At 65.8% G+C, this 230,686-nt stretch carries 189 protein-coding genes and 2 pseudogenes (2 of these 191 only partly in view); 85 read left to right on the top strand and 106 right to left on the bottom strand.

Translation table 11 applies throughout. The features are described 5' to 3' along the window. Window positions 1–83, bottom strand: partial view of a type II toxin-antitoxin system VapC family toxin gene (locus tag ACQPZ2_RS24575; RefSeq protein ID WP_433520606.1) — the 5' portion only. 337 nt of this gene lie to the left of the window's left edge; the window shows 83 of its 420 coding nt (coding positions 1–83); the start codon lies at window positions 81–83; the stop codon falls past the left edge of the window. Then, window positions 76–330, bottom strand: a complete 255-nt coding sequence (locus ACQPZ2_RS24570; RefSeq protein ID WP_433520605.1) for a type II toxin-antitoxin system Phd/YefM family antitoxin — start codon at window positions 328–330, stop codon at window positions 76–78. The genes ACQPZ2_RS24575 and ACQPZ2_RS24570 overlap by 8 nt, the downstream gene beginning before the upstream one ends. A 511-nt stretch (window positions 331–841) precedes the next feature. Here ACQPZ2_RS24570 and ACQPZ2_RS24565 point away from each other — a divergent pair. Further along, window positions 842–1,288, top strand: a complete 447-nt coding sequence (locus ACQPZ2_RS24565) for a hypothetical protein (protein ID WP_433520604.1) — start codon at window positions 842–844, stop codon at window positions 1,286–1,288. Window positions 1,289–1,644: 356 nt separating this feature from the next. Beyond that, the gene (locus tag ACQPZ2_RS24560; protein ID WP_433520603.1) at window positions 1,645–2,850 is read left to right on the top strand and encodes a cytochrome P450; all 1,206 of its coding nucleotides are present in this window, start codon (window positions 1,645–1,647) and stop codon (window positions 2,848–2,850) included. Between the two features lie 353 nt (window positions 2,851–3,203). Here ACQPZ2_RS24560 and ACQPZ2_RS24555 read toward each other — a convergent pair whose 3' ends face one another. The 4 genes from ACQPZ2_RS24555 to ACQPZ2_RS24540 form a co-directional block, all read right to left on the bottom strand. After that, on the bottom strand, window positions 3,204–3,995 hold the full coding sequence (locus tag ACQPZ2_RS24555) for a class I SAM-dependent methyltransferase (protein ID WP_433520602.1): 792 nt from the start codon (window positions 3,993–3,995) through the stop codon (window positions 3,204–3,206). Next, window positions 3,992–4,894 (bottom strand): hypothetical protein, encoded by a 903-nt coding sequence (locus ACQPZ2_RS24550; protein WP_433520601.1) that lies wholly within the window; start codon window positions 4,892–4,894, stop codon window positions 3,992–3,994. Before ACQPZ2_RS24550 ends, ACQPZ2_RS24555 begins: the two co-directional genes overlap by 4 nt. A 147-nt stretch (window positions 4,895–5,041) precedes the next feature. Beyond that, window positions 5,042–5,308, bottom strand: a complete 267-nt coding sequence (locus ACQPZ2_RS24545; protein WP_433520600.1) for a hypothetical protein — start codon at window positions 5,306–5,308, stop codon at window positions 5,042–5,044. 596 nt (window positions 5,309–5,904) lie between these two features. Beyond that, complete coding sequence (locus tag ACQPZ2_RS24540; RefSeq protein ID WP_433520599.1) at window positions 5,905–8,094, bottom strand: hypothetical protein; 2,190 nt, start codon at window positions 8,092–8,094, stop codon at window positions 5,905–5,907. Between the two features lie 327 nt (window positions 8,095–8,421). On the opposite strand from ACQPZ2_RS24540, the gene ACQPZ2_RS24535 reads away from it, so the two are divergent. Then, complete coding sequence (locus ACQPZ2_RS24535) at window positions 8,422–9,219, top strand: prephenate dehydrogenase/arogenate dehydrogenase family protein (RefSeq protein WP_433520598.1); 798 nt, start codon at window positions 8,422–8,424, stop codon at window positions 9,217–9,219. A 26-nt stretch (window positions 9,220–9,245) separates the two neighbouring features. On the opposite strand, the gene ACQPZ2_RS24530 is transcribed toward ACQPZ2_RS24535, so the two are convergent. Further along, the gene (locus ACQPZ2_RS24530; protein WP_433520597.1) at window positions 9,246–11,810 is read right to left on the bottom strand and encodes an AAA family ATPase; all 2,565 of its coding nucleotides are present in this window, start codon (window positions 11,808–11,810) and stop codon (window positions 9,246–9,248) included. 1,200 nt (window positions 11,811–13,010) lie between these two features. On the opposite strand from ACQPZ2_RS24530, the gene ACQPZ2_RS24525 reads away from it, so the two are divergent. The 8 genes and pseudogenes from ACQPZ2_RS24525 to ACQPZ2_RS24490 all read left to right on the top strand — a co-directional run bounded on the left by ACQPZ2_RS24525 (window position 13,011) and on the right by ACQPZ2_RS24490 (window position 45,686). Further along, a complete protein-coding gene (locus ACQPZ2_RS24525) occupies window positions 13,011–14,471 on the top strand; it encodes a hypothetical protein (RefSeq protein WP_433520596.1) in 1,461 nt (486 codons plus the stop codon). 257 nt (window positions 14,472–14,728) lie between these two features. Further along, window positions 14,729–16,123, top strand: a complete 1,395-nt coding sequence (locus ACQPZ2_RS24520) for a hypothetical protein (RefSeq protein WP_433520595.1) — start codon at window positions 14,729–14,731, stop codon at window positions 16,121–16,123. Between the two features lie 18 nt (window positions 16,124–16,141). Further along, on the top strand, window positions 16,142–17,704 hold the full coding sequence (locus ACQPZ2_RS24515) for a hypothetical protein (RefSeq protein WP_433520594.1): 1,563 nt from the start codon (window positions 16,142–16,144) through the stop codon (window positions 17,702–17,704). Window positions 17,705–17,712: 8 nt separating this feature from the next. After that, window positions 17,713–44,616 (top strand): amidase family protein, encoded by a 26,904-nt coding sequence (locus ACQPZ2_RS24510; protein ID WP_433520593.1) that lies wholly within the window; start codon window positions 17,713–17,715, stop codon window positions 44,614–44,616. Between the two features lie 221 nt (window positions 44,617–44,837). Continuing rightward, a pseudogene (locus ACQPZ2_RS24505) lies at window positions 44,838–45,014 on the top strand (bifunctional 3,4-dihydroxy-2-butanone-4-phosphate synthase/GTP cyclohydrolase II); the annotation flags it as partial. After that, complete coding sequence (locus ACQPZ2_RS24500) at window positions 44,930–45,199, top strand: hypothetical protein (RefSeq protein ID WP_433520592.1); 270 nt, start codon at window positions 44,930–44,932, stop codon at window positions 45,197–45,199. The pseudogene ACQPZ2_RS24505 and the gene ACQPZ2_RS24500, both read left to right, overlap by 85 nt. After that, entirely contained in the window at window positions 45,163–45,324 is a 162-nt protein-coding gene (locus ACQPZ2_RS24495) for a hypothetical protein (protein ID WP_433520591.1), read from the top strand. The genes ACQPZ2_RS24500 and ACQPZ2_RS24495 overlap by 37 nt, the downstream gene beginning before the upstream one ends. Next, the gene (locus ACQPZ2_RS24490; RefSeq protein WP_433520590.1) at window positions 45,321–45,686 is read left to right on the top strand and encodes a hypothetical protein; all 366 of its coding nucleotides are present in this window, start codon (window positions 45,321–45,323) and stop codon (window positions 45,684–45,686) included. Before ACQPZ2_RS24495 ends, ACQPZ2_RS24490 begins: the two co-directional genes overlap by 4 nt. A gap of 305 nt (window positions 45,687–45,991) precedes the next feature. Here the strand turns inward: ACQPZ2_RS24490 and ACQPZ2_RS24485 are convergent, their stop codons facing one another. From ACQPZ2_RS24485 to ACQPZ2_RS24455, 7 genes are all read right to left on the bottom strand, one after another. Then, window positions 45,992–46,867 (bottom strand): hypothetical protein, encoded by an 876-nt coding sequence (locus tag ACQPZ2_RS24485; protein ID WP_433520589.1) that lies wholly within the window; start codon window positions 46,865–46,867, stop codon window positions 45,992–45,994. Further along, window positions 46,864–47,859: an EamA family transporter gene (locus ACQPZ2_RS24480; protein ID WP_433520588.1), complete on the bottom strand. Its 996-nt coding sequence runs from the start codon at window positions 47,857–47,859 to the stop codon at window positions 46,864–46,866. Before ACQPZ2_RS24480 ends, ACQPZ2_RS24485 begins: the two co-directional genes overlap by 4 nt. Continuing rightward, entirely contained in the window at window positions 47,856–48,767 is a 912-nt protein-coding gene (locus ACQPZ2_RS24475) for a prephenate dehydrogenase (RefSeq protein ID WP_433520587.1), read from the bottom strand. Before ACQPZ2_RS24475 ends, ACQPZ2_RS24480 begins: the two co-directional genes overlap by 4 nt. Before the next feature lie 1,037 nt (window positions 48,768–49,804). Further along, entirely contained in the window at window positions 49,805–50,554 is a 750-nt protein-coding gene (locus ACQPZ2_RS24470; RefSeq protein ID WP_433527514.1) for an IS3 family transposase, read from the bottom strand. An 8-nt stretch (window positions 50,555–50,562) separates the two neighbouring features. Further along, entirely contained in the window at window positions 50,563–50,820 is a 258-nt protein-coding gene (locus ACQPZ2_RS24465) for a transposase (protein WP_433520586.1), read from the bottom strand. A 606-nt stretch (window positions 50,821–51,426) separates the two neighbouring features. Then, window positions 51,427–51,867, bottom strand: coding sequence for a hypothetical protein (locus tag ACQPZ2_RS24460; RefSeq protein WP_433520585.1), 441 nt, complete (start codon window positions 51,865–51,867; stop codon window positions 51,427–51,429). 440 nt (window positions 51,868–52,307) lie between these two features. Continuing rightward, complete coding sequence (locus ACQPZ2_RS24455) at window positions 52,308–55,085, bottom strand: hypothetical protein (RefSeq protein WP_433520584.1); 2,778 nt, start codon at window positions 55,083–55,085, stop codon at window positions 52,308–52,310. 507 nt (window positions 55,086–55,592) lie between these two features. On the opposite strand from ACQPZ2_RS24455, the gene ACQPZ2_RS24450 reads away from it, so the two are divergent. Then, window positions 55,593–56,468, top strand: coding sequence for a hypothetical protein (locus ACQPZ2_RS24450; protein ID WP_433520583.1), 876 nt, complete (start codon window positions 55,593–55,595; stop codon window positions 56,466–56,468). Window positions 56,469–56,488: 20 nt separating this feature from the next. Here ACQPZ2_RS24450 and ACQPZ2_RS24445 read toward each other — a convergent pair whose 3' ends face one another. Then, window positions 56,489–56,932 (bottom strand): pyridoxamine 5'-phosphate oxidase, encoded by a 444-nt coding sequence (locus ACQPZ2_RS24445; protein ID WP_433520582.1) that lies wholly within the window; start codon window positions 56,930–56,932, stop codon window positions 56,489–56,491. A gap of 199 nt (window positions 56,933–57,131) precedes the next feature. Here ACQPZ2_RS24445 and ACQPZ2_RS24440 point away from each other — a divergent pair, with 199 nt between their 5' ends. After that, the gene (locus tag ACQPZ2_RS24440; RefSeq protein WP_433520581.1) at window positions 57,132–57,524 is read left to right on the top strand and encodes a hypothetical protein; all 393 of its coding nucleotides are present in this window, start codon (window positions 57,132–57,134) and stop codon (window positions 57,522–57,524) included. Between the two features lie 585 nt (window positions 57,525–58,109). Here ACQPZ2_RS24440 and ACQPZ2_RS24435 read toward each other — a convergent pair. The 3 genes from ACQPZ2_RS24435 to ACQPZ2_RS24425 all read right to left on the bottom strand — a co-directional run bounded on the left by ACQPZ2_RS24435 (window position 58,110) and on the right by ACQPZ2_RS24425 (window position 61,574). Then, complete coding sequence (locus tag ACQPZ2_RS24435; RefSeq protein ID WP_433520580.1) at window positions 58,110–58,415, bottom strand: hypothetical protein; 306 nt, start codon at window positions 58,413–58,415, stop codon at window positions 58,110–58,112. Between the two features lie 443 nt (window positions 58,416–58,858). After that, entirely contained in the window at window positions 58,859–61,129 is a 2,271-nt protein-coding gene (locus ACQPZ2_RS24430) for a serine/threonine-protein kinase (protein ID WP_433520579.1), read from the bottom strand. Between the two features lie 103 nt (window positions 61,130–61,232). Beyond that, a complete protein-coding gene (locus ACQPZ2_RS24425; protein ID WP_433520578.1) occupies window positions 61,233–61,574 on the bottom strand; it encodes a hypothetical protein in 342 nt (113 codons plus the stop codon). A 110-nt stretch (window positions 61,575–61,684) separates the two neighbouring features. Here ACQPZ2_RS24425 and ACQPZ2_RS24420 point away from each other — a divergent pair, with 110 nt between their 5' ends. Both ACQPZ2_RS24420 and ACQPZ2_RS24415 read left to right on the top strand, forming a co-directional pair. Beyond that, complete coding sequence (locus ACQPZ2_RS24420) at window positions 61,685–61,840, top strand: hypothetical protein (RefSeq protein ID WP_433520577.1); 156 nt, start codon at window positions 61,685–61,687, stop codon at window positions 61,838–61,840. Between the two features lie 162 nt (window positions 61,841–62,002). Further along, window positions 62,003–62,407, top strand: coding sequence for a hypothetical protein (locus ACQPZ2_RS24415; protein WP_433520576.1), 405 nt, complete (start codon window positions 62,003–62,005; stop codon window positions 62,405–62,407). 128 nt (window positions 62,408–62,535) lie between these two features. On the opposite strand, the gene ACQPZ2_RS24410 is transcribed toward ACQPZ2_RS24415, so the two are convergent. The 9 genes and pseudogenes from ACQPZ2_RS24410 to ACQPZ2_RS24370 form a co-directional block, all read right to left on the bottom strand. Beyond that, complete coding sequence (locus ACQPZ2_RS24410; RefSeq protein ID WP_433520575.1) at window positions 62,536–63,162, bottom strand: hypothetical protein; 627 nt, start codon at window positions 63,160–63,162, stop codon at window positions 62,536–62,538. 511 nt (window positions 63,163–63,673) lie between these two features. After that, complete coding sequence (locus ACQPZ2_RS24405; RefSeq protein ID WP_433520574.1) at window positions 63,674–64,324, bottom strand: slipin family protein; 651 nt, start codon at window positions 64,322–64,324, stop codon at window positions 63,674–63,676. Between the two features lie 303 nt (window positions 64,325–64,627). Next, entirely contained in the window at window positions 64,628–65,506 is an 879-nt protein-coding gene (yidC, locus tag ACQPZ2_RS24400; RefSeq protein ID WP_433520573.1) for a membrane protein insertase YidC, read from the bottom strand. An 88-nt stretch (window positions 65,507–65,594) separates the two neighbouring features. Further along, the gene (locus ACQPZ2_RS24395) at window positions 65,595–65,894 is read right to left on the bottom strand and encodes a DUF6412 domain-containing protein (RefSeq protein ID WP_433520572.1); all 300 of its coding nucleotides are present in this window, start codon (window positions 65,892–65,894) and stop codon (window positions 65,595–65,597) included. Window positions 65,895–65,910: 16 nt separating this feature from the next. Beyond that, entirely contained in the window at window positions 65,911–66,792 is an 882-nt protein-coding gene (locus ACQPZ2_RS24390; RefSeq protein ID WP_433520571.1) for a sterol desaturase family protein, read from the bottom strand. Between the two features lie 53 nt (window positions 66,793–66,845). Continuing rightward, window positions 66,846–67,667 carry a helix-turn-helix domain-containing protein gene (locus ACQPZ2_RS24385; RefSeq protein WP_433520570.1) on the bottom strand — a complete coding sequence of 274 codons (822 nt, stop codon included), beginning with the start codon at window positions 67,665–67,667 and terminating at the stop codon, window positions 66,846–66,848. Window positions 67,668–67,989: 322 nt separating this feature from the next. Further along, window positions 67,990–69,162, bottom strand: coding sequence for a PucR family transcriptional regulator (locus ACQPZ2_RS24380; RefSeq protein ID WP_433520569.1), 1,173 nt, complete (start codon window positions 69,160–69,162; stop codon window positions 67,990–67,992). Between the two features lie 19 nt (window positions 69,163–69,181). Continuing rightward, complete coding sequence (locus ACQPZ2_RS24375; protein ID WP_433527513.1) at window positions 69,182–69,562, bottom strand: hypothetical protein; 381 nt, start codon at window positions 69,560–69,562, stop codon at window positions 69,182–69,184. Between the two features lie 204 nt (window positions 69,563–69,766). Further along, a pseudogene (locus ACQPZ2_RS24370) lies at window positions 69,767–70,641 on the bottom strand (AMP-binding protein); the annotation flags it as partial. Window positions 70,642–71,460: 819 nt separating this feature from the next. Between ACQPZ2_RS24370 and glnA the strand changes: the two are divergent. After that, window positions 71,461–72,894, top strand: a complete 1,434-nt coding sequence (gene glnA, locus ACQPZ2_RS24365; protein ID WP_433527512.1) for a type I glutamate--ammonia ligase — start codon at window positions 71,461–71,463, stop codon at window positions 72,892–72,894. 1 nt (window position 72,895) lies between these two features. Here the strand turns inward: glnA and ACQPZ2_RS24360 are convergent, their stop codons facing one another. After that, on the bottom strand, window positions 72,896–73,672 hold the full coding sequence (locus ACQPZ2_RS24360; protein WP_433520568.1) for a helix-turn-helix domain-containing protein: 777 nt from the start codon (window positions 73,670–73,672) through the stop codon (window positions 72,896–72,898). Between the two features lie 44 nt (window positions 73,673–73,716). On the opposite strand from ACQPZ2_RS24360, the gene ACQPZ2_RS24355 reads away from it, so the two are divergent. Continuing rightward, complete coding sequence (locus ACQPZ2_RS24355) at window positions 73,717–74,604, top strand: alpha/beta fold hydrolase (protein WP_433520567.1); 888 nt, start codon at window positions 73,717–73,719, stop codon at window positions 74,602–74,604. Here ACQPZ2_RS24355 and ACQPZ2_RS24350 read toward each other — a convergent pair. Next, complete coding sequence (locus ACQPZ2_RS24350; RefSeq protein ID WP_433520566.1) at window positions 74,583–75,974, bottom strand: DUF4873 domain-containing protein; 1,392 nt, start codon at window positions 75,972–75,974, stop codon at window positions 74,583–74,585. The two genes, ACQPZ2_RS24355 and ACQPZ2_RS24350, sit on opposite strands and share 22 nt — an antisense overlap. Next, window positions 75,971–76,870 carry an AurF N-oxygenase family protein gene (locus tag ACQPZ2_RS24345; protein WP_433520565.1) on the bottom strand — a complete coding sequence of 300 codons (900 nt, stop codon included), beginning with the start codon at window positions 76,868–76,870 and terminating at the stop codon, window positions 75,971–75,973. The genes ACQPZ2_RS24350 and ACQPZ2_RS24345 overlap by 4 nt, the downstream gene beginning before the upstream one ends. 97 nt (window positions 76,871–76,967) lie before the next feature. Here ACQPZ2_RS24345 and ACQPZ2_RS24340 point away from each other — a divergent pair, with 97 nt between their 5' ends. Next, on the top strand, window positions 76,968–77,684 hold the full coding sequence (locus ACQPZ2_RS24340; protein ID WP_433520564.1) for a TetR/AcrR family transcriptional regulator: 717 nt from the start codon (window positions 76,968–76,970) through the stop codon (window positions 77,682–77,684). Between the two features lie 6 nt (window positions 77,685–77,690). Here the strand turns inward: ACQPZ2_RS24340 and ACQPZ2_RS24335 are convergent, their stop codons facing one another. Together ACQPZ2_RS24335 and ACQPZ2_RS24330 are read right to left on the bottom strand one after the other, a co-directional pair. Beyond that, window positions 77,691–77,948: a hypothetical protein gene (locus ACQPZ2_RS24335; RefSeq protein ID WP_433520563.1), complete on the bottom strand. Its 258-nt coding sequence runs from the start codon at window positions 77,946–77,948 to the stop codon at window positions 77,691–77,693. Beyond that, a complete protein-coding gene (locus ACQPZ2_RS24330; protein WP_433520562.1) occupies window positions 77,945–78,532 on the bottom strand; it encodes an alpha/beta fold hydrolase in 588 nt (195 codons plus the stop codon). Before ACQPZ2_RS24330 ends, ACQPZ2_RS24335 begins: the two co-directional genes overlap by 4 nt. Window positions 78,533–78,605: 73 nt before the next feature. On the opposite strand from ACQPZ2_RS24330, the gene ACQPZ2_RS24325 reads away from it, so the two are divergent. Then, window positions 78,606–79,211: a TetR/AcrR family transcriptional regulator gene (locus tag ACQPZ2_RS24325; protein ID WP_433520561.1), complete on the top strand. Its 606-nt coding sequence runs from the start codon at window positions 78,606–78,608 to the stop codon at window positions 79,209–79,211. Here the strand turns inward: ACQPZ2_RS24325 and ACQPZ2_RS24320 are convergent, their stop codons facing one another. From ACQPZ2_RS24320 to ACQPZ2_RS24310, 3 genes are all read right to left on the bottom strand, one after another. Continuing rightward, window positions 79,212–79,739 carry an NUDIX hydrolase gene (locus tag ACQPZ2_RS24320; RefSeq protein ID WP_433520560.1) on the bottom strand — a complete coding sequence of 176 codons (528 nt, stop codon included), beginning with the start codon at window positions 79,737–79,739 and terminating at the stop codon, window positions 79,212–79,214. Between the two features lie 19 nt (window positions 79,740–79,758). Next, window positions 79,759–80,517, bottom strand: coding sequence for a hypothetical protein (locus ACQPZ2_RS24315; protein ID WP_433520559.1), 759 nt, complete (start codon window positions 80,515–80,517; stop codon window positions 79,759–79,761). A 185-nt stretch (window positions 80,518–80,702) separates the two neighbouring features. Next, complete coding sequence (locus tag ACQPZ2_RS24310) at window positions 80,703–81,911, bottom strand: DUF418 domain-containing protein (RefSeq protein WP_433520558.1); 1,209 nt, start codon at window positions 81,909–81,911, stop codon at window positions 80,703–80,705. Window positions 81,912–82,049: 138 nt separating this feature from the next. On the opposite strand from ACQPZ2_RS24310, the gene dop reads away from it, so the two are divergent. The 5 genes from dop (at window position 82,050) to pafA (ending at window position 87,267) form a co-directional block, all read left to right on the top strand. After that, complete coding sequence (gene dop / locus ACQPZ2_RS24305; protein ID WP_063037178.1) at window positions 82,050–83,549, top strand: depupylase/deamidase Dop; 1,500 nt, start codon at window positions 82,050–82,052, stop codon at window positions 83,547–83,549. A 347-nt stretch (window positions 83,550–83,896) separates the two neighbouring features. After that, window positions 83,897–84,091 (top strand): ubiquitin-like protein Pup, encoded by a 195-nt coding sequence (locus ACQPZ2_RS24300; RefSeq protein ID WP_014351559.1) that lies wholly within the window; start codon window positions 83,897–83,899, stop codon window positions 84,089–84,091. Next, window positions 84,088–84,954: a proteasome subunit beta gene (gene prcB, locus ACQPZ2_RS24295; RefSeq protein WP_433520557.1), complete on the top strand. Its 867-nt coding sequence runs from the start codon at window positions 84,088–84,090 to the stop codon at window positions 84,952–84,954. The genes ACQPZ2_RS24300 and prcB overlap by 4 nt, the downstream gene beginning before the upstream one ends. Continuing rightward, the gene (gene prcA / locus ACQPZ2_RS24290; RefSeq protein WP_433520556.1) at window positions 84,951–85,733 is read left to right on the top strand and encodes a proteasome subunit alpha; all 783 of its coding nucleotides are present in this window, start codon (window positions 84,951–84,953) and stop codon (window positions 85,731–85,733) included. The genes prcB and prcA overlap by 4 nt, the downstream gene beginning before the upstream one ends. 175 nt (window positions 85,734–85,908) lie before the next feature. After that, window positions 85,909–87,267 (top strand): Pup--protein ligase, encoded by a 1,359-nt coding sequence (gene pafA, locus ACQPZ2_RS24285; RefSeq protein ID WP_218007602.1) that lies wholly within the window; start codon window positions 85,909–85,911, stop codon window positions 87,265–87,267. 3 nt (window positions 87,268–87,270) lie between these two features. Here the strand turns inward: pafA and ACQPZ2_RS24280 are convergent, their stop codons facing one another. Beyond that, a complete protein-coding gene (locus ACQPZ2_RS24280) occupies window positions 87,271–87,567 on the bottom strand; it encodes an MTH1187 family thiamine-binding protein (protein WP_433520555.1) in 297 nt (98 codons plus the stop codon). Window positions 87,568–87,655: 88 nt separating this feature from the next. Here ACQPZ2_RS24280 and ACQPZ2_RS24275 point away from each other — a divergent pair, with 88 nt between their 5' ends. The 7 genes from ACQPZ2_RS24275 to ACQPZ2_RS24245 all read left to right on the top strand — a co-directional run bounded on the left by ACQPZ2_RS24275 (window position 87,656) and on the right by ACQPZ2_RS24245 (window position 95,891). Then, entirely contained in the window at window positions 87,656–88,651 is a 996-nt protein-coding gene (locus tag ACQPZ2_RS24275) for a helix-turn-helix transcriptional regulator (protein WP_157124359.1), read from the top strand. Window positions 88,652–88,727: 76 nt separating this feature from the next. Continuing rightward, on the top strand, window positions 88,728–89,747 hold the full coding sequence (locus ACQPZ2_RS24270; RefSeq protein WP_433520554.1) for a helix-turn-helix transcriptional regulator: 1,020 nt from the start codon (window positions 88,728–88,730) through the stop codon (window positions 89,745–89,747). 22 nt (window positions 89,748–89,769) lie between these two features. After that, complete coding sequence (locus ACQPZ2_RS24265; RefSeq protein WP_433520553.1) at window positions 89,770–90,807, top strand: 2-dehydropantoate 2-reductase; 1,038 nt, start codon at window positions 89,770–89,772, stop codon at window positions 90,805–90,807. Between the two features lie 130 nt (window positions 90,808–90,937). After that, on the top strand, window positions 90,938–91,213 hold the full coding sequence (gene tatA / locus ACQPZ2_RS24260) for a Sec-independent protein translocase subunit TatA (protein ID WP_040691476.1): 276 nt from the start codon (window positions 90,938–90,940) through the stop codon (window positions 91,211–91,213). Between the two features lie 104 nt (window positions 91,214–91,317). Beyond that, window positions 91,318–92,313 carry a twin-arginine translocase subunit TatC gene (tatC, locus tag ACQPZ2_RS24255; protein WP_433520552.1) on the top strand — a complete coding sequence of 332 codons (996 nt, stop codon included), beginning with the start codon at window positions 91,318–91,320 and terminating at the stop codon, window positions 92,311–92,313. Further along, entirely contained in the window at window positions 92,310–95,054 is a 2,745-nt protein-coding gene (locus ACQPZ2_RS24250; protein ID WP_433527511.1) for a DEAD/DEAH box helicase, read from the top strand. Before tatC ends, ACQPZ2_RS24250 begins: the two co-directional genes overlap by 4 nt. Window positions 95,055–95,204: 150 nt before the next feature. Then, entirely contained in the window at window positions 95,205–95,891 is a 687-nt protein-coding gene (locus tag ACQPZ2_RS24245; protein WP_433520551.1) for a DUF4333 domain-containing protein, read from the top strand. A 256-nt stretch (window positions 95,892–96,147) separates the two neighbouring features. Here the strand turns inward: ACQPZ2_RS24245 and ACQPZ2_RS24240 are convergent, their stop codons facing one another. Further along, entirely contained in the window at window positions 96,148–97,119 is a 972-nt protein-coding gene (locus ACQPZ2_RS24240; RefSeq protein ID WP_433520550.1) for a 5'-3' exonuclease, read from the bottom strand. Window positions 97,120–97,208: 89 nt separating this feature from the next. On the opposite strand from ACQPZ2_RS24240, the gene ACQPZ2_RS24235 reads away from it, so the two are divergent. Further along, window positions 97,209–98,336, top strand: a complete 1,128-nt coding sequence (locus ACQPZ2_RS24235; RefSeq protein WP_433520549.1) for a M24 family metallopeptidase — start codon at window positions 97,209–97,211, stop codon at window positions 98,334–98,336. A gap of 212 nt (window positions 98,337–98,548) precedes the next feature. Here ACQPZ2_RS24235 and ACQPZ2_RS24230 read toward each other — a convergent pair whose 3' ends face one another. After that, on the bottom strand, window positions 98,549–98,959 hold the full coding sequence (locus ACQPZ2_RS24230) for a PPOX class F420-dependent oxidoreductase (protein WP_433520548.1): 411 nt from the start codon (window positions 98,957–98,959) through the stop codon (window positions 98,549–98,551). Between the two features lie 139 nt (window positions 98,960–99,098). Here ACQPZ2_RS24230 and ACQPZ2_RS24225 point away from each other — a divergent pair, with 139 nt between their 5' ends. The 5 genes from ACQPZ2_RS24225 (at window position 99,099) to ACQPZ2_RS24205 (ending at window position 103,076) form a co-directional block, all read left to right on the top strand. Further along, window positions 99,099–99,623, top strand: coding sequence for a hypothetical protein (locus ACQPZ2_RS24225; RefSeq protein ID WP_433520547.1), 525 nt, complete (start codon window positions 99,099–99,101; stop codon window positions 99,621–99,623). A gap of 43 nt (window positions 99,624–99,666) precedes the next feature. After that, window positions 99,667–100,422: an SDR family NAD(P)-dependent oxidoreductase gene (locus ACQPZ2_RS24220; protein ID WP_433520546.1), complete on the top strand. Its 756-nt coding sequence runs from the start codon at window positions 99,667–99,669 to the stop codon at window positions 100,420–100,422. Continuing rightward, the gene (cbiE, locus tag ACQPZ2_RS24215; protein WP_433527510.1) at window positions 100,401–101,660 is read left to right on the top strand and encodes a precorrin-6y C5,15-methyltransferase (decarboxylating) subunit CbiE; all 1,260 of its coding nucleotides are present in this window, start codon (window positions 100,401–100,403) and stop codon (window positions 101,658–101,660) included. Before ACQPZ2_RS24220 ends, cbiE begins: the two co-directional genes overlap by 22 nt. A gap of 94 nt (window positions 101,661–101,754) precedes the next feature. Beyond that, a complete protein-coding gene (locus ACQPZ2_RS24210; RefSeq protein WP_433520545.1) occupies window positions 101,755–102,336 on the top strand; it encodes a hypothetical protein in 582 nt (193 codons plus the stop codon). Continuing rightward, window positions 102,333–103,076, top strand: coding sequence for a cobalt-precorrin-6A reductase (locus ACQPZ2_RS24205; protein ID WP_433527509.1), 744 nt, complete (start codon window positions 102,333–102,335; stop codon window positions 103,074–103,076). The genes ACQPZ2_RS24210 and ACQPZ2_RS24205 overlap by 4 nt, the downstream gene beginning before the upstream one ends. A gap of 1 nt (window position 103,077) precedes the next feature. On the opposite strand, the gene ACQPZ2_RS24200 is transcribed toward ACQPZ2_RS24205, so the two are convergent. Beyond that, the gene (locus tag ACQPZ2_RS24200; RefSeq protein ID WP_433520544.1) at window positions 103,078–103,608 is read right to left on the bottom strand and encodes a PadR family transcriptional regulator; all 531 of its coding nucleotides are present in this window, start codon (window positions 103,606–103,608) and stop codon (window positions 103,078–103,080) included. Window positions 103,609–103,710: 102 nt separating this feature from the next. Between ACQPZ2_RS24200 and ACQPZ2_RS24195 the strand changes: the two genes are divergently transcribed. Continuing rightward, window positions 103,711–104,352, top strand: coding sequence for a GntR family transcriptional regulator (locus ACQPZ2_RS24195; protein ID WP_433520543.1), 642 nt, complete (start codon window positions 103,711–103,713; stop codon window positions 104,350–104,352). Continuing rightward, entirely contained in the window at window positions 104,352–105,578 is a 1,227-nt protein-coding gene (locus tag ACQPZ2_RS24190) for an MFS transporter (RefSeq protein ID WP_433520542.1), read from the top strand. The genes ACQPZ2_RS24195 and ACQPZ2_RS24190 overlap by 1 nt, the downstream gene beginning before the upstream one ends. 43 nt (window positions 105,579–105,621) lie before the next feature. Here the strand turns inward: ACQPZ2_RS24190 and ACQPZ2_RS24185 are convergent, their stop codons facing one another. The 4 genes from ACQPZ2_RS24185 to ACQPZ2_RS24170 form a co-directional block, all read right to left on the bottom strand. Further along, the gene (locus ACQPZ2_RS24185) at window positions 105,622–106,176 is read right to left on the bottom strand and encodes a dihydrofolate reductase family protein (protein ID WP_433520541.1); all 555 of its coding nucleotides are present in this window, start codon (window positions 106,174–106,176) and stop codon (window positions 105,622–105,624) included. A gap of 18 nt (window positions 106,177–106,194) precedes the next feature. Continuing rightward, entirely contained in the window at window positions 106,195–107,826 is a 1,632-nt protein-coding gene (gene cobJ, locus ACQPZ2_RS24180; RefSeq protein WP_433520540.1) for a precorrin-3B C(17)-methyltransferase, read from the bottom strand. After that, window positions 107,823–108,458: a precorrin-8X methylmutase gene (locus ACQPZ2_RS24175; RefSeq protein ID WP_433520539.1), complete on the bottom strand. Its 636-nt coding sequence runs from the start codon at window positions 108,456–108,458 to the stop codon at window positions 107,823–107,825. Before ACQPZ2_RS24175 ends, cobJ begins: the two co-directional genes overlap by 4 nt. Window positions 108,459–108,564: 106 nt before the next feature. Further along, window positions 108,565–109,002 (bottom strand): Lrp/AsnC family transcriptional regulator, encoded by a 438-nt coding sequence (locus ACQPZ2_RS24170; protein WP_433520538.1) that lies wholly within the window; start codon window positions 109,000–109,002, stop codon window positions 108,565–108,567. A 162-nt stretch (window positions 109,003–109,164) separates the two neighbouring features. Here ACQPZ2_RS24170 and ddaH point away from each other — a divergent pair, with 162 nt between their 5' ends. Beyond that, on the top strand, window positions 109,165–110,049 hold the full coding sequence (gene ddaH / locus ACQPZ2_RS24165; protein WP_433527508.1) for a dimethylargininase: 885 nt from the start codon (window positions 109,165–109,167) through the stop codon (window positions 110,047–110,049). 16 nt (window positions 110,050–110,065) lie between these two features. Here ddaH and ACQPZ2_RS24160 read toward each other — a convergent pair whose 3' ends face one another. Further along, complete coding sequence (locus tag ACQPZ2_RS24160; RefSeq protein ID WP_433520537.1) at window positions 110,066–110,617, bottom strand: hypothetical protein; 552 nt, start codon at window positions 110,615–110,617, stop codon at window positions 110,066–110,068. 216 nt (window positions 110,618–110,833) lie between these two features. Continuing rightward, window positions 110,834–112,051, bottom strand: coding sequence for a precorrin-3B synthase (cobG, locus tag ACQPZ2_RS24155; RefSeq protein ID WP_433520536.1), 1,218 nt, complete (start codon window positions 112,049–112,051; stop codon window positions 110,834–110,836). 373 nt (window positions 112,052–112,424) lie between these two features. On the opposite strand from cobG, the gene ACQPZ2_RS24150 reads away from it, so the two are divergent. The 3 genes from ACQPZ2_RS24150 to ACQPZ2_RS24140 all read left to right on the top strand — a co-directional run bounded on the left by ACQPZ2_RS24150 (window position 112,425) and on the right by ACQPZ2_RS24140 (window position 117,360). After that, on the top strand, window positions 112,425–112,865 hold the full coding sequence (locus tag ACQPZ2_RS24150; protein WP_433520535.1) for a nuclear transport factor 2 family protein: 441 nt from the start codon (window positions 112,425–112,427) through the stop codon (window positions 112,863–112,865). A gap of 177 nt (window positions 112,866–113,042) precedes the next feature. Next, window positions 113,043–116,657: a cobaltochelatase subunit CobN gene (gene cobN, locus ACQPZ2_RS24145; RefSeq protein WP_433520534.1), complete on the top strand. Its 3,615-nt coding sequence runs from the start codon at window positions 113,043–113,045 to the stop codon at window positions 116,655–116,657. Window positions 116,658–116,829: 172 nt separating this feature from the next. After that, entirely contained in the window at window positions 116,830–117,360 is a 531-nt protein-coding gene (locus ACQPZ2_RS24140; RefSeq protein ID WP_433520533.1) for a hypothetical protein, read from the top strand. Window positions 117,361–117,473: 113 nt separating this feature from the next. Here the strand turns inward: ACQPZ2_RS24140 and ACQPZ2_RS24135 are convergent, their stop codons facing one another. From ACQPZ2_RS24135 to ACQPZ2_RS24125, 3 genes are all read right to left on the bottom strand, one after another. Beyond that, complete coding sequence (locus ACQPZ2_RS24135) at window positions 117,474–118,448, bottom strand: helix-turn-helix transcriptional regulator (protein WP_433520532.1); 975 nt, start codon at window positions 118,446–118,448, stop codon at window positions 117,474–117,476. Window positions 118,449–119,325: 877 nt separating this feature from the next. Then, window positions 119,326–120,152, bottom strand: a protein-coding gene (locus ACQPZ2_RS24130) for an IS5 family transposase (RefSeq protein WP_433520531.1) whose coding sequence is annotated in 2 segments (ribosomal slippage) — window positions 119,326–119,802 and window positions 119,805–120,152 — 825 coding nt in all. Because the reading frame shifts where the segments join, the coding sequence is not laid out codon by codon here. A 224-nt stretch (window positions 120,153–120,376) separates the two neighbouring features. Next, on the bottom strand, window positions 120,377–120,934 hold the full coding sequence (locus tag ACQPZ2_RS24125) for a hypothetical protein (protein WP_433520530.1): 558 nt from the start codon (window positions 120,932–120,934) through the stop codon (window positions 120,377–120,379). A gap of 290 nt (window positions 120,935–121,224) precedes the next feature. Here ACQPZ2_RS24125 and ACQPZ2_RS24120 point away from each other — a divergent pair, with 290 nt between their 5' ends. From ACQPZ2_RS24120 to ACQPZ2_RS24105, 4 genes are all read left to right on the top strand, one after another. After that, the gene (locus ACQPZ2_RS24120; protein ID WP_433520529.1) at window positions 121,225–123,021 is read left to right on the top strand and encodes a sensor histidine kinase; all 1,797 of its coding nucleotides are present in this window, start codon (window positions 121,225–121,227) and stop codon (window positions 123,019–123,021) included. Continuing rightward, window positions 123,018–123,680 (top strand): response regulator, encoded by a 663-nt coding sequence (locus ACQPZ2_RS24115; protein WP_433520528.1) that lies wholly within the window; start codon window positions 123,018–123,020, stop codon window positions 123,678–123,680. The genes ACQPZ2_RS24120 and ACQPZ2_RS24115 overlap by 4 nt, the downstream gene beginning before the upstream one ends. Window positions 123,681–123,818: 138 nt before the next feature. Continuing rightward, entirely contained in the window at window positions 123,819–124,985 is a 1,167-nt protein-coding gene (locus tag ACQPZ2_RS24110) for an epoxide hydrolase family protein (RefSeq protein ID WP_433520527.1), read from the top strand. Window positions 124,986–125,096: 111 nt separating this feature from the next. Continuing rightward, on the top strand, window positions 125,097–125,474 hold the full coding sequence (locus ACQPZ2_RS24105) for a PPOX class F420-dependent oxidoreductase (RefSeq protein WP_433520526.1): 378 nt from the start codon (window positions 125,097–125,099) through the stop codon (window positions 125,472–125,474). A gap of 1 nt (window position 125,475) precedes the next feature. Here ACQPZ2_RS24105 and ACQPZ2_RS24100 read toward each other — a convergent pair whose 3' ends face one another. Further along, window positions 125,476–125,739, bottom strand: coding sequence for a helix-turn-helix domain-containing protein (locus tag ACQPZ2_RS24100; protein WP_063042338.1), 264 nt, complete (start codon window positions 125,737–125,739; stop codon window positions 125,476–125,478). A 228-nt stretch (window positions 125,740–125,967) separates the two neighbouring features. Here ACQPZ2_RS24100 and ACQPZ2_RS24095 point away from each other — a divergent pair, with 228 nt between their 5' ends. From ACQPZ2_RS24095 to ACQPZ2_RS24080, 4 genes are all read left to right on the top strand, one after another. Further along, entirely contained in the window at window positions 125,968–126,972 is a 1,005-nt protein-coding gene (locus ACQPZ2_RS24095) for an AurF N-oxygenase family protein (protein WP_433527507.1), read from the top strand. Continuing rightward, on the top strand, window positions 126,972–128,432 hold the full coding sequence (locus ACQPZ2_RS24090) for an FAD-dependent oxidoreductase (RefSeq protein ID WP_433520525.1): 1,461 nt from the start codon (window positions 126,972–126,974) through the stop codon (window positions 128,430–128,432). The genes ACQPZ2_RS24095 and ACQPZ2_RS24090 overlap by 1 nt, the downstream gene beginning before the upstream one ends. Then, window positions 128,429–130,204 carry an NAD(P)/FAD-dependent oxidoreductase gene (locus tag ACQPZ2_RS24085; RefSeq protein WP_433520524.1) on the top strand — a complete coding sequence of 592 codons (1,776 nt, stop codon included), beginning with the start codon at window positions 128,429–128,431 and terminating at the stop codon, window positions 130,202–130,204. Before ACQPZ2_RS24090 ends, ACQPZ2_RS24085 begins: the two co-directional genes overlap by 4 nt. A gap of 211 nt (window positions 130,205–130,415) precedes the next feature. Beyond that, complete coding sequence (locus ACQPZ2_RS24080; RefSeq protein ID WP_433520523.1) at window positions 130,416–130,823, top strand: histone-like nucleoid-structuring protein Lsr2; 408 nt, start codon at window positions 130,416–130,418, stop codon at window positions 130,821–130,823. 1 nt (window position 130,824) lies between these two features. On the opposite strand, the gene ACQPZ2_RS24075 is transcribed toward ACQPZ2_RS24080, so the two are convergent. From ACQPZ2_RS24075 to ACQPZ2_RS24030, 10 genes are all read right to left on the bottom strand, one after another. Then, a complete protein-coding gene (locus tag ACQPZ2_RS24075) occupies window positions 130,825–131,631 on the bottom strand; it encodes an AfsR/SARP family transcriptional regulator (RefSeq protein WP_433520522.1) in 807 nt (268 codons plus the stop codon). 370 nt (window positions 131,632–132,001) lie between these two features. Further along, window positions 132,002–132,676 (bottom strand): winged helix-turn-helix transcriptional regulator, encoded by a 675-nt coding sequence (locus tag ACQPZ2_RS24070; RefSeq protein ID WP_433520521.1) that lies wholly within the window; start codon window positions 132,674–132,676, stop codon window positions 132,002–132,004. A gap of 65 nt (window positions 132,677–132,741) precedes the next feature. Further along, window positions 132,742–133,794: an NAD-dependent epimerase/dehydratase family protein gene (locus tag ACQPZ2_RS24065; RefSeq protein ID WP_433520520.1), complete on the bottom strand. Its 1,053-nt coding sequence runs from the start codon at window positions 133,792–133,794 to the stop codon at window positions 132,742–132,744. Between the two features lie 177 nt (window positions 133,795–133,971). Then, window positions 133,972–134,352 (bottom strand): hypothetical protein, encoded by a 381-nt coding sequence (locus ACQPZ2_RS24060; protein WP_433520519.1) that lies wholly within the window; start codon window positions 134,350–134,352, stop codon window positions 133,972–133,974. Beyond that, window positions 134,349–135,596 (bottom strand): DUF58 domain-containing protein, encoded by a 1,248-nt coding sequence (locus tag ACQPZ2_RS24055; protein WP_433520518.1) that lies wholly within the window; start codon window positions 135,594–135,596, stop codon window positions 134,349–134,351. Before ACQPZ2_RS24055 ends, ACQPZ2_RS24060 begins: the two co-directional genes overlap by 4 nt. Before the next feature lie 29 nt (window positions 135,597–135,625). Further along, window positions 135,626–136,111 carry a hypothetical protein gene (locus ACQPZ2_RS24050; protein WP_433520517.1) on the bottom strand — a complete coding sequence of 162 codons (486 nt, stop codon included), beginning with the start codon at window positions 136,109–136,111 and terminating at the stop codon, window positions 135,626–135,628. After that, complete coding sequence (locus tag ACQPZ2_RS24045) at window positions 136,108–137,064, bottom strand: DUF4129 domain-containing protein (protein WP_433520516.1); 957 nt, start codon at window positions 137,062–137,064, stop codon at window positions 136,108–136,110. Before ACQPZ2_RS24045 ends, ACQPZ2_RS24050 begins: the two co-directional genes overlap by 4 nt. Beyond that, window positions 137,048–138,034 carry an AAA family ATPase gene (locus ACQPZ2_RS24040; protein WP_433527506.1) on the bottom strand — a complete coding sequence of 329 codons (987 nt, stop codon included), beginning with the start codon at window positions 138,032–138,034 and terminating at the stop codon, window positions 137,048–137,050. Before ACQPZ2_RS24040 ends, ACQPZ2_RS24045 begins: the two co-directional genes overlap by 17 nt. A 26-nt stretch (window positions 138,035–138,060) precedes the next feature. Beyond that, window positions 138,061–138,915, bottom strand: coding sequence for an MlaE family ABC transporter permease (locus ACQPZ2_RS24035; protein WP_063042313.1), 855 nt, complete (start codon window positions 138,913–138,915; stop codon window positions 138,061–138,063). A 3-nt stretch (window positions 138,916–138,918) separates the two neighbouring features. After that, window positions 138,919–139,788 carry an MlaE family ABC transporter permease gene (locus ACQPZ2_RS24030; RefSeq protein ID WP_433520515.1) on the bottom strand — a complete coding sequence of 290 codons (870 nt, stop codon included), beginning with the start codon at window positions 139,786–139,788 and terminating at the stop codon, window positions 138,919–138,921. 353 nt (window positions 139,789–140,141) lie between these two features. On the opposite strand from ACQPZ2_RS24030, the gene ACQPZ2_RS24025 reads away from it, so the two are divergent. Further along, window positions 140,142–141,950 (top strand): hypothetical protein, encoded by a 1,809-nt coding sequence (locus ACQPZ2_RS24025; protein WP_433520514.1) that lies wholly within the window; start codon window positions 140,142–140,144, stop codon window positions 141,948–141,950. A gap of 48 nt (window positions 141,951–141,998) precedes the next feature. On the opposite strand, the gene ACQPZ2_RS24020 is transcribed toward ACQPZ2_RS24025, so the two are convergent. The 11 genes from ACQPZ2_RS24020 to ACQPZ2_RS23970 all read right to left on the bottom strand — a co-directional run bounded on the left by ACQPZ2_RS24020 (window position 141,999) and on the right by ACQPZ2_RS23970 (window position 153,616). Continuing rightward, on the bottom strand, window positions 141,999–142,610 hold the full coding sequence (locus ACQPZ2_RS24020; protein WP_433520513.1) for a TetR/AcrR family transcriptional regulator: 612 nt from the start codon (window positions 142,608–142,610) through the stop codon (window positions 141,999–142,001). Window positions 142,611–142,756: 146 nt separating this feature from the next. Beyond that, the gene (locus tag ACQPZ2_RS24015) at window positions 142,757–144,121 is read right to left on the bottom strand and encodes a cation:proton antiporter (RefSeq protein ID WP_433520512.1); all 1,365 of its coding nucleotides are present in this window, start codon (window positions 144,119–144,121) and stop codon (window positions 142,757–142,759) included. Window positions 144,122–144,125: 4 nt separating this feature from the next. Then, window positions 144,126–145,496 carry an NAD(P)/FAD-dependent oxidoreductase gene (locus ACQPZ2_RS24010; RefSeq protein WP_433520511.1) on the bottom strand — a complete coding sequence of 457 codons (1,371 nt, stop codon included), beginning with the start codon at window positions 145,494–145,496 and terminating at the stop codon, window positions 144,126–144,128. Then, window positions 145,493–146,866, bottom strand: a complete 1,374-nt coding sequence (locus ACQPZ2_RS24005) for an NAD(P)/FAD-dependent oxidoreductase (protein WP_433520510.1) — start codon at window positions 146,864–146,866, stop codon at window positions 145,493–145,495. Before ACQPZ2_RS24005 ends, ACQPZ2_RS24010 begins: the two co-directional genes overlap by 4 nt. Window positions 146,867–146,878: 12 nt before the next feature. Next, on the bottom strand, window positions 146,879–147,913 hold the full coding sequence (locus tag ACQPZ2_RS24000; protein ID WP_433520509.1) for a phosphatidylglycerol lysyltransferase domain-containing protein: 1,035 nt from the start codon (window positions 147,911–147,913) through the stop codon (window positions 146,879–146,881). Further along, window positions 147,898–148,470 carry a flavin reductase family protein gene (locus ACQPZ2_RS23995; RefSeq protein WP_433520508.1) on the bottom strand — a complete coding sequence of 191 codons (573 nt, stop codon included), beginning with the start codon at window positions 148,468–148,470 and terminating at the stop codon, window positions 147,898–147,900. Before ACQPZ2_RS23995 ends, ACQPZ2_RS24000 begins: the two co-directional genes overlap by 16 nt. Beyond that, window positions 148,467–148,997: a hypothetical protein gene (locus ACQPZ2_RS23990; protein WP_433520507.1), complete on the bottom strand. Its 531-nt coding sequence runs from the start codon at window positions 148,995–148,997 to the stop codon at window positions 148,467–148,469. Before ACQPZ2_RS23990 ends, ACQPZ2_RS23995 begins: the two co-directional genes overlap by 4 nt. A 15-nt stretch (window positions 148,998–149,012) precedes the next feature. Then, window positions 149,013–149,531: a type II toxin-antitoxin system RatA family toxin gene (locus ACQPZ2_RS23985; protein WP_433520506.1), complete on the bottom strand. Its 519-nt coding sequence runs from the start codon at window positions 149,529–149,531 to the stop codon at window positions 149,013–149,015. A gap of 30 nt (window positions 149,532–149,561) precedes the next feature. Then, on the bottom strand, window positions 149,562–150,812 hold the full coding sequence (locus tag ACQPZ2_RS23980) for an aspartate aminotransferase family protein (RefSeq protein WP_433520505.1): 1,251 nt from the start codon (window positions 150,810–150,812) through the stop codon (window positions 149,562–149,564). A 12-nt stretch (window positions 150,813–150,824) separates the two neighbouring features. Then, window positions 150,825–151,970, bottom strand: a complete 1,146-nt coding sequence (locus tag ACQPZ2_RS23975; protein WP_433520504.1) for an acyl-CoA dehydrogenase — start codon at window positions 151,968–151,970, stop codon at window positions 150,825–150,827. Between the two features lie 14 nt (window positions 151,971–151,984). Beyond that, window positions 151,985–153,616, bottom strand: a complete 1,632-nt coding sequence (locus tag ACQPZ2_RS23970) for an aldehyde dehydrogenase family protein (protein WP_433520503.1) — start codon at window positions 153,614–153,616, stop codon at window positions 151,985–151,987. Window positions 153,617–153,983: 367 nt separating this feature from the next. Here ACQPZ2_RS23970 and ACQPZ2_RS23965 point away from each other — a divergent pair, with 367 nt between their 5' ends. The 3 genes from ACQPZ2_RS23965 (at window position 153,984) to ACQPZ2_RS23955 (ending at window position 157,963) form a co-directional block, all read left to right on the top strand. Next, a complete protein-coding gene (locus ACQPZ2_RS23965; protein WP_433520502.1) occupies window positions 153,984–156,278 on the top strand; it encodes an MMPL family transporter in 2,295 nt (764 codons plus the stop codon). A 22-nt stretch (window positions 156,279–156,300) separates the two neighbouring features. Then, a complete protein-coding gene (locus ACQPZ2_RS23960) occupies window positions 156,301–156,807 on the top strand; it encodes a hypothetical protein (protein WP_433520501.1) in 507 nt (168 codons plus the stop codon). Window positions 156,808–157,156: 349 nt separating this feature from the next. Next, window positions 157,157–157,963, top strand: coding sequence for an AfsR/SARP family transcriptional regulator (locus ACQPZ2_RS23955; RefSeq protein WP_433520500.1), 807 nt, complete (start codon window positions 157,157–157,159; stop codon window positions 157,961–157,963). A gap of 12 nt (window positions 157,964–157,975) precedes the next feature. Here the strand turns inward: ACQPZ2_RS23955 and ACQPZ2_RS23950 are convergent, their stop codons facing one another. Beyond that, window positions 157,976–158,446 (bottom strand): SRPBCC family protein, encoded by a 471-nt coding sequence (locus tag ACQPZ2_RS23950; RefSeq protein WP_063042290.1) that lies wholly within the window; start codon window positions 158,444–158,446, stop codon window positions 157,976–157,978. 185 nt (window positions 158,447–158,631) lie between these two features. Here ACQPZ2_RS23950 and ACQPZ2_RS23945 point away from each other — a divergent pair, with 185 nt between their 5' ends. Genes ACQPZ2_RS23945 through ACQPZ2_RS23925 form a run of 5 tightly spaced genes read left to right on the top strand, consistent with a single transcriptional unit; the run spans window position 158,632 to window position 163,533 of the window. Next, a complete protein-coding gene (locus ACQPZ2_RS23945) occupies window positions 158,632–160,476 on the top strand; it encodes an NAD(P)/FAD-dependent oxidoreductase (protein WP_433527505.1) in 1,845 nt (614 codons plus the stop codon). A gap of 46 nt (window positions 160,477–160,522) precedes the next feature. After that, a complete protein-coding gene (locus ACQPZ2_RS23940; RefSeq protein WP_433520499.1) occupies window positions 160,523–161,566 on the top strand; it encodes a fatty acid desaturase family protein in 1,044 nt (347 codons plus the stop codon). A 13-nt stretch (window positions 161,567–161,579) separates the two neighbouring features. Continuing rightward, on the top strand, window positions 161,580–162,467 hold the full coding sequence (locus ACQPZ2_RS23935) for an alpha/beta fold hydrolase (RefSeq protein WP_433520498.1): 888 nt from the start codon (window positions 161,580–161,582) through the stop codon (window positions 162,465–162,467). A 20-nt stretch (window positions 162,468–162,487) separates the two neighbouring features. Then, the gene (locus ACQPZ2_RS23930) at window positions 162,488–163,387 is read left to right on the top strand and encodes an alpha/beta fold hydrolase (RefSeq protein WP_433520497.1); all 900 of its coding nucleotides are present in this window, start codon (window positions 162,488–162,490) and stop codon (window positions 163,385–163,387) included. Further along, a complete protein-coding gene (locus tag ACQPZ2_RS23925) occupies window positions 163,384–163,533 on the top strand; it encodes a hypothetical protein (protein WP_433520496.1) in 150 nt (49 codons plus the stop codon). Before ACQPZ2_RS23930 ends, ACQPZ2_RS23925 begins: the two co-directional genes overlap by 4 nt. Before the next feature lie 9 nt (window positions 163,534–163,542). Here the strand turns inward: ACQPZ2_RS23925 and ACQPZ2_RS23920 are convergent, their stop codons facing one another. Next, entirely contained in the window at window positions 163,543–165,171 is a 1,629-nt protein-coding gene (locus tag ACQPZ2_RS23920) for a hypothetical protein (RefSeq protein WP_433520495.1), read from the bottom strand. A 197-nt stretch (window positions 165,172–165,368) separates the two neighbouring features. Here ACQPZ2_RS23920 and map point away from each other — a divergent pair, with 197 nt between their 5' ends. Then, window positions 165,369–166,136 (top strand): type I methionyl aminopeptidase, encoded by a 768-nt coding sequence (map, locus tag ACQPZ2_RS23915; RefSeq protein ID WP_433520494.1) that lies wholly within the window; start codon window positions 165,369–165,371, stop codon window positions 166,134–166,136. Between the two features lie 132 nt (window positions 166,137–166,268). Continuing rightward, the gene (locus tag ACQPZ2_RS23910; protein WP_433520493.1) at window positions 166,269–166,916 is read left to right on the top strand and encodes a response regulator; all 648 of its coding nucleotides are present in this window, start codon (window positions 166,269–166,271) and stop codon (window positions 166,914–166,916) included. Here the strand turns inward: ACQPZ2_RS23910 and ACQPZ2_RS23905 are convergent. After that, window positions 166,894–167,298 carry a response regulator gene (locus tag ACQPZ2_RS23905; protein WP_433520492.1) on the bottom strand — a complete coding sequence of 135 codons (405 nt, stop codon included), beginning with the start codon at window positions 167,296–167,298 and terminating at the stop codon, window positions 166,894–166,896. The genes ACQPZ2_RS23910 and ACQPZ2_RS23905 overlap by 23 nt on opposite strands. 96 nt (window positions 167,299–167,394) lie before the next feature. Continuing rightward, on the bottom strand, window positions 167,395–167,943 hold the full coding sequence (locus ACQPZ2_RS23900) for a Dps family protein (protein ID WP_433520491.1): 549 nt from the start codon (window positions 167,941–167,943) through the stop codon (window positions 167,395–167,397). Window positions 167,944–168,415: 472 nt separating this feature from the next. Between ACQPZ2_RS23900 and ACQPZ2_RS23895 the strand changes: the two genes are divergently transcribed. Together ACQPZ2_RS23895 and ACQPZ2_RS23890 are read left to right on the top strand one after the other, a co-directional pair. Next, window positions 168,416–169,972 carry a GAF domain-containing protein gene (locus tag ACQPZ2_RS23895; RefSeq protein ID WP_433520490.1) on the top strand — a complete coding sequence of 519 codons (1,557 nt, stop codon included), beginning with the start codon at window positions 168,416–168,418 and terminating at the stop codon, window positions 169,970–169,972. 210 nt (window positions 169,973–170,182) lie between these two features. Then, on the top strand, window positions 170,183–170,674 hold the full coding sequence (locus ACQPZ2_RS23890; protein ID WP_433520489.1) for a hypothetical protein: 492 nt from the start codon (window positions 170,183–170,185) through the stop codon (window positions 170,672–170,674). Between the two features lie 51 nt (window positions 170,675–170,725). On the opposite strand, the gene ACQPZ2_RS23885 is transcribed toward ACQPZ2_RS23890, so the two are convergent. Together ACQPZ2_RS23885 and ACQPZ2_RS23880 are read right to left on the bottom strand one after the other, a co-directional pair. Next, window positions 170,726–171,067 (bottom strand): hypothetical protein, encoded by a 342-nt coding sequence (locus tag ACQPZ2_RS23885; protein WP_433520488.1) that lies wholly within the window; start codon window positions 171,065–171,067, stop codon window positions 170,726–170,728. Window positions 171,068–171,559: 492 nt separating this feature from the next. Next, window positions 171,560–172,282, bottom strand: coding sequence for a glyoxalase (locus ACQPZ2_RS23880; protein ID WP_433520487.1), 723 nt, complete (start codon window positions 172,280–172,282; stop codon window positions 171,560–171,562). Between the two features lie 109 nt (window positions 172,283–172,391). Between ACQPZ2_RS23880 and ACQPZ2_RS23875 the strand changes: the two genes are divergently transcribed. Beyond that, window positions 172,392–172,940, top strand: coding sequence for a PadR family transcriptional regulator (locus ACQPZ2_RS23875; RefSeq protein WP_433520486.1), 549 nt, complete (start codon window positions 172,392–172,394; stop codon window positions 172,938–172,940). 44 nt (window positions 172,941–172,984) lie between these two features. Further along, entirely contained in the window at window positions 172,985–173,368 is a 384-nt protein-coding gene (locus tag ACQPZ2_RS23870) for a PPOX class F420-dependent oxidoreductase (protein WP_433520485.1), read from the top strand. Here ACQPZ2_RS23870 and ACQPZ2_RS23865 read toward each other — a convergent pair whose 3' ends face one another. The 3 genes from ACQPZ2_RS23865 to ACQPZ2_RS23855 all read right to left on the bottom strand — a co-directional run bounded on the left by ACQPZ2_RS23865 (window position 173,369) and on the right by ACQPZ2_RS23855 (window position 177,176). Continuing rightward, window positions 173,369–174,760 carry a metallopeptidase TldD-related protein gene (locus ACQPZ2_RS23865; RefSeq protein ID WP_433527504.1) on the bottom strand — a complete coding sequence of 464 codons (1,392 nt, stop codon included), beginning with the start codon at window positions 174,758–174,760 and terminating at the stop codon, window positions 173,369–173,371. It abuts the gene before it with no gap. Window positions 174,761–174,768: 8 nt separating this feature from the next. Further along, the gene (locus tag ACQPZ2_RS23860) at window positions 174,769–176,298 is read right to left on the bottom strand and encodes a TldD/PmbA family protein (RefSeq protein WP_433520484.1); all 1,530 of its coding nucleotides are present in this window, start codon (window positions 176,296–176,298) and stop codon (window positions 174,769–174,771) included. A gap of 110 nt (window positions 176,299–176,408) precedes the next feature. After that, window positions 176,409–177,176 carry a glucose 1-dehydrogenase gene (locus ACQPZ2_RS23855; protein WP_433520483.1) on the bottom strand — a complete coding sequence of 256 codons (768 nt, stop codon included), beginning with the start codon at window positions 177,174–177,176 and terminating at the stop codon, window positions 176,409–176,411. Window positions 177,177–177,263: 87 nt separating this feature from the next. Between ACQPZ2_RS23855 and ACQPZ2_RS23850 the strand changes: the two genes are divergently transcribed. Together ACQPZ2_RS23850 and ACQPZ2_RS23845 are read left to right on the top strand one after the other, a co-directional pair. Continuing rightward, a complete protein-coding gene (locus ACQPZ2_RS23850) occupies window positions 177,264–177,587 on the top strand; it encodes an ArsR/SmtB family transcription factor (protein ID WP_218024864.1) in 324 nt (107 codons plus the stop codon). 76 nt (window positions 177,588–177,663) lie between these two features. Then, window positions 177,664–178,317: a TetR/AcrR family transcriptional regulator gene (locus ACQPZ2_RS23845; protein WP_433520482.1), complete on the top strand. Its 654-nt coding sequence runs from the start codon at window positions 177,664–177,666 to the stop codon at window positions 178,315–178,317. Window positions 178,318–178,322: 5 nt separating this feature from the next. On the opposite strand, the gene ACQPZ2_RS23840 is transcribed toward ACQPZ2_RS23845, so the two are convergent. Then, window positions 178,323–179,090: a TSUP family transporter gene (locus ACQPZ2_RS23840; RefSeq protein ID WP_063042257.1), complete on the bottom strand. Its 768-nt coding sequence runs from the start codon at window positions 179,088–179,090 to the stop codon at window positions 178,323–178,325. Between the two features lie 55 nt (window positions 179,091–179,145). Between ACQPZ2_RS23840 and ACQPZ2_RS23835 the strand changes: the two genes are divergently transcribed. From ACQPZ2_RS23835 to ACQPZ2_RS23790, 10 genes are all read left to right on the top strand, one after another. After that, the gene (locus tag ACQPZ2_RS23835) at window positions 179,146–180,324 is read left to right on the top strand and encodes a sensor histidine kinase (RefSeq protein WP_433520481.1); all 1,179 of its coding nucleotides are present in this window, start codon (window positions 179,146–179,148) and stop codon (window positions 180,322–180,324) included. Between the two features lie 70 nt (window positions 180,325–180,394). Next, on the top strand, window positions 180,395–181,054 hold the full coding sequence (locus ACQPZ2_RS23830) for a response regulator (RefSeq protein WP_040691387.1): 660 nt from the start codon (window positions 180,395–180,397) through the stop codon (window positions 181,052–181,054). An 84-nt stretch (window positions 181,055–181,138) separates the two neighbouring features. Then, window positions 181,139–181,615, top strand: a complete 477-nt coding sequence (locus ACQPZ2_RS23825; RefSeq protein WP_433520480.1) for an FxsA family protein — start codon at window positions 181,139–181,141, stop codon at window positions 181,613–181,615. 131 nt (window positions 181,616–181,746) lie between these two features. Then, window positions 181,747–181,980 carry a hypothetical protein gene (locus ACQPZ2_RS23820; RefSeq protein WP_433520479.1) on the top strand — a complete coding sequence of 78 codons (234 nt, stop codon included), beginning with the start codon at window positions 181,747–181,749 and terminating at the stop codon, window positions 181,978–181,980. 81 nt (window positions 181,981–182,061) lie between these two features. Beyond that, entirely contained in the window at window positions 182,062–183,654 is a 1,593-nt protein-coding gene (locus ACQPZ2_RS23815; RefSeq protein WP_433520478.1) for an amidohydrolase, read from the top strand. Continuing rightward, window positions 183,644–185,338, top strand: a complete 1,695-nt coding sequence (gene lnt, locus ACQPZ2_RS23810; RefSeq protein ID WP_433520477.1) for an apolipoprotein N-acyltransferase — start codon at window positions 183,644–183,646, stop codon at window positions 185,336–185,338. Before ACQPZ2_RS23815 ends, lnt begins: the two co-directional genes overlap by 11 nt. Window positions 185,339–185,723: 385 nt before the next feature. Then, the gene (locus ACQPZ2_RS23805) at window positions 185,724–199,370 is read left to right on the top strand and encodes an amino acid adenylation domain-containing protein (RefSeq protein ID WP_433520476.1); all 13,647 of its coding nucleotides are present in this window, start codon (window positions 185,724–185,726) and stop codon (window positions 199,368–199,370) included. Beyond that, entirely contained in the window at window positions 199,367–199,516 is a 150-nt protein-coding gene (locus ACQPZ2_RS23800) for a hypothetical protein (RefSeq protein WP_433520475.1), read from the top strand. The genes ACQPZ2_RS23805 and ACQPZ2_RS23800 overlap by 4 nt, the downstream gene beginning before the upstream one ends. 91 nt (window positions 199,517–199,607) lie before the next feature. After that, window positions 199,608–200,594: an ATP-binding cassette domain-containing protein gene (locus ACQPZ2_RS23795; RefSeq protein WP_433520474.1), complete on the top strand. Its 987-nt coding sequence runs from the start codon at window positions 199,608–199,610 to the stop codon at window positions 200,592–200,594. Next, window positions 200,594–201,460, top strand: coding sequence for an ABC transporter permease (locus tag ACQPZ2_RS23790; RefSeq protein ID WP_433520473.1), 867 nt, complete (start codon window positions 200,594–200,596; stop codon window positions 201,458–201,460). Before ACQPZ2_RS23795 ends, ACQPZ2_RS23790 begins: the two co-directional genes overlap by 1 nt. A 79-nt stretch (window positions 201,461–201,539) precedes the next feature. On the opposite strand, the gene ACQPZ2_RS23785 is transcribed toward ACQPZ2_RS23790, so the two are convergent. After that, window positions 201,540–201,875 (bottom strand): RNA polymerase-binding protein RbpA, encoded by a 336-nt coding sequence (locus tag ACQPZ2_RS23785; protein WP_040691372.1) that lies wholly within the window; start codon window positions 201,873–201,875, stop codon window positions 201,540–201,542. Window positions 201,876–202,132: 257 nt separating this feature from the next. On the opposite strand from ACQPZ2_RS23785, the gene ACQPZ2_RS23780 reads away from it, so the two are divergent. Beyond that, complete coding sequence (locus tag ACQPZ2_RS23780) at window positions 202,133–202,459, top strand: hypothetical protein (RefSeq protein WP_063042219.1); 327 nt, start codon at window positions 202,133–202,135, stop codon at window positions 202,457–202,459. 10 nt (window positions 202,460–202,469) lie between these two features. Here the strand turns inward: ACQPZ2_RS23780 and ACQPZ2_RS23775 are convergent, their stop codons facing one another. The 3 genes from ACQPZ2_RS23775 to ACQPZ2_RS23765 all read right to left on the bottom strand — a co-directional run bounded on the left by ACQPZ2_RS23775 (window position 202,470) and on the right by ACQPZ2_RS23765 (window position 204,960). Next, entirely contained in the window at window positions 202,470–203,012 is a 543-nt protein-coding gene (locus ACQPZ2_RS23775) for a YaeQ family protein (RefSeq protein ID WP_433520472.1), read from the bottom strand. Between the two features lie 25 nt (window positions 203,013–203,037). Further along, a complete protein-coding gene (locus tag ACQPZ2_RS23770) occupies window positions 203,038–204,117 on the bottom strand; it encodes a hypothetical protein (protein WP_433520471.1) in 1,080 nt (359 codons plus the stop codon). A gap of 165 nt (window positions 204,118–204,282) precedes the next feature. Further along, window positions 204,283–204,960, bottom strand: a complete 678-nt coding sequence (locus ACQPZ2_RS23765; RefSeq protein ID WP_433520470.1) for a M23 family metallopeptidase — start codon at window positions 204,958–204,960, stop codon at window positions 204,283–204,285. Window positions 204,961–205,143: 183 nt separating this feature from the next. Here ACQPZ2_RS23765 and ACQPZ2_RS23760 point away from each other — a divergent pair, with 183 nt between their 5' ends. After that, the gene (locus tag ACQPZ2_RS23760) at window positions 205,144–205,467 is read left to right on the top strand and encodes an ArsR/SmtB family transcription factor (RefSeq protein ID WP_433520469.1); all 324 of its coding nucleotides are present in this window, start codon (window positions 205,144–205,146) and stop codon (window positions 205,465–205,467) included. A 10-nt stretch (window positions 205,468–205,477) separates the two neighbouring features. Here ACQPZ2_RS23760 and ACQPZ2_RS23755 read toward each other — a convergent pair whose 3' ends face one another. After that, a complete protein-coding gene (locus ACQPZ2_RS23755; protein ID WP_433520468.1) occupies window positions 205,478–206,464 on the bottom strand; it encodes a glycosyltransferase family 9 protein in 987 nt (328 codons plus the stop codon). Between the two features lie 202 nt (window positions 206,465–206,666). Here ACQPZ2_RS23755 and ACQPZ2_RS23750 point away from each other — a divergent pair, with 202 nt between their 5' ends. The 3 genes from ACQPZ2_RS23750 (at window position 206,667) to ACQPZ2_RS23740 (ending at window position 208,203) form a co-directional block, all read left to right on the top strand. After that, window positions 206,667–207,077, top strand: a complete 411-nt coding sequence (locus ACQPZ2_RS23750) for a VOC family protein (RefSeq protein WP_433520467.1) — start codon at window positions 206,667–206,669, stop codon at window positions 207,075–207,077. 67 nt (window positions 207,078–207,144) lie between these two features. Next, entirely contained in the window at window positions 207,145–207,723 is a 579-nt protein-coding gene (locus tag ACQPZ2_RS23745) for an HdeD family acid-resistance protein (RefSeq protein ID WP_433520466.1), read from the top strand. Between the two features lie 120 nt (window positions 207,724–207,843). Next, a complete protein-coding gene (locus ACQPZ2_RS23740; protein ID WP_327098699.1) occupies window positions 207,844–208,203 on the top strand; it encodes an Rv2640c family ArsR-like transcriptional regulator in 360 nt (119 codons plus the stop codon). A 90-nt stretch (window positions 208,204–208,293) separates the two neighbouring features. Here the strand turns inward: ACQPZ2_RS23740 and ACQPZ2_RS23735 are convergent, their stop codons facing one another. Further along, window positions 208,294–209,220 (bottom strand): serine/threonine dehydratase, encoded by a 927-nt coding sequence (locus tag ACQPZ2_RS23735; protein ID WP_433520465.1) that lies wholly within the window; start codon window positions 209,218–209,220, stop codon window positions 208,294–208,296. An 80-nt stretch (window positions 209,221–209,300) separates the two neighbouring features. On the opposite strand from ACQPZ2_RS23735, the gene ACQPZ2_RS23730 reads away from it, so the two are divergent. Continuing rightward, window positions 209,301–210,245, top strand: a complete 945-nt coding sequence (locus tag ACQPZ2_RS23730; RefSeq protein WP_433520464.1) for a LysR family transcriptional regulator — start codon at window positions 209,301–209,303, stop codon at window positions 210,243–210,245. A 439-nt stretch (window positions 210,246–210,684) separates the two neighbouring features. Here the strand turns inward: ACQPZ2_RS23730 and ACQPZ2_RS23725 are convergent, their stop codons facing one another. The 12 genes from ACQPZ2_RS23725 to ACQPZ2_RS23670 form a co-directional block, all read right to left on the bottom strand. After that, window positions 210,685–211,941 carry a CoA transferase gene (locus tag ACQPZ2_RS23725; protein WP_433520463.1) on the bottom strand — a complete coding sequence of 419 codons (1,257 nt, stop codon included), beginning with the start codon at window positions 211,939–211,941 and terminating at the stop codon, window positions 210,685–210,687. A gap of 17 nt (window positions 211,942–211,958) precedes the next feature. After that, the gene (locus ACQPZ2_RS23720; RefSeq protein ID WP_433520462.1) at window positions 211,959–212,468 is read right to left on the bottom strand and encodes a hypothetical protein; all 510 of its coding nucleotides are present in this window, start codon (window positions 212,466–212,468) and stop codon (window positions 211,959–211,961) included. Continuing rightward, window positions 212,465–213,190, bottom strand: coding sequence for a hypothetical protein (locus ACQPZ2_RS23715; protein WP_433520461.1), 726 nt, complete (start codon window positions 213,188–213,190; stop codon window positions 212,465–212,467). Before ACQPZ2_RS23715 ends, ACQPZ2_RS23720 begins: the two co-directional genes overlap by 4 nt. Next, entirely contained in the window at window positions 213,157–214,533 is a 1,377-nt protein-coding gene (locus tag ACQPZ2_RS23710; protein ID WP_433520460.1) for an MCE family protein, read from the bottom strand. Before ACQPZ2_RS23710 ends, ACQPZ2_RS23715 begins: the two co-directional genes overlap by 34 nt. Further along, on the bottom strand, window positions 214,530–215,573 hold the full coding sequence (locus ACQPZ2_RS23705) for an MCE family protein (RefSeq protein ID WP_433520459.1): 1,044 nt from the start codon (window positions 215,571–215,573) through the stop codon (window positions 214,530–214,532). Before ACQPZ2_RS23705 ends, ACQPZ2_RS23710 begins: the two co-directional genes overlap by 4 nt. Beyond that, complete coding sequence (locus ACQPZ2_RS23700) at window positions 215,570–216,730, bottom strand: MCE family protein (protein ID WP_433520458.1); 1,161 nt, start codon at window positions 216,728–216,730, stop codon at window positions 215,570–215,572. The genes ACQPZ2_RS23705 and ACQPZ2_RS23700 overlap by 4 nt, the downstream gene beginning before the upstream one ends. A gap of 62 nt (window positions 216,731–216,792) precedes the next feature. Continuing rightward, window positions 216,793–217,818 (bottom strand): MCE family protein, encoded by a 1,026-nt coding sequence (locus ACQPZ2_RS23695; RefSeq protein WP_433520457.1) that lies wholly within the window; start codon window positions 217,816–217,818, stop codon window positions 216,793–216,795. After that, window positions 217,815–218,831, bottom strand: a complete 1,017-nt coding sequence (locus tag ACQPZ2_RS23690) for an MCE family protein (protein ID WP_433520456.1) — start codon at window positions 218,829–218,831, stop codon at window positions 217,815–217,817. The genes ACQPZ2_RS23695 and ACQPZ2_RS23690 overlap by 4 nt, the downstream gene beginning before the upstream one ends. After that, window positions 218,828–219,988, bottom strand: coding sequence for an MCE family protein (locus ACQPZ2_RS23685; RefSeq protein WP_433520455.1), 1,161 nt, complete (start codon window positions 219,986–219,988; stop codon window positions 218,828–218,830). The genes ACQPZ2_RS23690 and ACQPZ2_RS23685 overlap by 4 nt, the downstream gene beginning before the upstream one ends. Window positions 219,989–219,998: 10 nt before the next feature. Continuing rightward, the gene (locus ACQPZ2_RS23680) at window positions 219,999–220,850 is read right to left on the bottom strand and encodes an ABC transporter permease (RefSeq protein WP_433520454.1); all 852 of its coding nucleotides are present in this window, start codon (window positions 220,848–220,850) and stop codon (window positions 219,999–220,001) included. Between the two features lie 5 nt (window positions 220,851–220,855). Then, window positions 220,856–221,623, bottom strand: coding sequence for an MlaE family ABC transporter permease (locus tag ACQPZ2_RS23675; protein WP_433520453.1), 768 nt, complete (start codon window positions 221,621–221,623; stop codon window positions 220,856–220,858). A gap of 309 nt (window positions 221,624–221,932) precedes the next feature. Continuing rightward, the gene (locus ACQPZ2_RS23670; RefSeq protein ID WP_433520452.1) at window positions 221,933–222,760 is read right to left on the bottom strand and encodes a TetR/AcrR family transcriptional regulator; all 828 of its coding nucleotides are present in this window, start codon (window positions 222,758–222,760) and stop codon (window positions 221,933–221,935) included. Between the two features lie 216 nt (window positions 222,761–222,976). Here ACQPZ2_RS23670 and ACQPZ2_RS23665 point away from each other — a divergent pair, with 216 nt between their 5' ends. Beyond that, window positions 222,977–223,774 carry an SDR family NAD(P)-dependent oxidoreductase gene (locus tag ACQPZ2_RS23665; protein ID WP_433520451.1) on the top strand — a complete coding sequence of 266 codons (798 nt, stop codon included), beginning with the start codon at window positions 222,977–222,979 and terminating at the stop codon, window positions 223,772–223,774. A gap of 98 nt (window positions 223,775–223,872) precedes the next feature. On the opposite strand, the gene ACQPZ2_RS23660 is transcribed toward ACQPZ2_RS23665, so the two are convergent. From ACQPZ2_RS23660 to ACQPZ2_RS23625, 8 genes are all read right to left on the bottom strand, one after another. Continuing rightward, entirely contained in the window at window positions 223,873–225,030 is a 1,158-nt protein-coding gene (locus ACQPZ2_RS23660) for a phosphotransferase family protein (protein ID WP_433520450.1), read from the bottom strand. A gap of 4 nt (window positions 225,031–225,034) precedes the next feature. Next, window positions 225,035–225,469, bottom strand: a complete 435-nt coding sequence (locus ACQPZ2_RS23655; RefSeq protein WP_433520449.1) for a hypothetical protein — start codon at window positions 225,467–225,469, stop codon at window positions 225,035–225,037. Between the two features lie 27 nt (window positions 225,470–225,496). Continuing rightward, complete coding sequence (locus tag ACQPZ2_RS23650; RefSeq protein ID WP_433527503.1) at window positions 225,497–226,216, bottom strand: hypothetical protein; 720 nt, start codon at window positions 226,214–226,216, stop codon at window positions 225,497–225,499. A 155-nt stretch (window positions 226,217–226,371) separates the two neighbouring features. Further along, on the bottom strand, window positions 226,372–227,169 hold the full coding sequence (locus ACQPZ2_RS23645; RefSeq protein WP_063042181.1) for a CbbQ/NirQ/NorQ/GpvN family protein: 798 nt from the start codon (window positions 227,167–227,169) through the stop codon (window positions 226,372–226,374). Between the two features lie 22 nt (window positions 227,170–227,191). Next, window positions 227,192–228,718 carry a nitric oxide reductase activation protein NorD gene (locus tag ACQPZ2_RS23640; RefSeq protein WP_433520448.1) on the bottom strand — a complete coding sequence of 509 codons (1,527 nt, stop codon included), beginning with the start codon at window positions 228,716–228,718 and terminating at the stop codon, window positions 227,192–227,194. 193 nt (window positions 228,719–228,911) lie between these two features. Beyond that, window positions 228,912–229,520 (bottom strand): TetR/AcrR family transcriptional regulator, encoded by a 609-nt coding sequence (locus tag ACQPZ2_RS23635; protein WP_433520447.1) that lies wholly within the window; start codon window positions 229,518–229,520, stop codon window positions 228,912–228,914. A 177-nt stretch (window positions 229,521–229,697) separates the two neighbouring features. Beyond that, on the bottom strand, window positions 229,698–230,621 hold the full coding sequence (locus ACQPZ2_RS23630; RefSeq protein ID WP_433520446.1) for an alpha/beta hydrolase: 924 nt from the start codon (window positions 230,619–230,621) through the stop codon (window positions 229,698–229,700). Between the two features lie 26 nt (window positions 230,622–230,647). Further along, on the bottom strand, window positions 230,648–230,686 hold the 3' end of the coding sequence (locus ACQPZ2_RS23625; RefSeq protein WP_433520445.1) for a hypothetical protein. It continues 402 nt past the right edge of the window; only the last 39 of its 441 coding nucleotides appear in the window; its start codon lies beyond the right edge, outside the window — the gene reads right to left on this strand; the stop codon is at window positions 230,648–230,650.

Below are 230,686 nucleotides of genomic sequence, written 5' to 3'. Positions count from 1 at the left end.
TCGTCGATGATGCCGATGTCGATGAGGACGCAAGTGTCCAGCAGTCCCACCGGAACTCGTTTGTCCGATTCCGGTTCAGTCATCGAGGCGGTCCTCTCCGAATGCCGCGTCGATTTCAGCGCGCTCGGCCGTGCCGCTACTGATATCGGCGAAGCGGGCAAGCCGGGCCTTGAGGTCCGCGACAGCCATGTCCCGTCGTGGCGCGATGGGCCGCAGTTCGCCGACGGCGCGACCGTTGCGGGTGATGACGAAGTCCTCGCCGGCTTCGAGTGCGTCCATCACGCCAGCGCTGCCGTTGCGTAGCTCGGCCTGTGTGATCGTTCTCGTCATATCTCCACGATAGCAACCGATGCTATCAATTGCTATCAGTCCTGGAAGGATCGCTCGTGCACACGATCGTCTCAGCTGTGTCATTGCCGTGTGTTCGAGGGCGAGCGAACTTCCGCTGATAGTTTGTGCGGCAAAAAATGGGCCGGAAGCACCTGTTCACTGCCAGGTCGGGACCCATGTCCTCGACTTGTCCGGGTGCAGGCGTCTCGCTCACCGATAGGGCAGTACCAGACGTGGCCAGGCAGAGTGAAGCCCCCGGTCGGGAACCACGCTACGGGTATTGGCCGCCCATTCCCGGATGATCCGGTTGAGCCAGAAGATGACGGCCGTGGCTTATTTGTGGGGCTACCGATGTTCGTCACCTACCTACTCGGCGATAGTGGATGAGGTCAACCGGAGTGCCGGGGGAATGTCTGCTGCCTCTTCCAATAAGTGAGCGGCGGGTCTATGGACAGCGGCCACGACAGAAAAACGATCATACCGGTACACCCTAGTGAAATGTACGCAACACATGTATCAGCAATCGGAATCTGATCCGGCCGCGGCGGTGGCCCTGGCTATGCCGGGGAGTGTCCGCGCGGCGTTGTGGATCATCAATATCTTTGCCGTTATAGGGGTGGTGGGGACCGTAAGCCTTGTCGCCTTCGTCGATGCTGAGATTGCAGGCGTAAACACGACGGGCTACTTCTTCTTCTGGGTCTTGGCCGTCGTCGCTTCCTTCTTCCGGCGCGGTGGCAATGGTGTTCGTGTCACTGCAATTATTCTGGCGGTCTTGCAAGCATTCGTGGCATTGGGATCCATGGGGGCAAATTCCGATGTCACTGTCGACGACAGCGCGGGCTGGTATATCGTGCGTTATTCTCCGGGGCCTTTCGGATTGTTGGCCGCACTTGCCATCATTGTTCTATTGTGCCAGGGCTCGGCAGGTCGGTGGTTCAAAAGGCCGCGCGCTGCCTAGGGACAGTATTACGGATAGCGCATGATCACGATCGGCGCCACATGAAGGGCCTGTCAGAGCCACGCTATTTGACATCCCGAGCGGTACCAATTCCGGAACACTCACGGCGGAGAGAGCAGCCCATCGTCGATACCCTGTCGGCCCGGCCGATGATGTGTTCGGGCTCGCCGCCGCAACGGCGTTCGCCTCGACGGGCGGGGTGAGTTCATATGAGCTGTCCACGTTATCTGCCGATCTGTGGGGCGGCTTGGAAGCGTGCTTGCCACCGGGTGCCCGCAGACGCCCCACGGCTGCCGAAGTCGCACGCATTCTCAGCACCCAGAAATGAACCCCAACGAGAGGGATAGCAGGTCTTGGTGACCAATTCGATTCCACACCACCAATCGCCGGTCGATTCCGACGATCGACGGGTTGCATTGTTCAGTCCGGAATTCGCTGCGAATCCACACCATTTCTACCGGGAGATGCGTCGACGCTACGGCGCGCTGGTTCCGGTCTATCTGGCCCCGGGAGTGCCCGCTACCCTGGTGATCGGATATCGCACCGCGATTCGCATCCTGCACGACCCGGAGCACTTTCCGGCCGATCCACGTGCTTGGCAGAGGACTGTCCCGGCCGAGTGCCTGGTGCTTCCCGTCCTGGAATGGCGTCCGAATGCGTTGCGCAGCAGCGGAATCGAGCATGCCCGGTATCGACAGGCGAATACCGCGAGCATCGGCGAGCTTGATCTTCACGCACTGCGCGCCACGGTCGAGGGCCTCGCCGCCCCGCTGATCGCCAGTTTTCCCGAGGCAGGCACGGTCGAGTTGGTCGATGAGTACGCATTCCCACTTGCCTTTGCGGTTGTCAACGCCATGATCGGCTGCCCACCCCAGATCGGGGAGGATGTCGCGGCCGGTATTGCAGCGCTGTTCGACGGTATCGATGCCGACCAGGGCAATGTGCTGCTCGCCGAAGCGCTGGCGCGGTTGATCGCGCTCAAACGAGCCGAACCGGGTGACGACATCGCCACCCGACTACTCCACCACCCCAGCAAGCTCGACGATATGGAGTTGATCCACCAACTCGTCGTTCTGTACGGCGCGGGGATCGAGCCGCAGCAGAATTTGATCGTCAACACCTTGTTGTTGATGCTCACCGATGACCGATTCGGCGGGGGCATACTCAGCGGGAGCCTATCGACCCGCGATGCGCTCGACGAGGTCCTGTTCACGGATCCGCCGATGGCGAATTTCTGCGTCACTTATCCGCGTCAGCCGGTTCTGATCGACGATGTCTGGCTTCCGGCGCATCAGCCGGTCGTCATCAGTATGGCCGCCTGCAACAACGATCCGACTATCAGCGTCGGTGAACACACCGGCAACCGTTCGCATTTGGCGTGGAGCGCGGGACCGCACGCGTGCCCCGCCCGCACTGCGGCATACCTGATCGCCCAAGATGCCATCGACCAACTCCTCGACGCCCTGCCCGGTATGCAGCTGGCGATTCCCCCCGAGAAGCTGACCTGGCGACCCGGTCCCTTCCACCGAGCCTTGTCGACCCTACCGGTCGTCTTTTCCTAGGTCTCCAACTCCCATACACCAGCTCGCCCATTGGCTCACCGATCCTGCCCCATGGATACGGTGGGATCACCTCGTCCGGCCGGTCGAGGTATTCCATCCCAACGACCGTGCCCGGCTGATCGACCTCGGCGACAGGCTGAATTCCGGTGGATCCGTGGAAATTTCCGTGCGTGCACTGGATTACAGTGATGGGTACACGCGCACGTCTTTGCAGCTCTACCCCTACCCGGGGTACTCGGTGTGGCAACTCGCGATCGCACAATTCGTTCGCCTTCCCGACGACGTGTCGATACCGAAACCGCGTCGCGGCGGCCAGGTGCCACCGCATCGGCTCGCTTCAGCCCCACCTCTCGTTAGGCCTTGAGGGCGGTAATTACCACGGTTTCCTTCGACAGCCGAAGGTCATGGGTGGACGAACAAGCGTCCTCCATGGCACTGAGTGAATAACCGCGCTTCTCGGCGGTCTCCTCGTACAGCATCGTCGAGGTGTAGTAGCGCAGAAACTCGTGTCGGTCGGGAAAGATCAGGTTCGCTTCGATCGTGTGATGGTCACAGCTATCGAAGACTTCATCGACGATCGGGAGGAATTCGTCGGTGAGGCGCCTGGACCGTGCCATTGTCCGCTCGTCGATTCGCTGTTCGGTGAGGCGTTCGTTGAACTCGTAGAGTTCTTTGCCGTTGTCGACGGTCGGGCCGATGAGGGTCAGGTGTGCGCCGTGCTGCATGACTCGGTGGATTTCGTGCAGCGTGGTGGTGGGATTGCGGGCGTTGTAGATCGCGAACACGGATATGACGAGTCCGAATGTGTTGTCGGCGAAGGGAAGTGGCTCATCCATGGAGTTTTGCAGCAGTTCCAGGCGGGGGGCGCCGCCGTAGCGGGTCCGCGCCTGCGTCAGTAACGCAAGATCGCGATCGATGCCGACGATGCGACCCGTAGACGGGCTGCTTCTCAGGTAGATGCCCAGGTGGTTGCCATTGCCGCAGCCGATGTCGAGGACCGAGTTCCATCGAAAACCGTCGACATGTTCGGCAATCCAGGCGTCCAGGTCGAAATCACCGAACAGCTTATTCGCTCTGATGCGGCTCGCGAGACGTCCGTCCTTTTCGTGGAAACTCAAGTCGACGTTGGCATCTCCGCTCGTCATGACAGCACCAGCGCCGGAAGGCCAAGTTCTGCTACCGCGTCCACGGTGGTCATTCGCTTGTCGGCCACACTGTCCAGATAGCGGATCCACGCTGTGCGGTCACGCAGCCAGGCGTCCACGTATGCGGTGCAGAAGGCTGGCGTAATGAGCGATAGCGTGTCTTCGGCGGCCTGAATGGCCGCGATGATCTTCGCGCTGTCGGGATCGTTATCCATCCGAGCGTGGTACTCAGTCGAGAGATAGTCGAGGAAACGGCGCCTGATCGGGAGGTAGTCCCGCCAGAAATCGCGGTCCGCCTCGTGTGGCTTGGCACCGTCTCGTGTTCGGTGATGCAGGCCGATCGCGACTACCTCACCGAACTCCTGCTGTATCGCCCTGGCCGGGTCATCGAAAGGATCGTATTCGTCCTGGGTCGCCAGCCCTGTCAGGGCAAGGGGTGGAAAGGAGTGCTCATCGAGCAGATAGAACGCGTCATCGTTGTATATCTCCGGAAAAAAAGACTTCCGGCGCCGCGGAGCGGTCATCAAGACACCACCTGCCAGGAATGGTTTGGCCTGCCCGCCGAGTCTTCGGTATGCGTGCGCGGCGACCGAGAGGTCGGGGAATGTGTGCACCGTCAGCCCGGTCACTGCATACTTGTCCAATAGTCCTGCGGCACTTCGAATATGGTCGGGATCGTCGATCGCGACGTCGTCGTCGAGAAAGAAGACTCTGTCCCATCCAGTGAGGTGGGACAGCGCAATCGCCGTATTGCGTTTCGCGCTTGCTTCACTGTCGTTGTGGAATGGTGTGTGCAGCAACAACTCCGAGGTACCGAAGGCATTACGGATCGGCATACAGTGGTCGCGGTCGAAGTCGAGAGCCACAACTTCGGTTCGGGGCGTGTCGACCAGTTCCATGATCTTCTTCGCGCGGATTCCCTGACTGCACAACACTACAAGAGTGCAACCGAGACGCTCCGCCAGCCGGCCGTGCGCCTGCACGTATCTGCCGGGACGGGATGCGGGAACAACGATGGCATCGACAGTATGCTTCGCCGACACAGATCATCTGGCCTTATTAGGGACATGAGGAGTTGTCGGTTCCGTCCAGACGGGCGGCGCGGATTGGTAGCGTCCGACGGGCACGAAATCCGAGGGGGTTGCGCGGTCGGATGCGGCGTCGGTAGTGACGTTCACTTGGTCCGCGCGGCCCGCGATGACGGTCACCGCCCGACCCGCCTCGCCTGTGTGTCCGAGCACGATGATGCCGCTCACCTGCACGCCCGTCGCCATCAACCCGGCGACCAATGCCACCTTCGATCGAGACATCATAGCGCCCTCCGTTTGTGCCGAATGCCCTTCGACATTCATCCATTTCCGCTGGATTCACCGGCCGACATCACTGCGCACGTTCGACGCATAATTAGCGGCGATGTATACGAATGTTCGCCACATAGGTAGCTGTATCGCATCGGTAGTTCTGCGGGAATTGCCCGAGTTCAATGCCCGAGACCGTGTCTCGGATCGTCATGGTTGGTTCGGGCTGCGCAGTTGCTGGCGGTATGTCGTAACCGGTTGTGCCGCATGATTTCTGGTCGCGGCCGATGTGCTGTCGCAGCGTCGGGTGCCGGATGGGCGCTGGTCGAGCTCTGTGCCGGAAGTTCGAGTCCGGTTGACAGGGGCGAGACCGCCGGTCGACGAGCGGTGGTCTCGACTTCGGTGGTCTTCGTGTTGACCAGCGGTTGCGCGGGCGGATGCTGCCGCCATAGTTCGGGACGTTCCGATGGCCCATCACCGGTTCAGCGCTTGGACCGAAGCTCGTCTCCGGCGGGCGACTACAGTGCGCGGTACTCGAAGAAACTGGGCCGCGCGGGTTCGATCGGCTGAAACTCATGAAGGCCGAACCATCCACACGAGACATAGTCTCGTCAACGGATGGCGGATCCGTGCGGGATCGGCCGCACCTCGATGGCGCCGCGGGTGCGGAGTTCGACGGTGATTCGGGCATGTCCGCTCGCGTCGGCGGTCACCTCCTGTTCCACCGCCCCGTGGATCAGATACCGGCCACCCGGCGTGAGTTGATCCAGTATTAGTCCGAAGCGGCCCGGCGCGAGGCCGGGGGATAGCACCGCGTCCAGCCCGTGGCCATCGGAAACTGCCTTTGCCACAAGGACATTCGGGTGTGGTAGGTCGAAGATTCGGGGGCCTGCATTCCATTGCGGTGGTCGTGGGCGCGACATCATGTCGGTGAGGGCGTGGGGGCGGCCGAGCCGGCCGAGTCCCAGCATGCCGTTGGCATGTAGGGAGGCGGTATCGAAACTCCACACGCCTGGTTGTCGGGCGTCTTCGATGAATCCCAGCTGCTCGGTGGCCGCTCTCCAGAGTTCGGCGCACCAATCGGATTCCCCGCATTCCTGTGCGAGCATCATTGCCGCCGCGAATGATTCGGCGTTGGTTGCCGCTTGTGAGCCCCAGTCCGCGACGATCGGGGATTCGGATCCGCCGGTGCCCAGCCGCCGGAAACGGTCGGTGGTCAACCATTCGCGCAGCAGGATTTCCCATGCGCGCCACGCGAGATCAGGCAGTAGCGGTGCGACGAAGGCCGCGACCGACGCGGTGGTTGCCGGTCCCCGGAATGCGCGTGCGGTGAAGCCGAGTCCGGAGGCTATGAAGGAGACGATATCGCCGTCGGCGGCGGTGAATTCGGTATCGAGATCGCTTTGGAAGCGGCGGCTGATATCGGCGGCATGGCCGGTCCCGGTCAGTGCGTCGAGTATCGCGACGCCCGCCGTGCTCACCGCGTTGCAATACGGGAAGACCAGGCCGTGCCTGCGGCCGCGGCCGACCGGCAGCGGTTCGCAGGGCCATAGGCTGAGTTCACCGCCGAAGTTTCGGATCACAATGTCGTTGATCGTCGGGTGGTCGTAGACGAATCGCTCGGTGGGGGACCAGGAGAAGGTGAGCGACCCGGGTGTGTCGAAGCGGTGGTCACCGGTCGCCTGCCGGAACATGGCGAGCTGCAGGTTGAGGTAGCCGGTGAACATGATGTTCTGCGGCACGTCGACCGGATCCCCGCGTCGCGCGCGAAAATCCCAGTTGCCCAACAGATTCTGGTGGTACCAGTATCCCCAGACCGCCTTGTCCTGCATTCGCGCGACGACATCGAGTTGCGCGCGATGCAGCGGTCCGCGCCATGCCGGAGTATGTGCGTACCCGTACATCGACAGCGCCCAGCCGAGGGCATTGAGCTGATAGCGGTACTGCTGCAACGGGCCCGCGCCCTCCGCGTCGAAACCGTTCCAGCTGGCGAGCGGCTGTGCGGCGATGCTCATCAGATATCGCAGCAATCGCAGCTGATCGGCATCGGCCTCGGTCACCTCAGGCGTACCCGTCCGATGGTCGAGTGGCACCGGATTTGTCCGTGCCGGACGTCGCCGCTCGGCCAAATAGTCTCCTCGTTCGACCCCGAGCCGACGGGCGGCACCGTGCCGGATGCGCTCACGAATCAATACGAATGCCGAAAGCCCCACCGCGGCAACGGGAGCCCCCCACCACACCCATGTCATCGGTCCCGACATGTTGTCGTGCACATGCGTCAGTGCCGCGGAAAGCGCGGCGGCGACCAGCACGATCGTCGGCAGGGTCACATGATCCGACCGCGCTATCGAACGGAAGGCGAATGCCCAACTCGCGGCGGCCAGGACACCGATGAACGCGGCAATATGACCGGCCGCCACCACGACCGTCGGCACGGCAACGATCGCTACGACCAATAGCGGTGCGACCACCCCGGCGACCAGCAGACCGCAGCCGCGGCGCGCCGCCGCACCCGCCAGCGCGACCTCGGTCCAGATCACCACGGCGTGGCCGATCACAATCGCGATGGGAAAGGTGTGGTCCAGCGGCGGCATCGCGTACAACAGGCCGGCGCCCGGAATAATGAGTCCCGTTCCGAAGGCCCGCCATGCGTCGGATAGCCCGAGAGCCTGGGGGACAGCCGCCGCGGTGGCCCAGACCAGGGCGGTGAGCGTGAGCGTGCGCCGCAACCATCGGGTGGTCGCGGGTCCGCGCAGGCGAATATTCGACGCGGATTCCCGAACCGGTGCTGCTGTGCTCATGACGACTCCTGTGGTGTGCGCGCCGCCGACGACTCGACAAGGTGACCGGACACGACGACTTCGAGGGGATGACGATTCGGTCGTCGGTTCTGATGACGAGCCCGAAGGGTGTGGTAAATGCGCACACTGCGTTGCCCGAACAGCATGAGCCCGGTGAGCAGCAGACAGCACATCACGCTCGTCACACCTCTCATTCCAGGTCCGAGGGAACTCCAGAATCGGCGAATAAGTAGGTCGGCGGCATCGGTGGTGGCGGTGGAAACGTGTGTTTCTCATTTTGTGCCGAAATGGTCGTTTCTTTAGGTATTAGTCGCTTATAGGTATTCGATGGAAATCGGCTACCTATGCGTATTCCCTATTGAACCGCTCGGTATACGCCGAGTACATTGTTGCCCATCCAGATCGCCCTGTGGTGATTTGTGCCGCTCGAAAACGAGTCCAATGAGGTCGAGTAATGAAGATTTGTGCTGCCCGCAATTCGGAATTCTGTCGAGTGTGGTGACAAAGCTGCCGGACCGGTCCGTGCGCGAGGTTGCGATAATCGGTTCCGGAATGATCGGAACGTCTATCGCTCTAGCCCTGCGTAAACAGGGAATTCTGACATATTTGTGCGATCGGGATCCGTATGCGGCCGCCATGGCAGCGGCGCGTCGCGGCGGAGTCGTCGGTCTGCCCGCGGCGCCGGTCGATATCGCGGTGTTGGCCGTGCCGCCGAGCGATATCGTGGCTGTCCTCGCCGAATGCCAGGCCAAATCGCTCGCACACTTCTATACCGATGTCGGGAGCGTCAAAGTGGCTCCTACGGCCGAGGCAGAGAGGATCGGCTGTGACCTGACGAACTATGTCGGCGGCCATCCCATGGCTGGTAGCGCTCGCTCGGGACCGCTCGCCGCGTCGGCCGATCTGTTCCGGGATCGACCGTGGGCCCTCACCCCGCTAGCGAATACGAGTCCGGCCGCGATCGACGCTGTCGTCGAGTTGGTCGTCCTGGCCGGTGCGCACCCGGTCATGATGACGCCGTCCGAGCATGCTCGGGCCGTGGCGCGGATTTCGCATGTGCCGCATCTCGTCGCGTCCGCACTGGCGGCCGCGGAACCATCGGACGCAACCGCACGTTCAACCTAGCGCGATTCGGGGCGGAGGCGATTCGGCTACCGATATCTTCGCTGCTGTGGTCGGCGGGCGGCCGCTTGTGCGACCTTTTCCCGTGCATCGGCGGGGACGAGAGTGATGATGTCGGTGCGGGAGTTGATCATCAGCTTGCTGAAGATCGAGGCAATCTGTGCGTCGACTGTTTTGAACGAGCTGCCACGGGCGGCCGCGATCGCCGTATTGGTCCACCCAGCCGCGGCGAAGACGGCTACTTCGCGTTCGGCGGTTGACAGCTCGTTCCATTTGGATGGGCGGTGTTGGCGGACCGGGTGGTCGAGGGTCAGCTTGTTCAATGACAAGGTGCCCAGTGCCAGTCGAGCTACTTCGTCGAACTCGGGTCGAAGCATCGAGCCTTCTTGCTCTGCGGCGGTGAAAGCCGTGTGTCCGAGCATATCTCGTGCAGTGGCTATCGCCTTGTCGGTTTCGGTCCCGAACGGCCCGAGGTTGGCGATGTTCACACCGAGGCGCCGTCGCACCGTGCGGGCACCGCCGGCGAGATTCGCGATCTCCGACGCCAAGCGAAGCACCGAATCGGGTTGGGTGCCGTGCTCGACACGCGCATCGGCGATCAACCGTGCCAGTGTCCACATGCGGATATGGACCGCCCAGATCGCTCCCCATTGGTCGCGCATCGACAGTTGGCTCGTCAGTGCAGTGCGCCCGACGGCCAATGCCTCGTGTGGATCACCATGCTTAGTCAGCGCGATAGCCCACGCGAGTTCGCCCCAGGACTGTACCCAGCCAGCACCCGATCGGGTGGCACGGTCAAGATAACCCTGTGCGATCTGCAATGCCTGCGACGCCGTACCGAGCAGTCCCGCCGCCAGGGCCTGGAACAGCTCGCTCATGGCGGCACCGCCCTCATCGCCATATTCGCGGAACCGTTCGCGCGCACGTGCCAGGACCACAATCGAGCGTGGATCATCCGCGAAGAGCAGTTCGGTGCCCCAGGCGAAGTCGACGGGGGCGGGCAAACCGGGATCGGCCACCGGATCGTCTCGCCAGTGCGATCTCACTGCCGCATCGGTGATGCAGGCGGCCACACATTCGTCGAGCATCCGCGCCGCATCGTCGTGGACGCCCTGGCACGAGGTGACCCACGCGGTCAGCGCCATCGACGAGGTTTGCAGTTCGACCGGCTGCGGATCGAGAGTGCGAGTCGCTTCCAGGGTGCGCATAGCCCAGCGTCGGGACTCACGCAAGGAACCCATGAAGAACGGGAGCCGCAGAGCGATCAGTCCGGTCGCGATCTCGAGTCCGATCGCGGACTCCCCGGGCGTGGCGAGGCTGCTGTCCATCGCGGTGAGCAGGTTGTCCCACGCCGCACGAGCCCAGTCCAGCAGGTCTTGCTCGGCCGGGCCGAACCAATCGGCCCCGGCGCGGACGGCGTTGTCCCGGTAGTAGCGGCGGTGCCTACCGGACAGCCGTTCCCACTCCGCGCCCGCCGACCGCTCGCTCACCCGCTGCTGGGCGAAGACCCGCAGGCTCTCCAGCAATGAATACCGGACCGCATTCGGTGTCCGGTGCACCGTGACGAGCGATTGGTCCACAAGACGTTCCAGCAAACCCTCGATCTCGTCGCGGGCGATACCGGCGCCGTCATCATCGGCGCACACTGCCTCGATCGCTTCGAGTTCGGCACCCACATCGCGCCCCGGCATGCCGTGTTCGTCGTCGGGGTTGCCGTCGTAACCGGCGGCGAAGACCGACATTCGTTCGAAGAGCAGCCGTTCGTTGTCCTGGCACAGGTCATACGACCAGGCGATGACATCGTGGATGCGCCAATGCCTCTGGTCGGCGCCGACCCGTGGACCATGCGACCAGCGCAGCCGCCGGTCGCCGTCGGCGCCGCTGAGATCACGCAGGATCATCGGCAACGGTTGGCGTATCAGCCGAGCTGCGGCCAGCCTGATGTAGAGGGGGTGGTTGTGTACGTGCCAGCAGATCGAGCCGGCCAGTGCGGCATCGCCATCACCGGAAATGGGATGACCGCTCAACTCGGCTCGGGCGCGGAAAAAGGCGAGTGCCTGTTCGCGCGGTAGCGCTGGGACCGGCACCAATTGCTCGTCGACCCAGCCGATCGCCTCGCGGCTGGTAGCCAGCACCGTCAGCCCGGGCACCGCGTCCAGCAAGGCCGCTATTGCCTGGCCGGCGCCGGCCAGGACGTGTTCGCAGTTGTCCATCACCAGAATCGTCTGCAGGTTACGGCTGGCGCCGTCGCTTCTGGTGAATGTATCGATCAGCGCGTCCCAGGTCGATCGGTTGGAGAAGTCGACGTCGATGATCGAGTGTGCGAGTTCGTCTTCGACCGCCGTTGTGTCCGAGCCTGCGGGGAGTCGGGCCAGTCGGACCCAGTGGATCGGTACCCGGCGAGCCTTGTAATAGCGATGGGCGGCCTCGGTCGCCAGTCGCGTCTTACCGATTCCGCCCGAGCCGATCAAGGTAATGAGCCGCGTCGAAGACAAGAATAGTGTTGCAATTTTTTCCAGCTCTCGTTCTCGTCCGACGAAATCACTGGCCGCTGCCGGCAGGGAACCACCACCGAGGGGACGTTGCGCTGACACACCGAGCAGGGTAGCCGGTCGGTCGGACACGCTGCCATCGAAATCCCCCTAAACCCGCCAACCTGCCTATGTGCGATATCTACCTATAGGTTGATACCGCTACACCAACTTTGAGTCGCCGTCGGAGGCTCGGCGTGCGCCGAGCACATATTACGGGCGGGCAGATATCCACGTGTGTTGACGACATTCGAAAAAACGACCGCTGCCGGCGGCTGGATTTCGTTTTCAGCAAAATTCGAGTTCCGGGATCCCTTCCGGTGTGAACCGGGGCGATCCGGCAACTTCGTTGCTCGTGGATCAGCGCTACGTGCGGTCGATGGCGGACTGCATACGCGCTGGTCATAGTCTTCGTTATGTTCGTGTTTCCGGGCCATTATCGGTGCGGCGACCGCATTGGTGCGCGTATCGGTATAGCTCACATTGCTGCTGTCCCAGGGCGTATCGCTGCACTGTACGGGCGGGTTCATGAATTGCGGTCCAAGGGTCGGCATTTCGCGGCAAGGCCATTGGGAAGGAGATAGCAGATTTGGGGTATAACGCTGTGACCGAATGGGTTACGGGGATTTGGGTATCGATGTAGATCTCGTGCACCTAGCGTAGCTCGTGGTAGGTGCCGCCGGGTAACCGATCCAGGCGACCACGGCCCCGGACACCCGATATCGACGGGATGGATGTCGGTGTCGTGTAAGTGATACGGATCCATCCGCGGGCTCGTGGTCCTGCTCTGCCTCACGCTGCGCTGTCGAAAGTGCATCCGCGGGAGCGGACAGTGGCTGCGCCCGCAACTTCGCGACATCCTTCATATCTTTCACCAATATGTCGCGGATGGCTGACAACGCCTCCGAGAGGTTTTCTGCGCACATTCCATTGATCCGATCACGCGAATGCTCGGTGCCTCTGACTCACCATGTAAGACCGATAGCCAGGATTTCCGGATAGATAGACCGAGCGCATCGGTAGTGGTCGAGGCAGGCAGGGCGACACTCTTTCCCGCGATACCACGGATCTGGTCACGGAGTGTCCGGTTGTTCCTGGCTCCAATCCGATCCGGAGCAACCAGTGCGGGCAAGCATATTCGCTTACCGATGATTCGGAGCCACCTATGAGGTCATGCTTATCGCGATCTGCCCGAATGCAACCTGGGTGGTGCGCAGCAGCGGTGATCGGCTGCGGCAGTGCGGAATTCGAAGAGAGGTGGGCATGAAGCAGCCTGACGCCGACGGCGCGGACACGGATCGGGAGTCGCCGTCCACCGCGCAGGCAGTCGATGACGAGATGACGCGGTTGGCGGAACAGGTCGCGGCGGAGATCGCGGAGTCAGGTCCCCCCGGGTGGCAGTCGATGGCCGCGAGTTTTGCGCTCACGGTTGCTGAGGAGGCTGTCGACGTCGTCTTCACCGTCGACGACCGATCCGTCCGAGTGGATCCGCCGAACGCGGTGCTCGCGTCGGTGCGGCGGCTACGCGAGGTGTCGGCGCGGCTCGAGCAAGGGCCATGGTGGCGTCTGTTGTTGTGGTCGTCGGAGGCCGGCGCGCCCGAATTCGGTTACGACTACGGCGAGGAGCCGTTTCCGGACGGTCAGCTGTTCGCGCCGGAGGTCTATCGCTCCGATCTTTCGGCGTATCCACGGGATCGGCTTCCGGTGTGGCTGGCGGCCTATATCGGCCACGGCGAGCGGCAGACACGCAGCCCGCGGTCGGCGGTGACCGCGGTGCACACCCACCGGGCCGCCGGGGTACGGCCGGTGCCGCTGCAGAACCAACTGCCCGATCTGCCGGTGCTGTGGGCGAGATGGGCCGTGCTGTCGGCGGCGTTCGTCGCTGTCGGATCGCCGTTGGGGCCGCGCATGCTGCCCTCGCTGGGTTGGTTCGAGAGCTCCCGTAGGTCTGGCTCGACCCTCTATGTGCTGCCCGGTGGGCGTGCGGTGCTGTCGGGCGGGGTCTGGAATCCGCCGGAGTTGGATGCGGTGTACAACGAGGACGCACCGATGCCGAATTACTATGCCGGAGCGCCGGATTGGGTGGCAGATCCGGTGTTGAATCCGCGGGCCGCGGCCGGTCTGCTGTCGTTCTGCTACTGGTGGGAGGAGGGGCGGTGGTGGCGGGGGGAATCTCCGTCGCCCGAACGGTGCGGTTCGGCGGTTCCCGGTGTGTGGACTGTCGGCACCGTGGTCGATATCGTGACGGGTCAACTGCCCGATCGTGAAGATACCCGGCGACGTGACGCGGCCGATGCGCTCGTGTCGGCCGCACAGGTGGGGATCGTCACCCGCGCGATGGTCTCGGACGTTTTCGGCGAGGCGGAGGATTTCGACATCGAGGCCGTGCTCCGCCAGTTCTCGATCGCGGGTGTGACGGCACGCGAACTGCCGCAGCCGATTTCGGCCGGGGATGCGATCGATCGTGTTCGTACGTACATCCTGGAGCGCGGTCTGGATACGACCAGGTATCCTGTCGAGGAACTGACCGCCGACCGCGTCGACGTCGGCTGGATGGTGTACGTGCCGGTGCCGCGCGGGGAGATCGCGATCGGCCGGGCGATCTTCTATGTCGCCGATGACGGTGTCGTGGAACATTCGACGTCGTCGATCGCGCCCTCGGTGTACGTGATCGGTTTCGAACAGCGTTATCTGCGGCGCCAAGGTTCGTATGGTGAAGGGTGATCCGTGGTGGAAATGACTGCGCCGCTGGAGATGGCAAGGACGTCCGTCGGAGTCTGGTCGGCCACCATGATGTGGGCGGACTCAACCACCCGATGATTCGGACCTACCTATCCGGTCAAGCTTATCGCGATTTGTCCGTGCGCAATATCGGGAGTGTGGTGTGAGTCGATCGCTGTGGGTCGATCTGGAATTGCTGTGGCACCGGGAGGCTGCATTCGAGGGGATCTGCAATGAGGTCCGGCAGCACGGAGTGTGACGTGGTGGAGGGGAGAGCGGACGACCCTGCCGGTTTGGCGGATCAGGTCGTGAGCGGGCTGCGTGGACTCGTGCCGGCCGGGTGGCGGCGATTGGAGGCCCGGTTCGCGATGACGGTCGCTGCCGAATCGGCGCTGTTGATGGTCGACGACGGTGTGCGGTCGGCGCGGTGTCTGGTACCGGATGCGATATGGGATGTGGTGCGTCGGCACCGGCGGGCGTCGGCTGCCTCGGGTGATGGGCCGTGGTGGCGATTGCTGGTGCGGATCGATGCCGATGGCGCCGAGGTTGTGGAGGACCGTGGTGCGGAGCCGTTTCCGGGTGAGCAGTTGTTTACTACGGATGCATATCTGGCCGATTTGGAAATCTATCCGCAGGATCGGTTGCCGGTGTGGTTGGCAGCGTATGTCGGGCGGGGCGAGTGGCGGTCCAGGCCCCCGCGGCAGGCCGCTGAGGCGGCGCGCGCGGATGAGCGGGCGGGGGTACGGGCGGCAGCCGTAGCGGGTGAGTTGCCGGATCTCACCGTGTTGTGGGCGCGGTGGGCGGTGTTGTCGGCGGCGTTCGTGGCGATTGGTTCGCTATTGGGGCCGCGGGTGTGTCCGTCGGTGGGAATATTCGAAAGCGCGGGACACAGTGGTTCGACGTTGACCCTGTTACCTGGTGATCGGGCGGTGTTGTCGGGCGGGGTGTGGAACGCGCCGGTGCTGGACGCCGTGCACAACGTGGGGGCCGGGATGCCGAAATTCTTTGCGGGAGCTCCGGATTGGGTGGCGGATCCGGTGCTCAATGCGCGGGTGGCAACGGGTTTGCTGTCGTTTTGTTACTGGTGGGAGGCAGGGCAGTGGTATCGGGGTGAGTCCGCGCCGATGTCGGAGTGCGCGCCGGCAGTGCCTGCGGTGTGGACAGTCGAGGCGGTTGCCGGGGTGATCGGTGATCTGCTGGCCGACCGATCGGGCCGAACGCGGGATGCCGTGGAGCGGTTGGTAGTCGCGGGGCAGGCGGGCACGGTGACTCGCGATGCGATCGTGGACGTATTCGGTGACGGCGAGCGGACCGATATCGCAGGCGCTCTGTTCCAGTTCGCGATCGCGGGCGTGATCGCGCCCGACAACGGCGGGATCGGTGCGACGGAGGCGCTCGATCTGGTCCGGGAGCATATCCGGCAGCGAGGTCTGGACCCCACGGGATATCTGTTGTCGGCGTTGACGGCCGATCGTATCGGTGTGGGGTGGATGGTGCGTTCGCCGGTGCCTGCCGGTGAAATCGCTTTGGACCGTGCGGTTTTCTACGTTGCCGATGACGGTGTCGTGGAGCGCTCGACCTCCTCGGTGCCGCAGTCGGTGTTTGTGGCCGATTTCGAGCGCCGGTTCCGCTATCGCAGCGACGGCCGCGTCTGACGGGAGCGAGGCGGCAACGTGAACCCTGAAGTCCGAGTGGATCCAGACAATCTGCGAAATCAGAGCGCTCGGCTGGCCGAACTTGGCAACCAAGTGGGCCAGACCTACACCGGGCTGCGTGATGCCCTCGCATATGCCGACGGGTGCTGGGGTGACGACGACATGGGCCTGGCGTTCGCCAAAGATTTCAAGCCGCACACCGACAAGTTGCTGGCCAACCTGCGGTCGATGGCGGAAAGCCTGCACGACATGGCCAATGGAATCAACACCGCCGCACACGATTTCGAAGCTCAAGACGCGATCGGCGCTGGTCGAATCGCCGACTTGGCCGACCCGCTGGACCCCATAGGTACGACACCGACCGATCCGTCTCCGGGCGGCGGGTCAGACATGTATTCGCCGGGCAATGGCGCGGTTGCAGGTCCGTCCACGGTTACGGGCCCCTCCGCGGGCACCGAATCCGGCATGGCACCCGACCCGGTCGCGACACCGGCGGGGGCCGGAGATCGGATCCACCCTGCCGAGCAAGCATCGCCCGGCTGGTCGCGGAGTCCGGATGGTTCGCGCGGCCGGTCCGCCGCCCAGGACGGTCCGCAGGGCTTGAACCCATCAACCGACGCGGCGGGCCGACGCCGCGGTGAAAAACCTGGCGAGCAGCCCGGCCGTCGATTTCCATCCTCGCCGGTGTCGCCTCCGGCCACCGCGCGGAATGTCCCCCATGCGCCGGACGCTGCGGCCACCCGAAGCGTGGGTTCAACGGTCAGCGCGGGACGCAGAGAAACCCCGTGGTCCGGGCGGTCGCCCCGCGCACCCGGCGGGCCTGCGGCCACCCCGTCGAGTCCGCGGTCCGTCTCCCCGCCGCGCACGAACAAACCCACCGAAGAACGGCAACGCGGACCCGCGCGCAGCCGCCCGGAGGAGCGGGCTGGCAACGCTGTACTCGCTTGGCTGGCACGGAGTTTGGCTGAGCGACACGGTGTGCAGGTCAGCGGGTTCGACACACCCGGCCTGCAGGAACCGGCTGTGCGGGCATTCGCTGCGGCCGTCGATCGAGTGCTGACCGATTATCCGGTGATTTCGCTCGATGTCGTTGCGATATCGGACCTCGAGGACCGACGTCAGGTGCGATGGAGTTCCGAATCGCGCGGTGACCCGACCAGGGGCCAGCCATCGATCACTCTCGACGAGCAGACGGCACGAGAGTCGGGCGGCGTAGTCGAAACGTCGGAATCCGAGGGCGAATCGGAGGTTCCGGCCGTCTATGTGGCGACCCTGTGCGAATTCGGCCGGGCACTGGACTTCGCCGGTGGCGGTGTCGCGCGCAGGACAGCACAGCACGTGCTGATTGCGGAGTACATGCATCGAATGGCGGGAAAGTACACCACGCTCGCAGAGGTGGTGCGCGGTTATCGGCGTTGGCGTGCCGAGCTGACCGGGGATTCCGAGGGTGCGGACGGATTCGACGTGAGCCGAGCGCTCGGTGCCGCGTTCGCCGATGTCGTGCTGCGCGCCAGCGAGGCGAGTGTGCAAGCACGGATGTTGCACGGGGTGCTGATCGACGCGATCACGCGGTCGGGGTAGGCACCGCCGTGGGTGTGTGGTCGTTGAACCCGGTGGAGGAGATCCGGCAGGTATTCGACGGTCTGCCGGTGGCTGTGCGGCGTCCGATCGAGATGGTGGTGTTCGGGGGTGACCTGCCGCGCGCGAATGTGTCCGGCATGCGGTGGATGGCAGCGGAGTTGCGCGCGCGGGCCGTGGCGGTGAGCGCTCACGCGGATGAGGCGAACGAGATGCTGGCGCAGCAGGATTCGGTGGGTGCGCTCGGCGACCGACTGCGCGAGACGTTGCACCTGCAGCAGGATAGCGCGGTCCGGTTGCGTGATGAGGCTCATGTGCTGGCTGATCAGGCGGATGGGGCGGCGAATGACGCGGAGAAGACGCTGTGTGTGATGTTCGTGTTCGGTATCGAGCTGGCGTGGCGGATCATCCGGGTGTTGTCGGCGGCTGCGGCGGCTGGTCCTGGCGGGGAGGCAGCGGCCGCACCGGTTGTGGGCACGATGCTCGCCGAGGGGCGGGGTGAGGTTCAGTTGATGCGTGCGGGCCTGGAGCAGGCGTACAAGGCGGGTGCGGCGAAGACGGTGGCGAAGTTGTCGGCGATAGGGCCGTTCAGAGTGGTTAGGACAGTTGGCACGGCTGCTGCGTTGCCCGCTGCGGTCGATGCTGGTACGCAACTGGTGCAGGCCATAGACGGGCACCGGGATTGGACTGTCAAGGGGTCGGAGGGTGAGAACTCACGGGGTATCGATCTGACGTCGATCGAGGCGGCTGGTGCGGCTGGTGCGGGGGGCGCGGTGGGTGGCATGCTCGCGGGCCGGTTCGCGCCGAGCGTCATTCCGCGGATGGAGAGCAGTCGGACGCTGCAGGGGCTGGTACACGGGACGGCGGGCGCAGTGTCGGGTTTGGGGGCGGCGGCGTTGGTCACGGGTTGGCCGGAGCATTTCGATCAGGTGCTTGCGCCGCTGCTCAACGGCGGGTTCGCGGGGGTTGTGAATGCTCGTCCGGGTGCTCACCCGGATTTCGGTGCGTCGTCGGGGGCGGTTGTCGACGGCAGTGGCGCTTTCACCCGGCCCGACCTGCCTGCCGCAGCTCGCGGGGACGCCGGTCAACAGATACCGGCTTCCCGCAGCGAGGACACCGCGTTGCCGGAATCGGTTCTCCCGTCGGTCGAGGTGTCCGCGGAATCGAGACAGGCGTGGGAGGCGGCCAGGTCGGCCTGGACAGCGGCTCCGGATACGGTGGTCGTCGGGGGTGCGCGCAGCGAGACGCCGGGGGCCGTGGTGAACGGGACCACCGCGTCGGTCCACTCCACAGAATCACGGTCGCCCGTGGAGGTGACTGGTCGTGGTCAGGTCGGTGCTGCGGCCGGGGTGCCAGGCCACTCGGAGACGGCTGCGCCGGTTGAGCGTCCGCAGCGAGGCGAATCCGCGGCCCGCACGAATGCGGCAGCGCCGCGACCGGTCGAAGCCGGTGGGGAAACGTCTGCGCCGCCGAAGGTTTCGACGGGCACTCCGGAGCACCCAGCCGACACGGGTCACGAAATATTCGCTGCCGCAGGCGAATACCGGTCGCGGGTGGACGAGGAATACGGGCATGCCGGGAAGCGGAGCGCTGCGGGCGACGAACCTCCTCATGAGGCGTCGAGCGGTGTGGACCGGGTCGCCGCTTCCGGCGGTGCGCGCGAAGTGGCTGTTGCCGAGCATCAGTCGCGGGGTAACGAGGAGTCCGTGTCCGGTGCGGCCGGTGAACACACCGAACCGCACGCAGTACGGCCTGCGGAGCACTCGGCCGGGCAGCCGACGGACGAGACGCGTGTGGCTGTCACCGGCCGGGCGGCGCAGGCTCAGCAGGTCGCTGACAGCACTGTTGGCCATGAGCAGGCACGGGCCCGGCCGGTGGTAGGTTCGGTCAGCGCCGGAACACCCGCGGGGACGTCTGAGCCGGTCGCTCGCCAGGGTGTCGCCGGTGCGGGTGGTGAGATGCCTACCGGGGTATCCGCGCCGAAGCATTCCGACGGACCACCGGCCGGTGAGTCTTCGACTGCGGAGCACACTGGGGACCGGATGTCGGCGGATGTTGATCCGTCTGCTCTCGAGCGGCCGGTTCGGTCGGCGGAGGAGTTGGGCCGCGAGCTGGCGGAATTGCCTTCAGCGGATCCGGCGGTGAAGGCCGATCTCACGGCGGAGCAGCAGAAGCAGTACAAGTCCGCGGCGGAAGATGTGCTGGCGCTGTACCGGTCCCGCTCGAAGGAGTTGGCTGCCGAGTCGTGGGAGCAGCGCAGACACGTGATGGAGCACGGTGATCGCGTGGAGTCGCTGCTGCGATACATCGATGCGATGCGGGAGGGTACGGGGAAGACGCCGCGGTGGACTCAGGTCAAGGCGTTCTTGCTGGGTGGGCACGAGTTGTTCATACGGCAGATGGGTACGGCAGAGGGCAAGACGATCGTCGGTGGGTTGGACTCATTGCGGCAGTTGTCGCGTGGGGAGCCTGTTCAGCTTTCGAGTGGGCGGCGGATGCGGGTGCATCACGTGCTCACCACGACCGAGGTCCTGGCCAACGAGGGGGTTAGCGAATTCGCGCCGATGCTGCGTTCTCTCGGTTACGACGCTGTGCGCTGGGATCCGGAGAATCCACCACCGGAGCCGGATCACCCGACAGTGTATTTCATGACTGCTGGGGAGCGGTTGACCGCGGAGTTGTTCGATCGGCCGCCGCCCGGGGACACTGCGACGCTCGATGAGGCGGACGAGGTGCTCGTGCACGGGGAGACGGTTCACTACCTCTCGGAGATGGCGCGTGAGCGTGCGTCGGAGGTGGAGAAGGCCGAAGTGCGGCTGGTGCGGGATTTCCTATTGGATACGTTGAGGGGACGGGTGTTGACGTCGGCGGATCTTCGTGCCGCCCCGGAGGGAAGCCTGGCCACGGCGGGCCGGTTGTGGCGCGAGCATGTCGGGCGCTCGTTCACCGTCGAGGAAACCGAGATGGCGCGTGCGTTCATGGATGTGAAGGCGGGCCGGGTGAAGTTGAACAGGGATTTCCAGATCTTCGACCGGAAGATCGAAATCCTGGACAAGAACGGGAAACCGCTCAGCAATCCGAAGGTCAATTCCGACAGCCGCTGGTTCGGCGGCCGCCACAAGATGGTGGAGGCGATGTTCGAGAAGAGGTTCGGCGTCGAAATATATTCCGACGGGAAGGGTTCGAAGGAGGTCACAATGCGGGAGGTGGCCGGCAAGTACCGGCGTTTGCAGCTGATGTCGGGCACGTTGGAGCGGACTGCGGGCGAGATCAAGGAGAATTTCCCGGTCGGAGGTGGTTTGGCGAGGGTGGAGAGGTTCGGCCCGTCGAAACTGGTGGGTGAACCGGATCGGATATTCCTCACCGAACCGGAGATGCTGAAAGACGCGGTCACGCGGGTCCGTGAGCTGCAGGACCAGGGCAGGCCGGTCCTGGTCATCGCTCCCAACGATGTCGGCTGGAAATTCTCGCAGATGTTGAAGAAGGCAGACGTCGAACACACCGCCATCCTCGGTAAGTGGTTCTCCGCGTTCCGTGACAACAACGCCGCCGAGGAGAAACTGTTGTCGGTCATGAAACACGCGGGCGAACAACACACGGTCGAAGAAATGGGCACGACCGAGACAGATCGGTCCGGTAAGTATTCGGATGAAAAGGACGATACGACCGAAGCCGGGCAGGGTACTGCGGATAGCGGACACGCGAAGGGAATCGTGACTGTCGGCACCCCGGGAATGCTCGGCCGGGGTTTCGACGCCGTCGTCGATGACGCGGTGGACCAGTTGGGTGGGTTGCATGCGCACATGCTCGGACGCTCGTCCAACCCGGATGTGGACGACCAGTGCGCGGCGCGTCCCGGTCGCAACGGCCGCAATGGCAGCTATTGCTTCAACGTGGCTGTGACCGACGATATCGCCAGCAACGCCTATCACAGGGGTTGGCAGGTGGCCGTCACCCACTATCGCGCCGGCCGGGCCGAACACGCCAAAGCTGTCGCCGAATATGCTGAGGCTGTTGCCGATTATGGCGAGGCCGATCGCGGGGCGGGTGGAACGGATGCGGTGCGACCGTCGAAGTCCGCCGATGGGGCCGTGCGAGTGGCGCGGGAAAAGATCGAGGCAGCCGATACCAAGATCGGCGAGGCCGAGCGGGAGATGCGCAGGCTGATTCCGGAGTTGCAGAACGACGCCGCAGGCAACGCATACCTCAACCGGATGCTGCAGCGAGCCAACCAGCCCCACGCACCGCCCGTCGCAAGTGCTTCCGCGACTGTGGCTGCACCGGGGAGCCTGGCCAGTGTCAGTGCGGACACCGTTCAACCGCGTCGGCAGCAGCACCGGCTCGCGGAGCTGGCCGGGCTACTGGGGATCTCCGCGCCCGCCAGCACACTGACCGCTCTCGACACCGACAGTGGCGACGATCCGGTGCGCCGGTTGCTGGTACGCGCACGGCTGTCATCCGCCGCGGTCGAAACACTGACCCAACACCTCGACGCCCCCGCGCCCGCACTGATCGCCAACTCCGACCACCTCACCGACGAACAAGCACTCGAGACGCTGACAGAGCGCCGGAAACGGTTGCTGGACCACTTCGGCCAGAACGTCGCGGACATCGCAGATATCGACGGTGTCGAGGGCATACGCCGCGTCTACCGCGCGCTAACCGAAGCCGGAGACGACCTCGAGAACGCGCTGCGTGCGAACCCAACGGGCTATCCCGCCTCCCACAGCACCCCCGTTGTCGCCCGCGACATCCTGGGCAAGGCGGTCGGCCTCCACTTTTCCGCCGACGACACCCACAAGGCCGATACCGGCCGCGACGAAACCGCCCGGGACGCTGCCCAGACATCGGTGGACCCCGGTCAGGTGGACCCGGTAGCCGAAAGCCCGGTAGCCGGGGACGCCATCGTTGCAGCGTCGCACTACTTGGCCACCGCTGCACTGCTCGATCTGGTCGTCGCTATCCACCGCCGCAGTCCGAACAGCTGTGTCAACAACGCTGTGACCGGTGTGCGGTTGCTGACTGGACGCAACGTCGAGATGCCGTCCTACGAATTGGCCGGCCACGGCCGCGACGCTCTCGAGGGAGTGTTCGGCGCCCCACTCGTGAAAGCCGAATCGCTGGATCACGTGGCCGAATCGCTGAAACAACGCCACGGAGGCATAGCGGGCCTGGTCTACAAATGGAAAGACACCGCAGCCGAAAACAGCACCGACGACAAGAACAAGGGCACCGCCGACGCCGACGACCACATGGTGCTGGTGGTCAACGACAGCGAGCCGGGCGAGGCCCCAAAACTGGTCGTGATCGACATGGCAGCCTCCCGAGACGGCGACACCAGCACCGACTACGCCCCGAAAGACCTCCGGAACCGTCGTACGTTGCTGGACAAAGCCGTCCCATTCGACACCTGGCGGGAACAGCAGCAGAAATTCCTCAATAGGCTCGGCGAGCATCAATACTTCGCAACCATCGACCTCGACCGCAATGGCTTCCCCGTCCACGACCGACACGGCCGCGACACATCCGTCGAAACCATGTCCGAGCCCGTCCCAGTCGGCCCGGAACTCGAGCAAGCGGTCGAGTCAGCGTTTACCGGCAGGCCGTATAACGACGACGGCACACCCGACCAGCCACGAGCCGGCACAGACACACCTGCCGAACCCGAAACCGTCTACGCTCTCGCCGGCAACCGCCCACGCGACAACCCCGACCCAGCCACCACCGAAACCCGGCAGGAGCCCCAGACATCCTCGACAAGGCCGGATACCCGACAGCGGGCAGACGCCGCAACGGATCCCCAAACCAGCGGGCAGCCGGGCGGATTCACCAGCAACAGCCGGGCCGACAGTACCGACCCGGACGGCCCCGACAGTGGCGTGGGCAGTCGCCCCTCGGATGATCGCGACGATTCGCAGCGCGGCAGCACGCCGCACGACGACAGGAACATCGATCGTACCGAGTACAAAACAGGTGTCGAAGGCATCGCTGCCGCGATTCACGGCCGCGAGCGGACCGACGGGGATGTCCCGAACGCTACTTTCCCGACCCGGCGGGCGGCGGACCGAAACGCACCGCCCCAACTGCTCCCCCCAGGGTACTCGGCCCGCGTGATCGCGGGGCTGAACCACGACTCTGACGAGCGAAGCGACGGCGACTCCGCCCCGACGGCGCCATACGACGAGCCGGGCAGGGGTGGCTCGGCTGCCGGTGCCACGGAAGGTCACGTCGGCGGCGGGCCACACGAAGGCATCGACCCAGCCGCACGCGACGGTTCGCGCGAATGGCAAGCGCCGGACGGGCTTCCGGCAACCGAGACAGCCGCAGGCGGCGCCGAATCGCACTTTGCGGTGTGGTCGGGCGACAACCTCTTCGCAGGCGTCAGGCACTATCCATCCCCGGACCGGCCGCAATCGCGGGCGCTCATGGAATTGCTCGAGGAATGGGTGGTGCAGACCGCTGGGCAGGACCGTATCATCCTCGCGGAAGGGTCTGTCGCACAGCCTGTTTCGTCGATCGCGGAATGCTTCCGGCGTTCGGACGCCGAAATGGCGGTGCTCGCGTACCTGGCGCGCAGCCACGACATCTCCATCGAATCCGTGGACGAGGAGTTGGCGGCGCAGCTCGAGGGTCTGCTCGCACGTCATGAGCCCGAATGGGTCTTCCTGCACTGTGTCCTGCGCGAGATAGCGGAGGTTCTGCGCCTGCCCGCGGCGACCCAGCCGGATATCGACGCACACCTGTATACGACCGTGGAGACCTACGGTTTCATCCTGTCCGGCGACGACGACGCGCACACCCAGTTCCCTCGACTGATGCGACTTGCTTACCCGGACAGGGGATTTCCACGCGGGTTCGATCTGTCGGATGCCGAGTGGCTGCGGGAAGAGGCGGTGGAGCGGCCCGCAGTCGGTCAGGCACGCAGCATTGTCGCGAGGGTGACCGAGGACGCCGTCGACCGTCGCGAGGAATACGCCGCACAGCTGGCCGCCCGGTACCGCGCGCAGGGGACCGCGATCTGCGTGGTGCTCGGCATCGATCGTTTCCGCCCGATGCTGGGCCTGCCCCAGATGAGGGAATTCGCGGGCAGCGGCATCCTCGAGCTCGGGTCGACGGGAGTCCGCACCCGGCCGGCGCCCGTCGGTGTGCGGGCGGCGGATCCGCATCGGGAGCGCTTGATCGAGACGTATGCGGTGGAGCACGGTATGGCCCGCGCCGATGTGCTGGAGCGAATAGCCGATGGCCGGCTGGTTGTCGCCATCGACACGCTTGTGGAACGGGTCCGCGCGAACAGCCTCGCCACGCCGGACGCGATCGATCGACGATATCTCGACGAGGTTGTCCGCAGCGAACTCGCGGCACCGTCCGGACAGCATTACGCGAGCGTCCAGCCGCCGAGTTTTATTCCCGGCGGGGCACTTCCGCGGCAGCTCACCCGAGACATTCCAGCCGCTGCGATGTCCGACGCTGTGGCACCGATCGACCCGGGCCACGTATTCGTCAACACCCGCGACGACGAGCTTCGTGCGGTATGGCGCGACTGCAGCGCGGGCGAGGCCTATCTCGACGCGGGCAACGCACTGTACCGGATGGACGACCGTGGTCCGGAGATCTTCGAAAGTGGTTGCACCGCAAGAGGTATCGAAAATCTCGGCATCGCTGGGCATGTAGGTTCCACTGGCGATACGAAACCCGATGGCTTCGTCTCCCTGTCCCGGAGTCCGGAGCATGTCATCGTGCGCGGCCTCCAGCACATCCCGGACGCGCAGTGGGTCGCCGATATGGCGGCTCGGGGCAAGATGCGCCGCAGGCCCGACGGCACATATGTGCTTACGCGCAACATGCTCGAGATCTACCACCCGTACGGCATCGACGTGGACGCCACGTTCCAGGACATTGTCGGCGCTGGCCCGATGATGAATATGAGCCACAACGAAGCCGAAATCCTCGCCCCCGGAGGCATTGTCGGCGAGACCGTGTACCGCCTGTGGCCGCGGGAGGTGTGGTATGCGGCCGACGGCCGGGTGCTCGGGGCGCGGGTGGGCGAGCCGGTCTACAACCCGCGATTCGCTCATCTCGAAAGTCCGGTATTCGCCCGGACGCACCCCGCGCAGGATGTCGCGGAGGGCACATTCCCACTGGATGTGCAGATCGGCCAAGGGGAGGATCGGCCTACGGTCGCCGACGAGTCGGCAGGGGTTCGGGGTAAGGATTTCCCGGGCGGACTGATCGGCGCGCGGCCTTCGGATCCGGCGTCGGCGTATCAGCGCTACCGGCAGCAGACCGAGCAGCACCACAGCGACCAGGTGAGACGGCTCACCGCGGCCCTCGGGGAACCGCTTGCGACGATTCTGCGGCCTGGCTCACCGGTGCTGCTGGACTGGGCGATTCGTCAGGTCCGCGATCGGGATCGGCTGGCCGAATTGCTGCATCTACGGCCCGACGAGTTGGTCGGCGATCCGCGCCTGCGACCGTGGGCGCAGCTGAACCAGCACCGGATGCTGTACCAGCCGACCGAGGACGGCTTGTATGTCGACGATCGGCTGACGTGGACCGGCGTCGGGTCGGACCTGGGGAGCCCGGGCGAGTCGGCCACTGCCGCAGAGCGATTCACGGAGAGCCGCCGGATCGTGGACAGCGCCGACCGCATCGCTCTGCTTGCCTGGCGTCTCGGTTGCCTGACCGAGCTGGCGAGCCTGCTCCGCACCGATCAATCGCATGGTGACCGGGCCGTCCGTCCATACGACGGCCCGGACCGCGACGCGGTGCGGGGCCGGAGAGCTTTGGTGGACCGGCTGGACTCGCTGACCGCCGAGCTGATGGACCGCGAGGATGCGCTGAACGCGATCGACACCGTCGACCTTCAGACCGTCTGCGGGAGATACGGATTGGTATGGTTTGCGATCCGCCCCGGTCTGACCGGCCGTACCCAGCTCGACAGCTTGCTCGCCACCGCGACCGCCCACCTTCGCGACATCACCGGCCGCGACCCGGCGCAGTTGAGCGAACGACAGCTGGACGACTACCGGCAGTCGCCCGACGAGGACACCGCGAGATGGGCGACAACATTCGGCGATCTCACCACGATTGCTCGCGTCATCGACGAGGCCCACAACAACGAGACCCGGCTCGCCGCCCTTACCGAACAAGTCGACCGCGAACTGGCCGAAACATTCGGCGCGGCACCCGATTCGCTCGTGGCGGATGTCCCGCTGCGGGTCGGCCGCGAGGCCGCCCAGCTGCACGCCGACATGCGAGCGGACCGCCCCGACTGGGCGGACGCCATCGAACATCTGGACCGAGACCTGGCCGACGCCCGGCATAACGAACTGACACTCGGGGCGGAATTCGCTGCGACGTCCGCGGCGCATCTCGACACCTACCCGGCCGATCATGAGCTGCTCACCCCCGGCCCGGGTATGCCCGAGCGACTGCGAACGGCGGCCGATGCCGCACAAGGCCACCGAGCCGACGGTCTCGAGGAGCTCGCCGGCCTGGCTGTCGACCACCGCCTCGCACAGCGCCGGTTCCGCGAACTCGATCGACGGGCGCGGCATATCAACCGGTTGGCAGCCGAATATCATTCGGGCGTAAGCGATGACGTCATCCGCTGGCTCACCGCGGCCCTGGCAGCCACCGAGCGGGCAACCGAGCCAAGCCCGCGAGCGGTGACCGCGGACGCGCTGCGGCGCTTGCCCGGCACCACCGACAGCGACGCGGCGCCGGGCAGCGAGGAATGGGCAGCCGAGCGGCTGGCTGCGCCGGGCGAGCCCGCCTATCGCGCCGGGATCGACGCCGACCAGGCGGTGGGCCTCGCCCGAGTGCGAGTCGAGCAGGCGTACGAGTGGTGGACGGGCCTGAAAGACGATGCGCTGCCGACGGATCTACCGGATCCGCAGTCGATCGAACTCGCTTCGCGGCTCGGATACACCTGGTTGCAGGCCACGATGGCATGGCAGCACTGCGGCCTGCTCGGTCGGACACCCGGCATTCCGACGGCCGCTCGACGACAGGCGAATGCCTGGACGGCCCAATCGTTCATTTCGGCTCCAGGTGGCTTGACCAACACATTGTCGGCCGCCGCTCTGGAGGCTGGGCTGCCTGCTCCGGTGGAGACACTGCGCCACGCCGACTTCTCTACTGGCGAGCTCGAATTCGTCCTCGGCGAGGATCCGGAGTGGGCGGACAAGGTGGTCTACCTTGTGCTCGACCGAGACGCCGACCCGGTGTCGGAGTACTTCGCCATCGCCGCGAAACTGGCTGAGCAAGTCCAGCGGATCACCCCGAACCTGCGGGTCTCGGTCGTGGCCTGGCGGCGTGGGCCCGCCGACGACTCGGCAGAGTCCCAGCGGATCCGCGGACTGTTGCTGCGTCAGCAGATCATGGCGGACAACCACCACCGTCGCCTGGTCAACCCGGCCGCAGCGGATATCACCGTCGTAGCCTCGGGCACCGGCTGCCTCGCCGCCGACGGCACCGGTTTGTCGGCGGCGGATGGGTTGCACGCCCTGGTGATGGTCGACCCGAGCCTGAGGGCCGACGTCATCTCGGCATCGAATCCCGATGTGGCCGTGCATGTCCTCTCGTCCGAGGAACCCGCTGTCGACTGGCTCTCCGCTGGCGCGGCGGCCGCATTGTTCCGGATGGAATCGCCGGGGGAATCGTGCGCGCAGGCACGCGAGCGAGGGATGATCAACAGCGCCGTGGCAGCACACCTGCGGCCCGAGGCATGGAAGAAGTCCGAGTGGGTCCAGCTTCCCGACCTGATCGGCGATGTCGACGGTATGCCCCCGAATGTGCGCGCCGGTGTCAACGAGGCGAAGATCCAGCGCGCCAGAGCTTCCGGAGGAGAAGATTGCGCCGCCGCCGTGGTCCACGCCGCGCTGGACCGGGCCAGGGCATGGGCCGACGAAACCAACGTCGATCCGCCGGACACGTTGTCGGCCAACGTGTCCGATCCGGACCGCGGCGATGTCACCTTGTCCTTCGGCGCCCTCGGCCCACAGCAGTTGCTACCCGAGGCTCTCGTCGGCGTTCTTCCCTCAGTCCGACCGGCTGAGAAAGTACTGACCTACGTGTTCGACGTCACCGACGATCCGGCGACGTTCGCCGCGCAGGCGGCGGCCGCCGCGGCCCGGTTCGCGTGGGCACAGCGCCGGTATGGCGCATATCAAGTCGCGCTGGTGGCCCACCTCCGTTTCCGCCGAACCGGTACCGACCACGATGCTCCGGCGCCTACGGTGGCCCAGCGACTCGTCCGCCGGCTGGACGCCCTGCAAGGAACACGGGAAACGCCGGCGACCCTGTGGGTGGAGGGCAGCGGGCAGGCCCGCCCGATCTTCGAGGAGATGATCCGCGCCGACGCGGATGCGCCAGCCCAGGAGGCCGCGGTCGCGGCGGCGCACGACGACCCCGACCAGGTTTCCGCCACCCCGGACGTTCTCGCTGCCGATCCGCTGCTTCAGCTCGGGAAGTGGGAGGTCCGCTACCGCATGGCGGCCGGACGACTCGACCGGGAACTCACCGACGCCCCGCCCGGCGTGCGGAGAAACGCGCTCCAGCAGCGCCGTGACCACCTGAACGACCTGGCGAACGGAATCGCCGCCGCGGTGGCGCGTTACGGCGAAGCTGGTGCCCTGCGCAGCGCCGCGGAATCGGGAGTTCCGATCGAATTGCTTTCCACGGCAGTCGATCTCGGTGACTTCGAGCGCCACAACGTGGCCGTCGCCGCCTTGGTGGCGGCGGATCGGCAGCAGTACATCCTGGTCGACAAAATAGGCATGCTGCACGACACCCACACCGACTTGGAAACGCTGGAGCCGTTTCACGACGATCGGCTGAACGCCGATCTGCCGTTGCTATTGGACTGTTCGGACACCGATACCTACCGGCTGGCGCATGCGCCGTCTCCAGGCCGTGACGACTGGCTTCGGCCGGAACGATTCGAGCGCGTGTCCGGCTTGCCGGACGCGCCCGGTGTCTCCAGCATCGCCTTCGGCCTCGGCGACGACCTGGCCTACGGCCACGAGGACCGCATGCGGTGGCTGCGCCTGCAGCAGTTCCTCACCGAAATCCGGTCGGCCGAACACGGTTTCGGCGAAGCCGAGTTGCTAGAGCACATCCAGCAACATAATGCCCTGCTCGCACAGCGGCGGACTCTGCTCCGGGAGCATTTCGGCTACCCCACCACGCGCCAACAGGACGGTCCCGAAGGCTTGATCGGTGCCCGGCCGTCGGACGAGTCCGCACCCCGGCACCACGGCATGCGCCCCTGGGCCGGGTTCACAGAACTTATCTACGACGGTCGCGCCGACGAGGACGCGGTGGAAGGCGCACCGGGGACGGCTGTGCCGATCGGCGGGGAGACCGATGGGTTACTGACCGAGCACGGTGTCGTGATGGGACGCGCAGCAGCGGCCCAGGCGCTGGGCTCGCTCCCATCGGGTGCGCCGGACATTGTCGAGGTGTCGGTTCCGCAGTGGCTGTATGACCAGCTCAGGGCGGAAGGTTGGGCTTCGGCGCCTGTTCCCGGGCTTCGGGGCGGACGCTGGCTCGAGCTCGGCCGGTTGCGGGTGACGGTGGGTTGGCACGGCGTGGTTTCGCACGACGATCTGCTGAGTCGTGCGTGGCAATCGGCGGCGGGCGGGGTGCGTTTCGCCGGGCTGCCCGATATCTATGCGTGGACGCAGCAGCGGGGTCTGCCGCAGGATCTGGAGTTGGTCGACTGGATCAAGGACCATCTGCTGAGCCGGACGTGTCCGCCGTTGCCGGAGAACATGATTCGGCGCGAGATCGACGATGTGATCGAGATCCTGCGGTCGGGGCTTCCGCAGGAACAGCTCGGCTCGGAGATCGACGAGGAGATCCGGCGGGGCATTCGGCTGGCAGCCGAGGGGCTGTTCGTCAGCCGGACGCTGTACGGCCATCCGGACATCGGTCGCGCCAATCACCTCTTCGACGACGCCTTCGAACTGCGTGAGTTCGGGGTGGCGGCCTTCTACCACAACGGCATGGACGTCGCTGCGGACCTGCGCCACATTCTGGACAACGCCCTGCTGCAGGGGGCGGATGCCCGGGAGATCGTGCTGGCGATGGTCGCCGACGCGTGGAGCGACATCGTGTACGGCGGCGGGCGGCGCGCGGACAACCCGCAGGGCTATGACGAGTTGCTTTCGGCGCGATTGCTACACGATCGTGCCCTGGCGCACGGCTGTGACCTCGGCACTGCCCGGATCCTGGGATTCGCAGTGAACGGCACCGGTTTCGACGAGCGGGCCGGAACCCAAATGATCGCGTCGCCGAGCGTCGCCGAGGAGATGCGGCAGTTCTGGCAGCTCTCCGACGACGAATTCAGCCGAGCGACAACTATTGCCCGGTGGGTGGCCGCCGCGGATCTACAGGGGTTGTCGGAGCCCGACGCCATCGTCCGGAGTATCGAGCTGGCGTTCGAAGACCTGATGTCGAACCGCTTCGACCCGGCACGGATTTTCGGCCAGGTCCTGTCCGAATGGGGTGCCCGGGTCTACAGCATCGAGGATGCGTTGCGGCTCGCGAACCAGTTCGGGCACCTGATGCCCGAAGGCACCGACGTCACCGTGCGTCAGGCATTCATCAACCATCTGCGCGGAAGCGTCGGGTTCCTCCATCCGGACAGCGGGTACCGGCCCCCGGACGGGTGGCTGCTGGATAACCGGGACATGCGCCGCGACCACGCCGCGAAGCTGCGGAAGATCGTCGAGCGGCTGGCACGTGACCCGATGTACACGCCGTTGGCCGCCTATCGTGACGCCCATTCACACGCGGCCGAAATGAGTGAGAAATACAGCGGTTTCCGCTGGCAGCTGGTCGTCCGGCCGGGCGCGCAGCCGTGGGAATCCGACACCTTCGCCGATACCGTTGCGGCTCGGCTGCCGGAATCCGCCCCCTCGGCAATGTCGGGTGCGGTCATCGACGCGATACCGCATATCGCCGACATTGCCCGAGCCCGCACCGGGGACGCGGTGATGGTTGTCATCTCGTCACAGGACGCCGCCGGGCGGCCGCGGCTGGTGACCCAGCTGGACTTCACCAGACCGGAGGCCACCGATCCCGCTCCCGGCATGACGAAAGCCGATGCACGCCAAGCTCTTTCCGGGCTGGACTGTCGCATCGATCTCGAAACTGCCGATCCGCTGCCGAAAGGCCAGGTCTGGCACCACCTTCGCCTCGATTTTCTTCCGCGGGTGTCCGGGCCGGGCGATCAGGGCTTCATCGGCAGCAGACCATTCGAACCGGGCAGGTCCTACCATCAAGCTGCACACCGCGCTGGAGAAACGGCTGAGGAGACCGGGGCCGATCAGGCCCCGACGAGGCCCGAGCGGACGCCGTGGAGTAGCCAGTCCCATTCCGCGCCAACCGAATCCGCCACCGATGCGCGCCACCGGGAACCGCGCACCGGGCGCCGGATACCCGGCGATCACGAGACGGGTGCGCGGACATCGTGGTCGCCCGGGGAGCCCGACGGACCACGTATCGGCAGCCGACCGGGCGAGACGACACCCTGGTCGCGCGAGATGATCGACGGACTATCGCTCACACCCAGCGAGACCGAAATTCTCGCTCAGGCGCGAAAGGGTATGACGCACAACGCGATTGCTATGATTCTCGATCTTTCCGAGCGTGATGTGCGGGCGAACCTGGCCAGTGTCCGCCGCAAACTCAGAAATCAGCGGGTACGGCTGGTGACGGCCGGCCGCCGTCCTGCAGACCCGTCCATGACATCCGAATCCGATCGTTTCCGAGCGGCCATGTACGCCGCCCTGATAGGCGCCGACCCGCCGGATCCGCGACAACTGATTGCCGAGGCAAGCCCAGAGCCGCTGGAACGCACTGTGCAAGGGCTCGGTTCGGATCATTGGGGAGCGCTACGCCGAGTTCGAGCGGGAGCGCGCAGCCAGGTGATTCGCAATATGGCGCTCCTCGCCGCTCGTCGATCGGTGAGTGCGCTTGCGGCCGAACACCACCGGTCGCAGGCGGTGTTGGCCACCGCGCTGGCCGAGGCGAGTCCGACCGACCTGCAGACCGCACTCGACGAACTCACCTCAGCCGAACGCCAACTCCTGATCAACCGGTTCGGACCGGTGACATCACCAGCCACCTTCGAGCCTGAGGACTCCGTGCGCGGCTTGCGCGCAGTCGATATCGTCCGACACGTCGCGACGCGGATCGCAACCCGTGTGAGAACGTCCACCGACGGCGAAAATGGTTCGGACAGAAGCGAATTCCAGCACGGACAACGTCTCGCGGAGAATGAACTTCTTACCGCGGTGCAGCACACGAATTCCGCGGCCGCCCAGACGTATACGACGAACGAATGTCTGGACGCGATCGTGGAATGGATGGACCGGCAGCACCCGACGCAGGCGGATGTGGCCCTGGCAGACCGCTGGCGGTCGTTGCCTGTGGATCACGGTTTCGATGACGAACAGTGGCTGATGGCCGACGAGGCGCTACGCGCGGGCGGCTTCGACAACGCGGAAATGTTGCAGCGTTGGGGGTATCGCCTGTCGGGGGGGTCCGCACAACGCCGTGCAACCGAGAACGGTGAGTGGTGGGACTCGCTGAGCGACCCCGCCGAACCCGGTGGGCTGAGCAGTACGCAACGGGCGCTCATCCAGATGTACCCGCACCAGATCGGCAATGCCGACGGTCTTCCCGCTACGGTCCGCGACCACGCCAACCGGCTGTCGATCCGCCGCGATCTGGACGAGTTCATCGCCCGCAAGCCAGCCGACCGGACAATGCTCAACTGGTTGCGGACCGACCTCACCGACGCCGAGAGAAAACAGTTCAGCAACCTGATCCACACCCGAAATCACTTGCGGGAGTTGGACCGACAGGCCGCGCAGATGCTGGGCAGTCCGCCGGTGCACCTGCTGTTCTACGACTCCACGGCCTTCCACGGCAAAGGCAAGGTTGTCGCCGCGCTCGGCAATGTGGACACCGCGCACATGGTGAACTGGCACGTGCCCGGGACGAATACGACGTCTTCCTCGCTGGCCTACCAGTTCAAGCCCCTGCGCAACCTGTATGAGCAGACGCTGCGCGTCGATCCGTCGCTCGAGCTGGCATCGATCATCTGGATCGGCTACGACGCGCCGACCGGGTCGGTGAACACCGGCTATGTGAAAGCCGCATTCCGACGCCGCGCGCGGATAGGCGGGGACCGATTGCAGTGCGACATCACGGCGTTCCACGCCACCCGGCGTCGCGCCGGAACCGCCGGACCCGACCGGCTTGTCAACCGGCTCTACGGGCACAGCTACGGTTCGGTCACGGTGTCCTACGCGGGCAGGTACGGCGGGCTCGCCGGGCTGGTCGGCTCGATCACCCTCGCGGGGTCGCCGGGAGCGGGGCCGGTCCGCCATGCCGCGGAGTTCGGCATCGGCCCAGGCAATGTCTATGTCCTCGCGTCGTGGCGCGATCCGGTAACCATGTTCGGAGCGGACGAGCCTGGCGCGCGGAGCCGCTTGCACCAGCGGCTCGGCCTCGGCATGGACCCCGCGACCGAGGCATTCGGCGCCGAACGCATCGGCGCCGAGTTCCCCGACTCACCAGACTTCGCCGGCGTCGAGGCCGTGCATCAGGGCTATTTACTCCACGACCCGGCGACCGGGCGACCCAGCGAAGCACTGGTCAACACCGCGCAACTCACCGCCGGACACGGCGATACCCTTGCTCGGGTGGGTCGCCGTCGAGCCGGCCGTGCAGTGGTCGCACGACCCGCCGACCCCGAACGCGGGCGATTCGCCAACGGCAACAGCGATTCCGTGCCGGGAGAGCGAACGGTCGCCGACCGGTTCGTCGAGGACGAGGCACCCGATGTCGGAAAGTTGGATACCGCAACCGAATCCGGACCCCAGGGCGGCCCGGACAACGGTTCGGACTTCGAAGTGGTGCAGCCCCAGGCGATGACAGGACGCCGGGGCAACACGCCCAGCCTGCGCGACGAGTTCGAAATGCGGGGCGGGGTCGATGTCGATCCGGTGTGGCAGGAAGAGGCTGCGTCGACGCGGCCGACGACGCCGTGGAGTGGGCGGGCAACGGCGTCGGATCAGTCGTCGGTGCCGACTCGGTCAGTGTCGGCGAGTGGTGATTCCGAGGCGGATGGGGGTGATCCGGAGCGTATTGGCAGTAGGCCGTATGAGAGGTCTGGTCGTGTACAGGATGGCTCTCGCCGGGCACAGGTCGCCGAGCGGGTCGGCGTAAACAGGACTCCAATTGGAGATGCCGAGGCTGGCAGCCGTGTTGCTTCCGTCGAACTTATTGTGGGGCGGGCCGCCCTGGCGGGACTCGATGACGCCACCACCGGCAGCCTCCTGGCGTTCCGCGATCGGATCCGGGGAACCCAGGCCGGTGATGGTACAGAGGAGGGTGGGCCGCTCATCGGTGCCCGGCCGTCGGAGCGGTCCGACACGTTTACGCAGGGGGGTGGGGGCGCGGAACCGAGTGTGCGGCTGGCGGTGGCGCGCCGCGTCGGCAAGCACTGCGCTCGGCTGCGGCAGGAATTGACCGACCTGCTCGCTCCCCACGGCGTCGATCCCGCCGAACTGCTGCGGACGGGCTCGCTCGCCTGGGAGGACTGGTTCGCCAGGTATCGGGAGGTCCGCGCTGATCTGGTCGGCATGCTCGGCATCGAGCGCGGCCAGGCGGTCGACGACGAATGGATCCAGCACGTGCTGGCCGAGCGGCACGAAAAGGGTTACACGACACCCGAACTCACGGCTGTCGGAGCGGCGTTCACCGAAACCGCACGGATCGCAAGGCTTGTCGACGATATCCATCGCCTGAGCACGTGGGCGCGCACGGTCAGGGCGGTGGACGCGGAGCTGGCGCGTAGGGCCGCGGAAGTACAGGGGCTGATCGCCCAGGTGCACGGCCTGATGCGTGCGGTTGCCGACTTCCGCCCGCGCGGTGAACTCGTTCGCGTAATCGGTTCGTCCCTCGCTACGGCGCAGCGGCAGCACGCGGAGCGGCATCGTCTGGAAGGACAGGCACGCGACCTCTTCGCGCTGGGAACGGCACTCGAAGGTTACGAGCAGGAATCGTTCCGGTTCCCGCAACAGGAGATGCTGTCGGCGACCCGGCGCTACCGCTCGTTGTCTTTGGATTCGCGGCGGGGGATGTTGCTGCTGCACGCTCGGCTGCAACACCTGCTGGTGGCTGAGCAGGACTCGGAGGATGCGGCGGCGGTGAGCCGTATCGAGCAGTTGTATCGTTTGATTCCGCAAGCAGAGGCGGCCGTCGACCACTACGACGCGGTCCACTTGCTGAATGCCGATCTGGACGTCGCGCTCGGGCATGTGAATCGGGCGCTGGCCGGAGCTCCCGCCGAGGCCGGCGAAACTTCGTGGCGCCTGATCGAAGTCCCCGAATTCGCGCCGTTCCGCGAGCGTCTCGCCGCTGTGCGTGACGATATCGCGCACCGGCGAGGACGTAACCTCGGCACCCTGCTGGATGGGCTGAGTGGCGAATTCGGGCTCGAAATCCCGGCACTCGACGAACCCGGCGCGGGCATGCACGATCTGAATCGGTTGACAAGCGTGCCGCCGGAGCAGTCCGAGCGGGTCGACACCACCATCCATCTGATCCACGAACTCGGCCGCGCGCGTAGGCGACTCACGCAAATCGACACGATCACCGCGGCGATGGACGAAGCCGACCACCGCGTGAACCTGGGTCTAGAGCGGCTCACTCGTCTGGTGTGGGACCACCTGCGGAAGTATCCGAAGGATCGTCGGATGAGCCGGGGTGCGCTCGAACCCGATCCGATGACGATGCGTGAGGCGGCCCGCGTCTGTGCGGCCGAGCTGCCCGGCGAGTGGGGCGAGTCGACTCCTCTGGAGGAAGTGCGCCGCCGCGTGGCGGCTTTACGGCAGGATGCCGAGTCGGCGTACACGGCGCGCCTTGCTGAGCGTTACCTCGGACTGCGGCAGCTGATCGACGCTTTCGACGACGAAACCCCGTGGCGTAATTGGTACCACCAGCTCGACAGGCATGGGTCGAAGCTCAGGGACCTCGTACGGAGCCGGCGGCGCGCCGACCTGAGACGCAGAGCGGCCGAGTATCGGCTGTGGCGACGCACCACGAAGATCGATGTGAACCTGACCCGCTGGGATACGCTTGCACAGGTGCGGGAAGCGCTGTGCCGCATGGTGAAACGCGACCTGCGTTGGCTGGTACTGGCATTGGGATCCGCCGCTCCGGCACAGCTGCGCGAACTGGACTCGGTCCGGGTGGAAGAGCTGCTGATGGATTCCGTGCAGCCCGCGCTCAGGGACGTCTTCCGGCTGGCGGACCAGCATCCGCGAGGCGCCGCTGTGCGGGCATGTGCCGATCATTGCGTTTCCCTCACCAAAATGGTCGATGATGTCGACAAGATCGGTAACGAAACAACCGAGATCGACCGATTCGACGCGGATCTGGACAAATGGCTGGACGCAGCGATGCGCACCGCCGGGAAGACAGGCGGACTGGAGATCGCCCCCGACGACGGCACGCCATGTACACCGCCCGACTTCCATGCGGAAGGTCAGTGTGGGCCGCTGATATTGGCTTTACATCAGGCCCGGACCGGCAACGAAGACGTCGGCAGACCCGACAATGTCAGCCTTGCTGGTATGGCGGTCGACGAGTATGTGGAGTCCCTGCACGGAGATCCCCAGCGAGTCCCTGTAGACGTTGACCGCCCGTATCGAGGAGTAAGGCAGGCGATGCACGCTCTACTGGCGAGCCTGCTCCCTGAGCAACGCAACGGAGTATCGCTCGTTGTGATCGAAATGGCCCACGAGGTGAACGAGCACGGCGTCGGAGGCCACACCTTCCGTGTGGAAAACCGCTGTGACCAACACGGGAACAACGGTCGGCTCGAGCAGCAGGATCCGGGCAGGGGGCTGCGTCAGCCCCTGAACGACGCGACGACCTCGGCAGCCCCGGCCTACATGTGTGTGATGGGTTTCGACCGGGAGGGCAACCGATTGCGGGTGCCAGGACTGGGAGCCGCCGCAATCCCATCCGACCTGCGGATCGGCGAGAGTACGGGGGACTTCGTGCAGTCCGCGTCGGGCAGCGGGGACGCCGAGTCCGATATCCGCCTGGCGGTGGCGCGCCGGGTCGACGACATGGCTGCGCAACTGCGGCAGGAACTGGCCGAACTGCTCCGGCCCCACAACGTCGACGTGGATGAATTTTTGCGCACCGGCTCGTCCGCCCGGGAGAGCTGGTTCACCAGGTATCGCCAGGTCCGCGGTGACCTGGTCGGAATGCTCGACATCGATCGCGGCGAGGCGGTGGACGACGAATGGTTACAACGTGTTCTGGCGGAGCGGCAGCAGCGGGGTTATCCGACTCCCGAGCTCATGGCCGCTGGACAGGTATTCGTCGAATCCTCCGCGATCGCAAAGCTTCTCGACGACATTCGTCGCCTGAGCGCGTGGGCCCGAACGGTCGAGGCGGTGGAAGCGGAGCTGGCGCGGCGCACCGACGAAACATTCCGGCTGATCGCCCGGGTGCGCGGCCTGCAGCATGCGGCTGCCGGGTTCCGGCCGTTCGGTTTACCGGTTCGACTGATCGACTCGATGCTTGCCGCGGTGGCTCATCAGATCGAGGCGACAAAGCGTCTGGCGGGACAGGCAGACTCGCTCTACGCGCTGGGAATAGTCGTGGAGGAATACGAGCAGGTGCTGCGGTCGCCCGAGCGGTCGTACCGGCAGGTCTTCTCGGCGGCCCGGCAGTACGGCTTGCCGGCCTGGGACTCACGTCCAGGGGCGTTGCTACTGGTCGCTCGCCTGCGGCGCCTCCTGGCGACTGCCCGTGCCTCAGGAGGTGTGAGCGGTACCGATGATCTGCGTCGGTTGATGCAGCGAGCGATCGCGGTTTCCGAACTCTACGACACGATCTATCGGCTGAATGCCGATATGGACGCTGCGATCGAGCACGTGACAGGGGCGCTGTCCGGCGTGCCGGTGGCAGCGCACGGATCCTCGTCGCTCCTGCATGAACTGTCCGATTCGGCACAGTTGAGCGAATGCCTGGCAGCAGTGCGGGATGATGTCGCGCGCCAGCGAAAAGGTAGGTTTGTAACCCTGCTGGACGGGCTCGGCAGCGAGTTCGAACTAGATCTCCCAGCGCTCGACGAACTCGGTGCGGGTGGGGAGGACCTGATGCGGTTGATGAGCCTGCAGTCGACGAGATCCGAACGGCTCCAAACCACCATCGACCTCGTGCACGGTATCGCCCGCGCGCGTACGCAACTCACACGAATCGATGCGGTGGCAGCGGCGATGGACGAAGCCGACCACCGTGTAAAACTCGGGCGCGAGGTGCGGGCGCGCCTGGAGTCGGACCACCTGCGCAAATACCCGCAGGATCGTCGATTGAGCCGGGGTGAACTCGAGCCCGACCCGATGACGATGCGCGCGGCGGCCCAAGAGGCTGAGGCCGAGTTGCCTGGCGACGGATGGGCGGAGTCGACCCTCGATGAGTTGCGTCGGCGTATCGCCGCATTGCGGCTGAATGCCGAGAACGACCAAGAGGTACACCGTGCCGAGCGCTATCTCGGACTGCGTCGGCTGATCGATGCCTTCGATGCCGAGACACCGTGGCGCTATCGGTACAACAGCCTGCGCGGGCATGGGGAGGCTCTCGACCGACTGCTGCAGCGCCGACGTGATGCCGAACCGATCAGAGACCGGACAGCGCAAGTCGCCCAATTCGACGCGGATCTGGATGAGTGGCTGGATTCGGTGCAGAACACTGTGGGTGAGGTCGACGACCTGATCGCCCGGTCCGAGGACGGCAGTTCCGCACATATGCCGCCCGATGGTCGTGCGATGAGTCGAAGTGCGTTGTTGACCGCGTGGGTGCATCGGGACGAGACCGGCAACGAGCGCGTTGGAGTGCCGGGCAATGTCGGGCCCGATGGACTGTCGTTCGAACGATTTGCGGGGTTCCTCCTCGGAGTTCCGGGGCGACTCCCCGTCGACCCAGACGATCCGTATCGGCCGGTCAAGCAAGAGCTGCTCGCTCAGCTGTCGCGGATCCCTGCCGAGCAACGAAACGGTGTCTCGCTCGTGGTGGTCGAGGAGACTCACGCGGTTGATGAGCACGGCGTCGGTGGCTATCCGTATCGCCTGGTGTACCGCTGTGACGAGCGCGGGTGGGGCGGCAGGATCCAGATGCAGGATCTGGGCATAGGGCGCTCTGAGCCATGGGACGACTCGACGGCTCCTGCCCGCATCTGGGTAATGGCCTTCGACCAGGCGGGCAATGCATTGCGTTTGCGGGGCGCCGAGGCCGGTGCGTTTCCGCGCAATCTGCGGATCGGTGTGGGTGTGCCGGATCGGACAACACTCCCGGTCGATTTGGAGCGCGCTGATATCAGCACGCTACAGCGCGCGATGACCGATGGAGCGATGACCACGGTGCAGCTGGTGGAGGCGTGTGAGCGGCGGATCACGATGTTCGACCAGGCGGGCCCGCGATTGAATGCGGTGCTGGCGTTGAACCCGGATAGGGTGGCCGAGGCCGAGCGGTTGGATGCCGAGCGTCGTCGGGGCCATGTCCGTGGGCCGTTGCATGGGATTCTGGTTTTGGTCAAGGACAATGTCGATGTGCGCGGTCTGCCTACGACGGGTGGGGCGCTGGCGTTTCGTTATTCGTATCCTGCCGGTGCTGCTGTCGTGGTGAGTCGGCTGCAGGCGGCTGGCGCCGTAATTTTCGGCAAAACCAATTTGACCGAACTGGCGCATTTCGTCGCCGATGGCATGCCTGCCGGCAGCAGCACCGTCGGCGGGACCACGAGCAACCCGTATGGCAAAGGTTTGTCTCCGGGCGGGTCCAGTAGCGGGTCGGCGGTTGCCGTGGCGGCGGGTTTTGCCGCGGCTGCTCTAGGCACAGAGACCTCGGGTTCGCTGGTCTGGCCGGCGGCGGAAAACTCGGTGATCACGATCAAACCGACGCCTGGGTTGGTGCCCAGCACCCCCGAGACCGGGGTCATGCCGGTTGCGTCCTTCCTGGACACCGTGGGTCCGATGGGCCGGACGGTGCACGACATTGCGGTCATACTCAATGTGCTGGTCGGGATTGACACCGAGGATCCGGCGACGGCGGCCATCACAGATTCCCGGCCCACAGACTACACCGCTGCGCTGTCGGTCGGTGCCCTGCGTGGTGCCCGGATCGGGGTGATCGGAGCACCCGATTATCTGGAAGGTGCGCAGGCGGTACTCAGCGGGCTGGGCGCAACACTGATACCGGTCGAGGTGCACGAGGCCGACCTACCCGACCCGCTCGCTCCCTTCGAATTCAAGCGGGATCTGAATCGGTACTTGGCCCTACTGCCAGCGAGTGCGCCGATCAGATCAATGGACGACCTGGCCCGCTTCATGCAAGAGAACATCTTGGACGGCGCAATCCTGTATGGACAGGACAGGTTGATCGCCGCCGACGCCACCGACCTGGACGATCCAGCGGTGCGCGCGAGGTACCACGTCCACCGCGAACTCATCACCACGGATGCGCAGCAGCGACTCGATCGGGCATTCGAAGCGAGTGGGGCGGATGTGTTGCTTTTCATCCAAGCCACCGCACACAGGGTGTATGCCCGGGCAAGATACCCGGCGATCACCCTGCCGATCGGATACAACCCACGCACCGGTCGGCCGCTGAGCATGACGCTGGTCGGCAAACCGCATACGGAGGCGTCGCTGCTGGCCTACGCGCATGACTATGAGCAGGCCGCGCAGGTGTGGCGCCCGCCTTCCGAAATCAACCCCGCCGGGCTGTCGCAAGCCGCGTTCGCCAGCTCGGAATCGAGTGTCGGCCGCGGGGGCCGGATCCTGTGGTCGAGACCGCCCCAGCGTGACGACGGACAAGTCGATACACAGTCGAAGTCAGCAGGTGAGGTCGCGCCGACTATCGACGGAGCAGGCATCGCAGCTGAGGGCTCGGCCTCCCAAGACAGTGCGTTCGCTGTCCGGCCCCATCGTCTTGGCGGGAATCAGAGGGCGCGGTTGATACTGGCGTTGCATCGGGATCGGACCCGGAATCCGGGCACCTTTGTGCCGGAAAGTGTTGGGACGGTGCCGGGTTTTGTGCGGGCTCTGGGCGGGCGTCTACAGCGATTCGCCGTTGCTCCAGACCGTTCACATCGGCGGATCGTGCAGTCGGTGCGCGAGTTGGTGGCGAGCGTGGATCCGCAGGAGCGTGACGGGTTGTCGGTGGTGATCATCGACATAACGCCGACGGGCGAGCTCGGGGTGTATCGGTTGGAGAACCACTGTGAGGAGCGAGGTGACTGGCTCGAGCTCCAAAATCCCGGTAAGGGGCAGTGGGGTAGGTACATCGCTCCGACGACCTCCGGCGAGCTGCTCGACACTCTGATCATGGCCTTCGATCCCAGCGGGAATCCGTTGCATTTGCCCGGGGCGCAAGTTGTTCCGCCACCAGATCTTTGGATTGGCGAGGCTGACGATCCGACGCCCGAGGTTGCCTCCTCCGAGCCCGAGCCCGAGCCCGAGCCCGAGCCCGAGCCCGAGCCCGAGCCCGAGCCCGAGCCCGAGCCCGAGCCCGAGCCCGAGCCCGAGCCTGCAGGTGCGGGTGCGGGTGCGGCCGTAATGCGGTCCGCGACGCCGTGGTCGCGAGCAGCCGGGGCGGCCGATAAACAGGGCGATGCTCGACACAGCGGGGATCCGACGCCCGAGGGTGCCCCCGCCGACCCTGTGGCCGATGCCGCGCAGCAGACAGTGGAACCTGCGAACCTGGAGGGATTCCGGCGCTGGTACTTGGACCGGTCACGGAACCAGGAGGCCGGGTTCGTCACACAGAGTCTGGGGCAGTACGCGCGGATGCGCGGTGTGGACGGTCGCCGGATCAGGCGGTGGCTCGCGGATATCGGCGCTGAAGCCGACAGTGCGCCCGATGAATTCGTGCCGCATCCGCATGCCTTCGGCGACGCTCATGATTGGGCACATGCCGTTCGCAGATACCTCGCGTTGACTCCCGGCGACATGGATGTGCTTACCGATGCGGACGCTGGGACCTGGCAGGCCGTCGAGGACGGCCCTCGGCAACCGGCCGCCGACCACATGCGGACGCTGTTGCGCCGTGTTCCCGATGCTCGCCACCTCTACGGTCCGCTGTCCCAGGTCTTCTGCCCGGAGCTGGCGGTCGATGGACCGGCCGACGTCGGCACCAGCCTCCAACGCCTTCGTGAATACACCGATGCAACCCGAGAACAACTCGCGGCAGCAGTCGGCGTCATCCCCCTGACGATCTTCAACCGAGAGACTGCGCTTCATCTGCCGCGCGAGGGATGGCAGGCGCATCTACGCGCCCTGGCCGCCCGGTTGTCGGACGCTATCGATGGCCGTGCCCCCATCGGCTTCTGCCTGCGGGTGCTGCGATTGCGAATGGGTCTTCCGCGTCGGCACCTCGCGACCAAGACGGGAATGGCGGATGAAACCCTGGCCGATATCGAGGCGGGCCGCATCCAACCTGCGAAAGATTCCGTCGAGACGTATCTCTGTTCGATTGTTCCCGGTACGGCGCAATTCCCGGAAGGGTATCCCCATGCGGGGAGTTACCTCCGATACCGCCGAGAGCGGGCCGGTATTCCCTTGTCACAGGCGGCGACCGCGATGAGTATGACGGCCGTCATGATCGGGAAGCGTGAGAAGGGGCTTGTTTCACTGTCGACAGAGATGGTGGACACATACCTTGGCGACGATGAGTTCGATCTATCTCTCCGCAGTGCGATTATCGAGGCATTTCCGACCATCGATGCTCGAGTCGCAAGGCAGAACAATAACGACTACTCCGCCGAAACATTCCTCTTCCCGGATCCGCGCCGCACCAGATCTCCGGTCGAGTATCTAGCCGAATTCCAGCGGGTGAACAAGCTCGCCGATAAAGACATAAAACGTTTGTTCGGCAACTGGAATCCGGCCCTTACGACGTCGGCCCGCGTCGATGGAGCGCTTCGATTGTATGACCGATTGCTGTGGCAGGGCGGTCATTGGAACGGTTTTGCCGCGGCCTGGGGATTCTCGTATCGGATGGATCCGTTCGGGGAATCAGCTCCGGACCCCGGCGACTTCGACTCGATACCCGACTGGAAGGAGGCAACCCGTTGCTACCATAGGACGGCTGCGCCGGCTTTCCGAGATGATATGGGCCTGTCGGATTTCCGGGGCGCGTCCGCCGTGGAAAAGAAGGCCGCCCTCGCTCAATTGCGCAGGCTGCGTGAGGAGGGCTATATCTCGGCAGAAGTGACGCAGCGCGCGGCCGAGCGGTTCCACATTTCGGATCGGAACCCAGCTCCACCTGCCGACACAAACACGGATCTCTCAGTGTCGAAGTCGCGAGATCTGGTCCCACGATCAACCCCGTTTTCGTCGCGTGCCTCGGTGCCTACCGGGGAACGAAACACCCAACCCGCTCCGCCGAAATCCGGCTCGGCGCAGGGCCGCCCTGGTCAATTCGACCGTTTCCGTGAGCGTGTCCGAGCGGCATTCGAGGCGATACAGCCGGGCCGGGCCAGCCGCGCACTGTCCCGAGCGACCGACGCGGAGTTGCGGCGGGCCGTCCAGGAACTCCCTCGCGACCTGCGCAGGGCGCTGGTGCTGCGGTTCTGGGAGCGGATGTCGGTCACCGCGACGGCGGCGGCGATGGGACTTCGCGAGGACTCGGTCGAGCTTCTGCAGGAAGGCGCGGTTCGAGCGCTGGCCACAATGCTGGCGGCCATCGAACGCGTCGACGACCAGCACGGCGAACTCGAGAAACCACGTGTGGATGATGTCGACCCGGGGGACGACACTCGTCGGATTCTGGATCGCTATCGCGGGTCCGCGGACAAAGGGCGGTTGCCCCCGAGCTGAGGCCGACACTCCTTCACCGGATCTTCGGGTCGGCCGAGACAGGGGACGCACGGCGGATGCGGCTTGCGCCCGCTTCGGGGATGTCGACGTGCGCATGCCGGACCCCGATCGCAGCACCAAGATGCGAATATTCGGTGAATGGCTCGGGGCCGTCCGAGAGCTGCACGGACTGGCACAACAAAAGTTCGCCGATGCCATAGGAGTCACCGGTCGTCGCGGCAGTAGTGGGTACATATGACCAATTGCATGCCCGGCCACCAATGGTTCGAATTCATTTCCGATGCCTCTACGGCGACGTATTTCATTCCGTCAAATGCGATTGCTATCAACAGCTTTGCGGCACGCTCGAGCAGATGAGGCAAGAGGGTGTGGCAGTGCTGCTCTACTTCGACGAGGGTGGGAATGGGACGGCTATGAGGGGCGTGGCGTCGGGTTGTACCTCGAGGCCCAGGCGTACCGACTGGAAGACGAAGGCCTCAATACGGTGGAGGCGTTCGACGCGCTCAACCTTTCCTACGATGTCCGCCGCTACAGTCATGGCGCTTTATGCTGCGTTACCTCGGTATGGAAGATGTCCGATTGATGACGAATAATCCGGAAAAGATTGCGGCATTGGAGGAACACGGTATTTGTGTGGTGGGTCGGGTCCCGCATATGTGCTTCAGCGAGCTCGGGACCCTTATCTCGAGGTCAAGTATCTCTGTTTGAACCATCTGTTCAAACAGAACGATTTCCCCGAACCGGAACAGGATTGGCTCGGTCGTACCGTGCGAATGGGGGCGGGTGAACTTGCCCGGCAATGGGCGGCGCTGCTGGCAATTCCCAGGTCGTCCGGACAAGCCATCACCGTGGCGCGCCGTCCGAGGTTGGCACCGCTGCCAAGTATGAGACCAATCCTGGTTCTGGACTACACGCCCCAGAATATCCTCGAGCGCGTCTGCATCGGCTATACCGGCTTGGGTGAAAAGGAGGATCAAGCGTTCCTCGAAGTGGTTCAGCTCACCCACCGCGTCGTCGACGAGGTCGTGGCCGAAGCGCGACACAGCGGTCTCCGCATCAGTGCGCGATAGGTACCTCTCCGAATGCCTATCTACTGATCGTCCGCGATCGCGCCGCGCAGGCCGACGGCGCGGAAAACTGGATCTGGCACGTTTCGCGTTTGCGCCGTGTGGCGATCGGGATCGAGGGAGATGAGAGATCGTCTCGCCGGGCCGCAGCAGCCTGGTAGCAGCTGCGCGCAGTCCGACCCGGGAGACGCCGGGAAAGGTGGGTGAGAAGGCCGAAAGGTTCGGGACTGCTAGATGTATGAGGCTATGACATTGAAAGGACCTCGCACTCAATACCGTTGGGCCGAATGCGGGGCGTCATGCCGACGTCATGGGTCCGCGGCCAGGATCGGGCAGCGCAATTGCGTCTCGGCGCCGTAGTTCTCCGCACGGCGCAGTTCCGCGTACAGCGACATGATTTCTCGGGTGGCGAGGTTGGGCTCGGGGCGGTGGGTCAGCTGCTCGAGCAGTTCATCGGCGTGCAGATACAGCTGATCCAGCGGGTCGAGATAGCGGCCGACGGCTGACCGGGCGCGGGCCTGGGCACAGCGACGCAGCAGCACGACATCGCGCGCCGGACGACCGTCGGTTCGTGGCCGGCCCGATGTTGCATAAAGCCAATGCATTTCGGCAACGAGCAGTTCGGGCAGCAGTACGTGGAGCATGATCTCGTCGGTGCCCGCAAGCTGCGCGTGTTCGTGTGTGCTGATGATGGTGAGCGCGCGGGAGATACCAGACAATTCTTCGAAGGTGCTGCTCGACATCCAGGGCCGCAGCCCAAAGCGGTGCGCCCTGTGTTCGAGCTCCGCCGCGTCGGGCAGCAGGTTGCATCCGCTCTCGGGGACGTACACGACGTGGGCGATATCGGTCATGATCGACCACCAGAGCCGGAAGTTCAGCTCCGTGTGGTTCGCGGGTTCCACCCGTAGATGACCGGGCGGAAGGGCCATCGTCGCGGCTCGCCCGACGATCTCCGGTGTGGTGAACAGGTCGAGATCGGCCTGCACACCCTCCTCGCGCAGGAATGTGAACATCCACCACATCACGTGGGGTTGCAACCATTGGCGGCCTTGCGAACCCGCATACGAATCGCGGAACAGGTGCACCAGCCGATGGGGTTTGCTCAGCTCGTCGCCCCGCACGCCGCGGGTCGCCGGAGTCCGGTGGGAGCGCTGTCTGGTCAACTGGTCTGTGATATCGCTCATCGGGGCCGCGCCTTCCATTCCATCGGTACTGGGACTCGGGTCTGTGCCATCCATCTCCGGACGGCGGCTGCCTTGTTGCTGGGAGATGGGGTCGGTTCGCCGGGCCGAGCCAGACCGACCAGTTGTGCGGTGAGGACGAGAAGGATCCCGGCCAGCTGCGCGGGGCGCAGGCTCTGGTGGGCGATGGTCCAGCCGAGGGTGGTCGCGACGACAGGAGCCAGCAGCATCAGCCGCGACGCCGTCGTCGCGGGAACGCCGCGATAGAGTCCGCCGAAGAACAGCGCGAATGCGAGTGCCGTGGCTCCGGCCGACAGCCAGATCGTCGCGCTGAGCTGACCGATGCTCAATCGCGGTGGCGCGCCGTCGACCACTGCGGCGATCGGCAACAGCAGCAGCCCGCCCGCGATCATCTGCCATGCGGTGGCCCCGAGCGGGTGCACCCCGGGTGGCGCGCCCCAGCGGCGGGTCAGCACCATCCCGGTGGCCGACAGGATCGCCAGCCAGGCCGAGGCACCGACGCCCAGCGTGTCGAACGCGGCCTCGCCCTCGAGTACCAGCAGTGCGACCCCCGCCAGCCCGATCGGTGGCACCCAGAAATCCCGGCTGCCGACACGCTGCCCGAGCACGGTCAGCAGCATCGGCACGACCAGGCACTGCGCGGCGGAGATCGTGGCGACCACGGCGCCGGGCAGGCGGTGGGCGGCCAGCGCCTGCAGGGCGAAGAAGCCACCGAAGTTCAAGGCCCCCAACAGGATCGAACGCATCCACCACACGCCCCGGGGCAGCGCCGGGCACAGCGCGATCAGCAGGACACCGGCGGGCAGCACCCTATAGACCGCATTCCACACCGGAGTGCTGGGCAGACAGGCGGTGGCCAGGAATGCGGTTCCGAACAGGCACGGCCCGACGGCAGCGGACAGCAGCGCCGCCTCGCGCGGCATCGCGATCCGACTGCCGAACATGGTCGCCGCGCCGCGGCCGCCGATGGTCATCGCGAGACCGATTCGTCGAGCTGCCGGTATACGCCGACGCCCGCCGACGGCCATCCCGGTGCGGACATTGTGGTCGTCAGCGCGGCTCGCCCCGCGTTTCCGCGACCGAGCAGGGCGGTCAATTGTGCGGGATCGCCGTGTAGCGCGTGCGCCGCGGTCTGCAGGTCGGTGGCGACCTCGGCCAATACCGCCGAGATCTCGTCCGCATTGGCTCGCAGAATCTCGGTCCACAGCCTGGCATTGCCAGCGGCGATTCGGGTCGTGTCGCGGATACCCGCGCCGCACAGCCGCAGAACCGCCTCGTCCGCACCGGCGAGGCGGGCGGCGAGCAGTGCGGAAACCAGGTGTGGGACATGGGATGTGCGCGCGACCGCGCGATCGTGGTCGGCGGGTGCCATGACGATCGGGCGGGCGCCTATGCGGGTGACGAGGTCGGCGACCGCGCGCAGTACATCGAGTCGCGTACGCGAATCCGGGGTGAGCACCCAGACTCGGTCGTCGAACAGCTCGGCGGACGCTGCCATCGGACCCGATCGCTCGCCACCGGCCATCGGATGTCCGCCGACGTAGGTGGTGAGATCGCAACCGAACAGCTCAGCCTCCCGCGCCGGGACGGACTTGACGCTGGCCACATCGGTGTAGGCGCGCGAAAGTCCTTTGGTTTGGCAGTCGGCGAGTACTGCCGCAGTGCTGTGCGGCGGAACCGCGACTACCGTGAGATCGACGGCCGACGGCGGCAGGCCCAGGATTCCCGCACCCCGGCCTGCAGCCGCGGACGCGGCCGTGGGATCGGTATCGTGCAGGTAGATCACCATTCCGCGGCGGCGCAGTGCCAACGCCGCCGACGTTCCGATCAGCCCGCAGCCGATCACGGCGACCGAATGTATCTCGCCGATTTCGGGATACATTCGGCCAGTTTCGGTCGAAACGCCACGTGTGTTGTTAACGGCAGCACTTGTTTCTCGGATATCCATCGCGCAACCCTCATCTTTGCGATGTATTTTCGGGCGTCTGACCGCGCCCGAGTGCGGGCAAATGTACGCCGTCGCGTGGACGCCGGTCAATGGCGTGAACCATCCTCGGTAGCAATTTTTCCGAATTTACCTATGGGGTACCTAAGGGTACCCATGTCAGGAATCTACCTAGGTATATTGCATGGCCTTCGAATCCATTCGCATCCGCATCGCATGGATTAATCTCGCACGCGTTACCGCTTGCCAGGTGCATTGATCCCCATTACAGTCCTGGGCGGGCGACCCGGTGTCAACCGCAGGTGACCAATGCTCGCCGCTTTCGGTGACCCTACCTTCCGGCCGCGCGGTAGTCCTCGCGATCTACATTTCTCGACAATACATGCAATCGCAGGGCTCCATTATGAACAGAAATTCTGAACAACGATGCGAATCGGTCGCGGTGACCCGGCAGGCATTGCTCGCATGTCTGGACCGATTTCTACCCGAAGTGGAATACAGAGAATTCTTCACCTGGGCGCTGTCGACAGCAAATCGGCATCGCAACCTATTCGCCCGCATCATCGCATTGACCCAGCTCGGCAATCTCACCGCAGAACTGTTGGCGGGCCTATCCGATGCTGATGAATGGCCGGTACTGTTGCAGCACGCCGCGCCGGTCAACCTGTACCAGATCTTCGAGGTGGTCTCCGACAACCTTGGCATCGGCTTGGCCGCGCCCGACGAGCGACCGGAGCTGCGCGCGCTGCTGTTGGACTTCAACGCCGTCGCCGCCGCCGATCTACGGCATCCATCCACCAGCCCGGTCGTGGAACTGCTGGCCCCGCTGCACGGGCGCAGCGCGCGCATCTCGAGCTTCGAGCAGAGCCTGACCTCGGAGTATCAGCGCAAGATCAGGGATTGCTATCTCGCCGATCACGGACACATAGGCAATCTCGGCACCTGTCAATCCCCTCGAAGTGTGGAGGGTCCCTTTATGCGGCCTCGTCTCGTGACAGGGCTGCAGCGGCCTCCGCTCGGACGGTGGCCATGTGGGTCTCGTAGTCGATCGGTGATCTCCCGCCACACAGCGAGTGGCGGCGGGCTGGGTTGTAGAACCCGGTGATCCAGGTGACGATCTTCAACCGGGCCTCGGCGCGGGTGCGAAACCGGTGCCGGTGGGCGAACTCGACTTTCAGGGTGGAGTTGAACGCCTCGGCGGGGCTGTTGTCCAGGGCTGATCCGAACCGGCGCATCGATTGCACGACGCCCAGGGCGCGGCAGAGCCGGTTGAACGCCGCAGCGGTGTATTCGCTGCCTCTATCGGAGTGGAAGATCACTCCATCGATGCCCCCGCCGCGGATGGTTGCAGCTATTCGCAGTGCGGCACAGGTCAATTCGGCATCGTGATGGGCGCTGGTTGCGTAGCCGAGCAGGCGGCCGGAGAACCGTTCTTCCACCGACGCCAGATACAGTTTTCCCTCCTCGGTCGGTATTTCGGTCACATCACCGCACCACAGCACGTTCGGCGCGACGGCGGTGAATTGCCGGCGCACCAGATCCGGCGCCACCGGCCGTTTCCCCGGCCTGGTCAGGCTGTGTTTACGTTTGACTTTCCTTGCAACCCAACCGCTTTCGGCCATGATCTGCGCGATGGTGTTGTCGGACACCTGCCAGCCATCCTCACGCAGCTCGTCGCCGATACGGGGACTGTCGTAGGTTTTGCCCTCGAAGATCATGCCGATCGCCTCGGTCAGCTGCGCACGCCGCTGTTGCCGCGTTGTCGGCGCCCGGTCGTGCCACTTGTCAGCTCTTCACGCTCGGACTCACTCAACCGGTCACCGGCCGCACCATCACGCTGCTGCCGGTCCCGCGCCATCCAGGTCGTCAGCGTGCCCTCGTTGATCCCCAGCTCACGGGCGACCTGCGCGACCGGGCGACCCGTCTCCCGCACGATCCGCACCGCTCCCTCGCGGAAGTCCGCATCGAACTTGCGTCTCTTCTCCGCCATCTGGCCTTTCCTCTATGGTCCGGCCTCCACGATATGAGGGGAATCGCACAGCGACACCCCGCTGACACGTGAAATCGCAGGTCGGAGACCGGGGCGTGGAGGCGGGTGTCAGGGTGGTGAACTAACCCGGAAATGGGGGCGAATTCGCGCCAGGAGTGGGACCGACTGGGTCAAAAACATCACGGCCGCAGGCGGTTTCGAGCTCGAGGCCAGGGGTACCGTCGTGCTGCTCATCGATCCGGTGGTTGTGCACGATGCGTCGGCAGCATGGGCGCCACTCGGCGTTCGGCAGGCGCTGAAGGTGATGTCGGCGACGGACTATCTGCAGGCGCGTCCGGCGTAGCGCGGGTCGAGCGCCACCTTGCGTGCCTGCATTGCCGCATTGCGATTGCGCGCAGCGCTCTCACGTCTGGTCGGCACTCGGCGTTGCCTGTAGCGAGGGCCATTCGGGATGATCGGGTTGTGACGCGTCGGCTTGCGTGTGGTCAGGCCTTGCGTCATCGGTGACTCGGGTTTCACGTTCGGGCCGATGGACCTGACCGGCACCTACGAACGCAGCTGATAGGGACTGACCAGCCTGCGGTACGGCGGTTGTTTCGATCGGGGTTATGCGGCTTCGCGATGTGGACGTTCGAGTGTGTTCCGCGCGCGTTCCAGTACCTGTCGCGGTTCGAATTGGTCGGCCTGCCACGAGTCGGTGCCGATGCCCACCTTGCCGCGCCAGGCCCGCACGATCTTGGCATGCACCGGCCATCGTACGAATCGGCGCATGTCCTGTTCTGATTCCCACACCGTGATGGATCCGCCGCGCCGCGCGGTGGGCCTGCCCCACAGCCACAGGCCCACCGCGCCCTGCATGACCGGCCAGGTGTTCCCCAGCTCGAGCCCGATCTCGTAGATGCTGCGGACTTCCTCCTCGGACCGGGCCAGGAAGTCGGTCACGCTGACGAACACACGCCCGGAAATGTCTTGGCGCGGACCGGGTTTCCACGGCATGAGCACGATGCCGTCCGCGAATGGCTGTTCGGGAATGTCAATAGTACGCATGTGCATATAGTAAGCATACGCGTATTAATAGGGGAAGTGGGTCGTTCGAACTCGGCTGATCCGCGCACGAGGGGGAATCGAGGCAGCTGTCGTATGCGGGACGCCGGTTCGGGCGGTCCGGGGCTGATCATCGCGCTGGCGGGTCCGATTCGGTGACCGGTTCCGATCGTGCCGGGCCTGGCCGGAAAGCGAGCAAAAGCCGTTGCAGTGCAACGGCTTTCGTGTCGAACTGTGTCCGGAAGGGTTCGACCACCAGGTGCGCGGCCTGGCGTCGATTCGTGCCCGTGATCCCGTGGTCATCGGCACCGCCGATGTCACTCCGGTGGCGGCCGCGCACCTGATCGTGGTGTGTGCGGAGATCGTGTCCTCGCCGGATCGGCCGAGAAGCGCCGTGGGCTTTACAGCGTGCAGGCGCTTCCCGGCGTTTTCGTGGTGGCAGGTCAGAGATCCATGAGATCGGCTGCGAGACTGGACAATTCGTTCTTGTAGGTTGTCGCGAGTCCGACCAGCGAGTGGGCTTGGGCCTCCTGCGCTTTGATCATGGTTTCGAGAACCGTCACCCTTCGCCGAAGTTTCGCGATGATCCTCGCCTGATCGCTGATGATCGCCGCATGATCGCTGATTCTCGCCGCTGCCCCCTCACCGGTGGATGCCGGTTTCTCGGTGGCCAGGGCGACTGAACTCGAATAGGTCACCAGATCCTCTGTTCCGACCGCCACCAATCCCACTTCCTCTTCGGACTCGACGCCTGTCTCGTCGTCGGTCGCTATCGCATCTTCGGCTACGTCACTCTCGGTGGGACTGCCCGCGTCCTCAGCTTCTTGCTCGACCTCACTAATGGTTTCGCCCTCGGCTGCCTCTTCACGTTCCGCAACCCCGACCTCTGCCTCGGGCTCGGTCTCGGTCACCGGTTCAGCCTCAGCCATCGGTTCGGTCTCTGGTTCTGGTGTCTCCGTAACGGCGGGCTCTTCCTCGGTCACCGGTTCGGTCTCGGCCACGGGTTCGGCTTCTGGTTCTGGTGTCTCCGCGACCGCGGGCTCTTCCTCGGCTATCGCGTGTGCTTCGGTGGCGAATTCCACTTCGGGGGGCTGGGCCGCGCTCTCTTCTTCAGCTACCTCGATGTCATCGACGTCGGCCACCGTGTTGTCCTCGGTTGGTGCGTCGGTTTCGGCAGCGACCACGTCGGAGGCTTCGGTGTCCTCATCGTCAGCTGCTGCGTAGTCGTCCGTTTCCACGCCCACTGCGGCAGATTCCGCTTCGGGTTCAGCCTCAGCCGCCGGTTCGGCCTCTGATTCTGGTGCCTCCGCAACCGCGACCTCTGCCTCGGATTCGGTCTCCGCCACCGGTTCAGCCTCGGCCACCGGTTCGGCTTCCGGCTCTGGTGTCTCCACAACCGCAGGCTCATCCTCGGCTATCGCGTGTGCTTCGGCGGCGAATTCCACTTCGGGAGACTGGGTCACGCTCTCTTCTTCAGCTACCTCGATGTCACTACCCACCTCGGCCACCGTCTCGTCCTCGGTTGGTGCGTCGGTTTCGGCAGCGACCGCCTCGGCGGAGGCTTCGGTCTCGACATCCTCTTCATCGCCTGCTGCGTATTCCTCGTCGGCTTCCACACCAACTGCGACAGATTCCGCTTCGGCTTCGGCCGCCGCTGGTGGCTCACCCTCGGTTGCTTCCTGTCCCTGTTCAACCGCTTCGAAGATCCCGGCGGCTTGGGCATCGGGTGACTCCGCCACGGCTGCCTCGTCCGCCAGCTCTGTTACGTCGGACGCTTCCGCCTCGGGGGTGGGGGCCGCATGTTCTTCGTCGGCTGCGCCCACAACTGCTTCAGCCTCGGGCGCCTCCTCGCCGTGTGCGGGTGCCTCGCTTTCAGCGACCACCTCCGCCGCAGCGACCTGCTCCTCTTCGGCCTCCGCCTCCTCCGCGACGGTCGGTTCCGCTTCGGCGACTACCGCATCGCCGTCTTCTGCGGCGACGTCCACCTCGGCTGGTGTTTCGGTCGTGACGTCCGCACCGCTTTCAGCCACCTCGCCGGGGGCACTGACCATCTCCTCGTCGGCCACCGTCACTGCGCCTTCGCCGCTGTCGGCGTCCCCCGTGATCTCGACTTCGGCTTCGGCCTCGTTTGACGGTTCGGCTTCCGGCACTTCACCTTCGGCGACTGCTTCGGCCTCAGTCGCAGCAACGGCAGCTGTCTCCGCGACCGACTCCGCACCTTCGGCTGATCCTTCAGCGTCAGGTTGGGCCTCGTCGGCTTCACTCTCGGCAGCGACTTCGTCCTCGGCATCAACCCCCGCCGTTTCCTCAGCCGTATCCGCGACCTCGACTGCCCCCTCGATTTGCGGCACTTCATTTTCGCCTGCTGTTCCGGCTTCGGCCTCGTCGGCAACAGCATCGGCTTCCGCCACCGATGCCGCAGCTTCAGCCTCAGCTTCAGGTTGAGCGTCGGCGGTGGCTTCGTCTTCGGCCGCGGGCGCCTCCGTTTCCTCGACCGAGTCGGCGGCCTCGTCTCCAGTCTCGTCTGTCGAGTCAGGTTGCGGCACTTCATCTTCGGCTGTGGTCTCGTCTTCGGCGGCTGCCTCACCCTCGGCTTCCGCGACCGGCGCCGCAGCTTCAGCCTCAGCGTCAGGTTGAGCGTCGGCGGTGGCTTCCCCTTCGTCGGCGGTCGCCTCCGTTTCCGAGTCGGTAACCTCGTCTTCGGCCTCGTCTGTCGAGTCAAGTTGCGGCACTTCATCTTCAGCTGTGGGCTCGTCTTCGGCGGCTGCCTCACCCTCGGCTGCCGCAGTTTCGGTGACCACCTCACTCTCGGCAACCAGATCGCTCTCGGCGGAGGATTCACTGGCATCGGGTGCCTCAGCTACGGGTTCCGCCTCGGCGTCGGCGACGGTCTCACCCTCCGCCGGTTCACTCTCAGCAAATGCGGATTCGGCCTGCGGCGCTTCGGTACCCTCGGTCGCAGCTGCGGGCTCCCACTCGGCTGCCGAATCGTGCTCAGCCACCGAGACCGTGATCTCCTGGGCTGCTTCGGCTTCAGCATCCGCCGCTTCGCTCTCAGCCGCCGTTTCACCCTCAGCGGGCGCGGTTTCGCCCGCTGAGGCCACTTCGACCTCGGCCGAAGTGGCCGTTTCCGGCTCGGTCACCGCCACCTCGCCGTCGGTAGCTGTCGTCTCCTCCTCGGCGTCGTCGGTGGTGTGCGCCCGGTCGTCGGTCGTTGTCATAATTGTCTGCCCTTTCGAACACTGCGATAGTTCCCCGGCTCGAGCCTCGGGGGCCTACAGCGTCGCACGGGATCGAGGTTGCTGCCTCCGAATCCGGCGGTGCGGGTACGCAATTCAGCAGAAGTACACAGTCGACACCAATCTGTGACCCGAAATGCCGGTGAAGTCGTGCTGGCTTGTTCCGTGCGGGCGCGCCGTGTCACGCGACCACATGCGCACGACTCACGTAAACCGATGATGCTGAAATGTTGCTGTGTCAGGGAAAAGCCCGAACTGGCCGCACCCGATCATGGTCAACCCTCGAGCCGCACGGTCGCGCTCGTGACCGAATGGTCCGAGCGACGGCGCTGCTGCTCGCTGACCGCACCGACGGTGCGGATTGCCGATGTCGACCGCTCTCTCCATGAATGCGGTCCGCTGGCCGACACGAAGTCCTGACTTCGCACGCAGCGGAACCTACGCTGCCCGTTTAGTGGTTCGGACTCCGGAAATATATTGGGGGAACTCATGTTCACAGGACGCACACTGTGGCCGTCTGATCAGCCGATCGCCGCACCCGCGTTGACGGTATACAACAACAAGTTGGTATTGGTGTGGGCGACGCAGAGCGGCACGATGTATGTGGCGTCGGGGATGGAAGCCGACGGGGTGGTCAATGCGAAACCATTGCCGTCGGACTTCAGTCTGCAGCGCCCAGCGTTGGCTTCGCATGCCCAGACCGGGCTGCTCTACCTCGGCTATACGCGCACCGACGGTCGGATGTGGCTCGCGTGGTCGAACAATGGCGTCGACTACCAGGATCGACGCGAGTGGCTGGAGCCACCGATCGGCGGGCCTGCAATGCAGTCCGACAACGTCTCACTGTGGTTGAGCTACACCGCACAGCACAACCTGGTACTCAGCGCGGTCAAATCGCAGAATCCACCGTTCAGTTATTACGGGATGACCCCGGAACCCGCCGAGCAAAGCGTGGATACTCCGGGCCTGGTGATCCATCCCGCCAAAGGGGTGCTCCTGGCATGGACGGGTATGGACAGTGCGAACAATCTGAACGCGCGCTACATCGGCGTCAACGTCCCGCCCGGTCGGGCCACCTTCAGCGATCGGCTCATCGGCGGCCCGAACCTTTTCACCCTCGGCGGCCGCTACGTGGCGGGCTACACCGGCAAGAACACCAATATCTACCTGCTCTTCGATATCGACAACCTGAACGAGGGGCAAGCGCAGCGGTGGAAATTCGCCGATACCAGCCCGTGGCCACCCGCGGTCGCGACCGTGAACGGGATCACCTACGTCGCCTGGTTCGGCACCGACGGCCAGAACAAGCTCAACTTCGCCGACCTGGGCTCCATGCCGACTATCTACCGAGGCGGCAGCGGATAGCCGTCCGTCCTTTCGGCGCCTCAGCCGTTGCCGTAGATGCGATCCGGGACGACGAGAACGACTGCGCGGCGCTCGGCAGCCATGACCCGGTCATATTCGTCCCAGTCGTCGTGGGTGCCACCCGCCGCAGTGAAAACCTCCCGCAGCAACTGTCGCAGCCGTTCGGCGTCGATGTCCGGCACCGGGTCGTCGGGACCCGCGATCCACACCGGTCCCTCGACGGTCGCCCAGGCCCACCCGACACGGACGACAACCGTCGTCCGCGCCCGAACACGGAGATTGTCCAGTTTGCGCGTACCACCGCGGATCACCATGCCCACCACGGGCTCGCCGGTCTGCGGGTGCGCCAGCACACCGGCGTTGACGAGCGAGGACTGGACAGTGCCATCGGCACGCGAGGTCGAGACGACACAGAGGCCATGATCGCCGGCGATCAGCCGGGCGAAGTCCGCGATATCGGTCACGGCCGAAGTCTACGGAGCGCGGGCGACAACGCGGGCCTGCCGATGCCAACTGTGCAACCTCGAACACGCGGCCGGGCACAGCCGATCGAGTAGGACGAGGTCGCCGCGTCGCGCCGTGATCATTGCCGGACGTGGCGAAGTCGGAATTGCGCGAGGACACTGAAGGCGTAGTGCCGAAGTCGACTCCAGGAGCAATGTGATGGCACCCGACAGGCCTTTTGGGTTCGATCCGGAAGAATTCGAACGTGCGTTGCGGGAGGCGGGGGTCGAATTCCGTGACCTGCTCGGAAAGGCCGGCGAATACATCGATCGCACCAGCGGGAGTACCCTGGCGTCGCTGCTGGGACAGTTCGTCCAGCCGACGCGGCCACCCAAACCGGAGGGGGAGACCTCCGGCGAGACCGGCAGTGGAGTGTGGGTCATCTACAGCATCGATGATGTCGGCGAGGCCAGGGTCGAGCAGGTTTTTCCGAGCGAGCTCGAGGCCTTGCGTGCGCATCGCGACAATACCGACGAACGCCGTCGCGTGCGGTTCCTGCCCTACGGTGTCCCCACAACCGCCCTGGGTACCCAGGTACGGAACTCGGATTGACGGCAGCGCAGTAGGCGAGCAGGCCCACGTACTTCGCCGGCGGATGTAGCTCTAGTCAGGACCATAGATCGGCAGGCTCGCACGGACGTTGCCCCCCAGTGGGGAACTCAGGCCTCGGCGCATGGCTGGATGAGGACCTCGAGAGCGGCTTGCCGGAGGAGGCCGCTCACGTTCATGGAACTCTGCGAACCGGTCTGGCAGGACTCGATCGCTGGCCGGACGCGGTCAACCCCCGCAGGCGGTCGGTGTGCGGGCGCCGCTGAGAGGGTCGCGCATCCTCCACGACGTGTTGCGTTTCGAACTCTCCCAGAAATTTTCGTGCCGTCCGGCGAGTTCTCCGAACGGCACGAAACCCGGTGTGGAAGGAAGCCCCGCACGCACAGCGCGGAGGGGCTATCTCGTTGGCAGGCAAAAGGAATCGTCAGAGTCCATCCAGCCGTGGCTACTTGACACGGCGAATGAATGGCTTGATTACGGCAAATTCACTGCAATAGCGCGTACACGGCGATGTGTAGCGTAGCGGCACAAAAGAAATCCCGGCCCCGAGAGGCGACACGGACGAAGCGGTGATCTACCGAGACCGAATCAGGAGGCGGGCTTGGGCTGGGTCAGGTCCCTGGCGCCGGTGATCGCATTGATGATGTTGAGGATGGCAGTGGTGCCGTGGTCGACGGCGGAGCTGCCGGAGTCGAATAGGGCGGAACCAGAGGACGAGCCGGCCGAACCCGAGGATGAGCCGCCGTCGGCCGAACCCGAGCCGGAGCCGGTGCCAGCGGAGCCGGTGGCGGCAGAGGGGGCGGAGGGAGCGGCGGAGGCCATCGCGACCGGGCCGAAGAACAGGGCGGCGGCGGAGACGGTGGTGGCGGCGACCAGGGCCTTGCGAGAGAACATCTACGGAGCTTCCTTTCACAGATGGATAACGACGCCATCACGGCGCGCACCACAAATGTTATGAAGAAGAAATCTTCAAATCCACCTCTCTCATTGTGTGAATAATCACCGTTAATAATCGGCTAACGGTAAATAATACCGATGTAACACATTTGATCTTCATTCCGAATGAGAATTCCATGATCAAATTCGGTTGATTTCTCCGAGGGTGCCGCGTAATGGCGTGCGGCGGACCCGATCTCGCAGCGGACCTTCGATCCCGGCACAGCGCGACCTCGAGCCGACGACGCGCTCGGGGCCCGCTGGCATCACGGTGATCCGGCGTTGCTCGGCGAGGTGTCGCGCCGCGCGACGGCGGGAAACATTCCGAAACCGCTGTCGCTTCTCGCCTGCTGTGCTATGGACTGGCGGTGTCGCTGCACTGTTCTGGCGTATCGGCACGGTCAGCGCTGGTTCTGCCGCGCGCTGCCGGACAGGGTGCGTTGGAATGCTTGCAGGTCATCCTCGAGTTTTCGGTGCAGCCAATAGTTGCCGATGAAGCCGAAGACGCCTGCGATGGCGAGCCAGCGGATCGAATCGGTGACCAGAGCGACCTCGTCCGGTTTCAGGAACATCAGACCGTGGATGACGCCGATCAGTGGAATAGATGCGGCGACTGCGAGGTAGCGGGTGCTGCGGCGGCTGAGGGCGCGGAGGTTGTCGTGGTCCTCGGGTGTGGTGCCGTATGGGAGAAGACGGGGGTAGATGGCGCGGACGACGAACAGGGTGACGAGAAAGAACGGGTAGGCGACGGCGATCGCGCCGGAGACGAGTAGTGAAGCGGACAAGTGCACCACCTGGCCGAGGGACAGGTCGGTGTCGCTGAGCAGTGCCATCGTGGTCACGATCGCGCTGACGCTCCACCCGGCGAATGCGACCCAGGCGACTCGGTCACCGACCGACAGGGTGTCCCTTCGTGCCAGTGCCAGAATCTCAGGGGTGAACGTCCGGCCCTTTCTCAGTCCGCGCCACACCACCAGAAAGACCCTGCGGCACAGGTAGTTCGTCACGATGAGGACCAGCAGGGGGATGATCAGCTCGAGCACCGGGTTGATGGCCCGCAAGGACTGTCGCTGGTCGTCCGGAATCCACGCCTCGATCAAGGCTCTGTTGTGCACGTTGCCGTACAGCACACCGAGGAAGCCTCCGGTCGCGCTGGCCAGGGTGACGATCGCCCCCAGCGACCAGGGACCGACTTTCGAACGTAGACTGCTTCCTTGCGGATCCACGAGATCGCGGGCGCGACGGTCCAGGCAAAGCTCGAGCTGCTGTGCCAGCTCGGCGCCGCTCGACCAGCGGTTGTCCCGCTGTGGCGCAAGGCATTTCAACAACACTCGGCGCAGGGTCGGCGGGCAGTCCGGCGGCAGCTCGGACAGATACCGTGGTTCGATGTCATGCTGCCGCAGCTCCAGCATGCGTGCCAGCGAGGTCTCGGATTCACCTGCCAGTGGTTCGTCGTCGAAGGGCCTGCGGCCGGTAAGTAGTTCCCACAGCATGACGCCGAGCGCGTAGATATCGCTGCGCAGATCCAGATCTCCGGCGGTGGTCGGCAGCTCCGGATGGCAGGCGGCGAGTTGTTCGGGGGACATGTAGGCCAGCGACCCACCGAAGTATGCCATCGGATTGGTTCCGGCCACGTGGTTGCTGAAGCTGACATTGAAGTCGGCGAGCTTCGGAATGCCTTCCGCGGTCAGCAGCACATTGGCGGGTTTGATATCGCGATGCAACACACCGCTGCGCGCGGCGTAGTCGAGCGCAGCGGCGAGCCGGCTGCCGAGCCACGCCACCGTCTCCGGCCACGAGTATCCGGCGATATCGCCACGGATACCGGTCTCACTCGGGACGATGCCGCCTCGGTCCTGAATGGCGTGATCGACGGCGTCGAGCAGCAGGGCGCCGCTGCGGAGGTGCGGTGATCGGGCGCGCACCAGATTCAGCACCCCGAGCAGCGTGCCGCCCGGAAGGTACTGCATGTACATCAATTTGAGCTCGCCGTTCTCGATCAGCCGATGATCGAAGACCCGCACGATGTACTCGTGATCGAGCTGCGCCAGCGTCTCCGGCTCGGTGCCGCGGTTGTACGAGATCTTCACCGCGACCAGCCGTTGCATCGACCGTTGCCGCGCCAGGAATACCCGTGCGAAGGCGCCGCTGCCCAGTCCGACGAGCAGGTCGAAATCGTCCACACTCGCACCGGCACTGATCTCGTTGAGCGCTTCCAGAGACCGCGGCGGGGCGATCAGTGTGCTGCGGTAGTTGATATCGGACCCGGTCGGCGCAGTGGTGTCCACTTCGGTCGGCTGCGTGCCGGGATCCTGGTCGCGTCCGGACCGGCGTCGCACATGGAATTCCTCGTAGGCCAGATCGGGTGGCGTCGGCCCGGTGCTCAGTTCGGCGTATTCGGCGCAGTACTGGGCGAGCCGCTTCGGATGGTCGTAGCGCAGCCATCGGTACTCCAGATCGACCTTGATCAGCTCGATCAGACACATCCGCCGCAATCCGGGCGCATCCGGCAGATATTCCGCGAGGTCCGGCGGCGCACCGGTCTTATCCCAGGTGTCGGCGAACCGCCTGACGACCGATGCCAGCAAGGTGCGAGTTCGGTGGACAGCATCCGACTCATTCGTCGTCGGTTCCAACTCCGCTCCGATCCTCCGGTCCTTCCCAGAAGGCATCTCCAAGATGCAGTCTGTCATGGTGGTGAGGCCCCGACCAGGGATTTCCTGCTGGGACAGAGGGCGCGGGGGTCTGGCCAGCCGGGGGACGCCGGGCGGCCTGTCACAGTTCGGTCGCCCGGGGCCGGGTCAGGCCGGGCAGTGTGGGCAGCATTGCCGGGGCCCACTGCCACACGTACTCCTGGCCCAGCCGGTAGAACCGCATCAGCTTCGTGGCCGGGATCTGCCGCTGCACCCCTGACCGGGCCATCGCCAGGGTCGACGGCGGTAGCTCCACCCGCCGCGGATCCTTGGCGAGTTCCATGATGTCGGTCAGCTGCCGAATGCTCGCCTCGGTGCTGGACAGATTCTCCTCGACCGTCTGCGCGTCCGGGTACCGCTCCGGGCACTCGGCCCGCATCCGTGCGACCGCGCGCTGTGCGAGATCGTCGGCGGTTGCGGTCATCTCGACCGCAACCGGTCGCAGCACATCCGCCAGACCCGCTGCCCGGCTGGTTCACGTACAGGTGGCCATTCGACCTCCCCGAGAACGAAGAGGTCGCAGTCAGTGACCCCATGGTCGTCTCGCGGGCCGTCATCTACCAGCAGACCGTCGGCGCCGAACTTGCTCAGGGATTTTCCGGCCTCGACCCCGATGCGATGTATCTGGTTCGCACCTCCAGCATGATGCTGTGGCCCTACGACGATCGCCGCAGGCTGGTCGGCGACTGAGCGCCGAACATGAGGAACTGCTCGATCGCGGTGTCAGCGGGAGTGTCAGGTGTGTGTCAGGTCGGTGTCAGCCAGCCCGGCGACAGTGTTCACATCGAACAAGACGACCGGCACCGACAGGGTTCCAGTCGGCGCCACAACCGATTTCGAGGAGTACACGACATGTCGATCACCATCACCCTGACCGACCAGGACAAGAGCACCCTGCGCACCGCCGCCTACGGCGCCGTGTCGCTGATGGCCGCCTCCGGTGTGCCGCACAAGGGCATCACGCAGGCCTCGATCGCCCTGACCTCGGCGACCGGGCTGGTCGGGCACGTGCTCGCCGCCAAGTCCAAAGACATCCACCTGCAAGGTAAATCCGTCGCCGAACTCGCCGATCAGGTGCTGCCCGCTCTGACCGCGGCCGCGAGCTTGCTCGGCAAGCAGGACCCGCGCGAGGCCGACAATTTCCGCGACACGGTCCTGGTCGCCGTCGAAGCCGCCGCCGGGCCTCGCAAGGGTGAGACCAGCCCCGCCGCGGCCGTGATGGCCCGCAAGATCACCGCGGCCCTCGACGCAGCCTGACGGAGGTGGGGCGCAGTACAGCTGGTAGACGACCGGGCAAGACGATCAGTTGTGGCGTCCCTTTGGCGTAAATAAAAATGCTGAAATCCCTTGCACTGCAAGGGATTTCAGCATTTCAAGCGGGCCGGTTATCGCTGGTTTACGATGCTCTTGGCCCCGACCATGCCCACCATGCTGAGGATGGGGAGCCCGATCACCAAATGTTCGACCGCCGTGGAGATACCCACCCAGAGGTGGCTCGACAGCGCGAGTGGAATGATCACCGCCGCGGCGGTGAGGATTCCCACGATCCAGTTGAAGAACAATTCCGGAGACGGAGTGCCCAGGCGCAGCAGATACCAGAGCACCCCGGCCAGCAGCGTGCAGATGAAGGCCACCGCCGCGAACCAGTACGCGTCCTGGGACATCGGGTTCCACACCCCGAAACTGCCGGTCTCGGTCACCCGGGTGGCGATGATCTCGATAATCCAGGCGCACAGCCAAGCCGCGAGCGCGGTCACGACCGCCGCCGCGAACACACCACCGACGAACATTCCGATGTTGACGTCGGGCCCCTGCTGTGGCCGAGACTGCCGGTCCGGATAATCGGACTGCTGATACGTGCCGTATCCGTGGTCTGGGCTGTATCCGTGATCCTGGCTGTACGCGGGGTCACGGTAGTTCCCCGGCTGATAACCCGCTTCGTAATGTGCGGTGTGCTGGTCGCGCGGATCCCTGGGGTTCAACCGCCGATCACCTCCGTCGAGAGCATCCATGTGCGTCGAGTGTAGGGTGGCCGCGAACAGGCCGCTGCCCGCTTGTCCATTCCGGCGCTCCATATGCGTGATATGACCGAATCGGAACACAAATGGGTGCTTGATGATTCGTCATCAAGGGCTTCGTTCGGTGCGATTCTCGTGGCAGGCAGCGGATCTGCTGCGGCTCAGGGGCCCAGCGTCTGGATCGGAGCCACCTACAACAACGGGCATGTCTACTCGGACCGCAGCAACATCAGGCTCGCCGATGTCCTCGATAAGGTTCAGCGAGCCTGTGGCCCCTCCTGCCCGGAGCCCCGCGCGGTGGGAAATGCGTGCATCGCACTCGGGATCAACCCGAGAGGTGCTTGGGGATCGGACTGGGGCAACACCATCGCCGAGGCCGAAAGCAAGGCAATTCGATTCGCCGAAACGGCCGTCGGAATTCGCGGTCCCTTCCACATGTGGTCGGACTGCGCCTGACGTCGCACAACGCTGAAAGCCCCTGTCCGCGTGGACAAGGGCTTTCAGCTCAGGTGCGTTCGCGCGGGTCGAGCACGACCTGTGTCCCCGGAGTGGTTGCGACCTGCAGGGTGCGCAGTCGCAGCAGTGTCGGGTGTTCCTCGAGCAGTCGCGCGGTATTGGCCAGTGACCGTAGTGCGGCCGCTTCCGCCCGCGCTCGTTCGAGCTCGGCCCGGCCGCGTTCCTTGGCGAGCACGGTTTCCAGTGCGGCTTTGCGGAGTTCGCCGGGCAGCATCAGATCGCGGGCGTTGAGTGCGTCGATGCGCATGCCGAGTCCTGTTATGGCCGTGGTGATTTCGGCGATGTCCCCGACGAGCAGCGTGCGGTCGGTGACGAGTTCGTCGAGGGAATGGCTTGCCACGGCCCGGCGGGCGGCATCCTGCACCGCCGCGTACAGCACACTTTCCGGGTACTGCGCACCGGTGGTGAACGCCTCTGGATCGGTGACCTGCCAGTTCAGTGCGTAGCTGACCCGCAGTGAGAGTCCGTCGCGGGTGAGCAGTTCCTGGCCGCTGACATTCAGCAGCCGGGGCCGCATGTCGACGACGATCAGCGTGCAGCGCTTGGCGTCGTAGCGGTGGCGTCCCGGCTCGAGTACTCGCTCGAGTGTGCCGTCGCGGTACAGCAGCGTTCGCTGCCACTCCATGACCGTCGTGTACATGTTTCACTCCTTCCGTACCGTGTGTCGTTGGCTGCCTGGTTGTTTCGGATGTCACCCGGTTCCGGTCACGGGTTCGCGGCGGGGGCGTCCCGCGGCCGTAGCCGCGGAGCCCGCAGAGCCGTTTGCCGTATCCGACCGGAACCGGGTGACATCGCAGTGGGAATCGAACCCATCCAGGCTTGGAGCCCTTCGCCAGGTGCGAGACCGAGCCCGACACGGGGAACGCGAGTGCGGAGATTCCGCTGCGCCCCTTGACTCGACCTGGAACAACCATAGGGTTCGCGGTACGGGTGCGCGAATGATTTACCGCCGCTTCGGTTTCACGCCGGGTTTGGGGGCGGCGTCGGCCCGGGTCGCGGCGACTCGCTTTGCCTCGGCGGCTGTTTCGGCATCGAGGCGGCGGTAGACGAAATGCTGTTGTGCGAGCGTCCAGGCATTGTTCGTGACGAAGTACAGCAGGATCGCCACCGGCAGCAATGCGCCGCCGAGAATCGCGGCCGCCGGGAAGACCCACAGGCTGAGCGTGCGCATGAAGGGCAACTGCGTCGCCCCGGTCTGCCGATCCATTGACGCGCGCGCGGTGAAATGCGTTGCGACAGCGGCGATGAGCATGAGTGGAAGGGCGACGAGCGCCACGGTCGACGCCAGTTCGCCTGCACCGGCGAATGTTGCCGAGAGCGGTGCGCCGAACAGATCGGCATGCAGGAACGACTGCACATCACTCGGGCCGAAGAGATAATTCGCGGTCGCGGCGTTCTGCTCGGGCGTCATTGCCGCGGTGCGTCCGAACGGCAGGTAATCGAAGGTCCCGGTGCGATCGAACGAACGCAGCACATGGAACAGGCCGATGAACACGAAGACCTGGGCGATCATCGGAATCAGGCTCGCGAAGAGATTGACGCCGTTGTCCTTGTACAGCTGCTGGATTTCGGTATTCCTGCGGACCGGATCGTCTTTGTATTTCTGCTGCATGGCTTTGACGCGTGGTTGCAGCCGCTGCATGGCCGCCTGGGTGCGCGCTTGTTTCAGGAATGGCAGGAATAGCGCGGCGCGGAGGGTGAGCACGAGAAATATCACCGCGAGTACCCACGCGAGTCCGCTTACGGGACCCAGGACGGCGGCGAAGGCGGTGTGCCACACCCAGAGAATGGCGGACACCGGGTAATAGATGAAGTCGAGCATGAGAGCACCTGACTGTGGGAACGTGCGGATGCGCACGTCGATGGGAAAGGTCAGCCGAATCGCCTGGAGACCAGGCGGCGAGTGATCGCTAAGCGGTGACCGAACCAGGTGCTCGTGGGCGCGGACGTCCGGCGGTGTCCGGATTGCTCTGACGCAGGAAGGAACCCCGTCGGCGACGCTGAGCCGAGGGCGGCGGACCCGAGTGGGCCAGCGCCATCGGGATACGTCGAGTGCTCTGCAGGGCGAGCAGCGTCAAGGTCAGCGACGCGGCGATGACACCGAAGACGGCCAGTGCCGCCGGTTCAGCCGACGGCGCCGCGGCCAGGGCGAGCGCGGGTACGACGAGTGCGAAGACCGCAAACGCCATCAGGTGTACCCGCGAGAACATGCCAAGAGCTTACCGACTACATCGCACAGCCGCCGTCCGGTGTGAACGGATAGACGAACTGGTCGACATAGCCGGTCGGGTAGTCGGGTTTGGCCGCCATACCCAGATCGTCGGTGCCGAAGCGTCGTGCCGGATCGTAGGAGTAAGTGCGGAAAAGGTGATCCCAGATCAGGGTGAACAGGCCGAAATTGACGTCGCCGATACCAGCGGACTTCAGATGATGGAAGCGATGGCCCTCGCTCGAGGCCAGCAGATATTTGGCGGGCCCGATCCGGTAGTCGGCATTGGAGTGTTGCAGCAGCAGCTGGATGGCGACCGAGAGTGCAAGGGCGGCCGCGACATTCGATGGCAGGCCGATCAGGATGAGCGGTGCGACACCGGCGGCCATCTCCATGGTCTGGTGCAGCGGATGTTTCATCAAACCGTTGAGGCCGTAGAAGCGTTTGACGCTGTGGTGCACCGCGTGGAAGCGCCACAGAAGTCCGATTTTGTGACTGGCCAGATGCACCGTGGTGATGCCGAAATCGGCGACCAGGATGGCGAGCAGAACCTGGCACAGGAAAGGCCACGAGGTCGGCCAGCTGTCCGGAGCGGGCACGATGGCCGCTAGCAGCGGAATGGCCGCGACGCTGAGCAGGATGAGAATTTCGTTGACGAAGGCATGGATGCGATCGCGCACGGTGTCATCGAGATCGTGGTTCCAGTCGGCCTGGTAGGGAATCAGCCGCTCCACCAGAAACGACGCGACGATCGCGACGGCCAGTACGAGCAATAACGAGTATTTCGGCGCGCCAACGGAACTCAGCGCAATACCGACGCCGTTGAGGCCGATCAGCATGAAGGGCGCATAGCCGTAGCGCGCGAGAAGCTGTGCGGGCGTGCGGGTAATGGTGGTCATGGGGGCAAGCTTGGTCGGCCACGCCCGGAATGACTTGAACGATTCGGCTGGACCTAGGGGGCGTCGCCGAGATCCCAATCGACGCCTCGGTTGAGGGCCGAGGGCGGTAGTCCGAAGGTGCGGCGGCAGGTACGGGTCAGGTGGGAGCTGTCGGCGAAACCGGCGGCGTGGGCGGCGGCGGTGAGGTCGTCGCCGGAGCGGACGCGGGTGATCGCCACATGTAGTCGGAGCCAGAGAATGTAGGGTCGCAATGGAATTCCGACCTGTTCGGTGAACAGATGGGTGAGTCGGGTCGCGGAAATGCCGACCCGGCGCGCGACATCCGCGCCGCGGATCGGACCGTCGCCGACGATGGAGGGCAGCAGCCGCAGCACCTCGGTCACCGCCTCGTGGCGCTCGTCCTCGATGCTGTGCGAATTGTCGCGTTCGAGATCATCGACGACCTCGGCGACCAGTTCGGCGAGTGTTTCCCGCTCCGGATCGATGGGCAGGGAATGTTCACAATCGGCCCACCCGTAGGTGTGGGCTCTGCGGTCGGCGGCTGCGCCCGCGACGGACTCCGGATCGAGATAGATCGCGGTGCCGCGCTCGGCTCCGGTGGCGATGCGATGCGGTGCGTCGGCGGGCACGATGACATGGGTGCCGCGATGCCGAATGCCGCTCGCGTCCACCACGACCACCGGAGTACATGCTGCGACCACTTGGACGGCGTGATGGGCGTGCAATGCGGTGGGGCCGATGCTGCCGCCGAAGGCGAGCACGCCCGCGCGCAGCAATGCGGTACCCTCCCAACGCAATTCACCGGGCGACCCGGAGACATAGTGCACGGATCGGGGCGAGGTGGATGCCCCGTCGGTAACCAGAGCCTTCATCATCGGATGCTCCCGGGTGACTGCGAATCCCGAATCGGATCCCTCACGGAGACTATCCCGGCCGCACGGCCGCTGTCAGGGTAACGGCGACGCGATCGACGAACCCGGTGATCAAGGGCCGGGCGATCGGGGTGTCCGGGAATCGGGTGCGCAGCGCGAGACCGTCACCGGCGCAGGTGAATCACAGCTGCACACCACCGAGCGGCACACTGCGGCTGAACTGCGCCGCATTACGCGGCCGGGACCGCAGCTCGAACCGCCCGGCAGCATCGATCCGAGAAATAGGTGGTGACCGCGCTGCGGCAGGGCGGTGTTTGTCAGGAACTCAGGGGGCGAAGGCAGCGGATTCGAGGCGGCGGGCCAGTCGTGCCGCGGATAGGGTCATGGCGTCGGCGGGGCGATGCGGGTCGAGGCCGGTGAGTTCGTGTACGCGGGACAGGCGGTAGGTGACCGTATTCCGATGCACGCTGAGCTGACGCGCCGTCGCCAACTGGTTGAAACCGCTGTCGACGAACACCTCGAGGGTCTCCGCCAGCATGGGCTGTGCATCGAGGGGCGCGAGTACCGACGCCAGCCCTGGCCGTGCCGCATCACTGACCGCCACCGTGTATTCGAACTGCAGATCCGTTCTGCGGCAGAGTATTTCGCGACGTGTCAGGCACCGCCCCAGTTCGGCCAGCACCCGCGCTTCGGCAAAGATCGTCGGTATCTCCGCCCTGCTCGCCGCGGCACCGATACCGACCCAGTAGGGCGGCGTTCGATCGGGCTGATGTGCCGGTAGTCGCGCAGTGAGACCGGTGATCGCGGCTGAACCGTCATCGCCGGGTTGCAGCGGGATCAATGCGGTCCACCCGCCCGCGTCCAGCCGCAGGAAGACGCCCGGAATCGCCTCGACCCGATGCCGCAGCGCCGAAGCGTGCCCGCCGCGGGTGCCGCAGAGGCGGAATACCGCGACGAGGAAGTCGTCCGCGACCGGAATGACCGGATCATTGGCCCACTCCACCGGATCGCGCCCGGTGAGCAGGGCGTCGGCGATACCTCGGCGACGCTCCAGCAGTTCCCAGCGCGGATCGTGCGAGCGCTGGGTGGCCGCGCCCGCGACGCGCGTCATGACCAGCGTGATGTACTTCAGCAGCACCAGCGAGGCGTCGAGCAGCAGTTCCTGCTCGACGGGGGTGGCCGCCTCACGCAGCCGGTCCCAGATGAACGCCGAGCCGAGCCGATATCGGTCCAGCACCTCGGTCAGTGGCGTGCCGTCGCGGAGCCGGTCCATGGCCAGCTCGACGAGTTCCCTGGTGTCCTCCTCGGAGGGTTCGGTACCGCGGCGCAGATACTCGAAGAACAGGTCGACATTGAGTTTCGTGCCGCGCGCGAAATCGGTCTCGACCAGTGACTGCGGTATCCGCGGGTACGGCGGCAGGCTCCCGTAGAACCCGTCGACCAGCGACGCGGCTCTTCGGTGCAGATCGTCGACGACCCGGGTCCACGTTGGCGTCATTGAACTTCTCCGTCCCGCACTACGAGTACAAGCTCTCGATCGTGTCGGCGTAGCGGGTGGTGATCGGGGTGAGCTCGAGTTTGCCGGTCGCCGTCAGAACATCGCCTCCTGGCTCCCACACCTCGGGTAGCACGAAGTACTTCTTGATCTGCTCCACCCGGGAGAGTTTGCCATTGGCGGCGGCCACACCTTGCTCGATTGCGGCCAAGACCCCCGGATTCTTCGCCAATTCGGCGACGGTGGTCGCGGTGAGGCGGTTGCGCTGGGCGAAAGCCGCCGCCGGGTCGGGGTCGAGGCAGATCAGCGCGGTGTTGTACGGCCGCTGCTCACCGATCACCACGACGGTGCCCGCGAGCGGGCAATTCTCGGTGATGGTGTTCTCGATATCGGCCGGGGACATATTCTTCCCGGCCGCATTGATGATGAGTTCCTTCTTGCGGTCGACGATCGAGAGGTAGCCGTCGGCGTCGATCGACCCGATATCGCCGGTGTACAGCCAGCCGTCGGCATCGATGGTCTCCGCGGTCCGCTCCGGATCGTTGCGGTAGCCGCGCATGACTATTTTGCCGCGGATCAGCACTTCGCCGTTGTCGCCTAGCTTCACCTCCGCTCCGGGTAGTGGTGTGCCGACGGTGCCGATCTTGACGCGCTCCGGACCGTTGAGCGTCGCGCCCGCAGTGCATTCGGTCATGCCGTACCCCTCGCACAACGTCAGACCGGGCCCGAGGAAGAATTCGTGCACCTCGGGCGGGATGGCCACCGAACCGGTGACCGCGGCGCGCACCCGATCCAGGCCGAGCCGGGCGCGAATCGATGCGAGTCCGCGACGGTGGTGATCTCACCGCCTTCCAACGTGGTGAGATAGTGCGCGAACCAGCGGTTGGCGGCGTGCGCGTCCGGCAGATACGAAATCACTTGATCGTGGCCGCTGCCACCGCCGAATGTCTGGATGACGCGGGCGTTTTCGATGAAGTTGGTGTGGGTGAGTTCGACGCCTTTCGGCGGTCCGGTGGTACCGGAGGTGTAGACAATGGTCAGCAGGTCCTCGGATTTCACACTGCGCCAGGTGGTTTCGAAGTCGAAGCCGTTCGCCTCGGCCGCTTCCACTGTCGACAGCGCGATCGTGCCCGCCGGTGCCTCATCGGCGCAGATCACGTGCTCGACGTGACTGCCTTGGGCCGCAGCCTTTTTCATGGCGTCGAGGATCTGCGGGGCAAACCGGCGCTCGCAGATGACGATCTTGTTGCCCGCATTGCCGAACTGGTCGGCGAGCAGCTCGACGGGGTTGGTGTTGTAGACCGAGAAGGGGGTGCCGCCCGCGTGCAGTACCGCTGTGTCGCAGAGGTGGAATTCGGGTCGGTTGGTCATCATCAACGCCACCGTGTCGCCGGGGCGCAGACCCAGGGCGGCCAGGCCGGTCGCGATGGCGCGTACCCGGTCGGCGTACTCACGCCAGGTGATCGCCACCGCGCCGCCCATGGTGCGCAGTGCGACCACGTCCGGATACTTCGCGGCATTCGCTTGAAAGGCCGCACACAGCGTGTCCGGACGGGCTGGGCCCGCCGGGACTGTCGATGAAACCAAGACCCAACCTTCTGCTCAATGGTGTCGAGATCACACCGCAGCGCAGGAAATCTCGTCGTCACCTATCAGCACAACGCATCGACGAACCGTCGCACTAGCGGCAAACGAGCAGACTGCAAGGCCTCATCTTGTGCATTTGACCAAAGATCGCGGGTCGACATGTCGATAACGCGACGGCTGACGTGCTGGATCACGTCAGCTATGACAAATCGACACGTCATCCTAATAGCGCCGCTGAGCCGCAGCCCGGCGACAGGGAGGTGGCCGGAATTCGGCAGCGTGGCTTCAGCGTTGGGGGACAGGATGTTTCGGCCCACGCTGCCCAGGCGGCCACCGCCGAAATCAAGGATCCGATCCGGGGTCGAAGTCCCGCCAGTGGCCCAACGCGATCATTGAAAAGCGTTGCCTCCGTATCATTCCGCCGGGCGCGGCGGCTGCGCGCACAGGCCGGGTTCGGCTCGACTCGGCAGAATGCCGAAGCTCGCATGTGATCTTTGTGCGGCTGCCCCGGGGGGCGCTGCGGACACGCCGGATCGGTCCGCTATCGTCCGGATTCGGGTCCGTCATTGATGTCCAAGTCGTATCGTGAGACTCGGCGAGCAGGACCGGCCGTGCCCCTATGGACGGGTGCGGTCGTCAGTGACGGTCGCCTCGCCACCCGCGGATAGACCTGCGCCGCGAAAGCGAGGAGCCGTGTTGGACGAGCGAGCAGCCTTGACTGCCACCACCGACGGAATTCTGGAATACATCTGCGCCGCGGAAGTCGAATACGTCGATATTCGATTCTGTGACGTTCCCGGTGTGCAGCAACATTTTTCGATACCGGCCGTCACATTCGGCGCGGATCTGGTCGACAACGGGATCGCTTTCGACGGCTCGTCGGTGCGCGGTTTCCAGTCGATCCACGAATCGGATATGTTGCTGCTCCCGGATCTGCGCACCGCGCAATTGGACCCCTTCCGTGCCGCGAAGACCCTGAATTTGAACTGCTTCGTGCACGATCCGCACACGCACGAGGCCTACAGCCGTGATCCGCGCAATGTCGCGCGCAAGGCGGAGGAGTATCTGAAGAGCACCGGCATCGCCGATACCGCCTACTTCGGGCCGGAGGCGGAGTTCTACATCTTCGACGCCGTGCGCTACGACACCAAGATGAACGGCGCCTTCTACGAGGTGGATTCGTCCTCCGCCGACTGGAACACCGGTGTCGAATACAATCCCGACGGCACGATCAACCGAGGGTACAAGGTGCGCCCGAAGGGCGGCTACTTCCCGGTGGCCCCGTACGACGCCGACGTCGATGTGCGCGATCGGATGTGCACGAATCTGCAGAACGCCGGCTTCGAATTGGAGAAGGGACATCACGAGGTCGGTACGGCGGGCCAGGCCGAGATCAACTACAAATTCAATACGTTGCTGGCTGCCGCCGACGATCTGCAGCTGTACAAGTACATCATCAAGAACACCGCATGGGCCGAGGGCAAGACCGTCACCTTCATGCCCAAGCCACTGTTCGGCGATAACGGTTCCGGAATGCACGTGCACCAATCCCTGTGGGCGAACGGCACACCGCTGTTCTACGACGAAGCCGGATATGCGGGCCTGTCCGATCTGGCCCGGCACTATATCGGCGGACTGTTACTGCACGCGTCATCGTTGCTGGCATTCACCAATCCGACCGTGAACTCGTACAAGCGCCTGGTGCCCGGGTTCGAGGCACCGGTCAATCTGGTCTACAGTCAGCGCAATCGCTCAGCGGCCGTGCGCATTCCGGTCACCGGCGCGAATCCGAAGGCCAAGCGTCTGGAATTCCGCTGCCCCGACTCCTCGGGCAATCCGTACCTGGCCTTCGCCGCCATGATGATGGCCGGTCTGGACGGCATCCGCCGCAAGATCGAACCCCCCGTCCCGATCGACAAGGACCTCTACGAGCTCACCCCGGAGGAGGCCGCCGAGGTCACCCAGACTCCACCCAGCCTCGACAGCGTGATCGACCGACTGGAAGCCGATAACGACTACCTGACCGAAGGCAATGTCTTCACCGGCGACCTGCTCGAAACCTGGATCCGGCTCAAGCGCGATACCGAGATCTCCGAAATCAATGTCCGCCCGCACCCTTACGAATTCGATCTCTATTTCGACGTATAGGTCAGCCGATGTGCAGCTCGCCATTGATGGTGAGGAAGGCGGTGGGGGTGAGGCCGAACATGGCGCGGAAGGTATCGCTGAAATGTGAAGGGGAGGCGAATCCCGCGTCGACGGCGGCGCGGGTGAGGTCGTGGCCTGCGGCATAGGCGCTGCCGACGCGCAGCATCCGCGCCCACTGCACGTAACGGCGGAAACTGGTGCCGGTCTGTTCGGCGAAGGTGCGCAGGAAGTATGAGGTGGACAGCCCTGCGGCACTTGCCTTTTCGGCGGCGCGCTGCTGCTGGGTCGGGTCGGCGCGAATGGCTGTGGCGACGGCGGCGATGCGGGGATCGCGGATAGTGGGGACCGGGATACTGGCCAGCTCGAGCAGACGGTCGATATCCGGTGCCGGGTCGGCGCACAGTTCGATCAGTTCGGCCTCGTTGCGATGGTCGGTGTTGTATCCGCTGACGGTGCGGCGCATACCGCCGAGGCAGCGGGCCATATTCTCCGAGGTCGGGTCGAAGAAGCAGAAGAGCTTGGGCACGTCGGTGTCCAGGATGTGGTGCGTGACGCGGGCCCGGAACAGGAAACTGCGGGCGGTGATATCCGGAGCGTCCGCGACCCGGACCCGGAACGGGGCGTCGAGTCCGACCCCGAGACCGGCGATCGCGGTGGAGTGCGCGCCCAGGGCCATCCCGGGCCCGATGTAGATCGCGTGTCCGAGTCGCAGCCAGAGCCGGGCGGAGGTGACCGCCGTTTCGGGAGCGCACGTTTCTGGAAGTGCTGACCGCGCCATATCCGCGACGATACAGAAAGTCGTAGGACAGGCGGGAGATCAGGATGAAGCTGGATGGGCAGGCGGAAGCGACCTTCGAGCTGCGGGAGGTGACGGTCGACGGCGCGCGGTTGCGTTATGTCGATGTCGGGCACGGGGATCCGCTGGTGCTGTTGCACGGCTGGCCGGAGAGCCACGCCGCATGGCGGCACCAGATCGGGCCGCTCGCTTTATCGCGGCGGGTCATCGCACCGGACTGGCTCGGTTGGGGTGCTTCCGATCGGGATACGAATTCGAGTTGTGACTACGACAGCGAGGTAGAGCGGATCGGGCGCATGTTGGACGCGCTCGGCTTGGAGCGCGTCGATCTGGCGTGTCACGACTACGGCGGGTTCCTTGGACTGGGGTTTCTGCAGCGTCATCCGGAACGGGTGCGCCGCTTCGCGATCCTGAATTCACGCGCCCAGGGCATTTTCACACTGCCGTACTACGTGTTGTTCGGCTTGCTGACGGTCCTGGCACGGACCGCACTGCTGCGGCCGCTCGTCACCGCACGGGCCATCCAATGGGTGCATCGAGTCGGTCTCGCACCGTATGTGCGCAACGGATCCTTCGACAGCGAACAGTTGCGTCGGTACCTTGCCGTCTTGGACACCGGGGCGGGTCGCCGCTGGAACGCCCACTTCTGGTCCGGCTATCGCGTCCGGATTCGCCCGGAACTGGCTGCCGGACTGGGTGCCATCAGCTGCCCGACGACCGTCATCTGGGGCGACCGTGACCCGGCCATCCCGTTCCGCACCGCCCGAGAACTGGCCGAAGCAATTCCCTACGCGACGCTGGTCCGCATCGACGGCGGCAACCACTTCATCATGGAAGAACGGCCCGACGAGGTCACCGAGGCATTGCGCGCCTGGCTGCTGCGCCCGGCCACTCAGACAGCGGTCAGCGGATAGGGCGGGGTGCCGGTGCCGACGATGCGGAGGTTGCCCCAGGGGTCGCGCTCCTGGAGGCGACCAGCGGTCGGCACGCCGCCGGGCAGGGTGAGCAGTACCTCGGCGCGTCCGGGATCGGGTAACTCTTGGCCGTCGCTCGGGGCGAGGCGTCCGTACCAGTGGTAGCGGCCGTCGATCGGATCCGGATGCCCGCCGAGGGTGACCTCGACCGGAACCTCGACGCCCGGGGCGTCGAGCAGCGCCGGACCCGAATACTCGTGTGCCGGTTCACGATCCGCTGGCACGGTCAGGTCGTAGTGGCCGGGGTCGGGTCGGCGCATGGTGCGCCAGTAGGAAACGCCAGCCGGTTTCGACTGCACCCGCCGATTGAATTCGTGCTGGGTCGCGGCACGAACCTCGATCCGACTGTTGGCGGTCATGCGCAGCAGCTCCAGGCATCGGCGGATATAGCGGGCCTGGGCCTCGATCATGATGACGATGGACTGGTTTCCGCCACCGGAATTCGGGCCAATGATGAGGAACAGGTTCGGGAAACCGTGCACGGCGACACCGAGGAACCCTTCCATCCCAGTGCGCCACGCCTTTTGGAGAGTGAGCCCATTCGCGCCGACGATGTGCTGATCGGCGAACCAGTCGGAGATCTCGAGCCCGGCCCCGTACACGATGGCGTCGAATTCCTGCTCGATACCATCGGCGGTGACGATCCCGGACTCGGTGATCGAGGCGATCGGTGAGGTCACCAGCGCGACATTCTCCCGCTGCAGCGCCGTGGTCGACGACTCGTAGTCCCGATAGGTCGCCCAGCGGTAGAGCCGTTGCGCCCCTGGCAAATACCGGAACATCCGATGCGCCACCGGCGATAGCGGCCGAGGCACGATCCACTGTGGTGTTCGATGGAATACCGTCACCTGTTCGGCCTGCTCGGCGATCTGCGGTACGAATCGCACTGCGCTGGCACCGGTTCCGATGACGGCGATCCGCTTGCCGGTTGCTTCGAAATCGTTATCCCACTGCGCCGAGTGGAAACTGCATCCCCGGAACACATCCCGGCCCGGAAAGTCCGGCACGCTCGGTTCGTGCGGCGGTCCCGGCGCCAGCACCACCGCGCGCGGCTGGAAATGCCGTCCGTCCGCGGTCCGCGCGTGCCAGCGGTCCGCGTCGTCATCGAAGTCGAGTGCCACAACGTCGGATCGAAGCCGAATATGCCTGCGAATATCGAACTTGTCCACGGCGCGACGCAGATACTCCGGTATGCCCGGCTCGGCCTTCTCCAGCACGACGAAGTCGTCGAAACCGGACCTGCGCAACTCGATTGCCATGCCGATACCACCGAAACCGGTTCCGACAATGACGATTTCGGGTTCGGTCATGCGTAGAGCCCTCGCCAGCGCCAGATTCGCTTGCCCATCGGACCGATCAAGCCCTGCTTGTCCAGGAACGCACCGAGATTCGCGGCGCCGGTACCGAGCGCCTTCTTGGCATAGGGGTTGTTCGTCGCGATCCGGCGTGCCGCGCGTCCGTCCAGCCCGGCCCGGTCGTACATGTGCCGGTTGGTCATCAGGTAGACGAACAGCGGTGCGGCCACCGCGACACATAAACGGGTGTAGGCCAATTCAGCCTGCGACATCGTCGGCACCCGACGCGCCAGTGCGTCGCGGGCGAATCCGATATGGCGCGCCTCCTCGGTGACGTGGATCCGCATCGCCCGAGAAACCAAGGGCTGCAACTCCGGATCGTCGAGGGTGCGCCGCTGCAGCGCGTCGAAGATCTCCTCGCCGACGAGTGCGCCCACCCAGGTCATCGACCCGCGCAGGAACAGTGGCAGGGCCCCGATGGCGAGCCGGCCTGGTAGCCGCGGCCAGTACGGCCGCGCCTCGATCCGGTCGATGAGCTTGCCGAACATCATCATGTGCCGGCACTCGTCACCCATTTCGGTCAGGGTGTAATGCGAATGCCGGGTGGTCGGATCATCGCGCATCAGTTCCCGCAGCAGCAGACGGTTGAGCAGATTCTCGAACCAAATGCCGACGGACAATACATTGGCCAGCTCTTGGCGCGACAGTTCCCGGCGCTGCTGCGGGGTCATCGATTCCCACAGCGCGGTGCCGTAGAGCGAAACCACCTCCGGCGGCAGGAACAGTTTGTCGGGATCGAGCGGCGCGTCCCAGTCCATGTCGATGGCAGGTTCGTATGACTTCTTCACCGAACCGGTCAGCAGGCGCTGTGCGAAGGATTCCTGTGGGATGACTGCGGCCTCGTTGCCCATGTCGGCTCCAACTCTCGAATACCTGATACAAGCTGTAACACTCAGATTAGTGAGACAGACTGTCACGGTCAATAGCTGTTCCAGGTATCGTGAGCTGGTGAGCAGCACCGCGGGAAAGCGCGATCCCGCCGCGTCGGACGGTCGCAGTACCCGATGGCACGGCCACAAGGCCCGCCGTCGCGCAGACGTCATCGATGCGGCGATCACGGTGATCGAAGAGCGCGGTGTCGAAGTGTCCGTACAGGCGATAGCGGACCGGCTGCAGCTGCCGCGTCCGGTGGTGTACCGGCATTTCGATGGACGCGCCGATCTCGATGAGCAGATTCGTCGAGAGATCCTCAATTCACTGCTGACCGCACTGATGCCGACCCTGCAGCCCGACGGCACCCTGCGCGATGCCGTACGGGGTGCGATCGGTACCTATATCGGCTGGGTCGGGCGTCATCCGAATCTGCACCGATTCCTGGGCGATGCCGCACCGCTGGGGGATTCGTCACAGGCGATGGCCGGTGCGCGCGATCGCATCGGTGGTCGGCTCGCCGACATGTTCGCAATATCGTTGGCGCGCTTCGGAATCGATCCGAATCGCGCCCGCCCGACGGCCTTCGGCATCATCGGCTTCGTCGACGGTTTCGTGAACAACTGGCGCTCCGATGCCGGGACCACACTGTCCTGCGATCAAGTCGAAGGCATCCTGACCGAATCGGTGCTGGCGCTGTTCGAAGGCAATGCGCGCAGCCTCGGAGTTCCGCTGGAACGCGACACTATTGTCAAAGACCTGCTGAGCCGCGCGGAACCCGTACGGTCCCAATAGAATCTGTCACCGCATCAGCCACCCCGCACATCGGCGGGTGAGCAATGGCATGACGACCCACACCATGGCCGCGACGGCGAGCGGCACGATAACCGCCAGCCGCAGTGGCGGTGCCAGTGGTTCGAGCAGGGGTCCTGAGATCGTCACCAGAACGGTGAGCAGCGGATAGATGCCGATGGCCGTCAACAGCCACAGCTTCCATTTGACCGGAGCCGCGGGTTGCGCGGCAGGGCTGCGGCTTTCGACTGTCTGTTGCTGAGTCACCGTGTGGCCGCCTGGATTTCATCGACCAGCCGAACGGCCTCGGGCAGTTCGATGTGATCGCCGGGGAAGTTGCCCAGGTGGCTTCCGGTGGCGGTGAGTACCGCGGTGGCCTCCAGGCCGCGCACCAGCAGTCCGACGTGTTCGACCGGATCGGGCACGTTGACCGGATCGTCGGCGGCTGCCAGCACCCGGAACTCGCGCGCCGCACCACGAATGCGTGCCCAGTCGAACGGTGCGGCGAAGAATTCGGCCAACAGGTCATAGCCGACCTCATGTGCTGCGGTCGACACCAGTAGCACTCCGGCGAATTGCCCGGCCGCGGCGACATCGTGCTGCTCGAGCATGCGCAGCACATTGACCCCGCCGATGCTGTGGCCGACCAGCACGGTATCGCCGACCGGGCCCGCCGCGGCCACCGCTTCGGTGAAGGCTTTGCGCCACGGGGCCAGCCGGGGTGCGTCCGGATCGGGCAGGTTCGGGATCGTCGCGGAATGGCCGAGCGCGGTCAGCTCCGCCGTGAAATGGGGAAACCAGACGCTGTCGGCGCGGGCTCCGAGGCCGTGGTTCACCACGATGGCACTCACTGTCGCTCATCTCCTAAATCGAAACGCTCCGTAGCGTTTCGCAAAACGATAGCAGACGAATACACTGACCGCCATGGCGACGGGAAGTGCCGCGACACCGCGGTCCGGCGGTCGAACCCGCAGTGAATCCGCACGCGATGCGGTACTGCGTGCGACGGCCGAACTGCTGGAGGAGCAGGGCTTCGGCAAGGTGACGATCGAAGGCGTCGCGGCGCGCTCGCGCGTCGCCAAGAGCACGATCTACCGCTGGTGGAAATCGAAGGCGGTACTGATCATGGACGCCCAAGGCATGGTGGTCACCCAGCGCATGCCGGATCCGGATACCGGATCGGTCGAACAGGACCTGACCGTCTTCCTCGAGGCGCTCTACGGTGTCGTGGAATATCCGTTGCGGGTCAAGGCGTTACGCGGATTGATGGCCGAGGCTCAGCTGGACCCGGACTTCGCCGGACCGTTCCGCGATTGGGTGCGGACTCGGCGAGATGTGGTGGCGCGCATAGTGACCCGCGGTGTGGCGCGCGGTGAACTCGCCGCCGACCTGGATATCGAGTACGCGACCGATCTGATCTTCGGACCGTTCTGGTACCGCCTGCTCGTCGAACACGCACCGCTGCGACCGGCGCAGGCGCCGATCGATGTCGCGCGACTGCTCACCGGATTCCGTACCCCCCTCGGCTGATCAGCTCCGGTGGAATTCGATTGCGAGGGCGAGTAATTCGGCCAGGTAATCACCGTCGGTGCGTGACAGGCGCATTGCTTCCTCGGGTGCGAAGGCGCGAACCTCGAGAATGTTCTCCGCATCCTCGGGATTGGTCGGCGCGGATTCGAGCACCACATCCGCCGTGCACCACAGCCACGCCTTGTGCGGGTGCGGCTGCCAAGGATAGTGCGGTGCGGGGCGATCGGTGGTCGTGTGGTGAGCGCCGAACGGTCGCACCGATCCGACCGGGCGGGCACCGGCCTCTTCCATGAGTTCGCGTCGCACGCAGGCGTCGACAGTTTCGTCCGCCTCCCTGGTGCCGCCGGGCACGATCCAGATATCGCGATCGTCGCGACACAGCACGATATCGGCGCCGACGAAGCAGACGACGTGGATATTGGTGACCAGTTCGTCGGGTGGCAATTCGGTGGAGAACCGCACATCCAGGCCACCCCATTCCCAGCGGGTTGGCTTGTGCAGCAATGGATATCGGTCGGCGAGTGTCACGCCGACGACGCTAGTCCACCTACTCGGTCCCGGACTTGCCGATCTGGAAGTGGACGTGATCGATATGGGCCGCGCGACCGGACGTGGCCGGGAGCGGATGGTCGTCCGGATGGTCGGGGTGCAGGATGAAACTCGGATCGCCGATGCCGGAGATCGCAGTCGCGGGATCGGGACTGTCCGAGCAGTCCTGCCATTCACCCGCTGCGAAATCATAGACGCTGCGGAAGAAGTCGGCGACGAACAGATCGCCGTCGGGATCGCCGAGCGGACTCGCATCGGGTTCGTCGAGCCGGTAGCGCACCCGGGATCCGGTGCCGCGCGGCCATGTTCCGCCGGGTGTCACGGCGGTCTCGACGGTGCCCCAATGCGCTGCCACGGTGATTTTGCGCGATACGTCCCCGACCGGCATGGTGACACCGGCGAAATCCACGGCGCGGCCCTGGCCGTGGCAGTCGTCGGGATGCGATCCGCGGCCCTCTACCCCGAGGGTGTGCAACTCGGTGACGCCGAAATTCGCCGAGAGGAATCGGCAGAATCGGACCAGTGCCAACGCATTTCGCGAATCCAGGTGTTGCGGTGCCAGCGGGGTGTTGCCGTGGCGGATGACCACCCCGGCGAGACTGCCCGGTAGCGGCCGGCCGGAGTGTGGGTCGAAACCTGCGAATCCGACCAGAGCCGGTGACGCGGGCCCGTCGAAACGGATCAGGTCATCGTTCGCGAGACGTTCGAGTTCGGCGAACGCGTGGTCCTTACTCATTGCTCGGGCCGGTTCCGACACCACGCACCTCCTGTGCATCTGAAATCGATACGTCGACGCAGTTCGGTGACGTCGCGTCAGCATCCAGCACCGACGCGGAAAGAACACGAGTAGTCCGCTACTCGTGTTCTCCTCGGCCGCATCCGGTCGCATACGCACCGGTTTCGGGTCTTGAACTGCGGCGATGTGCGCAAACGTGCGGTGGCTCAGTGTTCGCGGGCCAGCGCGCGGTAGCTGAGATTCCACACCCACTCGACCGGACCGCGCTCGAACCGGCGCAACCACAGGTGCGCGAGAGTCACGATGATCAGCGCGACCAGCAGGTAGATACCCACGGTGAACGGCACCCGAGCGTCAGGGGAGACGCGAGCCGCAAGCCCGAAACCCCACCCGTAGCACAACACGGAAGCGACCAGATTCTGCAGGATGTAGCAGCTCAGGGCCATCCGCCCGACCTTGGTGAGCCGCCTGCCGGCGAATCCGACCCGCGGACGACGCAGGTAGAACTCCGCGACCAGCGCGAGCAGGCCGAAGGCGACGAACGGGGCGGTGCCGTACCTGGTCAGCAAGACCAGATCGCCGCCGAGCACACCGACCGCCAGATCGATCGGCGCGGCGACAGCGAATCCGATGATCATGAGCCGCCTACGTATCCGCGCACCCTCCGGTCGGAACACTCCCGCCCGGAACAACTGCGCACCCGCGAGGAACAGCGCGATCGACATCGGGAAGACGAAGATCGGTTCGAACCGGAACATGCCCGCGTTCTGCAGTCGGAACAGCACCAGATCCCAGAACGACCCGTCCGCATAGGGATTCGGATCCAGCGGCGCCCGCGGCGTCGAATCCTGTTGGTTCGCAAAGGCCAGCGCGATGCCGATGAGTGTCAGCACGGCAATATGGAATCCGGCCGCGATGGTCAGCCAACGACGTTGCGCGCGTTCACTTGTCGCGAGAATGAAGGCGACGACCGATCCGGTCACCGCATAACCCGTCAGCACATCGAATTCCGCGACGAACACGAAGTTCAGCACACCGTCGAGGAACAGCAGCCCGGCCCGCCACGGATAGCTGCCCGGCCACCGTCGGCCGGCCCGCACCGCCGAGCCCTGCTGGATGGCCAGGCCGATGCCGAACATGATGGTCAGCAGCCCGAGGAACTTGCCCTGCGCGAGTTGCTGCAGTACTCGCTGCGACCACATCCAGCCGGTCGCCGGGCTGCCCAATTCGTCGATATATCCAACGATGCCCTCGGGATGGGTGAGGATCCAGATATTGGTGCCGAGCGTGCCGAGGATCGCGATGCCGCGCAATACGTCCAGGGCGACCAACCGCGGGGGATTCTTCGGCTGGGTGACGCTCGGTTCATCCGACTTGCGGTGGCGCCCCGTGATTTCGGCGATCGAATCGGTCATATTCCGAATATCCCGGCCGCCGCGGCCTGCCCGTATCCTCCGGAAGTACCACCATCGGTATGACATCGAGGTCACCCGAGATCGCCGATGCCGCCGGTCGCGACCGGCGGCAGGCACGCGTCGCCTAGGCTCGACGGTATGCAGCGCATCATCGGTATCGAGGTCGAATACGGCATCTCCACACCCACCGAGCCGTCGGCCAACCCGATTCTCACCTCCACCCAAGCGGTTCTCGCGTATGCCGCCGCGGAGGGGGTACCGCGCGCGAAGCGCACGCGCTGGGATTACGAGGTGGAATCGCCGCTGCGCGACGCCCGCGGCTTCGACCTGAGCCGGATGAACGGTCCGGCCCCCGTGATCGACGCCGACGAGGTCGGCGCGGCCAATATGATCCTCACCAACGGCGCCCGGCTCTACGTCGACCACGCCCATCCGGAGTACTCCGCACCCGAGGTCACCGATCCGCTGGATGCGGTCATCTGGGACAAAGCCGGCGAACGGGTCATGGAGGCGGCCGCGCGGCACGCGTCGAGTGTGCCGGGTGCGCCGCGATTGCAGCTGTACAAGAACAATGTCGACGGTAAGGGCGCCTCCTACGGCACCCATGAGAACTACCTGATGAGCCGCGACACCCCGTTCAACCAGATCATCGTCGGGCTCACCCCGTTCTTCGTCTCGCGCCAGGTGATCTGCGGTTCCGGCCGGGTCGGCATCGGCCAGTCCGGTGATCACGCCGGATTCCAGCTGTCCCAGCGCGCCGACTACATCGAGGTCGAGGTCGGTCTGGAGACCACGCTCAAGCGCGGCATCATCAACACCCGCGACGAACCGCACGCCGATGCGGACAAATACCGCCGCCTGCACGTCATCATCGGCGACGCCAACCTCGCCGAAATGTCCACATACCTCAAGGTCGGCACCACCGCGCTGGTACTGGATCTGATCGAGGCAGGCGAGGATCTGTCGGATCTGCAGCTGGCCCGCCCGGTCACCGCCGTCCACCAGATCAGCCACGACCCGACCCTGCGCGCCACCGTCGCGCTCACCGATGGTCGTGAACTCACCGGGCTGGCGCTGCAGCGCATCTACCTGGACCGGGTGGAGAAGTTCGTGGCCCGCAGCGGCAACGACGACGAGCGGGTCAAGGACATCCTGGAGAACTGGGCCAATGTGCTGGATCTGCTGGAACGCGATCCGATGGAATGCGCCGATCTGCTCGACTGGCCCGCCAAGCTGCGCTTGCTCGAGGGGATGCGCAAGCGCGAGGGTCTGAGCTGGGCCGCGCCCAAATTGCACCTGATGGACCTGCAGTACTCCGACGTCCGCCTGGACAAGGGCCTCTACAACCGCCTGGTCGCGCGCGGCTCGATGAAACGCCTGGTCAACGAGCAGCAGGTGCTCGACGCGATGACCAAGCCGCCGACCGACACCCGCGCCTACTTCCGCGGCGAATGTCTGCGTCGATTCGGTGCCGATATCGCAGCGGCCAGCTGGGATTCTGTGATCTTCGACCTGGGCGGCGACTCGCTCGTGCGCATCCCCACCCTGGAACCGCGCCGCGGCACCCGGGCCCACGTCGGCAAGCTGCTCGACGGTGTGCATACCGCCGCCGAGTTGGTCGAACAGCTGACCACTTAGTAAGTCGCGCGAATAAGCCCAGGTAGCAACGATTTCGCGATCCCAACCACGACGGAGCGAGTCTTACGAGCGACCCGTTCGCGGCCCGTCTCGCGTCCGAGTCGTCGAAGCGCACGCGCCGCAGGCGCGAGTCTCGACGGCTCGGACGCGAGACACCAGGGGGCCGCGAACGGGTCGCGGTCACGCGGCCAAAGACACAGAACACGCCGCGCCCGCGCGGCCAATAACTCAGCACGTTGTCAGGGCGGCTGGGTAGTGTTGATGTACGGGCACGGACATTGCTCATGATCAGGGTCGTGCTCAGAATGGAGCCCTGGTCATGATGAGGACAGAGGAGGTCGGCTGCCATGGCACAAGAGCAGACCAAGCGCGCCGGGGGCGGCGACGAGGACGAGGGTCCGGAGGGCGTTGACGCCGCCGGTCAGGAGCGCCGCGAAAAACTGGCGGAGGATACCGACGACCTGCTCGACGAGATCGATGATGTGCTCGAGGAGAACGCGGAAGACTTCGTTCGCGCGTATGTGCAGAAGGGCGGCCAGTGACAGCAGGTGACCCCTTGCGTCTCCACCCGGGGCACGCCCTCTCGTCATTCACCGAGCACCTGCGCATGCACGCACCGGAACTGTTGCCTGGCAACCGATTCGGCGCGATCGACGGTGCCACCGGAATCTCCGGTGGCACCGCCGCGAAGGACCTGGCTCCGCACGGAACCACCATCGTGGCGGTCTCGTTCCGCGGTGGTGTGCTGATCGCCGGTGACCGGCGGGCCACCCAGGGAAACCTGTTGGCCAGCAGGGATATCGAGAAGGTGTACATCACCGACACCTATTCGGCGGCCGGTATCGCGGGCACCGCGGGCATGGCCATCGAGATGGTGCGATTGTTCGCCGTCGAGCTGGAGTACTACGAGAAGATCGAGGGTGTCTCGCTGACCTTCGACGGCAAGGCCAACAAGCTGTCGAAGATGGTGCGCGACAACCTCCCTGCCGCGCTGCAGGGTCTGGCGGTGGTTCCGGTGCTGGTCGGCTACGACCAGCACGCCACCGATCCGGACAAGGCCGGTCGCATCGTGTCCTACGACGTGGTCGGCGGGCGCAGTGAGGAGCGGTTCGGTTACACCGCTGTCGGTTCGGGTTCGATGTTCGCGAAGTCGTCGTTGAAAAAGCTGTACGCCAAGGGAATCGATGAGGATCGCGCATTGCGGATCGCCGTCGAATCGCTCTTCGACGCGGCCGACGACGACACCGCCACCGGCGGACCGGATCTGGTGCGCGGCATCTACCCGACGGCCATCGTCATCGACGACGAGGGCGCCGACGAGGTGACCGAATCGCGGTTGGAGGAGATCACGCGGGCGATCGTCGCCGATCGCGAGGCCGCGGAAGAGGGGAGTGCCTCAGCATGACACTGCCGTATTACGCGTCGGCCGAACAGATCATGCGCGACAAGACCGAGCTCGCGCGCAAGGGCATCGCTCGCGGTCGCAGTGTGATCGTGCTGACCTACGACAAGGGTGTGCTGTTCGTCGCGGAGAATCCCTCCGCGACACTGCACAAAGTGAGCGAGCTGTACGACCGCGTCGGGTTCGCGGCTGTCGGCAAGTACAACGAATTCGAGGCACTGCGCCGAGGCGGCATCCTGCAGGCCGACCTGAAGGGCTACCAGTACGACCGGCGCGATGTCACCGGTCGTGGCCTGGCCAATGCCTACGCGCAGACCCTCGGCACGATCTTCACCGATCAGCTCAAGCCCTATGAGGTGGAGATCTGCGTGGCCGAGGTCGGCTACCCGGAACAGTCACCGGAATCGGTGCTGTACCGGATCACCTTCGACGGCTCGATCGTGGACGAGCGCGAATATGTGGTGATGGGCGGTACGACCGAGCCAATCATGACCGCGTTGAAGACCTCCTACCAGCCCGGACTCGATCTGGCCGGTGCGGTCGGCGTGGCTGTGAAGGCTCTGAAGGCCGGGGTGCCCGAGGGTGCCGCCGACAAGGACAAGCGGGTGCTCGGGGTGGGTTCGCTCGAGGTCGCCACCCTCGAACAGGCGCGACCGCGGCGGGCATTCCGCCGGGTCGCGGGCGCGGCCCTGGACCAGTTGCTGAACGGCGGCAAGTCGGCGAACAAGGCCGAGGCGGCGCCCGCCGAGGCGAAGTCCGAGGACGCTCCCGAATCGGAGTAGTCCACCTCCATAGTTCGAGTACGAAGGCCCTCCCGATTTTTCGGGAGGGCCTTCGTTTCGGCCGGTAGTTTTCCGCCGAACATTTCGCTCACGTGCGAAATCGTTGTGAAGACGTATGCACCGGGGTTGTCCGCAGCCCCACGCGAGCACATGACATGGCTGTAATGTCGATAGTGTGCAGCGACGAATCATGGGGATCGAGACCGAATTCGGTGTGACGTGCACCTTCCACGGACACCGTCGGCTCAGCCCCGACGAGGTGGCCCGGTATCTATTCCGCCGGGTAGTTTCCTGGGGCCGTAGCTCTAACGTGTTCCTCCGCAACGGTGCTCGGCTCTACCTCGATGTCGGGTCACATCCGGAGTACGCCACCGCAGAGTGCGACAACTTGGCGCAGCTGGTCACTCACGACCGGGCCGGTGAGCGCGTGCTGGAGGAGTTGCTGATCGACGCCGAACAGCGCCTCGCGGAGGAAGGCATCGGCGGCGACATCTACTTGTTCAAGAACAACACCGACTCCGCGGGCAACTCCTACGGCTGCCACGAGAACTTCCTCGTCGTGCGGGCCGGCGAGTTCTCCCGGATCTCGGATGTGCTGCTGCCGTTCCTGGTCACACGTCAGCTGATCTGCGGTGCGGGCAAGGTGCTGCAGACGCCGAAGGCGGCCACGTTCTGCCTGTCCCAGCGGGCCGAGCACATCTGGGAGGGCGTCTCCTCGGCGACCACCCGCTCGCGCCCGATCATCAACACCCGCGACGAGCCGCACGCCGACGCGGAGAAGTACCGGCGTCTGCATGTGATCGTCGGTGACTCGAATATGTCCGAGACCACCACCATGCTGAAGGTCGGCACGGCGGCGCTGGTGCTGGAGATGATCGAGGCGGGCGTCTCGTTCCGCGATTTCGCCCTGGACAACCCGATTCGCGCCATCCGCGAGGTCAGCCACGACCTGACCGGTCGTCGTCCGGTCCGGCTCGCCGGCGGACGCCAGGCGAGTGCGCTCGACATCCAGCGCGAGTACTACGCCCGCGCCGTCGAGCACCTGCGCAACCGCGACCGCGACCCCAATATCGACCAGGTCGTCGATCTGTGGGGCCGCACCTTGGACGCGGTCGAGGCGCAGGACTTCGCCAAGGTCGACACCGAGGTCGACTGGGTGATCAAGCGCAAGCTCTTCCAGCGCTATCAGGACCGCTACGGCATGGAGCTTTCCGATCCCAAGATCGCCCAGCTCGATCTGGCCTACCACGACATCAAGCGCGGCCGCGGCGTCTTCGACCTGCTGCAGCGCAAGGGTCTGGCCAAGCGCGTCACCGAGGACGAGGCCGTCGACGCCGCCGTGGACACCCCGCCGCAGACCACGCGCGCCAAACTGCGCGGCGATTTCATCACCGCCGCCCAGGAAGCGGGCCGTGACTTCACCGTCGACTGGGTGCACCTCAAGCTCAACGATCAGGCCCAGCGCACGGTCTTGTGCAAGGACCCGTTCCGCTCTGTCGACGAACGAGTGGATCGACTGATCGCCTCGATGTAAGCGCTACTCCTCGGCGAGGTAGCGCTCGACGGTCTCGACCTTCGAGGTCATGGCGTCGGTGACGCCCGGGCGGATATCGGCTTTGAGGACGAGGCTGCAGCGGGGCGCCGCGGCGAGGATGGCGTCGGTCGCGGCTTTGACCACGGCCATGACCTCGTCCCATTCGCCTTCGATCGTGGTGAACATGGCGTCGGTGCGATTGGGCAGACCGCTGGCTCGCACGATGCGGACGGCTTCGGCGACGGCTCGGCCGACGTCGACGCCCTCGCCGAGCGGTGTGACTGAGAACGCGATGATCATGGCTCCATAATGGCCGCGCGCGAACCGGATCGGGGTGAATCGCGCGCCGACGCGCGGTCGCGGCGGGCGGCCGATTACCCTATGTCGAGTGGCGATATCCAAGGTCGAGCGGCTGATGAATCTGGTCATCGCGCTGCTGTCGACCCGGCAATTCCTGACCGCGGAGCGGATTCGGGACAGCGTCGCGGGGTACGAGGATTCGGCCAGCGACGAGGCGTTCAGCCGAATGTTCGAACGCGATAAGAACGAGCTGCGTGACCTGGGGATTCCCTTGGAGGTCGGGCAGGTGAGCCGATTTTCGACGGTGGAGGGCTATCGGATCAACCGTGACGCCTACGAACTACCCGATATCGATCTGACCAGTGAGGAAGCGGCGGCGGTCGCGGTCGCGGTGCAGATGTGGGAGTCGCCGGAGCTGGCGGCCGCGGCCGAGGGCGCGCTGTTGAAGTTGCGTGCGGCCGGGATCCACGTCGAGACCGATGCCGCGGTGGCCTCTGTGCCCGCGGTCCCGGCGCGCACCCGTGGCTCGGATGCGGTACTCGGCAAACTGCTGGCCGCGATCGATGCCGGTCAGGCGGTGCGGTTCGAACATCGGGGTGCGATCAACGAGCCGTATGTCATGCGTGATGTGGAGCCGTGGGGTGTGGTCACCCACAACGGCCGCTGGTATCTGGTCGGGCACGATCGGAACCGGGAGGCGGTCCGCAGCTTTCGGCTATCGCGCATCGGCGACGATGTGACCGCCTACGGCCCGCCCAATGCGGTCGGCAAGCCCGAGGGCGTGGATCTGCGTGAGATCGTCGGCACGGTCACCGGCAGCGCCCCGGTGACCGGCACCGCGACGGTGTGGGTGGCAGACGGCCACGGCCGTGAGATCCGTCGACTCGGGCCCGTGCTGGAAGAGCGCACCATCGGCGAACGCCACGGCGTGGTCGTCGAATTGCCCATCCGATCCCGAGATTGGTTGGCGCGCTTGATCACCGGACTCGGTCCAGATGCCGTAGTGCTCGCACCGGAGGAACTGCGCGCGGACGTGGTTGCGCGATTGCGTTCGGTCTTCGACCACACGGAGGTCACCGCATGAGCGAGCGCAGCGAGCGAACAATAGATACAGTCGAGCACTCGCTCGTGCCGGAGCCGAGCGTCAGCGAGGCGCAGGCATGAGCGAGCGAAAGCCAGGTGCAGCCGAGCGGACGACAGGCACAGCCGAGCGCAGTCGACTTTCGGTTCGGCTCTCACGGTTGCTCAACATGATTCCGTACTTCATCGCCAACCCGGGGATCAGTGCCGCCGAGGCCGCCGCCGATCTCGGCGTGACAACCAAACAGCTGATGAGCGATCTCAACCAGCTGTGGATGTGCGGCCTACCCGGCTACGGGCCAGGCGACCTGATCGACCTGTCGTTCTCCGAGGAGAGCATCGAGGTCACCTTCTCGGCGGGCATCGACCGGCCGCTGCGGCTGACCTCCACCGAGGCGACCGCATTGCTGGTGGCGCTGCGCTCGATCGTGGATATGCCGGGCATGGTCGATCCGACCGCGGCGCATGCGGCGATCGCGAAACTGGAATCGGCCATCGTCGGCGGCAAGACCGTCGACGAGGCCCGCGAACACCTGCCGACCGAGGCGCCTGCGGTCTCGACGGTGCGTTCCGCGCTGGCCGGCCAGCGCGCGCTGCGACTGGTCTACTACTCGGCGAGTCGCGATGTCGTATCCGAGCGCGTCGTCGATCCCATTCGGATTGTCCTGGTGGACAACAACAGTTACCTGCAAGCCTGGTGCCGCGAGGCCGAAGGAGTGCGACTGTTCCGCTTCGATCGGATCGAGGCGGCCACCGAACTCGACGAGCCCGCCCGGCCGCCGAGCCATGCGACCGCGGAGGCCGCCGCACTCGACCTGTTCCAGGACGATCCCGCGGTTCCGTTGGCACGCTTGCGCATTCGCGGCGATTACGGTTGGGTGCTCGATCAATACCCGATGCACCGGATGGCGGTGCACCCGGACGGCAGCATCGAGACGACCATGCGCTTCGCCACCATGGACTGGATGGCGCGGCTGCTGCTGGGCTTCGGTTCCGGCGTCACGGTGCTCGGCCCGCCCGAATTGATCACCGCGGTGCGCGAACGCTCGAACGCCGCGCTGGCCGCGTACGAAGCGGCCGGCTTCCTGGAGACCAGATGAATCGCACGGAGGCTGGAACGGCGTGAGTGAGGTGGTAGCACCCGCTCGGGTGCTGGTCCTGGGCGCCGGAAGTATCGGCTCCTTTGTCGGCGGAAAGCTGGCGGCGGCCGGCGCCGATGTCACATTCGTCGGCCGCCAGCGGGTGCTGGACGAGATCAGCGCGTCCGGGCTGCGGCTCACCGACCTCGACGGCGGTGACGTCGCGGTGGCGGGGGATGCGGTGCGGTTATCGACCGCGCCGGAGGATGTCGGGTCCGCCGATCTGGTGCTGGTCACGGTGAAGTCGGCCGCGACCGCGGCGGCGGTGCGCGATCTCGACGGCAAGATCCGCCCCGGCACCCCGGTGCTGAGCCTGCAGAACGGGATCGGCAACGACGCGGTGATCCGCGAGATCCTGCCCACCTGCGTGGTGCTGGCAGGCATGGTGATGTTCAACGTCGTGCACCAGCCCGACGGCCGGTTCCATCGCGGTACCGAGGGCGGGCTGGCGGTGCAGGACGATCCGGCGCTCGCACAGTTCACCGACGTATTCGCGCGGGCCGGTCTGGCACTGCGGCGGTATCCGGACCTGCTGCCGGTGCAATGGGCGAAACTGCTGCTGAACCTCAACAACCCGATCAATGCGCTGTCCGGCAGGCCGCTGCGCGAGGAACTGTCCGACCGCGACTTCCGGCGCTGCCTGGCCCTCACCCAGCGTGAGGCGCTCGCCGCGATGCACAGGGCGCGAATTCGCCCCGCCCGGCTGACGCCGCTGCCGCCGGAGTGGATGGCTCGGCTGCTGACTGTTCCGGACGGGATCTTCCGCCGGGTCGCCGCGACCGTACTGGCCATCGATCCGGAGGCGCGCTCGTCCATGGCCGATGACCTCGAACTCGGTCGCAAGACCGAAATCTCCTGGTTGTGCGGGGAGATCGTGAGCCTCGGCGCGATGGTGGGCCTGCCGACACCGGTCAACCAGCGTCTCATCGAACTGATCGTGGCCGCCGAACACGGCGACCGCCGCGACTGGACCGGACCGGAACTGCTGGAGCAACTGCGAACGGCCGCAGGGCGATCTTGAACCCCGCGGGCCGCGGACTTCGTGTCGTACAAGTGCGGTTGAACGCACAGCGAACGCGCACCGACGCGGGCGTTCTCGCATGTCATAGTCCGGTAGCATCGGAGCTACCACATTCTTTGGAGGTTTAATTATGGGCAGTCTGAGCATCTGGCACTGGCTGATCATCGCCGCGGTCTTCGTGATGTTCTTCGGCGCGAAGCGTATGCCCGATGCCGCCCGCAGCCTGGGCCGCTCGCTGCGCATCTTCAAGAGCGAAGTCAGCCAGATGCAGAACGAGAGCAGCAGCGCACAGGCAAGTGCGGCACCGGTGCAGCAACCGGCCGCCGAACTGCCGCAGGCCTCGGCGGTCCAGCCGACGGTCGCGCAGCCGCAGGCCGAGCCCCAGGCCCAGCCGAAGTCGCTCTGAGCCCAGCCTTGCCGCCGGGGTGAGTAGCGAACTCGCTCCGGGCCTAGTGCTGTTGCCCGCCGACCGCTGCGGGCACCGTCGACCCCAGGGGCCAACACACCACCATGCGAATCCCGTTCGATCCCCGGCGCAGTAAGCGCAGGACGAATCCCGACGGCACCATGTCGTTGGTCGAGCATCTGCAGGAGCTGCGCCGTCGGCTGCTGATCTCGATTGCCGCGGTCGTCATCACCACGCTGTTCGGCTTCTTCTGGTACGCGCACACGATCTTCGGCATCGAAAGCCTCGGTTCGCTGCTGACCGGACCCTACTGTTCCCTGCCCGCCTCGTCACGAGCCGTGCTCACCACGGACGGCGCCTGTCGTCTGCTGGCGACCGCTCCCTTCGAACAGTTCATGCTGCGGTTGAAGGTCGGTATGACGGCGGGCGTGGTACTGGCTGCCCCGGTGTGGCTGTATCAGATCTGGGCCTTCATCACGCCCGGTCTGTATGCGAAGGAACGCAAGTACGCAGTCGGCTTCGTCACCTCCGGTAGCGCACTGTTCGTGACGGGCGCCGTACTCGCGTATTGGGTTGTCGCGCACGCGTTGAGCTTCCTGCTGAATATCGGCAACAACGCGCAGATCACCGCGCTGAGCGGTACGCAATACTTCAGCTTCATCATCCAGCTGCTCGTCATCTTCGGTGTCAGCTTCGAAATCCCGCTGCTGGTAGTCGGATTGAATCTGGTCGGGGTGCTGCACTACGACAAGCTCGCCAAATGGCGGCGCGGAATCGTCTTCGGGCTCTTCGTCTTCGCCGCGATCGTCACCCCGCAGGATCCGTTCTCCATGCTGGCCTTGGCGCTGGCCCTGACGGTGCTGTTCGAGGTCGCCATCCAGTTCTCCCGGATCAACGACAAGCGGCGCGCACGTCGGGAGGCCGAGGAATTGGCGGCGCTGGCGGATGAGGAAGCCTCCACGATCTCCGGTCCCGAGCCGATCAACCCCGCTGATTCGATCATGGATCCGGCGGAGAAATCGGCGCGAGCTATGCCTACCCACCCCGCCGGCTCCGCCGGCGACCATCCCCCGATGTCGGACTACTCCGATACCCTCTGACCGTGACGTATCACCAGTCGCAGGCGGGCGAGCTGGCAAAGTTCTCCGCCGAGCTGACTTTCGGGTTGGATCCCTTCCAGCGCAATGCGTGTAAAGCCCTCGAGGGTGGGCACAGCGTGCTGGTCTGTGCCCCGACCGGCGCGGGTAAGACCGTCGTCGGCGAATTCGCGGTGCACCTCGCGTTGGCAGCGGGCGGAAAGTGTTTCTACACCACACCGATCAAGGCGCTGTCGAACCAGAAGTTCGCCGACCTGACCGAGCGGCACGGGCGCGACCAGGTCGGACTGCTCACCGGTGACCAGTCGATCAACCCGGACGCGCCGGTGGTCGTGATGACCACCGAGGTGCTGCGCAATATGCTCTACGCCTCCTCGGACGCGCTGCGCGGGCTGTCGTACGTGGTGATGGACGAGGTGCACTACCTCGCCGACCGCTTCCGCGGCGCGGTCTGGGAGGAGGTCATCCTGCACCTGCCGCCGGATGTGCGGCTGGTCAGCCTGTCCGCGACGGTCAGCAATGCCGAGGAATTCGGCGCGTGGATGGAAACCGTGCGCGGCGATACCGCGGTGGTCGTGGACGAGACCCGTCCGGTGCCGCTGTGGCAGCACGTCATGGTCGGGCGGCGGATGTTCGATCTGTTCGATACCGACTCCAGCGAGCAGAAGGTGCTCGTCGACGAGGATCTGGTGCGCTATATCCGCCACCGTGAGGCGGCGGACCGGATGAACGGCTGGGGTGGACCGCGCGGTCGCGGTGGCAACCGCAACTTCCGGCCGTTGCCGCGGCCGGAGGTGCTGGCCAAGCTCGATGAGGAAGGGCTGCTGCCCGCGATCACCTTCATCTTCAGTCGAGCCGGATGCGATGGGGCGCTTGCCCAATGCCTGCGTTCGCGACTGGATCTCAGGGGGACGGCAGTCGGCGGAGTCGACGGGGTGGGTAAACACAGCCGTGACGCCGAGACGGAAGAGATCGACGCGATCATCGAGAAGCACACCGGGGATCTGCCCAAGGGCGATCTGGAGGTGCTCGGCTACTGGGAGTGGCGCGAGGCGCTGCATCGCGGCCTGGCCGCGCATCACGCGGGCATGCTGCCCGCCTTCCGGCATACCGTCGAGGAATTGTTCGTGCGCGGTCTGGTGCGGGCCGTATTCGCCACGGAGACACTGGCTTTGGGCATCAATATGCCCGCGCGGACGGTGGTGCTCGAGCGGCTGGTCAAGTACAACGGCGAGTCACACGCCGAGCTGACGCCGGGGGAGTACACGCAGCTCACGGGTCGGGCCGGGCGGCGCGGGATCGACGTCGAGGGCCATGCGGTGGTGCTGTGGCAGCCCGAGGTCGACACCAGTGCGGTCGCCGGGCTCGCCTCCACCCGGACCTATCCGCTGCGTAGTTCGTTCCGGCCGGGCTACAACATGTCGATCAATCTGATCGATCGGATGGGCGCGGACGAGTCGCGGGCACTGCTCGAGCGGTCTTTCGCACAGTTCCAGGCCGACCGGTCGGTGGTAGGGCTGGTGCGCGGGATCGAGCGCAATGAGGGGCAGTTACGCAAATTGCGCGATCAGCTCGGCGGCGAGGACGGCGGCTTCCTGGAATACATTTCCCTGCGCGAGCGGATCAAGCAGCGTGAACGTCAGATCGCACAGCAGGGTCGGGCCGATCGGCGCGGGGCCGCGGTCGACGCGCTGGTATCCCTGCGGCGCGGCGATGTGGTGGCCATTCCGTCCGGGCGGCGGGCGGGCCTCGCGGTGATTCTGGAGCCGGATGCCACACCGGGGGATCCGCGTCCGCTGGTACTGACCGAGGACAAGTGGGCGGGTCGGGTATCGGTCGCCGATTTCCCGGTGCCCGCGAAGACACTGGGGCATATGCGGCTGCCGCGCAAGATCGATCACCGCACGGCACGGACTCGGCGCGATCTGGCGTCGGCGTTGCGCAGCACCGGGATCTCGGCGCCGGGCCGGCCGCGGCGCGGTGACCGTTCGCAGGCGGGCGAGGACCGCGAGCTGTCGACATTGCGGCGCAGTCTGCGTTCGCATCCGGCGCATACGCGGCCCGATCGCGAGCAGATGAGCCGGGTCGGCGAGCGCTACAACCGGCTGCTGCGCGAGACCGAGACGATGCGCCAGAAGGTTGCCGCGACCACCAATTCGCTGGCGCGCACCTTCGACCGGATCCTCGGCCTGCTCGAGGAACGCGGGTTCGTGGACGCGGGCGAGGTGACCGCCGACGGACGGCGGCTGGCCAGGATCTACGCCGAAAGCGATCTGCTGGTCGCCGAATGTCTGCGGCAGGGACTGTGGCGCGGGCTCGGTCCGGCCGAATTGGCGGCGGTGGTCTCTATTCTGGTGTACGAATCCCGCCAGGAGGGCGGCTATCTCGGAGCCAGCGGGCCGACCGAACCGATTCGCCGTGCCATCGGCGCGACCGTCGGGGTGTGGAGCGAGTTGCGCTCCGATGAGGCACGGCACAAGCTGCCGCCCACCCGTGAACCGGATCTCGGTTTCGTGACAGGTGTTTACAAATGGGCGCGCGGCGATGGGTTGGCCGAGTCGTTGCTGGCCAGCGGTGATCAGAACGCGCCGCTGTCCGCGGGCGATTTCGTGCGGTGGTGCCGACAGGTGATCGATCTGCTCGATCAGATCCATGGAACCGCTGACGATGTGGAGATCGCCGGGACCGCGGCCAAGGCCGTCCGCGCGATCCGACGGGGTGTCGTAGCCGTGGACGCCGCGTAGCCGATTCGATTGTGATTTGATTTCTTTCGCGTACCGACCGTGGCGGAGGAGTCGGACAGGATCGCACCTCATACCGGATTGGTCCTGTTGTGCGACGAGTCTCACGCGGGGGGCTACCGTGTGTATAACGATGCGAGTGGAGGCAACCAGATGAGCGGCCCGTACGGACCGAACGACGCCCCTGGTCCCGGGGAGGGACGCAACGATCCCACCCAGCAGTGGGGCGGACAGCAGGCACCCGGTGCAGCCGGGCCTACTCAGCAGTGGGGTGGTACCCCGCAGGCGCAGCCGACTCAGCAGTGGGGCGATCCGAACGCGCAACAGCCGCAGTGGGGTCAGCCGAATCCGCAGAGCCAGCCCAGCCAGCCGCAGTGGGGCCAGCCCCAGCCCAGCCAGCCGAGTCAGCCGCAGTGGGGGCAGCAGCCGACCCAGCAGGACTGGTCCGCGCAGCAGGGGCAGCAACAGCCCTGGCAGCAGGGCCAGCAGCAGCCGTGGCAGCCGCAGACCCCGCAGCCGAGCAGCGGCGGTAAGAGCAAGGGCCTGTTCATCGGCCTTGGTGTGCTCGCGCTCGCCGTCATCGGCGCCATCGTGGTGCTGGTGCTCGTCCTGACCAGCAAGGACGAGCTCGACCAGGCCGCCGTTCAGGACGGCGTCAAGAAGGTGCTCTCGGATTCTTACGGAATCCAGGACGTCGCCGATGTCTCCTGCCCCTCCGGCCAGCAGGTCAAGGTCGACGCGACCTTCACCTGTGACCTGAAGGTCAGCGGCGAGCAGAAGAAGGTCTCCGTCAAGATCACCAAGGACGACGGAACCTACGAGGTCGGCCGTCCGAACTGACGGTTCTTCGGTCGGCAGGTCGGCGAGCGGGCGTCGGTGGGGCGACCCCGCTGCGCGGGCCTGGTAGGCGAGCACGGGTACGTTGGCGCGACCAGGTACTCCTCAGGTAGGTCCAACTGCTGAGTCGGGCGGCGCACCGCCGAGCTGTTCGCCTGGTGGCGCAGAGGTAGCGACGGCCTCGCACAAGCCGTGCAACCTATGCGAGGTCGTTACCGGGTATGCGAGGCCTCGCGCTTGTGCGTGACGATCGGTGCGGTCACCCCGAGTGCGCCGCGGTCAGTGCCGCGATCAGGCGGGTGATGGGGCTTTCCGCGTTGTAGGCGGTGGCCAGTTCGCGGAGGCGGTCCGGGTCGGTGGGGGTCGTGGGCAGGGTGTCGGGGCAGGACAGCTCCACATCGGCGTCGCAGACCACGCGGGTGACCGGGGCGGCGGCTTTCAGGTAGGTCTCGGCGGCGCGGAGTTTGGCGCGGATGCCCTGGGCCATATCGGCTGCGGGATCGTCCACGGCCGCGGTGAGCGCGTCGAGGGAGCCGAAGCGGGAGATGAGCATCGCGGCGGATTTCTCGCCGATACCTGCGACGCCGGGCAAGCCGTCGGAGGAGTCGCCGCGCAGGGTCGCCATATCCGCATAGGCCGGGCCCGCATTCTCCAGTGGCACACCGTATTTCGCGGACACCTCGGCGGGGCCGAACAATTCGGCCTTGGCCAGACCGCGACCAGCGTAGAGCACGCGCACCGGCGGTGCCGGATCGTCGCGGACGAGTTGGAGCAGGTCACGGTCGCCACTGACGACCACCACCGGATCGGTGCGCTCGCGGGTGGCCAGGGTGCCGAGCACGTCGTCGGCCTCGAGTCCGATCGCGCCGCCGGTGGCGATGCCTGCCGCGGCGAGCACGTCGAGGATCATCTCGACCTGCGGGGTCAAGGTGTCCGGCACCTCCTCGGCGCCGGGTGCCGCATCGACGGTGGTGTCGAGACGGTGGGTCTTGTAGGTCGGCACCAGCGCCACCCGGAATGCGGGGCGCCATTCCAGGTCCAGGCAGACGACCAACCGGCTCGGCTTGTGCTTGGTGATGAGCGAGGCGACCATATCGGTGAAGCCGCGCAGGGCGTTCACCGATCGGCCGTCGGGTGCGGTGATCTTCTCCGGAATCGCGTGGAACGCGCGGAACCACAGGCTCGCGCCATCGAGCAACAGCAGGGGCCCACCGGAAGTCGCAGTGTTCACGCCGCTGAGGCTACCTGTCCGCAACGACAACCTCGGGTGATCGGTATTCATATTCGGGTTGATGTCGGGGGCGGGTAACGTCGCACGGTATGAGCTCGCACACGGAGTCCCGATTCGCGGCGGATGTCTACGGTGATCGACTCGAGCGGGCGGTGCAGTTGATGCGCGCCGCTCATCTGGACGCGCTATTGATCACGCCGGGGCCGGATCTGCGCTATCTCATCGGCTCGGCGGCGGAGTCCTTCGAGCGACTGACTTGTCTGGTGATCACGGCCGACGGCGCCACCCCCTCGGTGGTGATTCCGAAGCTCGAACTGGCTTCGCTGGAGGGTTCGGCTGCGGGTGAACTCGGTTTGCAGGTGCTGGATTGGGTCGACGGCGTCGATCCGTATCAGCTCGTGAAGTCGTCGCTGCACGTCGGCTCCCGGGTCGCGGTCACCGATGTCATGCCCGCACTGCATCTACTGCCGCTGGCCGAATCCGTCAGTGGACTGCCCACTTCGGCCACGCCGGTGCTGCGGGAACTGCGAATGATCAAGGACCAGGCCGAAATCGAGGCTCTGCGGCGTGCCGGTGCGGCCATCGACCGGGTGCATGCGCGGATGGGTGAATTCCTGCGCGTCGGGCGCACCGAGGCCGAGGTCGGCGCTGACATCACGGCGGCGATCGTCGAGGAGGGGCACACCGAGGCGGCGTTCGTCATCGTCGGCAGCGGCCCGCATGGCGCCGACCCGCACCACGGCGTCTCCGATCGTCGCATCGAAGCCGGAGATGTGGTGGTGATCGATATCGGCGGCCCGGTCGACCCCGGCTACTACTCGGACTCGACTCGCACCTACGTCCTCGGTGCGCCCGAGTCCACTGTGGCCACACAATTCGAGGAACTGGAGCGCGCCCAAGCTGCCGCGGTCGCCGCTGTCCGCCCCGGCGTCACCGCCGAATCCGTCGACGCCGCGGCCCGAAACCTGTTGACCGAAGCCGGTTTCGGCCCCGCCTTCGTCCACCGCACCGGCCACGGCATCGGCCTGTCGGTCCATGAGGAGCCCTACATCGTCGAAGGCAACAGCCTGGTCCTGGAACCCGGCATGGCCTTCAGCATCGAACCCGGGATCTACTTCCGCGGCGATTGGGGCGCACGCATCGAGGACATCGTCGTGGTCACCGAAGACGGCTGCGAGTCGATGAACCAGCGGCCGCATGGGTTGACCGTGCTCTGAGCCGGGCTGTGTCTCCGTGACTGCTGGGTGCGCCATTGCTACCGGCGGTGAATTCGACTGTGCTGTGAGCGGCATGGCGAACGCGCAAGTACAGTGATGGCGTCCCCGGCTCGATGATTCTGCGCACGCTGAGAGGCGGCGCGGGAAGCCGCGGCGCGGCGAAATGCCCTGGGATGCAATGACTTCGGGTTCGAGGTCAGGTCGGCGGTGGTTCAGGCCGGTGCGGGGGCGAGGGTGCTGCTGGAGAGTACGCGCTGGACTTGGATGGCGATGACCACGCGGGTCGGGTTCTCGCGGGGGACTCGGTAGCGGCCCGCGTATCGGTCGACAGCTTCGGCGACGTTGTCCGGATCGTCGAGCACCGTGGCCGGGCCTTCCAGGGTGATCCAGCGGATTCCGTCCACCTGGCTCACTGCCGCGTAGCCGGAGCGCCGGACATTGCGCACCTTCACCGAGCCGTCGTTGGTGATCACTCGCGCGATCCCGGCTTCCGGATCCCAGGTGAAACCCACCGCGACCACGTGCGGCGTACCGTCAGCGCGCAGGGTGGTCAGGGTCGCGAGGTGTCGCTCGGCGACGAATTCGAGTGCGGCAGTGGACAGCTGTGCGGTGCTGGTCGGCATCCCCTGACCGTAGCGGTATGCGGGCCGCTCGGCACCGGCACATACCGAGTACGCACTTCCGGTACGGACTGGTCAGTTCGGTGTTTCGTGCGTGCTCGGATATTCTGAGCGCCGAGATCGACAATCGAGGGGTTCAGGGATGCGGAGCACGGATGTCCAGTTGGCCGCTCGATGGTGGCAGTGGGCCATGTCGATTCCGATCGCCAAGAATCCGGTCTGCGACGAGACCGGAGCCTGCGCGGCCGAAGCTCAGCCCGACGATGTCTGGTTCCTCGCCGGAACGTTCGGTGGCAAGGTCAGCCGAAGCTGCACCGTGCCCTACGGTCGCCCGATCTTCTTTCCCGCCTTCAATATCTTCCAGAAGGTCGAAAGGTCGTTTTTCCAATTCGGTAGTAGGCCGCCGGTGGTACCGACGGCGAGCGGCCACGCCGAGCTGAACGGCGTCGCATTACCGCTGCTGGAAGTGACCAACCGCAGGGCATTCCCCATCAACCCGGCAGCGGGCGGCCCGTTCCAGGTGACCGGCCGTTTCAAGGCGACGGCATGGGGGCTCTGGTGCAGGCTGGACGACCTGGTCCGCGGCGACTACATCCTCACCTTCGGCGGTGAATACGAGCCGGGCGGCTTCTGGGTCGAGGCCTCCTATCAGCTCGAGATCGTCTGACCTGGCGGATCGGCACAGCGGGGTGGGGTGAAAGACTGGCGGCATGGGATCGCGTGGAATTGCCGAGGGGCCGGTGCTGGTACTCGGGGGTCGCAGTGAGATCGGGCTCGAGGTGGCGCGACGGCTGGCGCCGGGGCGTGTGGTGATACTCGCGGCGCGACGCAGCGCGGAGTTGCCCCAGGAGAGTGCGGCTATTGCGGCAGCCGGGGCGACGGCAGTGCATACCGTCGAATTCGATGCGGACGATACGGCGAGTCATCCCGCGCTGCTGGAGAAGATCGCGGCCGAGCACGGGGGGATCGGGGTCGCGGTGGTCGCATTCGGAGTGCTCGGGGATCAGGCGCGGGCCGAACGGGATCCGGCACATGCGATCGCGGTCGTGCACACCGATTACGTCGCGCAGATCAGCGTGCTCACCATCCTCGCGAATCTGCTTCGGGCGCAGGGCAGCGGACATCTCGTCGTCTTCAGCTCGTTCGCGGGGGCGCGGGTGCGGCGAGCCAATTACGTCTACGGTTCGGCGAAGGCGGGTCTCGACGGATTCGCCAGCGGGCTCGCGGATGCGTTGCACGGCAGCGGTGTTCACCTGCTGCTGCTGCGTTGCGGGTTCGTCATCGGCCGGATGACCGAGGGCATGGACCCGGCACCGATGTCCAGCACTTCCGACCAGGTGGCGGATGCGGTCGCGCGCGGCCTGCGTCGTCGTGCCGGTCGGGTGTGGGTCCCCGGCATTCTGCGTCCGGTCATCTTCGCGATCCGTCTGCTGCCCCAACCCATCTGGCGCCGGATGCCGCGGTGAACGGCGGTGCGCACTGGAGTGGGCCGCCGATCGCTGTGGTCGGTATCGGCGCCGACGGGTGGAGCGGACTCGGCGAGGCCGCGCGCGAAGCGGTCTCGGCCGCCGAAGTGGTCTTCGGATCGGCGCGGCAACTCGAGCTGATTCCGCGGGACGTCGCGGTGGCGCGGCGGGAGTGGCCTTCGCCGTTGGTCCCGGCACTGCCCGGTTTGTTCGCCGACCACACCGGTCGGCAGATATGTGTGCTGGCCAGTGGGGATCCGATGTTCTACGGCATCGGGGTGACGTTGGCACGGCTGTTCGGCGCGGATCACCTGCGGGTATTTCCGCAGGCATCATCGGCATCGCTGGCGTGTGCACGGCTGGGGTGGGCGTTGGCGGAAACTCCGGTGGTCAGCGCGGTGGGGCGGCCGGTCGAGACGGTGTTGCCCGAGTTGGCGGACGGGCGGCGGGTGCTGGTGCTGAGCGCGGACGCGCACACATCGGAACAACTCGCAGGATTATTGCGGGACAACGGTTTCGGGGAGTCGATGTTGACCGTCCTCGAGCAGTTGGGCGGCCCGCGCGAACGAGTCGTGCGCGATCGCGCGGTGGGGTGGGAGTTCGCGGCGGGCGACCCGCTCAATATCGTCGCGATCGACTGCGCCGCCGACCCGAAGCACCTGCGGGCGACGCGTGTGCCCGGACTGCCGGATGAGCTCTTCGGCGGTGACGGTCAGCTCACCAAATCCGAGGTCAGGGCGCTGACACTGGCCGCGCTTGCACCCGCGCCCGGGGAGTTGCTGTGGGATGTCGGCGGGGGTTCGGGCAGTATCGCGATCGAATGGTGCCGCACGCATCCGAGCTGTCGGGCGGTCAGCTTCGAGCGAGTCGAACACCGGCGGCGGCAGATCGCCGACAACGCCGCCGCCCTTGGTGTTCCATACATCGGTGTTTTTGGAGAGATACGCACCGATGTCGGAAAATCTACCGAATCATCACCTCCGGACGCAATATTTATCGGTGGCGGGCTCACTCAAGATGGCGTCCTCGAGACATGCTGGTCGCATCTGCGCCAGGGTGGCCGCTTGGTCGCGAATGCGGTGACGGCGGAATCCGAAGCACTGCTACTGAATTGGGCCGCCGCGCACGGCGGTGAACTGCGGAAGTTTCAGATTTACCGGGCCGAAGCCCTCGGCAAGTTCACGACCTGGCGGCCGCAATTGCCGGTGGCGCAGTGGGCAGTTGTGAAAGACGGCTAGGTCTGAAACCTCGCTTCACCGGTGAAACGGACTGTAGGGTCGGTGCCCGAGATCTGGACGTTATCGCCGGATCCGCGTCCTATTGGGGAGATTTATGAAGTACAAGAAGTTTGCCGCCACCGCGATTATGGCCGTCGCCGCCACCGGTATCGCGGCGGGTACGTCCGGCGCCGCTCCGGCGGCACCCGCGCCTGCCGTGCAGAACCAGGCCGTGCCCGCCGCGCAAGGCGAGGACCACGGTGTGAACTACGCGGTGCAACTCGTCGACAAGTCGATCGTCGCGGCGGTCACCGGCGGCGCGTTCAGTCTGGACGCCGATCAGAAGTACGTCACGGTGAAGAACGCCGAGGGTGCGGTCGTCACCTCGATTCCGCTGCAGGCCCAGGTCCGGGACCAGCTGATCCCGATCGCGGCCACCATCGACCCGGCGGGCCAGAAGCTGACGCTCACCCCGGATGTCACGCCGACCGCCGCGATCAGCGCCGAGGCCATCTCCTCGCAGGAGTGGTTCTTCAGCGAACTGCAGCGCGCCTCGCTCGGTGCCGTGATCGGCGGCATCATCGGATTCTTCTTCTTCGGCATCGGTCTGCCGGTGGGTGCGTTGATCGGTCTGCTCATCGCGGGTGGTCCGAACCTGATCAATGCTGGCATTGCCTACTTCAGCGGGCAGCCCTGAAAACTCTGATTCTGGGCGGCACCCGGGAAGCCAGGGAAATCGCCCACATCGCTTCCGGCGAGCGAGGATTCGATATCGTCTCCTCGCTCGCCGGTCGTGTTCGCGACCCGCTGCTGCCGGAGGGGGCGGTGCGGATCGGCGGCTTCGGCGGTGTCGAAGGTCTACGGAAGTGGTTGACGGACAACGAAATCGCTGCGGTCGTCGATGCCACACATCCGTTCGCGGGCACGATCAGTGCGAATGCGGCCGGTGCCGCAACGGATCTCGGTTTGCCGCTACTGCATGTGCGGCGGCCGGGATGGTCCGAACAGCCCGGTGATCGGTGGATCCGGGTGCCGGATCTCGACGCGGCCGCGCAGGCGATTTCGGAGCTGGGGGAGCGCATCTTCCTGACCATCGGTCGCCAAGGTGTCGCCGCCTTCGCGGGCATGGCGGAGCAGTGGTTCTTGATTCGTGCTATCGATCCGCCCACCGGCGCGCTGCCGCCGCATCACGAGCTGCTGCTCGCGCGTGGGCCTTTCTCGCCCGCGGATGAGCGGCGTCTGCTGACGCAACATCGGATCGACGCGCTGGTCACCAAGGACAGTGGCGGCGATCAGACCGCCGCCAAACTGGATGCCGCTCGCTCGGCGGGCCTTCCCGTGGTCGTCGTAGACCGCCCGGAACTGCCGCCCGGCGCGGTGGTCGTGGAATCCGTCGACGCGGCGTGGAAGTGGTTGCGGGAGATAGCATCCCGCTGATTCAGCGGCCGAGCAGTTCTGGTAGGCGGTCGAACCAGGCGAGTACGGTGCGCTCGTAGCCGATGCCGAATTCGAGGGTGGCGCGTTGATACGCGGACAGATCGGTGTGGTCGTCGGTGAGGTACCGGTCGAGGCGCTGCCGGTGAATTTCCTTGTTGGCGGCGATGATTCGATCGAGATGATCGGGATCGACGTGCTTGCCGAAGGACAGGGTCAGCAGCAGCGGCACCCGAATGGTCTCCGCGCCGGGGTCGCGAGCGATCCATTCGAGGAATGCTTCGCGACCGGCGCCGGTGATCTGATACGGCGTGCGTTCGCGCGCCCCGATCTCACCCTTTTCCACGAGTCCGGCCGCGTCCATGGCGGCCAGTTCGCGGTAGACCTGGCTTTGGGTAATTGTCCAGAAATCGCCGATCCGGTCCTGGGCCTCGGTGACCAGATCCCAGCCCGACATCGGACCGTCGTGCAGAAATCCGAGCAGCGAGGCCGCCGTGGAATTCAGTGATTTGCGTTGTGTCGAGGTGTTCGCCAATGTACTGCTCCTCTCACTCTCAACGTTCCATAGTGGAATGTTATACGACTCTCGTCCACGGCCACTGTCGGGCTACTGAGGCGTGTCGCTAAGATTCAACTTGTGTCTAAGACGTATTCATCTGCCGAACTCGCCTATCGCGAGGTCAAGGAACGCATCCTGACCGGCGTGTTACCGGGTGGTGAGCTGATCAGCGAGGGCGAGATCGCCACCGACCTCGGCATGTCGAGGACCCCGGTGCGGGAGGCATTCCTGCGACTCGAGGTGGAGGGGTGGATGCGGCTGTACCCCAAGCGTGGCGCGCTGGTGGTGCCGATCCCGCCCGCCGAAGCCGAACACGTCGTACATGCCCGCTATGTCGTGGAGGCCGGAGCGGTGCGCGCGGTGGTCGCGCAGGAGCGGGCCGCGCTGATCGCCGAACTGCATGCCTCGCTGGACCGGCAGCGCGAGTTGGCCGCTGCCGCGGACTTCGAGCGATTCGCGGTGGCGGACACCGACTTTCACCGTACCTATGTGGTCGCTGCGGGCAATCCGCTGCTCACCGGGTTCTACGACTCGCTGCGGGAGCGGCAGCGTCGCATGAACAGCGCTGCCCTGCACCGGGGTTCGACCGATACGGCCCGCATCATCGAGCAGCACACCTGTCTGGCCCATCTGATCGAAGTCGGCGACGCGGCAGGATTCGCCACCGCGCTCGTGGACCATATGTCCGGCGTGCATCAGCTGGAAATGAGAGGCCTGTAATGGCAACGCTGCTCGCCATCGACATCGGGTCGGCAAGACCACGGCAGGGTATGCGGAATTGGTGGGGTGTCGCGGCCGCGATGTTCGCGATCGCCTGGGGCGGAAACGAATTCACGCCGCTTTTGGTGATGTACAAGGGCAACGGACTGCCGGTCACCACGGTGGACCTGCTGCTGTTCGACTATGTGCTCGGCATCGTGCCCGCCTTGCTGATCGGCGGACCGCTCTCGGACCGTTACGGCCGTCGCGCGCTGCTGCGACCGGCGCCGTTGATCGGTGCGGCCGGTTCACTGCTGCTGGCCTTCGGGTCGGCATCGGTGCCGCTGTTGTCGGCCGGACGGGTGTTGTGCGGGGTGGCGCTCGGGCTGGCCATGGCGGTGGGAAGCAGTTGGCTCGGTGAACTTTCGCAGCCGCCGTTCGGACCGGAGTTGCCCGCGGGGACCGGGGCGCGACGCTCGGCGATGAGCCTGACCGGTGGGTTCGCCGTCGGTGCCGGTGTGGCGGGTGTGCTCGCGCAGTGGGCTCCACTGCCGAATACGTTGGCGTATCTGATCAATGTGATGCTGTGCCTGATCGCGGCGGTGTGGGTGGCACGGGCGCCGGAAACGCTCTCGTCGCAGCGGAATTCGGGTCGGCTGATCGATGGTCCGAAGGTTCCGGCCGCGGCGCATCGCAGGTTCCGGTGCGTTGCGCTGCCGGTCGCGCTGTGGTTGTTCACCTCTGCCGCAACGGCTTATGCGGTGCTGCCCACTCTGCTGGCGCCGAAGGTGCACGGTGCACCGATCGCGTTCTCGGCATTGATCACGGTGATCACGCTGGGCTGTGGTTTCGCGATCCAACCGCTGGCGCGAAGGATCGATCGACCGGGGACGGCCCGTGCCGCAGTTGTCGCGCTGGCGTTGGTCGTGTGTGGAATGACCTCGGCCGCATGGGCTTCCAGCGCATTGGCCGTGGGACTCACAGTCGTCACCGCTGCTGTGCTCGGTGCCGGATATGGGATCGGGCTGGTCGCCGGACTGCAGGAGATCGAGCGGATTGCTCGTCCCGACGACCTCGCTGGACTGACCGCGGTGTTCTACTCCGTCAGCTACCTCGGCTTCGGTATCCCCGCGCTGCTGGCATTCCTGCATCAATCTTTCGGCCTCGGATACCCGACAATGTTCGCGGCCGCCGCAGTGGGGGCGGCCGGATGCTTGGCGCTCATCGTTGTGAATTACCGCGCCTGAAAGCCGTCGGGGATGCCGATCGGCATCCCCCACGAGGCTGCGGTCAGGCGCTCTTCGGCCGGTAGTGCAGCTCGGTCACCCCGCACTCGAATCCGGTTGCGGCGACGAGGTCGAGCCGGGTAGTGCCACGGAAGACCGGCAAGCCCGCGCCGATCGCGGTCGGGTTGACGAACAGGTGCAGGTCGTCGATGAGGTCCTCGGCGATCAGATTCGCGACGAGGGTGCCGCCGCCGTAGACGATGATGTCGTCCCCAGGCTGGGCCTTGAGGTTGTTGATGGTCTCGGCGAGGTCGCCGCCCGATACGACGGTGTTCTCCCAGGGCGATTCGGTGAGGCTGTTGGAGATCACGACCTTGGGGGTGTTGTTCATCTTGTCGATGGCCACCTGGGGCTCGTGTTCCGGCTTGGCGGCCCAGTGCGGAATGAAGCCTTCGGCGAGTTTGCGGCCGAGCACGATGGTGTCGAATTCGGCGGTAATGGCGGTGACGCGGGCGGCGAGGTCATCGGACCACTGGAATGTCATCCAGTCCATCTCACCGTTCGGGCCGGACATGTAGCCGTCGATGGTGGTCTGCACCTGGAGTTTGAGCTTGCGCATCGGGTTGCCTTTCCAAAATCAACTCTGGTAGCGGCGCGAAGTGTAAACCTTGGTGCCCTGTTCGGACTCGATTACGGCGGTGGTGGAGGCACCGATGATCAGCAGCGTGCGCATATCGACCTCGGCCGGCTCGAGCTCGGCGAGGGTGACCACACGGACGGATTCGGTGGGTCCGCCGACATCGCGACCGAGCACCACCGGGGTATCGGGCTTGCGATGCTCGAGCAGTACGTCACGCATCGCCGCGACCTGCCAGGTGCGCCGGCTGGAGGCGGGATTGTAGATCGCGATCGCCATATCGGCCGCCGCGACCGCCGAAAGTCGTTGCGTGACAATCTCCCACGGCTTCAGCCGGTCCGAGAGCGAAATCATCGCGTAGTCGTGGCCGAGCGGCGCGCCGACCCGGCTGGCGACCGCATTGGCCGCGGTGAGCCCGGGCAGCACCCGCACCGGCACCCCTTGCCACTGCGGATCGGCGGACTCCTCCAGTACCGCAGCCGCCATCGCGAAGACCCCGGGATCGCCCGAGGACACGACAACCACCTTCGCCCCCTGTTTCGCGAGATCCAATGCCATGGCGGCACGTTCGGATTCCACCCGGTTATCGCTGGCATGCCTGCGCTGCCCGGGACGCGACGGCACCCGATTGATGTAGGTCGTGTAGCCGATCAGATCAGTGGCCTCGGCGAGTGCGCGTTCGACTTCGGGTGTGGTCCAGTCGGGTGAGCCCGGGCCGAGCCCGACCACCACGACTTCACCGAAATTGCTCGAGGTTTCCTCGACTCGCGAGCTGTCGAAAGGAACTGTCTGCGCAGTGCGGGATTCGCTGCCCGCAGCCTCGGGCGCTGACCTGGAGGGCTCGGTAGCACCCTGCGCGCCGATCGTCTGCGACCGCCCCTGCTCCGAATTCGTCAGTGGCAGTGGGGTTGTCGGCTGCGGGCCCGGAACGAGGGTGATGGCGAAGTACGGTACATCCGCATCGTCGACGTCGTCGGCGGCGAGTACGCGCTGGCGGGTGCTGCTCGCGCGTTCGATGTAGTAGGCGTCGGCGAGGCGGCCGGAGTCCGAGAGGGCTTGGCGCACACCGGGATAGGTGCGGCCGAGCTTCATGATGGCGGCGGCGTCGGTATCGCGGAGGCGGCGGGTGAGTTCGTCGGTGGGCATGGTGCCGGGCAGGACGGTCAGTACCTGCTCACCCTCGACGAGCGGGGTGCCGAGGGCGGCCGAGGCCGCGCTCACGGAGGTGATGCCGGGGATGATCTCGGCCTCGAACCGGTCGGCCAACCGGCGGTGCATATGCATGTACGAGCTGTAGAAGAGCGGATCGCCCGCGGCGAGCAGTGCGACGGACCGGCCCGCCGCCAGATGAATTGCCAGGCGTTCGGCGGCCTGTTCGTAGAACTCGTCGATGGCGCCCTGATAGCCGCCGGGGTGGTCGGTCGTCTCGGTGGTCACCGGATAGATCAGGTGTTCCTCGAGTTGGCCCGCGCGCATGTACGGAGCGGCGATGCCACGCGAGATGCTGCGGCCGTGGCGTGCGCTGTGGAAGGCGATGACATCGGCCTCGGCGATCACCCGCGCCGCCTTCACCGTCACCAGCTCCGGATCACCAGGGCCGAGTCCGACACCCCACAACTTGCCGTTGCTCATTCCTGTTCGCTCGCAATCGCATTCAGTGCCGACGCGGTGATGGCGCTGCCACCGCGCCGCCCACGCACCGTCAGATATTCGACCCCGCCGAATTCGATCAGCGCGTCCTTGGATTCGGCAGCGCCCACGAAGCCGACCGGAATGCCCAGAATGGCGGCGGGCCGCGGCGCACCCGCATCGATCATGTCGAGCAGATGGAACAGTGCGGTCGGCGCGTTACCGATGGCGACCACCGCGCCCTCGAGGCGATCGCGCCACAACTCCAGCGCCGCGGCCGACCGTGTATTGCCCATCGCCGCAGCCAGTTCCGGCACCCCTGGATCGGCGAGGGCGCAGATCACGTGATTGTCCGCGGGCAACCGCTTGCGCGTCACGCCGGACGCGACCATCTGCGCATCACAGAGAATAGGAGCCCCCGCCCGCAGCGCGCCCCGCGCCGCCGCCACCACACCGGGCGAAAACGCCACGTCCCCGGCCAGATCCACCTGCCCGCACCCATGGATCATCCGCACCACGACCTGCGCCACATCCTGCGGAAACCCACTCAGATCCGCCTCCGCCCGAATCATCGCGAACGACCGCCGATAAATCTCGGCCCCATCAGTCACATAACCAGCACGAACATCGGACATGCGCACCACCATATGAGCCCCCCTCCCGCACGCCCGCCGCGGGTCGAGAATGCGAGGGTGGCGGCAAACATCGAGAGGGCATCTATCTGAACGCATTCTCAGCGGATCAGGTGCGGGGGCGTTCGAGGATTCGGGACATGACTATGGAGCTGCGGGTGCGGCCTACTCGGGTGTTTTCGCGGATGCGTTCTACGGTGGATTCGATTTCGGCCATGTCTGTTGCCATGACGTGGACCAGGGCGTCGGCTTCGCCTGCGATGGTCCAGACGCCGACTACCTGGGGGATCGGTTCGAGGCTGCGGCGCAGTTCGGCGGGGGTGATGTTGTCGCGGTAGTAGACCTCGACGTAGGCCTCGGTGGTCCAGCCGAGTGCGGCGGGATTGACCAGTGCGGTGAAGCCGGTGATCTGGCGGCTGGCGACCATCTTGTCGACGCGGCGCTTGACCGCGGGTGCGGACAATCCGACCCGCGCGCCGATTTCCTGGAACGAGGCGCGCGCCGATTTCAGCAAATGCGCCAGAATCTGCCGGTCGATGTCGTCCACGCCACACCTACTCTCGATCAGCGCAATGATTCGCTGAATTCAGTCGATCACACGCAATGAATCGTTGTTTCTGGCGCAATACTAGGCGAATTACCTTCGTGTCAGTGGAATGATCCGCGCCTACCTCCGGGAGACACGTTGACCTCTGTAGCCACCCTCCGTATCGAGCCCGCGCGGCAGTCGTCCGCTAGCGACTGCTCGCAGGTCGCTCGAAAGGGCCTGCCACGTCAGTTCGTGATGTGCTGTCCAGATCACTTCGACGTCTGCTACTCGATCAATCCGTGGATGGATCCACAGGAACCCGTCGATCGGGCGCTCGCGCTATCGCAGTGGGAGACGCTGCGCGCGACGTTCGAGCACTACGGCCATCGCATCGACGTGGTGCCGGGGGAGCCGGGTCTGCCCGATATGGTTTTCGCCGCGAACAGTGGCCTGATCGTGGGTGATCGCGCGATGTCGGCGCGGTTCACCCATGCCGAGCGGGCCGCGGAAGGCCCGGCGTATCACCGCTGGTTCGCGCAGTTGGGGCTGGTGGAGTTGGTCGGGGCGCAGGAAACCAATGAGGGCGAAGGCGATTTCCTGCTCGTCGGGGAGCGCATGCTGGCCGCGACCGGATTCCGGAGTTCGATTGCCGCGCACCGTGAGGTCGAGCGGTACTTCGATCTGCCGGTGGTCTCGCTCGAACTGGTCGATCCACGTTTCTATCACCTGGATACGGCGCTGATGGCCCTCGATGACTCGAACGTCGCGTATTTCGCCCCCGCCTTCAGCGCCGCGAGTCAGGCGATACTGGCTGAGCTCTATCCGGACGCGATCCTCGCCACCGATGCCGATGCGGTGGTTCTGGGGCTGAACGGTGTCTCCGACGGGCTGAATGTCTTCATCAGCAGTCGCGCCGACAACCTGGCTTCGGAGTTGCGTGCGCAAGGGTACAACCCGGTGGGCATCGATCTGTCGGAGTTGTTGAAGGCCGGTGGTGGCGTGAAGTGCTGCACCTTGGAGATTCACGAGGATCCGCGGAGTGCGCCGACCGCGGTTGCTTCGTAAGGCCCGGGCACCGCTGTCAGAACGGGAGTTCGGTGCGCAAACCGCTGACGCCCGGTTCGGCCAACGGATGGACTTCGGCAACGAACTTGAACAGCAGGAGTGCGCCGCTGATCTGTAGTAGGGCGAGAGGGATTTCGGCGACGCAGGCGACGGCGATGGAGACCCAGACGTCGCGAGAGTTGGCGGTCGTGATGTCGAACCAGGCGTCCACGAGCAGCAGCAGGCCGGTGCCGAATGCGGGCAACATGAGCAGTTGCTTGCGCTGCCAGCCCAGATAGGCGGTCGTCGCCATCATGATGACCAGCAGTATGTCGAATCCGACCCAGGTCAGCGTCCAATTACGGGCTTGATAATCGGGCGGCAGCGACACCGCGAGATACACGATCCACGGAATCAGCGCGATCGACCCGCCCACCATCAGCGTCAACCGCACCCGCCGATGAATCCGCACCACCTCCGGGCGCGGCAGCACCCGCTCCGGCGGCAACTGCAACCGCCGGATCAACTCCAGCCGCTCCTGCGCCGACATCGCGTCGATCTCGGCATCACCGATCCGCCCGACCGTCATAGGAATACTCCTCCCACGAGTCAACCGCTGACCTCACCGTGCCACGCGCCGTGCTCGAGAACCAGATCAACTGGGCCATGTGCGACGCACATGCCACAGTCATTTCCCGTCGCATTCGGCAGATAGCAAACCACCGCGGCACCGGATCGTCGGTCTGCGGACGGCGGCGCGGTTATGGTGCGTCGGGATTCCCTGCGATGGCTCGCTGGGCAGATGTCAGCCGATGCGGTAACCGTTTTCGGTGGCGACGATGTCGGTGACCTGGCCGCGGGGGCGGCCGCAGCGGCGTTCGCAGCCGGACCAGTGTTGGCGGTCGGCGACCGCGACTTCGTCGGCTGTGCGGAGTTCGATGGTCGGGCCGGGTCCTGTTGCGCGGCCGCTGGTGTTGCTCTCTGCGGCGGGCTGGTCGGTGGGGGGCAGTACGCGACCGGATTCGACGGCGGCTGCGGCGTCTGCGCGGACGTCGGTGAGCGCCTTCGCGCAGCCGGGTCGGCCCGCGCAGGCGCTGACCTGGAGCCAAGGAGAGTTGGCGTCGAAGATCAGGCCCATGGGGGCTAATACACGGACGACCTGTTCGGCGGGCCATTCCTCTAGATCGGTTATTACCAGGCTGCGCCAGGGGGTGATGAAGATGGGGCGTTCGATCGCGGCGATGAATTCGGCGATGCGGGCGGGCATGGAGCCGAGGCGAACGGCCGCGCCGAGGCTGACCAGGCCATTGTCCTGCTCGAGCCAGCCGATCGGAATGTCATGGGCGGCACCGAATTCCAGGCGTTCGGGGCCGGGTGACAGGCCGAGGACATCGATGACTCGCGGCACACCGTCATCGACTTCGCGCAGCCGCCACTGACCCGAGCCGAGATCGAGGAAGGCGTGCGCGGCGGCCAGCATCACCTGGACCGCGTCGGCCGCGGATACTCGGATGCCGGAGTCGCCACCGGCCAGCACGAGCGCGAATTCCGCTGCGCCCGTCGCGTGTACGCCGATATCGCCACCGAGGCCGCTGATATCGCCGCGACCGTCGTCGAGGGTGAACAGCACGCGGCCGGGCAGCTCGGCCAACCGCGGAGCGGTGCGCAAACCTGTGTCGAGGGGCGGAACGAGCGCATGGACATCCGCCCAGCCACCGATCCGACCCGACAGCGGTGACGCGACAATATTGCGCACCCGCTCGTGCGTATCGCTCGGCAACAGCCCGGCACCCGCCAGCCGCTCACTCAGCGCGGCCGCATCAGGCACCTGCCGCAACTGCACATTGCCCCGCGAGGTCAGCTCGATATTCCCATCGCCGAGTTCGGCGGCGGCCTCGGCCAAAACCTGCAACTGCCCCGGCTCCAGCCGCCCACCGGGCAGCCGGATCCGAGCCAACGGGCCATCGGCCGCCTGATGCAGCCGCAGCACGCCGGGGCAGGAATCGGGATTCGTACGCGTCATGACCCGTCCAGCCTACGACCCCGCCGCCGCGCAATAAGCGACGGCTGCAACGCGTGACCGCCGACAGGACCAGTCGCGAAATCCGGCGACGACAGTGACGCTTCACTGCGCGAGCGCCTCGTCGCCAATCCCGCGCAATCGGCGCTACGCCCGCTCGGTCGTGACCGTCGCACTTGGGAGCTGTGTCCAGCGCTGGATCGCGGCTTGATCATGTGAGCGGGCAAATGGCCATGCACTGTCAGACTTCCGAGCCTGGCAACGCACAGCCAAGACGGCGCCGATCTCCGGTACTTCGCACTAACGCTCGGGCGCAGCCGGACAATAGCGACCGACCAGTCGGCGTAGATCCCGGCCCGCCACTAAGGTTGGCGGAATGAGCGAAATCTCCACTGTTGCCGATCGACTCGCGATCATCGATGTTGTCACCAGGATGTTCGTCTACACCGATCAGAAGCGCTGGGATGACCTTCTCGCGGAGGTGTTCACACCGAAGGTCGACTTCGACGGTGGCTTCGGTGGCGAGGTGGCGGTGCGGCCCGCGGCCGATATCGTCGGTGATTGGCGCACGGGCCTCGAAGCCCTCGACGGCGTCCACCACCAGGCGGGCAACTTCCTGGTCGACCTGCAGGGCGACCACGCCGAAATGCACGCCGACGCCATCGCGGTGCACGTGAAGAACGATGCGTCCCACGGCAAGACGCGCACCTTCGTCGGCAGCTACAGCATCGGCGCCGAACGCACCGCCGCGGGCTGGCGCGTCGACAAATTCCACTACCACCTGAAGGTGATCGACGGAAACGCCGACCTGACCTGAGCGCCGGGCACTCACCTGTCGGCAAGCGGTGCAAGGCGGCGGGCTAGCATCTGGTTGCTCGGCGGGCGATGAGGAAACCGGTGGAACTCCGGTGCGGTCGCGCCACTGTCGAAAGCCAGACCCTCTCCGGCGAGCACCGTAACCGATGGGCGCGTCACCCGAGGAAGGCTGCCACCTGTGATTTTGCTGCTGTCGACATCCGACACCGATCTGTTGAGCGCGCGTGCGAGCGGTGCGGAATATCGGTGGGGGAATCCGGCTCGGTTGTTGGTCGACGACCTCCCCGCGCTGCTCGACGGCGTGGATCTGGTGATCGTGCGGATCCTCGGGGGCAAGCGCGCCTGGGAGGACGGGCTCGCGGCCGTGCGCGCGAGCGGGGTGCCGATGGTGGCGCTCGGCGGTGAGATCGCACCCGATGCCGAGCTGATGGAATGCTCGACGGTGCCGGGTGGTGTGGCCGCCGACGCGCACAACTACCTCGCCGCCGGCGGTGCGGAAAATCTCCGTCAGCTGCACAACTTCCTCTCGGATACGGTGCTGCTCACCGGCCACGGCTTCGAGCCACCGGTGCAACTGCCGAGTTGGGGCGAGTTGGAGCGCACGCCGGGCACTGATCCGGGCGCAACTGCCGAGCACCCGCCGACTGTGGCCGTAATCTATTACCGCGCACAGCATCTCGCCGGAAACACCGCCTACATCGATGCTCTCTGCACGGCAATCGAAAACGCGGGCGCGAAGGCCCTGCCGCTGTACTGCGCGTCCCTGCGCACCGCCGAGCCGGAACTCCTCGACACCTTGCGCATCGCGGACGCACTGGTGGTAACCGTGCTCGCGGCGGGCGGCACCAAGCCAGCGAACGCATCGGCCGGTGGCGACGACGAGGCATGGGATGTCGCCGCCCTCGCCGAACTCGATGTGCCCATCCTGCAGGGCCTGTGCCTCACCAGCGGCCGCGCCCAATGGGAGGCCAACGACGACGGACTCTCTCCGCTGGATGTCGCCACCCAGGTGGCCGTCCCGGAATTCGACGGCCGCATCATCACGGTTCCGTTCTCCTTCAAGGAATTCGACGCCGACGGACTGTCCACCTATGTGCCGGATCCCGAGCGTGCGGCCCGGGTCGCCGGTATCGCGGTCCGGCACGCACGGTTGCGCCACATCCCGGCCGAACGGCGACGCATCGCCATCATGATGTCGGCCTACCCGACCAAGCATGCGCGCATCGGCAATGCCGTCGGCCTGGACACCCCCGCCAGCGCGATCCGGCTGCTCACCGAGATGCGCACTGCCGGTTACGATCTCGGCGACGAGAGCGAGGTGCCGGGACTCACCGAACGCGACGGAGACGCGCTGATCCACGCACTGATCGCCGCGGGCGGTCAGGACCCGGACTGGCTCACCGCCGAACAGCTCGAAGGCAACCCGATCCGCATCAGCGCCGACCAGTACACCAGTTGGTTCGACACCCTGCCCGATGACCTGCGCGAGGCCGTGGTCGAGGCGTGGGGACCGCCGCCCGGCGAACTCTACGTCGACCGCTCCGCCGATCCCAAGGGCGAAATCGTCATCGCCGCATTGCGTTTCGGCAATATCGTGTTGATGGTCCAGCCGCCGCGCGGGTTCGGCGAGAACCCGGTCGCCATCTACCACGACCCGGACCTGCCGCCCAGCCACCATTATCTCGCCGCGTATCGATGGATCGCCGCGCCGGACGGTTTCGCCGCCGACGCCATGGTGCACCTCGGCAAGCACGGCAATCTGGAATGGCTGCCCGGCAAGACCCTCGGCATGTCCGCCTCCTGCGGCACCGACGCCGCGCTCGGTGAGCTGCCGCTGATCTATCCGTTCCTGGTCAACGACCCGGGCGAGGGGACCCAGGCCAAGCGCCGCGCCCACGCGACCCTCGTCGACCACCTCATTCCGCCCATGGCCCGCGCCGAAAGCTATGGCGATATCTCGCGTTTGGAACAGCTGCTCGACGAACACGCCAATATCTCCACCCTCGATCCGGCCAAACTGCCCGCGATCCGTCAGCAGATCTGGACGCTCATGCGCGCGGCCGAAATGGACCACGACCTGGGCCTCGCCGAGCGTCCTGAAGAGGATGTCTTCGACGATATGCTGCTGCACGTCGACGGCTGGCTGTGCGAGATCAAAGATGTGCAGATCCGCGACGGTCTGCATGTCCTCGGGCAGGCGCCGACGGGGGAGACCGAACTCGATCTGGTCCTGGCCATGCTGCGCGCGCGCCAGCTGTGGGGCGGCGAGCGGAATGTGCCGGGTCTGCGGGAAGCCTTGGGGCTGAACGAATCCGGTAGCGAGGTGCGCGAACGAGTCGACGCGGTGGAGACCCGAGCCCGTGGGCTGCTCGCCGCACTGCAAGCTGCCGAGTGGTCCGTAGACGCCGTCGACGGAATTGTCGACTCACTGGACGGACCCGCCCCGGCATTTGCCGCGGTGCGAACCGTGCTGCGCTTCGCCGCGACCGAGGTCGTTCCTCGCCTGCGCCAGACCGGCATCGAAATCGACCGAATCCTGCACGCGCTCAACGGCGGTTTCATCCCTGCGGGGCCCAGCGGATCCCCATTGCGCGGCCTGATCAATGTCCTGCCGACCGGTCGAAACTTCTACTCGGTCGACCCGAAGGCGGTTCCGTCCCGACTGGCCTGGGAGACCGGGCAGGCCATGGCGGATTCGCTGCTCGATCGGTACAAGGCCGATCACGGTGAGTATCCGCGCTCGGTCGGGCTGTCGGTGTGGGGCACCTCCGCCATGCGCACCTCCGGCGACGACATCGCGGAAGTCCTTGCGCTGCTGGGCGTCCGCCCGGTCTGGGACGAGGCGAGCCGCCGCGTCACCACCTTGGAGGTGATACCGCTCGCGGAACTGGGACGCCCACGCATCGACGTCACGGTCCGTATCAGCGGCTTCTTCCGCGACGCTTTCCCGCACGTACTCGCGCTGCTCGATGACGCGGTCCGCCTCGTCGTAGACCTCGACGAACCCGCCGAGTCGAATTACGTTCGCGCCCACGCCCAGAACGACCTCGCCGAACACGGCGACAAGCGCCGCGCCACCACCCGCATCTTCGGCTCCAAACCCGGCACCTACGGCGCAGGCCTGCTCCAATTGATCGACTCCAAGAGTTGGCGCACCGACGACGACCTCGCGCAGGTGTACACCGCATGGGGCGGCTTCGCCTACGGTCGCGACCTCGACGGCGCACCCGCCGCCGACGATATGCGCACCGCGTACCGCCGGATCACGGTGGCCGCCAAGAACACCGACACCCGCGAACACGATATCGCCGACTCCGACGACTACTTCCAGTACCACGGCGGCATGGTCGCCACCGTGCGTGCGCTGACCGGCAAGAATCCCGAGGCCTACATCGGCGACAGCACCCGCCCCGACGCCGTGCGCACCCGCACGCTCTCGGAGGAGACCTCACGCGTCTTCCGAGCCCGAGTGGTGAACCCGCGCTGGCTCGAAGCGATGCGCCGCCACGGCTATAAGGGTGCATTCGAAATGGCGGCCACCGTCGACTACCTCTTCGGCTACGACGCCACCACCAATGTCGTGGCCGACTGGATGTACGAAAAGCTCGCGGAGAGTTATGTTTTCGATGACGTGAACCGCAAGTTCATGGAACAGTCCAACCCGTGGGCGCTGCACGGCATTGCCGAGCGGCTGCTGGAGGCGGCGCAACGGGAGTTGTGGGAGCATCCGGAGCAGGCAACACTGGACCGGTTGCGCCAGATCTACCTGGAGACCGAGGGCGAACTGGAATAGCCGGAAAAGCAATACCCCAGTTCCTTGGGTATTTCCAATTATTTGATCTTGCAGCGTAATTCGATTTCCTGATTCCCGCGACGCCGAGTGTGTCGAGGGCGCATGATGATTGATGTCCGATGTCCGTTTCTCGGGAACATCGATCGAATCGGCTGGATGATTGGAAATCATAATGAAGATCAAAAAGTTGGTAGCGACAACGGTTTTGACCATTGCCGCGACAGGCATCACCGCGGCCACTGCCTACGGCTCGCCCGAAGTATCGTCGGAAACCGTTCTCAACGGCGTTGATCACGGTGTCCGATACACCGCTGCGGTGGCAACGGACCGCTCCGATGCCACCATCACGCTGGCTGCGGGCAAGTTCGTCGTTACGCCCGATGCGGGCATCACGGTGCTCGCACCCGACGGCTCCGTGGTTGCCACCGTACCGACCACACTGCAGACGGTGGCGGGCCAGCAGGTGCAGGTCGCGCCCGAAGTCGACGCCACGGCAACGACATTGACGCTGACGCCGGTCAACGCGCCCGCATCGCAATCGGCCCCGTTGCAGTTCATCGGTGATGCGGGCACCACGGTCGCCGGTGTGCTGATCGGATGCGCCGTCGGTGCGCTGATCGGGCTGCTGTTCTTTGTCGTCGGATTCCTGCCCGGATGTGTCATCGGGGGAATCATCGGCGGCATCGCCGGTGCCAATCAGTAATGAGTTGATTCGAGCTGTTCGAATAAGTCTCGAATGGGTAATCCCGGCCGGGTGATCCGTAGAATTCGCCCGACCGGGATTGCCGCTCATCGAAATTCAGGACACATCGCATTTCAATTCTCGCCCGCCGCTTTCCGAAACCGTTCGGCAGTTGCCCGGAGGTGCGCGGCGAGCTCCGGAGCGTCCAGGACTTCGAAATCGACATCGAGCAGTCCGAGATACAGCGTCAACGAATGGGGTGTGTCCGAACCGACCTGGATCACACAGTGGTTCGGGCCATCGGATTCGATAGTCACAGCGGCGGGCAGCCGCGTACGCACAGCGTTAGCCGGAGCCGCGACCCGCACCCTGGCCCGGTAGCGCCACGTTGCCGCACCGACCCCGCGCTGTATCCGTTCGGCCACTTCGGTTTCCGGAACGCTGCGCGGGGTGAAGCGCGCACCGTTCGGTGTCCGCGGCGTCATCCGGTCGACCCGGAACGTGCGCCAGTCCGCGCGCACGACATCCCACGCCACGAGATACCAGCGGCCGTTCCAGTGCGCGAGCCGATGCGGTTCCACCTCACGCCGCAACGGCGATCGTTGCTCGATTGCGTCCGAATGGGTTTCGTAATCGAACCGCAGCCGCTCGCTCGCCCGGATCGCGGCGGCGACGGCGGTCAGCACCCCCGCATCGACATTCGTCCGACCCGGATGCGGCACATGCACGGTGGCGGCGGTCAGCGCACGCACCCGGTGCCGCAGCCGCGATGGCAGCATCTGCTCCAGCTTGGCCAGCGCCCGCACCGAAGTCTCCTCGATCCCGGTCACCGCCCCATTGGCCGCCGTCGCCAACCCCACCGCCACCGCCACGGCCTCCTCGTCATCCAAAAGCAATGGCGGCAGCGAAGATCCGGCCCCCAGCCGATACCCGCCCGCGACCCCCGGCGTCGCATCCACCGGATACCCGAGCCTGCGCAACCGCTCGATATCCGTACGAATAGTCCGCGTCGAAACCCCGAGCCGCTCAGCCAACGCAGGCCCGGTCCAATCCCGATGCATCTGCAGCAACGACAACAACCGCAACAACCGCGCCGACGTCTCCAACATGGGTCGATGATCCCAGCAATCGCGGAACAAAGCCTTCCGCGTTCGTCGAGGTATCGGGTCCGCCGACGGACCCGCATCTCATCGACCCGATTCCAGTGCCCGCCCCAGAACACGCGCCCTCGAACAACGCCAGCCACGTCCCTGCGAGTTTCGGACCCGTGAACTCGGCCGAGACGAGTGTCGACCACGAGGACGACCAATCCGATCGCAACACGGATTGCGGAGACGACGACCATCTCGGATCGGTACCTCCGGTGAGCAGGTCGCCGAGGGCGGCAACGGCGATAGTGCCGGTGTCATTCCATGGCGGGGAGCTGTACTCGGCTTTGTCGTCAGCGAGGCGGATATGAGTAGCGGAGCTGAATTTGCGCAATGTTCGCGTACTCGGCTACTCGTGATTTCGCCGGATCTGCGGTCGACCATGAGATGGGAGCCATCCTGAATCCGGGCGACGGGCCAACGTTCGCGTAATCGACCTGATGCGCCGCATCAGACCACTGGAGATCGAGGCGGTTCGGACCGCATGGCCACCGTTCAGGATGAACTTCGACCCACAATTACAGCTCGGATTGTCAGTGATCCGCTGTTCATTTCGGGCGGCACGGCTTGGTATCGGCGCAAACCGATCAGCAGGCTCAGATGGCTGGCGCCGCTGTTGCCGGGCGGCAGCGCGACCAGCTATTCCGGAAGAATTGGTTCAGACCCCCGAGGTGGCCGATACGTAAACCATGCGAGCAATTCCTTTTCAAGAGGTGTCCGGATGCGGCACAAATTTCTACTCACGGCTCGATGAGCGCTTGTGACCAGCTGTGGAATCAGACAGCGTATGCGAATCCATCAGTGCCTATTGCCCATAACTATCGCCTTAGAGCGTGTCTCACGTCGCTGTTTTCCCGGCTTTCGCGAGTTTCTTGTAGCAGGTCAGTGTGGCGGCGAGGGTGAGGAAGCCGAGGTAGTGGGTGGCCTTGCGGTCGTATCGGATCGAGAGCCGGTGGTAGCCGAACAGCCAGGCGATCGACCGTTCGATGACCCAACGGTGGCGGCCGAGTTTCTTGCTGGATTCGATGCCCTTGCGAGCGATGCGGACGGTAATTCCCCTGTCTCGCACCCATTTTCGTAGTTCGACATGGTCGTATGCCTTGTCGGCGTGCAGTTTGGTGGGTTTGCGTCGCCGCGGTCCGCGTCGGGACTTGATCGCGGGGACGGCTTTGACGAGAGGTTTGAGCGCGTCGGCGTCGTTGGTGTTGGCGGCCGATATCGCCACCGACAGCGGCAGGCCGGCACGGTCGGACATCACGTGGATCTTCGAGCCGGCCTTGCCCCGGTCGACGGGGTTCGGGCCGGTCATGGATCCCCTTTTTTCGCCCTGACCGATGCCCCGTCCAGGACCGCGCGTGACCAGTCGATCAAGCCTTGGCTGCCCAGTTCGTCGAGGACCGCCCGATGCAGGCGCCGCCACAGACCGGCCTCGGTCCACGCCGTGAACCGGCGATGCGCGGTGGGCACCGTGACCCCGAACGACGGTGGCAGATACCGCCAAGCGCATCCGCTGGTCAGCACGAACACTATCGCGGTGAACACCGCCCGATCATCCATCGGCGCGGTACCCCCACCCTGCGGGCGCGCCTCGAACCGCGGAATCAGCGGTTCAGTCAACGCCCACAACTCATCCGGCACCAGGCGCCGCGAAAGTTCGTCCACCACAACATGATCACAGGATCAGACCCAGATCCACGTGAGACACGCTCTTAGCTGCGGCGGACGTCGGTCTCTCTCGTCGGGCCAGGGCCGTTCGTCCTGCGTCGAGCGCTTTCCTGGCCATACTTGACCAGACCCGGCGCGCGAGGCGGAGGCCTGCTGCTGCCCCTGCCACTTTCGCGGCAGGGGCAGCAGTGCCCGTCGCGGTCTGCGCCGGTGCTGTAGCGGAACTACACGACCTTGAAAGTGGTCCGGTACAGGCCACTTGCCCCCTTGAACTCCAGTACGGCCGGTTGTTTCGTCGGCAGTGCCTGCGGGCGGCCGATCTCGTCGTCGTTGCCTTTCGGGAATTCCATGAAGACCTCGTTCAGTCCACGCAGCGAGTCCGAGATCGCCTGGGCGAGAACGGGTCTGCGCTGACTGGCCGATTGCCCGATGGTGCGAGCGAGGGCGGCGGTCCACGCCAGATTCAATCCGGTCCGGTACGCTCCCGTCACATCGCCTGCCACGTCCCGCCCATCGTCCTTTTCGATGAGCTGGACGACATAGAGCGACTCGGGGTCGAAGGTCGCTACCAAAACGTCACGGCTGCGCCGGTCACCGTCGTCCATCACATCCCAGAATCCTCCGGGACCGGTGACCGTGAACTCCGTCGACGACTGCACGGCAGCCCCGGTCGGAATCCGGCCACGGAACAACAGCAGATACACGTCGTCCGAACCCCACTCGTCGATGCCGGAGCCGGTTTCGTCGACACATTTCATCTCGTCCACATATACGTTCGCCATGGGATTGTTTCCTCGAATTCTCCTTCCGGAGCCGCTCCGGAAGTTGCGGTTGATTACAGGAAAACCGTATGTCGCCCGAGTGGTGATGCGCGTCGGTGCGAACACGGGAACTCGGATCCGTGGCTGCACGGAATTTATGCCCGTGGCTGCATCGATTCGAGCTTTCGCGCCGATATCAATAGTGCGGACGTATTCGTTCGTGCTATACCTGCACACCGCGGAGGAGGCCGATGATGGCAGGCCGTCCGGCCAGTTCGATGAACCGTCGGATTTCGATATCGGTGCTGTGCATGGCGGCGCTGTTAATCGGGGCGGTAACGGCGGCGACCGACTGGTCTACGCCTGCGCGGCGCGATCCGGCGCGCGCCCTGCTGCTCGGCCCTCGCGAGGCGTTTGTCGCGGGGGCGGGTCCGAATCCTCCGGTATTCGAAGTCACTGAACTGGTGTTGTTTCTCGCCGCGGGCACAGCGTTCGTCGGGACGGGTGTGATCGCATGGCGCAGAAGACCTTCCGATTTGACCGGCCGACTCGTCGTCGCTGCGGGATTGCTCTGGTTGGCGGGCGGGCTGCGCCGCTCCGGTGAACCGGCCGTCTTCACCGCGGCGATCATTCTCACGAATCTGTATCTGCCGGTCCTGATTCAGCTGATGCTGGGATTTCCGTCCGGCCGACTGCGCTATCGGTGGGAACGTGGGTTTGTCGGCAGCTGCTGGGTGCTCGCGACAGTCGGCGTCGCCGGTGAGTGGATCTTCTTCGACCCCCGCGCCGTCGCACTCGAGTCGCGGTCGACATCGGTGCATCTGCTGCTGATTCGGCACAACCCGGCGCTGGCCGAGATCGTGCAGATGGTGGTGGGTGCGCTCGCCGGTGGGGCCGGACTCGTGCTGGTGGTCGTCGTCCTCATCCGGTTGCGTACGCGATCGCCCGCCTATCGAGCCGGGTTCGCGCCTCTCGGGTTTGCTTGTCTGGTCGCCGTGCCGGTGACGATCGCGATTCTCGCCAGCGCGATCCGGTTCCCCGGATCGCAGACCGGATGGCTGCTCGACCTGCGCTATCCGACAACCGCTGTCCTGCCGTTGGCGATCGCGGTCGGTGTCGCGCGCTATCACGTCGCACGCGTCGCCCTCGCCGATGCGATGGTGGAAATCGGCAGCGCTTCGCTCGACGAGGGGTTCGTCGCGGCGTTGCGGCGGGCACTGCACGACCCTTCCCTTGAACTGTGGACCTATTCGCACCACGAACGCCGCTACGTCGATCACGACGGCAATCGCCGGGATCCGCGGATTACGGCGGTCGGGCGAGCCGTCACGGTGTTCGAACGAGACGGCACACCCGCGGGAGTTCTCGTCCACGACGAGTCGTTGCAGGCACAGTCGGAGTTGCTGGCCGCGGTGCGCGGCGCCGCCGAGCTCGCGCTGAATCACCAGCGGATGGACGACGAGTTGCGCAACCGGCTCGACGAAGTCAGGAGGTCGCGCCAGCGCATCGTGACCGCTGGCGATGAACAGCGGCGCCGGTTCGAGCGCGACCTACACGACGGGGCGCAGCAGCGTCTGGTCGCCGCATCGATCATGCTCGGCCGGGCGAAGCGTGCCGCCGACGAGCAGACCAGCCGCGGCCTGCTCACACAATGTGCCGACGAAATCGACTCCGCCCTCGCGGAATTGCGCGAGCTGGCCCGCGGCTGCTATCCGCCCGTCTTGTCCGAACGAGGCCTCGGTGCGGCGCTGACCTCACTTGCCGAGCGCGCCCAGGTCCCGGTCGAGATCACCGGAACGCTCGACGGTCGGCCCGACCGCGAAGCCGAACTGGCCGCGTATTACACCGCCGCCGAGGCCGTCACCAACGCGACGAAGCACGCCCACGCCACGCTCGTCCGAATCAGTCTCGACGGACACAACGACGAGCTCCGAATGATCATCTCGGACGACGGCCGAGGCGGCGCGACGCCCACACCGGGTGGTGGGCTCGCGGGCCTGTACGACCGGATATCGGCGCTTGACGGCCACCTCGAACTGGACAGCCCTGCCGATGCGGGGACCACCATCGAGGTCACCCTTCCGTGGCAGGTAGGTGAGAGGTCGTGACGCTGAAAGTCGTTCTGGCCGAGGACTCCCCATTGCTCAGAGCTGGAATCGCCCGGTTGCTCACGGACGAGGCGATCAATGTCGTCGGTCAAGCCGCCGATCCCGACACGCTTCTCCACATCGTCGCGGCCCACGTCCCCGACGTCGCCGTCATCGACATCCGGATGCCGCCCACTCACACCGTCGAAGGCATCGAGGCCGCCGCGACCATCCGCGCCGAGCATCCGTCGACCGCGGTCGTGCTGCTCTCGCAATACATCGAAACCGAACACCTCAACACCCTGCTAGCGTCCGGCGCCGCGGGGCTGGGCTACCTCCTCAAGGATCGCGTCGCCCATATCGGCGAATTCGTAGAGGCCTTGCACCGAGTGGCGCGCGGCGGGACAGCGATCGATCCCACGCTGATCGACCGAATTCTCGCGCGACCGCATCGGGTACGCCAGCCGATCGACGCATTGACCCTCCGTGAACGTGAAGTGCTCGCCCTCATGGCACAGGGCCGATCCAATCGAGCCATTGCCGCCGGACTGTTCCTTACCGAACGCACCGTCGAAACTCACGTCGGCGCCATCTTCGTCAAACTCGGCCTCGCACCCGAACCTGAGAACCACCGCCGCGTCCTTGCGGTGCTGACCCACCTCGACGCACAGCACAGCTGAGGGATGGCTGCGGCACTCTGTGGGCTGCCGGTGTCCGGATGGCCGGAATTGATGGATAGCGAAGGCTACTGGAGATTTTCAGTCGAATCGTGCCATTGCGGAAGGAGGTCTTCCGCAATGGGGTCGAGAGTGGTTCTCATGACGAACACAGGAGATATTCGCCCCTTCCGGATCGACATTCCGCAGGCCGAGCTCGACGAGTTGCGCGCGCGGCTCGCGAGCGCGCGGTTGCCTCGTTCGGTGCCAGGCACCGAATCCGATTGGGGCCGTGGCATTGCGCCGGATTATCTGCGGGAGCTGGCCCAGTATTGGCGCGACGGGTTCGATTGGCGGGCGCAGGAGGCCAAGCTCAATGCGTATGACCAGTTCACGACCGAGATCGATGGGCAGACCGTGCATTTCTTCCATGTGCGGTCGCCCGAGCCGGACGCGGTGCCGCTGCTGATCACGCACGGGTACCCGAGTTCGGTCGTGGAGTTCCTCGAGCTGATCGGGCCGTTGAGCGATCCGCGTGCGCACGGTGGGGATCCGGCGGATGCGTTCCATGTCGTGATTCCGTCGCTGCCGGGCTTCGGGTTCTCCACGCCGCTCGCATCGACCGGATGGGAACTGGCGCGCACCACCGAGGCTTTCGCCGAGCTCATGGCTCGGCTCGGCTACGAGAAGTTCGTCGCTCAGGGCGGTGATATCGGTGCGGGTGTGACCGGGCGCCTGGCCGCCACGCATCCGGAGCGGGTCATCGCGACGCATGTGAACAGTGACCGGGGCTCACTCGGTTTGGTGGGCGAGCAGCTGCCGATGCCCGAGGGTTTGACCGAGGACGAACTGGCCGCCATCCAGGCCGCGCAGGCCAGATGGAATCAGCAGAAGGGTTATCTGGTCCTGCAGTCCACCCAGCCCAACGCCATTGCCGCCGCATTGACCGATTCGCCGATCGCGCAACTGGCGTGGATCGCGGAGAAGTTCCAGGTCTGGACCGATCCGTCCCGCGCAACCGGCGAGGCGGTGGACCGCGACCTGCTGCTGACCAATATCAGCATCTACTGGTTCACCCGCAGTGGCGCTTCGGCCGCGCAATTCCTCTGGGAGACAGCACATTCCGGTATGGACTGGGTGGCGCCGTCGGGTGTGCCGCAAGGGTGGGCGGTATTCAATACCGATCCACTGATGCGCCGGGTGATGAATCCGGGCGGGTATATCGAGCACTTCAGCGAATACGCTGAGGGCGGTCATTTCGCCGCGCTGGAGCAGCCGCAACTCCTCGTGGACGATATCCGTACGTTCTTCCGCGCCTATCGCGGCTGATCAGGTGAAATGGGGGCGGGCTTCGGCTCGCCCCATTACGTCGTCAGGCGTACGCGCGAGTCTGTCCGCATACGGATGTCGCGGCTGTCGCCCCGGCCTACCGCTTCAGGTATGACTTGGAACGAAGTGAGCACGAGCAGTTTCGCGCTGCTGACCACTTACAAGAAGGACGGCACGCCGGTCGGCGCCCCCGTATGGGTGGCTCCGGACGGTGAGCGGATCGTGGTGTGGACCAATTCGAAGACCTGGAAGGTCAAGCGGATTCGCCGCAATCCGGCGGTGACCCTGCAGATATGCGACGGTCGTGGCCGCCCGAAGAGCGAGGAGAAGGTCGCTGGCAAGGCGGAGTTGCTGGATGCCGGGGGAACGCAGCGAGTGCGCGATCTCGTCTCGCGCAAATACGGGATCATCGGCACCGTGCTGATCCGTCTGCACAAGCTGTTCAAGGGCGCGGACGGATCCATCGGGATCGCGATTACACCGGCGTAGGTCAGGCCGATTCCGCGAGGCCCGCCGAGCGCCAGGTATCGGCGAGTTCCTGCAGCGGAATTTCCAGCGCAGCCGCCAATGACACGATCGTGCCGAATGCGGGCGTCGGCAGCCGCCCGGTCTCGATCTTGCGCAGCGTCTCCGGTGAAATTCCGGCTGCCTGGGCGATCCGAGCCGGATCGCGATCGGCGCGGGCGGCCCGCAGCCGGGCTCCGAGACGGCGACCGGCCTCGACCTGGGCGGGAGTCAGCGGAAGTCGGACCATGTGTCCATACTATGGACGGTATTTAAATACCGCAAGCTACCGCGGGGTCGGGTGCGCGAGGTTGCCGAGCGACTCCGCGAGCGGCGCTGTGCATCCCTGAAATCCGCCGACGGTGCAGCATCGGTGTCGTCAGAGAGATTTCATCGTCGGCGGGCAGTCTTGGCGAAGGTTTCCTCGGTCGTGCGATCGGGGATTCGCAGCAGACTGTTCGGGACGGAGGACATCTCGATGGTGCGACCGACTTCTATCAATACCGGTGTGTTCGATGCGGAGTATCAGGACACGCTGAAGACCCTGTCGAATGCTTCGGTGCATCGAAGGTTCGATCCATATCTCGATATCGATTGGGACTCACCGGAGTTCGCGGTCGAGCCCGACGACCCGCGGTGGGTGTTGTCGGCGGTGGAGGACCCGTTGGGGGGCACGCAGTGGTACCGGGATCTGCCGCTCGCGCGGCAGATCGAGATCGGACGGTGGCGAGAAGCCAACACGCTCAAGGTGGGGCTGGCGTTCGAGAGCATGCTGGTGCGGGGCCTCATGCAGTACGCGATCAAGCTGCCGAACCAGACGCCGGAGTTCCGGTATTGCCTGCACGAGCTCACCGAAGAGTGCAACCACATCCAGATGTTTCAGGAGCTGATCAATCGGATCGGCGCCGACGTTCCGGGTATGCGGCCGCTGCTTCGGATGCTGTCGCCGTACGTCGGTGTGCTCGGCGGGTACTGGCATACGGTGCTGTTCATCGGGATCGTGGCCGGTGAGGACCCCAACGATCGGCGACAGAAGGCGCTGATCCGGGAGGGGCGTGACCGCCGGTTACCCCCGGCACTGGTCAGGACCATGGAGATTCACGTCGCCGAGGAAGCGCGGCACATCTCCTTCGCGCATCAGTTCCTGCGCGTGCAGCTGGCGCAGAAGGGACCGCTCGGGCGGGCCTGGATCGGGCTGCTGTTCCCGCTGTTCATGCGCTGGCTGGCGGGGCAGATCATGACGCCCCCGCGATCGTTCGCCAAGCAGTTCGGTATTCCGAAAGAAGTGATGCGGGAAGCGTTCTGGCATGGTCCGCACGCCCGTGAGCTGATGCGAAGCTACTTCGACGATGTACGCACGCTGGTGGAGGGGCTCGGGCTGATGAACCCGTTCACCCGGCTGGTCTGGAAACTGCTGCGCATCGACGGGTTTGCCGCGCGCTACCGGGGTGAGCCGTACCGTGTCGCTCGCAGCGTGGCCTGATGTCTCATGTGGTGACGGAGTCGTGCTGCAACGATGCTTCGTGCGTCTACGCGTGCCCGGTGAACTGCATTCATCCCACTCCGGACGAAGCCGACTACCACACGGCCGAGATGCTGTACATCGACCCGGCGGCCTGCGTGGACTGCGGGGCCTGTGTCGCGGCGTGTCCGGTCGGTGCGATCAAACCGCACACCGAACTCGACGACAGCCAACAGGTGTTCCTTTCGGTGAACGCGGAGTTCTATCGGAAGCCGCGCTCACGCCCACTGCTCGCACCCTTCGTACCGCCGTTGACCGTGAGCACACGGCACGCGCCGTTGCGTGTCGCGATCGTCGGGTCCGGCCCGGCCGGAATGTATACGGCGGAAGAGCTTCTCACCGTTGCGGATGTGCGGGTCGATCTGTTCGAGCGACTCGACGCACCGTACGGGCTCGCCCGTTTCGGCGTGGCCCCCGACCATCGCGAAGTGCGGAAGATCCTGCGGCTGTTCGACCGCATCCGCGACGATCCGCGCGTGCGCGTGCTGTGTGGCGTCGAGATCGGCCGGGACCGCACCTATGCGGATCTGGCCGCGGCCTACGACGCGGTCGTCTACGCCGTCGGCGCGGTCGGGCGACGGCTCGACATCCCGGGCGGCGCATCGGCCGGTGTCGCCTCCGCGCCCGATTTCGCGGCCTGGTACAACGGGCATCCAGCGCTGAAGAACCGGGTCTTCGACCTGTGGCACCCCCGGGTCGTCATCATCGGCAACGGCAATGTCGCGCTCGACGTCGCGCGCATCCTGGTCACCGATCCGCAGCGGCTGGCCTCGACATCGATCTCCCCGTACGCGTTGGACACGCTACGGCGCAGCGGTGTCGAGGAGGTGGTGGTCGTCGGGCGGCGCGGACCGGCCGATGCCGCGTACACATTGCCGGAACTCATTGGTCTGCAATCGAATTCCGAGGTCGACTTCGTCGTTGCGGCAGAGGAGCTGGCCCGCGAGCAGCACCCGGATGCGCGTGTGGAGCTGTTGCGTGAGGTGTCGGCGCGCAGTGAGCCATCCCGTGGTGACCGGCCGCGCCGAATCGTATTGCGCCACCATCTGTCTCCGACACGTATCACTCACACCGGCCAGATCTCGCACGTCGAGTTCCGCCGCACCGGACCCACGGCAGCCGAGCAGGTCGAGTCGATCTCCGCGGGCCTGATCCTCACGGCTATCGGCCATCATGGCCGCTCGGTCGCGGGAGTCCCGTTCGACCACGCCGCCGGTGTCGTTCCCAACGAGCACGGCCGAGTGGTGGATCCGGCCCACCGTCGCATCGTCACCGGCACCTACGTCGTCGGCTGGATCAAACGGGGACCGACCGGATTCATCGGAACCAACAAGACCTGCGCTCAAGAGACCGTGCGAGCGCTGATCGACGACTACAACGCGGGGAAGTTGACCGGAGCAGCAAGGGAGTTAACCGTATGAGTACCAACGACAGTCGTGTCCACGATGTCGCCATCGTCGGTGGCGGCATCGGCGGAGCCGCCCTGGCGGCTGTTCTCGCGCGACACGGAGTGCGCGTCATCATGCTCGAAGGCGGCGGCCACCCGCGTTTCGCCATCGGCGAGTCGACCGTTCCCGAGACCATCCTCTTCCTGCGCGCGCTCGCACTGCGATACGACGTGCCCGAGCTGAGCAACCTGGCCTCGCACGGCCCGTTGCGCAGGCATGTGAGCTCAGCGTGCGGAGTCAAGCGCAACCTCGGCTTCGCGCACCACACCGAAGGCGTGCCGTTCAATCCGGCCGAGTGCACGATGAACCCGACTTTCGGCGCACCGCTGGGACCGGATGTGCACTTCTTCCGCCAGGACGTCGACGCGTACGCCTATCAGGTGGCGTTGTCCTACGGTGCCGACGGGCTGAATCGAACCTATGTGACCGACGTCGAATTCGATGCGGACGGGGTGACCGTGTCGACCGCCGATCGCGGCGAGTTCCGTGCCCGCTTCCTCGTCGATGCCGGTGGGATGAAGAGCATCCTCGGGCAGCGATTGAACCTGCGTGTGGAAGAACCGAGCTATCGGACGGCCACCCGCACAATCTTCAACCACTTCGTCGGCGTCGAGCCGTTCGATCGGTTGGTTCCCTCCCGTGAGCACAAGATGCCGAGTCCCTTCGCGCAGGGAACGCTGCATCATCTGTTCAAAGGCGGCTGGGCCTGGGTCATCCCGTTCGACAATCACAAGACCTCGACCAACCTGCTGTGCAGCGTCGGAATCAGCCTGGACTTGAACCAGTATCCGAAGGGCGACGAGTCGGCGGAGGAGGAATTCTGGCGTCACGTGCGCAGATTCCCGACCTTCGCCGAGCAGATGCGCAACGCCACCGCCGTGCATCCGTACACAGCGTCGACGCGGAATCAGTTCCAATCGACGAAGATCGTCGGCGAGCGCTGGTGCCTGCTGCCGCATGCGTCGGATTTCATCGATCCGCTGTTCTCGAGCGGTCTTTCGGTGACCTTCATGGCGTTGAACGCACTGGGCCACCGCCTGATCCGCGCGGTCCGCACCGACGACTTCGCCGTGGAGTCGTTCGAGTATCTGGAGACCTGGATCAAGAAGTCGTTCGCCTTCTACGACGACCTCGTCAGCTGCTCCTACTCGTCGTTCGACAGCTTCGAGTTGTGGAATGCCTGGTTCCGGGTCTGGGCGATCACCTCGGCGTATGGCATCAACGGCCTCATGGGGTCCATCTTCGCCTTCGACAAACACCGGAGCGCAACCGCATTCGATGCGCTGGAGCGGGCACCGTATCGAGGAGTCCAGGGCATCGACTACCCGCCGTGCGCGGAGATGTTCCGCGCGGCGTCGGTCGCGATGCAGGAGTACCGCGACAAGGAAATCGGCGTCGACGAAGCATGCGAGCGGATCTACGCCGCCATTCGCGACAGTCGGCTCTCCCCGCCGGTGTGGAAGATGCTCGATCCCGAATCCCGTTGCCCGGCACCGTCGTTGACGCTGGTGCCGATGTCGCAGGTCCTGTTCTGGGGCAAATACCTCAGTCCCGACCACGTGCGGGGACAGTACTTCACGAGCGGGTACATCGCCGTGGCGAAGATGTCGCTCGGCTACTTCCGTGGACAGCTGGAACAGAGTGGATCGACGGTCTACCAGGCGACGCGCGACCTGTTCTTCATTCGGAATCGCGACTGGCGCACGGTCGGTGGAGATATCCGGCAGGGGGAGCTGACTTCCTGAGCGGGTGTCGGATGCGGTCCTGACTGCGATGCCGGGCATCGAGGTCAGGACCGTTCGCCTGTCCAGTACATATGGACCGGGGGAAAACATGCTGTCGCCGGTGCGGCGTGACCTGATTCGGCCGAACTTCAGAATACGTCTTTTATTGTTCTGAAAGTTATGTCACGATCGTTGGACGGCTCTTACCGTGCCCGGGAGGAGAAGCAGTTCAATGGCTCGGAAGCTTGTTGTCCAGATAACCGATGATTACGACGGCGGAATCGTTTCCGACGGAAACGTCGAGTCCGTGTCATTCGGTTTGGATGGCGTGAATTATCGGATCGAGCTACGACCGGACAATGCGGAGAAGTTGCGCCACGACCTCGGAAAGTGGATACATGCCGCGCAGCGGGCGGACGATGGGCAGGACCGGCGGTTGCGGAGGGTGTCGGTCGAATGCGGGACGCGCTCTCGTGAGGAGTTGAACATCATCCGGGAATGGGCCGTCGGGCAGGGGTACCGGGTGGCGGCCCGCGGGCGAATCCCCGTGCGCATTCTCACCGCGTTCGCCGACGCGCATCTCGTGACCGGTGGTGGCGAGCACGAGGATGATCTGGCGCGCCAACGCGAGGCCGGCTAGTTCAGAAACCCGATGCGCGCAACGAACTCTCGTAGAAATCTTCGCGGGCAAGGACGGGGCCGCCGAGCGCATACTCGAACGCCGTGCGTAGTCCGCTGCCCGGCCGGACACCCAATTCGTCGCGCAGTACCTGTTCGGCCAGCTTGTACGCCTCGATGGCCTCGGTATGACGACCGACCCGGCGAAGCGCGGTGATCAGCTGTAGTCGCATCTGTTCGTTGAGCGGGTCATCGTCGATGAAGCGCTTCGCGTTCCCGATCACCCGGTGGTCGTGGCCGAGCGCGATCCACGCATCGAGCAGCAATTCACGGGCGGTTCGCCGAGCCCGGTGCAGTTCATCGGCGGCCGCCGCGGCCAGCGGTCCGTCCAGCACACCGAGCAGGTCGTGATCGTGCCACAGGTCCAGGGCTTCCTCGAGTACTGTGACCGTGCTGGACGGGGCGGCGGGACCCAGGGTCACCGCGTGCTCCACCTGAGTGAGGAACCGGTGCGCGTCGACCGCCGAAGGGGAGACGCCGAGCCGGTATCCCGACGGGGTTGATTCGAGCATTGTGCTTGCGGCGCCGGCACTTTGGCTGTTGAGCCAGCGTCGCAGGCGCGTCATGTGTGCGTGCAGGGTGTTCGAGGCGTTGCCGGTGGAGGCCAGCAGATCGAGCTCTTCGATCAGCTCGTCGCGTCGCACCTCATCACCGGCGCGCAGCGCGAGGACCGCGAGGATGGCCTGCAACTTCCGGCCGGGGAGCGTGGCCTCGACATCGTCGACGACCGATCGTATCGGGCCGAGAACCCGAAACTCTATTCTGGACATATGTTCATCTTTCCGTCTCGGTGGGCCGCACCAGGTAGACGACACTGTCCCGAGCAATGCGCGGATTCCGCGGCGTTCGTGAGATTTTCGGCGAGTATGCCGAAGACTGAGAATAGTTCTCGACCCGAACGTGGCCGCCAGAATATTACGCTTTGCTCTCCCCCCGGTCCTGCTTTGTGATCGATCGACTATTGCTATTACTGCCGAGCCTTCGCCGATTCGAATAATCGTCGATTGTGTTCGATGGGTCGCTATAGTCGACTATCGTCAGGCTATCATCGGGGTATGTGCGTGTCAATCGATGGGTAAAATGTCCGACAAGTGCGAATTCGATGCGGATATTCGTCATATCTGCGTACTTGTCCGGATATCAATCGGAAACAATTCGAATTCGGTCGGGGATGCGCTGCGGCAGTATTCCCCGCAGTACGACCAGCGCTGCCACATCGCCCTGGAGGGTGATTCGTCCGGTGGCGATCGCCTCGTCGAGGGCGAGGCGCCCAGCGCTCAGGTCGCTGATGGTAGCCGAATCGGAGATGAGCGTCGCATCGACCGGCCCGAGCGGACCGGCGGTCACCTCGGCCTTCCCGTTCCGGATCGACAGCAACGCCGAGGAGTCGCCGAGGCGGAAATGGTAGGTATAGGCCGCGTCGACCGCGCTCGCGTCGATGAACCGGGCAAGGACGACCAGCGTCCACTCGGCCTTGTAGGCGTCCTCGGGTCCGGGCGCGAACAGACGCCGCATTCCCCACAGCGCCAACGGAATCAGTGCCTCGGCCAGCTCGTTGCCCGACTCGGTCAGTTCGTAGACCACCGCGGCGGCCGGTGGCGGCAGTTTCCGGTGGCGGACGACCCCGTCCTCTTCCAGTTGCCGCAGCCGCGCCGCGAGTAAGCTCGAGCCGATCCCGTCGAGCGCATCCGAGAGATCGATGTAGCGCTTCGGCCCGGCCATCAGCTCGCGCACGATGAGCAACGTCCAGCGTTCCCCGACGATATCGAGACCTCTTGCGAGACCGCAGAATTGGTTGTAGGTGCGTCGAGCCACCGAGCCAGTCTAGCGACGCCGCCGTAAACCGGCGGGCGGTCGCTTCAGCGCCGTTTCAGTAGGGGTCAGGCCCGTTGCAGCGCTGCGGAAGATCGCTCGTCGACGACCCGGATTCCCACCGTCTCGAGCAGCCCCTGCACCTGGCGCAGGGCGAAGACCTCCTCCAAGCCGAAGCAGCCGGCGGACCCGGCTCCCTCGACGCAGTGCAGGAGTTCTTCGCCGAATACCGCGGCAGCGGCGGCGGCGTGGGCGTAGCCGCCGCGGCATTCGACAGTCCTGGTGGCGAGCCGAATGTCGCGGTGTTTCACCGACATCCAATGCATGATGGGTTCGGCACTCGGCTGGGCGGGCGGGGTGCGGCGGCCGATCAGAAACGGCGCCATCGGAACCTCGGACAGCAGGCCCAGCGGATTGAGCGCGACCACGGTGCTGTGCAGGCGCTGCCGGTCCAGATACGCGTACGTGCGCACGACCCGGCCGGCCGAGGTGTCCAGCAGCCACGCCCGTTCCCGCTCCGCGAATCCGAAACACCGCTTGCGGCCGATGGGTTCGGGAAGGTCGATCGACGCGGTGTCGTGCCGGGGCGAGCGGCGGTTGTAGACGCCGTGCCGTCCGATGGTGGTGAGATTCTCGTGCACGAACGCGACCCCGGCGCGGCCGCTCATTCCCGTGGCGGGCAAGCACATGACGAATTCGATCGTGTCGGCGTCGGGGTACTCGCCGAGCAGGTGAGCGATGACCAGATTCGTCACGCCGGGGGAGAGGCCCGCGTTCAGGACGACGGTGCCGTATGCGCGTTGCTGGGCCGCGCGCACGCGCAGTCGGCGTGCCGCGCTCGTGGGGATCGTCGCCAGATTGAGGACTCGGCCGCCGTGGTCGAGGACCCAGCGTTCGACCGTGAGGTCGTGGTCGGGAACGGTGTTGACGATCAGGTCGGCTCGGGATGCGGTGTCGTGCAACGTCTCCGGGCGAGTGAGGTCGATCCGCACCGTACCCGGAGCGCCGGCCGGGCGTCGGCTGCCGCGCAGTACCTGCCATCCGAGCTGAGCGAAAGTCGTTGCGACAGTGGAGCCGAGTACTCCGTCCGCGCCGACAACGAGCACAGTTCCCATCATCATTCGCTCCTCACTCTCGCGATAGAAAGCCGTCCCAGCTCGATACAGACCGACCGTAGGTCGCCTACATACTCAAAGTATGTCACGTGTTGCGCGGCTTGGCAACGAGGTCGAGACAGGTGGGCGCGCGGCATCGACGCTGATCCGGACGGTCGGCTCGCAGACGAGGGAACGGGAGTGTCACCGATCGCGCGCAGATGTGGCCGACCGGATGGCGTGCAGAGGTACGACGATCACGACGAGGGCGGCCACGGGCGCGATGACAGGTATCCACGGCAGGTGTACGGCCCCGACATCGGCCAGCAGGGCGATCGCGCTGAACGCGGCGGCTCCGGCTGCACCCGCACCGATCTCCCGGATCGACGCGGGAGTCCATTTCATCTGTGTGCCAACGAGATACACCGTGGCGCCGAGACCGGCGAGGGCGAACGACGCGGGGGAGGCGTCGAGCAGCACCAGCGTGACGGCCGCAACCGCTACCGCGGCGCACGCGGCGCGGACATCGCGCAGACCGGCGAGCGTGAGGACCGCCGTCACGGCGAGCGCCACGACGCCGATCACCGTGACCTCCGCGGTGCCTCGGATCGCTGCGGCAGGGCATGGATTACCTCCGCGAGTCGCTCCGATCCGCCCCAGCCGAGGACCTCGACACCGGCGATGCCCATGGCGCGGTGCAGGGCCGCGCGCTCGAACGACCACAGGCGCGCCACCAACGGATCCGGGTCGTCACGGAACGGGGTGGCCGACAGGACGTCAACGACCACGACTCGATACCCGCGCTTGCGTAATTCGATGAGCGACAAGGCGAATCCGCTCTCCAGCAGCGTGGAGAACGCCACGATCGTCGTACCTGCGGGCACCGCCGCCGGCGGTGGCACGCTGCCGGTGAACCGGATCGCCGGACCGTCGTCGGGATCGAGCAGCGCGTCGACGAGGCCGTAGAACTGGCGCCGCCCACCGCGCGTCGGCACCCACCGGGCCGCGGCGCCGGTGCATACCAGCCCGACCCGGTCGCCGTCGCCCAAGGCGGACCAGGCGAGTTCGGCGGTGGCGCGCACGGCCCGATCCAGGGCTTCGGGGTGCGCGCCGGTCGTGGACATCGACTCGTCGAAGAGCACCGCGACATCATTGGCGAGTTGCAGACAGCGCTCGGTGGTATGCAGGCTCGCCCGCCGTGCGGTCGCAGGCCAATTGACCGCCCGCAGTGTGTCTCCCGGCGTGAAGGCGCGAATGCCCGCGAATTCCTGGCCCGAACCACGCAACCGGGAATCGTGCCGTCCGATTCGCCGGGCGCGTGCTGTGCCGGACACCAGCACGGTGCCCGGGACTACCAGCGGGTGCACCACCAGCTCTGCGACGTGGTGCCGGGATCGGAGGCGGATGAGCCCACCGCCGACGACCGCGAAGAACTCGACAGGGATCGAATACCGCCCCCAGCGCCGGGCGGTGATCCGCAGTGTCAGGGAGGTGGATGTCTGTGCTCGGATCTCTATCTCCAGTCCCTCGACATCCGGCGGGTGTGCCATGTGCACTGCGCCGCGTGGCGCGATCGCGAAGACGAGATGGACTGCGACGGTGTCGGTTTCGATGCAGCGCACCTGCGCGGCGCGTCCTGGTTCGGCCCCGGCCGCCGTGACCCGGATCCGTTCGGTTGGCGTGCGCCAGCCCAGCGACACCATGCCGAGCATCGGCGCCGCGAAGACCACCAGCTGCGGTTCGGTCAGCGAAACCGCCAGCGCGAGAACCAGCCCCGAACAGGTTGCCAGCGCGACGGCGAGCGCGGTCGGATGGTAGGACGACCCCACGGGTGGGAGGTTGCGATCTCGTACCGCGGTCACAGCCGAGCCATCCGTTCGAGAATTTCACCGAGCGCCGCGCGCCCCGGGCCGGGGGCGCTGTCCGCGGTGACCATGGCCGCGGACGGGTCGACCCACCGCCACAACTCGGGGCCGAAGAGGTCCCGTCCGGCCTCGCTGAAGGCGTTCCCGCCCGTCCCGGAAGATCCGATCGCCAGCAGGAATTCCCGCGCCAGCAGCGGTCTGACCTGCCGGTCCCACTCGCCGCGCGACCCGTCGGCATATTGCAGCAGGACCGAGGTCCGTGCGCGCCAGCGCGTCACGGTCTCGGCGCCCGGGGATTCCACCGGTGGTGTCACCGCGTCGCCCGATGCCCGCACCGACAGTGTCGCGAAGGCCACCACGATCGTCGCGAGCGCGATCCCGGACACGACAGCGAGCAGGCGCCGGTCGACAGCCACCGCCGCGAGTTCGACACCGGCGACAGCGAGCACTGCGACGAAGACGCCGCGATCGAAGGTCATTGTGCCGACTCCTCTTTCAGTCCGGCCAGCACGGCGCGCAGCAGTGCCGCGGCCTCGATCCGATCCCGCTCACCCATCGGATGAGCGCTGTAGCGGGCCTCGGCGAACAGGGCGACCAGGCGGGCAGCGGTGTGGTGCGCGACGACGCCGAGTTCGACCGCGCGCCCCAGCACATCGGACGGGGTGTCGGCGAGCGCGGGCGACAACCCGGGAACGGCGGCGAACTCCGCCTCCATCGCGCGATAACACGAGATGATCGTGGCGCGCGGATCTCGTTGGGGCGCAGCCGTTTCGTGGACCGCTGCGGAGACGGCGCGGGCCAGCGCCGTCCGCACGGTAGCCGTGTCGGGCACCGGGGCGGCCACTGCGGCGCGGCGACGGACGGCCCGCACGATGACCGCACCGACGGCGGACACCGCCGCCAGTATCGCCGCCCCTCCCGCAATGCTGAGGACGCGGAATTGGTTGTCGTCCAATGGGATCAGCGTACTGCTGGGCTGTGCCGGGTTCGTTGCGGTCGCCTGCTGTGCACCCGCGTCGGCGGGCCGGGCAGGATGGTCCGCCGACGGCCGCGGAATCAACCAGCTCACCGCGACGGCGGGTCCAGCCATGACCGCGAACAGGACGGCGAGGATCACCAGCTCCCGCCCCGATACCCGGCGGCGGCGCTGGTCGCCGAGTACCCGCTCGGCCGACTGTCCTGCACCGCCCGCCGACCGGCGCAGAAACGACAGAACCGAGACGACCACGATGCACACCGAGACGCCAGCAATCGCGACCAACGGCACCACGGATTGCCGTTCCGTCGGCGATCTCGTCGGTGAGTGACCGGCGACGCCCGGCAGGTAGCCGTGCAAGGCGACCACGGTGACGACGACGGCCACGATCCCGAACACCGACCGCGCGATCCGCCGGTCGACGCCACCGTCGAAATCGCTATCCGGCAAGCTCACCGACCTCCCGACCGTTGTGAGCGAACGCGCCGATGCGTGGCACGGGAGTTCGGCCGAGCACATCCGCGACGATGTTCTCCCCGCGGATCCGGCGCACCCACACCTCCGGTCGCAGCGTGATGCGATGGGCCAGCACGGCGGCCGCGAGTGCCTTCACATCCTCGGGCATCACGAAATCGCGTGCCTGCAGCAAGGCATGTGCCCGGGCGAGCTGGAGCAGATCTAGCTCGCCGCGCGGGCTGGCACCCACCTCCACCTGCAGGTGCGTTCGCGTGGCGCGTACCAGCGCCACAATGTATTCGAGAATGTCGTCGTGGACGGTGACGGCGTGGACCGCACGCCGCAGTCGCAGCAGCTGCCCGGCACCGAGCACCTGGCGCGCCACCGGTTCGTGCGCGGTCAGGTCCAATCGTCGTCGCAGCAGGGCCTTCTCGTCCCCTGCGCTCAGATAGCCCAGCGCGAGGCGGATCGCGAAGCGGTCCAGCTGGGCTTCCGGTAGCGCATAGGTCCCTTCATGTTCGATCGGATTCTCGGTGGCGAACACGATGAACGGCGTGGGCAGCGCCCGGGTGGTGCCGTCGATGCTGACCTGCCCCTCGGCCATCGCCTCGAGCAACGCCGACTGCGTCTTGGGGGGCGTCCGGTTGATCTCGTCGGCGATCAGGAGGTTTGTGACGATCGGTCCCGGCCGGTAGTCGAAGCCCCCGGTGCTCATGTTGTAGATCGCCGAGCCCATCAGGTCCGCGGGCAGCAGGTCCGGCGTGAACTGGACACGTTTCGTCTCGAGTCCCAGCACGGTCGCGAACGAGCGGGCGAGCAGGGTCTTGCCCAGCCCGGGCAGGTCGTCGATCAGCACATGGCCGCCGGCCATGATGGCGGCCAGCACCATCCGCACCGGTTGCGGCTTGCCGACGACCACGCGGTTCACCTCTGCCTGCACCCACTGCGCGAGCTCCGCGCACGAGGCCATTTCGTCGGAGTTCACCGAGTTGCTCCTCATCCGGACAGCCGGGCTGTCCCCACGGCGGTACCCCAGATCGTCAGGGACATCAGCAGATTCGCGAGAACGGTGACGATGATCGACATACGGATCGCGCGGCCGGCGGCGATGCCCACACCCTCCGGGCCGCCGGTCGCGAAGTAGCCGTAGTAGCACTGGATGAAGACCGCCAGCACCACCAGCACGATCAGCTTGAAGATGGAATAGAGCACGTCCACCGGCGTCATGAAGATGTTGAAGTAGTGCATGTAGGTGCCGTCGCTGACGTCGCCGATGAACAGCACCGTCAGCTCGGTGGACAGATACGAAACCGCCAGAGCCGCAACATACAACGGCACCGCGACCACGGCCACGGCGATGATCCGGGTGGAGACCAGGAACGGCATCGGACGGATCGCGATGGACTCCAGCGCGTCGATCTCCTCGGCGATACGCATCGAACCCAGCTGGGCGGTGAAACGGCACCCCGCCTGCACGATGAACGCCTGCGACGCCAGCAGCGGAGCGATCTCACGGGTACCGCCCAGCGCCGTGATCGATCCGGTCACCTGCCCGAGGCCGAGCAGATTCAGGTTGGTGAATGCCTCGATGCCGACCGTCATGCCGCCGAAGGCGCACATCGCCAGCATCACGCCGACGGTCCCACCGCCGGCGACCAAAGTGCCGTTGCCCCAGGTGACATCGACGATCAGCCGTGCCACCTCGCGCTTGTAGTGGCGCAGTGTCAGTGGGATCGCCATCAGTGAGCGCACCAGGAAGAACAGCAGGTGACCGAACGCGGCCAAGCCACGCGCCGGGGGTGCGACCACGCGGGCCGGGCGCAGCGCAGGGGGGATGTAGGTAGCAGCCATGACTCACACCAGTTGGGCGGGGAAGAGGGTGTTGTAGACCTGCGAGATCAGCACATTGGCGCCGAACAGCACGAGCGCGGACTGCACGACCGCCGCATTGACCGCATTCGCGACACCGGCCGGGCCGCCGCGGGCATTGAGTCCGTGGTAGCCGGCGATGACTGCGGTGAAGAAACCGAACAGCGCCGCCTTGAACAGCGCAACGGCCACGTCGTTCGCACTGGCGAATCCGATGAAGGCCGCCACGAACGATCCCGGAGAACCGTGGTCGACGTAGATGAAAAAGCCGTAGGTGGAGGCGAATCCGACGAAGACGACGACGCCGCACAGCATGGTGCTGACCAGCGTCGCGGCGAGCAGCCGGGGGCCGACCAGGCGGACCAGTGGATCAACGGCCATGGTGCGCATGGCATCGATCTCCTCGCGAATCGTGCGAGAACCGAGGTCGGCGCAGATGGCCGAGCCGACCGCGCCCGCGATCATGATCGAAGTGACCAGTGGGGCGCCCTGTTTGACCACGCCGATACCGACAGCGGCGCCGTCGAACGATTCCGCGCCGACTTGCTTGACGACCAGGCTCACCTGCAACGACACGACGACACCGACCGGGATCGCCACGATCATGGTGGGAATCGCCGACACGCTCGACATGAACGCGCACTGCCGCACGAACTCGCGCCAGTTGAATCGGCCGCGCGCCAACGTGATCGCGAGGCCGACCAGCAGTTCGCCGGCCATGGTGATCTGCCGCCCGAAGGTGTCCAGCGCCTGGCCGGGATGGTCCTTCCAGAACCGTCGCACCAAAGCGGGCCGGGCTGCCGGATCGCTACCTCCCGTCGGCGGTGGTGCGACTGTTCGGTTCTGCGTACTCACACACAATCACCTACTCTGCGTATTAAACCGAACCCAAGTATGCGAGTGTGTGCAAAGTTTGTCCAGCGCTCGCGCGATACGAGAAGGCTTGTGTGCCCGACATGTTCGATTCGGTGTCGGGGTGGGCCCGGTGGCCGGGTCGTTCCTGGGCGTGGAGGCGGGCACGTTGACCGTTCGCATACTCTGAGTACTATCACATACGGCGAGTAGGCCAGCGGGCGTCGACGGACGTCGATGGAATGGATCGCCGGTCCGAGCAGCGGAAGGACACACCACCGATGTCAGATCACGGTCCGGGGAGAGGTCGATTCCTCGCACGCGTCGCCGGGAACCGACGATGGGGCGGCAGCCGGATGCCGGTTGTACTGGCCCTGCTGCTGATACTGCCGTTGCTCGCGGGCGCGGCGTACACGCTCGCGGACCGGGATCGCGATTCGTCGTCACGGCCCACCGTCGCTGTCGTGATCGGTCAAGCCGATCAGCAGCCCAAACCCGGGGCGGGTGCGACAAAATTCGTCGAGATGCTTTCCGCCACAGCGGATTTCACCTGGCAGTCGCGCAGCACCGACGACGCGCAGCGGGCGCTGACGAGCGGATCGGTGCTCGCCGCGGTCGTCGTTCCTGCCACCCTCGGCAGCTCGAGTGGTGCCGCGCAACAGATTTCGGTCCTCGCGAGCCGGACGGAGTCCGATCCGATCGCGATCGCCCGCCTGGTCGGTCTGGTCTCGTCGAGTGGGTCCGCGGTGACCACGGGCGAGGTATCGACGTCGGTGTCGAAGGCGCGCAAGGACCTCAACCTCGCCTCACTCACGGCGACCGGGATCAAAGGCGCCGTCAGCCAGGCCGACACAACGTTCTCACAGGCGCTCGGCACCGTGGATCAGCTGATCACCCAGGCGGAACCGCTGATCGACAGCGCGACGACACTGCTGGCCGGAATCCGGGACAACACAGCGGTCGTCCACGACATCGCCGCGCAGCTCGAGACGTTGTCGACCAGCATGCGGGGAGTCGACCTGACCCTCGCCGACATCCAGCGCGGGGTTGCCCTCGCCGACCAGAGCAGCCGATCGGCCGCGGATTTCGTCCGTCAGACGGCCGCGGTCCGCGCCCAGTTGAGCGCCATGATCCGTCCGATCCTCGATGCGCTGAACGCGGCCGGCCTGCCCGACCAGGGGCTGATCGACCAACTCGCTCGAGTGCTGACCACCGTCGACGGTAGCTCCGACCAGCAGGTGTCCAACGGTGTCGACGCGGTGCACCAGGCATCGGAACAACTCGCCGAGCAATTGGCCGACCTGTCCGGGCTGGTCGGTGCTCCCGTGCAGCCGGAGATGCAGGTCGCCGACATCCTGGACCTGGCGGTCGAGCGCCTCGGATCCATCGAAACACTGTTGAATCAGGGCGATGCCACGATTAGCCAGGTGACCACCCAGCTGAATCAGGCGAAAGAGCAACTGCCGGGGATCCAATCCACCGTGCGGTCTCAACTCGACCAGTTCAAGCAGGTCAGTGCACAGCTGGTCGACTCGCTCGACCGCGGCGTGCGGGAGCTCCCCGCGCAAACGGGCCCCGCACCGACCGGCAACAGCGTCAGCGTCGCCGACTCCTCGAGCCTCGGGTCCGACGCCGGCGGACACCCCGCGACCCGAACCGCCCTGCTCTTGATCACCGGAGCGCTGTTGATCGCCGCCGTCTACTCGGCGTTGAAAGACCGTGTCCACGTCGGCTGGTTCACGCCGGCGAAGGTCACTGTGCTCTCGACGGTCGGCCTGATCGCCGGTGCGGCAGCGATTCTCGGGATGTCGACCCATCGTGTGCTGCTCACGGTGCTCGTGGCGTTGTCCGCGTTCGCGCTGGTCGGCGCAGCGGTGGCGCTGGAGCGACTGTTCGGTCGATGGGGGCTCGCGGTAATGGCCGCGGTCGTCGCCGCCGCGGCGCTGATCGGAACGACTGGGACGCACCAGGACCCGAGCGGGCGCGCGATACGCCGGTTGCTGCCCACCGACTATGTGATCAGCAGTCTGAAGGAGGCCGCCACCGCGGGCTTCTCCTCGCAGCTGATCCTGCCGATGGCCGTACTCTCGGCGCTCGCGGTGGTCTCCGCCGTTGCGGTCATTGTCACCGACGCCGGTCGCCGACGCGTCCAGGGCACGGAGTGACCACCATCGGCCGCGGATTCGACGTACCCACCGCGTTGATGCCCCTGGTCAGGACTTGGTGTGCAGACCTTCGAACATGCGCAGCATGACGGCCTCGACCTTCTCGGCCGAGGTCTGCGGGTCAGGGGAGAAGGCGATCAGCATCGATGACTCGGACAGTATGTGAAATACCAGCTGCGCCGCGACGTCGATGTCGACAGGCTGCAGTCGGCCGGCGTCGTGCACGAGCTGCACCAGGCCCCTGATCAACGGCAGGACCAGTTCGGAGTCCAGCTGCTGCCTGCGCTCGGCGCCGAGTACCGTGCTGGCCTGTTTGAGCAGAGCGCAGCCTTCGGCGTCGGCCGCTCGCCTGCGCAGCACCGTCTGGGAACAAGCGACGATCAGGTCCCACGGGTCGGCGTCGAGTTGTTGCCCGTGCACCTGCATGACCGCTTCCATGAGCTTGCGTTCGGAATCTCGGTAGACCTCGACGAATAGTTCCTGCTTGTCGCGGAAATGGTGGTAGACCGCGCCTTTGCTGACATCGCAGTCTCGGGCGATGTCGTCGACCGAGGCGGCGTCGAAACCCTGCTCCACGAAGAGTCTGCGTGCCGATTCCAGAAGTGCGGCGCGCGTCATGGCGGCATATTGCTCTCGCCGAGTCATCTTCGCAGTAGTCACATACCCGATAATACTCTCTGGCCGCCGGTCGTTTACATACTCTGCCTGCGGAAGCGCCAGAAACTCCAGGTAATTTGGGCTACGGACCAGGGCCCGAATTTCAGCGCGATTTCATCGACGCGGCCGATTATTCGACGGCGGAAAAATCAGCCGGCTTCCCGCTGGGTCTGCGGTGGCGACGGTGCGGGTCTCATGAGCGCCAGTGTGCGTGTGGCACGGGCGGATTCGGCGTCGGTGACGTCGATGCGGGCCATGGCGCGCCGCAGGATGGGTGGTGCCATGAGCGAGGTCACCACCGCGACCAGGATGAGAATCGTGTAGGCCTCGATGCTCAGTACGCCGAGTCGCAGACCGACCATCGCGATGATCACCTCGATGACGCCGCGTGCGTTCATTCCCGCACCCAGGGCGATCGACTCGGTGCGGCTCAGGCCGCTCACCGTACCGCCGAGGTACGCGCCCAGGAATTTGCCGATGATGGCCATGACCAGGATTCCGAGGGCCGCTAGCAGTAGGGGCACGGTGGTGAGTCCGGACAGGTCCATCCGCAGGCCCGCGGTGGCGAAGAACAGCGGTGCCAGCACCGACATCACGACATGGTTCAGGGGGGCCAGCGGCGCGAGGTCGACGCGGGTCGAACCGAGCAGCGAGCCGCACAGGAAGGTGCCCAGGATCGCTTCCAGGCCCAGCGACTGGGTCGCCGCGGCACTGGCGAACAGCAGGATGACGACGGCGCTGATCGCTGTGGAGGGATCGCCGCTGCTGGTGGCGCGGCGCATGATGAGCTGGGCCAGTGGCCGCCCGAGCGTCAGCGCGAACACGACGATTCCGGCCAGATACCCCAGCGAGGTCAGCACGGTTCCGGTGCGCAGGCCGTGGGTGGCCATCGCCGAGACGACCGAGAGCAGAAACCAGCCGACGGCGTCGTCGATCATGCCGGCGGTCAGAATGAGCTGTCCGACATTGCGATGCGTGAGATCGAGCTCCATCAACGTCTTGGCGATGACGGGAATCGCCGACACACAGATCGCGATCCCCATGAACATCGCGAACACGGCGGGCGAGGTGTGATCCGGGCGCAACGGTACCGGTGCCAGTAGGCCACAACCGATTCCGAGCGCGAGGGGGACGACCAGACCGGCGATGCTGACCGCGGCGGCATTGCCCACGCGCTGCTTGATCCCGTCGAGTTCGAGTTGCATACCGGCCAATCCGACCAGCAGCAGAACCCCGACTTGGCCCACCGCGTCGAGCAGGTGCGCCTGTTCACCTTGGGCCGGGAACAGCCAGTGCGATGCCGTTGGCCAGGCGTGTGCCAGCAGCGAGGGGCCGAGCAGCACGCCCGCCACCAGTTCGCCGACGATCGAGGGCAGGCCCACTCGGCTCACCACCGCGCCGAGCGCGCGTGCCGAGACCAACAACACCGCGAGCTGCACCAGTAGAATCAGCAGCGCGTGGGCGGGTATGGGGGGAGCTATGGGGCTGCTCGCGAGGATCATTGCCGGACCCACGGATTCATCTCCTCGTATTGACGCGGCCAGCGGCACGCGCGGCCTTGGTTGCGGCGAATTGCCGAAAAACGCGGTTGCCCAACGAGTTCGCCTGGGCCTCGGTGCGCCGGGCGAGATACCAGTCGAGTGCGCGACCGCCTGGACCGCTCGTCGGAACGCTGCGGGCTCGTCTGCGCCACCACAGCGCGACGTCGTGCGGTTCGCCGGTGACGATCCGCTCGGCCACGAGCAGACCGGCATACGTTGCCATCGCGACTCCGTGGCCGCACCATCCGGCGGCGACGAGGGTGTGCTCGTTGGGCGTGCCGATCACGGGCACGCTGTCGAGCGTCATGCCGATGGGACCAGACCACGCGTGGCTGAATTGCAGGCCGACCAGACTGGGGTGCAGCAGGCCGAGCGCGGCGGCGAGATAGCCCCGGTCGATCACGCTCGACCCGTGCACGCCGCGGCGGACGGCGCCACCGCCGACGATCACCCGGCCGTCGACGGTGAGCCGGTAGTAGGGGGCGAGCTGCCCGAGTTCGATCAGTGAATGGTTGCCGAGCCAGCCCACGCGGGCCAGCTCATCATCGGTGAGGGGGTGGGTCGCCGCGGCCTGTGCCCGCATCCCCACCACCCCGGCGGGTCCCAATCCGGCGGCGAACCCGTTGAGCGTCAGCACGACACGGTCGGCGGTGACCTCGCCGTGCTCGGTATGTGCGCGCGTGGGCGTGCCGTACTCCACGCGACGCACCGCGCTGCGCTCGAAGATCCGGACCCCGCGCTGCTCGGCGAGCCGGGCCAGCGCGGTGGTGAGAGCCGCCGGGTCCAGGGTCGCGGCAAATGGGTAGCGCAGCCCGCCACGGTACTGGCCGGGGCGGGTCGGCAACGCCGACGCGGGGACCTCCTCGATGCTGAGCTGGAGTGCCTGGGCCGCTTCGAGTTCGAGCTCCATGGCCCGCTCCGACTCCGCGTCGGCGGCGACGGTCAGCTGGGTGGCGCGGGTCAGGTCGCAGGCGATGCTGTGCCGCGCGCACAGGTCGATCACATGCCGGACCGCGTGCTCGGAGGACTGGTAGAGGGCCCGGGTGTCCTCGTCCCCGTATCTTCGCCGGGCCACCGAGATCGGCGGTCCGACCCGGGGTCCCAGCAGACCTGTGCCGCGTCCGCTCGCCCCGGCCGCCACTCGATCCGCCTCCAGGACGACGATGTCGCGGTTCGGGTCCAGTTCGGTCAGATGCAGTGCGGTGGACAGACCGGCGAGGCCGCCGCCGATCACGACGACCTGGCAGCGCAGGCGCGTGTCGAGACGGCCACGTGACTGCGATGGCTGTTTCCACAGGGGTTGGTCGCCGCCCGTTCCGATCGCGGGTATGCCGCCGTTCGTGCTCATCGTGCGAGGGCCTTCCGCTCGGCGGCCGGGTGGCGAGGCGGTCTTCTGCGCAGATCACGGCGATCTGCCCGGTCGAGCAATTTCAGATATGCCGCAAGGCCTTTCGTGCGTGCGAACGTCGTCGGGATGGTGGGCGCGCCGGTTCGCAGCCACGGGATCGGCGGTACCGGGTTGCCCGCGAGCTGCTGACCGAACTGCCACGCGGCCGCGACCGAGGTCGACAGGCCGTGACCGGTCCACGCGCCCGCGTAGTACAGACCACCGCGGCGCGGCACCTGCCCGACGACGGGTAGCCGGTCGAGCGTGCCCGCCTCGAGCGCCGACCAGCGCGCGGCGATGGCCACATTGGTGAGTGCGGGGAACCGGCCGATCATTTCTCGGTGCAGCCGTTGATATGTCGCCGATGCGCCGGACCGATCCAGGACCGGGCGCTGTCCAGGCAGCGTGGTGGGTCCGCCCCCGAACAGCAGCCGGTGGTCGGGGGTGAGCCGGTAGTGGTTGAAGAAATTCCGTTCGTCGATGATCGCGCCGCGGCCGTTCCAACCCAAGTCGTCGAGCTGCTGGTCGGTCAGCGGAGCGGTCGCGAGCGCGTAGCCACGCAGGGCGAAGACCGACCGGGGATGCGGATTCAGTACTTCGCCATAGCCATTGGTCGCCAACAGCACGCGGGGCGTGGTGATCCGGCCGTCCTCGGTCTCCACGACCGGGGTGGGGCGGCCGGTGTCGACCGCGACAACCCGGGTGCGCTCATAGATCTCCACTCCGGCCCGCCGCGCCGCCTCGGCGAGCCCGACCGCCAGCTGGTACGGATCGACCAGCAGCGCGTCGTGCTCGATACCGGAGATGTACCCCTGCCCGGCTTGCTCGTCGAGTGCCGCACCCGTGATGAGCCGCTGCTCGATACCGAGCTCGCCGAGGTTGGTGACCTGGTCGTGCTGGTGTCGGCACTGCGCTTCGGTGAGCGCGACGCGCGTGTGGATTTCATCGCGTGCCGCACAGTCGATGTTCTCGGTGCGCACCAGGTCGCGCAACAGCGCCACGCCGCGCTGCGAGGCGTCGTAGGCCGCGATCGCCGCGGCGTCGCCATGTTTCGAGCGGCATTGCGCGACAGGAATTTTCATGCCGGGTGTGACGATGCCGGTGCTGCGGCCGGTGCTGCCGCCGCCGACACGGTCGGCCTCGAGCAGGATGATGGTGGCTCCGCGCAGGGCACGGGCCGCGTAGTAGGCGGCGGCGAGACCGGCGATGCCGCCGCCGACGACCACCAGCTCGGCGCGGCGTGCACTGTGCAGGCGTGGACCGGGCGGGATCGTCGTCGCCGAGTGCATCCAGATCGGCGCGGTCTCCGCGGCGTCGCTGTGGTCGTTCATGGGCTCAACTCCTCACAGAGCGTTGGTGATTCGCGCGAGACACCAGATGTCTCGGAGGCGGATACGGTTCGGGAAAGCGATGTACTCGGGGGTCTCCAGGTGGGGACGCCACTTCTGTTTGAACGCCAGCTGCCGCGTGGCCGGATACAGGGCCGCACCGCGATCGCGGATCAGTTCGGCTGTGCGGCCGAGCATTCGGCTGTGGGCCCCTTCGATCGCATGCCGGGGTTCCAGGCCGACGAACGGCGTCAGCCCCAGGTGCATCCACGCCGCGCCGTCGCCGCGGAGACGTTCGGCGGCCTCGGCGAAAATATGCTCGATGACGCCGGGAGGGGCATCCGGCCGTCGCCGCGTCAGGTCGTACAGCCAGCCCGGCTGTGCGCCGAAGACCGGAGAATACGAGACGTAGGCGACGACGCGGCCATCCTGCTCCGCGACGAACAAGCGGCGGTGCTGTTGCATCGGACCGCCGCGCTGTCCGATGAGGAAGCGCATCTCCTTGACGTGACGGCCCTTGTCCCGCAACCATTCCGCGTCGATCGCATCGAGCTGGCCGCTGAACTCCGGGTCGCGCAGCCGATCGGCGTCGGCCTCGGAAACGGTTGTTCCCTCCCGCCGTGATCGTGTGATCATGTTGCGCGTCTTGACGAACTTCTGACCGCGCAGGGTGAAGTCGGACAGGTCGATGCTGTACGAACAGCCGAATTGGTTGACCACCCAACCGGTTTCCGCCACTCGCTCGGCGTCTGTGCGCGGCAGCTGTACCGCGATGACCCGCCGGTGCGCGCGGTGTGCCGCCGCGGCGAACTGCTGCTCCAGCTCGGCCTGGCGACCCGCGGCGGCGCACGGCCCGGTGAATTGCACCCAGTACCGCTTGCCGAAGGGGCGGTAGATGACCAGGCCGGGCACGCGCGGAGTCGTGAAGTATCTGTTGTCGTCGGACAAGCCGAGAAAAGCGGAAGAGCTCTGCGCGAATGCGCGCAGGCTGTCGAGGACGATCGGCGCGTCGGTGGTCGCCGACTGTGCCAGGCTCAGGTTCCGTTCCACAGGTCACCGTTCCAATCGCGGGTCGCCTTGTCGTGCGCATCGTCCGCGATGTCGGCGAAGCGCTGGCTGTGCCAGATCAGGGGGCGGCCGAGGCCGGTTCCGGCGGCGACCACCTGCCCGACGACCAGGACGTGGTCGCCGTACTCCCGGGCGTCGGTGAGGCGGCAGACGGACCATCCGAGGGTCGCGTCGAGAATCGGCACATCGTGTATCCGGCGGTGGTTGCTGTCGGTGAATCGGGTGCCGGTCGCGGAAGCGAAGTCCTGGGCGACCTGCCGTTGGTGGTCGGCCAGCAGTTGCACCCCGAAACGCCCGCGGTCCTGAATCGCGGACAGGGTGTAGGAGCCGGCGGCCAAGCACACCAGGAGCAGGGGCGGCCGCAGGGACAGGGAGGTGACGGTGGAGGCGGTCAGTCCGACCGGCCCGGTGCGGCTCAGTGCCGAGACGATCGACACGCTCGCGGCCAATTTCCGGTACAGGCGGACACATTCGGCTGGGTCCAGCCCGGAATCATCCTCGGCCAGTAAGGGAGCGGGTGCGCGGGTGTGCGTATTCATGCGGTGCCGTCCTGCCGGAGCGATTGCCGGTCCTCCATGAACTGTTCGATCAAGGCTTCGAACGGTCCGGGCTCTGCCCCGCTCGAACCCCGTAGCACGCGGCGTTCGAATTCGGTGAAGGCGGGAACGGCCTTGGGCTCGAAGGGAACCGCGAACGACTTCACGAAGTTTCCGAACAGCGCGCGATCTCCGAAAAGGTGGATCGGCACGACGAGCAAAGCCCATTCCCATCCGCTGACCAGAACCCAGAGCGCAACGACAGCGGATTGTGTTGTCATGCTGTGCATCGTGTTGTACAGCACGTAATAGAAGCGGCTCACCTCACCCGTTTCGGACCGCAGATGGGCGATCAATCCGGGCACGTATCCGATGAGGTCGATGTAGACGAACAGGATGACCGCCGGAACCCATCGGATTTGACCGAGGTGCAGGAAGAACGCTGTCGTGCACGCGATCAGGAAGATTCCGTACTCGACGCGGAGCAGGGTAAAAGTGGTCTTGGTGGCGAAACGGTTGATGTGATCCATCGGATTCCTCGCTGTTCAACCCGCCAGGGTCTCCGGTTCGCTCGGCATGAGAGCCAGCTTGCGCGCCACTGCCGCGGAGACGGCGGGATCGTCGACCACCTCTCCTTTTCCGAGCAGGCGATGAATGACGAGGGCAATTCCCTCCTTCAGCACCTTGCAGGCGATCGGGTCGAGAATCCCGGTGAGACTGGGGATTCCGAAATCGAAGGTGACCTCGAAGGTGACTTCGCAGCCTCCGGGCAACGCATCCACCTGCCAATGACCGCGGAAGATCTCGAAATCTCCGTCGATCTGCTCGAAGACGATCCGCCGTCGGGCCGGTTGAAAGTAGTCGACTTCCGACCAGCGCAAGGGGCCGCTGCGAAAGCAGACCTCCCAGTGGCTGGTGACCGGCCCGTCCTCGGCTCGGGACTCGACCTCGACCGACCGCACTTCGTCGACCAGCGCGGGATACTCCTCGAAATGGCCGATCAGTTCGAACGCGAGGTCGGCATCGACGCTCGCTGCTCGGACCTTCAGAGTCAGAGTCTGCATATGAATCCTCACTTTGTCCGTAGTCGGTGGTCAGGCGGCAGCGGTGGCGCAGGCCGCCCGTTCGAACCGTTTCAAGAAGAACTGCACTTCCCATTCGGTGAGAATGGCGGGCGGTGTCAGCCGGAGAACGTGGTCGGAATTGAGCGAAAGATTGGCGATGACATTGTTTTTGACCAGGTTGATCAGCAGCTCGCCGGCGGATCCGGGATCGGCGATATCGATCCCGATGAGCAGTCCCGCCCCCCGGACCGTGCACCCGCGCGAGCGCAGATATCGATCGACGATCGTGGAGATCTCGGGCAGCAGCCGTTCGCCGAGCACACGAGCCTTGTCGACGAGCCCGTCCTCTCGGATGGCGCGCAGCGCACCGCAAACGGCCGCCATCGCGATCGGCGCACCGGAGAAGGTCGAAGTGTGCAGCAGCGGATCACGATCGAGCCGGGCGAACACCGCATCGGAGGCGATGGTGGCAGCCACCGGTAGCACGCCACCGCCGAGTCCCTTACCGGACAACAGAATATCGGGGCGGATGCCCTCCCGGTCGGCCCCCCACCAGGTGCCGAGCCGTCCGAGTCCGGTCTGGATCTCGTCGAGCACCAGCAGCGCATCGTGTTCGGCGCATACAGCGCGCACGGCGCGCAGATAGTCCGGTGCCGGAACGATCACACCGGCCTCGGCCTGGATCGGCTCGACGATGACGCACGCCTGCCCCGGATGCCGGGCAAGCGCGCTCGCCAGCGCTTCGGTGTCGTTGTAAGGGATGTGCGTGATGTTGGGCAGCAGCGGCCGGAACGGATCCTGGAACACCGTGCGCGCGGTGAGTGACAGCGCGCCCATGGTTTTGCCGTGGTAGCCGCCGACCATCGAGTACAGGTGGCTGCGGCCGTTGAGCCGTGCCAGCTTGATGGCCGCCTCGGTCGCCTCGGCGCCGGATCCGGAGAAGTGGATGCGGGTCAGCCCGGCCGGTGTGACCGCGGTCAGCATCTCCGCCGCGCGGGCGGCGGCGGGCTCGAGGAACATGCGGGTGCCGATCGGGTGAGTGCGCAGCTGCTCGGCGACCTCCTCGATGACCACGGGATGCCGTGCGCCGGTGAGGAATACGCCGTACCCGCCGAAGTTGAGGTAGCGCTCACCGCCGTTGGTGGTGATCCATGCGCCCGAGGACTCGACCTCGAACTGCCCGCCGAGCATTTCGCCCAGCCGGGCGCGACCGGTGCTGAGATTGGTGCGGTAGATCTTGGTGAGGTGGGCGCGGGTGTCGGCGGCCTCGAGATTCGTCATTATCGGTGTCTCTCAAGCGATCCGCAGCACGTCGCCGGTCAGCCCCGCGGCGAGCGCGTCGTGGCCGGTCGTCCGCGTCGGCGGGTGGAAGCTGACGCAGTGACAGGCCGCAGCCAGGTAGGCGACATCCGGTGCCGAGATGAACGACATGCCGCCCAGGGCCTCGATCGACTTGGCCGCGGCGTCGAGGATCGCGTCCTGTGCGCCGTATCGCGCGATCATGGTGCGCAGCAGCGCCGAATTGTCGGTCTCCTTCGCCGACAGCATGCGGGCGATGTCGTCGAGCAGCAGTGCCGCTGTCTCCAGGCGCACACTGATGTCGGTGAGCCGTTCGGTGCTCACTCTGCCCTGTGCGCGCAGGTCGAACACGCGTCGGACGAGCGCACTGGCCATCCCGAGATAGCAAGAGGTGATGAGCATTTCGAACCAGATGAACCCGACGGTCTGCAGTTCGTCGAGTTCGCCCTGCGCACCGGTCTCGGCGGGGACGACCAGGTTCTGATCGACGAACACGTCGGTGAGCCGGACCTCGTCGCTCTCGGCGCCGGTGAGCACGCTGCTGTGCCAGAACGGATGAACCGAGACGCCCGGTGCCGCCTTGGGCACCAGCAGCAGCGCGTTCTCGGTGCGTCCCGTGTCGTCGGTGATCGAGACGCTGGCCGACAGCAGGTCCATCGAGGCCGACATGCTGCACGGACGCTTGGATCCGTTGACGATGATGCCACTGTCGGCCCGGGTCGCGGTCATCGTCGGGGTGAGGATGCCCTGTCCGGGATTGCCCTCGGCGAATCCCGAGGACACCAGCAGCTTCTGGTCCGCGATCCCTTCGAGCAGCGCCCATTCCAGGCCGCTGGACTTCAGGCTGTCGGCGAGAGTGAAGATGGTGGCGACCGAGAAGTGATGCATGGCGGTCGCGACGGCCAGCGAGGGCGCCTGGGCCCCGATGGCCCGCACCACCCGGACCGCGTCGACGGGCGAAACACCCAGGCCGCCATACGTTGTCGGGATGACCAGTCCAGGTCCGCCGTACTTGCGGAACAGCTCCAGCCCGGGATTTCCGGGTTGCTCGATGTCGTGCAGCGATATGTGCCGCAGTTCGTCGAGCAGGCCGGGGAGGTGGCCGTCGCACACGGCCATGGCTTCGTCGAGCATGCGCATCGGATGTCCTCCCCTCACCGGTATCGCGGCGCGGTCGCGCCGCTTCGAATCGACACGCCCTGCAGGTGGGTCGTGCGCAGCACCGGATAGTTCGCTTCGCCGAAGACGCCGCCGGTCAGGCCGGTGCCGCCGTGGGAGGGCAGCGGCGGCGAGAACGAAATGTGCGAGTCGTTGATTTTCAGCAATCCGCCGTTGACGATGCCGGTGAGAAAGCGCTCGACCACGGCATCGTCGGTGGCCCACACGGAGTTCCGCAGCCCGTACAGATTGGTGTTGACGAATTCCACTGTCTCGGTGAGGAGTTCGTCATCATCGTCCGCATCGGGGACGATGATCGGCATGAGCGGGAAGAACGTTTCGTGCTCGACGGCGAGAATCTCGCGCGCCCGGCGCAATCCGTTGACGCGAATCACGGTCGGCTCCAGGAAGAATCCCGCGCCATCCGTGCTGCCGTCGAGCGACATGCCGGAGCCGCCGCTGACGAGCACGGCACCCTTCGACAGCGCGTCGTCGAGGCAGGTGCGGAACGCGTCGTGCCGTAGGACGGGGGAGAGCAGCACGCCTTCCTCGTCGGGATAGCCGGGCCGCAGCGCGCTTGCCCGGGCGCTCACCCGATCGATGAACGCGTCCGCGACGGCCGGGTGGACGACGGTCTGATTGGGGATCATGCACAACTGGCCGGATCCGAAGAAGCCCTCGGTGACCGCCTGCGCGGCATGGTCGAGGTTGGCGTCGCGCCAGACGACCACCGCGTCGTTGCCGGCCAATTCGAGGATCGGCTTCTTGCCGAAGGTGACACAGCGGCGTTCGAAGGCCACGCCGGTGCGTGAGCTGCCGAAATACATGATGTCGTTGACCAGCGGGCTCTCCAGCCAGGCGTCGAACAACGGGCCCGGATGCCCGCACACGGCGTTGACAGTGCCTGCGGGAGCGCCGATTTCGTCGAGTACGGGCGCCAGCAGGTCGTGGATCGCGTACATGATGCCCAGCGGCACCGACCGGGGTGCGCGCACGATCATCGCGTTTCCCGAGGCGATGCTGAGCGCGGCGAACAGCGCGCTGACCATCGGCGCGTTGGCCGGGGGATTGACGCAGACCACGCCGTCGGGCTGTCGGCGAATGATCTGGCGCTGGCCCCCTGTGGTGCTTTCGCGCCAGAGTTGTTCGCGGTAGAACTGGCGCGCCTCGCGCGATGAGGCGGCCAGCATGCCCGAAATCTCCCAGCGGGCGAGTTCGAGCGGATGCCCTTCGAGCGTGAGCATGTGCTCGATGGTGGGGATGTTGTCGGTGATCGCCGAGTGCATGAGCTCCAGATAGCCGTCGACGCGGACCGACAGTGGCATGGTCCGCCATTCGGCCGCGGCCTCGGCGGCGCTGTACATCGCCATGCGAATGGTATTGGCGTCGGCGACGGCGACGCGCCCGACGACGGCATTCGTGGCCGCCTCCGACAACGTGGTGTCACCGCGGTCCAGCTTGCGTTTGAGAGCCAGGTTGGCGAACGAATCGTCGAGTACCGCACGGGCTCCCAGCACATGGACCCATTGGTCACTCGGTACGTCCTTGCCCCCTACGTAACTGCCGTAGGTGATGATTCCGTCTCCGTTGACGGAACTCGATGCGGATCGGATGGTTCCAGCAGTCATTACAGCCCCCAGAATCCGGTGATCCGATCGGCTTTTCCGATCGGTCACCGGGACTCGACCGGTCTCATTTGCAAGATCAAGCTTCGGGACGCGATGTGAAATTCGGCTGAAACCAGCGGGATTCGCGACCGAAGGTTGTTTCAGGCGGCGGGACCAGCTCAGCGAATGTCCAGCTGTTACAAGCGCATTCGGTCGGGGAGGCGTTCGGATCGGCGCGGATGGTCACGCGCTGTCACCGACTCTTGACAGTCGACATACTCTGAGTACTCTAACATTCGTGAAGTCGCCTACTGTGAGTATGCGAAGCCAGGGGCTCGGAGTACGGGCTCAGCACGGGCGCCACAGGGAACGAAGGACGTGACGCGGAATGATGACGAGACTGGCCCTGCTCGCGCGACGCTATCCGCGCCGCATCGTCGGCGTGACGCTGCTGCTGACGATCCTCGCGGGGGTGTACGGCGCGGCGGCGACGTGGAAGCTCCCGGCCGGCGGTCAGGACGTCCCGAGCTCCGAATCCGTCAGGGCCGACCAGATTCTCGACGAGAAGTTCAATGCCGGCGGCGGCATGTCGGTCGTGCTCACCGTGACCTCGCCGAACGGTGTCGATGACGCCGCGGCCGTGACGCGAGGCAAACAGGTCGAGGCCGCCCTGCGCGAGTCGCCCTATATCCGGCAGGTGGTGTCGTACTGGTCGGCGCCGTCGCAGCTGAGCGGCCCGCTGGTGAGCAACGACCGCCATACCGGGCTGGTGGCCGCGCGCATCGTCGGCGACGACTCCACCGCGCCCATGCGCGCCCACGACCTGACGAAGCCTTTCGTCGGGACGCACGACGGTGTGACGGTGAACGCGGGTGGGCTGGCAATGGGTTACTACACCGGCACGGTGACGTCACGTCAGGATCTGCTGGTCCTGGAGGCCATCGCCATTCCCGTGACGGTGCCGGTGCTGGTGTGGGTGTTCGGCAGTCTCATCGCGTCGTTGCTGCCATTGATGGTGGCGCTCTTCGCGGTTGCGGGCACCACGGCACTGCTGTGGAGCATCCACTCCGCCACCTACGTTTCGATCTTCTCCCTCAATATCGCGACCGCGCTGGGCCTGGCCATGGCGGTCGATTACACGTTGTTCATCCTGAACCGGTATCGCGAGGAGATCGCTTCGGGCAGTGCACCGGATCGCGCCCTGACCGTCACGATGAACACCGCCGGGCGCACCGTCTCGTACTCCGGCATGACGATGGCGCTGACCATGGCCGTACTGGTGCTGTTCCCCGCACCCCTATTGAAATCACTGGGCTACGGCGGCGTTGCCGCCGTGGTGCTTTCGCAATTGGCCGCGCTGATAGTCGGGCCCGCGCTCATCGTGCTCCTGGGGGACCGGTTGAACGCCTTCGACGTGCGCAAGCCGGTGCTCGGACTGCTGGGCCGCGTGGTCGGACGACCGCGCGCACCGGAAGAGCAGTTCTGGTACAAGGTCGCGAAATTCTCCATGCGCCGGGCGATTCCGGTGATCCTGGTGGTCGGCGCTGTGCTGCTCGCGCTCGGCACGCCGTTCCTGGGGGTCAGTCTCGGCTTCCCGGACGATCGAAATGCCGACACTTCCACGACGGTTCGGCGTGCGGGCGACATTCTGCGCGAGCAGTTCCCGCAGCAGAATCCCGTGGGCGAGATCTTGATCGTGCTTCCCAGCGGGGTCACCTCGCCCAAGGAGGTCAGCGCGTACGCGGCGGAACTGTCCAAGGTCCCCGATGTGACAACCGTGGCCGGGCCGAACGGGATGTACGTGGCGGGCCGGCCGGTCAGCGCGGCAACCTTCGATGCCGCGCTGAAGGGTGATGCCGCTTATCTGTCGGTGTCCACTGTCCGGGATCCCTTCGCGGACAGCGGCAAAGAGCAGTTGGCCGCGGTGAAGCGGGTGCCGCCCCCGGCTCCGGCGCTCTACACCGGGCAGGCCCAGCACGACATCGACAACGTCGCGGGCGTCAAGGATCGGGTTCCGCTGATCACCGCGATCATCGCGCTGATCACGCTGGTGCTGATGTTCCTGATGACAGGCAGTGTGCTGCTGCCGATCAAGGCGCTGATCATGAATGTGCTGTCGATGACGGCGGCGTTCGGCGCGATCGTGTGGCTGTACCAGGACGGCCATCTGGGCGGCCTCGGCACGTCGAGCACTGCCCATCACACCATCGCGTTCATCCTGCCGCTGATGGCGTGCATCGTCTACGCGCTGTCCATGGACTACGAGGTGTTCGTGCTCTCGCGGGTACGTGAGGAATGGCTGCGCTCCGATCGCACGGTGGCGGCCAATGTGCGTTCCGTCGCCCTCGGGATGGCCCACACCGGGCGGATCGTGACGGCCGCGGCCGTCATCATGGTCATTGTCTTCTTGGCCATCGCCACCGCCCAGATCGCCTTCATGCGTGCGCTGGGAACGGGATTGACCATCGCTGTCCTCGTCGACGCCTTCCTGGTGCGCGTGCTGCTGGTTCCGGCGTTCATGAAGCTGGCGGGCAGATTGAACTGGTGGGCGCCGGGCCCGGTCGCGCGCTGGCACGAACGCTGGGGGCTGACCGAGACCAGCACCTTCACCCCGAGCGAGCCCGCGGTTGCCGCCGCACCGGCGGCGCACATCGAGGATGCACCGCTTGTTCACGATCGCTGACTCACGAGAACGGAAACGACCCTTGAAGATTCGCCTCACCATCGTCGCGGCCACCGCCGGTGCAGCTCTCGGGTGTGCGTCCCTGCTGACGGCGTGTGGTTCCGACGACGGCACCAAGACGACAGCACCCACGGTGATCCAGGCCGACGAGCCCGGCCACTGCCAGCCGAACGGGAAGTACCCGGCGTCACCGACCGTGGATCTGCTCACCGGGTTGCTCCGCAAGGGACTCGACCCGAACGTTCCTTCGGCAGAGAAGGTTTCGCTCGTCCAGGGCAGCTCCGGCGATCCGGATCTGTTCACCCGGGTTGGCGTCGCCCTCAACCAGGCGGGATTCAGCTCGCAGATCACCGCTGTCACCGACTACTGCAACGGGACCGCCAACGCGGACGCGACGCTCACGTTCTACGGGCAGACCAACCAATCCCAGGTGCCGCTGGTCGCCGAGGACGGGGTGTGGAAGCTCGACAAGGGGTGGGCGTGCGGTCTGGCGAAGAGCCTGCAGCAGAGTTCGCCCATCTGCGAGTGAGCGCGCCGTCCGGTCTTCGCGGCGTAACCGCCCTGAACGGCCGATGCGCTCGGGGGGCGTCGTCTGTTCATGTGAACAGGGCTTTCGGCGAATCTTGTGATTACTTCACATGATGTCGGTATGTAACCGACTGTCAGGTTGACAAGATGGACTGTGCTCCGGCAGCCTGATGAGGGTTGCAGTACGAGCGAGTCGTCTCGCGGCACAATCTCTTTCACGTGCGTCAATCGCCGCGTCAATTTTCTTGTTCTGCTACCGCGATAGTGGACGATCGCGTTGCACATCATCGCTGGGTGGGGTGTGTTGCAACGCAAAGGATTTGATTGTTTTCCTGGGGGGTTGTCGGCGCATGCCCGAAATCGAGATCGCTGTGCTAGGGCCGTTGAAAACCATGTTCGCCGGCCACGAGGTCCGGCTCGCGGGCAGGAAGCTGCGCTGCATTGTCGCCGTTCTCGCCGTGCGCGTGGGGGAAACGGTGCACCGCGACGAGCTCATCGAGGAATTGGGGCTGGTCAGAACGACCAAGGACGCGAAGAATACGCTGCACGCCCATATGGCACGGGTGCGACGGTGGCTGGCGCACAACTCCGGGGGCGCGGATCTGCTCGAAACCTCGGCGGCGGGTTATCGCCTGGCACTACCCGAATCATCCATCGACGCACACCGATTCGCCGATCTGGTCGACCGGGCGCTGCCGCTTGCGGGAAGGACCCCCGCGGTGGTCGCGGCCGTTCTCGATGAGGCGCTGGGCCTGTGGCGCGGCGAGGCGCTCGTCGATGTCGCCGAGGGGCCGCTCCTGGTGACCGCGGCCGATCACCTCGGCCAGCTGCGCGCAGCGGCGCGGCAGGCGTTGCTGCAAGCATGGCTGGCGCTCGAGCAGGAAGGCACGGTGATCTTCCACGCTCGGCGGTTCCTGGCCGATGATCCGCTCAACGAAATCCTGTGGGAGCACCTGATCGTCGCGTTGCAACGATCGGGACGATCGGCCGAAGCCATGGATTCCTACCATCAAGCCGTACAGGTTCTCCGCCGTGAGCTCGGCATCGGGCCCGGGGCGAGTCTGCGCGCCTCGGTCGAGCATTTGCGCGAGGAATCGATCGCGGACCGTCCTGGTAACCCATTACCCGGTGGTCCGCGATTCTCGACGTGGAAATGAGTGCAGGCCGGGTCAATCTGCGGCTTCCGTCGCACGCCGGGTGCGGTGATAGTCGGCGATCTGCCGGCTCAGCTTCTCCCCGGTGCGCTGGGCGGCGATCCCGAGGAACGGCTCCAGCGCTTTGGCCGTCATCCGGCCGGACACCCCGGGCAAGCGCAGCTCGATGAGCAGATCGACCCGGCAGCGGTTTTCGTCGAGATCGACGAACCGGTAGGTGAACGTGGTGTCGACGCCCTCGACTCCCCGGGAAGCGAGCAGCCGGTCCTCTTCCCACGCGGTGTATTCCATCTTCGCGGACAGGGACACCGGCCCGAACTTCATCGTTCCGTCGAACTGTGCTCCCAGCCCCCGCGTCCTGTCTCCGGTCGGCACCAGCGATTCGAGACCTTGCAGGAACTTCTCGAGATTGCGGTAGTCCGCGACGTACTCCCAGGCCACCGCGGCCGGTGCTGCGCATTCTTTCACGATATTGATCTCAACCATACGGCGGATGCTATCGACGACCCTCTGACATTCTGTCCCGTTCTCCCGCTGGGGATTTCAGTGTCTTTTCATCGCTGCGGTGCAGGCTCGCAGACACGAGACGAAGGGGCAATCACGTGGGCAACAAGCGCAAACCAGCGGCGAGTGCAGCCGCCACCAAGAACTCCGCGAACGAGGGAGCCGCCATCCTCGACACCTCGAGGCAATTCGATATCGCGATCATCGGCGGTGGGATCGGCGGCAGCGTGCTCGCCTGCATTCTCGCGCGCCACAACATTCGTACCCTGCTCGTCGAGGGCAGCGCCCATCCGCGATTCACGATCGGCGAATCGACGGTTCCCGAGACGACGTTCGGGCTGCGCAACCTCGCGCGCCGCTACGACGTGCCCGAGTTGGAAAACCTGTCGGCGCATGCGCTGACGCGGCGCAACATCTCCCCGTCGACCGGGATCAAGCGCAGCTTCAGCTTCGTCTACCACCGCGAGAACGAGCCGACACGTCCACGGGAGTGCAACCAATTCCTCACCCTGGCACCGCCTCTGGGTCCCGACTCGCACTACTTCCGCCAGGATATCGACGCGTATCTGTTCCACGTCGCGGTCTCCTACGGCGCTACTGCCTACACCCAGACGATGGTGGACAATCTGCATTTCGACGACGACGGTGTCGATGTCGTCACCCGCGACAAGGGCAGCTTCCGGGCCAAGTACGTCGTTGACGCAGGCGGCATGCGCGCGCTGCTGCCGCAGCTGCTGGAACTGCGGCAGGATCCGCCGTATCGCACCAGAACCCGCGCGATCTTCACCCACATGGTGAACGTGCCCCAGTACGACACGATCGGCCCGCCGCGCAAGGAACACAAGCTGCTGAGCCCGCTGAGCCAGAGCACACTGCATCATATTTTCGAAGGCGGCTGGCTGTGGGTGATCCCGTTCAACAACCACGAGAGCAGCCCGAGCGAACTGTGCAGCATCGGCCTGAATCTCGACATCGACCGGTACCCCAAGCCTGAGGGCATGACGGCCGAAGAGGAGTTCTGGCACCACGTCAACCGATTCCCTTCCGTCGCCGAACAGTTGAAGGCGGCGGTTCCGGTACAGCCGTTCATCGCCGGCGAGCGCAGCCAGTTCTCCTCGCGCCGAGTCGTCGGCGACCGGTGGTGCCTGTTGCCGCACGCGAGCGACTTCATCGATCCGCTGTTCTCCGGTGGGCTGGTCACCACGGTCATGTCGCTGCACGCGCTCGGGCACCGGTTGATCGATGCGGTGCGTACCGACAACTTCGACACCGCCAACTTCCTCTATGTCGAGGAATGGACCAAACGGGCCTTTCGCTACTACGACGACCTGGTGTCGAGTAGCTACATCGCGTTCGACGACTTCGAGCTGTGGAATGCCTTCCATCGTGTCTGGACGATGGGAACGTGCTACGGCACCAACGCGATTCAGGAAGCCGCCATCGGGTGGGAGCGCACCAAGGATCCGGCCGTTTTCGCTCGCCTCGAGCGTGCGCCGTACCGGGGCGTGCAGGGCATCGATTTCGAGCCGTTCGAGGAGCTGCTCAACGGCGCGGTCGCCGCCATGCGCCGCTACCGGGCGGGTGAGATGTCGCGCGACCGCACCATCGCCACCATCTACCGGCTGCTGCGCGAGAGCGAGATCTGCCCGGGCAGCTGGAACATGCTGGACCCCAACGATCACACGCCCGCGAAGACCTTCACCCTGCTGCCGAACCTACGCACCATTCTGTGGGGCAAGTACCGCTCGCCCAGCCACGTGCGCGGTACCTACTTCACCGGCGGCGCCCTCATCGGTGTGCACGAAGCGTGGTTGCACGCCTCAGGGGAGGTTCGTCGCAGCGGTCGCGTCACCTGGGAAGCGATGCGCGACATGTTCATTTCGTGGAACGACGATTCCTTCCGGCGCCGCACGCCGCGTTCGGCGGGCAGCCGAGCGCCCCTGACACCCACCCACACCCCGTCACCGTCCGAGGCGTCTCAGGAGGTTCGGCAGCTCCAGTCACAGCCGTGACCGGAATCGCCCACCGCGCGTCGGCATCCCGTCAGAGGAGAAGACAATGACAACGACGGAACACGAATTACGCATCGCAGAAGCTCCGGTCGATACGACGTTGTTCGCCGAGCTGCGCAGCCAGATCCGCCAGGCCGGGCTGCTGGACATGCGCCCGGGCTACTACGCGGCCAAGATCTCGCTCACGCTCGCGGCATGGGCGGCGGGCTGGGCGGCGTTCGGTTGGCTGAGCCGCTCGTGGTGGCAGCTGCTGCTGTGCGTGTTCATTTCGGAGTGTGCGGTCCAGCTCGCGTTCATCTTCCACGACGCGAGCCACAAGGAGATCACGCACTCCAAGCGGCTGACCCAGGTCATCGGCTACACCATCGGCAACCTGCTGCTCGGGGTGAGCTGGGGATGGTGGATCAACCATCACGGCAAGCACCACAGCAATCCCAACCATCTCGATCTGGATCCCGACATCACCCGCAAGATCGCCATCTTCGATCCGTCCCACGCTGATCAGCGGCAGGGCTGGAAGCTGTGGGTGGTCAAACATCAGGCGCACATCTACTTTCCGCTGACCTCGCTGGACACCCTGCGGCTGCGGGTCGCCTCGATCGGTGCGATCAAGAACGGCGAAGTGCGGCGGCCGGTGCTCGAATCGGTGCTGTTCGTGATTCATGGCATCGTGTTCTTCGGTGCGATGTTCACCGTGCTGGATGTCGGCAAGGCCATCGCGTTCATCGTGCTGTACCACGCGCTGGTCGGACTGCATCTGGGAATGTCGTTCGCGCCCAACCACAAAGGCATGCCGACCACGCAGGGGGAACCGGCGGGCTGGCTGGAGCGTCAGGTGCTCACCAGCCGCAATGTTCGCCCGAACTGGGCGACCGACTTCCTGTACGGCGGACTCAACTACCAGATCGAACACCACCTGTTCCCGACCATGCCGCGCAGCAACTTCAAGCGCGCACGTCCGATCGTCCGCGGCTTCCTCATCAGCAAGAACTACGGATACACCGAAACCGGCGTCCTCGAATCGATGCGCGACATCGTCGATCACCTCGACTGGGCAAGCCGACCGGTCCGGGACGCCGCGGCCGGGTGAGGGGAGAGGAATCATGTCCCAGAGCGCATCTCTCGGTGAATCCCATCGGATCGCCTTGTCGAACGGCACGATTCTCTACCGCGACCGGGGCACCGGACCGGTCGTCCTCTTCCTGCACGGCACCATCGTCACCGGTGACCTGTGGCGTAATGTCGTTCCGAGTGTCAGCGCGGCAGGCTACCGGGCGATCACGCCCGATCTGCCGTTCGGCGCACACGAAATCGCGGTTCCGGGTGCCGATCTGAGTGCACCCGGCGCCGCGGGAATGGTCACCGAACTGCTGGAGCGCCTCGACCTGTCCGATGTCATCGTCGTGGGCAACCAGTTCGGCGGAGTGGTCGCACAACTGCTGATGGCCGATCATCCCGAACGCATCCGCGGCGCGGTGCTCGCCGCCCCGGACTGCTTCGAGTACTTCCCGCCGCCGACCCTGGCCTACCTGCCACTCGCGGGCCGGATCCCCGGCTCGATGCGGTTGCTCGGCCTCGCGACGCGCTCCCGATTCGTCCGGCAGCTGCCCTGGGTGTTCGGCCGCACGGCGAAGCGGCCGATTCCCCGCGACGTCATGGACAACAACCTGCGCCCGTGCCGGGCGAGCGCCGCGATCCGCGACGATGGCCGACGCATGGTGCTGCGCGTGAACAAACGCGTCACGCTCGCGGTGGCACAGCGACTTCCGAGCTTCGAGAAGCCGGTGCTGATCATCTGGGCCGCCGAGGACAAGATCTACCCCAGATCGCTGGCGCACCGTCTCCATGCCGCGCTGCCTAATTCGACCGTTCGGCTGATCGAGGATTCGTATACCTGGATTCCGGAGGATCAGCCGGATGCGCTGGCACGCATGATCATCGAATTCGCCGACAAGACCGTGCACGAGCCGCGGACCACGCCTCTCACGTGACTCAGGAGGAAACGAAACTCATGGACAAGAGCAGCCGACCGTGGTGGCGGCATCCGGATCTCGGCCAGCGACGAGAGATCGACCTACCCCAGGGCACGGTGAACTGCTACGACGCCGGTTCCGGTCAGCCGATCGTGTTCCTGCACGGACCTTTCACCAACGCCAATGAGTACTCCAAGGTCGTCCCGTTGCTGTCGGGCAAATTCCGTTGTCTGACTCTGGAATTGCCGCTGGGCGCCCATGAACACCCGATGCCGAAAGCCACCCTGACGCTGCCCGGCCTGGCGCACATCGTCGCCGACGCGATCGAAGCGCTCGGACTCCACGATGTGATCCTGGTCGGCAACAGCGGCGGCACCGCGATTGCCCAGATCGTCGCCACGCAGCGCCCCGAGTGCCTCTCGCACCTCGTGCTGGCGTCCGGCTCGTCCTACGACAACGCCCCACCCAAGAAGTACCGGTTCATGTTCTTCCTGGTGAGTCGGCTCGGTACGCGAATCATGTTCGGCTCGTTGCGGATTCCGCTGCTGCGGCGCCTTCCGTTCGCGTTCGGATGGATGATCAAGCACCCGGTCGACCGCGCCACCAGCGACACTTTCGTATGGCCGTCACTGGTCACCAAGGGCGTCGGTGCCGACGCGAGCCGCCTGTTCCGCGTCTCGAATCCGCGCTACGTCTACTCGCTCGAGGCCGCGAAACACTTCTCCGAATTCAAGAAGCCCGTGCTGGTCGCCTGGTCGGTCGAGGACAAGATCTTTCCGCCTGCCCACGCCGTCCGGTTGGTCCGCGACTTTCCCAATGCCCGGCTGGAGTGGATCGACGACTCGTATGCTCTGTCGTCACTGGACCAGCCCGAAAAGCTCGCAACCCTGATCGCGGACTTCATCGTCGAAGACATAGATCGAGCGAGCGCACGGTGACTGGGATCGTCCTGCTCGCCATGCTGCCGATCGCCACGGTGTCGAGCTTCGTCGGTGCGTACAGCACCGTGGCGGCGGTGTACTGGTGCGAAACGAGATCCGCTGCGGCAGACAGCATTCGGGTCTGCCGCAGGCCGGTTCGATGACGGCGAGCTTCAACCGTTGTACTTCACCCGGAACGGTCCGCCGACACTGTTGAACAGCAGATCCCCATTCGGGAAGAACTGGATCAGCGCGTAGGCGCCGTTGCCGAGATTGCTCTGCCCGAAGATGGTGCGGTGCACCGTCTTTCCGGATTTCCAGTCCAGACCGGTCACCTCCCAGCCGTCGGCCTTGGTGTAGCCGTTGACGAAAACCACGCCGGATTTGCTGCTCTCGGTGGGCACCATGCTCGTCGAGACCACATCGGCACGCGACCACACCGATGACCAGCTGTGGTTGGCCGGATCCCATTGGAACCGCTCGACACCCGACGGCGGCGCGAATACCGGTCCGCCCGCGAGCACGTCGACGAGCCGGTCCGGCGCGCCTTGCGGCCGGGCGTTGTTGACCACGAATGCGCCGTAGCCGTCCACCACGACCGACTGCTCGCTCTGGATGAATTCGGGCTGCGGATTCAGACCGGCCGTCGCCTGGATCTGGTCGGCGATCCGATTGGATTTGGTGCCCGGCTTGGGTTGGAATCCTTCGGGAATGCCGTCGCGCCAGAATGCGACCAGTTTCATCCGGTCGGCGCCGTCGGTGAGCACGACGAGCCGGTCGTCCTGGCCGTAGCCCATCAGCGTGGGTGTCGAGCCGGTGCCGATGCCGAACTTCACCGCGGGCGGCTGCTGCCCGAAATCGTAGGGTGATGCCCATGCGCCGTCGTCGGCGGCGGTCGAAAGTTTGGATCCGGTCCAGACGACCTTGCGCATGATCTTGTCGGAGGCGGCGTAGATCCCGCCCTTGTCGTCCACGGCCATCGCATTGGAGACCACCTCGTCGGCGCCGAAATGGACCTGCTGCGGTTCGCCCTGCAGGCTGCGGTCGATGATCGACAGTCCGCGGGTGCTGAGCACGGCCAATTTGCCGTCATAGGTCATATTCAGACCGACGATGGACTCGGGTTGACCGCCCAGACCGGGGCCGCTGCCGAGCCAGGGTTTGAAGTCGAGGGTGCGCAGCACCCGTACGCCCGCTTCTGGATTGTTCGCATTCGTCAAGCCGAACACGACGATCTGCGCGTTCTGCGTGACGTAGTAGACCCGATTGTCCTTGTCCACCAGGCTGTAGACGCCATTGGCGATGCGCGTCCAATCGACGCCCCAGTCGTTGTGCACGGCGGCCTCCACCTGACCCGGGTCGGTGAAGTTCTGGTTGAGCACATGGTCCAAGGCTTGCGACGGTATCGGTGTCACGCCCGGTGCGTCCGCACGCGCGATCTCGTGGAACATGCCATTGCCCACCTGGACATAGACCACGCCCTGGGTGGAGGAGACCCACATGTGGTCCGGATCGGTGGCGGCGAGCGTCATGATGTTCACCGGTCCCGAGGTGATGCGCTGCTGCTGCTTCGGGTCGATATGGAATTCGCCCTGCGGCGTTTGGTACGGGAAGGTGTCGGACTGGCCCGGATCGATATGTGTCAGCCCGTAGGTCGCGGCGGCGAGGTAGGGATTGCGGGCGGGGCCTGCGGCGGTGCCCGACTGGTTCTCCTTCTTCGCCGAATTGCCGCCGCAGGCGGGGATGGCCAGAGCCACGGCCAGCGCGACGGCGACGACGAGTGCCTTGCGGCGCGGGCTCATCGCTTGCTCCTCTACGTTCGCTATCGGGGTGTCGATCGGGCGGAACGCATGCCGCTCGGAGCGGCGAACAACGAAACAAACCAGTGCTCTTTCGTGCTCGCGAACATAACACATCGCCTGGTCACGCGAGGTGATTGGTATTTTTATACCGATCGCCGCTATGCTCGGTATTAAAATACCGAGGTGGAGGTTTGGGCATGGTGGAGTTGAAGTCGCCGGAAGAGATCGAACGCATGCGGGTGGCGGGGCGCTTCGTCGCCGAGATCCTGGCGGAACTGCGTACGCTGGCCCGGGTCGGAGTGAATCTGCTGGAGCTGGAACAGCATGTGCGGCAGCGGATTCAGGAGCGCGGCGCGGTGTCGTGCTACGTGGACTATGCGCCGTCGTTCGGGCGCGGACCCTTCCGGAATACGATCTGCCTATCGGTGAATGATGCTGTCCTGCATGGACTTCCGTTCGACTATGCGTTGTGCGATGGGGATGTGCTCAGCATGGATCTGGCTTTGGGCATCGACGGGTGGGTCGCCGATTCGGCCACCAGCATGATCGTCGGCACCGCCGATGCGGAGGATCTGCGGCTGATCAAGGCCACCGAGGATGCGCTTGCGGCTGCCATCGCGGTTGCGTTGCCCGGCAACCGGATCGGCGATATTTCCGCCGCCATCGCGGCGGTCGCGCGGGCGAACGGGTACCCGGTGAATACCGAATTCGGCGGGCACGGACTCGGGCGGACGATGCACGAGGATCCGCATGTGCCGAATGCGGGACGCGCTGGTCGCGGGTATCCGCTGCGACCCGGTTTGACCATTGCGATCGAGCCGTGGTTCGCGCGCACGACCGACCGGATCTACACGGATCCGGATGGTTGGACGATCCGCTCGGTGGATGGCTCGCGGACCGCGCACTCCGAACATACGGTCGCGATCACCGCTGACGGACCCCAGGTGTTGACCGCCGCCGCATAACGGGTCACCGCCGCTCAACTCAGCCGCCGTAATCGGCTCGGAGACTACTGCGGCAGCCGCGGGAGTCCTTGTCCGCCCGCGCCTTGTGCCCAGTTGCTGGCGGTATGCTCGGGATCAATAGGTCGGAGGTGGATGTTGCGGGTAATTCTGGCCGAAGACGACGTCCTGCTTCGCGAAGGTGTCGCGAGCTTGCTCGCACGCAGCGGATTCGACGTGGTGGGGCAGGCCGGAGACGCCGCGCAACTCATGGCGCTGGTTCGGGACGAAGCACCGGACCTCGTGGTGGTCGACATCCGGATGCCACCGACGCACACCACCGAGGGGCTCGACGCGGCCCGGGTGATCCGGGGCGAACTCCCGGAGACGGGCATCCTGGTCCTGTCGGCGCATGCCGATGTCGAGGACGCGATCGAGCTGCTGGCCGGTGGTCAGCGGATCGGCTATCTCCTCAAGAGCCGGATCACCGATGTGGAGGAGTTCGTCGACACCCTGCGTCGGATTGCCAAGGGCGCATCGGTCATCGACCCCGCTCTGGTGCAGGAGCTGGTGTCGGCCCGTCGACGCGACGACCCGCTGGCCGTGCTCAGTGTGCGGGAGCGGGAAGTGCTCGCGCTGATGGCGGAGGGGCGCTCCAACGCTGGCATCGCCCGTCGGCTGTGGGTCACCGAGGGCACGGTCGAGAAGCACGTGCGCAGCATTTTGACCAAACTGGATTTGCCCGAAACCGGGGACGACCACCGCAGGGTTCTCGCGGTGGTCACGTTTCTCGAGGCTCGCTGAGCGGATCGCGGTGGTCTTCGGCGGCGAGCAGCTCACGGATCGCGGTCGACGACAGCGCGGACTTGGACAAGAAGCCCATAGCGTGGCTCGCAGCGACCATATCCGCGACATCCTGCTCGGCGCGGGCCGAGGTCAGTATCACCGGCCCGCCGTGGCGGTGCAGGCGCTCGGCGAGTTCGATGCCGTTCTCCGGGCCGAGCTCGATATCGACAAGCGTCACGTCGGGCCTGAGTTCCGCGACCCCCCGCAGCGCTGCGGCGCTGGTCGATGCCACGCCGACGACGATGATCCCCTCGCGCTCGAGCAATTCGCGTCCGGCGTCGAGAAAGCCGACGCTGTCATCGACGATGAAACAGCGCAAACGCTGAGCTGACGGCTCCATGACCTGAGTGTCCGATAGCGCGCTACTTGCGCGCATCCCCGCTAACGGGAACTTCGCACCGGCGGCTACCGCCCTGCGCGCACGGCCGGACCGCGATCATCGAGTCTGCTGGACGGTGCGCTTCTCGGCGCTGAGCATCCACCGCTGCTTCTCGATGTCGTCGATGAGGGCGTGCAACAGGTCCGCCGTCGACGGGTCCTCTGCGTCGACGGCGCCATGAACGGCGCGCATCGTGCCCGCGGTAGTGCGCAGCTGGTCGCAGATCAACCCGACCACTCCGACGGTGTTCTGCTCGCCAGGAGGGAATCCCTTCAGCTGTGTCATCGCGGCAACGGTCTCGGGTCGCCCGTCGGGCATCGCGTCCAATGCTCGCATCCGCTCGGCAATGGTGTCGCTGCTCTCGCGGGCGGTATCGACGACCTCCGCGACTTGCACCTGCAACTCGATGAAATCGACAACTTCATCGAGCGGAAGAGGTAAGTCGCGGAAATTGTGGCCCACTACGTTCGAGTGCGCTTGCTTGCCCAGCAAATGCAACGCGACGAGATCGGCAAGGACCTGCTGCAGGTTCGCGCGCAGCCGTGGCGAAGCGCGGAACCCGGAGGCGGCGACTGCGGAGGTGTGGACGATCGACGTGGTCGACATGGTTGCTCCCATTTCGTGGTGGGCCCCGATCGATGGGGGCAATCGCTAGTGGAACGGCTGAAGAACGCATGGCGGCTCATGGTGTTCGGCCGCCGTCGTGCGGCGCAGGTGGCTTCGACTTGTGCCTTGTTTCCCGTCCGCTATCAGCTTCGCCATTCGACGCACTCGTGTCGCTACCGCTGACGCCCATTCACCGCACCAGCTACCCGGAAAGATCGCCTGCCCGCTACCGCGGAGCTGCTCTCGACCGGAGCGACCACCCGATTGTCCGATCGCGGCACGAGAGGATACTGAGTTCATGCCGCCGAGGTGGTCGCGGCTTCCTCATCGGAAGCGGATGCGCGGTTGGTTTACGGGTGGCGCGTCCGATCGTGGCCGGAGGTCGCGACCGGCCTCGATATGGCCGGTGCTGCGGATGCCGCGCGATGGCTCGACCGAGGATGACCCATCGGTACGAACAGGTCTTCGGTCGGTGTTGCTGCGTCCGGCGACGCTGCCGCTGTCGCTGGGGATCGTGGTCGCCGCGGTCGTCATCGCGCTGGAGACGCTTGTGGTCGTCCTCCTGGAGGATCTGTCGCCCGGCGAGACGTTCGAGCCGGTCTATCTGCTCGGCATCCTGGTTGTCTCCATGGTGTGGGGATTGGGCCTGGCAGTAGCCACCTCACTGGTCAGCGCCATCGCCCTGGCCGTTTTCGATGCCAGGTCCGGCGGCCAGGTCGCGCCGTTCGATTCCGAGAACGGCGTGCTCGTCGTCGTATTCCTGGTGGCGGCATTGTGCACGAACTTCATCGCGGGGCTGGCCCGAGTGCGGGCGTTCGAAGCCGATCAACGCCGCCGGGAAGCCGAGGAGGCCAAAACCGGGCTGCAGGAGAGCCGCGACCGGATCAGTGTGCTGGCCCAGCAGCAGGCCGCGCTGCGGCGAGTGGCCACCCTGGTGGCACGCGGCGCGCCCAGCTTCGAAGTCTTCTCGACCGTGGCCGAGCAGTTGGCCCGCGCGCTCGGCACTGCCAACGCATCGTTGTGGCGCTGCGAGTCCGACGGCACCGCCACCCTCGTCTCGGCTCATGGCGACCCATTGCAGACCACGGCGATGCCGGTCGGTTCGCGCTGGTCGCTGGAGGGCGACAACATCGTCGGTGTGATTGTCACCAGCGGCCGCCCAGCCCGGATGGATGCCGACAACTCGCCCCGGTGGGCCGCCGCGCGCATCCGCGAGCTCGGCCCGCACAGCGGGGTGGGTGCGCCGATAGTTGTCGAGGGCAGTGTGTGGGGCGCCGCTGTCGTCGGCAATGCCGAACCTGGTCCGCTGCCACCGGATACCGAGGCGCGCGTCGCCGACTTCGCCGACCTCGTCGCGACGGCGATCGCCAACGCCGAATCGCGTGCGGAACTAACCGCGTCGCGCGCCCGGATTGTGGCGGCCGCCGACGACGCACGGCGCCGCCTGGAACGTGATCTGCATGACGGAGCCCAGCAACGGCTGGTGTCGCTCGCGCTGGAATTGCGCTCTTTGCAGGACTCGGTGCCATCCGAACTCGATGCTCTCAGCGGGCAGATCGCTCGGGTCGCATCCGGTCTGACCGCCGCGACGGAGAATCTCCAGGAACTCTCGCGCGGAATTCATCCGGCGATCCTGTCGAAAGGCGGACTCGGCCCCGCGTTGAAGACGCTCGCCCGCCGTTGCCCGGTGCCGGTGGACCTCGACGTCGCCGTCGAGCGGCGATTGCCGGATCCGGTGGAGATCGGCGCCTACTACGCGGTGACCGAAGCGCTGACGAACGCCGCCAAGTACGCCCAAGCCTCCGAAGTGTCGGTCCTGGCGGCGGTGAAAGGCGACAGTCTCTGCTTGTCGATTCGCGACAACGGCATCGGCGGCGCCGACTCGAGGAAAGGGTCAGGACTGATCGGTCTGAAAGATCGCATCGAAGCGCTGGGCGGCCACGTATTCGTCACCAGCCCGACGGGGATCGGTACGTCGCTGTACATCACGATCCCGGTAGAGGTGGGCGACAGCACACCTCCTTTGTAACCGCCGCCCAGTGCGGGTTCGGGGTGGTGTCGTCCTGCCGGGGACCGAACCCAGCGGGCTCGATCGGGCGCAGTTGCAGCTAGCAGGTATTCGCACAGTCACGGTGGTGGGGCCTTTCGACTGCGGCCAGCGTCGACGACAACGGGCATGCGGCGAGACGATTCTGGACTTCGTTCCACCGGTCCTTTTGTGCATTCGAGGAGTCTCGACATGGTCATACACCAAGAAGCCGTCATAACCCGAGCCGCCGCCGAAGTTTCCACGCGTTCACCGGCAGGGTTGACCACCTCGGCTGGCGCGACTGGGCGCGAGCGCGTGGTTCGACCCGCGATCTGGTCGGGTGGGCAGGTTGGCGAATTGATCGCCGAACATGTCGACGCGCTGCACGTCACGCACTCGACCATCGCCAACCCACAATCCGTCGAGTTCGCAGCCAGGATGACCCACCGAACCAGCAGGGGAGTGTGGCGGTTGAGTTGGCTGCCCGAAATGGCACTGACCCGAACGCAGGTCCTCAGCGCAATGGTTCTCGAGCGAATCCTGATCGTTCATGATCTCGACAGCGCGACCATGCTACGGATCATGGGTGTCCTGGCCGCCGATCTGCGGATGCCGCTGCACCAGCTTCTCGGTCGCCTCTCGTCGCACCAGCAACGAACAGGCGCGCCGGATCCCGGTGGCACGGCGATGCGGACCGCCTGAAGCCTGGTCACCAAACGGCACCGACGGTGATCGCCACGCCCGCACCGACATTCATGGCCGATGCGGCCTGCGGTGGGCGCGTGGTCTGCGGGTCGAGCGGAAGCCCCACATCGTCAACGAACCGGCGAGACTCAGGTAGAGGGCGTAGACGAGGATGACCAACAGCGCGCCGTAGTCGCGGGGCCAAGTCCGCGTCGGCAGCAGTGCGGCGAATCCGGCGACGAGCAGTATGACGCCCACAACCAGTGCGGGTGTCCCGAGCGCGGCGATATCGTCGTTGCCACACCGGGTACTCGGCGAGGTGCGGCTTTCGGCGAAATTCGTTGCCGGGCGCGGGCGGATGTTGGCAGGTGTGTCCGATGGTTGGGGCGGAGATTCCGTCGGAATCCACACAATCAATTCCTCTTTCTGAATCTGTCGACAAAAGGGGGCCAATTCGGCGGTATAGGCGATGAGGGCAACGTGCCCTGTTGCCGGACGGGTGCAAGGTCGACGCCATGGCTACTCTGAGCGGGCGGTGTCGGCAAAGGAGCCCACACCGCCCGCCGATCCGATGCCCATCGCAACCCGACGCTGGAACAGTAGATCGGCGCGCAAGGCGTGCCATCGTCCCGAGAGCACGAAGTCTGCCCGGATGTTTGTCTCCGGCAGCCGTCCCCGCACAGCATCGGCACTGATCATCGCCCTGATCCCGCCCCGGCCGGTACGAACCGCCGCATGCGACCGATCTGCTCGAGCTGTCGAGTGGCGTGTTCGACAACCTGTCGAACTGGACCGGCGGCGTTCTCGAGCTCGGCGGCCGGTGAATACCGGACCGCGCACTCCGAACATACGGTTGCGATCACCGCTGACGGACCCCAGGTGCTCACCGCCGCATAATCTGTCTCAATCCGTTTCGGAGAGCCAATCCGCGAGATCGGTCGCGGCGCGCAACTCGGCCGCGACGCTCGCGCGTTCGGCTTTCGAAAGCGATATGCCCCCGAGTTCGGCGCGCACCTTCTCGGCCCGCTCGGAATCGCCGGTGGCGACGGCCAACTCGGTCAGTGCCGCAAGTGCGCGAGCCCTATCGACGGCAGATGCTTCCGCGCCGTAGCGACGGAGACCTACCTCGAGCACCCGGACTGCGGTCGCATCGTCGTTCTTGAAATCGCGCAGGATACGGACATTGTCCAAAACCCGTGCCAGGCCGTCGAGTTCGCGGGAGCCGCCGTAATCGACGTCCTCGGGCTCGTCGCGCTGAATGTAGATGATGGTATTGCCCACCGGGTCGACCACGCTGAATCTGCTCTGGCCGGGGCGGAATCGGGTGATGCGTGGACAGCCCTTCGCGGGGACCTTGCCATAGCGCTTGCGCAGCGCCGCGGTGAATGTGGCGTGTCGCTCGGCGACATCGTCGAGCATGATCAGGCAGCCGACCTGTTCGGTGGGGAGTCCGATGCCCGGCGGTGCGGCGGCGAAATGGACCGCACAGCCATCGGCCTCGATCGCGCCGTAAGCGTATGGCCTGGTCTGCTCATGGGTCACCGTGTAGCCCAGCGCTCGGTAGAAGTCGAGGGTGTCCGTCAAATCGCCACTCCACAACACCGGAACCGCTGTATCGCTTGTCATCGCCCTGCCTCGGTAGCACTAATCAATTTTGACTACCTGAGGTTAGGGCGGTGAAATGTCGGAAGTCAAATTTGAGTAGTATGGCCGTTTCGAGAGAAGGGAAACCCGGATGTCGGCCGTGCGCCTGCTCGTCCTCGGCGTGATGCGGTTGCGTCAGCCCACCTACGGCTACGCCGTGCGTCGCGAACTGCTGTCCTGGCGTGCCGAAACCTGGACCAATGTGAAGCCCGGGTCGATCTATCACGCGCTGAAACAGCTGACGCAGGAAGGGAAATTGAGTGCGTTCGGCACCCAGGGCAGTACCGAGGGGCCGGGGCGGACGCTGTTCGAACTGACCGAGGCGGGGGAGGCCGAGTTCCGCAAGCTCATGGACGAGGCGCTGGTCAGCGTCGATATGGAAGAGCTCGGTGCGGGTATCGCGTTCATGGATGCGTTGCCACGCGCACACGTCATCGAGAAGTTGCGCGAACAACGCCGCAATGCCGCGGCGGTTCGTGACGATCTGATCGCCATGATCCCGACCTTCCCGGGCCGGTACGAACCACCGCATGCGACCGATCTGCTCGAGCTGTGGAGCGGCGTGTTCGACAACCTGTCGAACTGGACCGGCGGCGTTCTCGAGCGCCTGGAGACCGGTGAATACCGGATGTCGGACTGATGGCAGGGGGCGCCCGCCGGCCCGATGGCGGATAGGCTTCCCGCATGACGAACACACTGGGTGCGGTCGGCAAGTCCGACTACGTGCTGCTGACGACCTTCCGCAAGGACGGCACACCGGTCGGCACCGCCGTATGGGCCGCCGAGGACGACGGGAAGCTGTATGTGTGGACCGAAACCAACAGCTGGAAGGTCAAGCGGCTGCGCAAAAATCCCGCCGTCACCCTCCAACCGTGCAATCCGTCGGGCAAGCCGCGCGGTGATGTCATCGAAGGCACCGGCCGGGTGCTCGATGCCGCCGACACCGAACGAGTGCGCAAGCTGATCAAGAAGAAGTACTGGCTCCTCGGCCCGATTCTGGTCACCGCGAGCAGTATTCGCCGCGGCAAGTCCGGCACCATCGGCCTCGAGATCACCCCGGCCGCATAGTCAGGTCGCCTGGCTCACCGAGGACATGTGGAAGTCCGGGATGCGCAAGGGCGGCATGGCGGCTCGGGTGAACCAGTCCTTCCATTCACGGGGGAGGGTGGTCTCGGTGGCACCGGCTTCGGTGGTGCGGCGGAGCAGGTCGATCGGGCTTTCGTTGAAGCGGAAGTTGTTGACCGCCGCGGTGACTTCACCATTTTCGACCAGGTAGACGCCGTCGCGGGTGAGGCCGGTGAGCAGCAAGGTCGCGGGATCGACCTCGCGGATGTACCAGAGCGTGGTCAGCAGTAGGCCGCGCTCGGTATTCGCGATCATCGCGTCGATACTCGCGCCCGAGCCGCCAGTCAGCAGCAGGTTATCGCCGGGAACCGTAGTGGGAGCGTCGAATTCGGCGGCGGTGGCACGCGGGTAGACCAGCGATTCGATGACCCCATTACGCAGCCAGTCCACGCGCCGGGCCGCGAGACCGTTGTCGAAGACCGACAGCGATTCCGAGGACGACGAAGTCACCACGAACGGACGATATTCGAGTCCGCCGGCGCTCGGATCGGAGTAGAGCGTCAATGGAATGTGGCTGAGCCGCTCGCCGATTCGAGTGCCGCCCGCCTTTGCGAAGGCGCTGTGCCCTTCGTGCGCGCCCCGGCCCTCCATGGACCAGGCCAGGTAGATCATCAGGTCCGCGACCGCCGAAGGCGGCAGCAGGGTTTCGTAGCGACCTGCGGGCAGCTCAACCCGTCGTTCGGACCAATCCAGCCGCCGCGACAATTCGGTGAGCAGTCCGGGCACGTCGACATCGGTGAAGTCCGCGGTGCCGACACCGACCCACGCGCTCGCGAGATCCGCACCCTCGCCCCGCTTTCCGTTGATCTCCACCGAACCGGTGGGCTGCACGAAGCGGCGGCGAATACCGGTGGAGGTGCCGAGCCATGTCGTATGCATCTGGTGGTAGGCGAAACCATAGAGCCGATCGGCGCCGTCGAATCCGCCCGCCAAGTCGCGTGCGAGGTCGGTAAAGACCTCGATTCCGGTGCTGCCCGGTGCGGACGCCCAGTCATTCCCGGAGTCCGGCAGACCATCCGAATCCGGGGTCAGCAGCGGCATCGCATCCTTCGCGGGTTCTGCGGTGCGAGCCGCCGCCTCGCTGGCGCGGACCACCTGCTCGATCTCGGCCGGGTCGACGCTGGTGGCGCTGACGCTGCCGACGCGCGCGGAGTTCGGGCCGTCGCGGAAGATCGAAATGACCGCCCAGTCCCGGGAAATCGAGGAACCATTGGTGGTCATCGAGTTGCCCGCCCAGCGCAGTGACGCCTCGTGCGCATCTGTGACGATGACCATCGCCTCGTCCGCATGCGAGAGCGCCAGCGCCTGCTCGACGACCGCACCCGCGGGCATCATCACCTCGATCACTGACCTGCCTCCGTCCGGGTGTTGAGAATGTTGATGCCGCGCACCAGGATCGACGGGCAGCCGTGGCTGACCGCGGCGACCTGGCCGGGTTGCGCCTTACCGCAGTTGAACGCACCGCCGAGGCGCCAGGTGGACGGTCCGCCGACGGCCTCCATGGCACCCCAGAAGTCGGTGGTGGTGGCCTGATAGGCGACATCGCGCAGCTGGCCGTCGAGCTTGCCGCCGCGTATGCGGAAGAACCGCTGACCGGTGAACTGGAAGTTGTAGCGCTGCATATCGATCGACCAGGACTTGTCGCCGACGATGTAGATGCCGTTCTCGACCCGGGAGATGAGTTCGGCGGTACTGGTGTCGTTCTCGGGGTCCGGTTGCAGCGAGACGTTGGCCATGCGCTGGATCGGCACATGGTGCGGTGAGTCCGCGTAGGAGCAGCCGTTGGAGCGTTCCAGGCCCAGGCGCGGGGCGAAGACGCGGTCGAGTTGATAGCCGACCAGAACGCCGTCGCGCACCAGATCCCAGCGCTGTCCGGCGACGCCCTCGTCGTCATAGCCGACCGAGGCCAGACCGTGCACCTCGGTGCGGTCGCCGGTGACGTGCATGATCGGCGTTCCGTACTGCAGCGTGCCGAGCTTGTCCGGGGTTGCGAACGAGGTGCCCGCATAGGCCGATTCGTAGCCGATGGCGCGGTCGTATTCGGTGGCGTGGCCGATGGATTCGTGGATGGTCAGCCACAGGTTGGTCGGGTCGATCACCAGGTCGGTGGGGCCTGCCTCGACGCTGGGCGCCTTGACCTTTTCGGCCAGCCAGCCCGGGATCTGCGCGAGCTCCTCGCTCCAGTCCCAGATTCCGTCCGCGCCGGTGACGTACTCCCAGCCGCGTCCGGCCGGTGCGGCGAGGGTACGTATGGTCTCGAAGACACCCGCCGCCGCGTCGACGGTGATCGCCTCCAGTTGCGGGTGCAGGCGCACGCGCTGCTGAGTGATTGCGGAGCCCGCGGTGTCGGCGTAGAAGGTCTGCTCCTTGACCTGCAGCACCGAGGCGGTGACGTGATCGACGCCGTCGGCGGCGGACAGGCGGCCCGAATAGTCCTGCAGCACAGTGACCTTGTCGGCGGTCGGCACCGTGAACGGGTCCAGGTCGTAGGCCGAAACCCAGTGCACATTGTCGTATCGCGGCTCTTCGGCGAGTTCGACGCGCTCACGATTGAGCGCGCGCAGGGTGGTCGCCACCGTGAACGCCCGCCGCGCCACCTCGGCCGCGGTCTCCGGAGTGAGCGCGGCATGCGAGGCGAAACCCCAGGTGCCGTCGACGATCACGCGCACGGCGAAGCCGAGATCGGTGGCATTGCTGATCGCCTCGACCCGGCCGTCGCGCAGCCGGATCGACTGGGTGACCAACCGATGCACCCGCAGATCTGCATGCTGCGCGCCCGCCGCCCGCGCCGCCGACAGAGCGGCGTCGGCGAGCGCGTGCAGTGGTAACGCAAGGAACTCGGCGTCCACATCTTTGGAAGTCGCGATGCTCACCTGATCAACCTAGCCGGTCGGGCCGGCGAGCGCCGCTCCCGCTGCGCTGACGCAGACCTTGTAGACATGCATCGACTGCAATGCCGCACGAAATGCCCAGCGGCGCAGTTCTAGACCATAGCCGCAGGGGTCGCGGCGACGAGACCGCCGTCGATGAGCAGGTCCTGGCCGTTGATATAGGACGCCTCGCCGGAGGCAAGAAAAGCGACCGCGGCGGCAACGTCCTCCGAGGTACCGATACGTCCCGCGGCCACGGTGGCGACGGCGGCGGCCTGCACTTCCGGTGACGCTTCGGCATAGAACGCAGGCGTCCCGGTGTAACCCGGGCTCACCGAGTTGACCCGGATTCGCCTGGGTGCCAGTTCGGCCGCCAGCGTCCGTGCCAGGTTGTGCACCGCCGCCTTGGTCGCCGAATAGAGTGCCGCGCCGGGCCCACCCCGGTGCAGTGCGAATGATGCGTTGATCACGATCACGCCGCCATCGACCAGCAGGGGGAGAGTGTGCTGGATGGTGAAGAACGCGGCCTTGAAGTTGATATCGACCACCCGGTAGAACTCGGCCTCGGTGACATCGCCGACGGCCTGGAACGCGCCGACGCCCGCATTGGCGAAAACGATGTCGAGGTGTCCGTAACGGTCCCGGACCGCGGCCGCAAGCGCTTCCAGATCGGCGAGACTCGCTGCGTCGCTCGGAATTCCGAGGACGCGATCGCCACCGTTCAACTCTTCGAGCGCGACGTCCAGACGGGACTTGTCACGCCCGGTGATGACAACCCGCCCACCCTCGTCGAGCAACCTGCGCGCGGTGGCCAACCCCATGCCGCTGGTTCCGCCGGTGATCAGCGCGATCTTGTCGTCGAATCGGGAATTGCTCGCCATGGCACGACCTCTCGTACGGTTGGATAGTTCAAGAACATATGAACAGTTCGACTGTATGTCAACAAACGAGCTATCCTGGCCGATGTGATGACGGCACATCCCGAGCGGGATCGGATCGAGTTGGCGAATGTATTCGCCGCACTGGGAAATCCATTGCGGCTGCGGATCGTTCGCGTGCTCGCGGATGGGGCGGAGCACACCTGCGGTTCGATCGTGGACGGTGTGCCGAAATCCAATCTGACGCACCACTATCGGGTGCTGCGCGATGCGGGGATCATCTGGCAGCGGCCATCGGGACGGGAAACGCTACAGTCGTTGCGCCGTGACGATCTCGACGCGCGGTTCCCGGGTCTGCTGGATTCGGTGATCGACGCGGCCCGCCGGGAGCAATCGCACGCGACCGGAATTTGATCACGGTTTGGCCGCATGGCGCGCGCGAAAGTCGTGGTTACCGTACCCAAGTCGGGTTATGCCGTACTGTGCCCGCGTGCCGCCATCCGCCCTCCGCGATCGCAAACGAGAACGTACCCGCCGTGCCCTCCTCGAGGCTTCCGTCGAGCTTTTCGAGAACAGAGGCTATGAGGAGACCACGGTGGCCGATATCGCCGCCGCGGCCGAGGTCGGCACCCGGACCTTCTTCAACTACTTTGCCAGCAAGGAAGAGTTGCTCTTCCCGGAACAGGACGAGCGGGTGCGCGCCGCGGTGGCTGCCATCGCGAGTCGCCGGCCCGGCGAGCGGCCCGTGGAAGTGCTGCTGCGCGCGTTGCGAGCGGCGGGCGACAATCCGGGCGAACACCTCGTCGATGACCTCAATGCGCGCATTGCCGCACTGCGCGCACAGGTTTCGCGCACCGTGCCCGCGGTGAGCGGGCGAGCCGCGCACGCGCAGTTGGTCGCGCAGCGCGAGATCGCGCGACAGTTGCATATGGCATTTCCCGCCGAATTGGACGATGTCGGCGCCGCCGCATTGGTCGGTGCCGTGGTCGGTGCGGTATCCGGTGCGTTGACGGTGCTGTTCCAGAGTCCGGTGGCAGGAGTGGACGGCGAGCGGCTGCACCGCCAGATCCACGAAACGACCTCACGGGTGCTGCAACCCTGGCTCGCCTCGAATACCAAGATGCATGTCGGCCCCCTGCACTGATCGCCTCAGCCGAATTGCTGCCAGCCCAAACGGATCACCATGCCGATGACGACGACCAGAAGTACGACGCGCACGAACTCCGCGCCCTTGCGTAATGCCATGTGCGAGCCGATGATCGCGCCCGCCACATTGCCGACCGCCATGGCCGCGCCGAGCGCGAACATGATGTGGCCGGTGACACCGAAGTAGATCAGCGCACCGAAATTGGATCCGCAGTTGATCACCTTCGCCATTGCGGCCGCACGCACGAATTCGGTGCCGAGCAGGGTGGCGAAGGTAATGATCAGGAAGGTGCCCGTGCCTGGGCCGAGCAGTCCGTCGTAGAAGCCGATCAATCCGGCGGCCAGGGCGATCACGAGCACGAACTTGCGCCGGGTCGGCGGGTGCGTGGCCAGGGTGATGCCGATCGATGGGCGTAGCGTGACGAAGACGGCGACGCCGACCAGCACGACCATCACGATCGGGATGAACAGGTCGCGATCGATGAGCGACACCGCCGCCGCGCCGGTCGCCGCGGTGACCGCCGCGATCACCGCCGCGGGCAGTAGCGTGCGCCACTGTATGGGAACTTTGCGCGCGAATGTCATGACCGATGCGCTGGTGCCCGCGACCGCGGCGAGCTTGTTGGTGCCGAGTGCGGTTTGTGGCGTGATGCCCGGTGCGACGAGGAACAGTGTCGGCAGGATGATCAATCCGCCGCCGCCGACCACCGCATCCACCCAGCCCGCGGCGGTCGCGGCTGTTAACAAGGCCGCCCAGTCTGCAAAATCCACCCGGCCAGCCAACCAGATGGTTGGATCCGACCCGCCCGCACCTAGGCTGATATTCGTGCGCCGGTTCAGTCTGTGGCTTCGCGGCAAGCCCCTCATCTCGGATTCGATGCTGGCCGCCGCCCTGCTGCTGCTCGAGATTCTCGGGGTCGGGAATTCCGATAGCAAGCTGGCATACCTGGGAATCGGTGCGCTGTTGCCGGTACCTGTCGCGTTCCGGCGGCTCTATCCGCGGGCGATGGCAGCCGCGATGCTCGGACTCTCGATCGCCTCGACGCTGGTGAGCTACGCGTCCGAGGACAATGGCGACCATATCGCGCTTCTCGGGCTCGGCATCATGCTGTACACGCTCGTCGCGTATGTCGGTCGTAAGGAAGGAGTTTGGTACGCGCTCGGCCTTGTCGCCGACTGCACCAGCTCATTTCTGTTGCTGCACAAGCCGGCCGGTTCGGATCTGATCTTCACCGCGATGTTCTATGCGCTGTGCTGGACGCTGGCCGAATTCATCGGTGCGCGCCATGCCTACGACCAAGAGGTGGCGGCGCGGCTCGCGGTCGCCGACTACGACCGGGAACGCCGTGCGCACGATGCCGTCTCCGCCGAACGCACCCGCATCGCCCGCGAATTACACGACGTCGTCGCCCACGCGGTGAGCGTGATCATCGTGCAGGCCGACGGCGCGAAGTACGCGCTGCGGCGCGATCCGGACGCGGCCGAGCGGGCATTGACCACGATCGCGAGCACCGGTCGCGAGGCCCTGCGGGAATTGCGCCGAACCGTGGCGCTCCTGCGTATCGAGCACGCCCCGGATCAATTGCCGCAGCACGGAACCGCGGGTCTGGCGAAGGTGGTCGAGATGATGCGCGATACCGGACTCGCGGTGGAACTCGAAATGACCGGTGAACTGGACGATATCGCCCCCGAGGTGAGTCTCGGTATGCACCGCATCGTGGCCGAATCACTGACCAACACGCTCCGGCACGCGGGTTCTCATCCCAAGGCATGGGTGCGGGTGCAGCGCCGCGAGATCGATGTGATCATCGAAGTCACCGATACCGGCGGAGTTCCGGTGCGGGAGCAGGCCGCGATCCCGATCGTCGGCGGCGGCATGGGACTGGTCGGCATGCGCGAACGCATCGCCGTACTCAGCGGCACGCTGGAAGCGGGCCGCACCTCCGATGGCGCCTGGCGGGTATACGCGACCATCCCACTGGTGCGCGGCAACGAAAACGGTTAGCCGCAGGCTTCTTTCGAGGCCGCGGGCACGGTGCGGAAAACACGCTGGACGTGGCCGATAGATTAGGGACGTGCCGATCACCGTTCTCGTTGTCGACGATCAGGAACTCATGCGCATGGGGTTGAAGATGGTGCTCGGTGCGCACCCGGACATCGAGGTGATCGGAGAGGCCGAGAACGGTGCCGCCGCGATATCCCGGGCCAAGGAGTTGCGGCCGGATGTGGTGCTGATGGATGTGCGGATGCCGGTCGTCGACGGGGTATCCGCCACGCAGCGCATCGTCGAGGCCGGTGACGGCTGCAAGGTGCTGGTGATGACGACCTTCGACCTCGACGAACACGCATTGGGAGCGCTGCGGGCGGGTGCGAGCGGATTCCTGTTGAAGGACACGCCGCCCGAGGATCTGGTCTCGGCGATCCGGAGTGTGGCGGGTGGTGATGCGGTCGTGTCGCCGAAGGTGACCAAGCGACTGCTGGACCGGCTCATCGCCGACGACCCGGGCGGCATGCGGGATCCGGCGGTACTCGAGGTGCTGACCGCGCGTGAGCGCGAGGTGCTCGAGCAGATCGCGGCGGGGCGGTCCAATGCCGAGATCGCCGAGCAGTTGTACCTGTCCGAGGCCACCGTCAAGACGCACGTCGGGCGGGTGCTGACGAAACTCGGTCTGCGCGACCGGGTTCAAGCAGTCGTGCTGGCCTACGAGACCGGCTTGGTGCGACCCGGCGGGTGAGATCTCAGCGAGCTATCAGGCTGGATCGGGAGAAAAATCGGACCGTGCGACGTTGAACCGGGTAGATCGTCCGAAAGGATCGCCATGCCCGCCGTACTGTTCGTGCTCTACGTCATCGTCGAGATCGCCGCGCTGATCGGCGTCGGCCAGCTCATCGGTGTGATGCCGACCATCCTGCTGCTCATCGCCGGTTCCGCCGCGGGCATGCTGCTCATCGGCTCCCAAGGCCGACGCGTCTTCGAACAATTCCGGCGCGCCGGACGCGGGGAGATCAACCCGGGCACTGCGGTCGCGGACGGCGCGCTCGTCGCCACGGGCGGGTTCCTGATGTTCATCCCAGGCCTGGTCACCTCGTTCTTCGGGCTGCTCCTGCTGCTGCCGCCGACCCGCTTCCTGGTCCGTCCGCTGGTCGCCGCGTTCGCCGCGCGCCGCTTCAGCCGCCTGGCCGCGGCGATGCCGTATCGCGGCGTGATCATCGACGGTGACGATGTGGTCGACGGCGCGGTTGTCGGCGAGTGGTACGACGACCCGCGCCCCTCGACTCGCCCGGCTCTTCCGTAGCGACCACTTTGCGGGTTGCTCGAAAGGGGCAGCCGGGTGATCGGGTTCACTCCGCGTCTCGTACCTAAACCGTGCCGACCATCACCCCGGTGCCCATTTCGTAAGCCGGATCAAAGGGCTAGGGTGGCCGGATGGCGACCGAAGAGCTCACCGTCACGGTGAGTGAGGAGCTGGCAGCGGCGGTGCGGCAGGCCGCGGCGGCTGCGGGACAGTCGATTTCCGGATTCACGGCTGCGGCATTGCGGCTGGAACTGATCGCGGTGGAGGCGGGTATGCGCGCCGCACCCGGCGGCGCGCCGCCGAGATACGCGGAGGTCATGGCGGTGCTCGCACAACCCGCGGACGTTTCGCCACCGACCATCTAGAGCGACCTGCAAGCAGCCGCTACGGAGCGGAGGCTGTCCGACTCGACGGACTGAAACACCGATACGGCAGACTGGTCTCTCGTGAGTACCCAGTTGCTGATCGGCGGTCGTTTCTACAGTTCGAGTTCACCCGACGCGACGGCAATGGCCGTGACCGACGGCACCGTGGTGTGGCTGGGCGCCGAGCAACCGGGACGCGCGCTGCATCCGGATGCGGAGATCATCGACCTCGACGGCGCTTTCGTGGCACCGGCATTCGTCGATCCGCACGTGCACGTGACGGCGCTGGGCTTGAAGCTGACCGGCCTCGATCTGTCGGTGGCGCGTTCACTCGAACACTGCCTGGAACTGCTGCGCGCGTTCGCGAAGTCGCATCCCGACGGCGCGATTCTCGGCGACGGCTGGGACGAGACCGGATGGCCGGAGGGGCGGCCGCCGACGGTCGAGGAACTCGACACGGCAGTGCAGCCGCGACGGCAGGTGTATCTGTCGCGGGTGGACGCGCATTCGGCGGTGGTGTCGTCGGGGTTGTTGACCGCGGAAGTCACCGCCGCCTCGGGTTTCACGCGCGGTGCGCCGCTGCGCGCCGACGCGCACCATCTGGTGCGCACCGCGGTTCTCTCGGGATTGGATCGCGCACAACGGGATCGGGCGCGCAAGGCCGCACTGGATACGGCGGCCGCGCGCGGTGTCGTGGCGGTGCACGAATGCGGGGGACCGGAGATCGCCGGGCGCACCGATATTCGTGAGTTGCTCGACTTCGCCCACGGTGTGGAAGTCCGGGCCTATTGGGGTGAGGCGGTGCGCACCGCGGACGAGGCGCGGGCGCTGATCGCCGAACTCGGGGTGCACGCGCTCGGCGGCGATCTGTTCGTAGACGGTTCCATCGGCTCGCGCAGCGCTCGGTTGCGTGCGCCCTATGCCGATGACACCGGAACCGGTCTCGGCTACCTCGACGCCGATACGATCGCCGCGCATGTGCGCGCCTGCACCGAGGCAGGCGTTCAGGCCGGATTCCATGTCATCGGTGATGCCGCGATGGACGCTGTCGTCGCCGGATTCGGACAGGTGGTCGACGAACTCGGCGGCCCGGCCGTCGCGTCCCGCGCGCACCGCGTCGAGCATGCGGAGATGATCGATGCCGATCAGATCGCGAAACTGGCCGCCTGGGGCGTAATCGCCAGTGTCCAACCGGGTTTCGACGCGACCTGGGGCGGCCCGGACGGCATGTACGCCACCCGCCTCGGCTCCGAACGCGCCGGCACCCTGAATCCCTTCGCGGCCATGGCCGCGGCGGGCATCGCCCTCGCCATCGGCTCGGACGCGCCGGTTACCGCACTCGATCCCTGGTCGGCGGTCCGCGCCGCGGTCAACCACCGCACCCCCGGCCACGCTCTCTCACCTCGTGCCGCCTTTGCCGCTGCCACTCGGGGGGCTTGGCGCGCGGGCGGCATCCGCGACGGCGTCGCGGGCACCTTGGTCCCGGGAGCTCCCGCCTCCTACGCGATCTGGGACGCCGCCGACCTCGTTGTCGCAGCAGCCGCCGATACCGTCCAACGCTGGTCCACCGATCCGCGCTCCAGGGTCCCCGGCCTACCCCCGCTCGATCCCGACGCATCCCTGCCCACCTGCCTGCGCACCGTCCACCGCGGAGTCACCATCCATGAAGCCTGAAACACCCGGCGTGGCTCTGCGCCGCGTGGCGGTCGCGCTCGGTCGGTATCCGGTGCTGAGTCGGTCGGTCGCGGCGGTGGTGTCGGGGTTGTTGATTTTCGGGAGTTTTCCGCCGCGGCCGTTTTGGTTTCTCGCGCCTATCGGGATCGTGGTGCTGACGCTGACGATACGTGGCGCCGCGCGGATGCGTGGGGGGTTCGGGTTCGGGCTCCTGGCGGGGCTGGCGTTCTTCGTGCCGCTTTTGCCGTGGACCGGGATCTACGTCGGGCCGGTGCCGTGGCTCGCGTTGTCGACGGTGTGTTCCTTATATATAGGACTATTCGGGCTACTGGCGCGGTTGTTGTTTTCGCTGCCGGGGTGGCCGGTGTGGGTGGCGTTGACGTGGACGGCCACCGAGTGGCTGCGATCGAGCTTTCCGTTCGGCGGATTCCCGTGGGGGCGTTTGGCGTTCGGCCAGGCCGATGGGTGGTACCTCTCGCTGGCCATGGTCGGTGGCGCGCCGCTCATCGGATTCGCGGTGGCGCTCACCGGAACCGCGGCGGCGGCAGTGCTGGTGTCCGTGTGGACTCGCGTGACGGCCGTGCCGACGCACGATCAGTCGCCCGCCGAATCGGGTCGTACCACCAAGGCCTGCGTCGGAATTATCGCCGCGGCGGCGACTTTGGTTACCATCCCGGTCACCGGAGCGATCCTCCGGACCGCGCTGCCCGGACCGGAGGAGGGCGACCGGACGATCACGGTCGCCGCCATCCAGGGCAGCGTGCCGCGGCTCGGGCTGGACTTCAATGCCCAGCGGCGCGCCGTACTCGACAACCATGTCCGGCGCACCGAGGAACTGGCCCGAGCAGTCGCGCAGGGGCAGGCGCGCCAGCCGGACGTGGTGATCTGGCCGGAGAACTCATCGGATATCGACCCGCTGCGCAATGCCGACGCGGCCGCGGAGATCACCGAGGCGTCCGAGCAGATCGGCGCGCCGATACTCGTCGGCGCCGTACTGGTGAACGGCGATCGCACGACAACGAACTCGGTCATCGTCTGGAACGGTGCCGCCGGTCCGGGTGAGCGGCACGACAAGAAGATCATCCAGCCGTTCGGTGAATACCTGCCGATGCGCAGCTTCTTCCGCCTGTTCTCCGAGTACGCCGACCGCGCCGGATACTTCGTCCCGGGCCACGGCGACGGCACCGTCCGCGTCGACCCTTCCGAGCGAGCTGCGAGCAGTCGCTACGGCGGCATCGATATCGGCGTCGCGACCTGCTACGAGGTCGCCTTCGACCGCGCCTTCCGCGATTCCATGCACGCGGGCGCGCAATTGTTGACCGTGCCCACCAATAACGCCACCTTCGGCGACAGCGAGATGACCTATCAGCAGCTGGCCATGTCCCGGGTCCGTGCCGTCGAACACGGCCGCGCCCTCGTGGTCGCCGCCACCTCCGGTGTCAGCGCCATCATCACCGCGGACGGCACAGTCCAGCAGCAGACACCCAAGTTCGTACCCGCCGCGCTGGTCGCCGAACTGCCGTTGCGGAGCGACACGACACTCGCGACCCGATTCGGCGCCGAAGCGGAACTGGTCTCGGTTATCCTGTCGGGTGCTGCCGTCGTGGTGGCGGTTATCCGGCGGCGAAAGACCCGCGGTAGGCACGTGAACGACCAGGCCACCATGAATCAGCCGGTCGGCTGAGCTCGCCAGATCGGTTGAGCGCAATGAGTAGGGCGTTCCCCTAACCAAACAATCGGTATGTTTCGGGGCTTCGAAACCATCTTTCGGTCCGCCCTGGGCGTTAGCGTGCAGTTCGCCAGCTTCTAAATGAGGCTGGCGTAAGTCGTTGTTTTCCGGTATTCATGCCGCTCAGACCGCAAATTTGGAGAGTTTGCGGAAAGGTTGCTTGTGAAAGTGCCTTACTGCCAACGTCGTTCGAAGTGAAACAAATCCGCAACGCTGGCCATCCGTTGCATTCGATGCTCCGAATCTATGGGCGTGGATCACGTCCTACGGCTGGCGCATGCGCGCCTGCGGTGGCGGTGCTCGGGGAGTTGTGCATCAACAGCGGCAGAAGGAGTGATTGATGAAGTCATTGGCCACGGATCGCGTCGACCAATGCTCTTCCGGTGAGTTCTCGGCACAACCATTCGCTCTGTCGCCGGCGCAAACAGCCCTCTGGTACGCCCAACGAATCCGCCCGGATGTCCCGCTGACCATTGCGCAGTATGTCGAGATCCACGGAGACTTGGATGTCGGACGCCTGCTGTACTCGATCGAACGCTTCGGTGTCGAAACGCAGGTCGGACATGTGCGTCTGATCGAGATCGACGGTATCCCGCATCAGGTGATCGACCACGCTCGCCGCCCCGGCTGGGGCCGGATCGATCTGCGTGACGAGCCTGATCCGTATGCTGCCGCGCTGCGCTGGATGAATGAGCACGCCAGTTCGCCGATCGACTTCGAGCGGGATCCACTCACTACGAACATAGTGTTACGGACCGGCGAATCCGACTACATCTGGTACGCACGCGGCCATCACATCGTGATCGACGGTTACGGCGCGATGAACGCACTCACCCGCACCGCGGAGATCTATACGGCGGTGGAGAACCGCACCGAACCGGAGGCATCCCGAGCTACACCGCTGGCCAAGATCTATGCGGACGAATCCACATACCGCGACTCCAGCCGGTTCCGCAACGACCGAGACTATTGGCTCGAGCAATTAGCGGGTGCGGGTGGACCGATGACTCTGTCCAACGTGAACGGCCTCACCGCCGCCCCCGACGCGGGGCGGCGGCGTGCTTGCGCGGTCCTCGGCGAACGCGCCGAGGCAGCCATGACCGCAGCCACGGCCGAACTCGAGACCCACAGCTCGACCATGTTCGTCGCGGCATTGGCTGCCTACGTGCGCTCGGTTACCGGCAATCCCGATGTGGTGCTGAGCCTGCCGGTGTCGGCGCGGACCACGGTCGCGCTGCGCCGCTCCGCCGGCGTCGTCTCGAATGTGGTGCCGATCCGGGTGCGCTTCGATGCCGATACCACCGTCCGCGATGTGGTGCGCACCGCAGAATTGCAGATCACCGGCGCGCTGCGGCACCAGCGCTACCGGCACGACGACATCCGCCGCGATTGCGGCTACTCCCGCGATGCGCGCGGGTTCTTCGGCCCGATGGTCAACATCATGCTGTTCCACGACGAGCTGAAGTTCGGCAGTCTGCTCGGCTCACTGCATGTGCTGGCCACCGGCCCGGTCGAGGACCTGTCCATCAATCTGTACAACGGCGAGGGCGGTCGCATCCATATCGACTTCGAGGCCAATCCGCGGCTCTACGCGGAGTCCGAGGTCACCGCGCACCACGGTCGGTTCCTGGAATTCCTGACCCGATTCCTCGCCGCCGATCCCGATGCGCACGCCGAGAGTCTCATCGCCATCACTGATGACGAGCGCGAGCGCGTACTGCACGCCTGGAACGCCACCGAGACCGCGCCGCAGCAGGGGACGCTGTCCGGCCTGTTCGCCGATCGCGCGATGATCTGCCCGGATGCGGTCGCGCTCGAATTCGGTGACGAGACACTGACTTACCGCGAACTCGACGAGCGAGCCAACCAATTGGCCCGACTGCTTATCGCGCGTGGGGCGGGGCCCGAGCAGGTCGTCGGCCTGTGCCTGCGGCGTAGCCTCGAACTCGTCGTGGGTATCTACGCGATCATCAAGGCGGGCGCGGCGTACCTGCCGCTGGATTCGGATCATCCGGTCGAGCGGATCGAACAGATTCTCGAACAGGCCGGTCCGGTCTGCGTATTGACCACGGCCCGAGACGAACTCGCGCTGCCGGCGGGCGCGGACACGGTCGCGATCGATACCGTCGACCTCACGGGTTTCGACGCCCACCCGATCACCGACACCGACCGTCTCGCCCCGCTGCGTGCCGATCATCTCGCGTACGTGATCTTCACCTCGGGATCGACCGGAAAACCCAAGGGCGTCGGCGTAACTCACGCCGCGATCGTCAACCGGCTGCGCTGGATGCAGCACGAATATCCGCTGGACGGCACTGACGCGGTGCTGCAGAAGACCCCGGAGACCTTCGACGTCTCGGTCTGGGAGTTCTTCTGGCCCTTGCAGATCGGCGCGCGACTCGTCGTCGCGACGCCCGACGGACATCGCGACCCCGGCTACCTGGCCCGGACGATCGCCGAAAAGTCCATCACCGTAGCACATTTCGTGCCATCCATGCTTTCGGTGTTCGTCACCGATACCGATGTGCGCGGCTGCACCACGCTGCGCCGGGTGTTCTGCAGCGGTGAAGCGTTGCCCGCGGCCACCGTCCGTGATTTCCACGCCGCCCTGCACGGGCCGGAACTGCACAATCTGTACGGGCCGACCGAGGCCGCCGTCGATGTCACCTACTGGCCGTGCCCGGCCGACCCGGATACCGTGCCGATCGGCTCGCCGGTGTGGAACACCCAGACCTACGTCCTGGACGCACGCCTGCGGCCGGTGCCGCCGGGGGTTGTCGGCGAGCTGTATCTCGCGGGCGTTCAACTGGCGCGCGGTTACCTGGGCCAATCTCGGTTGACCGCTGATCGTTTCGTGGCCAACCCGTTCACCCCTGGCGCCCGGATGTACCGCACCGGCGATCTGGCGCGCTGGCAGGGCAATCCGGATCTCGGTGGCCACCAGGGTAATTCGGTGCGCGGTGTCCTGGAGTACCTGGGCCGCAGCGACTTCCAGGTGAAGATCCGCGGTCTGCGCATCGAACTCGGCGAGATCGAGGCCGCGCTGCTGGCCGACGAACGGGTCGCCCGCGCGGTCTGCGTTGCCCATCGCGGCCGCACCGGCGACGAACTCGTCGCCTATGTCGTTGCCACCCCGGCCTTTTCGGACCACTTGGACAGCACCGCGCTGCTGAATGCCGTGCGGCGCACGCTGCCCAGCTACATGGTGCCTTCGGTGCTGATGGTGCTCGCCGAACTTCCGTTGAGCGCGAACGGCAAGATCGACCGCAAGGCACTGCCGGAACCCACCGCCGCCCGCCCATCCGGCCATCTCACGGCCGAGCCCCGCACCGAGGTGGAGCGGGTGCTCGCCGGAATCTTCGCTGAAGTTCTCGGTATCGACGGAATCGGCATCGAGGACGGCTTTTTCGATCTCGGCGGCAATTCGCTGATTGCCGCCCGCGCGGTCGCGCGAATCAATGCCGCGCTCGGCACCGGGCTGACCATCCGCGACCTGTTCGAGGCCTCGACGATCGCCGCATTGATCGAGCGCTTCGCCGCCCACAACCCGGATGCGTCTTCCCCGAAGCTGGTACCGGCCGAACGGCCGCAGCGGATTCCGCTGTCGCTGGCTCAGCAGCGGCTGTGGATCCTCAATCGCTTCGCCGAACATGCCGCCGCCTACAACATGCCGCTTGCCGTCGAGATCGATGGACCCATCGATCTCGTGGCGCTGCGTGCCGGACTCGTCGATGTGATCGAACGGCACGAATCCCTGCGCACCACCTTTCCGGATGCGTCGGAAGGTCCGTACCAGCTGGTGCATCCGGCCACCGATATTCCGCTCACCCTGGACCCGATCGACGCGACCGGCGCCGATGTGCGGGAACTTGCCGAGGAGTTCGCCGGATACGGCTTCGACCTGCGCAGTCAGGCCCCGATTCGGGTGGCCCTGTGGACTACCGCACCGGATCGGCACGTATTCCTTATCGTGCTGCATCACATCTGCGGCGACGGCTGGTCGATCGCACCGCTGGCCAGGGATCTGATGGCTGCGGTCGCCATGCGTGCGAAGGGCATCGCACCGCAGTGGACCCCGCTGCCGGTGCAGTACGCCGATTTCTCCCTGTGGCAGCGTGAACTGCTCGGCGACGAAGCCGATCCAGCGAGTGCGCTGAGCCGTCAGCTCGCCTACTGGCGCGCGGCCCTCACCGGTCTGCCGGATCAGCTCGACCTGCCGCTGGATCGTCCGCGCCCGCTGCGTCGCTCGACCGACGGCGGGCGGGTGGAGTTCACCATCGCACCCGAGATCCGCCGCGCCGCAGGCGAACTCGCGGCCAGCCGGGGTGTCAGCATGTTCATGGTGCTGCACGCCGTACTGGCGACGCTGCTCGCGCGGCTGTGCGCGAGCACCGATATCGCCATCGGCACCCCGATCGCCGGCCGTTCGGATCCGGCGCTCGACGATCTGGTCGGCATGTTCGTCAATACAATGGTGCTGCGGACCGAGGTCGATCCGGCCGCCGGATTCGACCAGATGCTCGATGTGGTCCGCGAAACCGATCTCAATGCCTTCGCCAATGCGGATGTGCCGTTCGAGCGGCTGGTCGAACTCGTCAACCCGGAGCGCTCGGCCGCCAGGCATCCGCTGTTCCAGGTGATGCTGTCCTATGACCGCGCACCGGATCTGAGCATCGATCTGCCCGGTGTGCAGGCGCAGGTACTGCCGATCGCCGCCGATATCGCCAAATTCGATCTGCAGCTGGAACTGCACGACGGTATCGCCAACGGCCCGCTGCACGCCGAATTCGGTTATGCCACCGATATTTTCGACAAGCGCACGGTCGAATCGTTCGCTCGCCGGTTCATCGCCGTGCTCGGTGCCGTCGTCGCCGAGCCGAATCGGCCGGTCGGTGATCTGGATATCCTGGACCGGCGCGAGGCCGCGAAGCTCGCGCCGATTGCCGGTGCTCCGGGCGAGCCATCGATCACCTTGGCGCAGCTGTTCACCGATATCGCCGAGCGGCTGCCGGATGCGACCGCGGTGCGCTACGAGGGCGTCGACACCAGCTACCGCGAACTCGACGAGATGTCGAACCGCTTGGCGCGCACGCTGATCGAACACGGCGCGGGACCCGAGGTCGTAGTGGCGATCGCCTTGCCGCGCAGCCTCGATTCCATCGCGGCGATCTGGGCCGTGGCGAAAACCGGGGCGGCTTATGTGCCGATCGATCCGAGCTACCCGGCCGAGCGGATCGGGCATATGATCGCCGATTCCGGTGCCATGCTCGGGCTGACCGTGCCGGAATCCCTGGCCACCATGCCCGCCTGGCCCGCCGCGGGCGGTAGGCACCGCAAGCACTATGTCGACTGGCTGGTACTCGGCTCCGATGAACTGGCCACCGAATCCGCCCGCTACTCAACCGATCCCGTCACCGATGCGGACCGTCACTATCCGATGCGCACCGGGTATCCGGCCTACCTGATCTACACCTCGGGTTCCACCGGAAAGCCCAAGGCGGTCGTCGTCACCCACGCCGGAATCGCATCACTGGCACAGGAGCAGATACATCTGTTCGGTGTCACGGATTCGGCACGCACGCTGCACTTCTCCTCGCCCAGCTTCGACGCGTCGGTGCTGGAGATCCTGCTCGGGTTCGCGGCCGGCGCCACCATCGTCGTCGCACCCGCGGGCATGTACGGCGGTACGGAACTCGCCGATCTGCTGCGCACGGAGCGGGTCACCCATGCCTTCATCACACCGGCGGCGCTGGCCACCGTCCCGGAGGAGGGGTTCGACGAGCTCGAGGCCGTCATCGTCGGCGGTGAGGCGTGCTCGGAGGAACTGGTCGAACGGTGGTCGGCCGGGCACCGCATCCACAATATGTACGGGCCTTCCGAGGCGACCGTCGCCGCTACCGCCAGCGGTCCGATGCAGGCGGGCCGCCCGGTACCGCTCGGCATGCCGGTGCGCGGCATGCGGTTGTTCGTGCTGGACGGTCGACTGCATCCCGTGCCGCCGGGCACCCCGGGCGAGCTCTACCTGTCCGGTCCCGGGTTGGCTCGCGGCTACCTTGGCCGATACGGCCTTACCGCACAGGGCTTTCCGGCCAACCCGCACGGCAGGCGCGGTGAAAGGATGTACCGCACCGGCGATCTCGTGGTCTCGGATCCGGCCGGACAGCTGCGCTTCCTCGGCCGCGCCGACGACCAGATCAAGATCCGCGGTTTCCGTATCGAACTGCGCGAAATCGACCATGTGCTGCGCGCCCATCCGGGTGTGCGTGCCGCACTCACCGTCGTGCATACCGACGAACACGGCCAGCCCCGCCTGGTCGCCTATGTGACCGCGAACGAACCCATCGAGGCCGCCGCGATCGCCGAGACCGCGCGTCAGCGGTTGCCCGGCTACATGGTGCCCGCCTCGATTGCCGTACTCGACGAGATGCCGGTCACCCAGGCTGGCAAGCTGGACCGAAAGGCCCTGCCCGCACCGGTTTTCGCGGCCGCGGGCACCTCGCGCGCGCCGAGCACGCTGCTGGAGCAGCGCGTCGCCGCCGCGTTCGGTGAAGTCCTCGGCCATCCGATGACGGGCGCGGAGGACAGCTTCTTCGAGGTGGGCGGCAACTCGCTGCTCGCCACCCGCCTCGCCGCCGCACTGCACGCGGAATTCGGCGTCGACCTGCCGGTGCGGCTGATCTTCGAGGCGCCGACGGTGGCCGGTGTCGCGGAACGGATAACGGAAGCGCCCCGGACGCAACGGGTGGCGCTGGCTGTGCATACCCCACGTCCGGGACGCATTCCATTGTCGCTGCCCCAGCAGCGACTGTGGTTCCTCAATCGATTCTCACCCGAATCGAGCGCTTACAACATCGCATTCGTCATTCGGATCGACGGTGATCTGGATGCGGCGGCCCTGCGGGCGGCGCTGACCGATCTGGTCGAGCGGCACGAGGTGCTGCGCACGGTGTTCCCGGAGGACAATTTCGGTGCCCAGCAGTTGGTGCTGCCGACCGCCGAGGCCATGCCGGTGGTCGAGCCGGTGGCGACCGACGAGGGCGCCGCCGAGCAGACACTGCGTGCCATGGCCCGCACCGGATTCGATCTCACCAGGGACATCCCACTGCGGATCACCTTGCTGCGCACCGACTCTCGGCGTCATCTGCTGGGCATCGTGGTGCACCACATCGCCGCCGACGGTTGGTCGCTCGGCCCGCTGACCCGGGATCTGGCCACTGCCTACGTGGCACGGCGCGAGGGTGTCGCACCCGATTGGACACCGCTTCCGGTGCAGTACGCCGATTTCGGGCTGTGGCAGCGCGAATACCTCGGTGACGAGGCCGATCCGGACAGTCTCGCGGGCGAGCAACTCGCGTACTGGCGCAGCGCACTGGCGGATCTGCCCGACGAACTGCCGCTGCCCTACGATCGGCTGCGGCCGGTCGCGCCGACGCAGGAGGCGGGTTCGGTGCGCTTCAGCGTGCCAGAGCCGGTGCAGCGGGCACTCGCGGAACTCGCACGCGAACAGGGCGTCAGCATGTTCATGGTGCTGCGCTCGGCCCTCGCGGTCATGCTGCGGTTCATTACCGGCGGTCGGGATGTCGTGATCGGCACGCCGGTTGCCGGGCGCACCGATACCAAGCTCGACGAGTTGGTCGGCATGTTCGTCAATACGCTGGTACTGCGCTCGGACGTCGACCCGGATATTCCGTTCGCGACGCTGCTGCGCGCGGATCGGGACAACGAGCTGGCTGCGATGGCGCACGCGGACATTCCGTTCGAGCGCATCGTCAAGGAGCTGGGGCGCGATACGCGCGGCAGCAACCGCCATCCGCTGTTCCAGGTGGCGCTGACGGTGCAGGACGGGCCGGTTCCCGCACTCGAACTGCCCGACCTCGCGTTGCGTGCCGAGGAACTGGATATCGCGCTGGCCAAATTCGAGCTGGAGCTGCGGGTCGAGGCCGGCGCGTATGAAGCCGGATCGGGCGCTTCGCGGCGCGGCTTCGAATTCGTCTACGCCGCAGAACTTTTCGATGCCTCGACCGTCAAGACACTGGCCGACCGCTTCCTGGCGGTGTTGGCGGCGATTACCGCCGCACCGCAGGCGCTGGTCCGAGATATCGATGTGCGCACCGAATTCGAGCGACGCCAGCTCACCCCGGCCACCGGTGGCGCGACTACACCGCAGTGCACACTGGCCGCGTATTTCACCGCGACCGCGCATATGTATCCGCAGCGCACGGCGATTCGCGCGAGCGGCACCTCGCTGACCTACACCGAGGTCGACGCGCGCTCGAATCGGTTGGCGCGCACATTGATCGAGCGCGGGCTCGGCCCGGGGGACCGGGTGGCACTCGGCCTGACCCGCTCGGTCGACTCGGTTATCACCATGCTCGCGGTCGCCAAGTCCGGTGCCGCATTCGTGCCGGTGGATCCGAACTATCCGGCCGACCGGGTGCGGCATATGCTGGTCGACTCCGGGTGCACGGTGGGTGTGACGCTGGCCGAGCACGCCGATCGGCTGCCCGCGACCGCGGGCACCGACTGGCTGCTGCTCGATGCTCCCGAATTCATCGAGGAACTGGACGAATTCGACGACTGCATGGTCGACGATTACGAACGCCATCGTCGCGTCGAGATCACCGATCTGGCCTACGTGATCTACACCTCGGGCTCGACCGGCAAACCCAAGGGTGTGGCCGTCACGCACAGCGGTCTGTCGAACTTCGGCGACGAGGTTCGCGAGCGGATGCGGATCGACAAGGATTCGCGCACGCTGCATTTCTCCTCCCCGAGCTTCGACGCGGCCATTTTCGATCTGCTGCTCGCGATCGGATCCGGTGCGACCATGGTGATCGTCCCGCCGGATATCTACGGCGGCGACGAACTCGCCGCGTTGATCGAGCGCGAATGCGTCACCCACACGTTCATCACCCCGGCCGCGCTGGCCACCATTGATCGGGAACGGTGGTCATTGCCGAGCCTGCGCGCGATGATGGTGGGCGGCGAGGCCTACGGTCCCGAGTTGGTGGCCCGCTGGGCCCCGGGACGGCAGATGTTCAACGGATACGGGCCGACCGAAACCACCGTCGTCATCACGATCTCCGAGCCGATGGTGGTCGGCGGGCCGATCACCATCGGCACCCCGGTGCGCGGTGCGCGGGCGCTGGTGCTCGACGAGCGGCTGCGTCCGGTGCCGGTCGGCGTGCCCGGCGACCTGTACCTTGGCGGATTCGGTGTCACACGTGGGTATCTCGACCGGTTCGAACTCACCGCGACGCGATTCGTCGCCGACCCCTTCGGACCGCCGGGGTCACGGATGTACCGCAGCGGTGACGTGGTGCGGTGGAATGCCGCGGGCAATATCGTCTACCTCGGTCGCAGCGACCATCAGGTGAAGGTGCGCGGCTTCCGCATCGAACTCAACGAGATCACCAATGCGCTCGCCGCACATGAACACGTGCGGTTCGCACACACCGAGGTGCGCCATATCGCGGGTGCGGATCGGATCGTCTCGTTCATCCAGCCCGTCGACGACACCACGCCGGATCTCGACGCGGTGCGCGCACGTGTCGCCGAACAGCTTCCCGCACATATGGTTCCGGCGAGTATCACGGTGCTGGACAGGATCCCGCTGACCCCGACCGGCAAGCTGGACGTCGCCGCACTGCCGGAACCGCAGCTGACGGTGCGTACGGCACAGCGCGCACCCGCGACCGTCGCCGAGCGGCTGGTCGCCCAGGTGATGGGTGATTTGGTCGGTGTCGAGGGCGTGAGCGCCGACGACAGCTTCTTCGATATCGGCGGAAATTCGCTGCTGGCAACCCAACTCGTGGCCCGGCTGGCCGCGGCGACCAGTACCCGGCTCGAGGTGCGCACCGTCTTCACCATGCCGACGGTCGCCGAACTCGCGACGCTGCTCGATTCCGGATCCGGCGCCGACGCCCGGCCGGAGCTGGTCCGCCGTGATCGGCCCGAGCGGATTCCGTTGTCGGCGGCGCAGTATCGCCTGTGGTTCCTGAACCGGTTCAACCAGATCGGCGACAGCGCGGGTCATGCCACCGGGGCGTACAACATCCCCGTGGTGCTGCGGTTGCGCGGCGAGTTGAATGTCGATGCGCTGTTGCGGGCATTGCACGCCGTGCAGCAGCGGCACGAGACGCTACGGACGGTGTTTCCGGAGATCGATGGGGTACCCACGCAGCAGATTCTCGACCCGGCCGACGCGGCCGTCGCGCTGTTCGCCGCGACGATGCCGATCTCGGAAATACCCGATGCCGTACAGGATTTCGCGATTCCGGGATTCGATCTCGCGTCGACCGTGCCGATACGAGCCGCGCTGATCACGGTGGATCCGGACGGGTCCATCGAAAAGGCGCCGGGGGAGTCGGCCGAGCACGTTCTGGTGCTGGTCGTCCACCACATTGCGATGGACGGCTGGTCGCTGGCACCGCTGGCCGCTGATGTGGCCGCCGCCTATGCGGCCGCATGCGAGGAGAAGACGCCGGACTGGCCGGAAGCGGAGATCCAGTACGCGGATTACACCCTCTGGCAACAGGACATGCTCGGCACCGAGGACGATCCCGATTCGGTGGTGCACCGCCAGCTCGACTACTGGCGGCACACCCTGGACGGAATCCCGGAGCTGCTGAACCTGCCCGCGGACCGGCCGCGCCCGCCCGCGCCGACCTATCGCGGTGGCATTGTCGAGTGCCCGATCGACGCATTGACCCATCGGGAACTGCGGACGATCGCCACCGGCAATAACGTCAGTATGTTCATGTTGCTGCACGCCGCCCTCGCGGTACTGCTGCACCGGATGACCGCGACCGACGACATCACCGTCGGTACGCCGATCGCCGGTCGTGGCGGCCACCCCGAGCTGGATCGGATGGTCGGCATGTTCGTCAACACGTTGGTGCTGCGCACTCGGATCGATCCGGACGCCAGGTTCACCGACCTGCTGCACGCCGTGCGCGATATCGATCTGGATGCGTTCGCGCATGCGGACCTGCCGTTCGAGCGGCTCGTCGAGGTGCTGAATCCGGCCCGCTCGCAGGCCCATCACCCGATGTTCCAGGTGATGCTCTCGGTGCAGAACCACCCGGTGCGGGTGCTCGATCTGCCCGGGCTGCGCATCGAGTCGGAGGATGTCGACACCGGTATCGCGAAGTTCGATCTGCAGTTCACGCTGACCGAATCACAGACCGGCACAAGGGAACCCGGCGGCATCAACCTGGCGGTCAACTACGCGAGCGATCTGTTCGACGAGCAGACCGCACAGCGGCTCGGTAGGCGATTGGTCCGGCTGCTCGCCGGCGTCGCCGCGAATCCGACCACCACCGTGGGCGATCTGGAGCTGCTCGATCCCGCCGAATGGTCCGGGCTGGCTCCGGTGCGCGGGGCGGAGGCGGACCGGCCGGTCACCTTCCCCGAGGTGTTCGAGAACGCGGCGAATGTCGATCGCAAGGCCACCGCGCTGCGCTCGGGCGACACCCAGGTGAGCTACGACGCGCTCGACCGGTGGACAAACCGGCTGGCACGGGTGCTCATCGAACGCGGTGTCGGCCCGGAAACGCTGGTGGCCCTGGGGATTCCGCGCTCTGTCGAATCGGTCGCGACGATGCTCGCGGTGGCCAAGGCGGGTGCGGCCTTCGTGCCGGTCGACCCGCTGTATCCGGCGCAGCGGATCTCCCATATGCTCACCGATTCCGGTGCGGCACTGGGCATTACGCTGGCCGCGCACCGCGACCAGATGCCGGGCGATGCCGAGTGGATCGTGCTCGACGATGCCGAATTCCGTGAGTGGGTGCTGGACACCTCCGACGCGCCGATCATGACGAGCGAGCGGACCAGCCTGCTGCGGGTGGACAATCCGGCCTACGTCATCTATACCTCCGGCTCGACCGGCACACCGAAGGGTGTCGTGGTCACCCATGGTGGACTGTCCAACTTCGCCGCGGAGACCGCCGAGCGGTTCGAGGTGCGTCCCGGTAGCCGGGTCCTGCATTTCGCGACGCCGAGCTTCGACGCCGCCATGCTCGACATACTGCTCGCGCTGGGTGGTGCGGCAACGCTGGTGATCACGCCGCCGGGAGTGGTCGGCGGGGCCGAACTCGGCAGGGTGTTCGTCGATGAGGGGATCACGCACGCGTTCATCACCACTTCGGCACTGGGCACGGTCGATCCGACCGGCGTCACCGAATTCGCACATGTGCTGGTGGGCGGTGAGGCATTGCCGCCGGAGCTGGTTGCGCGCTGGGGGCCCGGACGCAACCTGTACAACGCATACGGCCCGACGGAGACCACCATTGTCACGGTGATCTCCCAACCGATGATCCCGGGTCGGCCGATCACGATCGGCGAGCCGATTCGCGGCGTCAACGCGACGATCCTCGATGGACGGCTGCATCCTGCGCCGGTCGGGGTGACCGGTGAACTGCATCTGGCGGGTAGTGCGCTGGCACGGGGCTATCTCAACCGTCCGGGGCTGACTGCGCAGCGGTTCATCGCGAATCCTTACGGCAAGCCCGGGGAAAGGATGTACCGCACCGGCGATCTCGTGCGCTGGTTCGGGCACAACTCCGACTCGGCCCGCGAAATCGAATACCTCGGCCGCACCGACCATCAGGTGAAGATCCGCGGCTTCCGCATCGAACTCGGCGAGATCGACGCCGCGCTCGCGCGGCACGACGCGGTCGAATTCTCGACGACCATCGGTTATCGGACTCCCGCAGGTGCGACGGCATTGGTGTCGTATGTGAAGCCGTGCGACGGAATTGCGCTGAACACGGCCGAGCTCACCGAACATCTCGCGGCGCGGGTGCCGAATTACATGGTGCCCCAAGCGATCATGCTGATCGACGAGGTCCCGCTCAGTCCGGTCGGCAAGCTCGACCGAGAGGCGTTGCCGGAACCGGTCTTCAGCGCGAGCGAAGGCTATCGGGCGCCGACCACCCCGACCGAGGTGCAGCTGTGCGCAGCCTTCGCGACGGTGCTCGGTGCCGAAACGGTGGGTGTCGACGACGGATTCTTCGAACTCGGCGGCAACTCGCTGCTGGCCACCAAGGTCGTGGCAGAGTTGCGCGCCAACGGGATCGATCTCCCGGTGCAGCTGATGTTCGGCGACTCCACCCCGGCCGCCATCGCGGCCCAGCTGGACGGGGCCGGTCACCCCGGCGCGGCCATCGCCGCGACACTGGAGCCGGTACTGCCGATCCGGGCCCGCACCACCGCGAGCCGGGCCCCGCTGTTCTGCATCCATCCCGCGATCGGACTGTCCTGGTGCTACTCGGGCCTGCTCGCGCATCTGGCTGCCGACCGCCCGGTGTACGGATTGCAGGCACCGCATGTCGCGGGCGCGGACGGATTCGATTCGATCGGCGAGGCCGCGGAAAACTATGTGGCGCATATCAGGTCGATCCAGCCCGAAGGGCCCTACCACCTGCTCGGCTGGTCGCTGGGCGGCCTGATCGCGCACGAGGTGGCGGTCCAGTTGCAGGATGCGGGCGAGCAGGTCGCACTGCTGTCGATGATGGACAGCTACCAGCTCACCGACGAATGGCTCGAGCATGCGATCCCCACGGTGGCCGAGATCATCGGCGAATTCGGCAATGACGCCGATGACGTCGAACTCGACCCGCGCATGACCCTGCGCGATGCCGCCGAACTGCTCAGCTCGCGTCCCGGCCCGTTCGCCGCCCTGACCGTCGAACACCTGGAACGCCTCTACGCGGGCTACACCAATGGGACTGTCCTGGCCCACGGCTTCCGCCCCAGGACCTTCGACGGTGATCTGCTCTTCTTCACCGCGGCCGATGACGAGATCAACCACACCGACCCGACCCGCTGCGCCGCGGCGTGGGCGCCCTTCGTCACCGGCACCATTCACAACCACGACTTGCCCTGCAAACACTCGGCCATGACGACACCGGAATCACTCGCCGTCATCGGTCCGGTGGTCAACGAGCACCTGGAAGGCGCAACAGGGCAGGAGGCGCGGTCGTGAGAGAGCGTTTCGAACAATCCATCGACACAGCACCCGCACGCATCGACGAAACCTGGTGTTACCGAGGCGGATTCGCGCGAGATATCGCCGACGACCGCGCGGGCCGGGACGCCGGTGCCGAGGGGCGGAACAGGAGCGAATCGTGAGCGAATGCGGTGAGTCGACAGCGCGTGAGCAATCGGTAGCAGGCACGGCGAGAGTGCGGGCGCCGGGGGCCAGGGCTCGGCAGGTTGTGTCGTGAGTCTGGCGGTGGAGGTGCGCGGCCTGGTCAAGACTTACGGCCGGGTGCGAGTGCTGGACGACGTCGACCTACAGATTCCGGCGGGCACGGTGATGGCACTACTCGGGCCCAACGGCGCGGGTAAGACGACGACGGTGCGCATCGTGACCACCCTGCTGCGGCCTTGTGCGGGATCGGTGCGGGTGGCGGGCATCGACGTCTTGCGCGATCCGGCGACCGCGCGTCGGCGCATCGGGCTGTCCGGTCAGTACGCAGCGGTCGATGCCAACCTGACCGGCTACGAGAATCTACGCATGGTGGCGCGGCTGTACGGAATGTCGCAGCGGCAGGCGACCTCTCGCGCGGCAGAGTTGCTGAACACTTTCGGCCTGGACCATGCGGCGCACCGTCGCGCGGGTACCTACTCCGGCGGTATGGCGCGGCGGCTCGATCTCGCCGGTGCATTGGTGGCGCGGCCCGCGGTGGTAGTGCTCGACGAGCCGACCACCGGCCTGGATCCGCGTGGCCGTCTCGATATGTGGCGCGTCATCGGCGATCTCGTCGACGACGGCACCACGGTGCTGCTCACCACCCAGTATCTGGAAGAGGCCGACCAGCTCGCCGACCGCATCACGGTCATCGATCGCGGGCGGGTCATCGCCAAGGGTTCGGCCGATGAGCTGAAGACCTCCATCGGCGGAGACCGGCTCACCATCACGCTGGCCCCCGGCCAGGACGTGCTGCCGGCGCTGACGATCCTCGCGCAGGTCGGTATCGGTGAGCCGACCCACGATCTGGGCGCGGACGAAGTCTCCATCGTGGTCGCCGATGGCTCCCGCACCATGGTCGAAGCGCTGCGCAGGCTCGACGACGCCGGGGTGTGCGTGGTCGACGCGGGCGTGCACCGGCCCAGTCTCGACGACGTATTCCTGTCCCTCACCGGCTCCGCCGCGCACGACCTCGAGCCGGAAATCGACGATGTACAAGAGGAGATCTTGTCTTGATGAGCACCGCAGTCGCGCGCGCCGAAGCGGAATCGACCGCGAAAACCGAATCCCCACCGGAGATTCGGCAACCCCACGCCCGGGTCATCCGGGACAGCGCCATCGTCGCGTACCGGAATCTGCTGACCATCCTGCGGGTCCCGACCCTGCTGGTGACGGCGACGATCCAGCCACTGATGTTCGTTTTCCTGTTCGCCTACATCTTCGGCGCGTCACTCGGCGGCGGCCAGTATCGCGAATTCCTGCTCGCCGGAATCTTCACCCAGACAGTCGCTTTCAACGCCGCGTTCACTACGGTCGGCCTGGCGGGCGATCTGGAGAAGGGCATCATCGACCGCATGCGAACGTTGCCGATGTCGCGGCTGGCGGTGCTGATGGGGCGCACACTCTCGGATCTGGCGGTGAATATCCTGAGCCTGGCCGTCATGGTCGGTTGCGGGTATATCGTCGGCTGGCGGATCAACGGCGGGATCGTCGATGCCGTACTGGCTTTCGCGATAATTCTGCTGTTCGCGTTCGCCATGTCCTGGGTCGGGGCTATCACCGGTCTGTTTTCACCCACCGTCGAAGTCGCCCAGAGCGCGGGCCTGATCTGGCTGTTCCCGTTGACCTTCATCTCCTCGGCCTTCATCTCCGCGGAGTCGCTGCCCGGTCCACTGCGCACCGTCGCCGAATGGAACCCCATCACCGCCGTTTCCGCTGCCGGCCGGAAGCTCTTCGACAACGGCGCACCCCCGAGCTTCGGCACGCCAACCGGTTGGCCCGCCGACCACTGCATCGCCTACGCGGTGGGGTGTTCCCTGGCCATCCTGGTAGTGGTCGTGCCGTTGGCTCTGCTGCGGTACCGCAAGGTCGCCAGTAAGTAGTGCTTTCCAGGCGGTTCGCCATACGAGAAAGGCCGCTTGCACCAGCTGGTGCAAGCGGCCTTCTTTCGTCTGACGGAACCTAGACCCGACGCCGCGTCTTCAGCAGATCGAGCCGCTCCTTCAGCAGCTCCTCCAGCTCTTCCTTGCTGCGACGCTCCAGCAGCATGTCCCAGTGGGTGCGCGGCGGCTTGACCTTCTTGGTCTCCTGGGTGGTGCCCTCCATGAGGGTGCCCTCCTGGCCGTTGCGGCAGAGCCAGGTCGGAGGGATCTCGGCGTCGTCGGCGAAGGGGACGTCGAACTCCTCGCCGTTATCGGTCCGGTACCGAGCAATCCGTCGCGGGGCCAGGTCGTGGTCGCGATCGGTTTCGTAGCTCACCGCTCCGAGCCGACTGCCCCGGAGTACGCGATCTGCCATGGTGTGCCTCTCCCTGTGTGCTCGAGTCTTGTTGCGCCGCGACCGCGTCCTTCATCGGTCAGTGCCGGATGAACGCGTGACGCTCGCTGGACCTTAGATGTAACGATCGTGCCTGCGCCAATAGTTCCCCATCGGCGTACTGGCGAACCGTTCCATTGTAGTCGGTGTCCCGGCCACCCTCCGCCACGCCCACGCCGCGCCGATAAACCGGGGTCGCGAGTCCCATTCGGTCGGCACAACCATTAGGGTTCTGCGTCATGTCGCGCCGCGTGCTGTCCTGCTGCCTGTGGTGTGGGCGGGAGATCGTCGAATCGGAGGCCGGACGTCGTCGCCGGTACTGCCGTCAGTCCTGTCGCCAACGCGCCTACGAACACCGCAACAGCTTGAAGGGAACCGGAATTCCGGCGGATTCGGTGGTACTGAGCGCCCAGGAGGCGGCCGATCTGGCCGACCGCTGGTTCGCCGCCCGCTGTGCCGCCGAGGATGTCGCCACCGCCATCGGTGAAGGCGCCGACACCGAAGAGCTGAAGGCGTTGAGCGCCACACTGTTGACCCTCACCCGCGAGGCGGAACGGCTGCGGTGAGCGTCGACCGCTAGCCGAGCCTGCGCTCTTCGATCGGCGTGCTCAGGTTCGTGCCGTTGAGATCCAGGTACAGCAGTCGCTCGGTAATCGACACCGTGACCGTGTTGCGGCGTTCGATCGCGGCTACCGCGGAATCGATGAAGTCGCGATCGAAGCTGTACAGCGGGATCGCTTCGGCGCGGTGGATCCGCTTACCGGTGAGCTGTGCGAGCACCTTGGCCGGGTCGCGATGGGTGTAGATGGCAACGCGCTCAGCCGATTTGCTGCCGCGGTGCACGCGATCGGCATCGGGTGCACCGACTTCGATCCAGGCGGTGAGCCGTCCGGTGAGATCGCGCACCAGTACCGCGGGCTCGTCGGTGGACGACACGCCGCCGTCGCTGAAGGCGATGCCTTCCTCGTACTCGAGGCAGTAGGCGAGCAGTCGTGTCAGCATGAACTCGGCGGTTTCGGACGGGTGGCGCGCAACCCGCAACTCCAACTCCTGATAGACACCACGGTCTACATCGGCGAGTTGGACGGCGAAGTTGTGCAGTGTTGCGCTCAGGGCCATAGCAGCAGGAGCTTAGTGAACGCCGCTACTGCCCGCGGGCGTGCGTGCCCGCGGCGAACAGTCGCACGGCGCTCGGGGTGTTGCGGCCGTGGGCGCGCGCTTGCCAGTAGACGGCAAGGGTCAGTAGCGCAACCACCCAGATCAACGCACCGAAGGCGAACAGCGTCCGACCGTCCGGATGTACCAGCGACTGGGCCCGCATCGCCTGCCAGAACACGATCGCGAGCAGCCCGGCATAGCCCGATGCGAGCACGCCGATCAACGCGGCGCGCGTGCGTTCGCCGCGCAGCCACGGATAGCGCGGCGCCAGCCAGGCCAGTGCGACAACCGCGAGCAGCAAGACCTGGATGGCGTGCAGCCCGAGGAAATGCGGGATCCGCAGATCGCCGCCGATGGTGCTCCAGTGCGTGATCGGCATGGCGTCGACACCGTCACGCGCGGCCAGTGACGGGTGGTCCAGGACGGTATGTCCGGCCACCAACTCGACCACATTGCCGTCGGCGTCGCGCACCAGCTGTTTCCCGGTGAACCCCATCAGGTACCCGAGCGCCATCCCGACGACGGCCAGACCGAGTCCGGCGTGAATGGCCCGCGCGGTCGGCCGGTCGACCAGCCGCTGCCACGAAAGAGTCAGCACGATAACGAGATTCGCGAAGAACAAGCCGGGAACGCCGGACGCGAACACCATCTGACCGATCGAATTCACCGCATCGGTCTCGCTGTTGAAATGGCTGTAGGTCCCGCGCGCCGCCTGCACCACGATGAATCCGACGTCCACGAACCCGGTGATCGCGAACACCGTTCCCATCCACCAGGTGACCCGGCTCCCCTTGTGCGGCAACGACAGCAGCCATGCCAGGGTGACCCCGTAGAGCACGAAGGCGAGCCCGAACTTGAACGGTTTGAGCCATACGGATTCGTCGAGCAGCATCCGGTCGTCGAACACCATGCCACCGGCCGAGAACAGGACGAGCGCACCCATCGTGGCCACCATCCACAGCAGCGGGCGATGGAGGCGACTGCCGCCCGGCAGATCCCGTGTGACGGCGGGGCGGCGGTGGCGCGCGGAATCGCCAGGGGCGGAAAGGGTATCGATCGTCGGCATGATCCGACGGTAGGAATCGGCAATGCCCGGCCACGTCCCGCTGCAGCGCCATTCACGGGTAGTACCGCGGTACTAGAAATCGACCACCGGATGCACTCGCGATCCCCTCGTCGAATCGCGAATGCGCTGGTGGCCGAATCTCATGCGGAGCGGCGGCGGGCTCGTTTACTCCGGGGCGAAGCCGACGGCGATACCGCGCGCGCCGAGCCAGGGCATCGGATCGATCGGTGCGCCGTTGCCCGAGTGGATTTCGTAGTGCAGGTGCGGGCCGGTGGAGAAGCCACGGTTGCCGACGGTGGCGATGACATCGCCCGCGCGCACCTGCTGACCGACGGTGGCGAGAATGTCGTTCACATGGCCGTAGATGCCGATGGTGCCGTCATCCTGCTGCACCCGCACCCAGAGACCGAAGCCGGAGGCCGGACCCGCCTCGATGACGGTGCCGTCGGTGACCGCGGCGATCGGGGTCCCGATGGCGTCGGCGAAATCGAGGCCGGCGTGCAGCGCACCCCAGCGCATGCCGAAGTTGGATGTCAGCACGCCCTCGATGGGGCGAACGGTGCGCGGCCGGGCCGCCTCGGTGGCGATGCGGGTCTGCTCCCAGATCACGGCTTCGGGCACGGTCTGCGGCATCTGGGCCTCGCGCGGGGTGAAGGCGACGGCGCCACTGGTCTGCTCGGCCGACTGGTCCGTCTTCCCGGCAAGTGCGTCGGGTTCCACGGCGGCCATGACGCCGAGCGAGGCGCTGACGACGGCGGCCGCGGCGACCACTCGAGTTGTGGCGCGGTTGTGGCGTGAGCGGGTCGCGCCGAGACGATAAGGTAACGGTACGGTCACGGGCATGGCTAGAACGTACGGGACGGCCATTCGGCTTCCGTAATCCTGTGCCAACCGTCACAGGTCTGCAAAAGCCCAGTTGGCTGGTTACAACTCGATAACGACACGGTGTGTATGCATTCCCCACCTGGCGTGATGCCGTATTGCGCCGAGTTGACCGGCAAGATGCCGGTCGCTCACACTGTTTCAGTGGCGACTAATGGAGTTCATGCCATCGAGGCGCTCGCCGACCCGACCCGCCGGGCCATTTTCGAGGCATTGCCGACCGCGCCGCTGTCGGTCGGCGATCTCGCGAAACTCGTCGGCGTAACCAGCTCGGCGGCCTCCCAGCCTCTACGTGTACTGCGCGAGGCCCGGCTGGTGATGATGCGTCCGGACGGCAATCGGCGGTTGTACTTCCTGGATCCGCGCGGACTGGGCGATGCGCGCGACTATCTGGAGCAGTTCTGGCCCAGCGCGCTGGCCGCCTATGCCGCGGCTTTGAGCAACGCTCGCGCCGAGGGCAACAGCTGAATGCTCGTGGTCAACCCACGCGGCGATACGCCGTTCGCCCGCGATTGCTGCCGTTGGCAGGCCACGCCCGCTTGGCGAGTTGCTTGTCGACCGCGCTGATCACCTCGGTGACGCCGATCCGCAGCAAACCGGGGTCAGGTGTATCGGCCATCGGATCGCCGAGCTGACCGGCCCACAGCACCGCATGCCTGCCGAGCAGATGCGGTGGCGGCCCGCCCCAGCGCGGCGGTGTCGGTCCGAACAGTAATACGGTGCGGGTTCCGAAGGCGGTGGCCAGATGCGCGACGCCGGTATCGCCGGAGATCACGAGCGCCGCCTCGGCGACGGTGGCGGCGAGTTCGATGAGGTTCTGCTCGCCCGCGAGCACGCGGCCACCGGGTAGGCCGGTGCGGGCGGCGATGCTCAGTGCGATATCGCGCTCGGACTCGTCACCGGTGAGCACCACCTCACGACCGAGCACCAGCAGATGCCGTACGACCGCGGCGAACCGGTCCGGCGGCCAACGGCGGGCCGGTGCGCCCGCTCCCACGTGCACCACGATGCAATTGCGGCGACTGGTGGTCGCGACCGGCGGGACGAGTCCGAGATTGCGGCGATCGGCCACGATGCCGTCGGATTCGAGCAGATGGCACCAGCGCTCGACGTGATGCATATCCATCTGCCATTCCGGACCCTCCAGCTCCGGAAAGGCGGGATTGCGGTAGGAGAGGATGCGTCCGGGATCGGTCTTGGTGAGTGCGACGATGCTCTCGGCGCTCGGACCGTGCAGATTCACCGCCAGTGCGGGTACGGGAGCGTCCCAGCGCAGGTCACCGAGGTCCGAGGTGGGGATCATGGAGTCGACGGAGGCGATGAGGTCGACGATCGGCTTCAGGCGGTGCGGAGCGGCGAGGACGACCTGATCGTGCGGTTTCGCCCGTCGCAGCGCGCGCAACGCGGGAACCGCGGTGAGCAGATCACCGAGGCCACGTGCCTGCAGCACGAGAACAACCGCCACCCTCTTCTCCTAGCCACCCGAGACTCGCGAACCCGACCCACCCGCTTCACCCCATGGATGCACACGACGAGAGCCACTTAGGGATGACTACCCGAGCCCTCTCGGCGATAAACGTGAGCGATTAGCTCGTTATCGAGCCCACTGTCCGAGTCGGAGGACTAACCTCTGCGATGGCGGCCAACTACCACCAAGGAGCGTTCGTATGACCTCCCGACTCAACCCTTACATCAGTTTTTCCGACTCGGCGCGCACCGCGTTGGAGTTCTATCGAGATGTATTCGACGGCACGCTGACCATGCAGACCTTCGGGGATATGGGGGATAAGGACGCGCCCGGCGCGGATCTGATCATGCACGGCATGCTGGAAACGCCGAGCGGATTCACGCTGATGGCCTCGGATACCCCGCCAGGTATGGAGTACAAACCAGGAAGCAGCGTTTCGATCAGTCTCAGCGGTGACGCCCCCGATGAACTGCGCGGCTACTGGGACAAGCTGTCTGCCGGTGGCACCGTGACCGTGCCGTTGGAGAAGCAGATGTGGGGCGACGAATTCGGCATGTGCCTGGATCGCTTCGGTATCGCGTGGATGGTAAATATCGCGACACCCGCCTAGGTCGCGGTGCTCGACCCGTTCGAGCAAATGTTCAGAAAACCGCTGACGCGAGGCATAGCATCACGCTATGACGACAAATAGCGTGCTAGAGGGTCCTCTGCAACGGCTTGCGCGCAGTGCGTGGCAAACGGTGCTGGTCACCGGCATCCTGTCGGTGATCCTCGGTGTGATGATCCTGGCCTGGCCCGATGTGACACTGGTGGCCGCCGGCATCATCTTCGGCATCTATCTGGTGGTGAGTGGCTTCCTGCAGTTGGTGGCCGCATTCGGCACGCACACCAGCACCGGAATCCGGGTGCTCGCGTTCATCAGCGGTGTGTTGTCGATCATCATCGGTATCTTCTGCTTCCGTGACGAATTGGAATCGATTCTTTTGCTCGGCCTGTGGATCGGTATCGGCTGGCTGTTCCGCGGTGTCGCGCTGCTGATGGCGGCGATCTCCGAGCCCGCGCTGCCGGGGCGCGGCTGGGAGGCTTTCTTCGGAATCATCACCGCGATCGGTGGTGTGGTGCTGATCGTGTGGCCGGTCGCGTCGGTGGCGACGCTGGCCTTGGTCGCCGGGTGGTGGCTGATCGTCCTGGGCATCATGGAGATCATCACCTCGTTCGGTGTCCGCAAGGATGCGAAGAAGCTCGCCGAGATCTGAGATCTGCGATTCCTGCGGTCGTCGCTACTGCGGCGGCCGCAGGCGTACTTCCGGTGGGGGACTGATGCTTTCGCTATGGCGGCGCGGCTCGGGCACTTCGATTCATGTCACGATATAGGGATGCCTAAGACGCTGCCCGCGCTCGATGTTTCCGCGCCGATCTGCTGCGCGCCGGTGGCGGCGGCCCCGGTCGACGATCGGGTCGCGCTGGAAGTGGCGTTGCGGTTGAAGGCACTGGCGGATCCGGTGCGGGTGAAATTGATGTCGCTGCTGTTGGCCGAGCGGGACGGCACGGTCAATACCCGCGAGCTGGCCGCCGCGGTAGCACTGGCGGAGTCGACGGTGAGCCATCATCTGGGGCAATTGCGCGCCGCCGGTCTGGTGGAATCGGTGCGTCAGGGCATGACCGTGCAGCATGCGGCACGCCGGGATGCGTTGTCCGCCTTGTGTTTCGTACTCGACCCGGAGTGCTGCCGCTAGCCCTGAGAGGCGGTGAGTGACCGCGCACGGGTGATCGTCTGAATTTCTGATCCATCCGTGTCGCTGATCAGTTCGTCGCCGCGTGCGCCCTCACTCGGCGGTCCAGTCGGCGTTCGCGCCGCAGACGATCAGGCACGGCAGTTCCCCGGGAACCTGGTCGGCGAGCCATGCGGCGAACGAGATCGCCGCGGCCGGTTCGACCGCGATCCGGCATTCCTCCCACAGTCGGTCGCGTGCGTGCAGGATCTGCTCATCGCTGACCAGAACCGATGACACCTCGTGTGCGGTCAGTACCGCGAAAGGGGCCTCGCCGACCCTGCTTGCCCCGGTCGCGGAGGCAGCGACGGAGTCCGCCGCCGAGTCCACCGGCCTGCCTGCGGCGAGCGCCTCGCGCAGGCAGCAGCAATGCTCGGGTTCCACCGCGACGACACGGCGGTCTCCAACAGACAGTGCCGTACCTGCCGCCAACCCTCCGCCACCGACGGCCACCGCGATCGTGTCGACATCTGCGGCATCGGCGACGATCTCAGCCGCAACGGTGCCCTGCCCGGCGATGACGGCCGGATCGTCGTAGGGGTGCAGGAACCGATATCCCGGCCGCGCGGCAACCTCCGATGCCGCCGCGGCAGCCTCGGCGAAGGTGGCGCCGTGCCGGACCAGCCGCGCGCCAGCGGCCTCGATGCGGCGTGCCTTCGCCGCCGGAGCCGTCTGCGGCACATAGATCGTCGCGGACACTCCCAGCAGCGATGCCGCGGTCGCGACCGCCAGGCCGTGGTTACCACCCGATGCCACAACCACATGGTCATCCAGAGAACCGGAGAGCATCGCGTTGAGCGCGCCCCGCAGCTTGAACGAGCCACTGCGCTGCAGGTACTCCAGCTTCAGTAGGACACGCCGATCGTCGACCTCGAGATCGAGCAACGGGGTGCGACGGATGTAGGGGCGGATTCTGTCGGCAGCCGCGTACACATCGGCGGCCGAAAGCGTGTGGGCCGGACGGTCAGTCGAACTCTTCATGGAGTTCATGCTTCGCGCGCCAGCCAATTAGCGCAAGCAACGCTTCATAAGTGGACATTAGCAACGCTTATGCTGGCCGTATGGTGCGAGAGCTCGACGTCAACCGCCTGCTGGTCCTGATGGAGGTGGCACATGCCAGATCCATCGCCGAGGCGGCGCGCAAACTTGCTTTCACCCCCTCGGCACTGTCACAGCAGATCGCCAAACTCGAAACCGAGCTCGGTACCCGGCTGCTGGAACGTCGACCAGGCGGGGTCACCCCGACACCGGTCGGCGCGGTTCTGGTGGATCACGCGGAGCGCGTCATCGGTGAGCTACGGCAAGCGCGCGCAGCACTTGACGCCGCGATCGGTACTCAGCCGCAGCGTCTTGCGCTGGGCTCCTTCGCCACCGCTGCTCAACTGCTGGTGCCGACAGCGCTGGCGGCGCTGCAAGCCCGCCATCCTCGAGCCGAATTATCGCTCGTCGCCATCGAACCGCCCGAGGGCTACGGACTGGTGACATCCGGCGATCTCGATGTCTTGATCACCCACCGCTACCCCGGCGTGGCTCCGGTACCGCACCCTGGACTCGACCGGCAGCCGCTGCTCGACGACCCGCTACGACTGGTGGTGCCGATCGGCCACAGGCTCACCGAAGGCGCAGCGCGGGGTGGCATCGACCTCGACGGCCTCGAGAACGAAACTTGGATTTCAGGCGCACCGGGCATACCGAACAGGACCTGCCTGGAAACTCTCGCACGCCCAGTCGGCTTCGAGCCGCGCGTCGCCTACGAGTCCGCCGATTACCACGTCATCTTGGCGCTGGTCGGCGCAGGACTGGGAATCGCGCTCGTCCCCGCGAGCATCCTCGGCGGAGCCGACCACAGCCACGTCTCGGTCCACGATCTGCGAGGGCACGCCCCCGCCCGCGAGATCAGCATGGTCCACCGTCGCCGGCCGACCGCGCTCGTCCACGAACTGGCCACCGTCCTGCACACTGCGGCAAACGGCACCAGCCTGAGCGGTTCGCGCCGACTGCCATAACCATGCGCACCGTCGAGTTGTTCGCATTCCCGGCAGGCCGGGGACGTGGCGTAGTGGATCTTTCAGCCCGATCAGGCCGGAAGTGTTGGGCGGCAGGTTGCGGCTGGGACCGGCGACGGTTCCGCGAGGCTTGTGCCCGTGTGCCGGTCGCGTGTGGCACACCCGCCAGATCGCTATGAGCGGGCATCCGCAACCGCCAGATCTCCAGGCTGTTACCGCTGCTGATCCGCCGCAGCAACTCCCGGCCGACCTCGCCCTCGCAGATCTCGGTACCGGCTAGGAATACCGAGCCGGGGTCGGTGTCGCGGGTCAGTAAGTCGGTCAACGGAATCCTGAGCGCGATCGCGAGCGGGATTCGCCGCCACCTTGCGGGCCCGGTCCGCGCCGATTCCACGTCGCTATAGCCGCGGCTCCCCCGCTGTCCTGAGGCCGCGACACATCAGACCGATCGGCGGGCGATTCGTTCCGGGGGCTCGTTTGCGACGATCGACGACATGTGTAGTGCCGCAATAGATTCGGGGGATAGTCCGAGCCGATCCTGCAGCACGGATTCGGTATGTTCGCCGAGTCGGGGTGCGGGGCGGGCGGGAATGTGTGCACCGTTCACCGAGATCGGGGAACCGGGGGCGAGGTATTCGCCGATCTCGGGTTGATCGAGCAGGGTGAACAAAGGGTTCGCCGTGATGCGCGGGTCGGTCGCGAGTTCGTCGAAACTGCGATAGCGCTCCCAGAGCACCGATGTTTTCGCCAGGGCGGTGCCGATCTCCTCGGCGGGGCGGTCACGGAACCACGGGGTGAACAGTCCGGTCAGTACGTCGCGATGACGGTAGCGCGTGCCCTCGTCGGTGAAGTCCGCCGCCAGCGCGGTGGCCAGCGCGTCGACCGCCGCGGTGCTGCCGGTCAGCTCGGTCAGGTCACGAAAATGCCTGGAGGTCAAGGCAACCACCATGAAGGAGACGCCGTCGGCGCTGGTGAAGTGCTGACCGTACTGGCCGTAGATGGCATTGCCCAAACGCGGGCGCTGCCGCCCGCACAGCGCTGCCTCGGTGAGGAAGCCGAGGTTGCCCACCGTGGCCAGCGCGACGTCCTCCAGTGGGAGGGTGATCCGGCTGCCCTGTCCGGTCGCGTCGCGGTGGCGCACCGCCGCGGTGATCGCCAGCGCCGCGTACACACCGCATAGCAGATCCCATGCTGGCAGTACATGATTGATCGGGCCTTCGTGGTCGGCGGGCCCGGTGACGAGCGGAAAACCCGTGGCAGCATTGACGGTGTAGTCGACGGCGGCCGAACCGTCGGCGCGGCCGAGTATCTCCAGCTGGATCAGGTCGGGCCGCGTGGCGGTGAGCGTCTCGTAGTCGAGCCGATCCCGACCGGCGGCGTTGGTGAGCAGGATGCCGCCGCTGGGGCCGCCGCCGGTGATCAGGCGGGTGACGAGCAGTTGCCCCGCCGGTGCGCGCAAATCGGCTGTGATGGAGCGCTTTCCCTTGTTGAGTCCGGTCCAATAGATGCTCTCGCCGTCGTCGGTGAGCGGCCAACGACGGTAATCGGCGGCACCGCCGATCGGGTCCACGCGGATGACCTCCGCGCCGAGCTGCGCCAGCGTCATACCCGCCAGCGGTGCGGCGACGAAGCTGGAGATCTCGACGATGCGCACACCGGCCAGCGGCTGCGCCGCGGAGGTCGCGGGATTCGGCATCTACATCATCCTTTCGGCTACAGCGGTGTCATACCACTGACGAGCCAGTGGTCGTCGTGCTTCTCGACGGTGACGGTCACCCGGCTGGAACTGGTGGTCGGTGCGGGCACGGCGGTGCTGATGGTCACCTGGTCGATGAACATCAGCACCGTCACACGGTCGGTGGACGCCGACAGTACGCCTGCGGATACCACCCGCGCTCTGGTGCTCACGCCTTTCTCCTTGGCTACCGGCACGATCGTCTTGTTCACCAGATTGCGGTAGTCGTCCTGGAACGAGCCGGTGAGTCCCGCCACGGTGGCGAGATCCTTGTCGACTGTGGCCGAGGTGTAACTGAGCATTGCCGCGACTGTTTCCCGGGCGGCGGTCGGGGCATCCCGGCGCGCGGCGGCCGTGGCGGCGTCGTGCCGGTTGTCTCGCACGAGCAGCACCGCGGCGACGGTCAGGGCCAGGATCACTGCAGTCAGCAGCGGAATCATGCTGAGCCGCAGAATGTTTCGCAGGGCTACTATGAATCGATCGGTCATGGCACGAACTCCACGTTGGACACCTTCGGGGTGCCGTCGACTTCCTTGATCTTCACGCTGAACCGGTAGGAGCGCTGTTCCTGCTGCCGAGTCTGCGTATTGGTGACCTGTGCGTTCGCGGCGACGAGGACGGTGACCGTGCTGTCCTCCGGAGCCTCGGCGCCGTCGTCGGCGGCGATGGCCGCGGCAACGACCTCGCCGGTGGACAGCACGTCGGCATCTCGGATGGCCTGCAGGTAGTTCGCGGACTGGCTGTGCAGGTCGTCCGCGAACGGTGCGGTGGTGATATCGCTGAGGCGGGCGAAGTCCGAATCGGCGCTGTCGCGGCGAATATTGATCAGGGCGGTGACACCGCGCCGGGCGGTGTCGACGATGGCGGCCTGGTGATTCGCGGCGGCCTCGGTCCGCCGATGCTCGCGCAGCGCCAGTGCCGTCACCGTGGTCGCAGCGAGCAGCGCGGCGACGGCGAGCACTACCGCAGCGGTGCGAAAACTCTTGTGCCCCAGCTTCGGACGAGCGAGCCGCAGTCGCAGGCGTTGTTTGGGCCCCGACGGTCGTTCGACCGCGGATGGCGTTGTGTCGGTGCTCGCCCCTGCATCCGGGGACTCGCTCGGTGGCCCGGTCGGGCGGGTTGCCCGCCGACGCCGCGGCGGTTCCGTCGTCAACGCGGTCGCAGCGTCGGTCGCGGTCAGGGAATCGGAGCGGTCAACAGTGAGGTCCATGACGCTTCCTGGGAGTCTGGTCGGTTGATGTCGATGTGGCGGTAGGGATTTCCGTTCGGTGTCAGATACATGGGGCTACCGGGCAGATAGTGGGCGACTCCGGCAGGAGCGGGCGAGGGACTCAACTCGAACGGCCCGTTGTTTCCGGAGGGCGGTACCACCCCGTTGCGGCACTGCTCGGGGGTGGCGGCGCGCACGCCCGGATTTTCCAGGCAGGGTAGGTTCCGCGTGCCGCGCACGGCGAACTGCGAATCCTGCGGGACATTGCAGTACAGATTGGGCGGGGTATCGGGCGTGCTGGTGTCGGTGGGGCTGCGGCGTTCGTCGGCAGAGAGATATCCGCTGGTGCAGGCGGCGGGATCCTGAACCTCCACGGAGAAGACGACATTGGCGCCCCCGTCGGCGGCACCGCGTGCACCGGCGGTGTTCTCGGCTGCGATCAGGGGCGGCAGCAGGACCAGGATCTGCTCGATGGCTGGGTTGTAGGTCAGGGCGACCTGTCCCACCGCGGTCGAATTGGCCAGCAGCAGCGGCAGTGTCGGTGCCAGGTTCTGGAACAGCTGGTTGGCATCGTCGGCCGCGGCCGGACCGCGTTCCAGGATATTGCGCACGGCGCGGTCGGCGGTGCGGAGTTGGTCGGTGAGATAGGCCAGATTCGCGGTCCAATCGCGGATTTCGGCACTGCTGACCACCTGGGTGTTCAGCAGCGGGGTGAGTTGCTGGACGAGGGTGGTGAGGGCGTCGCCATCGGCGGCCATGGCGTCGACGAAGTTGACGGTGGAATCCAGCAGGCTCGCCAGATCCTTTCCCGCACCGCCGAATCCGCGCGCGGACTCGTCGAGCACGGTACGCAGTGTCTCGGGTGGGAGCGAGGCGAGGATCGCGCGGGTCTGCTCGAGGATGGGACCGATCCGGTCGGCGATTCGCACGCGGTCGACGGCGATCGAATCGCCATCGCGCAGGAACGGTCCGTGGTCCACCGCGGGCTGCAGATCGACGTACTGTTCGCCGATCGCCGACATACTGCGGACCCGCGCGGTCAGGTCGGCGGGTACGGCGACCGAGTCGATGAGCGACAGCGTCGCGGTGACTCCGGTGGGTGCCAGGTCGACGGAGGTGACGCGGCCGATCGTATGCCCGTCGTAGGTGACATTGGCATTGCGATAAAGCCCACCGGCCCTTGGCAATTCGACGGTGACGCGGTAGCGGCCGATATCGAGTGCCGCGGGGATCCGGAGATAGTAGATGCCGGTGAAGGTCGTCGATACCAGCGCGATGAGCGTGAAGACGATCAGCTGGTTGCGGACGAGCCGGGAAGTGCGCCTGGTCGATTCTGTACTCATCGGCCTCCTCCGGTCGCCGGTGCGGCGGCGAACGGGGTGCCGAACAGCAGGCCCTGTTGCAGCCGTGGCAGGGTGAGATCCGCTTCCGCCCACAGGTTCATGTAGTCGCCGTGGATGCCATTGGTGATGGCGACCGGCGGGAACGGGAAGGTGGCGAGCTGGTTGATATTGGCGACGAGATCGTCACCGGTCGCGGCGATCTGCTGCAGGGTCGGCGCGAGGTCGGCCAGGTTCTGCTTCAGGTCACCGTGGATCTGTCGTACCAGGGCGGTTCCGGCGTCGCCGAATCGAGTCAGTGCGGCGAAGGCATTGGTGAGGTCGCCTCGCTGCTGGTCGAGCACGCCGAGTGCGGGGTCGATGGCGGCGACGGCCCGGCCGATGGTGTCGGTGTCGCCGGACAGTTGCGCGGCGAACCGGTCGAGACTGTCGAGTGTGGCGGTGATCGCGTTCCGCTGCGAATCCAACTCACTCAGTAGCGTATTCATCCCGTCGAGCACATTGCCGATCGAATCCTCATGTCCGGCAATCGCCTTGGTGGCCTCGGCGACGATGGCCTGCAAATGTCCCAGTCCGCCGCCATTGAGCACCATGGACAGCGCGGCCAGCGTCTGTTCCGTGGTCGGGTAGCTGCCCGCTCGTGCCAGCGGGATCACACTGCCCTCGACCAGCGAGCCCTGCGGGTCTGCCGGGGCGGTGAGTTCGATGTGGGTCGAGCCCAGCAGGCTGGTCTGTCCGATTTTGGCGGTGGCATTGGCGGGTAGTACGACGGAACCGTTGAGCGCCACGGTCACTCGCGCGTGCCAGTCCTCGGTGGTGATGGTCGTGATGGTGCCGACTTCCACATCGTCGACCAGTACAGGTGAGTTCGGGGTGATGGTGGTGACGTCCGGCATTTCGATGACCACGTGGTAGCTGCCGGGGCCGTGGCCTTGCGTCCCGGGCAGCGGCAGTGAATTCAATCCGGTCCACTGGCATCCGGATACTGTGGCGCACAGTACTATTCCGCACAGCAGTGCTACAGGGCGGCGGGCGGTGCTCATCGCGGCTGTCCCGGCAGCAGGAGCTGTTGCAATTGCGGCGGGCTGTAGACGAGTTGGCCGGGTCCGACGCCGGTGCCGGTGCTCGGATTGATGCTCACCGGCGGGTAGTTCATCCGCAGTGTGTTCAGTAGTGGCCCGAGGTATTGCGCGCACAGCTGGGCTCCTTGCTCGGAGGTGGCGTTCGCGAGGGCGGCGATGCCGCCGCAGATGAAATTGATGGGATTGCCGAAATTTTGGGGGCCAGGAACGCCGGTCATCGCGCCCTGCCCCGGGTTGTAGGTGTTGTAGTAGTTCGACAGTGCCGTGGGCGCGCGGTGCAGCACGGTTTCCAGCGCATCGCGCTGGGCGACGATCACATCGGTGGCATCGACGAGTTGGCGCACCTGTGTGGTGAGCCCGTCGCGATGCTCGGTGACGAATGCCTGGATATCGCCGATGGCGGTGTCCAGCGTGGTCAGCGCGGTCGACAGATCGCTGCGATTGCCTGCCAGCACCTCGGTGACCGATGCCAGCCGACCCTGGAATACGACTATCTGCTGTTCGCTGGCCGCCAGCGCGGTGGTGAACGCCTGCAGGTTGCGTACGGTGCCGAACAGGTCCGCGCTGCCCGCGGAGAGCGTCGCCATGGTGGCGGAGAGCTGGTCGAGGCTGGCCCGCAGGGTGTCGCCGTTGCCGTTCATCGCCGCGGCGGCGGATCCGAGGAACCGTGCGCCGGGTCCGGTGGGGTCGTCGGGCCGTGGCGCGAGTGCACTGGTGACCCGAGACAGTTGCTCCTCCACCTGATCCCATTCGACCGGCACGGCGGTACGGTCGACCGGAATATCGACCTCGCGACCGGCATCGGGGCCGCCGGTCCAGGCGGGGGTGAGTTGGATGAATCGCGCCGCGACCAGGCTCTGCGCCATGATCACGGCCTTCACGTCGGCCGGTAACCGCAGTGATCGAGGTAGCTGCATGCGCACTGTGAGTTCGGTGCCGTGCGGTTCGATGGCCTCGATGGTGCCGACCTTCACTCCCACCACGCGGACCTCATCACCGACGTACAGGCCGCTGGTGGAAGTGAAATGCGCCGTGACGGTGTAATAGCGTGACCGCTGGACGATGTCGTATCCGGCGACTACGACGGCGAACGCCAGCGCGGCAGCGGTGAGTCGCAACAGCCACCGTCGGCGGGGGAGGCCGGTTCGAATTCGCAAGGCACCGGCTCTGATTCGGGCGATCATCGGACCTGTGGGATCGGCAGGGGCGCTGGCGGAAGACCGAGCACCGTATTGATCAGGGGCTGTGTGTAGTCGGCGGGTACGAGGTTCTGCAGATACGCGTAGAAATAGGGCCCGCTGGCGACAGCGTCGCCGAGCGTGCCGATATACGTGGACAAGCCCTGGATGCTCTTCGCCACGTTGTCGCGGTTGTTGTTCAGCACCGTCAGCACCTGTCCGAGCTTGTCCAGGGCCGGTGCCAGGTCGGCATCGGTGTCGTGCACCAGACCGGACAGTTGCCGCGACAGCTGGTCGATTCCGGTGATGAGCCCGCCCAGCGCCGCACTGCGAGCTCGGAGTTCTCCGAGCAGCGAATTGCCGTCGAGCAGTAGGGAATTGACCTGTGGCCCGCGCTTCGCCAATGCCGATGTCACCTGTTCGGCGCCCGCGAGCAGGCCACGCAACGCGGCATCGCGCTGGTTGACCGATTCGGCGAGGCGTCGCATCCCGTCCAGTGCGGGCCGCACCTGCGGGGCCGCCGCCGATAGGACATCGGAGGCGCTGTCGAGCGCGCGGGTCAACTGGTCGAGGTCGATATCGCGGATGGTTGTGGTTGCCTCGTTGAGGATGGTCGGCAATGTGTAGCCGGAGCGGGTCCGGTCCAGTGGGATGGTGTCGCCGGTGCGCAGCCGACCGACACCGGCAGGGGCCAGTTCGACGGCGCGCCGACCCAATAGCGACGTGGTCTTGATGGTGGCGGTGGTCGCGTCGCCCAGTGCGATATCCGGGTCGGTGGTGAAGGTGACCCGCGCATGACCAGCGTCCACGGTGATGTCGGTGACGGTGCCGACCCGCACTCCCGCGGCCGAGATGTCGTCGCCGACGCGCAGACCACTCGCATCGTCGAACAAAGCGCCGTACCGCATCGGCTGGCCGTTGAGCAGCGGTATCTTGTCGAATTGCAGTGAGACCAGACAGATCGCCGCGGTCAGGACGATGCCGATGAGACCGATGCGACCGGCTTCGCGCTGGGAGAGTCGATTCATTTCCGCGCGCACCTGCCGGTCTGCTGGTCGGTCATCTCGATGACCACCGGTCTGCCGTCCGCGCCGGTCAGTTTGAACGACAGGCCGCACAGGTAGAAGTTGAAGAAGGACCCGTAGGTGCCCATCCGGATGAGCTTGCGGTAGTCGTCCGGGAGCCGGTTGAGCACTTCGTCGAGGGTGTCGATGTGGTTGGTGGTCGGTGTGAGCGCAGCATTCAACTGGCCGACCGTGGCGGACAGGTCTGGGCGCACGTCGGCGAGCAGTCCGGTGAAGGCGTCGGCGGCGGCGTCGAGGCTGTCGACCGCGTGCCCGAGGATGTCCCGGTCCTGTGCCAGACCCGACACCAACTGCTGCAGATGGTCGAGCGTGCTGCTGAATTGGTCACCCCGCGCGGCGATTTCGGTGAGAACCGTATCGAGATTGGTGATCACCCGCCCGATGACCTGATCGCGATCGGCCAGCGTGCTGGTCACCGAACCGACCCGGGTCAGCACATCCGCGATGGTTCCGGCGCGACCCTGGAAGATCTTCAGCAACGCCATCGATAGCTCGTTGACCTGTCGCGGGTCCAGCGCTTGCAGCAGCGGATGGAAACCGCCGAGCAGGGCGTCGAGATCGAGTGCGGGCGCGGTGTTCGGCGGGTGGATGGTTCCGCCCACCGGCAGTTGCGTGGTGTCCGGGCCGCGCTGCAGTTCGAGGTAGCGGTTGCCGACGAGGTCCTCGTATCGGATGGCGGCCCGTGTGGATGTGGTCGGCCGGTCGTTCGTGGTGATCGAGAAGTCGACGTGGGCCCGGTGGTCCGCGCCGTAGCGCACCGCGCCGACCGATCCGACCGGAACCCCCGCGATGCGGACCTTCGCACCGGGACGCATTCCGGACGCGTCGGTGAACACCGCGTGATAGGTCCGCGAGCCCCCGGCGTCGACCTGGGTGAACACCAGGATCATCGCACCATTCACGAGGAGCATGACGACTACGAAGATGCCCAATTTCACTGCGCGCGAACGGTTCATCGGCCACCCCCGATACCCAACAGGTAGCTGACGAGGTCCGGAGTCCGCAGCCCGATTGCCTGCCGTTGCGGGGCGTACGGATTCGCGCCGGTGTCGGTGACCATGTACGGCACGTTGACGACCGGGTCGGTGTATGGCAGCCCCATACAGTTCGGGCCGCCGGTCGCGTTGACCTTGGGCAGATCTTCCGGATAGTGGTATGGCGTCGCACCCGGTATCAGTCCGGCGAACATCTTGATGCCCGGTTGCCCGGCGTAGGCGGCCGGGTTGGCTTCGTTGCCCGCGGTGATTCCCTTGAACACACACGGGATCTCGGGTGAGTACAAGGCCAGCAGTGCGGTGGTGGGGTCCAGCAGCCGCAGTAGGTCTGCGAGACCGGAACCGTTGTGCGCCAGCAGATCCGAGCCGGTATTCGAGACGGCCGTGGTGCTGGCGAGCAGCGCCGATAGTTGGCGCTGCTCGTCGACCACCGAGTGGCCTGTTGTGGTCAGCGCGTCCAGCGTGCGCAGCAGATCCGGTGCGATGTCGGCGTAGAGCTGCGTGGTGGGTGCGGCCGTGCGCAGCAGCTCGGCGAATCCGGGATCGGCGGCATTCAACTGCGCGAGCACATCGGCGGCTTGGTCGATTGCCGCGCCGAGCCGATCACCGCGACCCTGCAGTGCCGTGGCCAGCGCGCCGAGGGTCGCCTCGAGTTGCGCGGGGTCGACTACACGCAACAGGTTGGTGAGTTGCTCGAAGACGGTATTGATTTCGACGGTGACGCGCGAAATGTCGATCTCCGCACCGGGAGCCAGCCGTGCGGCGGCGGCCGGGACGGGTGCGTCGAGGCTGACGAACTTCGCGCCGAAGACGGTATTGGAGGTGATCTCGGCAGTGACATCGGCCGGAATCGACGCCAGCGCCGAGCGATGCACGCGCAGCGTCAGCCGGGCGTGATCGGAGCCGTATTCGATCGCGGTCACCTCGCCGACGTCGACGCCGGTCATGGTGACCTTCGCGCCGCGGTCCATCACCAGCCCGGCACGATCGGCGATCACCGTCACCGTCACCCAGTCGGCGAAGCGCTGCTGGTAGCTGCCCAGCACCAGCCATCCGACGCCTACCGTCACGACCACCAGCCCGAGCACCGCGAGTTTCAGCATTACTTGCTGCACCATTGCATCCGTCCTATCCGGAAAGGTGGAAATTGCCGGTGCCGCCGTACAACGCGAGTGACACCAGGAGCACGACGAGGACCACCATGATCAGCGACATCCGCACCGCGCGCCCGACCGCCGCGCCGACGCCCGCCGGACCGCCCGCGGCGGTGAACCCGTAATGGGTGTGAATCAGCATGACCAGCACCGCGATCGCGATCGCCTGCACGAACGACCACGCCACGTCGATCGGGTTGAGAAAGGTCGAGAAGTAGTGGTCGTACAGCCCCGGTGACTGCCCGAAGATCACCACTGTGGTTAATCGTCCCGCCAGGAATGACGCCGCTAAAGCCAGCGAATACAGCGGAATGATCGTGATCATGCCCGCCGCGACCCGGGTGCTCACGACATAGGGCACCGGCCGGATGGCCATGGACTCGAGTGCGTCGATTTCCTCGGCGATCCGCATGGCCCCGATCTGCGCCGTCGCCCCGGCCCCGAGCGTCGCCGACAAGGCGATCCCGGAAATCACCGGCACCGCGATCCGCACATTGATGAAGGCCGACAGGAATCCGGACAGCGCCTCGATGCCGATATTGCCCAAAGAGCTGAATCCCTGGATGGCGATGGTGCTACCGGTCGCCAGCGTCATGAATCCGACGATCGCCGCGGTTCCGCCGATCATCGCGAGAGCGCCACTGCCCATACTGATTTCGGCCACCAGGCGCAGGGTTTCGCCGGGATGTCTGGCCACCGCGCCGGGAGTTTGTAGAATTGCCTTGCCGTAGAAGATGATTCGCGCACCGACGGCGTCGATTTCGCGGTTCCAGCGGCCCAGCCGCTGCCGGGTGCGGACGAATTTGCCGGTTTCGGCGATATCCATCGAAATCACCTCCCCGAGAATCGGATTCCGGCCGCGGTCACCACGGTGTTCACCACGAAGAGGGCGATGAACGCGTAGACCACGGTTTCGTTGACCGCCTGCCCGACGCTTTTCGGGCCACCGGATACCGACAGGCCGCGATAGCACGCCACCAGTCCGGCGATCAGTCCGAACAGCATGGCCTTGACCGCGGAGATGGCGAGCTCGGTCGACCCGGTCAGCAATGTGACACCGGCGGCGAACGCTCCTGGATTCACGCCCTGCAGCAATACCGAGAACACGAATCCACCGGTGATGCCGATGGCGCACACCAGACCGTTGAGCAGAACCGCGATCATCGTCGAGGCCACCACGCGCGGAATGACCAGCCGTTGAATGGGATCGATGCCGAGCACCTCCATGGCCGCGATTTCCTCGCGGATGACTCGCGATCCCAGATCCGCGCACATCGCCGTCGCCCCCGCACCGGCGACGATCAGTACGGTCACCATCGGCCCGACCTGGGTGACCGCGCCGAAGGCCGCACCTGCCCCGCTCATGGTGGCCGCGCCGATCTCGCGCAACAGGATATTGAGGGTGAAGCTCACCAGTACGGTGAACGGCACCGCCACCAGAATGGTCGGCAGCAGCGACACCCGCGCCAGCATCCAGCTCTGCTCGACGAATTCGGCGAACCGGAACCGCGTTCGCACCAAACCCCGTCCGACCTCGGCGATCATGGCGAAGAACTGACCGACTTCCCGAACCGGCGCGTGCAGCCGTTCTAGTTCCATCGATCCTCCAGCGGACCACTCGGCGCTGTGGACGATGCCGTCGCCGGGCTGGTCGAATGACTAACTATTGCTCTTACAGTGTGACCGACGATACATCACGGCAAGAGGCTTGCCCAGGCGTTTGCGATGAATTGTGTCCAGCTGTTCGGGCGCAATTACGACAGACGAAAGCGCGCTGTCGCCGGACATGAAGGGCGACAACGGATCGCGGCGAGCTGGAGATATCGCCGCACGCTCGATCGAGCCGTGTGGGATGTTGTCGGAAACGGCCGTACCCGCCGGGTTCCGGCGGGCACGAATAGCGGGTGACTACTTCGCCGCGGCGGCCTTGGTAGGACGGCGCGTGGCCGATGACTTCGTCGGCGCTGCCTTCTTGGCGGGTGCCTTTTTAGCGGGTGCCTTCTTGGCGGGTGCTTTCTTCGCCTTCGCGCCCGATCCCGATTCGAGCAACCGGCTCGCCTGTTCGAGAATGCAGTCGAGGCCGTACTCGAAATTCCGATCGTCCGGGGCCCCGGTGTGCAGGCCCTTCGAACTCGCCTCCGCCAGTAGCGGTGTGGTGTCGGGCGAGATGGTGAGGCTGTCGTAGTATGCGCCCGCGCCGGACTCCGATTCCTCGTTCTTGTCGGAGAGACGTTGTAGTACAACCGATCCGCGCACATGCAGCTGAACCGCGGAGTAGGTCGCGACGGCGTCGTCGAGCGACAGTCCGGCCTCGACCAGATTGGCGATGACCTCCTCGGTCTGCCGTGCGCCCAGCTGCGCGGCTTCCGGGCTCAGTGCCGACCTGATCAGTATCAGATCGCAGAGAATGGGATTGGCGTCGAACGTCTCCCGCATGGTGCGGGCGTGGTTGCGCAGCGATTCGCGCCAGTCGCTCGCGACGACGAAAGGCGTGACGAAGGTGGCGTACTGGCGCAGCGCGCGGTCGGTCATGGCGTTGAGCAGTTCGTCCTTCTTGCGGAAGTACCAGTAGATGCTCGTCACGCCGACGTCGAGATGTTTGGCCAGCATCGGCATGCTCAGGTTGTCCAGCGACACCTGATCCGCGAGCTCGAACGCACCGTCGAGAATGTCCCCGGGATTGAGGGATCCGCGCTCACGCCGCGGCCGTTTCTCCGCGGCTGCCCGCTTCGCCATATGTGCGCCCACCTCCGTGAAGTCCGCTCCGACGCAATCGTTTCCCGGTCCCGGGAAACCGACAGCAACAGCCATCGTACCTATAACCGTAAATCCTACTGCGATGCCTTCTATCGGCGCGTCGCGGCCCCGCGTATCGGCATGGTCATCGCGGAGTGAATACTGATAAAGATACAGTATGCGTATCTATACGCTCGCGACGGAGGCGGTAGCGCAATGGATTTGGGATTGACCGACGCGGCAGCGGTGGTCGTGGGCGGTAGCCGGGGCATGGGACTTGCCGCCGCTCGCTGCTTGGCCGACGACGGCGCTCGGGTGGCGGTGCTGGGGCGTTCCCGCCCCGACCTGGATGACGCGGTCAAGGACCTGACCCACCGCGGTAGCCCCGACGCCATCGGGCTGGTCGCGGACGTGCGCGACGCCGATCAGATCGCCGCCGCGTTCGCCGAACTGGGGCAGCGCTGGCATGGCGAACTCAATGTGCTGGTCAATACGGTCGGGCCGACTGTGCAAGGCAGATTCGACATCCTCACCGACGACCAGTGGTTCGAGGCCGTCGAGGACGGCGTGCTGTCGATGGTGCGCAGCGTGCGTGCGGCGCTGCCGTTGCTGCGCAAGGCCCGATGGGCGCGGATAGTGAACTTTTCGGCGCATTCGACGCAGCGGCAGAGCATTCCGCTGGCGGCCTACACCGCTGCGAAGGCGATGGTGACGAGTGCGTCCAAGAATCTGTCACTGTTGCTTGCCGCGGACGAGATTCTGGTGAATGTCGTCTCGCCCGGCACCTTCGTGACCCCGGCGCTGGTCGATTGGGCTCACTCGGTCGGCGTCGAGAGCGACGATCCCCATCGGCTGATGGCCGAGATCGCCGAGCATTACGGACATCCGGCGCAGCTGCCCCGGGCGGGCCGCCCCGAGGAGATCGGTCCGGTCGTCGCCTTTCTGGCCTCGCGGCGGAATTCGTATATGACCGGCGCGAATGTCAATGTCGACGGCGGTTCGGATTTCACCTGAGGCCCGATACCCGGGGGCCACCTGACCCCGATCCTGGGGCCACCTGACCCCGATCCTGGGGGCACCTGAGTCCGATCTTCGGACGGCCGCCCGGCGCGTCAGACTCGCTTACCGTCGACGAGTGAGGCAAGCACCGCGAAGCTGTCATGTGCCGCGGCACCGGCCACGGCCCGTTCGACGCCGACCCGCGACACCTCGAACGGTTGCATCCGTTCTCCGGCCTCGGCGGTGCAGACGGCAGCGAGGAAGAGTTCGGTGATACCGGCGCGATACAGCGTCCACTGGCGTTCGAGGTCGACTCCGATCCCGGCGGCGGTGAGTCGGGCCGCGTACCGCTCCACGAGTTCTCGTTCGATCGTGCGGAGCAGGTCGGGCTCGACGGAGGCGTTCGCGAAGTAGGCGACATCGCGGATTCCGACCCCGGCCGTGGCGATCTGCCAGTCGAGGAATCCGGGCCCGGTGTCGGTGAAGAAGAGGTTGCCCAGGTGCGGGTCGCCATGGATCAGAGTCTGCGGCTGCGCGGCCCAGAAGGCATCGATATCCGCGCTGCGCTGATAGAAGATCCGGCACTGACGCTTCATCGACTCGGGTATCAGATCTTTGGTATGCCCGGTGATCTCGTGAAGGAACCGGCGGCGGATGAGATCACCGAGCCGGAGATCGGCCGTCGTGCGAACCGTGAGCGGCCGCAGGTCGTCGGCGAACCGGCTGCTACCCCAGAACATGAGGTGCAGATCTGCCATGGCGTCGATCACGGCTGCAGCCTCGGCGCGCGTGACCGTATCGACGACGGTACGGAACTGCGCGGATCCCGACAGATCCTCCAGCACTAGGATGCTGCGGCGCCGGAGTCGATCACATTGCGCGACATAGCATCTCGGCACCCGCACCGGGGGATTCGCGCCCAGTGCGCGATAGGCGATGACCTCGCGGGTCCCGAGGTGGAAGACGTTCATCAGGACGTGCTGTAAATAGTTGCGCGGGGGCAATTTCACGAACAGCTGCTCGGGCACCTCGCCGCTGTCGGATTTCACGGTGATACGAGCGCGCGCCGCCGTACCGGAATGCCCGTCCAGCACGTGCACCGAGGTGATCGCACCTGGCCGCAAACCGAGTGCCGTGCCGAGCCAGTGTTCGTTCACCTCGTGGATGCGCAGTGGGATCGCCGCCGGGCCGGGGAGGGTGCGATCGAGTCCGGCCCGGACGGCTTCTCGTGCGGCCATGCCGAGGCCGAGGGTGGTGTCGAGTGATCGCAAGGTCTTACCGGTGGCCCGATTGCTGTGCCTGTTCGCGGGCGATCCGCTCGTTGTGGATCCGGACGAGTTCACGGTAACCGATATGCTTCCACTGCGGTTTCGGCTGCACTCCCCATTGATCCTCGGCGGTGGTCTGGCCTGCCGCTTCGGGTTTGCCGCCGAGCGGTGGCGCGTTGAGCGCGCCCTGGTTGCATTCGAGCGTGTCGTCGGAGTAGCGCACCTTCATCATCTCGTCGCAGATTTCGGTGATCGACAAGGTGGGCCAGCCGTACCAGAGGGCGAGGGCGGGCACGGTCAGCGAACCCTCGACGACCAGCGCGATCAGGCAGACGAGGATGCCGCGCTTGAGCCACTTGTGCATGCGCGCGAAAGGTGCCGTCGTACCGAGCGGCAGATCTTGTTCCGGCGACGACTCGGCCGCGGGCGATTTGTTGCTCATGGTGTTCTCCTGGAACCGGATTCGAGGTCAGTCGGAGAAGATCTCGCGGTTGACCGTGTGCAGATAGGGGATCGCGAGGAATGGCGTGATGTAGAAGATGTCGTACAACCACCAGCCGGTCACCGGCAGCACGACGCCGTGGAAGCGCACATCGGCGTATATGGTCATATTGACGACGTAGCCGATCCAGATCACCACACCGAACCAGCACGTGACGATCAGCCACTGGTGACCCCACCGCTTCATCTGCAGGAATGCGATCGCGGCCGCGACCCGCATCGGGAATACGGTGAATATGAGCGCGACTTCCCAGCCTTTTTCGCCGGGCGCGCCCGCGCCGCCGATCCACAATTCGTTGTAGTGCCAGAAGTATCCGGCATCGACGAAATTGCCCCACGCGGTGAAGAACACGCGGGTGACAACGGTGTGGTTGGCGAATAGGTCCAGCACCCAGCCGATGCTGTTGAGGAAGGCGTCGAGGATGACCAGATAGCCGATCAGGGTGACGATGATCGGGCGGACGGACAGCCCGTCGCGTTGTGCCTTGCGCTGCAACCACACTCCGCGCAGGAAGATCGGCAATCCGACGAATCCGAAGATGAAGGTGCCCATCAGGGCGGTTCCGACAGTGAGCCACCGGTCGGCCCGGCGCTGTGCGCGGCGGCTTTCCTCGTGGTGTTCGTCGTAGGTAACCGAGGTTTCCGGCGCTGTCTTTCCGGTGCCGCGGCGCAGGGTGAATGTCGGCATATTCATGATCGCCCCTACCAGTCCCTGGTCATATACATCTGTATTTGGATCAGGAACATCACCAGTAGAAATCCGTATACGGCGATCTGGAAAACGATGAGCGCACGGCGGCGCTGCCGATCTTGTTCGTTCATCGAACGGTCCTCCTAGGGTGACTACACGGCCGGGTCTTCGGCGGTGAGCAGGCTGGCCGCCGCGATCTCGCGTAGGCCTTCGTTGATGGCGCCGTCGCTGCTCAGCGGCGCGAGGACGCATACGTCGGCGGCCTCGAGTTCATTCGCGCCCGCGGCGATGAGCCGCGCCGCCGCCACCAGCACGCGCGTCGACGGCGATTCGAAATGGAAGACGTCATCAGCATTGCGAATGGTGTTGGCGCAGTTGACCAGTCGCCGTGCGACGGAAAGATCGATACCGGTCTCCGCGACCAGCACCTCGGCCTCGCGCTCGGGCGGCAGATAACCCATGGCGATGGTGACGAACCGCTGTCGCAGCGAGGGCTTCAACTCCTTCAGTGAGCTGCGGTAGGCCGGATTGTAGGAGCAGACGAGCATGAACGAGGCGGGCGCGGACACCACTTCGTCGGCACGATCGAGGAACAGCGTGCGCCGGTGGTCGGTGAGCGAATGCAGTATGGCCAGCGAGTCGTGCCGGGCTTCGACGACCTCGTCCAGGTAGCAGATCGCACCGGACTTGACGGCTTTGGTCAGTGGGCCGTCCCGCCAGGCGACGTCGCCGCCGGACACCAGGAACCGGCCGACCAGATCGGAGCTGGTGAGGTCGTCGTGGCAGCTGATGGTGACCACCGGGCGGCCGAGCAGGTGGCCCATATGCTCGACGAATCGCGTCTTGCCGCAACCGGTCGGTCCGGTGAGCATGACCGGCATGTGCTGCTGGAAAGCCCATTCGAACAGCTGCACCTCGGTGCCGCTGGCGTAGTAGAGATCAGTTGTCATCGGAACTCCGGAATTCGTGACATCATCGGTCGATCAACTCGCGGTGGATCTGGGCGAGTACGCGAGGCAGTTCTTCGGCCCGCAGGATCCGGCGTGACCGCCGCGTGCCGAATACCTCGGGGAGCGGATCCACGCGGGTCGGGCCGACGGCGAGGTAGTAGATCGTGACCCCCGCGTCGTCGGCCTCTTCGATGGCGTGCGCGACATCCGCCCACGCGTAGCGGCCCTCGTAGCCTTCGTCGGACATCAGGCCGTCGCCGATCACGATGATCAGGCGTCGCTCCGCGGGCTGCTCGAGCAGACGGCGGGTCAGGTGCCGAAGCGGCGCGCCGAGGCGGGTATAGCCGCCGGTGATCAGGCCCAGGCTGCTCGGGTCCACGAAACAGGCGTCGTCGAAGTCCTTCAGGCAGCGCACCTCGACCCGGTGGCGGGTATTGCCGGTGAAGACGAACAGGCCGTGGCGTTCCCGGGCGAGCGTCATGGCTCGGGAAAGGGCGTCGGCACAGGCCAATTCGAGCCGGAAGATCCGGCCGCCGTGCACGCCGAGGGAGGAACTGCCGTCCAGGAGTACCGCGGTGGCGACGTCACGGGAACTGGGCAGCAACTCGCGGAACACCCGTGGCTCGGCGGTCGCACCGGAGAGCATGTCGACGTAATGGCCGACATACCGGTCGATATCGAGATCCGACCCGTCCTCGAGGCCGCTGCGCATGGCGCGGTGGGTGTGTTCTTCGAACCAGCGGCGGACGTCGGGGGAGACCGGTGCGAGCGGTCGCGGGTGGGTGGCATGTTTGCGTTCCAGCACCGCGACGTGGTCGCGCAGAAAGCTTTTCGTCCATACGTTCCATTCCGGATAGGGCAGGCCCGCGCGTTGATCCGCTCGGATTTCGACGTCTTCGTGCTCCGGTCGGCTCGGCGGGGGCAGGTTGGTATTGCGGCTGCCGCCGTCACCGCCGACCGGTATCGACATGACGCGATAGGAGTCGCTGCGCGTCGACGTCCACGGCATCCGGGCGTATGCGCGACGTACCGCTACGGCCAGGCCACCGCGTGCGGGAGCGGCCAGCGGGAGCTTGCCGAGCAGTGGATGCCCGTGAATCTGCTGCCGTGATCGCGCCAAACCCAGTGCGCGGTCCAATATTTCGTCGCCATCTAGGTCGTGCTCGGCGATCTCGAGGTGGGGCAGCAGCCGACGGAGTTCGGGAAGCAGGCCGGGCAGCCGGTCGGCGATCCAGCCCGCCGCCACACCACCCTCGACGATCGACAGCGCACCCAGTTCCCGGGGTGACAGCTCATGCAACGGGTACCGTGCGATGCGGTCTTTCGATGGCGAACACTGCAGTGCCACACCGCATGTCAGCGTTGCTCTGGTCCAATCCGCGGCCACGGGTGGATGCGGGACCTGCACGACGGTGCGGGTGGTGTTCAGACCGAAACTGCGCCGCTCACCGGTCACGAGCCGCACGCCCTCCCGGCGACGTCCGGAGAATGCGACGGCCGTGACGGCGCAACTGCGCTCGATCGAGAGCCCTTGCACCGCACCGTTCATGACGAACATCCACTGCCGCGGGGGCCGGACCTGCTCAGAAGGTGCCGATATTCTTCATGATCCAGTACCAGAACGCGATGATCAGCAGCACCGCGCCCCACGCGAGGGCGATGCGCACAAGGTCCAATAGCATGGCCGTATCTCCATATTCGTCGGTTAGAAGTGGTTCGATGGGTGGTCCGCGATGGTTGCTTCATCGAGGCTCCAGACTGCGCAGAACGGTGATCAGGTAGTTGTCGAGTGCGTTGGCGCGCAACGCCTTCGAGCCCGAGGTAGTGGTCAGCAGGGCGTAGAGCCCGAGCAGAAAGAACACCGCGCTGTGATAGGGATCGACGGCGATCTCGGCCTCGCCGTTGTCGCGGGCGCGCTGGATCTCCTCGACCACCAGGACGATCACCGGATGCTCGCGCCACTCGTCGTCCAGTGGCCGGGTCGGTGAAAAGTGAATCGCCAGTAGCTCTTTGAACAGCAGGCTGCCCAGGCGGCGTTCCAGGCCGACTATCAGCTGAATCGTTTTCCGCAGCGCCGATTCGAGATCGTGCGGTGCGGCGAGAAACCGGGTCAGTTCCTTGGCGATCCGTGCTTCCTCACGCGCCTCCAGTTCCAGCAGCGCGTGTTCTTTGCTCGGGAAGTGGAAATAGAAGGTGCCGCGCGCGACGCCCGCGGCCTCGACAATCGTGCCGATATCGGCATCGGCCATGCCGACGTTCTTGAATTCGGCGATAGCCGCGTCGAATACGCGCTGCCGGGTCTGCAGACGCTGGGCTTCGCGGCCCTGGGGCTTGTCCTGAACTTCGCTCATGCGCCAATTTCTAACTTCTGTCACTGACGTGTGTCAATGAAGAACGATCCGCACGATTCGGGTAGGTGCCGAAATGTGTTCTCCAGCTTACGATTTGCTATGCCTGAAGCAATCTGCGAAGTGCGGCTGAGAACATACTGACAGATGTCATTGAATCTCGTCAATGAAACCGATGGATCAGCCGCGAGTGTGTGCACCGCCGTTCAGTACGTCGTTCAACGCCGTCAGCCGCGCTTTGAGAAAGGCTCGTGAGACCGGCGCCCAGGTCTCGATCAGATCGAAGCCGTGGTACGCGCCGTGCACCACGTGCACCGTGCATGGGACACCGGCCTGGCGCAGGCGTTCGGCATAGGCGATGTCCTCGTCGTGGAACAGATCGTTGGTGCCGACGCCGATCCAGGCCGGGCAGACCCCGGCCAGGTCCACGTATCGGGCCGGCGCGGCCAGTGCAGGCACCGTGCCGGTCGCGGCCGGGCCAAGGTAGGACTGCCATCCGAAGCCGTTGTTCCGCGGGCTCCACAGACGTAGTCCGCGGTGGGCGATATCGGTGCGCGCGGTGGTCCGATCGTCCAGCATCGGATAGGACAGCACCTGCAGTACCGGGTGCACCTCGCCGCGTTCGTGGGCCAGCAGCGCAAGCGCGGCGGCCAGGCCACCGCCCGCGCTCTCCCCGGCGATCGCGATACGTTCCGGATCGACATCCGGTTGGTCGGCGAGCCAGCGCAACGCCGCATAGCAGTCCTCGAGCGGTGTCGGGAAGGGATGCTCGGGTGCCAGCCGGTATTCCACCGATGCCGCGACGACCCCCAGGCGGTCCGCGACTCGGCGGCAGAAGCTATCTCCCATCGCGGCGGTGCCGATGACGTAGCCGCCCCCGTGGATGAACAGCAGGCCCGGTGCCTGGCGCGGGGCCCGCGCCGGTCGGAATACGCACACCGAGACGTGCGCGTCGACCGCCTCGATCGTCCCGCCCGCCGGTCGACCTCGCCCGGTGAGTTTCGTCAGCCTGCGGACCGGCCCGATGGTGCGCGCACCGACCACGGAGCGCGGCAGGTAACGCGCAATGCGGAGTTCGGGGTGGAAGGTGGTATCCGAACCCACGATGGTTCGTCCTCTCGCGGGCGCTGTCAGGCGACCAGGTCGTCCGGTTCGAACGGGGCGAAGAA

Origin of the sequence: Nocardia pseudovaccinii (assembly GCF_050942345.1) — a bacterium.
GTDB lineage: Bacteria > Actinomycetota > Actinomycetes > Mycobacteriales > Mycobacteriaceae > Nocardia > Nocardia pseudovaccinii.
The sequence above is the reverse complement of the archived record's forward strand: the minus strand, read 5'-3'. Positions and strand labels throughout refer to the sequence as shown.

What these genes read in the sequence shown, in the direction of transcription:
- ACQPZ2_RS24570 (WP_433520605.1), bottom strand. Translation starts at nt 330, where the DNA reads ATGACGAGAACGATCACACAGGCCGAGCTACGCAACGGCAGCGCTGGC.
- ACQPZ2_RS24565 (WP_433520604.1), top strand. Translation starts at nt 842, where the DNA reads ATGTATCAGCAATCGGAATCTGATCCGGCCGCGGCGGTGGCCCTGGCT.
- ACQPZ2_RS24555 (WP_433520602.1), bottom strand. Translation starts at nt 3,995, where the DNA reads ATGACGAGCGGAGATGCCAACGTCGACTTGAGTTTCCACGAAAAGGAC.
- ACQPZ2_RS24550 (WP_433520601.1), bottom strand. Translation starts at nt 4,894, where the DNA reads ATGGAACTGGTCGACACGCCCCGAACCGAAGTTGTGGCTCTCGACTTC.
- ACQPZ2_RS24545 (WP_433520600.1), bottom strand. Translation starts at nt 5,308, where the DNA reads ATGATGTCTCGATCGAAGGTGGCATTGGTCGCCGGGTTGATGGCGACG.
- ACQPZ2_RS24540 (WP_433520599.1), bottom strand. Translation starts at nt 8,094, where the DNA reads ATGAGCACAGCAGCACCGGTTCGGGAATCCGCGTCGAATATTCGCCTG.
- ACQPZ2_RS24535 (WP_433520598.1), top strand. Translation starts at nt 8,422, where the DNA reads ATGGAAATCGGCTACCTATGCGTATTCCCTATTGAACCGCTCGGTATA.
- ACQPZ2_RS24525 (WP_433520596.1), top strand. Translation starts at nt 13,011, where the DNA reads ATGAAGCAGCCTGACGCCGACGGCGCGGACACGGATCGGGAGTCGCCG.
- ACQPZ2_RS24500 (WP_433520592.1), top strand. Translation starts at nt 44,930, where the DNA reads ATGCGATTGCTATCAACAGCTTTGCGGCACGCTCGAGCAGATGAGGCA.
- ACQPZ2_RS24495 (WP_433520591.1), top strand. Translation starts at nt 45,163, where the DNA reads ATGCTGCGTTACCTCGGTATGGAAGATGTCCGATTGATGACGAATAAT.
- ACQPZ2_RS24485 (WP_433520589.1), bottom strand. Translation starts at nt 46,867, where the DNA reads ATGAGCGATATCACAGACCAGTTGACCAGACAGCGCTCCCACCGGACT.
- ACQPZ2_RS24480 (WP_433520588.1), bottom strand. Translation starts at nt 47,859, where the DNA reads ATGACCATCGGCGGCCGCGGCGCGGCGACCATGTTCGGCAGTCGGATC.
- ACQPZ2_RS24475 (WP_433520587.1), bottom strand. Translation starts at nt 48,767, where the DNA reads ATGTATCCCGAAATCGGCGAGATACATTCGGTCGCCGTGATCGGCTGC.
- ACQPZ2_RS24465 (WP_433520586.1), bottom strand. Translation starts at nt 50,820, where the DNA reads ATGGCGGAGAAGAGACGCAAGTTCGATGCGGACTTCCGCGAGGGAGCG.
- ACQPZ2_RS24460 (WP_433520585.1), bottom strand. Translation starts at nt 51,867, where the DNA reads ATGCGTACTATTGACATTCCCGAACAGCCATTCGCGGACGGCATCGTG.
- ACQPZ2_RS24455 (WP_433520584.1), bottom strand. Translation starts at nt 55,085, where the DNA reads ATGACAACGACCGACGACCGGGCGCACACCACCGACGACGCCGAGGAG.
- ACQPZ2_RS24450 (WP_433520583.1), top strand. Translation starts at nt 55,593, where the DNA reads ATGTTCACAGGACGCACACTGTGGCCGTCTGATCAGCCGATCGCCGCA.
- ACQPZ2_RS24440 (WP_433520581.1), top strand. Translation starts at nt 57,132, where the DNA reads ATGGCACCCGACAGGCCTTTTGGGTTCGATCCGGAAGAATTCGAACGT.
- ACQPZ2_RS24435 (WP_433520580.1), bottom strand. Translation starts at nt 58,415, where the DNA reads ATGTTCTCTCGCAAGGCCCTGGTCGCCGCCACCACCGTCTCCGCCGCC.
- ACQPZ2_RS24430 (WP_433520579.1), bottom strand. Translation starts at nt 61,129, where the DNA reads ATGCCTTCTGGGAAGGACCGGAGGATCGGAGCGGAGTTGGAACCGACG.
- ACQPZ2_RS24425 (WP_433520578.1), bottom strand. Translation starts at nt 61,574, where the DNA reads ATGACCGCAACCGCCGACGATCTCGCACAGCGCGCGGTCGCACGGATG.
- ACQPZ2_RS24420 (WP_433520577.1), top strand. Translation starts at nt 61,685, where the DNA reads ATGGTCGTCTCGCGGGCCGTCATCTACCAGCAGACCGTCGGCGCCGAA.
- ACQPZ2_RS24415 (WP_433520576.1), top strand. Translation starts at nt 62,003, where the DNA reads ATGTCGATCACCATCACCCTGACCGACCAGGACAAGAGCACCCTGCGC.
- ACQPZ2_RS24410 (WP_433520575.1), bottom strand. Translation starts at nt 63,162, where the DNA reads ATGGATGCTCTCGACGGAGGTGATCGGCGGTTGAACCCCAGGGATCCG.
- ACQPZ2_RS24405 (WP_433520574.1), bottom strand. Translation starts at nt 64,324, where the DNA reads ATGTACACGACGGTCATGGAGTGGCAGCGAACGCTGCTGTACCGCGAC.
- yidC (WP_433520573.1), bottom strand. Translation starts at nt 65,506, where the DNA reads ATGCTCGACTTCATCTATTACCCGGTGTCCGCCATTCTCTGGGTGTGG.
- ACQPZ2_RS24395 (WP_433520572.1), bottom strand. Translation starts at nt 65,894, where the DNA reads ATGTTCTCGCGGGTACACCTGATGGCGTTTGCGGTCTTCGCACTCGTC.
- ACQPZ2_RS24390 (WP_433520571.1), bottom strand. Translation starts at nt 66,792, where the DNA reads ATGACCACCATTACCCGCACGCCCGCACAGCTTCTCGCGCGCTACGGC.
- ACQPZ2_RS24385 (WP_433520570.1), bottom strand. Translation starts at nt 67,667, where the DNA reads ATGATGAAGGCTCTGGTTACCGACGGGGCATCCACCTCGCCCCGATCC.
- ACQPZ2_RS24380 (WP_433520569.1), bottom strand. Translation starts at nt 69,162, where the DNA reads ATGACGCCAACGTGGACCCGGGTCGTCGACGATCTGCACCGAAGAGCC.
- ACQPZ2_RS24375 (WP_433527513.1), bottom strand. Translation starts at nt 69,562, where the DNA reads ATGTCCCCGGCCGATATCGAGAACACCATCACCGAGAATTGCCCGCTC.
- ACQPZ2_RS24360 (WP_433520568.1), bottom strand. Translation starts at nt 73,672, where the DNA reads ATGGCGCGGTCAGCACTTCCAGAAACGTGCGCTCCCGAAACGGCGGTC.
- ACQPZ2_RS24355 (WP_433520567.1), top strand. Translation starts at nt 73,717, where the DNA reads ATGAAGCTGGATGGGCAGGCGGAAGCGACCTTCGAGCTGCGGGAGGTG.
- ACQPZ2_RS24350 (WP_433520566.1), bottom strand. Translation starts at nt 75,974, where the DNA reads ATGACCGAACCCGAAATCGTCATTGTCGGAACCGGTTTCGGTGGTATC.
- ACQPZ2_RS24345 (WP_433520565.1), bottom strand. Translation starts at nt 76,870, where the DNA reads ATGGGCAACGAGGCCGCAGTCATCCCACAGGAATCCTTCGCACAGCGC.
- ACQPZ2_RS24325 (WP_433520561.1), top strand. Translation starts at nt 78,606, where the DNA reads ATGGCGACGGGAAGTGCCGCGACACCGCGGTCCGGCGGTCGAACCCGC.
- ACQPZ2_RS24310 (WP_433520558.1), bottom strand. Translation starts at nt 81,911, where the DNA reads ATGACCGATTCGATCGCCGAAATCACGGGGCGCCACCGCAAGTCGGAT.
- dop (WP_063037178.1), top strand. Translation starts at nt 82,050, where the DNA reads ATGCAGCGCATCATCGGTATCGAGGTCGAATACGGCATCTCCACACCC.
- ACQPZ2_RS24300 (WP_014351559.1), top strand. Translation starts at nt 83,897, where the DNA reads ATGGCACAAGAGCAGACCAAGCGCGCCGGGGGCGGCGACGAGGACGAG.
- prcA (WP_433520556.1), top strand. Translation starts at nt 84,951, where the DNA reads ATGACACTGCCGTATTACGCGTCGGCCGAACAGATCATGCGCGACAAG.
- ACQPZ2_RS24280 (WP_433520555.1), bottom strand. Translation starts at nt 87,567, where the DNA reads ATGATCATCGCGTTCTCAGTCACACCGCTCGGCGAGGGCGTCGACGTC.
- ACQPZ2_RS24270 (WP_433520554.1), top strand. Translation starts at nt 88,728, where the DNA reads ATGAGCGAGCGAAAGCCAGGTGCAGCCGAGCGGACGACAGGCACAGCC.
- tatA (WP_040691476.1), top strand. Translation starts at nt 90,938, where the DNA reads ATGGGCAGTCTGAGCATCTGGCACTGGCTGATCATCGCCGCGGTCTTC.
- tatC (WP_433520552.1), top strand. Translation starts at nt 91,318, where the DNA reads ATGCGAATCCCGTTCGATCCCCGGCGCAGTAAGCGCAGGACGAATCCC.
- ACQPZ2_RS24245 (WP_433520551.1), top strand. Translation starts at nt 95,205, where the DNA reads ATGAGCGGCCCGTACGGACCGAACGACGCCCCTGGTCCCGGGGAGGGA.
- ACQPZ2_RS24235 (WP_433520549.1), top strand. Translation starts at nt 97,209, where the DNA reads ATGAGCTCGCACACGGAGTCCCGATTCGCGGCGGATGTCTACGGTGAT.
- ACQPZ2_RS24230 (WP_433520548.1), bottom strand. Translation starts at nt 98,959, where the DNA reads ATGCCGACCAGCACCGCACAGCTGTCCACTGCCGCACTCGAATTCGTC.
- ACQPZ2_RS24225 (WP_433520547.1), top strand. Translation starts at nt 99,099, where the DNA reads ATGCGGAGCACGGATGTCCAGTTGGCCGCTCGATGGTGGCAGTGGGCC.
- ACQPZ2_RS24220 (WP_433520546.1), top strand. Translation starts at nt 99,667, where the DNA reads ATGGGATCGCGTGGAATTGCCGAGGGGCCGGTGCTGGTACTCGGGGGT.
- ACQPZ2_RS24210 (WP_433520545.1), top strand. Translation starts at nt 101,755, where the DNA reads ATGAAGTACAAGAAGTTTGCCGCCACCGCGATTATGGCCGTCGCCGCC.
- ACQPZ2_RS24190 (WP_433520542.1), top strand. Translation starts at nt 104,352, where the DNA reads ATGGCAACGCTGCTCGCCATCGACATCGGGTCGGCAAGACCACGGCAG.
- ACQPZ2_RS24185 (WP_433520541.1), bottom strand. Translation starts at nt 106,176, where the DNA reads ATGCGCAAGCTCAAACTCCAGGTGCAGACCACCATCGACGGCTACATG.
- cobJ (WP_433520540.1), bottom strand. Translation starts at nt 107,826, where the DNA reads ATGAGCAACGGCAAGTTGTGGGGTGTCGGACTCGGCCCTGGTGATCCG.
- ACQPZ2_RS24175 (WP_433520539.1), bottom strand. Translation starts at nt 108,458, where the DNA reads ATGTCCGATGTTCGTGCTGGTTATGTGACTGATGGGGCCGAGATTTAT.
- ACQPZ2_RS24160 (WP_433520537.1), bottom strand. Translation starts at nt 110,617, where the DNA reads ATGACGGTCGGGCGGATCGGTGATGCCGAGATCGACGCGATGTCGGCG.
- cobG (WP_433520536.1), bottom strand. Translation starts at nt 112,051, where the DNA reads ATGACGCGTACGAATCCCGATTCCTGCCCCGGCGTGCTGCGGCTGCAT.
- ACQPZ2_RS24150 (WP_433520535.1), top strand. Translation starts at nt 112,425, where the DNA reads ATGAGCGAAATCTCCACTGTTGCCGATCGACTCGCGATCATCGATGTT.
- ACQPZ2_RS24140 (WP_433520533.1), top strand. Translation starts at nt 116,830, where the DNA reads ATGAAGATCAAAAAGTTGGTAGCGACAACGGTTTTGACCATTGCCGCG.
- ACQPZ2_RS24135 (WP_433520532.1), bottom strand. Translation starts at nt 118,448, where the DNA reads ATGTTGGAGACGTCGGCGCGGTTGTTGCGGTTGTTGTCGTTGCTGCAG.
- ACQPZ2_RS24125 (WP_433520530.1), bottom strand. Translation starts at nt 120,934, where the DNA reads ATGGCGAACGTATATGTGGACGAGATGAAATGTGTCGACGAAACCGGC.
- ACQPZ2_RS24120 (WP_433520529.1), top strand. Translation starts at nt 121,225, where the DNA reads ATGGCGGCGCTGTTAATCGGGGCGGTAACGGCGGCGACCGACTGGTCT.
- ACQPZ2_RS24110 (WP_433520527.1), top strand. Translation starts at nt 123,819, where the DNA reads ATGACGAACACAGGAGATATTCGCCCCTTCCGGATCGACATTCCGCAG.
- ACQPZ2_RS24105 (WP_433520526.1), top strand. Translation starts at nt 125,097, where the DNA reads ATGACTTGGAACGAAGTGAGCACGAGCAGTTTCGCGCTGCTGACCACT.
- ACQPZ2_RS24100 (WP_063042338.1), bottom strand. Translation starts at nt 125,739, where the DNA reads ATGGTCCGACTTCCGCTGACTCCCGCCCAGGTCGAGGCCGGTCGCCGT.
- ACQPZ2_RS24095 (WP_433527507.1), top strand. Translation starts at nt 125,968, where the DNA reads ATGGTGCGACCGACTTCTATCAATACCGGTGTGTTCGATGCGGAGTAT.
- ACQPZ2_RS24090 (WP_433520525.1), top strand. Translation starts at nt 126,972, where the DNA reads ATGTCTCATGTGGTGACGGAGTCGTGCTGCAACGATGCTTCGTGCGTC.
- ACQPZ2_RS24085 (WP_433520524.1), top strand. Translation starts at nt 128,429, where the DNA reads ATGAGTACCAACGACAGTCGTGTCCACGATGTCGCCATCGTCGGTGGC.
- ACQPZ2_RS24080 (WP_433520523.1), top strand. Translation starts at nt 130,416, where the DNA reads ATGGCTCGGAAGCTTGTTGTCCAGATAACCGATGATTACGACGGCGGA.
- ACQPZ2_RS24075 (WP_433520522.1), bottom strand. Translation starts at nt 131,631, where the DNA reads ATGTCCAGAATAGAGTTTCGGGTTCTCGGCCCGATACGATCGGTCGTC.
- ACQPZ2_RS24065 (WP_433520520.1), bottom strand. Translation starts at nt 133,794, where the DNA reads ATGATGATGGGAACTGTGCTCGTTGTCGGCGCGGACGGAGTACTCGGC.
- ACQPZ2_RS24050 (WP_433520517.1), bottom strand. Translation starts at nt 136,111, where the DNA reads ATGACCTTCGATCGCGGCGTCTTCGTCGCAGTGCTCGCTGTCGCCGGT.
- ACQPZ2_RS24040 (WP_433527506.1), bottom strand. Translation starts at nt 138,034, where the DNA reads ATGGCCTCGTGCGCGGAGCTCGCGCAGTGGGTGCAGGCAGAGGTGAAC.
- ACQPZ2_RS24035 (WP_063042313.1), bottom strand. Translation starts at nt 138,915, where the DNA reads ATGGCTGCTACCTACATCCCCCCTGCGCTGCGCCCGGCCCGCGTGGTC.
- ACQPZ2_RS24025 (WP_433520514.1), top strand. Translation starts at nt 140,142, where the DNA reads ATGCCGGTTGTACTGGCCCTGCTGCTGATACTGCCGTTGCTCGCGGGC.
- ACQPZ2_RS24010 (WP_433520511.1), bottom strand. Translation starts at nt 145,496, where the DNA reads ATGAGCACGAACGGCGGCATACCCGCGATCGGAACGGGCGGCGACCAA.
- ACQPZ2_RS24005 (WP_433520510.1), bottom strand. Translation starts at nt 146,866, where the DNA reads ATGAACGACCACAGCGACGCCGCGGAGACCGCGCCGATCTGGATGCAC.
- ACQPZ2_RS23995 (WP_433520508.1), bottom strand. Translation starts at nt 148,470, where the DNA reads ATGAATACGCACACCCGCGCACCCGCTCCCTTACTGGCCGAGGATGAT.
- ACQPZ2_RS23990 (WP_433520507.1), bottom strand. Translation starts at nt 148,997, where the DNA reads ATGGATCACATCAACCGTTTCGCCACCAAGACCACTTTTACCCTGCTC.
- ACQPZ2_RS23985 (WP_433520506.1), bottom strand. Translation starts at nt 149,531, where the DNA reads ATGCAGACTCTGACTCTGAAGGTCCGAGCAGCGAGCGTCGATGCCGAC.
- ACQPZ2_RS23980 (WP_433520505.1), bottom strand. Translation starts at nt 150,812, where the DNA reads ATGACGAATCTCGAGGCCGCCGACACCCGCGCCCACCTCACCAAGATC.
- ACQPZ2_RS23975 (WP_433520504.1), bottom strand. Translation starts at nt 151,970, where the DNA reads ATGCGCATGCTCGACGAAGCCATGGCCGTGTGCGACGGCCACCTCCCC.
- ACQPZ2_RS23970 (WP_433520503.1), bottom strand. Translation starts at nt 153,616, where the DNA reads ATGACTGCTGGAACCATCCGATCCGCATCGAGTTCCGTCAACGGAGAC.
- ACQPZ2_RS23965 (WP_433520502.1), top strand. Translation starts at nt 153,984, where the DNA reads ATGATGACGAGACTGGCCCTGCTCGCGCGACGCTATCCGCGCCGCATC.
- ACQPZ2_RS23955 (WP_433520500.1), top strand. Translation starts at nt 157,157, where the DNA reads ATGCCCGAAATCGAGATCGCTGTGCTAGGGCCGTTGAAAACCATGTTC.
- ACQPZ2_RS23950 (WP_063042290.1), bottom strand. Translation starts at nt 158,446, where the DNA reads ATGGTTGAGATCAATATCGTGAAAGAATGCGCAGCACCGGCCGCGGTG.
- ACQPZ2_RS23940 (WP_433520499.1), top strand. Translation starts at nt 160,523, where the DNA reads ATGACAACGACGGAACACGAATTACGCATCGCAGAAGCTCCGGTCGAT.
- ACQPZ2_RS23935 (WP_433520498.1), top strand. Translation starts at nt 161,580, where the DNA reads ATGTCCCAGAGCGCATCTCTCGGTGAATCCCATCGGATCGCCTTGTCG.
- ACQPZ2_RS23930 (WP_433520497.1), top strand. Translation starts at nt 162,488, where the DNA reads ATGGACAAGAGCAGCCGACCGTGGTGGCGGCATCCGGATCTCGGCCAG.
- ACQPZ2_RS23920 (WP_433520495.1), bottom strand. Translation starts at nt 165,171, where the DNA reads ATGAGCCCGCGCCGCAAGGCACTCGTCGTCGCCGTCGCGCTGGCCGTG.
- map (WP_433520494.1), top strand. Translation starts at nt 165,369, where the DNA reads ATGGTGGAGTTGAAGTCGCCGGAAGAGATCGAACGCATGCGGGTGGCG.
- ACQPZ2_RS23910 (WP_433520493.1), top strand. Translation starts at nt 166,269, where the DNA reads ATGTTGCGGGTAATTCTGGCCGAAGACGACGTCCTGCTTCGCGAAGGT.
- ACQPZ2_RS23905 (WP_433520492.1), bottom strand. Translation starts at nt 167,298, where the DNA reads ATGGAGCCGTCAGCTCAGCGTTTGCGCTGTTTCATCGTCGATGACAGC.
- ACQPZ2_RS23900 (WP_433520491.1), bottom strand. Translation starts at nt 167,943, where the DNA reads ATGTCGACCACGTCGATCGTCCACACCTCCGCAGTCGCCGCCTCCGGG.
- ACQPZ2_RS23890 (WP_433520489.1), top strand. Translation starts at nt 170,183, where the DNA reads ATGGTCATACACCAAGAAGCCGTCATAACCCGAGCCGCCGCCGAAGTT.
- ACQPZ2_RS23880 (WP_433520487.1), bottom strand. Translation starts at nt 172,282, where the DNA reads ATGACAAGCGATACAGCGGTTCCGGTGTTGTGGAGTGGCGATTTGACG.
- ACQPZ2_RS23875 (WP_433520486.1), top strand. Translation starts at nt 172,392, where the DNA reads ATGTCGGCCGTGCGCCTGCTCGTCCTCGGCGTGATGCGGTTGCGTCAG.
- ACQPZ2_RS23870 (WP_433520485.1), top strand. Translation starts at nt 172,985, where the DNA reads ATGACGAACACACTGGGTGCGGTCGGCAAGTCCGACTACGTGCTGCTG.
- ACQPZ2_RS23865 (WP_433527504.1), bottom strand. Translation starts at nt 174,760, where the DNA reads ATGATGCCCGCGGGTGCGGTCGTCGAGCAGGCGCTGGCGCTCTCGCAT.
- ACQPZ2_RS23855 (WP_433520483.1), bottom strand. Translation starts at nt 177,176, where the DNA reads ATGGCGAGCAATTCCCGATTCGACGACAAGATCGCGCTGATCACCGGC.
- ACQPZ2_RS23850 (WP_218024864.1), top strand. Translation starts at nt 177,264, where the DNA reads ATGACGGCACATCCCGAGCGGGATCGGATCGAGTTGGCGAATGTATTC.
- ACQPZ2_RS23825 (WP_433520480.1), top strand. Translation starts at nt 181,139, where the DNA reads ATGCCCGCCGTACTGTTCGTGCTCTACGTCATCGTCGAGATCGCCGCG.
- ACQPZ2_RS23820 (WP_433520479.1), top strand. Translation starts at nt 181,747, where the DNA reads ATGGCGACCGAAGAGCTCACCGTCACGGTGAGTGAGGAGCTGGCAGCG.
- lnt (WP_433520477.1), top strand. Translation starts at nt 183,644, where the DNA reads ATGAAGCCTGAAACACCCGGCGTGGCTCTGCGCCGCGTGGCGGTCGCG.
- ACQPZ2_RS23805 (WP_433520476.1), top strand. Translation starts at nt 185,724, where the DNA reads ATGAAGTCATTGGCCACGGATCGCGTCGACCAATGCTCTTCCGGTGAG.
- ACQPZ2_RS23790 (WP_433520473.1), top strand. Translation starts at nt 200,594, where the DNA reads ATGAGCACCGCAGTCGCGCGCGCCGAAGCGGAATCGACCGCGAAAACC.
- ACQPZ2_RS23785 (WP_040691372.1), bottom strand. Translation starts at nt 201,875, where the DNA reads ATGGCAGATCGCGTACTCCGGGGCAGTCGGCTCGGAGCGGTGAGCTAC.
- ACQPZ2_RS23780 (WP_063042219.1), top strand. Translation starts at nt 202,133, where the DNA reads ATGTCGCGCCGCGTGCTGTCCTGCTGCCTGTGGTGTGGGCGGGAGATC.
- ACQPZ2_RS23775 (WP_433520472.1), bottom strand. Translation starts at nt 203,012, where the DNA reads ATGGCCCTGAGCGCAACACTGCACAACTTCGCCGTCCAACTCGCCGAT.
- ACQPZ2_RS23770 (WP_433520471.1), bottom strand. Translation starts at nt 204,117, where the DNA reads ATGCCGACGATCGATACCCTTTCCGCCCCTGGCGATTCCGCGCGCCAC.
- ACQPZ2_RS23765 (WP_433520470.1), bottom strand. Translation starts at nt 204,960, where the DNA reads ATGCCCGTGACCGTACCGTTACCTTATCGTCTCGGCGCGACCCGCTCA.
- ACQPZ2_RS23750 (WP_433520467.1), top strand. Translation starts at nt 206,667, where the DNA reads ATGACCTCCCGACTCAACCCTTACATCAGTTTTTCCGACTCGGCGCGC.
- ACQPZ2_RS23745 (WP_433520466.1), top strand. Translation starts at nt 207,145, where the DNA reads ATGACGACAAATAGCGTGCTAGAGGGTCCTCTGCAACGGCTTGCGCGC.
- ACQPZ2_RS23740 (WP_327098699.1), top strand. Translation starts at nt 207,844, where the DNA reads ATGCCTAAGACGCTGCCCGCGCTCGATGTTTCCGCGCCGATCTGCTGC.
- ACQPZ2_RS23735 (WP_433520465.1), bottom strand. Translation starts at nt 209,220, where the DNA reads ATGAAGAGTTCGACTGACCGTCCGGCCCACACGCTTTCGGCCGCCGAT.
- ACQPZ2_RS23730 (WP_433520464.1), top strand. Translation starts at nt 209,301, where the DNA reads ATGGTGCGAGAGCTCGACGTCAACCGCCTGCTGGTCCTGATGGAGGTG.
- ACQPZ2_RS23725 (WP_433520463.1), bottom strand. Translation starts at nt 211,941, where the DNA reads ATGCCGAATCCCGCGACCTCCGCGGCGCAGCCGCTGGCCGGTGTGCGC.
- ACQPZ2_RS23720 (WP_433520462.1), bottom strand. Translation starts at nt 212,468, where the DNA reads ATGACCGATCGATTCATAGTAGCCCTGCGAAACATTCTGCGGCTCAGC.
- ACQPZ2_RS23715 (WP_433520461.1), bottom strand. Translation starts at nt 213,190, where the DNA reads ATGGACCTCACTGTTGACCGCTCCGATTCCCTGACCGCGACCGACGCT.
- ACQPZ2_RS23710 (WP_433520460.1), bottom strand. Translation starts at nt 214,533, where the DNA reads ATGAGTACAGAATCGACCAGGCGCACTTCCCGGCTCGTCCGCAACCAG.
- ACQPZ2_RS23705 (WP_433520459.1), bottom strand. Translation starts at nt 215,573, where the DNA reads ATGAGCACCGCCCGCCGCCCTGTAGCACTGCTGTGCGGAATAGTACTG.
- ACQPZ2_RS23695 (WP_433520457.1), bottom strand. Translation starts at nt 217,818, where the DNA reads ATGAATCGACTCTCCCAGCGCGAAGCCGGTCGCATCGGTCTCATCGGC.
- ACQPZ2_RS23690 (WP_433520456.1), bottom strand. Translation starts at nt 218,831, where the DNA reads ATGAACCGTTCGCGCGCAGTGAAATTGGGCATCTTCGTAGTCGTCATG.
- ACQPZ2_RS23685 (WP_433520455.1), bottom strand. Translation starts at nt 219,988, where the DNA reads ATGGTGCAGCAAGTAATGCTGAAACTCGCGGTGCTCGGGCTGGTGGTC.
- ACQPZ2_RS23680 (WP_433520454.1), bottom strand. Translation starts at nt 220,850, where the DNA reads ATGGATATCGCCGAAACCGGCAAATTCGTCCGCACCCGGCAGCGGCTG.
- ACQPZ2_RS23675 (WP_433520453.1), bottom strand. Translation starts at nt 221,623, where the DNA reads ATGGAACTAGAACGGCTGCACGCGCCGGTTCGGGAAGTCGGTCAGTTC.
- ACQPZ2_RS23670 (WP_433520452.1), bottom strand. Translation starts at nt 222,760, where the DNA reads ATGGCGAAGCGGGCAGCCGCGGAGAAACGGCCGCGGCGTGAGCGCGGA.
- ACQPZ2_RS23665 (WP_433520451.1), top strand. Translation starts at nt 222,977, where the DNA reads ATGGATTTGGGATTGACCGACGCGGCAGCGGTGGTCGTGGGCGGTAGC.
- ACQPZ2_RS23655 (WP_433520449.1), bottom strand. Translation starts at nt 225,469, where the DNA reads ATGAGCAACAAATCGCCCGCGGCCGAGTCGTCGCCGGAACAAGATCTG.
- ACQPZ2_RS23650 (WP_433527503.1), bottom strand. Translation starts at nt 226,216, where the DNA reads ATGCCGACATTCACCCTGCGCCGCGGCACCGGAAAGACAGCGCCGGAA.
- ACQPZ2_RS23645 (WP_063042181.1), bottom strand. Translation starts at nt 227,169, where the DNA reads ATGACAACTGATCTCTACTACGCCAGCGGCACCGAGGTGCAGCTGTTC.
- ACQPZ2_RS23640 (WP_433520448.1), bottom strand. Translation starts at nt 228,718, where the DNA reads ATGAACGGTGCGGTGCAAGGGCTCTCGATCGAGCGCAGTTGCGCCGTC.
- ACQPZ2_RS23635 (WP_433520447.1), bottom strand. Translation starts at nt 229,520, where the DNA reads ATGAGCGAAGTTCAGGACAAGCCCCAGGGCCGCGAAGCCCAGCGTCTG.